This is a genomic window from Variovorax glucosi (assembly GCF_051216695.1).
GTDB lineage: Bacteria > Pseudomonadota > Gammaproteobacteria > Burkholderiales > Burkholderiaceae_C > Variovorax.
This window is the reverse complement of record NZ_JBPJZE010000001.1, coordinates 1,584,544-1,783,428: the sequence shown is the minus strand read 5'-3', so window position 1 is coordinate 1,783,428 and position 198,885 is coordinate 1,584,544. Positions and strand designations below refer to the sequence as shown.

Here is a 198,885-nt window from a genome sequence, read left to right as displayed (position 1 = left end):
GGGCGACGGTTGCCAGCGTTGCACGATGGACGACGAATCGAACTGGGACAGCAACTGGGGCAACTGGAAGCGCTCGTATGCCGGCATGCCGGGTCTGGGCAACTACAACCAGATCAAGCTGGTCGGTTTCGTCGATCTGCCGGACACACTGAAGGCGCCGACGGAAATCTCTGCGACGACGGGTCTGTCGAATGACGACTACCAGCGCGTTCGCCGCTATTACGACACCGACCTGGACGACGCGAACGTTCGTGCGCGCTACTTCAGCGGCGACCTGTCCAGCGCATACGCTCGCACCGGCTTCGCCGTCGTGATCTCGAAGTCCGAGAAGCGTGCCGCCTTCGTCGACCTGCGCCCGCTGTTCGCCTACTACAAGCAGCAGTATTTCGGTCAGTCGCAGTCGGGCTTCAACTCGATGATCGCGAATCGTGGCAACGGCGCTTCCCAGTGGCCCTACACCTTCGACGTGGCCCCGAGCCAGAAGCCGTCGGTGATCAAGGTGGTCGATCTGGCCAACCGCCCGACCGCCGTCAAGGTCAGCCTGACCGCGCCCTACCGCGCTTTCATCGCCACCCAGGAAGGCAAGCTGCGCGTGTTCGACCTCGGCACCGGCTACCTGAACCAGGCCGGTGGCGGTACGCCTTCGGACATCTCGGAGCGCTTCTCGGTGGACGTGGGCCGCAATCCGACCGCCATCAGCTATGTCAAGGAGCACGGCATCAACGCGGCTTCGGCGATGAAGGACATCTACCCGAACGGCTACGAGAAGGAACTCATTGTCACCTCGCGTGGCGACCGCAAGCTGCAGTGGGTGCGCTTCGACTCTGGTCTGACCAGCGGTTCGGTGGCACGCACGCTGCAGGAAAGCCGCATGATCGACCCGATCTCGACCGAAGACGCCGACAACCACGGCACTGAAAGCTACCTGGTGAGCGTGGCCGACTACGCAGGCAAGGGCATCCACAACTTCCTGTACGGCCCGATCTACTGGCACACCTACGACCCTTCGAAGGCATGCTCGGATGCAAAGGGCGGCTGCAAGCTGCTGAACAACGCGCCTTTCGAGTACGGCGGCACGTTCAAGGTCCCGGGCAAGCCGTTCCACGCCATGGGCGCGAACATCAACTGAAGCCGGTCAGTCCTCGGAGCCCAGGCAGCGTTCGCGCTGGCCTGGGCTTTTTGCCTTTCCGGCTTGCCTGGCGCCGCACATCCGTCCTTGTCCGACGTGCTGCCGCCCCGCTCACTTGTAGGTTGTGTTCGAACCAATCAAACCAATCGACCCGAGGTCCCGATGAAGCGATCCATATTCACATCCAAACCCAAGACCTTCTCAAGCCGGCCGCTGCTTCTGGCCGCAGGTGCCGCTGCAGCCGTCGCAGCACTTCTGATCGCGGGTTGCGCCGTGTCTCCCACCCCGAAGATTCCTCCTGCGCCGCAAGTGGATCTGCAGCGGTTCATGGGTGACTGGTATGTGATCGGCAACATTCCGACGCGCCCGGAGCGCGACGCGTTCAATGCAGTGGAGTCATACAGCCTGAGCCCCGATGGCCGCATCGCGACAAAATTCCGCTACCGGGAAGGCGCATTCGATGGCGAACTCAAGACGATGAATCCGGTGGGCACCGTGGTTCCGGGCACCAACAATGCAGTCTGGGGCATGCAGTTCATCTGGCCGATCAAGGCGGAGTACGTCATCGTCGATATCGACAAGGACTACCAGCTGACGATCGTCGGACGCAGCGACCGCGATTACGCCTGGATCATGGCTCGCACCCCGAAGATTCCGGAGCCGGCGTACCAGGCGGCAGTCGCACGGCTGAAGACCCTGGGTTACTCGGTTGACAACTTGCGCCGCGTACCCCAACAGTGGCCTGAGACGGCTGCTGCAGATCCGAAAAAATAATCGCGACCGCGGGATGGGCGGGCGCCGGGCGCGTCCGAGTGACGCCAGTGCGACGCTGCGGCGGCATGCCTGATGGTTGAATCTGATCCGTTCCAACGCGCATCCAGATCAACGAAACAAGGAAACACCATGTTCGCCGAACCTTCCGCAAAAACCCAGGACCTGCTGCAACGCATGCGGCAGTTCTTCGACCAGCACATCTATCCCAACGAAGCGCGTTACAACGAGGAAATGGACGCGTTCCGTCGCCAGGGCAATCCCTGGCAGGTTTCGCCGCTGATCGAGGAACTCAAGCCGCTCGCACGCGAGGCAGGCCTGTGGAATATGTTCCTCCCGCACGAATACCGCGGCGTTCCCGGCATCTCGAACCTCGACTACGCGCCGCTGTGCGAGATCATGGGACGCGTATCCTGGTCCGGCGAGGTCTTCAACTGTTCGGCGCCGGACACCGGCAACATGGAAACCTTCGAGCGCTACGGAACCGAAGCGCAGAAGGACGAATGGCTGGTGCCGCTGCTGGCTGGCGAAATCCGTTCCGGTTTCCTGATGACGGAGCCGGCCGTGGCTTCGTCCGACGCCACGAATATCCAGTGCACGATCCGGCGAGAAGGCGACGAGTACGTGATCGACGGCCGCAAGTGGTATTCGTCGGGCGTCGGCAGCCCGCGCTGCAAGATATTCATCGTCATGGGCAAGACCGACCCTGAAGCGCCGCGACATGCGCAGCAGTCGATGATCCTTGTGCCGCGCGATGCACCGGGCGTGACGGTGCTGCGTCATCTGTCGGTTCTCGGTTACGACGATGCGCCGCACGGGCACATGGAAGTGTTGCTCGAAAACGTACGCGTGCCGGCGTCCAGCATCCTGCTGGGTGAAGGCCGCGGATTCGAGATCGCGCAGGGACGCCTCGGCCCCGGACGCATCCACCATTGCATGCGTTCGATCGGTGCCGCAGAGCGCGCGCTGGAGATGATGTGCGACCGCCTGCGTTCGCGAGTCGCTTTCGGCCGGCCGTTGTCGGAGCAGTCGATCTGGCACGAACGCATCGCGGAGTCGCGCTGCATGATCGATCAGGCGCGACTGCTTACGCTGAATGCGGCCCACAAGATGGACACGGTCGGCAACAAGGCTGCGCGCGCCGAGATCGCGATGATCAAGGTTGTCGCGCCCAACATGTCGTGCAAGGTCGTCGACTGGGCGATCCAGGCCCACGGCGCAGCGGGGCTCAGCCAGGATTTTTGGCTTGCGGAAGCCTATGCGCACCAGCGCACGGTGCGTATCGTCGACGGTCCCGACGAAGTCCATCGCAACGCCATCGCGAAGATCGAGCTAGGCAAGAGGCGTTGAAAATTTTCTCAGCTTGTTCCTAAAAGGGCCTGAAAAGCAGGCTATACTAGAAAGCTCAGCGGCTGTAGCTCAGTTGGATAGAGTACTTGGCTACGAACCAAGGGGTCGTGGGTTCAATTCCTGCCAGCCGCACCAAACGGATAGCCCCGGAACAGCAATGTTCCGGGGCTTTTTCCTTTGCGCAAACTTTGCAAATCGAGTTCTGTAAGCAGCAAGCCCGGCGATTTCCAAGGCGGCGTCCTACGTGCGGCATTATCCACAATAATTCACTTTTGTGACTTGATGCAGCAACAGGGTGGAAATATGAAGTTTGTTGTGTTCAAGGAAATCAACCAGCGTTGGTACTGGGAGCTACGTCTGGTTCAGGGGGAAGCGGTGGCCAGGAGCCCGATGGGTTTCGCCACGATAGAGAAGGCTTTCGAGTCGATCCGACTGATTCGGAAAAGCGCGCCGAACTGTCTGGTGTTCGACCTGGTCGGTACGCTGTTCGAGGGCATTTGAGAACGATGAGCAAGGCATTCACAAAGGAGAACGACTCCGAAGACGATGACGGCTTCGATGGCGTCGCACCTCCGATTCCCGCGGGAAGCAAGAACTACATGACGCCAGGCGGGTTTGCGCGTCTGCGCGCCGAACTGCTGACGTTGATGGACGATGAGCGTCCGAAGGTCGTCGAAGCCGTGCACTGGGCCGCCAAGAACGGCGACCGGTCAGAAAACGGCGATTATCTTTACGGGAAAAAACGTCTGCGCGAAATCGACCGCCGCATCCGCTTCCTGTCGAAGCGGCTCGAAATCGCCGAGGTGACCGATCCGTCGGTACACCACGGCAGCGACCAGATCTTCTTCGGCGCAACGGTTCGTTATGCCGACGAAACCGGTGACGAGCGCGATGTGACGATTCTCGGTATCGACGAGGCCGACAGCACCCAGTCGCAGATCAGCTGGATTTCACCCATCGCCCGCGCACTTCTGAAGCTTCGCGAAGGCGATGTCGTCAAGCTCGCCACGCCGGGGGGCACGCATGAGCTCGAAGTGATGTCGGTGCGTTATCCGGCCCCGCCAGCTCAATCGCCGATAGCCTGAATCATCAGGCGATCGGCACCGTCCTGGCGGCCGAAAGGACCGACGGCGTCCGTTTGACGGCGCGCAGCGCGGCTTCGAGGTGCGCCAGGTCTCGGACCGAAATAACGAAGCGAAGATCGGTCGAATCCTGCGGCGTTTCATCAGCCATCTCGACATGTTTGATGTCGGCCTCGGCGTCGGCCAGCGTCGACGCGACCCGTGCCAGCACACCCTTGTCGTTGCGCACCGTAATGACGACACCTGTCTCGAAAGAGCGAACCGGATCGTCCGCCCATTCGACGGCGAAGAAACGTTCGCTGTCCTTGTAGCGCAGTCGCTGTCCGACCCCGCAAGCGTCGGTGTGCACCACCAGGCCTTCGCCGTGACCGAGGTAGCCGACGATTCCGTCGCCCGGAATCGGCCGGCAACACAGAGCGAAGCGCACCGAGGAGTTCTCGCTGCCGTCCAGCAATACGGCGCCCTGCGACACGGTTTCATGCGCCGTGAAACGTTCGCGGCTGAGCATCAGCGCATCGGGTTTTTCGCCTCGCTCGGCAAGCAACGCCATCAGGCGCTTGGCCACGATGCTGGCTACACGCTTGCCGAGGCCGATATCGGTCAGCAGCTCGGCGCGCGTGCGGCTGCCGGTGAATCGCAGCAACTTGTCCCAGAGTGTCTGGTGTTCGGCATCGTCGGCCGGCAGCTTGCCAAGGCCCTCGGCCCGCAGCGCCTGGGCTAGCAGCTTTTCGCCCAATCCTTCGGATTCGACGTGTGCCAGCGTCTTGAGATAGTGGCGTATCTTCGAGCGCGCACGCCCGGTGCGAACAAAACCGAGCCAGGCCGGATTGGGCGTGGACACCGGCGCCGTGATCACTTCGACGACGTCGCCGTTCTTGAGCTCGGTGCGAAGCGGCACCTGATCGCCATTGATGCGGGCGGCCGACGTGTGGTCGCCGATGTTGCTGTGGATGGCGTACGCGAAGTCGACCACCGTCGCGCCGCGCGGAAGCGCCATGATCTGGCTTTTCGGCGTGAAGACGTAGACGGCATCAGGGAACAGGTCGACCTTGACGTGGTCCCAGAACTCAGCGGCGTCGCGGGTTTCGTCCTGAATGTCGAGCAGCGACTGCAGCCATTTGGTTCCCAGCCTGTCGCTGCTCGCAGTGCTGGGTTCGGCGGCCTTGTAGAGCCAATGCGCGGCAACACCGGATTCGGCAACCACGTTCATGGCTTCGGTTCGAAGCTGAAATTCGACGTTCACACTCGCGGGACCGACCAGCGTCGTGTGCAGCGACTGGTAACCGTTCAACTTGGCGATCGCGATGTGATCCTTGAACTTGCCGGGCAGCGGCTTGTACATCTGGTGCAGGATGCCAAGCCCCGTGTAGCAAGAGGTCACGTTCGGAAGGATCAGGCGAAAACCATAGATGTCCGTCACCTGGGCAAAGCTCAGGTGTTTGTCTTCCATCTTTCTGTAGATCGAATAGAGCGTCTTCTCGCGGCCCGCAAGCCTGAGCGACATGCTGGCTTCGCCGAACGCCGATTCGACTTCGCGCTGGACTTTCTGGATCAGGTCGCGTCGTCGGCCGCGCGCTTTCGATACGGCTTTCGAAAGAATGGCGTAACGCCACGGCTTCATGTGCCGGAAGGAGAGCTCCTGCAATTCCCGGTATGTCTGGTTGAGGCCCAGCCGGTAGGCGATCGGGGCATAGATCTCGAGCGTCTCGCCTGAAATGCGCGCCCATTTCTCGCGCGGCGCATCGGCCAGCGTGCGCATGTTGTGGGTGCGGTCGGCCAGCTTGACCAGGATGACGCGCACGTCGCGCGCCATGGCCAGCAGCATCTTGCGGAACGATTCGGCCTGGTTTTCTTCGCGCGTGTTGAATTGCAGCTTGTCGAGCTTGGTCAATCCGTCGACCAGCTCAGCGACCGGGGCGCCGAAGCGTTCGATCAGTTCCGACTTGGTAACGCCGCAGTCCTCGATCGCGTCGTGCAGCAATGCGGCCATCAGGGCCTGGGCATCGAGCTTCCACTCGGCGCACTGCGCCGCGACGGCGATGGGATGCGTGATGTAAGGCTCGCCGCTGTTGCGCAACTGGCCCAGATGCGCTTCGTCGGCAAAACGATATGCCCGCCGGACCAGGTCGGTGTCTTCGGCGCTCAGATAGTCGAGCCGCGCCGTCAACGCGGCAAAGCTTGCGGCAGCCGCATTCAGCGCAGCGGGACTCGGGCGCGGGATGCCCTTCGGGGCTTCGGATGGAGACTTGGCGACCGCACTCATGCGTATGACTTTAGCGTGCGATGAAAACCGTCGTGTCCGGGCGTAAAAAAAGCACCGCGCGGCGGTGCTTCTTACGGCGTGACGGGATCAGCTGATTTCTGATCAGCCCGGAACCTTCTTGAGCATCTCGATGCCGATCTTGCCTTGTGCGATCTCGCGCAACGCCGTCACGGCTGGCTTGTTCTTGCTGTCGATCTTTGGCGCGTGGCCTTGGCTCAGCATGCGCGCACGGTAGGTAGCGGCAAGAACCAGCTGGAAGCGGTTCGGGATCTTTTCGAGGCAGTCTTCGACGGTGATGCGGGCCATGGTGTTCTTTCAGGGAATGTTCAATGCGGCAAAAGTGTCGGCACGTGCGCGGCGCTGGGCGGAATACCGGAGCCGCTGCGCGTGAACGATGGCTTTCAGGTCGAAAAGCGCGCGCTCAAATAACTCGTTGATTATAACGAAGTCGAATTCTCCCGCGCGCGCCATCTCGTCGGCCGCATTCCCGAGGCGCAGCTGGATGACTTCGGCGCTGTCTTCGCCCCGTCGTTCCAGGCGGGAACGCAATTCTTCCCAACTCGGCGGGAGGATGAAGATCAGCACCGCGTTGGCGAAGGTCTTCCGGATCTGGATCGCGCCCTGGAAATCGATCTCGAGGATGACGTCGGCGCCCAGCGCCACGCGCTCCTCGATCGCGCGCTTCGATGTGCCGTAGCGCTGGCCATGTACATGGGCCCATTCGACGAAGGTGTCGGCCAGCACCATCGCGTCGAATTCGGGCTGCGAGACGAAGAAGTATTCGCGGCCATGTTTTTCCTGGCCGCGTGGCGGGCGCGTGGTGTGCGAAACGGACGGCTGGACTGCGGAATCGAGTTCCATCAGCGCCTTGACCAGGCTCGACTTGCCTGCGCCGCTCGGTGCTGCGACCACGAAAAGATTGCCGGGATAGTCCATGCTTCGCTCTGCTCGCTGCTTTGGGTAATGGGGGAGACGGATAAGGACGGCGAAGTTTACCTGGCACCCCGATGGCATCCTTCGGTACGCCGCCTGCTCGGGTCTAATCGGCTCTCATGAATCCAACTTCAGAATTGTTGCGCACTGCCCATGCGCTTGCCGATGCGGCTGCTGCGCATTCGATGGCGCATTTCCGCACCTCGCTGGCCATCATCACCAAAGCCGACGAAAGCCCGGTGACGCTGGCCGATCGCGCCGCGGAAACCACGATGCGTGAAATTCTCGGTGCCGTGCTTCCGGCGGACGGAATCTACGGCGAGGAGCATGGCGCCGAGCGCGTCGACGCCGCGCGCGTCTGGGTGCTGGACCCGATCGACGGCACGCGCAGCTTCATCACCGGCTCGCCGCTCTGGGGCACGCTCATCGGCGTGCTCGAAAACGAGCGCGTCGTCTTCGGCATGGTCGACATGCCGGTGCTCGGCGAGCGGTGGTTCGGGCAGGCCGGCATCGGCGCCGAGCGCAACGGCGTGGCTGTCAAGGTGAGCGGCTGCACGGACGTCGCCCAGGCGCGCATCGTCACGACATCGCCGGATATCTTCAACGCCGCCGATCTGCAGGCTTTCGACCGCCTGAGCAAGCGCTGCGCCATGCGCCGTTTCGGCGGCGACTGCTACGGCTACGCGCAACTCGCCGGAGGCACGATCGACCTCGTCGTCGAGACCGGTCTGCAACCCTATGACTACCTCGGTCCGGCCGGGCTGATCGAAGCGGCCGGCGGCGTGATCACCGACTGGGAAGGCCGTGCGCTCGGCCTGAACTCGGACGGGCGCGTCGTGGCTGCGGCCACACGCGAACTTCACCGACAGGCGCTCGAAGCGCTGACTGCCTAGACTGCCGGATGTTTCGCTGGTTGATCGTCACCGTGCTTGCGCTGGTGCTCATGAGCGGGCTGACGAACTGGCTGCGAAAGTTCGGCTTCGGCAAACTGCCGGGCGATTTCGCTTTCAACGCGTTCGGTCGCGAATGGCAGGTGCCGATCGCGAGCACCGTCGTGCTGAGCATGCTCGCGGCCCTGGTCGCCAAACTGATTTGATGAATGTGATCTGAAGACATGAGAGCCTGCGTCGACATCGGCGGCACCAAGATTGCCGTGAGCCTTTCGAAGGACAGCGGCAGCCCGCTGCTCGGCCGAATCAGCGAGCCGACGGCAAAGTCGGGTGCGAACGATGCGGTGGCGCAACAGGTGATGCGGCTGATCGACGAGGTGTGTGTAGCGCAGGGCGTCGATGCTGCCTCGGTCGAGCGGGTCGGCATTTCTTCGACAGGGCCGTTCGTGATGAAAAACGGCGCCGTCGAACTGGCGACGCCGAATATCTGCGGCGGTATCGCCGGCCCCGCGCGGGGCTTGCCCAACGACTGGATGACCGCAACCCTCCAGGAGCCGCTTGCGCGTCGCTTCAGGCATGTGCGTGTCGAGAACGATGCGGTGGCCGCACTCGAGGCCGAGCGTCGGTGGGGCGCGCTGCAAGGTATCGACGATTGCGCCTATGTCACCTGGAGCACGGGCGTCGGCGTCGGTCTCTGCGTCGACGGGCGCGTTTTGCATGGCAAGAACGGCAATGCCGGTCATGCGGGCCACAGTTTCGTTTCGGACGATGACAGCAAGGCGCTGTGCGGTTGCGGAAACGTGGGCGATGTCGAAGCGCTGATAGCCGGCAATGCGGTGGCGCGTCGTTTCGGCCTCTCGGCAGCCGATCTTTTCGAAGCTGCGGTGATGGGCGATGCGAAGGCGGTCGAGATCGCCGACGAACTGTGCCGCGTGATGGGTCGCCTGCTTTACAACCTGATCGTCACGCTCGACCTGCGGCGCATCAGCGTGGGCGGCAGCGTGTTCCTGCACAACCAGGCATTCCTCGTCCCCCGATTGCAGGCTCACGTCGACGGCAAGCTGGCGCCGCTGACGCGCGGCGTGGATATCGTGCCGGCCGGGCTGGGCGAAAAAGTCGGCGATTACGCTGCGCTTGCACTTCTGGACTGAACCAGGACTTTTGGGGAGTCGGGTTGCCGTCGTCGCCTCAGTCGCGCTCGGACGGCGTTTCGCGCAGCGCATCGAGAAAGCTGTTGCGCCACCAGTGAATGTCCTGCTCGCGGATCCGCTGTAGCAGTTTCTGGTGCCGCGCTTTCCGTTCCTCCAGAGGCATCTGCAGTGCCTGCTGAATGGTTTCCGCGGTGCCGTGGGTATCGTAAGGATTGACCAGCAGCGCTTCCCTCAGCTGCTCTGCCGCGCCGGCGAAGCGCGACAGGACCAGCACACCCGGATCCGCCGGATCCTGCGCAGCGACGTATTCCTTGGCCACGAGGTTCATGCCGTCGCGCAGGGGCGTCACCAGACCGACGGCGCTTGCGCGGCACAGACCGGGCACGCGCTTGCGGGCGACGACACGGTGGATGTAGCGCACCGGCATCCAGTCGAGCTCGCCGTAGTCGCCGTTGATCGCCCCGCAGAGCGACTCGAGTTCACGGCGAATGTCGGCGTAGGCATCGACGCTCTCGCGGGTGGGCGAGGCAATCTGGATCATCGTTGCGCTGCGGCGGTTTTCCGGGTAGTTCGCAAGCAGTTCGCGGAAGGCACGGACCCGGTTGGGGATGCCTTTGGAGTAATCGAGGCGGTCGATGCCCAGCAGCAGGCGGCGCGTCGAATATTCGCGTTTCATGGTCTCGTACATGTCGCGCGATTCCTTGGCATGCGTGAGCGCCGCGAATTCGTCGACATCGATGCCGATCGGGAATGCACTGCAACGCACAGTTTTGCCGTACCCGCGAAACATGTCGTCGCCCAGTGCCTCGCCATGCGCTTCGTTGACGACGTAGTGCTCAAAATGCTGCACGTCCTGCTTCGCCTGGAAGCCGATCAGGTCGTACGAGAACAACGAACGCGCCAGCCACTCATGCTGCGGAATCGCTGCCATGATGATCTGCGGCGGCAGCGGAATGTGCAGGAAGAACCCGATGCGCTGCTTGCAGCCCATTGCGCGCAGTTCGGCGGCCAATGGGATCAGGTGATAGTCGTGCACCCAGATGATGTCGTCTTCCTGCAGCAGCGGCATCAGCTTGCGCGCGAAGAGCTGGTTGACGCGCCGGTATCCGCCGATGAAACCGGCCTCGAAATTGGCGAGATCGAGGCGGTTGTGAAAGACCGGCCAGAGCACGTCGTTGCTGTACCCGGCGTAGTAGCTGTCGTGGTCGTCGCGGCTGAGGTCGATGGTGGCCAGCGTCACCTTGCCGGCCTGCTGCCTGTGCATCTCGCCTTCGCCGGTCGGCCCGCCTTCGACGATGGTGCCGCTCCAGCCGAACCAGAGCCCGCCGGTCTGCTGCAGCGATTCGCCGAGTGCGACGGCGAGTCCGCCGGCTGTTGGCTTGCGCGGATCGGCAACCCGGTTGGAGACGACGACGAGCCGACTCACGCAACGCCTCCTTCGACTGCATCGCGGGCGGCGACCAGCCATTCGTAGACGGCGCGGGGAGAGTCGAGTCGGTGCAATGCCTGCGTCGGCCCGGTGCCGACCTTGATCGCCACACCGCCATGCGGTTGCACCACCGCAAAACCAGTCTCGTCGGTCGTGTCGTCGCCGGCGAACACCGGGCGGCGACCGACGAAGGGTGCCTCGCGCATGAACGCGTCGATGGCCGTGCCCTTGTTGATTCCGAAGGGTTTCACCTCGAAGACGAACTTGCCATGGAGCAGCTCCAGCTGCGGCTGTCCGTCGACGATGCGCGTCATCGTTTCCTGGCAAATCGCCTGGAGTTCCGGCGCCAGCCGATAGTGAAGCGCAATCGCCGCATGCTTTCGCTCGACCAGAAGGCCTTTGTACTTGCCCGCCAGTTCGTTCACGGCATCGAGAACGAAATGCAGATCGGGCGTGTGCTGCTCATGCATGTCGCCAGTCGCATCGCGACGCTGAACGCCGTGTTCGCCAGCCGCAGGCAGCCTGAGCGGCGCGAGAAACCGGTCGATCGAATCGATTTGCCGGCCGGAAACGATGGCCAGCGCACCGCCGAGCATTTCATGGAGGTCCGTGAGCAGGGCCACCAGGGCTGGAGGCACCTCGATGGCCTCGGGCGTCTCGGCGAGTGCGACGAGCGTGCCGTCGAAGTCGAGAAAAAGAGCGGCGTCGGACGTGAGGCGTGGAGGTGTCTGCATTGCTTAAAACCTTAGCACTTCGAGGGTCGATACAGCGTCGGTCAATGCCGCAATCAGTTTCCGGGCGTTTCGCGAAGCATGGCTTCGACTGCAGCGGTCCGTGCGCGGTCGACCGCTTCGCCGATCCGAGGACCCTTGGCGCCTTCTTGCGCAGCCCGCTCCGCCACCGCGCGTGTCTCGACTGCCTGTGCCGCCGCCAGCACGCGAAGCAGCCGTTGCCGCTGCGGATACGGGCGCGCCTCGAAGCCGAGGCGCCCACGCGCATCGCATTCGCAGGCTTCGAGCACCTGATCGAAACGCTGGGGCTTGCGGATCGCATCGCAGCGCTCGAGCAGCCGCATCAGCGCCGCTGCGCCGAGTTCGCCGCTGCGGTGGATGTTCCCGTGTTCTCGCGCGACGACCTCCGCCAGTTCGCGCAGTTCGACCGGTACGCGCCAGTGATCGCAGACGGCCCGCAGCAGCTTCGCACTTCGCTGCTCATGTCCGATGTGCCGCGGCAGCACATCGGCCGGCGTGGTGCCCTTGCCCAGGTCGTGCATCAGGCATGCGAACCGGACCGGCAGCGACGCTTGGAGCTGCGCCGCCATGTCGAGCACCATCATCAGGTGCACGCCGGTGTCGATCTCGGGATGGTGCGCTTCGGGCTGCGGAATGCCCCAGAGCCGGTCGACCTCAGGCAGCAGCACGGCCAGCGCGCCGCAGTCGCGCAGCACCTCGAACATGCGAGACGGCTGCTTTTCCATCAGGCCGCGCGACAGTTCCTGCCAGACGCGCTCCGGCACCAGCGCATCCACCTCGCCGGCCGCGACCATCTCGCGCATGAGCGTCATCGTCTCCGGTGCGACGGTGAAATCGCTGAAGCGAGCCGCGAACCGTGCGACGCGCAGGATGCGTACCGGATCTTCCCGAAACGCATCGGTGACGTGGCGCAGCAACCTGTCCCGCAGATCGCCCTGGCCGTCGAACGGGTCGACGAGCGCGGTCGTGTCGACATTGCCGTTCGCGCAGCCGGCTGCCAGCGATTCGGGCAAGGCGATCGCATTGATCCGCAGGTCGCGTCGTGCGAGATCCTCTTCGAGCGTCACCTCCGGCGCGGCATGCACGACGAAGCCGCGGTAGCCCGGCGCGCTTTTGCGCTCGGTACGGGCCAGCGCGTACTCCTCGCGGGTGACGGGGTGCAGGAACACCGGGAAATCGCGGCCGACCGGCAGAAATCCTTGCGCCGTCATTGCGTCGGGCGTGGCCCCGACGACGACCCAGTCGCGGTCGCTTCCCGACCGGCCGAGCAAAGCATCGCGGATCGCGCCGCCTACGAGATACGTCATCATCATGCGAGTGTAGGGATAGTCCTAACGTCAAAAAAGCACGATCGTTCGCTAAACTTCGCCGGCGGTCGAGCGCACTCGCAAACCGCACCCAATCCAACTTTCCCGGGGACACGACAACATGAAAAAATCGATCTATCTGCTGACCGCCGTGGCGGCGCTGGGCTCTGCAAGCGTATTTGCCCAGCAGGCGGGCTCCTGGCAGGTCGGTGCGGGGTGGCTGCACTTCGCGCCGCAGGATTCGAGCGAACCGTTGCGCTTCACCTCGCCGGTGAACCGGACGGTGGCCGGCTCCGGTGCCGGCGTCGGCAATGCCGACACGCTGGGCGTCAACGCCACCTACTTCGTCGACGATCATTGGGCGACCCAACTGGAACTCGGCATTCCGCCGAAGTTCAAGCTTTCCGGCGAAGGCACGCTGGCCCGGCTGGGCGAGATCGGCACCGCGCGGCAATGGAGCCCGACGGTGCTGGTCAAGTACTACTTCAACGACAGCAACGCGACCTTCCGTCCTTATCTCGGCCTCGGTGCGACCTACGTGTTCTATCGAAAGGTCGAGCTGGCGCAAAGCCTGCAAGGCGCCATCGCTGCACAGATCGGCGCGCCGGCTGCGTTGGCGCGCACGTCGGCCGATCTCGACAGTTCCTTCGCACCGGTCTTCAACGTCGGCGCGGCGTACAAGTTCAACAAGAACTGGGGCATGGTCGCGTCGGTCTCATACATTCCGCTGAAGACCAAGGCGACGCTCACCACCTCGGTGGCCGGACGCGATGTGGCGACCAGCGAGACACGCCTCAAGCTCAACCCGATCGTTCCCTATATCGGACTGACCTACACCTTCTGACGTTCAGCGGTTTAGCCGATCAGCGGCTGGGCGGCTCAGCGCGCGACCCGGTAGGGTTCGTCCATCGGCACGAAATCCTGCTCTGCGCGAGCCGCATCGTTCCATGCGCTGACGCCCGGCAATGTTTGCAGGCGGTCGATGTAGGCATCGATGACGGCAGGCACCGGCAGCGCGTAGGTGCGCAGGCGTGAGGCGACCGGTGCGTAATAGGCGTCTGCGATGCAGAAATCGCCGAACAGCATCGGGCCGCCGCTGGTTTCAAGCAAACCGCTCCATAGCGAGACGATGCGCGCGAAGTCGGCGCGCACGCCCGGCTGGTCGCGCAACACGATCCGACCTTGCTGCGCGAGGTCGGCCTCGACGTTCATAGGGCAATGCGAGCGCAGTGCGCCGAATCCCGAATGCATCTCGGCACAGACGCTGCGCGCCATCGCCCGCGCAGGCCTCCCGGCGGGCCAAAGCTGCTTTTCGGGGAACGTTTCAGCCAGGTATTCGCAGATCGCGAGCGTGTCGGAAACGACGATGCCGTCGTGTACCAGCACCGGCACCTTGCCGATCGGGTTGACGGCGAGCACGGTTTTCTTGAATTCCGAATCCGCCTCGAACGAATCGAAGCGGACCATCTTCTCCTCGAAATCGATACCGGCCTGCTTCAGCAGTACCCAGGGTCGCATCGACCAGGACGAGTAGTTCTTGTTGCCGATATAGAGGCTGATCACGGGAGGTCCTTGTTCGGCTCGGGTTCGCGCTGGTCGCGCGGACCGACGCGGCCCAGCCGGGCCTTTAGCGACTGTGGCTGTCCGGTGATCAGCGCCGCATAGTTGGTCGTGTTGGCCAGCACTTTCTTGACGTAGTCGCGCGTCTCGGTGAAGGGTACGTTCTCGGCCCAGATCGCGGCATCGAGCACCGGGCCGTTCCGCCAGTTGCGTGGACGGCCGGGACCGGCGTTGTACGCTGCGGCGGCCAGCGCCATCGAGCCGTCGAAGTCGTCCAGCGCAAGTTTCAGGTAGCTGGTGCCGATGGTGATGTTGGTGTCGCGGTCGGTGATCTGGTTGGGCGTGAAGCCGACCATGCCGATCTTGTTGGCGGTCCAGCGCGCAGTCGCCGGCATCACCTGCATGAGACCGGACGCGCCGACGCCGGAGCGCGCATCCATGACGAAGCGGCTTTCCTGGCGGATCAGACCGTAGACGTAGGCCGGATCGAGGCCGATGTCCTGGCTCTTGCGCAGCACGGTTTCCCGGAACGGCATCGGAAAGCGCTGGTCGACGTCGATCGCGCCCTTGGTGCGCTCGCTGGTGTTGATGCAGCGATCCCAGACTTCGCGCTGGCAGGCGAGGTCGGCGGCGGCGAGCAGTTCGCGGTCGCCCATGCCGCCGTTCTCGTGCAGGTTGGTGGCGTAGTTCCATTCGCGGACGCCCTCCGAGCGCAGACCGATCGAGATGGCATAGAGGCCGCGAGCCAGCGAAGGGTTGTTGCGCGCGGCCTGCTTTTCTTCGGCGGTGAGCGGTGCGGGGCGCGTCGGCACGACGGCGCGCTGGCCGAGGTCTTCGAGCGCGAGCAGTTCGTAGAAGCCGCGTGTGCCGGCGATGCCCTCGAGCAGTGCGCGGGCCTGGGCGCGACGCTGCTCTCCGCCGATGGCGTTGAGTGCGCGGGCATGCCAGTAAGTCCAGGTCGGGTCGTCCTGAGAGGACTTGCTCATGGCCAGCACGGCGGTCTGCACGTCCTTCCACTGACCGGCGCGCAGCGCGGCACGCACTTTCCAGCCGAGCATGTCGTCGGAAAGATCGGCATCTTTCGTGACGTTGGCGAAATAGGTGCTGGCCGAAGGCGACAGCTTGGTCGCCGCCTGGCGGCCGACGGCGCCCCAGACCCAGTTGCGTTCCTCGTTCGACAGCATGGCGCCCCACTTGCCGTCGAGCAGCGAGGCTGCCATGTCGGGATCGGCGATCGCGGTCTTGATGAGCGCGAGCACCACCATCTCTTTCCGCGGACGCGAGATGGCGACGACCGCGCCGGAGAGAAACTTGCCGGCGTTGGCATTGACCTGCGCAAAAGTCGGCATCGCATCGGGTGCGACCAGCATGACCGCATCGCCGGCAGCCTTCGGGCGATTGGCCTCGATCGACAGACGCGCCTTCTTCCAGGCATCGTCGTTCGACATGGCGCGCGACGCGATCAGGCGCTCGGCTGCGGTGAGGCAGCCGTCGTCGGCGTCGCGCTGGCGCAGCCAGTTGTCGCGCACTTCGTCGACCTGCGCCTTGGTGGCGATGCCTGTCTTCAGAACGTCGACCAGCGTGGCGTAGCAGCGCACCTGGAGGTCGTCGCGCATGCGGAATCCGACATGGATCGTTGCGAATCCGTCCCAGTCGCGACGCTGGCCGAGCAGCAGCAGCCAGTCGTTGCGCAGGCGGTCTTCCTGATAAGTGCCGGCGTAACGGCTGAGGAAATCCTGGACTTCCTGCGGGGTTGCTTCCTGCAGCCGTGCCTTGAGTTCCCAGTACGCTGCCCACGGTTCGAGTGCATTGCCGCGCGTCTGGGGCAGCAGGGCACTCAAACGCGCCTTGTCGCCCTTCTGGAAGGCCTGTTTCATCTGCAGCAGGGCGTCGTCGCCGGCACTCTGCGCGCAGGCAGGTTGCGAAAGTGCTGCAAGGACAAGCGCCAGTGCGCCGAAAAGTTGGCGGCGGGGTGCCAGAATGCTTAGGAACTTCATCGGGGGATTATGGACAAGGCACACGATGGGAACGCGGGAGAGAACGAAAGCCGCGAGGCGACAGCCGCTTTCTTCAAGGCGCAAGTGCGCGCCGCACTGATCGAGCAACGCCTGGCGCTGCCGGATCGCGGACAGCGATCGGATTTATTGCAGCGCGTGATGCGCATCTGGCTGGTTGGCCGGCCCGACAGCGTGATCGGCGCGTATTGGCCGATCAAGGGCGAATTCGACCCGCTGCCGGCGCTGCACCGCTGGAAGGAAGACGGCGAATTGCTCGACGAACCGCATCGCCGGCGCATCGGACTGCCCGTGGTCGACCGCGTCCACAAGACGCTGACTTTCCATTCCTGGTACCCGGGCTGCCCGATGGAAAACGACGCCTATGACATTCCCAAACCGAAGGACACCGAGCTGATCGTGCCGACGCTGCTGTTCGTGCCGTGTCTCGGCTACAGCGCTGGCGGGTATCGGCTGGGTTATGGCGGCGGTTTCTACGATCGCACGCTTGCGGCGCTGGAGCCACGTCCGTTCACGGTGGGGCTCGGATTCACGCAGGGGTATCTGGAAGAGTTCACGCCCGAAGCCCACGACCTGCCGCTCGACGCCATCTTGAACGACAACGGCGTCGTCTGGCCGATCGGTTGAGCGGCCGGCGCTTCAATCCAGATAGTCGATGGTGTCGGGGTCCGGCACTTCGCCGATGGTTTCCCGGGTGATGCGGGCCTGATCCTGCAGCCAGTCGCAGAAGGCCCTGATCTCTGGGCGCAGCGCGTTGCGCGGGCCGACAAGCAGCCAATAGGCCATCGGCGAATCCATGCGGTGCTGCGGCAGCACTTCGACCAGGTCGCCGTTTGCCAGGCTTTCGGCAATGAGCGAGCTTCGCGCCAGCACGATGCCCTGGCCGGTAAGCGCGGCCTGCACCATCTGGTAGGCGTAGTTGAAGTAAAGCCATCGCTTCGGCTGGGAGCGCGCGACGCCGTTGTCCTCAAACCACCGCGTCCACGTCAGCCACTCGAGATGGGTCCGGTGCGCGTCGCCGGCCTCGATCAGCGTGAAGCCGGCGAGGTCGGCCGGCATGCGGATCGGTGGATTGCTCTTGATGAGCCACGGACTGGCAACCGGCGTCAGCGTTTCGCCGAACAGCCGCTGCGCACCGACGGGCATGTTTTCGCGCGCGCCGTAGCGCAGCGCGATGTCGACGTCGGCCACGTCCAGGTCGACGGCGACATCGCTGGCGTCGATCCGGATGTCGATTTCCGGGTTGTCGCGCTGAAAGGCTTCAAGGCGCGGAATCATCCACATCGATGCGAAAGACGCAAAAGTCGTCAGCGACACGCTCTTGCGTCCGGCACTCTGGCGGATCTGCCGTACCGCGCCGTCGATCCGCGGCAACGCCTGTTGCACCGCCAGCAGAAGCTGAGCGCCAGCGCTGGTGAGTTCGACTGCGCGCGTGTGGCGCAGGAAGAGGCTGGCGCCGACTTCTTCCTCGATCGCCTGGATCTGTCGGCTCACGGCCGACTGCGTCAACGCCATTTCCTCGGCCGCGGCGCGGAAATTGAGGTGGCGCGCAACGGCTTCGAACGCGCGCAGCTGTCCGGCGGAGATCGGTCGCGTGCGCAGGTGGGTTTGAGAATGTTGCATAGATTGATGCCGAACGGGAATCAGTAGCCTACCTGCAATTCATTGGACCGTGAATGCCGATCGCAGGATCATTCATTCCCGAAGCGCACAGTGGATTACGCGAATTCTTGCAGTTGCCAGGCACTTCGGTTAACGCCAACAGGAGCTTCACATGTCCGTCGCCATCACCTCACCATCGCTCGGTTCCGCTTCGGCATCGCGTTCGGCGACGGACGACAACGCCACCCACGCCGCAATCGCAGCGTCGCGCCGCAATTCGGTTCGTCTGGATGCCGGTCGCGCGGCAAGCCTGCGTGCCGACTGCGCACGTCTGCTCCAGGTGCGACAGGGCAAGGTCTGGGTGACGCGCGATGCCACCGTCAGCATGGCGACGGAAGACATCGTCCTCGGTTGCGGCGAATCCTTGCGTGTGGCCGCCGGCGACCGCATCGTGCTGGAACCGTGGGATCGCAATGGAGCGACCTACAGCTGGGACATCGCATCCCCGGCAGGCTGAGAAAGTCGAGCCCGATCAGCCGTTGATGTCGAACCCCGGGCGCAGCACGAGAAAACGTTCGAGTGCCTGGGTTCCCTGCAACTCGTGGACGCCGGCCATGTCTTCCGGGTCTTCGCTCTGCGCAAAGCCCAGATCGAAGCGCTTGTAGCGCCTCTCCAGGCGCTGGCCGCTGAAAAGCACGCGCACGTCCAGATGGCGTGGGTCGTGCGAAATGCGAGACATCAGCGCATCGACTGCGTCCGGCGGTCCTTCGATGTGTTGGCAAAAACGCGAGCCGTCGAATACCAGCAGCCCGGTGATGCCACGCTCGGCGTTGCGCGCCCGTGCTTGCCCGACGATCTGCCCGACCACGAGCGGCGGCTCCGAGGGCGACAAGACGCTGCAATAAAGAATTTCGTGGAGCTCTGACATCGGCTGGTGGGTAGGCAGCGGCGGATTCTAGGAAGTTCGGTCCTTTTAAGAAATGTGAAAAGACATGTCTTGACCATCTATAGTCCGCCCGTGAAACGCGAGGACAACCCCCTGAAGCCGCCGCCGCACTGTGCACATCCGTGCGACGAGTGCGGGTTGAGAAACAACGCGGCTTTCCTGAAAACGACGGCCGAGGAAGTTGCCGCCATCGAGTCGTTCCGGATCGGCGGCCGCTTCGTGTCGGCCGGGCGTGCGCTGATCGAAGAGCACATCCGCAGCCCACAGCTTTTCACGCTGTACTCAGGCTGGGCTTTTCGCTACAAGACCCTGACCGACGGTCGGCGGCAGATCCTCAACTTCCTGCTTCCCGGCGATTTCATAGGTCTTCAGGACGAGTTCGCCGAAGGCATCACTCATGGCGTCGAAGCCGCCACCGACGCCACTTTCTGTGTTTTCGAACGCGACAAGCTGTGGGCGCTGTTCCAGCGTCAGCCGAAGCTCGGTTACGACATCACATGGCTCGCCGCGCGCGAGGAAAAGATGCTGGACGACCAGCTGGTCACGGCGGGGCGGCGCAACGCCAGTGAACGCATCGCGATGCTGCTCATCCACCTGTACCGGCGCGCCGAGCGCATCGGCATGGTGGAAGACGGCTGGGTCGAATTCCCTTTCAACCAGCAGCACATCGCCGATGCGCTGGGGTTGTCGCTGGTGCATACCAACAAGACGCTGCGGCGGCTGCAGCGCCTGGGGCTGCACAAGATCGACGAGGGCAAGCTGCGCATCCTGGAGCCGTATGCGCTGGAAACGCTGGGCGATTACTTCGAGCGGCCGCTGCGGCGCGTACCGCTGATCTGAATCACTCGATGTTCTGGACCTGCTCGCGCATCTGTTCGATCAGCACCTTCATGTCGACGCCGATGCGCGTCATTTCCAGTACCGCCGATTTCGAGCCGAGCGTGTTGGCTTCACGGTGCAGTTCCTGGATCAGGAAATCCAGCCGTTTGCCGACTTCGCCGCCTTTGCCGAGCAGGCGCTCGATCTCGTCGAGGTGGGATGCGATGCGGGTCAGCTCTTCGGCGACGTCGATGCGGATCGCGAACGCGGTGGCTTCGGTCAAGGCCCGGTCCTGCGCCGCTTCGGGCAGCGTACCGCCCGCGCCGCCTGCAAGTCCCATCGCGTCTTTCCAGCGGTCCAGAAATCGCGTGCGCTGCTGTTCGACCAATTGGGGAACCAGCGGGCCGGCCTGCGTGGCCAGCTGACGGAGTTGCGAGACATGGTCTTTCAGCATCGAGGCCAGGCGAGCGCCTTCGCGTTCGCGCGCCGCCATCAGGCTGGTCAGTGCCTTTTCCGTCACTTCGACCAGTTCCGCACCCCAGTCGCCGCGCGCGCTGCTGTCGCTGCCGGCCAATCGCAGGATGTCCGCGACGCTGAGCTCGCGAGCGCTCGGCAGCCAGGCGCGGATGTTGTCCTGCACGCCGTTCAGGCGTTGCAACATCCGTGTCGACGGTTCGGCGATGCCGGACAGGGCGGCGCTTTCGACCGACGCGCGGACCTCGACCTTGCCGCGCTTGAGACGGCCCGTGAGCAGTTCACGCAGCGCGGTTTCGTGCTGACGAAGTTCTTCGGGAAGCTTGAAGGTGAGGTCCAGAAAGCGGCTGTTGACCGAGCGGATCTCCATGCCGAGACGGCCTGCGGAAACCGGTCTTGCTTCGGCGTCGGCAGGGGCTCCCGCGGCGCCGTTCTGGCCGTTGGCATACCCGGTCATGCTGTAAACTGGCATCGAATCTCCCTGTGGTTTTTTTGCCGGTCGGAGGTCCTGACGCAGTGTTCGCTGCGTCTCCCAGATGCCTTCGGCGAAACTCCCGGATTATGTCAAAGGTAAAACCCTCGCCCCTCATGCCTGAAACGGTCATTGGCGGCTACCGCGTGGTGCGTCGGCTGTCGGCAGGCGGTTTCGGTGTCGTCTACCTGGCGGTCGATCACAGCGGCCAGCAGGTTGCGATCAAGGAATATCTTCCATCGTCGCTCGCGACGCGAGGTATCGGCGAACTGGCTCCGCAAGTGCCGGCCGAAAAGCTTTCGCTTTATCGGTTGGGCCTCAAGAGCTTTTTCGAGGAAGGGCGATCGTTGGCGCAGATCTCCCATGCTTCGGTCGTCAGCGTCCTGAATTTCTTCCGCGAGAACGAAACCGTCTATATGGTGATGAACTATCTGGAAGGCGCGACGCTCCAGGACTTCATCGTGACCGCGCGTGACCTCAAGAAGCAGAAGGTGTTCCGCGAATCGACCATCCGTTCGCTGTTCGACGAGATCCTGCGCGGCCTGCGCATCGTGCACCAGCACAAGATGCTTCACCTCGATATCAAGCCGGCCAACATCTTCGTCACCGACGACGATCGCGCCGTGATGATCGACTTCGGCGCGGCACGCGAGGTACTGTCGAAAGAAGGCAACTTCATCCGGCCCATGTACACGCCCGGATTTGCAGCGCCCGAGATGTACCGCCGCGACTCGTCGATGGGTCCGTGGACCGACATCTACGCGATCGGCGCCTGCATTTATGCCTGCATGCAGGGCTATCCGCCGAACGACGCGCCGCAGCGCATCGAGAAAGACCGGCTCGGTCTGTCGCTCTCCCGCCTGCGCGGCATCTATTCGGACAACCTGATCGAGGTGGTCGAGTGGTGCATGTCGCTCGATCCGCTGTCGCGCCCGCAATCGGTTTTCGCGCTGCAGAAGGAACTGAGCCGCGAAGGCGAACGTCGCTACACCAAGCTCACCGTCGGCGAGAAAGTGCGTCTTTCGATCGACAACATCCGCTCGCCCGAGAAGAAATCGCTGCCGAAAGCAGCCGCTCCCACCACACGTCCCGCATGAAGTTCTCCGTTTTCCAGGTCAGCCGGAAGGGCGGCCGTCTCAAGAACGAAGACCGCATGGGCTACTGCTACACGCGGGAGTCGGGCCTGTTCGTGCTGGCCGACGGCATGGGCGGTCATCCGGAGGGCGAAGTCGCTGCCCAACTCGCGCTGCAGACCATCGCGGCGCTCTACCAGCGCGAAGCCCGGCCGGCACTGAAAGACGTCAAATCGTTCCTGACGACTGCGGCGATCACGGCGCATCAGCAGATCATGCGGTACGCAAGCAACAAGGCGATGCTCGACACGCCGCGCACGACCGTCGTCGCGGCCGTGCTGCAAGGCAACATGGCGACGTGGGTGCATTGCGGCGACTCGCGTCTGTACGTCGTGCGCGACGGTGCCTTGCTGACGCGTACCCGTGACCATTCCCATGCCGAACGGCCGCGTCCCGGTGCGAGCAACGATTCGGTCAACCGCAATCTCCTGCTGACCTGTCTCGGCTCGCCGACCACGCCTGTGATCGACATTTCCGTCTCGCTGCAGCTGCAGCGCGGCGACCGCCTGATGCTGTGTTCCGACGGCGTCTGGGGCGTGCTGGACGATGCCACGATCGTTCACATTCTTTCCTCGGGCAAGCCGGTGTCCGACGTTGCGCCGGAACTCGCAGAAATGGCGCTTCGCGAAGGCGGCGTGCACAGCGACAACGTCACGCTCATCGTGCTCGAATGGGAAATGCCCGACATCGAAGGGGCAAGCCGCGTTTCGACCGACAGCATCAGCGAAGGCGTGTTCGCCTCGACCATCCAGGCGGGCATCCCATCCGACGCCGAACTCGAAGATCTCGACGAGGCCGCCATCGAACGTTCCATCGCCGAAATCAACGAAGCCATCCGTCGCTCGGCGGCCCGCAAAACCTGATTCCCGACTTCCTGCTTCCAAAATGACTGTATTCACACGCAGCGGCGACCGTGCCGCAAACCAGATGCGCCCGGTGCGCATCACCCGCGGTTTCACCATCCATGCCGAAGGCTCGGTGCTGATCGAATTCGGCCAGACGCGCGTGCTCTGCACGGCGTCCGTCGAGGAAAAAGTGCCGCCGCACAAAAAAGGCAGCGGCGAAGGCTGGGTGACGGCCGAATACGGAATGCTGCCTCGCGCCACGCACACGCGCAGCAACCGGGAAGCGGCCAAGGGCAAGCAGACCGGCCGCACGCAGGAAATTCAGCGCCTCATCGGCCGCTCGATGCGTGCCGTATTCGATCTCAAGGCGCTGGGAGAACGCACGATCCATCTCGACTGCGACGTGCTTCAGGCCGACGGCGGCACGCGGACTGCGGCCATCACCGGCGCGTTCGTCGCCGCGCAGGACGCGGTGAACAAGCTGCTCGAAGCCGGAAAGATCGCCGCGACGCCGATCCGCGGCCACGTCGCCGCCATCTCTGTCGGAATCGTGCAGGGCACGCCGCTGCTCGACCTCGAATACACCGAAGACTCCGCCTGCGACACCGACATGAACGTCGTCATGACTGGCGCCGGCCATTTCGTCGAAGTGCAGGGCACGGCAGAAGGCGCTGCGTTTTCGCGCGCCGAGATGACCGCGCTGCTCGATCTGGCGGAAAAAGGCATCGGCGAACTGATCGTGATGCAGCAGCAGGCGCTTTCCTCGCAGCCATGAAGCTGGTCCTCGCATCGAACAACGCCGGCAAGCTGGCCGAACTGCAGCCGCTTCTCGCGCCGCTCGGCCATGACCTCGTGCGGCAGTCGGAACTGGGCGTCGGCGAGGCGGAAGAGCCGTTTCGCACCTTTGTCGAGAATGCGCTGGCCAAGGCGCGGCACGCTGCGGCCGTCACGGGTCTGCCCGCGATTGCCGACGATGCCGGGCTGTGCGTCGCCGCTTTCGGTGGGCTGCCGGGTGTCGACACCGCGTATTACGCCACGCAGTTCGGCTACGACAAAGGCGATGCCAACAACGTCCGGGCGATCCTCGAACAGATGGCCGACATCGACGACCGCCGCGCGGCGCTGGTCAGCACGCTGGTCGCACTGCGCAGTGCCGACGACCCGGAGCCGCTGATCGCCGTCGGCCGCGTGGCCGGCGAGATCACGCGCGCGCCGATCGGCGACAACGGTTTCGGCTTCGATCCGGTGATGTTTCTGCCGACCTTCGGCAAGACCTTCGCGCAACTGACGCCTGAAGTGAAGAACGCGAACAGCCATCGCGGTCTGGCCGCACGCGCCATGGTGGCGCTCATGCGCGAGCGCTGGTGAGCATTCCGATCCTTCCCGTGTCGGCGTCGGAAGCGACGAACGAAGCCGCTACGGGTCGGGCCAACGACGTGCTGCATTTCATGCGGCCGGGCCCGCTGCAGCTTGCCGCGCTGCCGCCGCTGTCGCTGTACGTGCATCTGCCGTGGTGCCTGCGCAAGTGTCCGTACTGCGATTTCAATTCGCACGAGTGGCGCTCGGGCGGCGAGGCGTTGCCGGAGCAACGCTACATCGACGCCGTGGTCGCCGACCTCGACACCGCGCTGCCGCTGATCTGGGGTCGCACCGTACACACGATCTTCATCGGCGGCGGCACGCCCAGCCTGTTCTCGCCGGCGGCCATCGACCGGCTGATAGGCGATCTGCGTGCGCGCCTCAAGCTGACGCCCGACTGCGAGATCACGCTCGAAGCGAACCCCGGCACCTTCGAGCGCGATCGTTTCCGCGCCTATCGCGCAGCCGGCGTGACGCGGCTGTCGGTGGGCGTGCAGAGTTTCAACGACGAACATCTGAAAGCACTCGGCCGCGTGCACGACGGCGCACAGGCCATTGCGGCGATCGAAGAAGCGGCCAGCGCTTTCGACACCTTCAATCTCGACCTCATGTACGCGCTGCCCGGCCAGACGACCGAGCAGTTCGAGCAAGACCTCGATCAAGCGCTGTCGCTGGCGCCGCCGCACCTGTCGGTCTATCACCTGACCATCGAGCCGAACACGTACTTTGCCAAGTTCCCGCCGGTCGTACCCGAGGATGACATCGCCTACGCGATGCTCGACCGCATCACCGAGCGCACGGGCGGGCAGGGCATGTCGCGATACGAAGTGTCCGCCTACGCGCGCGACGGCCACCGCTGCGCGCACAACATGAACTACTGGCAGTTCGGCGATTACCTCGGCATCGGTGCCGGCGCGCACAGCAAGCTCAGCTTCGCGCATCGCGTGGTGCGACAGGTGCGGTTCCGGGAGCCGAAGCGCTATATGGACGGCGCGCTGGCCGGGGCGGCGGTTGCGCAGAGCGAGGAAGTCGCCATTGCCGATCTGCCGTTCGAATTCATGCTGAACGCACTGCGGTTGAAGGAAGGGTTTTCGCTGGCGCAGTTTGGCGAGCGCACCGGTTTGTCGATCACGTCGATCCAGCGTGGGATGGAGGAGGCGGAAAGCAAGGGCCTGCTGGCGCGTGACTTGCGACATGCGTGGCCGACGGAGCGCGGGCTTGATTTTTTGAGCGATCTTCAGACGCTGTTCCTGGCGGACAGCTGAGCCAAGCTAAAATTGATGGCTGTCTTCGCCACCCGGAGACAGCAGGGGAGAGTTGGGTGAGTGGTTTAAACCAGCAGTCTTGAAAACTGCCGACGAGAAATCGTCCGTGAGTTCGAATCTCACACTCTCCGCCATTGCCACATTTTTCAATCGGCCCAGCTTCAGCACTACCTCTGTAGCAACCGAACCCAGTCCCGTCAACGAAACCGCTTCGTGAATTCCCGCACCACGCCGATCACGCGTGAGCCGCCCAGCGGTTTGATGGGATAGCGGGAGTTCAACGGCCTGAGATAGAAGTCGCCGCCATCCTTCACCAGTTGCTTGAACGTGGTTTCGTTCAATGCATTCATGGCGATCACGTAGTCACCTGGCTCCGCGCGCATGTCGGGCTCGACGATCACGATGGAGCCATCCGGGAACGAATCGGCTACATCGCTCACCATGCTGTCTCCGTGCACCCTGAGCGCGTAGGTATGGCGTTTGATCGGGACAGAGACGGACACCTTTTCCAAACCGTTGTCGGGCTTGAAGTTGTCGATGGTGGTGTAGTTGCCGGCTTCGGTGGCCGACACCAGCGGCACTTCAGCGCGCACGGTAAACCCCGGACTGGTGTTCGAGTTGCCCAGAACGAGTTCCGCGATCGAGATCCCCAACAGATCGGCGACCCGATGCTGATTGCCTCGTCTGGGTGCCGTGCCCCCCGCTTTTTCCCATTGCTGAACTGCTCCGCGGCTCACTCCGACAGCGTCAGCGAATTGCTTCTCGCTCAGTCCAAGCTTGCGCCGCCCCTCCCGGATGACTCGATGACTATTCATAGCCAAGAGGCTAAGCTGTCCGGTAGGATAGAAACCCTAGCAATGATAGCTTTTCTTTCTGATCATGTTTGAGGTTTCGACAGCTTCACAGCGTGTCGTCGGAGTCGAGCTCCGCAATTGCCGTCTTGTCATGTTGAAACATCAGCAGAGGTCTTTTCTATCAAATCCTGTCATGGAAAGATAGAAGAAACCTGCGCTTCTCAGTATCCGCGCACTGGGTCTGTAGTGTTTTCGGCTGCTTTGACCGATCGATACCCGGTTGATCGTCCCGGACAAAGGCATCGATGTAGGTTGAACCACGGGACGGCATGCGGGATCGGCCCACAGTGCAAACCAGGTTCCATGTCTCAACATCGAGACTCGCATACTTGCCAATCATTCAACTCGCATATCGCTCATGGAACTCAGCAATCATCCGTTCACCGAATTGTTCGACCAGCTCGGCTTGCCCTCCGACGAAGCTTCGATCGTGTCTTTCATCGACGCCCATCGGCCTCTGCCGGAAGGGGTGTCCTTGCCGGAAGCGGAATTGTGGTCGCCGAGCCAGGCTGCGTTCTTCCGCGAAAGCATCCAGACCGATGCGGATTGGGCCGAAGTCGTCGACCAGCTGAATCTGGCGCTGCGGGGTTGAAAGCCTGGACGGTGCGCTGACTGGACGCTAGAACAGCCTGAAAGACACGGTCGGATCGCGCATCACCCGGTCGCCGAGCCCGCGCTCCCAGTGAAGATAACTCTCCCACACACCGTCGCGCCGCTCTTCCGTCACACGCATCACGGAACCCCAGTCGTCTTCGAACGCGGTGAGCAGCTGTTCCGCTTCCCATAGCTTTTCGGTCGGCAGGCCGGCGTTGCGCCAGCCCTCGGTTCCGCCGATGAGCCAGAGCGCCTCGCATGACGGCCAACGCTCGCGCACCTCGCGAGTAACGATGCGTGCCGCTCTCCCATCGGGGGAAGTGAAAACGATGTATCGGCCGTCGTCCCGCGTTTGGCCCGACACCACCACCGCTTCCAGCGGATCCAGTGTGAAGGGCAGCAGATACAGCGCATCCGGAAGATGGTGATTCTCGAAATCGGCGCTTGGGCCGACGTCGACGACATCGATTCGCCCTGCACATTCCTGGCGCAAAGCCGCAAGCGCTTCCGCGGTGATGCCGTTTGCATCGGCAGTCTCGTCGCTGACGCGTTGCGCTCCATCTCCATCTCCAGGGCGCCACGAAGGGGGCTCGCCGTTGAGGATGAACACTTTCACCTGGTCGAGTTGCGTGAGCCAGAAGGCACTGACCGCTGCACGCAGCCGATGCGCGTCGTCCATCAGCACGACGCGGGCGCCACGCGTCCCGATCAGGTGCTCGAAATGCATCAGTAGCTGTCCGCCGGGAACCTTGCGCACCCAAGAGTCCGGTGCCACGGCGCCCGAGTGCGGGCGGAGGTCGAAAACGTAAAGCGTGCGATCTGCATCGCCTCGCATGCGCGCCAGGGAATCCGGGTCGATCACCCGCAACGAATACCGTGCGATCAGTGCATCGGCCCGGCGCCGCAATTCGTCGTCGCCTGCGACGGGCAAGTCAGGGGCGGGCTGTGCGTTCTGCGCGACCGGTGCGCCGTCGAGCGCCCATCGCATGACGCCGTCTTCCAGGAAGTGTGCGTCGGGATGGCCGAGCAGCCGAAGCGTCGCGGTTCCGATGATGGCGCGTGTCCGGCTGAAGCAGTTCAGCACCCAAGGCGACGGCGATGCCGATGACGCCGATGAACCGGCCTCCGACCAATCGCGCAGCGCCAGTTCGGTGCCGGCATGGTTGCCGGTTCCGGGCAAGGAAAGGAATGCATATTCATCGGCCGGACGCACGTCGATCAGGGTGAAGCGGTCGTCGGCAACCTGCGATTCCCGAATCGCAGTTCCGCGCACCGTAGGCACCTCGCGGCGTATGCGTACCTGATCGCCAAATGCCTTGACCAGCGTGCCGTAGCCGTCGATCAGCGAAAGCGACTCGGCCCGCCAAGCAGCCATCCCGCCGGCCAGCACACACACGTCGGAATAGCCCATTCGGCTCAGCAGCCTTGCGGCGGTGGCTGCGGGTCCGTCCGCATCGCCTTCGTCGATGAGAACCACCGGCGTGGTCAAGCGCGGCACCAGCGCGCGAAGGTCAAGCTCGAGACCTGAGAGCGGTGTCATCCGTGCAAGATTCAGATGCGCACCCACGAACGCCCGTGCTTCGCGGACATCGAGCAGTGCAAGCTCAGAATCGTTCAGAAGCAATGCATACAGCTGCTGCGGCGCGATCGGGCATTTCTCGGATTGCATGCCTTCGATCCTCGCGTGGACGGGCGCTCGCCGATGTAGGAGACAGGCGCCCGGGCAGGAAAGGGACTCCTGCAACGCGAGGCGGTTATTCCAGCGCGACGACACCGGCCGGCAGATGCACAGCCAGGTTTTCCAGCCCGCGCAGGACTTTGGCCCGATGCGCCTGCGCGGTAACGTCGTGCACCAGCAGCACCGGCACCGGCGAAAGGCGCGCGATGTGCTCTGCGCTGCTGCCCAGCACCATGCGGCTGACGCCGCGTCTGCCGTGCGTTCCGATGACGATCACGTCGGCCGGCCAGCTTGTAGCTTCGGCGCAGACCATTTCGTGGACCGCTCCCTGGAAGTTGTCGCTCAGGCATTCCTCGGCCTGCACATCGCTGGCGGCAGCCGTAGCGTGGGCGTCTTTCAAGACTTTGGCGCCCGCGGTCCGCATGGTTGCCAGCCAGTCATTCGAATAGCCGCCGTAGGCGCTCGTCGAGCGCACCAGCGAGAGTTCGTCGATCACGTGGACGAGGCGCAACCGCCCACCGGTCAGCTTGGCCAGCTTGATGGCTTCGGCCAGTCCGAGGTCGGAAGTCGGACTTCCGTCGACGGGAACCAGGATTCTTTGGTACATGGTGCGCTCCTGAAGTGAGAGAGCACCAGTCTGCGCCGATCGCCGCCTGCCGTGTTGACCTGGATCAAGGCTTTCGGAAAGCCGCCTCAGCCCATTTGAGCGCGCCGCGCGCCGCCCTGGCGTTCCAGCATCCAGCCCGGATATTCGGGCGGCAGCTGGCTGACCTTGCCAAGCGTTTCCAGCTCTTCCGCAGTCAGCTTCACCTCCGTCGCAGCGATGTTGTCGGCGAGCTGCCCGGGACGCTTCGCGCCGACGATCACGCTCGTCACCTGCGGCTGATGCAGCAGCCAGCCAAGCGCGATCTGCGCCACCGACACGCCGCGCGATTCGGCCATCGGGCGCATCGCGTCGACGAGGTCGAACGCGCGGTCCTTGTCCACCGGCGGGAAATCGAAGGTCGTCCGGCGGCTGCCTTCTTCACCTTGCTGGTCGCGTCCGTACTTTCCGCTCAGCAGCCCGCCGGCGAGCGGGCTCCAGACCATCAGGCCGACGTTCTCGCTGCGCAGCATCGGGACGATTTCGCGCTCGAGATCGCGTCCGGCGACGGTGTAGTAGGCCTGCAGCGACTCGAAACGCGCCAGCCCGAGCCGCTCCGAGATCCCCAGCGCCTTGGCGATCTGCCAGGCCGCCCAGTTCGAGACGCCGATGTAGCGCACATGTCCGTGCCGCACCAGCTGGTCGAGCGCGCGCAGCGTCTCGTCCATCGGCGTTGCGGGATCGAAGCCGTGCACCTGGTAAAGATCGATGTGGTCGAGCTGCAGCCGCTTCAGACTGGCCTTGACGCCGTCGAGGATGTGGCTGCGCGTCAGGCCGCGCGAGTTCGGGCCCTTGCCGGTTTCGCCGAACACCTTGGTCGCCACCACCACGCTGTCGCGTGGCACCTTGAGGTTCTTCAGTGCCTGACCGGTGATTTCTTCTGACTGGCCGCCCGAATACACATCGGCCGTATCGATGAAGTTGATGCCCGCGTCGAGCGCCTGCCCGACCAGACGCTCGGCATCGGCCTGTTGCAGGTCGCCGATCTTGTTCCACATTTCTCCGGTGCCGCCGAAGGTCATGGTGCCGAGGCACAGCTCGGAGACGAAGAGGCCGGTGCGGCCCAAAGCGTGATTGCGCATGGTGAGTGCTCCTTGGTTGGATGATTGGTTCGACTGATGCGCAGACTATCCCACCGCGGGCTGCGAGCCACCCACCTACGTCGAAGTGCCCCCGCATCGGAAACAATTCACGCAACCATGCAGGCCAAACCATCCGCTCGCGAGCTCCCGTTTTCGCTATTGCTGCGTCTCGCTGCCGTGCTGATGACGCCGCTGTTTCTGTCCGGCTGCATGCTGCCGCCGCGACAGGGTCTTGCGATCACGCAATCGCAATCGCAATCGCAGTCCCTGTCGCCCGCCGAAGCGGCCTCCACCGCGATCGGGAAGGCGGTGGCCATGCAGGCGGCAGCGCATCCGCCGGGCACCTCCGGTATCCATCCGCTCGCTGAAGGTACCGGCGCATTCGCCGCGCGCATGCTGCTGGCCGCAGCGGCGGAGCGCACGCTCGACGTGCAGTCGTACATCTGGCGCAACGACACCACCGGCCGGCTGGTGCTCCAGGCGCTGCGTGAAGCGGCGGATCGCGGCGTGCGGGTGCGGCTGCTGCTCGACGACAACGGCATCGCGGGGCTCGACCTGTTGCTGGCCGAACTGGATGCGCATCCGCAGATCGAGATTCGACTGTTCAATCCGTTTCCGGTGCGCTGGTTCAAGCCGCTCGGTTTCGTCACCGATTTCTCGCGTGCCAACCGGCGCATGCACAACAAATCGTTCAGCGCCGACGCTCAGGCAACAATCATCGGCGGCCGGAACATCGGAGACGAATACTTCGATGCGCTGGTCGAAGGCCTGGTTTTTGCCGATCTGGACGTGCTGGCGTTCGGCCCGGCCGCGCAGGACATCGCGGCCGAGTTCGATCGTTACTGGCACAGTGCAGCCGTCTATCCGGTGTCGATGGTGCTGAAGCCGGGTGCTCCCGCAGCGCTGGCGCCGCTGGATCGCATCCGTGCGGACGTTGCGGCAGACCCGCAGAAGCGTCGCTACCTGCGATCGGTCAAGGGATCGGATTTCGCGACTGACCTGCAGGCCGGTCGCCTGAACCTCGAGTGGGCCAGGGTACAGACCCTCAGCGACGACCCGGCCAAGGGTCTGGGTCCGGTGGCGCGCAGCGATCTGATGGCTTCAGAGCTGGGACGTATCTTGCGCAAGCCGCAGCGCGACGTCGAACTGGTGTCGGCGTACTTCGTGCCGGGCGAAGAGGGCACAGCCGCTTTTGCCGCCCTGGCCAAGGAGGGCGTGCGGGTGCGCATCCTCACCAACGCACTCGAAGCCACCGACGTCGCCGCGGTGCATTCGGGTTATGTGCGCCGACGCGAACCGCTGCTCGCAGCCGGCGTCGAACTGTTCGAGATGCGCAGGCACAGCGCGACGCCCGACGACGGTGCCGACGGCGGGAGCGGGCCGGGCGCGTTCGGTAGTTCGGCGTCGAGCCTGCATGCGAAAACTTTTTCGGTGGACCGCGAGCGCGTCTTCATCGGGTCCTTCAATTTCGATCCGCGTTCGGCGAACCTGAACACCGAGCTCGGCTTCGTCATCGACAGTCCGGCATTGGCGTCGGGCATCGAGGACGCATTCACGCAACGGATTCCGGAACAGTCGTACCAGGTGAAGCTCGACGCGCAGGGCCGGCTCTACTGGCTGGAGCCGACGCCGAGCGGTCTGGTGCGTCATGAGACGGAGCCGGGTACGACCTGGTGGAAGCGCACCGGCGTGCGGCTGATGTCGCTATTGCCTATCGAGTGGCTGCTTTGACCGCATCTGGCACTCCGGACCGGTTCGTCTTCGTCTACGGCACGCTGCGCCGCGGCGGCAGCAACGACATCGAACGGCGGCATCCCGACGCGCGATACGTCGCAAGCGCGCACATTTCGGCAACGCTCCACGATCTGGGCGCGTACCCCGGGGCTGTCCTCGACGAATCGACCGGCGACGCGAGGCGCATGGTTCGAGGCGAGATATACCGGATCGACGAGTCGATCGAGCGCGCGCTGGACATCCTCGAAGAAGTGGCCGAAGACGGAAGCGGCGAATACCTTAAGCGCCGCGTCGATGTGAAGACGAGTTCGGCCGAATACAGCTGCCTGATCTACGAAATCAGTTTGTCGCGCGTCGAAGGAAGGCCGGTCATCGCAAGCGGCGACTGGTTCGTTCGAAACTGAAAAGACATCGCGTCAGTCGCTGCCGGCTGCGTCCAGGTAGGCGGAGGTATCCGCAGCACCCATGCTTCTCGCCAGATCCAGTGCTGACAACCCCTCCGAGCTTTTGGCGTTCCTGTCGATATCCTGCGACAACAGAAGCTTCACGATCTCGAGCCGGTTGAACATGGCAGCGAACATCAGTGGCGTCTTGCCGCCGGGCGGCGCAAAACCCGGCTGAGCGCCGTGAGACAACAGCAATTCGATGATCGGCAGATAGCCCTTGAAGGCCGCTCCACCAAGAGGCGTCTGCGCCATGTCGTTATAGCGGTCGGGTTCGGCGCCGGCCTCGAGCAGCGCCTTCGTTGCATCGACCTGGCCGTGATAAGCGGCGAGCATCAAAAGCGTATCGCCCTTGTGATTGCTCATGTTGGGCGGCAGGCCCTTCTGCAAAAGGCGCGTGAGCATCTGGGCATCGCCGGTGCGGGCAAGCTGAAACACCTCCTGCGCAAACTCGACGAATTCCTGCTTTGAAGCGCCGGGAGTCGTATCTGATGAATTCATCGCTTTCTCCAATCGAGGTCGTGGATCGATAGCAGGAATGCTATCGAGGGCACGCCCCTCCCATTCTGGAGTCGGCGAGAGATTCACGTAGGACGAAAGCGCAAGCCGAGGCGGCTTGCGCGGCCCGGCCAGCTCAGCGGTTGACGACGCGCTTCGACATCGACAGCACGATCGCGCCGCCCACGATCAGGCTCGCCGCAATCACGAACAGGCCGTTGTTGGTGCTGCCCGTGACGTCCTTGATCCAGCCCACGATGAACGGGCTCACGAATCCGGCGAGGTTGCCGACCGAATTGATCAGCGCGATGCCGGCCGCTGCCGCCGCACCGCCCAGAAAGGCCGGAGGCAAGCACCAGAACTGCGCGAGTCCGGTCAGGATGCCCATGGTCGCCAGCGTCAACGTGACGATGGCCCAGAACGGCGTCTGCGGAACCAGCGTGCTGGCCACCAGGCCGACGGCGCCGGCGATGGCCGGTATCGCGATGTGCCAGCGTCGTTCGCCGGTGCGGTCGGAATGTCGGCTGGTCCAGATCATGCAGGCCACTGCTGCAGCGTAGGGAATCGCCACCAGGAAGCCGATAGTCGTGGTGTTCGCCACGCCCGACGCCTTCACCAGCGACGGCAGCCAGAAGCCGACGCCGTACAAACCCATGATGAATCCGAAATAGGCTGCGCTCAGCACCCAGACCTTCGGGTTACGGAAGGCGCCCGAAGCCGAATGGTCCTCGATGTGGGCGCCGTCGGCAGCGATGTTCTTCTGCAGCATCTTCTTGTCTTCTGCGCTCAGCCAGTTCGCGTCGGCGATCCGGTCCTTCAGCGCCACCAGCACGACCACGCCGAGAACGATCGAAGGTACCGCTTCGAGCAGGAAGAGCCACTTCCAGCCGGCCATGCCGTGTGCGCCGTCGAATGCGTTCAGGATCCATCCGGACAGCGGCCCGCCGATCACGCCGGCCATCGGTATGCCGGTCATGAAGAGCGAAGTCACCTTGGCGCGGCGGGCCGCCGGATACCAGTAGGTGAGGTACAGGATGATGCCGGGGAAGAATCCGGCTTCGGCCACGCCGAGGAAGAATCGCAGGATGTAGAACGACGTCGGCGTCTGCACGAACATCATGCAGCCCGAGATCACGCCCCAGCTGATCATGATCCGCGCGATCCATTTACGCGCGCCGAAGCGGTGCAGCATCAGGTTGCTCGGCACTTCGAAGATGAAGTAGCCGATGAAGAAGATGCCGGCGCCGAGGCCGTAGATCGATTCGCTGAACTTCAGCTCGTTCAGCATCTGCAGCTTGGCGAAGCCGACGTTCACGCGGTCCAGGTAGGCCGCGACGTAGCAGAGGAAAAGCAGGGGAAGAAGGCGCCAGGTCACGCGCGCATAGGCGGCGTCTTCGGCGGCGGTGCCCGCGTGGGCAACCGCGCCTCGCGGCAGGGTTGTAGTCGTCATCGAGTCTCCAGTCGTTTTTATTCTAGGTAGCCGCTTGAATCCGAAAGATTTTCGGTTCAGTCGAACATGTCCGGCTGCGTTTTCGCGATCTGGTCGTACAGCGTCTGGAAGTGAAGCCAGCCGATGAACTCGCTTCCCACGTGTTCGCGGCTGTAGCGCGCGCGCTCGGGCGTGACCAGCGTCGGCTTGATGCCGGTCGCGTCGATCAGCAACTGCTGTTGGCAGCATCGTTCCAGCGCGATGAACCAGAAGGCCGCGGCGTCGATGCTGTGGCGGCTGGCGGTGAGCAGGCCGTGATTCTGGTGGATGGCGGCTTTCACGCCGGTGAATGCGTTGGCGACCTTGTTGCCGGCCTTCTTCTCGACAGCCACCTGCCCGGCTTCGTCGCCGATCACCGCGTGGTCTTCGAAGAATGCCGCGGCGTCCTGCGTGATCGGTTCGAGCTTCTTGCCGAGCGACGCGAACGCGGTGCCGTACACCGTGTGCGCATGGCACATGGCCAGGATGTCCGGATGCGCGTCGTGCACGGCGGCATGCAGCACGAAACCGGCGCGGTTCACTGCGTAATCGCCTTCGACCACCGTGCCCTCATGGTCGACAAGTATCAGGTTCGACACCTTCACCAGCGAAAAATGGACCGCCATTGGATTGGTCCAGTACAGGTGCGGCCGTTCGGGGTCGCGGATCGTCAGGTGGCCGGCGAAGCCGTAGTCGAAGCCCTGCAGCGCAAAGGCGCGGCAGGCTGCTACGAGGTGTTCCTTCAGGTATTTGCGCTCTTCGGCATGGCTGGTGAAGGTCGGAACTTCCGGAAAGATCAGACCTTGCTGTTCGGGCTGGTAGACCGAAATGCGTTTGCGGGTGTCGAGCATGTATTTGTCTCCTGGTCGATTCGTAGGATTCGTGGAGACCCGATCATGCGAAGCGCCGGCTTGGATGACAAAGGACAAAGGTTTGCCGATGGGTGAGCCCGATTCACCTATGCTCTCCATTCATGCGACGACTTCCTTCCTTTTTCGGACTTCGAGCCTTCGAAGCAGCGGCCCGCCTGGGCGGATTCAAGCAGGCCGGCGACGAGCTGCATCTGACGCCGTCGGCAATCAGCCACCAAGTGCGGGCACTGGAGACATGGTTCGGTCGGGCGCTTTTCGTGCGCGAAGTGCGCAAGGTGACGCTGACCGCCGACGGCCAGCGATTGCTCGACCGGCTGAGCCCGGCCTTCGATCAGATCGAGGAAGCGTGCACGGAGCTGCGGCCTCCCGAGTCGCGCAGCGAACTGGCCGTGCACTGCTCGCCGAGCTTCGCGTCCACCTGGCTGGGGCCGCGGTTGCCGCAATTCATGGCGGCGCATCCGTCGATCGTCATCCGCCTGTCGTCGAGCGCCGAACCCGTCGATCTGCCCAAGGCGACCGATATCGACGTCGACATCGCCTACGGTCCGCCGCCGTCGCGCCAGAACGTGATCGTCGAGCCGCTCGGACTGGAGCCGACCGTGCCCATGTGTTCGCCGCGCCTTCTCGAAGGCCGCAGCCTGCGGACGCCCGCCGATCTGTTGAGCTTCACACTGATCGACTCCAAGGTGAATCCCGTCCGTTGGGCCGACTGGTGCAATCTGAACGGATTGCGGCTGCCCGTCGGCGCGCGGCCGTCCTTTGATCGCGGCTCGATGGCCATCGCGGCCGCTGCGGACGGCATGGGCATCGCGCTGGAAACGACGCGGTTCGCCGAGCAGGAAATCGAGCGCGGCGAACTCGTGGTGCTGGAAGGCGATTCGTTCCGCCGGATCGAGCAGGTCATGCATTTCCTCTGCTACAGGAAAGCGGCGGTCGACAACGAGAAGCTCATGGCTTTCCGTGGCTGGATGCAGGCCCAGCTGCGGTCGGGTTCCTAGGCGAGCGAAGCGTTCAGCAACTGGGCGGTGTCGCGCAGCGCGGGCACCAGCGTGTCGACGATCCTGTCCTGAGGCCACTGGCTCACCTGGAGCGTCATGCTCAGGGCCGCGACCGTCAACCCGCGCTGGTCGACCAGCGGCACCGAGACACCGCCCAGTCCGGGGTCGAGCAGGCCGGCGACGACCCAGTATCCCAGCGTGTGAGCGGCACGCACCGATTCGATCAGCTGCGCGGCATCGACCGCCGCGCTGCCCGAGTGGGTGGCGAAATCGTGCGCGCCGGTCCATCGTTCCAGAGCCGGCCGGGTCAGCGCCGACAACAGGACGTAGCCCGGCGTCACCGCATGCGCGGGCACGCGGTCGCCAGCCTGGTAGCCGATCGGCACCATCCTCGGGCTGGCGCTGCGTGCGATGTAGAGAACGTCGTGATCGTCCAGCACGCAGACGTTGACGGCCTCGCCGGTGCTCATCGACAGGCGCTGGATGAACGGCTTCACCAGCCGCGGCAGGCGCGCGGTTCCCAGATAGCTCTGACCGATCCGCAGGATCCGCGGCGTCAGCCAGTAGTACTTGCCGTCGGTCTGCGCGTATTTGAAATGGCAAAGGCTTTCCAGATAGCGACGCGCCGCGGTGCGCGGAATGCCCGTACGTGCAGCCGCCTCGGTCGGTGTCAGTCTTTCGCTGCCGTTGAAGGCTTCGATTATCGCCAGACCGCGTCCCAGACCTGCGATGAGGTCGCGCGGATCGATCTGGAACGGTGTGCTTCCGGCCATTTGGTTCCCTCCACGATAACCCTGAAAATCGCCGCTGATCGGACACTCTAGTCGATCAGCGGCGATTTCCGAAGAGAAGGTGCTTGTCGTCCCAAAAGACGATATCTAGCATCCGCGACTATTCAAATAACAGAGACATGCAAATGACCTCGCGCTCGAAATCTCTTCCTCTGGCAGTTCTGGCACTTCTGGCAACTTCGGGCGCTGCATCGTTCGCCCAATCCAGTACGCCGCCGACGACGCAAATCACGTTCTACGGAACCCTGGATCAATACGTCAACCATATTCGCAGCAGCACTGGCAGTTCCATTACTTCGCTCGAGGACGGCGCCTATCTGCGCAGCCGTTTCGGTTTTCGCGGGCTCGAGGATCTGGGTGGCGGTCTTTTCGCGCGCTTTCAGCTGGAAAGCGGATTCAGCACCGACAACGGGCAGCAAGCCGATGCAAGCCGCGCATTCGATCGTCAGGCATGGCTCGGCATCGGCGGCAGTCTGGGCGAATTCCGGCTGGGTCGGCAGAACACCGTCATATTCGGTCGCGGCGATTACATCGATCCGACCTCGCGCACGCTGGGATCGGTGATCAATTCCTTCGGTGTGCCGTCGCGGTACGACAACGACCTTTCATTCACGACGCAACGTTTCGGCGGTTTCCTTTTCGAGGTGCATTACGCATTGGGCGAATCGACCTATAAACCCGGCACGCAGGGCATCTATCAATTCGGCGCGGATTACCTGAACGGGCCGTACCGTGTCGGCTATGCCGGATTGAGGGCCCGTCCGCCGGAAACCGCGCTCTACACGACCGACGTGCGCTACGACAACTTCTATGCGAACTACGACTACGGCCGGGGCAAGGCCTATCTGGCCTATGTACGCACCAACAACAGTGCTTCGACTGCGGCCGGGAACAACGCGGGCAGCATCCTTGGCAATGTCGGGGCGCTGGTCACCGGGACGAATCCGGACGTCAATCGGTATTACCAGATCTGGCAGGTATCGGCCGATTTCCGCGTGACCCCGACATTCAGGGTCGGCGCGTTGTACGGGCGAATCAACGACACGTCCAATTCGGGTCGCGATGCCAACGGCGCCGCCATTGCGGGCTATTACGACCTGTCGAAGCGCACCATGCTTTATGCGATCGCTGAACGGCTCAGCAACGGCCCGAATGCGGGATTCCGTCTGGCGGGGTCGGGGGCGCTCAAAACCAATTTCGCTTCGGCCGCAGATGTGAACGGACAGTCGGTCAAGGGCGTGCAGGTCGGCATCCTGCACCGCTTCTGATTTCCGGGGTTCGTGGCACGATGTCGCATCGCAATTCCTGCGATGGAGACATGAATTGAAAAACAACACGAAGATCGTTGCTCTGACCCTGGCCGCGGCCATCGGGTTCACAGGCTGCGCGCAGACGCAAAGCCCTGCTAGCTATGCCGAACTGGCCGCAAGACAGGGTGCGGCCAATATGCAGGCCGGCACGCGCAATTCGCCGCCGCATTCCACGGCGACCCCGGCGCAGGACGTCAGTCCGCAGATGCAGGCCCTGATCGGCGCACCGTATCCGCCGCATTTCAATGCCGACCCGAAGAATGCGGCCGAGTGGAAGGAATTGATCGCCCGTCGCGCCGCGCCATCGATAGCCGGACTTCCCGCCATGAAGGAGAAGTTGGGCGTCACCGTGGAGCCGGTAACGATCGCTGGCGTCAAGGCGTTCATCGTCACGCCGATGAACATGCCGCCGGCCAACCGGGGCCGTTTGCTGATGCACATCCACGGCGGCGGTTATGTCTTCGGTCCCGGCGAAGCCGCGCTGCCGGAAGCGATCCTGCTGTCCAGCTTCGGCGGTTTCAAGGTGGTGTCGGTCGACTACCGCATGCCGCCGGACTTTCCGTACCCGGCCGCGATGGACGACGCGATGGCGGTCTGGAAAGAACTGGTCAGGACGACGCCGCCGAAGAACATGGCCGTTTTCGGCACCTCGACCGGCGGTGCGATGACGCTGTCGCTGGTTCTGCGTGCAAAGACGGAGAGGGTGCCGCTGCCGGGCGCCATCGCACCGGGCACGCCGTGGTCGGACATCGCCAAGATCGGCGACACCTACGAAACCAACGAGTGGATCGACAACATCCTCGTCACCTGGGACGGCTGGCTCGGCCGCGCCGCCAAGCTGTACGCTGGCGGCACGGACCTGAAGGACCCGCAACTGTCGCCCATCTACGGCGATTTCAGCGGCTTTCCGCCCTCGATCCTGACCACCGGCACGCGCGACCTGTTCCTTTCGAACACCGTGCGCACCCATCGCAAGCTGCGCCGTGCCGGTGTCGAGGCCGACCTGAACGTCTACGAAGGGCAGTCGCATGCGCAATACGGGCTGAACCCGGACGCACCCGAGACGAAGGAAGCCTTTACCGACATCGCCCGCTTCTTCGACAGGCATCTCGGACGCTGAAGCGAGACTTCCGCGCGGTCGTTTTTGTAAACTTGCCGACATGCGCTCACCGACCAACCGCGCCCGAGGATCGCCGCATGAATGACGAGACCGACCCGGCCCAGATGTCGGACGAAGAACTAGCGTTTGCCATTCACAGCCACCGGCGCGCCGCCTTGCGCGGCAGCGGCTACCTGGCCAAGCGCGCCGACGAGCTGGAGCAGGAACTGCGCCGGCGGGCCGGCATCGTCAGCGAGTTCGGCGCGCCGCTGCGCTTCGCTTCGCCGAAGCGACGGCCCTGGTGGTGCTTCTGGTGAATCGGCCTCGCCCCGCACCCATCACTTCTGGATGACGAGCTTGTCGAGCACCTTCTTGAGCGACTGGCGGTCGCTCTCGATCACGGCCTTGAAGACATCCGCATCGGCATACGAATCGCCGAGGTTCGCCTTGGCCAGCGTCTCCCTGTAGGCCGGCTCGGCAGCGGCTGCCTTCGCCGCAGTGCGCAGCGTCTGCACAACCTCGGCCGGCGTGCCCTTCGGCACCGACAGGCCGCGCCATACGCCGATGGAAAGATCGATGTTGCGTTCCTTGAGCGTCGGCGTGCTCGCATAGGCGCCGCCGAGCCGCTCGTCCGCCATGATCGCCAGCACCCGCAGCTTGCCGCCCTGCACGTGCTGCAGCACCTCGCCGGGGCTCACGGTGATCGCATCGACATGACCGCCCAGCAGGCTTGCCACCGCGGGTGCCGCACCCTGGAACGGCACATGGTTGAACTGAGCGCCGGTGCGATCTTCGACGGCCGCAGCAGCCACGTGCCAGATGTCGCCGACGCCGCCATTGCCGACCTGCATGCCGCCGGGCTTTTTCCTGGCTTCGGCAATGAATTCCTCGACGGTCTTCCACGGTGAATCCGCGCGCACGGTGATCGCAGCCGGATCGAAGTTGAGGCGCGCCACCGGCGTGAAGTCGTCGGCTGTCGTCTTCATCAGGCCGAGCGCCGGCAGGATCACCAGATTCACGCTCATCACGCCGACCTTGTAGCCGTCCGGCTTCGCATTGGCGACTTCCGCAAAGCCGATGGCGCTGGAGGCGCCCGGCTTGTTGACCACGATCAGCGGCTGCGGCAGATGCTTGCGGGCCGCCTCCGCGAACGCGCGCGCGACCACGTCGGTGCCGCCACCGGCCGACGCGGCGACGACCAGCTCGACCGGCCGGGTCGGATAGTCGGCGGCCAGAGCCGGTGCCGATGCTGCGGCGAACGCCAGCACTGCGGCGCTCGCCGTGATCGCCGTCATCGCCGTGATCGAGAAAAATCCTGTCTTCATGTCGTCTCCTGGTTTTCTTCTGGTGAATGCCGCTCACTTCGCCCAGCGCAGAACCAGCGCATCGAGCCGCCTGGCGGTCTCGATCAGCAGCGCACGGCTCGCCGGATGCATCGGCGGAAACGGATGGCGCGGCGCCTCGCAGGCGATGACGCCGCCTTCCGCCATCAGCGACTTCGCCGCGAGAGGGCCGCACTGCCGGTTCTCGATGTTGATCAGCGGCAGCCAGCGTTCGTAGCGGGCGATGGCCGCGTCGCGCCGGCCGGCTCGGTAGTCGTCGAGGATCGGCCGGATGCCGTCCGGAAAGCCGCCGCCTGTCATCGCGCCGGTCGCGCCGGCCTCGAGGTCGGGGATCAGCGTGATGGCTTCCTCGCCGTCCCACGGTCCTTCGATGGCGTCGCCGCCGAGCCGCAGCAGTTCGCGCAGCTTCGAGGCCGCGCCGGCGGTCTCGATCTTGAAATACGCGACGTTCTCGATCTCCTTGGCCATGCGCGCGAGGAACGCGGCCGACAGCGGCGTGCCGGCTGCGGGCGCGTCCTGCACCATGATCGGAATGCGCACTGCATCGGAAAGCTGCTGGTAGAACGCGTGGATCTGCGGCTCGCCGACCCGGAAGGTCGCGCCGTGGTACGGCGGCATCACCATCAGCATCGCGGCGCCCATGTCCTGCGCGCGCTTGCTTCGCTCGGCGCAGACCCTGGTGCTGAAGTGCGTGGTCGTGACGATCACCGGTACGCGACCGGCGACATGTTCGAGGATGGTGCGTGTCAGCAACTCGCGCTCGTCGTCGGCCAGCAGGAACTGTTCCGAGAAGTTGGCCAGGATGCAGAGGCCGTTCGAGCCGGCATCGATCATGAAATCGACGCAGCGCTTCTGGCTTTCGAGGTCGAGCAGGCCGTCCTCGGTGAATGGCGTCGGAACGACCGGGAACAGTCCCTGGAAGCGGGGCGCGGCGTAGGTTGCGGCTGGAGGATTTGCTTGGGTGTTCATGTGACGACGCTGATTTGCCAGGGCACGAATTCGTTCTGCCCATAGCCGTGTTGCTCGCTGCGCGAGCGTTGTCCGGAGGCGGTGTCGAGCAGCAGCTGGAACAGCTCGGCGCCGAGTTCGCGGATCGACTTCGTTCCTTCGAGCACCTCGCCGCAATTGAGGTCCATGTCGTCGGACTGGCGCTTCCAGAGCGCGGTGTTGGTCGCCAGCTTGACCGAGGGCGAGGGCGCGCAGCCGTAGGCCGAGCCGCGTCCGGTGGTGAAGCAGATCATGTTGGCGCCGCCGGCGACCTGGCCGGTGGCGGAAATCGGGTCATAGCCCGGCGTGTCCATGAAGACGAGGCCGCGTGCCTTCACCGGCTGCGCGTATTCGTAGACCTCGTTGAGGTTGGTGGAACCGCCCTTGGCAATGCCGCCGAGCGATTTCTCCAGCACCGTCGTGAGGCCGCCGGCCTTGTTGCCGGCGGAAGGGTTGTTATCCATCGCGGCGCCGTTCCGGCCGCAATACGCTTCCCACCAGTGGATGCGGTCGACCAGCTTGCGGCCGATCTCCGGCGTCTGCGCGCGACGCGTGAGCAGGTGCTCCGCGCCGTAGATCTCCGGCGTCTCGGAAAGGATCGCGGTGCCGCCGTGCGCGACCAGCAGATCGACCGCCGCGCCCAGCACCGGGTTTGCCGAGATACCCGAATAGCCGTCCGATCCGCCGCACTGCAGCCCGATGGTCAGGTGGCGTGCCGACACCGTCTCGCGATGCACCCGGTTCGCCTGCGGCAGCATCGCCTGGATGAGCTCGATGCCGCGCGCGATGGTCTTGGTCGTGCCGCCGGTGTCCTGGATCGTGAACGACTGTAGCCGCTCGCTGTTCGTCAGGCCCTGCGTGGCGAGCAGCCGGGAGATCTGGTTGGTCTCGCAACCCAGCCCGATGACCAGCACGCTGGCGAAGTTGGGATGGCAGGCGTAGCCGCCGAGCGTGCGTTGCAGGATGGCGAGGCCTTCGCCCTCCGGGTCCACCGCGCAACCCGAGCCGTGCGTGAGCGCGACCACGCCGTCGACGTTCGGGTAGTCGGCCAGCGCCGCCGGATGGATGTCGCGGCGAAAGCGGTCTGCTATGGCGCGGGCCACCGTGGCCGAGCAGTTCACCGAGGTCAGGATGCCGATGTAGTTGCGTGTCGCGACGCGGCCGTCTTCGCGGACGATGCCCTGAAATGTGGCCGGCCTGGTGGCTGCGGGCGTGTCGTGCGCGTCCTCGCCGTAGGCGTAATCGCGCGTGAAATCGCCCATCGCCAGGTTGTGCGTGTGCACATGCTGGCCGGCGCGGATCGGCTGGCTCGCGAAGCCGATGATCTGGCCGTAGCGCCGCACCGGGGTACCGGTTTCGATGTCGCGTGTCGCCATCTTGTGGCCGGGCGCAACCAGGCCGGCGACCGTGACGTTCTCGCTTGCGATCACCGTTCCCGAGACCAGCTGGTCGAGCGACACGACGACATCGTCGTCCGCATGCAGGCGGATCACCCGGGGTCCGGCGGGGCGTGGCTGGCGCGACAGGGCCTGTTCCTCGACCGGTGTCAGCATGGCTTCTCCACCGTGACCTTGACCGCGACCTTAACCTTGACCAGGCTGGGTAGAAAACGGTCGCCCAGACCCTGCGCCACGGCGTTCTGCAGCACCTTGACGAGACTGCCGGACATCGAGCCGGGATCTTCGGCACCCTGCGCCATGCTGTCGAAGTAACCGATGTCCTTGTTCGCGTTGCTGATGGAGAACTTCATCGCGTCCTGGTTGCCCTTGATAATTTCTTCGGCAGTCATCTGCAGAAGCACGCTGTTGAGCGGCCCCTTGCTCATCAGCGCATGCAATGTCTTCCTGTCGACGCCGACCTGGTCGCAGGTTCGCAGCGCCTCGGTGATCAGCGCCACGGTGCCGACCACCACGAAGTTGTTGATCAGCTTCACCTTCTGGGCGGACAGCACTTCGCCGACGTGAATGATGTTTTCGGAGAACGCCGCGAGCACGGGTCGGATGGTTTCCAGTACCTCCGCCGTCGCTCCGACCATGACATTCAGCGTTCCGGCCTCCGCTTCCCTGGGCGTCCGGCCGAGCGGCGCATCGACGAACGTCACGCCGGCGGCCAGCAGGTCGCGGTTGATGCCGGCGCTCGACCGGGGGTCGCTGGTGGAGCAGTCGATGACGATCTGTCCCGGCCGTGCGTTCGCAAGGATGCCGCCGTCGCCATCGTTGTTGCCGTAGACGAGCGACTCGACCGCCGGAGAGCCGGTCACGCACAGCACGATGACGTCGACTTCCCGCGTGAGCGCGCCAAGATGCTTCGCGTCCGTAGCGCCGAGCCCTACGAGGCTGTCGACCGGCTGGCGATTGCGGTTGCCGAGCACGTGCAGCGAGAAACCGTTCTTCAGCAGGTTGCGGCCGATGCCGTGGCCCATGAGCCCGAGCCCGATGAGGCCGATGCGAAGGGCAGGAGATTCCGTGGTCGATTCAGGTGCCATGCAATGGACTTTATGATTCGTGCACGCAAAAGTCATAATCGTTTTCCCTGTCCATGAAGACAATCTCCCAACCCAGCGCCGGCCCCGATCCCGCCGGCAGCGCCCGACAGAGTCCGCTCTACGCGCTGGTCGCCGATGTGATCCGCAGATCCATCCGTGCGGATCGCATTCCGGCCGGCGCGGTGCTTCTCGAGGGGCCGGTGGCGCAGTTGCTCGGCTGCACGCGCACGCCTGTCCGGTATGCGCTGAATGCGCTCGCCGACGAAGGGCTGATCAGTCGCTTCGACGGACGCGGCTATGCGGTGGGCGCGACAGGCGTCGTGCCCGAACGCATCGTGCTGACGGCCGCGATGCTCGGCGCAGTGCCGGAAGGGGAGCCTGTGCGCAAGACGCTCGGCTGGGAGGCGATCCACGAACAGGTGGAACGCCAGGTTGTGCACCTGTCGGTGTTCGGCCGTCACCGCATCAACGAACTCGAACTCGCCCGTCGTTTCGGTGTCGGCCGGACGGTCGCGCGCAGCGTGCTGCTGCGCATGGAAGGCCTGGGGCTGGTGGAAAAGGACGAGCGCCTGCGCTGGACCGTCACACCCTTGGACGACGACCGCATCAATCATCTGTATGAGTTGCGCTGGTTGCTGGAGCCGACTGCGCTGCGCGCTTCGATGCTTGCGGGCGTTTCGGCCGAAGCAGTGCAGATGGCCACCGGCTTGCGGTCGGCGATCGGCGACTACCCCGAAGTGAGCGCGGGCGCGCTCGATGCGCTGGAGCACGACCTGCACGTGCGGTTGCTGCGGCGCTGTCCCAATCTGGATCTGTTGAAGAGCCTGCAGCGCACGCGGTGCGTGCTGACGCTGAGCAAGCACGTGCTCGGCGATTCGGCGCCGATGCCCGAGCGCGACCCGTTCATGGCCGAACATCTGGCGGTTCTCGAGGCAGTGGCCGGAGCGGACGGCGAGTCCGCAAGCCGGCTGCTGCGGGCGCATCTCGAAGCGGCGTGCCTCAAGGTCGTGCAGCGCGCGGGCATCGTGCGGGAGAGTTACGCAGTGCCTGAGCTTTCATGGATCGACGAGCGCTGAGCGCTCATGACTACAGGCTTGGCGGCGTCGCGTCGTCTTCGGAAGCCGGATCGCCGACGCGCGTTCCGAGTCCCTGGCGCGGCAGCACGATCGCCAGCACGACGATACCCACGGTCATGAAGAGCATCACCAGGAAGGTGAACTGGAGCGAGCCGGCCAGCGCGGTGCGGATGCCGGTTTCGCTGGCGCTGGCTATTGCACCGGCATCCGTGCCCTGCAGCAGCCGCTGGAGTTGCGTCTCGGAAATCATCGTGCCGCCGTTGGCCCGGCTCAGGCCGAAATTGAAGATCGCGCCGAAGAAAGTGGCGCCGAGCGCACTGCCCAGATTGCGCGCGAAGATGTTGGAGGCCGTTGCGACGCCGCGCTGCGAGATCTCGACCGATTCCTGGATCAGGATCAGCGAACTCAGGCTGAGCACGCCCATCCCGAGGCCGATCACGAAAGAGCCGACGCCGGCCAGCACCGGCGAACTCTCGGGACGCAGCAGCGCAAAGGCGAGACTGCCGGCCGGCATCAGCAGCGCGCCGGTGAACATCAATCGCCAGAGGCCAACGCGGTGGAAGATCCGCGATGTCAGCGTGGCGCCCAGCGGCCAGCCGAGCATGACCATCGTCAGCGCGAGTCCGGCCACGACCGACGACCGCTCGAGCACCACCAGCACGTACATCGGCAGAAAGGTCGTGATGCCGATCAGTGACATGCCTACCAGCATCGAGACGCCGTTGACCGTTGCGATCACCCGTGCGCCCCAGAGCCTGAACGACACCATCGGGTCCTGCGCGCGCCGCTCCTGAAACATGAACAGCACGGCAGCCACGACGAAACCGACGGCCCAGGCCACTGCAGGACCGTCGTTGCCGACGCCGAACTCCGTCAGCGCGATCATCAGCGCCGCGATCCCGACGGTGAAGAGCAGAGCGCCGATGAAGTCGATGGAATTCCGGCGCACCGTCGGTGTTTCGCGCAGGAACAGCCAGAAGCCGAGCGCCGCCAGCAGGCCGATCGGGACGTTGATCCAGAAGATCCAGGCCCAGGAAAGCTTCTGCACGATCAGCGCGCCGAGCATCGGACCCAGCACCGCGGCGACGGCCCAGACGCTGGCGAGGTAGCCCTGCACCTTGCCGCGCTCGCGCACCGGGTACAGGTCGGCGACGATGGTCAGCGACACCGGCTGTATCGCGCCCGCACCCACGCCCTGGATCAGCCGGAAGATGATCATGGCCGGCATCGACCATGCGAAGCCCGCCAGCACCGAGCCAAGCAGGAAAATCGCGATGCCGGCGAACATCACCGGCCGACGGCCGTAGATGTCCGACAGCTTGCCGAAGACGACCGTCATGGCCGTCTGCGCGAGCAGGAAGGAGGCGAAGACCCAGCTGTAGAGATGCAGCCCGCCGAGCGACGAGGCGATCTGCGGCATCACGGTGGAGACGATGGTGGCTTCGATCGCCACCATCGCCATCGAAGCCATGATCGCGGCGATGACGAGCGGCCGGTTGGTGGTCCCGGGGACGGTCTTCAGGGATGTTGTGCTCATGTTTTCACGCGACCCGGCGGAGCGCAGCCCGCGACGCGCCGGCGCGCGTGTGCCTGAAGAGATCCTTCGGGTCGTCCGCATCCGGCACCAGCTCGACATCGACGCCCAGATTGCGGCGCGTCGACTGTTCGAGCACATAACGCAGCGTCGAATAATCTTCCAGCGCGAAACCGACCGAATCGAACACCGTCACCTGGTTCCCGGCCTGCCGGCCTTCCTGCGCGCCCGCGAGCACGCGCCACAGATCGACGACCGGAAAGCCTTCCGGCAACTGCTGGATGTCGCCCTCGATGCGCGTCTGCGGCTCGTACTCGACAAACACGCGCGCTCCGCGCAGCACGTCCGCATGCAGTTCCGTCTTCCCTGGGCAGTCGCCGCCGACCGCGTTGATGTGCATGCCGGGCTCGATCATGTCGGGCGTGAGGATGGTGGCGTAGGTCTTGTCGGCCGTGACGGTCGTCACGATGTCGGAGCCGCGCACGGCTTCTGCGACGGAAGCGGCACGGACGATCCGCAACGCGGGCCAGGCGGCGAGATTGCGCACCAGCTTGTCGGTGGCGCCGGGGTCGACGTCGTAGACGGCGATTTCCTCGATGCCCAGATGGCAGTGGAACGCGAGCGCCTGGAATTCGCTCTGCGCGCCGTTGCCGATCAGCGCCATCCGCCGCGCACCGGGCCGCGCGAGTTCGCGTGCAGCCATGAGCGAGGTGGCGCTGGTGCGCAGCGCGGTGGCCAGCGTGAGTTCCGACAGCAATACCGGGTATCCCGTTTCGACGTCCGCCAGCACCCCGAAAGCCATCACGGTGTAGAGACCCCTGGCCGTGTTGCCGGGGTGGCCGTTGACGTACTTGAAGGCGTAGTGGTTTGCGTCGGACACCGGCATGAGCTCGATGACGCCGATCTCGGAATGGCTGGCCATGCGAGCAGACATGTCGAAGTCGTTCCACCGGACGAAATCGTCGCGGATCGCATCGGCCAGTTCGCCGATGAAAGGCGCAACGCCGATGGCCTGGATCAGGCGGGACATGGTGGGTACGTCGACGAAACGGGTCATTGAAATTTCCTGGGGAGCACCAAAAGCAGGCCGGCAACCACACACGCGAGGCGCGTTCGCTTTCAGGGCACTCGGCCCGGCGGGTGCATACCCAATGTATCGAATTTTTTCGGAGCCTTCCCTTGCACACTGAAGCCGCACCCCCCGCGACGCTCGTCATCTTCGGCATCACCGGCGATCTTGCCCACCGGCTGCTGACGCCGTCCCTCATCAACATGACCGCAGCCGGGCTGCTGGGCGAGGACTTCAACGTCATCGGTATCGGCAGGTCCGAAGGCGACGACGCGTCGCTGCGAAAGAGCCTCGAAGACTTCCGCGCCAATGCCAAAGGCGAGGGCGCCCGCGACGCATCGACCGATGGCGCATGGGCGTCATTGCGCGAACGCGTCCATTACATGCGCGGCGATCTCGCAGAAGCGTCCTTCTTCGAGACGCTGAAGAAGCGCCTGGACGACGACGGCGCTTCGAACGTGATCTTCTATCTCGCGACGGCGCCGGAGCTGTTCGGAGATGCGGTCGAGAAGCTGGCCAGCGCCGGACTGCTGGAGGAAGGCAGGAAGGACGGCGGCGGATTCCGGCGCGTTGCCATCGAGAAGCCGTTTGGTCACGACCATGCCTCGGCAAAGGCACTGAACGAGCGTCTGCTGAAGCTGGTCGACGAGTCGCAGATCTACCGTATCGACCATTTCCTGGGCAAGGAGACGGTGCAGAACATCCTGGTCACGCGCTTCGCCAACACCATGATCGAGGCCGTCTGGAACAACCGCTACATCGACCATGTGCAGATCACCGCGGCCGAGACGGTCGATGTCGGAAGCCGCGGCGCGTTCTACGACGCCAACGGCGCGCTGCGCGACATGGTGCCCAACCACCTGTTCCAGCTGCTCGCCATGGTCTGCATGGAGCCGCCGAATGCCTTCGATGCGGAATCTATCCGCAACGAAAAGTCCAAGGTGTTCGCCGCGATCCGCGGACCGGAGGCCGATGCGGTCGGGCGGGACGCCGTTCGCGGCACCTACGAGGGCTATGAGAAGGCGGACGACATCGCACCGGACAGCAGCACCGAGACCTATGTCGCCATGAAGGTCGCCGTGGACAGCTGGCGATGGGCCGGCGTGCCTTTCTACCTGCGCACCGGAAAGGCGATGGGCTACCGCGATACGCATGTGGTGGTGCAGTTCAAGCCGGTGCCCTTCGCGCAGTTCCGCTACACCGATGTCACGCGTTTGCCGGACAACAAGCTGGTGATCCATGTGCAGCCGGACGAAGGCGTGAGCATCGAATTCGCAGCGAAGCGGCCAGGGCCGAAGGTCGACACTGCGCCGGTCGCCATGGATTTCCGTTATGCCGATGTCTTCGATGTGTCGCACGCGACCGGCTACGAAACCCTGCTCTACGACATGCTGACCGGCGATCAGACCCTGTTCCAGCGCGCCGATGGCGTGGAGGCCGCCTGGCAGGCCGTGCAGGCGACGCTCGATGACTGGGCCGCTGGTGGCAAGCCCGAGCCTTATGCAGTCGGCAGCGAAGGGCCTGCGGGCGCGGCCGCGCTGATCGAGCGGGATGGCCGGCGCTGGCACGGGATGGCCAGGTGAGCGCGGATGCAGGCAAAGCACACGACGCAGCCGGCAGCCGCCCGATCGAGGATTACGCCCTCATCGGCTCCACGCACAGCGCCGCGCTGATCCACCGCAGCGGCGAGGTCGAATGGATGTGCCTGCCGCGCTTCGATTCCGGGGCGATGTTCGCCAGCCTGCTGGGCGATCGCGGCAACGGTTCCTGGGCGTTGCATGCGGTCGACGCCGAAGCGTGCGTCACACGGCGCTATCTGCCGGGCACCGTGGTACTGGAGACGACCATCGAGACGGAGACCGGCTGTGCGCTGGTCATCGACTTCCTGCCCAGGCCGACACGCGACAGCAACCACGAGGCGATGCGCATCGTGCGCGGTGTGCGGGGTGAAGTCGCCATGCACACCGAGATGCGGATCCGGTTCAACTACGGCGAATGGTGTCCCTGGGTGGGTCGGCACCACGGTGCGATCGTCGCGGTGGCCGGGCCGGATGCGGTGCGCATCCGGTCGGACGTGTCGCTGGAGAACGATCATTTCCGCACCCATGCCGACTTTGCCGTCCGGGCCGGTGAAGAGCGTTTCTTTTGCCTGGAATGGTATCCCTCGCACGAGACACCGGCTGCCGCGCGCGAGCCGAATGCGCTGCTCGACATGAGCGTTGCCGAATGGCGTGCATGGAGCGAGAACAGTGCGTACCAGGGGGAATACGGGGAATCGGTCGACCGCTCGCTGCTCACGCTCCGGGCGCTGACCTATGCGCCCACCGGCGGCATCGTCGCCGCGCCGACCACTTCGTTGCCCGAAGAGATAGGCGGCATGCGCAACTGGGACTACCGCTTCTGCTGGCTGCGCGACGCCGCGCTGACGCTTTACGCGCTCATCCGTTCCGGTCATGCCGAAGAAGCGAGTGCATGGCGCTGGTGGCTGATGCGCGCGGTCGGCGGTACGCCGGATGAACTGCAGATCATGTACGGGCTGCATGGCGAACGCGATCTGAAGGAGATGGAGGTCGACTGGCTGGCCGGCTACGAGGGCAGCAGACCGGTACGTATCGGCAACGGTGCGCATGGCCAGCGGCAGCTCGATGTCTATGGTGCGGTCATCGGCGCGTTCCACGCATCGCGCTCCGCAGGCCTGGAGGACATGGACCAGGTCTGGCATCTCGAATGTGCGATCGCAAGAAAACTGGCGGCGTTGTGGAGAGAGCCCGACTCCAGTCTGTGGGAAGTCAGGGGCGAACTTCGCCACTACGTTCATTCGAAGGTGATGTGCTGGTATGCGTTCGACCGGATGATTGCCAGCGCCGAAGAGTTCGGCCTCGACGGACCGGTCGACGAATGGAAAGCGCTGTGCCGGGAGATTCATTCCGAGGTGTGCGACAAGGGGTTCGACGCCGCCAGCAACAGCTTCACCCAGTCTTACGATAGCGATGAAACCGATGCGGCGTTGTTGACATTGCCGCTGCTCGGCTTTCTTCCTGCCGATGATCCGCGGATCGTGGGTACCGTCGAGCGCATCGAGCGCGACCTGATGCGGGACGGTCTGCTGCTGCGCTACCGCACCGAAGGCGGGCTGGACGGACTGGCGGGCGATGAGGGCGCCTTTCTCGCGTGCACCTTCTGGCTCGTGGACGCGTACGTCGCAATGGGCCGGCAGGCCGAAGCAGTCGCGTTGTTCGAGCACCTGCTTTCGCTTGGAAACGATCTTGGGCTGCTGGCGGAAGAATATGACCCGGCCGCCAAGCGTCAGCTGGGGAACTTTCCACAGGCTTTTTCGCACGTGGGGCTGATCAACAGTGCTTATGCCATTTCGAACGCGCAAGTCGTCGGGCTGTCGGGGACGGCGTCCTACAGGGCGCCCGGTCGCTGACTTTTAGATTGCAATAGCTCAAGAGATTTCATGCATCTTGCGAGCGGCCCGAAGACTGTCCAGCAAGGCGCAGCGGGGCCGAAATATTCTCAGGATGGGCGACCTAGCTTCAAGCAGGCGACCCATCCGCGACCCCGATGACCCCATTCAGGAGCCCACGATGAAAGAACAACCCAGCAGTGCCACGCAAGTGACACGGCGAATCGTCCTTGCCGGCGGTATAGGCACCGCCGCCGGCGCCATGGTCAATGCTGCCCAAGCCCAACCGACAATGTCCGCATCCACACCTGCAACAGCAACCGCGGGTGTGACCACCACCGCGTCCGGCATTCCGATGATTGCCGTCGATCTCAAGATCAACGGTCGCAATCACAGCCTCAATCTCGACACGCGGACGACGCTGCTAGATGCCTTGCGCGAGCATGTCCAGTTGACCGGCACGAAGAAGGGCTGCGACCACGGCCAGTGCGGCGCCTGTACCGTGATGGTCAACGGCAAGCGTATCAACAGCTGCCTCACCCTCGCAGCGATGCATCAGGGCGACGAAATCACCACCATCGAAGGCCTGGGCCAGCCCGGCAACCTGCACCCGATGCAGGCAGCTTTCGTCAAGCACGACGGTTATCAGTGCGGTTACTGCACCCCGGGCCAGATCTGTTCTGCCGTCGCGACGCTGCAGGAAATCAAGGCGGGCGTGCCGAGTCACGTCAGCATCGACATCACCGCGATCCAGAAGGCGACGCCGGAAGAGATCCGTGAACGCATGAGCGGCAACATCTGTCGTTGCGGCGCGTACGCCAACATGCTCGACGCGATCACCGAAGTGTCGGAAGGCTCGGGGGTGAAAGCATGAAGACGTTCACTTACGAGCGCGCGACCTCTCCGGCTGCAGCTGCAGCCGCACTGGCCAATACACCCGGCGCCAAGCTCATTGCCGGCGGCACCAACCTGCTCGACCTGATGAAGCTGCAGATCGAGACGCCGACTCATCTGGTCGACATCAACCGGCTGCAGCTCGACCGCATGGAAGACACGGCCAACGGTGGCCTGCGCATCGGCGCGCTGGTGCGCAACACCGATCTGGCCGCCCATGCACGCGTGCGTAGCGACTATGCGGTCTTGAGCCGCGCGCTGGTGTCCGGTGCATCGGGCCAGTTGCGCAACAAGGCGACCACAGCCGGCAACCTGCTGCAGCGCACGCGCTGCCCGTATTTCTACGACACCACCAAGCCGTGCAACAAGCGTCAGCCCGGTGTGGGTTGCGCGGCGATGGGCGGCTTCGACCGCAATCTCGCCATCATGGCGACCAGCGACCAGTGCATCGCGACGCATCCGAGCGACATGGCCGTGGCCATGCGCGTGCTCGACGCGACCGTCGAGACGGTGCGCGCGGACGGTTCGCAGCGGACGATCCCGATCGCCGATTTCCATCGGCCGCCGGGCAGCACGCCGCAGATCGAAACGGCGCTGGCGCGCGATGAAATCATCACTGCCGTGACGCTGCCGCCAGCCATCGGCGGCAAGCACATCTATCGCAAGGTGCGCGACCGCGCGTCTTATGCCTTTGCGCTGATTTCCATCGCTGCCGTCGTGCAGCCGGACGGCAGGGGCCGTTTCGCCTACGGCGGACTCGCGCCGAAACCGTGGCGCGTGGAAGCCGCCGAGAAGCAATCCGGTGCCAAGAACATTGCAGAGGCGGCGCTTGCCGGTGCGCGCACCAGCGAACACAACGCGTTCAAACAGACACTGGTCGAGCGCACGCTCGCATCGGTCATCCAGGAAGCCCGAGGTTGATGCCATGAAGTTCGACAAACCCGCTACCCAGAACCCCATCGACCGCATGGAAGTCGTCGGTCATCCGTTCGACCGCATCGACGGTCCGATGAAGACCACCGGACTGGCGCCCTACGCCTACGAACGACACAACGTCGTTGCCAACCAGGCCTACGGCGTGATCCTCGGAGCCGCGATTTCCAAGGGCCGCATCGACAGCATCGACACGCGTGCCGCGATGGCCGCACCCGGCGTGATCTCCGTCGTGACCTATGAAAACGCCGGCAAGGTCGGCAAGGCCAAGCAGATCACTGCGAAGCTGCTCGCCGGTCCGCAGATCGATCACTACGACCAGGCCGTCGCCATCGTCGTGGCGGAAAGCTTCGAGCAGGCGCGTGCCGCCACGCATCTGATCAAGATCGACTATCGGAAAGCCGAAGGCAAGTTCGATCTGGCCAAGGAACGCGAGTCGGCGGTCAAGCCCAAGATGGACGACCCGGCCGATACGGCCGTCGGCGATTTCGCCGGAGCCTTCGCGCAAGCCAGCGTCAAGGTCGATCAGATGTATACGACGCCCGACCAGAGCCATTCGGCGATGGAACCTTTTGCGACCATCGCGGCATGGCAGGGCGACAAGCTCACCGTGTGGACCTCGAACCAGATGGTCGACTGGGCGCGTCGCGACCTGTCTGAAATCTTCGGCATGCCGAAGAGCAGCTTCCGCGTGGTGTCATCTTTTGTCGGCGGCGGTTTCGGCTCCAAGCTGTGGATTCGCAGCGACGTCGTGATGGCGGCGATCGGTTCGCGTGTGTCGGGTCGGCCAGTGAAGGTCGCGCTCGCTCGGCCGCAGATCAACAACAACACGACGCACCGTCCGGCGACGATTCAGCGCGTCCGCATCGGTGCCGGCAACGACGGAAAGATCACCGCGATCGCGCATGAGACTTGGTCCGGCGACCTGGCCGGCGGTCAACCCGAGGCAGCAGCCCTCCAGACGCGTCTGCTCTACGCCGGTGCGAACCGCATGACGTCGCACCGCCTGGCGACGCTCGATCTGCCTGAAGGCAACGCGATGCGCGCGCCCGGCGAAGCGCCCGGCCTGATGGCGCTCGAGATCGCCATGGACGAGCTTGCCATTGCGTTGAAGATGGATCCGGTGCAACTGCGCATCGCCAACGACACGCAGGTCGATCCCGAAAAGCCGGGCCGGTCTTTCTCGAAGCGCGACTTCATCGGTTGCCTGCGGATCGGTGCGGAGCGCTTCGGCTGGAGCAAGCGCAATGCCACGCCCGGTCAGGTGCGTGACGGTCGCTGGCTGGTCGGCATGGGCATGGCCAGCGCGTTCCGGGGCAACGTCACGATGAAGTCGGGTGCCAAGGTCGGTATCGACGACCGCGGCATCGTCACCGTCTGGACCGACATGACCGACATCGGCACCGGCAGCTATACCGTCATCGCGCAGACCGCTGCGGAAATGATGGGCGTGCCGCTGGAAAAAGTCGTGGTCCGGCTGGGCGATTCGGATTACCCGGCGTCTTCCGGCTCCGGCGGTCAATGGGGCGGCAACAGCTCGACGGCCGGCGTGTATGCGGCTTGCGTCAAGCTTCGCGAAACCATCGCGAAGAAGGCCGGGCTGCCGGTCGAAGAAGCCAGGTTCGAGATGGGTCGAATTCTCTCGGGCGGCCGCACCATGACGCTGGCCGAGGTTGCCGGCAAGGACGGCATCACGGTCGAGGACAGCATCGAGTTCGGCGATCTGACCAAGACCTACGCGCAAGCCACCTTCGGCGCGCACTTCGCCGAAGTCGGCGTCGATGCGGACACCGGCGAGGTGCGGGTTCGCCGCATGAGCGGTGCCTTCGCAGCCGGCCGCATCCTGAACCCGAAGACGGCGCGGAGCCAGGTCATCGGCGCGATGACGATGGGTCTGGGGGCGGCGTTGATGGAAGAGTCGATCGTCGACAAGCGATTCGGCTATTTCGTCAACCACGACATGGCCGAGTACCACGTGCCGGTGCATGCGGACGTGCCGCGCCAGGACGTCTTCTTCCTCGATGAAGTGGACGACAAGTCTTCGCCGATGAAAGCCAAGGGCGTGGGCGAGCTGGGTCTTTGCGGCAGTGCCGCAGCGATCGCGAATGCGGTCTACAACGCCAGCGGAATCCGGATACGCCACTATCCGGTGACGCTGGACAAGATCGTTGCATCGTTGAAGGCCTGATGCGCTGAGGCATCCAGGCACCTGGAGACGCGGGACCGCGTGCCTACGGCTCGAAACCGGCCGTCGTGCAGCGGTCCCGCGTTTTCACGTAGAGGTCCGCGCCGAAGCGGCCGACCGGGAAATACGCCTCCAGATTCACGCGCCACGTCTCCGTGTCCACCAGTCCGTCGCGCACGTGCAGCCAGCGCACCTGCCCGATGAATACCTTGCGGCTGGCGGTTTCCATCTTCTCGAACAGCGTGCATTCGAAAGCGACCGGCGTTTCCGCGATGCGTGGCGGTTTCACGACGGTACTTGGCAGTGTCGTGAAGCCGACCATCTCGATTTCGCTGACATGCGGCGGATGTTCGACCGCGCAGTTGTGCATCTTCAGCGCGGTCGCCTCGTCGGCGAGGTGGACGACGAACTCGCCGGTGCGTTCGATGTTGAGGGCCGTGTCCTTGAGCGAGGCGTCATGGCGGCGGTTGACGCTGATCATGACGATGGGCGGTTCCTCGCCGACCATGTTGAACATGCTGAATGGTGCTGCGTTGACCGTGCCGTCCGGCCCGAGCGTGGTCACGAGCGCGATCGGCCGCGGCACGATCAGGCTCGCCATGAGCTTGTAGCGCTGGTATTCGGTGAGTTTGGCGAAATCGATGTCCATGGGTATCGGCCTTTCGTTGTCGATGCAAGCAAGTGCGATACCAGCCTATCGGGCGGCTTCGCGCACTCCGAGCATCCGTTCCCGCGACGCGGCGTCGGCCTTGAGTGCCGCACTGCTGCCGGCGTGCACCACCCGACCCCGCTCCAGCACGATGACCTGGTGCGTCATCTCCAGCGCCAACACCGGACGCTGCTCGACCACGATCGACGCAAGGTCTTCCTGCTCGCAGAGCTGGCGCACCGATGCGGCCAGCGTTTCGACGAGTGTCGGCGCCAGCCCTTCCATCGGTTCGTCGAGCAGCAGCATCCTCGGATTTGTCATGAGCGCCCGCCCGATGGCCAGCATCTGCTGCTCGCCACCCGATAGCTGGTTACCGAAATTCCTGCGGCGCTCGCGCAAGGCAGGAAAAAAGTCGTAGACGCGCTGGAGGTTCCACTGCCCGCGCCGCGCGACCACGCTCAGGTTCTCTTCGACGGTCAGCGATGGGAACACCTCGCGCTCCTGCGGCACCCAGCCCAGCCCGGCATGCACGCGCCGATACGCGGGCCAGCGCACGATGTCCTCGCCGCGCCAGCGGATCGTGCCCCGCATTACGCGGGTGTTTCCCATCAGCGTCTCGATCAGCGTGGTCTTGCCGGCACCGTTGCGCCCAAGCACGGCCAGGCTCCTGCCTTCGTCGAGAGCGAAGCTCAGCCCGTGCAGGACCGTCGTTCCGTCATGGCCTGCGGTCACGTCATCGAAGGCGAGCAGTTCAGCCATGCGCCGCGCCCAGGTACGCCTGCCGCACGCGCGCGTCGTCACCGATCTCTTCCGGCGTTCCTTCGGCCAGAATGCGGCCCGCAACCATCACCGAGATACGGCGCGCGAAGCGGAACACCAGTTTCATGTCGTGCTCGATGAACAGCACCGCGACGTCCTGCGGCAGTGCATCGATGGCGTCGAACAGATCGCCGGCCTCGTCTTCGGGGACACCGGCCGCAGGCTCGTCGAGCAGAAGCACGCGAGGCTTCGCGGCCAGAGCGAGCGCGATCTCCAGCAGGCGCTGCTTGCCATAAGGCAGCATCGCAACCGGCACATCGGACTGCGTCTCCAGACGGAGCCGCCCCAGCAACGCATGCGCCTCGTCGAACATCGAGCGATAACTTCCGAGCGGCCCGAGCGGCCGCCACCAGACGCCAGCCTGGCCCTCGCGCTCGGCGATGGCCAGCACCACCGAACGCAGCGGCGTCAGGCTCGGGAACAGGGTGTTGATCTGGAAGGTCCGCACGAGGCCCAGCCGCGCGCGCTGGTCGGTGGTCCGCTTCGCGATGTCGAGGCCGTCGAGTTCGATTCGCCCGGAGGTCGGTTGCCGGACACCCGTCAATACATCGATCAGCGTGCTCTTGCCAGCACCGTTCGGACCGATCAGCGCCTGCCGTGCGCCAGGTTCGAGCGACAGGTCGACGCCGTCGACCGCCTGGAAGCTGCCGAAGCGCAGGCCGAGACCGTAGGTCTGCAATCCGGCCCTCATCGCGGACTGCGCTTCGTCAGATGCGCCAGTGCGCCGAGGATGCCGCCGCGTCCCATCAGCGCAGCGGCGATCAGAAACAGGCCGAGACCGAACATCCAGTAGGCCGGGTCGAGATCGGCGAACGCGTCGTGCACCAGCATGTAGACCAGCGCGCCGACCAGTCCGCCATAGAGCCGGCCGGTACCGCCGAGCACCAGCACGATCAGCACTTCGGCCGAGCGCTCGAAACCGATCGATTCGATACCGACGAATTGCGTCGTCTGGGCCAGCAGCGCACCCGCGATACCGGCGACGGCTGCGGACATCGCATAGGCGGTGCGCAGCCTTTCGGCCACCGGCGAACCGATGGCGCGCATGCGCTTCGTGCTGTCCCGTATGCCGCGCAGCGCCAGACCGAAGGGCGAATGAACGACCAGCCGCACGCCGAGGAACACGAGCAGCACGACGCCGAAGCTGTAGACGAAGGCCGTCCGGCCGTAGAGGTCGAAATCGAATCTGCCGAGCACGGGCCACATCGCGATGCCCTGGAGCCCGTCGGTGCCGCCGGTGATGTGCGACAGCCGGTTGGTCAGCTCGGCCAGCAGCATGCAGACGGCGAGGGTGATCATCAGCCGCGTGAGGTCCGCGCCGCGCACCACCAGGCGTCCCAGTACGAGTCCGATCGCGCCGCAAACCGCGGTTGCCGCCAGCAGCCCGGAAAACGGCTCGCCCCATCCGTGCGTTGCGAGCAGACCTGCGGTGTAGGCGCCCAGTCCGAAGAAGGCCGCATGCCCGATGCTCAGGATGCCGGCGTAGCCGAGGATCAGATCGAGCGATACGGCGAAAAGTCCGAGGATCAGGATCTGGCTCATCAGTGCGAGCCGGTCCGGCAGCAACAGGAAGCAGGAGGCGAGCGCAAGCCAGAAAGTCGCCTCGAAGGCACGGGGTCTCATGCGAGCCCCTTGCGTCGCACGATACCGTCGGGACGCAGCAGCAGCACCGCGATCGCCGCCACGTAGATCAGGAACGCCCCGATCTGCGGCAGATAGTATTTGCCCGCCACGTCGACGATGCCGATGCAGAGCGCTGCGATGAAAGGCCCGGTGACGGTGCCCGCGCCACCGACGCAAACCACCATCAGCACGACGACCAGGTAACGGAGCGCGAAGTAGGGATCGAGCCCGAGCACGCCGAGGCTCAACCCACCGCCGAGCCCTGCCAGCCCGCAACCCAGGGAAAACGTCAGCAGGAAGAGGCGCGGCACATGGATGCCGGTGCCGGCGGCCACGCGCCGGTTGTCCACTGCGGCTCGCACCATTGCGCCGTACCGCGTCCTGCCGAGGGTCGACAGCAACGCAGCCAGCACAAGGATGCCGCAGACGATCAGAAACAGCCGGTACCGCACCACTTCGAACCCGGACAGATGCATGCGGCCTTCGAGCCAGGCCGGCATCTGGAAAGGCTGAATCGTCGGTCCGAAGAACCAGGCGCAGCCGGCGATCGAGACGAACACGATGCCGATCGACAGCAGTACCTGATCGAGCGGACCGGCGCGATAGAGCCTGCGATAGAGCAGCACCTCGAGCACCGCGCCTGCCAGCGCCGCGACTCCGAATGCCGCAGCCAGCGACGGCAGGAAGCCGATGCCCCAACGGCTCATGGCCAGGCTCGCCGCATAGCCTCCGACCATCGCGAAGCTGCCGTGCGCGAGGTTGACGAAGTTCATCAGCCCGAGCGTGACCGACAGGCCGACTGCGATCAGGAAAAGCAGCATGCCGTAAGCCACGCCGTCGAACAGCACCGTGGCCACGCCGCTACCGGGCGACGCTGCCGTCTTTGGCCGGATCGGCGACCTTGTCGAACCGGTCGAACTCGGTGTTCACCAGCTCGCCTCCCACCCGCTCCGTCTTGCGGATGTAGACCGTCTGCACGATGTCGCGCGTGAGCGGATCGATCTCGACCGGACCGCGCGGACTCTCGAAGCGCAAGCCCTTGAGCGCGGCCATCACCTTGTCGCCGGTCGTGTCGCCGCGCGTCCTGGCGAGCGCCAGATCGATGGCGGCCATGACGTCGTAGGCGGTGACGGCGAAGTAGCTGGGGCGCAGGCCGGTGCCGAATTCGGCGACGAAATCGCCCACGAACTTCCGGTTCTTCGGCGAGGGATGCGCGTACGAATAGTGGTGGCTGGTAATAAGGCCGAGTGCGACGTCGCCGGTGGCTTCGAGGTAGCTGTCGTCGGTGGCTTCGCCGGTCGCGTAGAGCCTGATGCCGGCCTCGCCCGTTCCCATGCCCATGCCGCGCGCCTTCCAGACCTTGAGGAAAGCCGGGGGCATCACGCCGGAGGGGAAGAAGAAGAACACGGCCTGCGGTTTGGCGTCCTTGATGCGCTGCACATAGGCCGAGAAATCCGGGTTGTTCATCGGTGTGCGGACCGCGCCGACGACCTTCCCGCCCTCGGCCGAGAAAGCCTTGCCGAAAGCGGTCTCGGCATCGGCACCGGAGGCGTAATCGGCGACCACCGTATACGCTTCCTTCACGCCATTGCGCGCCATCCATCGGGCCATCGGATCGGTCACCTGCTGCACGGTGAACGACAGCCGCGCAATGTACGGCGAGCCGGTCGTGATTGCCGAAGACGCGGCATTCATGACCAGCGTCGGGATCTTCGCCTGTGTCGCGATCGATGCGACGGCATAGGCGTTGGGGCTGAAGTCGAGGCCGGTGAGGATCTGTACCTTGTCGCGCACGACCAGTTCCTGCGCCAGTCGCTTCGCGACGTCGGGTGCGGGGCCGGCGGTGTCCTTGCGGACGATCTCGACCGGACGGCCGGCAATCTTTCCGCCGTGCTCCTTCAGGTAGAGCGCGACGCCGGCATCGAATTGCCGGCCGTAGTCGGCATAAGGACCGGAGTAGGTGGCGATCAGGCCGATGCGCAGCGGTGCGTTAGCGGCTTCTGCGGCTTCTGCGGCTTCTGCGGTGCCCGCGCCGACCGCGAACGTGGCAGCAAGTGCCAACGCTCCCGCAGTAAAGCACTTCGGCACACGGACAGAAAAACAGGCTTTCCGGAAAAACTTCATTCGGGCGACTCGACGGATGTCCATGGGGACCCGGTGCGGGTCCGCGAGGCATGGTCGCGTATTCTGAATGCTGGGCGACTATCCGCCCGTTACCGGAGCTCAGACCGCAGCGGTTTCCATCGCGTGGCGCCTGCAGTGGTCAAGGTAGCCACGCTCGTGCGAGGCCACGAGTTCGACCACGCTCGACCACAGCCATGACGGTGCCTCCAGCGCTCTCGAATGATTGCGCGTCAGCACCTCGCGCCAATGCCGTCGCACATCGGAATCCATCTGTCGTGCATGGGCCGCGCCGACGACGCGCGCCAGGTAGTAGGCGGTGTGGGTGGCTTCGGAGATGTCGAGATTCTCTATCTCCAGCTTCAGGTCCTGCGGCAGGAGTTCGCGAACGAAGACCGATTTCCTGCCGAGGTGAGCGGCTGTCATTCGCTCGCCGAGGAAAGGCGACATCGCGCGTGCACCGGCCACGACTCTCTCGGCGTTGTCGACCGGCATCGACGGGATATCCGGCGCAGCCCCGGGACCGCTCGCGGCGTGGGGCGCAACAGCCTGCACGGCTTCCTTGATGTCGATCAGGCAGAAGTCGCGGCCCTTGGCCACGGTCCGTCCGATGTCGAGGAGCACCGCATAACGGCCTTTCCCCAGCGAACTGCAGCCTTTCATCCAGTAGGCACCGTCGAGAAACGTCACTTCGGCTTCGTCGTCCCGGTGATGCAGCTGGGTGATGGTGTCGCGCACCGCCGGAGATTCGACCAGCGCACGGATGCTGCGTCGTTCGTCGGCCGACACCGGCCAGAAGCGCTTGCCGTGCGGAATCGAGCGTTTTGCGCCCTCGACCCGTTCCTCGGCCAGATGCCGCCAGGTGCGCAGGCGGGCGTCCTGCAGCGCGTGCCGGACGGCTGCGGGTTGCCTCAGCGCGGGGATCGCCGTCATCGCCCGGCGCCCTGCGAAGGCATCGGTGTAGCCCTCGACCATATGTTCGATCATGCGTGCGGTCGTCACGCCCGGCAGGTCGGAGCCGCGTGCCGCCGAAGCGAGCGAAAGGCCGAGGCGGATGAGGTCGTGCGCCGGGTTGCCGACGACGGTCTGGTCGAAGTCGCGGATCTGGATGTCGATATTGCCGTCGACGTCGGCGACCGGGCCGAGGTTGCCGACATGGCAGTCGCCGCAGATCCAGATCGGCGGTCCTTCGGGGACGGCGCTGGGCGCAAGCGTCTCCAGCCATTCGTAGAAGCGCTGCGTGTTGCCGCGCACGTAGGCATGGGCGGAACGCGCCATCTTGAGGTTGCGCGCCTGAGTGAGCACGGGCTGGCGCTCGAGCGGCGAAGGCGATCTGTACGTGGGCTGGGCTTTGATGGCGAGATCTCTGTATGTTGTATTGATCTGCATACAGTGCAACGGCGTTCGCCGACGCAGACCGTCGGACTGAACCGCGCCAGGGTGCGGGCGCGTGGGCGGGAAGCCTGACCATCCCGGTCAGGTTCGCGATTCCAGGCTCAGTATCCCGAGGTCATGTTTCGTCGCGCGTCGTCGCGCTGTCGCTCCGCGCGCACCACGTCGCAGCGCGGATGGCGGGCATAGGCGGCTTCCGCGCAATGGTTGGCCTCGCAGCGCGCAGCGAAAGCGAAGAACAGATGCTCGCAACCGGTGCGCGGATCGGCACGGCCGCCGCCGGAGTTCCGCGACATCTGGACGCGTGCGGACGAAGGACGTTGTGCGGGCGCCTGCACGTTGTCGGGCAGCGACGCCGACGTGGACGTGGAAATCCCGTCGACCGGTGCGGCCGTTGGCTTGCCAGCGGCGACCGACATCTCGCCGGGCGACAGCGCCGACTCGAAAGGAACGGCATCGGCGGTGGAAGTCGGGGTCGCAGACGAAGCGGACGGAGCGGGCAGAGCGGATGCCGCGGCAGAAGGCATGGCGACCGTCGAAGCCGTTCGTCCCGGCGTCAGCGCGATCCACCCGACCAGTGCGGCCGCGACGCCGCCGAGAAGCAGCACCACGGCGAACCACCACTGCAATACGTGCCGGCCACTGTCTCGATGTTCAGGAGAGACTTTGCCGCTGCCACCGTCTCTGCGCTGGCGTCGCATGCCTTCGGTGGCAGCGAGGGCTGCGGGGCCTGTGGCTGCGAAGGCCGGCAACTTGCCGGCGCAACCGATGCAGAACATGGCCTTGTCGCGGTTGGCGGTCTGGCAGGTCTCACAGATGACGGTCATACGCTGATGCTGATTTCAGGGTGGCGGCGGGCGGGGTCCGGCGGCATTGTCTTCCTTCGCCAGCAGACCGACACGGACCTGCCTGCCCCAGCTTCCGTGTCCGGTCAGAAAGGTCCACCAGCCCCAGGCGGCGCCGGTGTGTCGAAGGATCTGGAAGGTGAAGGGCTCGACGATCGCCGCCAGAAAGGCCTGGGCCATGTTCGCCTCGCTTCGCTGGCCGATCCAGCGACGATAGAGATGCACCGACCACAGATGGAAAAGAAGATCCAGCACGATCTTCGCGCCGATGACGCCGGCCACCGGCGCAAGTACGCCGAGGTCGCCGCGCACCAGATAGGTCAGCAGCAGGAAAAAGGCGGCCAGGCCGTAAAGCGGCTGCAGCGTGTCGACCGCCTTCACCGGAAGCATGAGCGTGCCGAGCCAGCCGTAGCGCCTGTCGCCCACCATCGACCGGTACCAGTACTGCGTCTGCAGGAATCCGCCGAACCAGCGGCGGCGCTGGCGCAGGAACGGCATGACGCCGCTCGGTGCGTCCGTGTGTGCCTGGGCATCGCCGAGCACGCGCACCGTCCAAGTCAGCCCGTGTGCCTGGGCATGGCGGTGCAGGCGGTGGATCAGTTCATAGTCCTCGACCAGGCAATCGGTGTCGAAACCGCCGACCGCCCGCACCGCATCGAGCCGGAAGCCGGCGAAGGCGCCCGATATCAGCAGCAGCCCGTCGACGCGCATCCATGCATAGCGCGAGAGGAAGTTGCGGATGTACTCATACGTCTGGAACCACTGGAAGCAGCGGCCGGTCAGCGTGCGGCTGCAGACCGGCGTGATGACGCCGGTGGCGGCGACGAGTTCCGGCTCGGCTGAAAACGCCCGCCGCACTGCGGCGATGGCGCCGCTGTCGAGCAGCGTGTCGCCGTCGACTGTCAGAACAGTTTCGGTGTCGATGCAGAGAATGGCTGCATTGAGTGCGACGGCCTTGCCGCCGTGCGGCAGCCTGAGCCAGAAGAGCGACGGGTGGGCGATGCTTGCCGCGCTCAGCGTGCCGATGACCGGCGACACGAGGCCGTAGCGAGCGGTCAGCAGTTCCGCGGTGCCGTCGCTGGAACCGTCGTCGGCAATCACGATGCGGTCCGGCACGTCCGACTGGCCCAGCAACGCCGCGAGCGTGACCGGCAGCACGGCGGCTTCGTTGTGAGACGCGACGATCACGCCGAGCGTGGCCTTGCGGTTCGCCTGCACGGGCGAAGACGGCGAAGACGGCGCCGCCGGCAAGCGCAGGATCGAGAGCGTTTGCCACCCGACAAAAAGCAGCAGGACCGTGTCATACAGCACATAGGCGACACCGACCGACCACGACCAGACGTTGCCGCCGTCGGCCGACATCCGGCCGCCGTGGCGGAAAGCCATCGCGAAAAGCCCGATCCAGAGCAGCAACACCCCGCCATGAATCAACACGCTGCGCAGAGGCGTGGCTGGCGGAGACACCCGGGGAGAGGCGGCGGCGAAGGCGCGGAGGAGGGTGTCGTTCAAGCGGTGATCCGGGACAAGGTGGGCTTTGTACGCAGCAGCAGTCGCGATGGTTTCATGCGGACGGCTTGATCGGACTCGTCCGGGGTCCGAGAATTCCCCTCATGCCAGCAAACCCACCCGCTTCCTTCATGCGCTACACCCGGCCCGCGATCATCCTGCATTGGCTCGTCGCAGTGCTCATGGCGGTCAATATCGCTCTGATCCTTTCCGTCGAGCGGCTTCCGGACGACTGGGTGCGCCCGGCGATCGACACCCACAAATCGATAGGCATCACCGTGCTCGGACTGGTTCTGCTGCGGATCCTGTGGCGGCTGTCGCACCAGCCGCCGGCGATGCCGTCGTCCTACGGCCGGCTGGAACGTTTCGGCGCGCATGCGGCGCACGCCGTGCTCTATCTGCTGATGCTGCTTCTGCCGCTGTCGGGCTGGATGCACGATTCGGCCTGGAAAGATGCGGCCACGCATCCGATGCAGCTGTTCGGGCTCTTCGAGTGGCCGCGCATCGGCTGGATCATGTCGATCCAGCCGGACACCAGGGAAATGCTGCACACCGTCCTGGGCAATGTGCACGAGTGGGCCGGCACCGTTTTCTATGTCATGTTCGCTCTGCATGTGCTGGGTGCGCTGAAGCACCAGTTCTTCGACGGCGAGCGAGAGTTGCAGCGCATGCTGCCCTGACCTCAGGGGCTGCGCGGGCGGAGGGCTGCGAGCAGGTTGCCGTGCTGATCGGTCCACAAAGGCGCGTCGCCGGCATCGAGCGGAATCGCGCCGAGCGCAGCCAGATCCGCGTTGTCCGCGAAAGCGGGGTCGGGACTCACCAGCACATAGTCCGACGGATGCTCCAGCGTGTTGTTCGCTGGCGGGTCGTATGCGACACGCAACGCGCCGAAGCCCGCGTCGTCGGCAAGGCGCTTCACGACAGGCACCAGATCGATATGGCGGTTGCTGACGTGAAAGGCGATCACGCCACCCGGTTTCAGATGACCGGCATATACAGCCAGCGCTTCGCGCGTCATGAGGTGCATCGGAATCGCGTCGCCAGTGAACGCGTCGACCAGCAGCACGTCGAACGCTTGTGCCCGCCCGGTATCGAGCTCCTGCTGCATCACCAGCCGCGCATCGCCCGGCACGATCTCGATCCTCGCAGCCGAATCGCCGAGATAGGTGAAATGGTCGTGGGCGATGCGCGTGACCTGCGGGTTGATTTCATAGAAGCGGAGCGTGTCCAGGCTGCGGCCGTAGGCAGCGAGCGTGCCGACGCCGAGTCCGATGACGCCGATCCGCTGCACCGGCGGGCGGTGGGTGGTCAGCGCCAGGCCGATGCCCGACAGCGGACCGTAATACGCGGTGGGAATGCGCCGCAGGTCGTCGGCCAGCAACTGCTCGCCGTGCGCGATGACGCCGTTGACGAGCCGTCGCGACGCTTTTGCCGAGTCGTCCAGGTCGTGCGCATTGACCTTCAGCACGCCGTAGAAATTGCGAGCCCTCAGCAGCGTATTCGTGTTCGCATCGCGGCGGCTTTCGACCATCATCGTCACTACCGCCAGCGCAGCGATCACACCCAGGATCCGCGTCGCAGCCGAGATCCAGGCCGCAGGGCGCGACGACTTCCGTCCGCGAGCGAGCCAGAACAGAAGCAGGCCGGGTATCGCCAGACTGCCGGGCAGTTCCCAGTAGTCGTCGAACAGCATCGGTGCGGCGATGCCTGCAAACAGGCCGCCGAGCGCGCCGCCGAGCGCCATCGCCAGATAAAAGCGCGTGAGATGTGCCGGCGCCGGTCGTGCCCGGGCAAGCTCGCCGTTGCAGAACATGCAGATGACGAACAAACCGGCGCAGAACATCGCGATCACGGTTGCGATCGGCAGGTTGCGAAACGGCGTGTTCAGATACCACGCCAGCGCCGGCGCGACAACCAGGACCAGCGGCCAGAAGAGCCAGCGCCGGTACCAGAAGCCGCTGTCGAAACACAGGACGAAGGTCAGCAGGTAGAGCGCCAGCGGCACGATCCACAACAGCGGAACCGATGCCACGTCCTGCGTGATGTACGTCGACACGGAAAGCAGCGAGACCGTATCCAGCGCCGAGAGCGCGAGCCACAGCAGCATTTCGGAGAGGCGCGGCGACGATGCGGACGGCGGCAGCGCCAGCGTCGAAGACGAAGCCGCATCGACTTCCGGCGGTCGATCGCGCAGCGCGCGCGCGACCGTCCAGGCCGAAGCGATGGCCAGCAGTGCGAAAAAGGCGAAAGCCGCCGACCAGGCCAGCGCCTGGGCGTGCATCGCGAACGCCGGCTCGAGCACGAACGGGTAGACGACGAGCGCGACCAGCGCCGCGAGATTGGAAAGTGCGAAGAGCCGGTAGACCCGGGCTTGCCGCATGCCGTCGCCCGCGTGCAGCCGGGCGACCCAGCTCTGCACCAGCGGTCCCGTCGTGCAGACGGCGAGGTAAGGGAGTCCGATGGTCGCCACCAGCACCGCAAGCACACCGAGCGAGGGATCGGCGTCGCCGGTCGCAGGTTTCCACATGGCTGAGGGAACGATCGGCAATGTCGCGCAGGCCCCGAGCAGCAAAACCGCATGGACGCGACCCTGGATGCGCAGGGGCCAGCGCGAGAGCCGGTCGGCATACAGATAGCCAAGCAGCAACACGACCTGAAAGAACACCAGGCACAGTGTCCAGACTGCGGCCGATCCGCCGAACCACGGCAGGATCTGGCGTGCGATCAGCGGCTGCACCAGGAACAGCAGGAAGGCGGAGACGAAGATGGTCGAGGCGCAGAGTGCGGCGGCGCGCGTGCGTCGCGCGCCCTGTGAGCTGCTTTGCGCTGAGACCATCAACGCATCTTAAAGGTCAGGCGAGGCTGAACTTTCCCAGTTCGAACACCGAGTTCGGTGCGTTCGGCCGTGTCGGCTTGACCGGACGACGCAGCGGTTCGGCACGTTTCACGGTGTCGCCCTGCAACTGCACGCCAGCCGCGACCTGGTCGTCCGCCAGCTTGCGCAGCGACACCGAGTCCAGGAACTCGACCACGTTGCGGCTCAGCGAATCCCAGAGCTCAGGCGTCGTGCAACGCTGGGCTTCGCCGGTGGCACGCGGCGATGCACCGTCGGCACGGCGCGCTTCGGCGAGCGGACCATCGACTGCGAACAGGATGTCCGCGACGGTGATGTCCTTGCTGTCGCGGGCCAGCGTGTAGCCGCCGCCGGGGCCGCGAGTCGACGCGACGAGTCCGTGGCGGCGCAGGTCGGCGAACATCTGCTCCAGATAGGACAGCGAGATGCGTTGCCGGCGGCTGACGATGGCGAGGGCGATGGGGCCTGTCTTGTGATGCAGCGCTACGTCGATCATCGCGACGACGGCAAGTCTGCCTTTTGTTGTGAGGCGCATTTGAAATACTCCTTTTTGAAGCCTTTTGGGCATTGGGATAGCTGAATGTAGGTGCTTTCAGGGTTCGTAAAAAGTCGTATTTTTAGCATCGTCACTTCGCTTTCTACGTAATATCGGCGTTCTCCTACATCTGGAGCAAGATGAACTTCAAGCACCTCTACTACTTTTGGGCCGCTGCCAAGGCTGGCGGCATCGTGCGCGCGGGCGAGCAGTTGCACATCACGCCGCAAACCCTGTCTACCCAGATCAAGCTGCTGGAAGACGCGCTCGGCTGCCACCTGCTGCGCAAGAGCGGGCGCGGTGTCGAACTCACGCCGGAGGGCAGCACCGCACTGAGCTATGCGGACCAGATCTTTGCGCTGGGCGTCGAGCTGGAAGCGGCGGTCGGCAACAAGACGGCCGGCCGGCGCAGCCTGACCTTTCGGGTCGGCATCGCGGACGCAGTGCCCAAGGCCATCGCCTATCGGTTGCTGGAGCCTGCGCTGGCGTTGCCCGAGCAGGTTCGCCTGATCTGCCACGAAGGAAACTTCCGCGACCTGCTGGCCCAGATGTCGGTGCAGCGGCTCGATCTGGTCATCGCCAATGAGCCGATGGGAAAGCAGACCAGCGTGAAGGCCTTCAACCACACGCTGGGCACCACCGGCATGTCCTTCTTCGCGACGCCTGCGCTGCGGCATTCGCTGACCGGCGAATTCCCCGACTGCCTCGACGGCGCGCCGATGGTGATCCAGGGCGCGTCTTCCGCCATGCGGCAAAGGCTCGATCTGTGGCTGGCAGAACATCACCTCCGCCCGCAGCTGATCGGGGAATTCGACGACGCGGCGCTGCTCAAGGCTTTTGGCGGCGAAGGGCGCGGCGTGTTCATGTCGCCGACGGTGCTCGAAGACGAAACCTGCACGCAATACGGCGTGGAAGTGCTGGGGCGTGCGTCGGAACTGGTCGAGGAGTTCTTCGGCATCTCGGTCGAGCGCCGCGTGCGGCACCCGTGCGTGGTCGCCATCACGCACGCGGCGCGGGTCCAGTTCCTCAAGAATTGAACCGAAGCCCGTCAGCCGAACTCACTCTGCAATGATTTTTCGTTTTGCATTTCTTGTCCTGTTCGCCTGCGGCTCGGGAGGGGCGCTACAGGCGCAGGAGCTACCGCCCGGCGTTGCGTTGGGCATGACACCCGAAGCGTTGCGCGCCGCTGTCCCGACCGTCGAAAGGGTCGCGCGTCCGGTACGGATCGCCGGCGGATTGACCGGCAGCTGGCATGGTCAGCCGGAGTTCATTTCCGGATTGCCGTTCGAGCCGACCTTCTACTTCTCGGGCGGCGAATTGCGGCGTGTCGAATGGGTGGGCCTGCCGGAAGCCGAAGGCGACCGCGGCGTGGCGGCCTATGCCGAACTGCTCGTCTGGGGCCGGTCGCGCTTCGGTGCCGAGCTGGCGTCGCGCGATCCCGGCAGCGAACTCGCCTCGTGGGTTGCCGGCGATACGGACGTGTACGCACAGCGCATCGACGATCCGCGCTGCACGCCCAGCGTGCGGCTGGTCTACAAGCTGCGTCGGCTCAGGGACGCGAGCCAGCTCTGACGCACCGGCGGTTCGGTATGTTCAGGCTTCCAGCAGCATGCCGCGCTGCTCGATGAACGACACCACTTCGGCCAGGCCGGTCAGCGTCTTCAGGTTGGTCATCACGTATGGGCGTTGCTTCCGCATGCGCTGGGTGTCGGCTTCCATGATGCCCAGGTCGGCGCCGACGTAAGGTGCCAGATCGGTCTTGTTGATGATGAAGAGGTCGCTTTTCGTGATGCCCGGGCCGCCCTTGCGCGGGATCTTCTCGCCGGCCGCGACGTCGATCACGTAGATCGTGAGATCGCTCAGTTCGGGGCTGAAGGTGGCAGCCAGGTTGTCGCCGCCGCTTTCGATGAAGACGACATCGGCATCGGGGAATTGCGACAGCATGCGGTCGATGGCTTCGAGATTGATCGATGCGTCTTCGCGGATGGCCGTGTGCGGGCAACCGCCGGTCTCGACGCCCATGATGCGTTCGGCCGGCAGCGCGCCCGACACCGTCAGCAGGCGCTGGTCTTCCTTCGTATAGATGTCGTTGGTGATGGCGATCAGGTCATATTTGTCGCGCATCGCCTTGCAGACCATTTCCAGCAGCGTGGTCTTGCCTGAGCCGACGGGACCGCCGATGCCGACGCGCAAGGGCGGCAGCTTCTTGGTTCGATTGGGTATGTGGTGGAGGGCGGAAGCCATGAGGTGTTCCTTGAAAGTCTGGAGATGGGTCTTCACGACCTGAACAGGCGTGAATACTGGGTTTCGTGTCTGGCGGAATGGATTGCGAGCATGGGTGAGAAAGCTTGCCGGTCTTCGTCGCTGCATGCAATGGCGCGGTCGACTGCAGCCGGTATCTCGGCGGCCAGCCTGCCGAGCATGCGTTGCCCCGAACTTTGCCCGAGCGGCACCGACTTGACCGCCGCGCCGACCATGTTCTCGGCCCAGCCGAACGCGAACGCGAGGCAGCAGTTCCGCAGATCGGCCTCGGTACGCGCAGCTGCGAAAGCGAAGGCTACCGGGTAGGTGATCGTCGCCACGAGCCCTTCGAAAGCGGGCGTCACATCGTCGTGATGCAGTTTGAGCCATTCCACGAACGATCGGCCCATCTGTTCCGTCTGCAACCGGAATTCGGCTGATTCGCGGGTCTGCAGAACCCAGGCGTTGAGCGCTTCGACGCGCGCGCGACCGGCATCGCCGCCGGCGCGCCAGGCCAGTACCGACTGCGCGACGACTGGCAGATCGCCGCGCGCGAGGCTCAGGTGCAGCTGGTCGGCGATCCAGTCCGAAGCGGCATGCTCGGTCGCCAACCCGGCCCATTCGACGCCGGCTTCCAGCCCCTCGGAATACGAGAAGCCGCCGATGGGCAACGCCGGCGAGGCGAGCCACATCAGCTGGAGCAGGCTGGAGGCGGAAAGGACGCCTTCGGTGGCGCAGGGCGATCGGGTCAATGCGCGTGGTCGTGGTCGCGGTCGTTGTACGCATCGGGATGCAGCACCGGGCCGACCGGTGCCTTCCCGTGCGAGTGGCCATGATCATGACCATGGGCTCCGCCATGTGCGCCATGTGCGCCATGTGCGCCGTACGCGCCGTTCTCCGGCTCGAAGGTCGTCTCTTCTTCGCGGACGATCAGGTGCATCGACCGCAGCATCGCAGCCAGCACATGGTCGGGCTCGATCTTGAGGTGGTCCGGCTGGAGCTCGATCGGCACATGACGGTTGCCCAGGTGGTAGGCCGCGCGCGCCAGATCGAAGGGTGTGCCGTGGGCCGGGCAGTGCGTAATGACCAGCACCGGCTGCGGTGCGGCGATCACGCGGACCAGCGAGCCGTCTTCGGCGACCAGCACGTCGCCGCCGCGCACGGCGGTGCCGCGCGGCAGGAACACACCGAGCAGGCGACCCTGCGAATCCGCGGCATCGAACCGGCTTTTCTGGCGCACGTCCCAGTCGAGTTCGAGTGTGGCGGCCCGCTTGAGCAGGACCGGCGCGAGACCCCGGCCCTGCGGCATGATTTTGTTGGCTGTGATCATTGGGATGATGGATTCAGATTCAGACCCGGCTCAGTAGCTCGGTCTTCTTGGAGGCGAATTCGTCCTCGCTGAGGATGCCTTTCGCACGCAGATCGGCCAGGCGCTCGATGGTGGAGAAGATGTCCTGCGTCGCATGACTGTTCTGATTGGCCTGCAGATGGCCCGAGGGCACCGGCGTGTTCATCGAGACATAGGGCGTCACGCCGTCCACCGAGACGATCGGCAGGCTCGCCACATCGACCGTTCCGAACTGGCTGCTGAAGCCCAGCGTGCCGCCGTCCGATTGCTGCTGCGAGACGCCGGTGATCCGATGGTCCAGCGTGTCGTAAACCGTCACTCGGCCGTCGAATTCGATCACCAGGCGTCGGGCCTGCGAGAAGCAGGCGTAGCGCGCGCCGTTCTGCGCGCCGGTGCTGTCTGGCCAGCGAAGGTCGGATGGCCACCAGTCGCCCGACGCACCGCTACACGCCAGTTCTGGCTGACTGAGGAGCAGATTCGAAAGCTCCGAACAGAGCGCGTCGACGCGGCCCTTCAGATGGCTGTTGAACATGTCGGACACCATCGTCATGCCGCCGCGCATCCATTGGCCGGAACCGGAAAACTCGGGGTGACTGAACTGTGCCTGCCTTCCGTTACCCCGGATGACGGCATCCAGCATGTTGCGCGTGGCCTCGACACCGAATCCGTGGTGCCGGGCGATGTCGTCCACGGCCTGCTGGCCGGAAGATGAAAGTTGTCGCATCGTGAACTCCTGTCGGATCAAACCCCGATTTTCGGGCTTTCCGGATAGAGACCGTGCACGCGGCCGAACAGACGCGTCAGACCGTACAGCGCATCGATGGTCGGCGTCGCGATGCCGAGCCGACCGCCGATCTCCCGCACGGCGCCGACGATGGCGTCGAGTTCGATCGCGCGTCCCGCTTCCGTGTCCTGCAGCATCGAGGTCTTGAATGCGCCCAGCTTGGCTGTGATGGCGTGACGGTCTTCCGCCGCCTGCGCGATCGGGCAACCGATGCGTGCGCCGACGGCCTGTGCCTCGGCCATGGCTGCCGAGCACATGTCGCGAACCAGCGGGTCGGAAATGATGCGGTCGGCGGTCGCGCCGGTGATGGCGCTTACCGGATTGATGGTCATGTTGCCCCACAATTTGTACCAGATGTCGTAGCGGACATCCGTTACGTGCGTGGCATCGAAACCGGCGTTCGCGAGCAGGTCGACCACCTGCTGTGCGCGTTCGCTGTGGCCGCCGGCGGCTTCGCCCACGATCAGCCCCCGACCCATCCGGTGCTGGACCCAGCCGGGTTCGGAAGACGAGGTGCTGGCATGTACGACGCAGCCGAGAACCTGACCGAATGGTATGGCTGCCTCTATCTCGCCACCGGGGTCCACGGTCTGCAAAGCGCCGCCCGGGAAGCCGTCGACGCCCTGGCAGAACCACCAGGGCACACCGTTCATCGCCGGCATCACCAGCGTCTGCGGACCGATCAGCGGTGCGATGCTGCGCGCGACCTGCGTCAGTGCGGGCCCCTTTACGGCGATGACCACCAGGTCCTGCACTCCGAGCTCGCGCGGGTCGGCGCTGGCATGGGCCGGTGCCTGCACAAGCCCTTCGGCGGTGGTCATGCGCCAACCGTGCGTCCGAAGCGCCTCGAGCGTGGCGCCACGTGCCAAAACGCTTACCTGCGCCTGCCCGGCTGCCGCGAGCCGGGTGCCGATGAAGCCGCCGATCGCGCCGGCTCCGACGATGCAGACTTTCATGTAGGCCCTAAAAAAGAAAATACCGTTGCGTCATCGGCAGCGAAGTCGCCGGCTCGCACACCAGCAATTGTCCGTCCGCACGCACCGCATACGTCTGCGGGTCGATCTCCATCTTCGGCGTGTAGCCGTTGAGCAGCATGTGCTGCTTGCGCACGCCGCGCACGTTCTTCACCGCGCTCAATGTCTTCGACAGCCCGTAGCGTTCGCCGATGCCGTTGGCCAGGCCGGCCTGCGAAACGAAGGTCAGCGAGCTTTTGTGCAACGAGCCGCCATAGGCGCCGAACATCGGCCGGTAGTGCACCGGTTGCGGTGTCGGGATCGACGCGTTCGGGTCGCCCATCGCGGCCATCGCGATGGTGCCGCCCTTGATGATGGTGAATGGTTTCACGCCGAAGAAAGCCGGCTTCCACACCACCAGGTCGGCCCACTTGCCGACCTCGATGCTGCCGACTTCGTGCGCGATGCCGTGCGCGATGGCCGGGTTGATCGTGTACTTCGACACGTAGCGCTTGGCGCGGAAGTTGTCGTTGCGCTCTCCATCTTCGGGCAGCTTGCCGCGCTGGCCCTTCATCTTGTGTGCCGTCTGCCAGCAGCGGATGACGATCTCGCCGACGCGGCCCATCGCCTGCGAATCGGAGCTGAACATGCTGATCGCGCCGAGGTCGTGCAGGATGTCTTCCGCCGCGATGGTTTCCTTGCGGATGCGCGACTCGGCGAAGGCCAGGTCTTCCGCGATGCTGGCGTCCAGATGGTGGCAGACCATGAGCATGTCGACGTGTTCGTCGAGCGTGTTCACCGTGTAAGGCATCGTCGGATTGGTCGACGAAGGCAGGAAGTTGTCCTCGCCCACCACGCGCAGGATGTCGGGCGCATGCCCGCCGCCTGCACCTTCGGTATGGAATGCGCAGATGCCGCGGCCCTTCACTGCGGCGATGGTGTTCTCGACGAAGCCCGATTCGTTCAGCGTGTCGGAGTGGATCGCCACCTGCGTGTCGGTGGCGTCGGCGACGTCGAGGCAGTTGCTGATCGCGGCCGGCGTCGTGCCCCAGTCTTCGTGCAGCTTGAGGCCGATCACGCCGGCGTCGATCTGCTCGTGCAGCGCGGCGGGAAGGCTGGCGTTGCCCTTGCCGAGGAAACCGAGATTCATCGGGAACGCGTCGGCCGCCTGCAGCATCCGCTCGATGTGCCAGGGGCCGGGTGTGGAAGTGGTCGCGAAGGTGCCGGTCGCGGGGCCGGTGCCGCCGCCGAGCATGGTCGTCACGCCGGAAGTCAGCGCTTCCTCGATCTGCTGCGGGCAGATGAAATGGATGTGGCTGTCGATGCCGCCGGCCGTGACGATGTTTCCTTCGCAACTGATGATCTCGGTGCCCGGTCCGATGACGATGTCGACGCCCGGCTGCACGTCCGGATTGCCGGCCTTGCCGATCGCGACGATGCGCCCGCCCTTCAGGCCGATGTCGGCCTTGACGATGCCCCAGTGGTCGAGGATCAGCGCGTTGGTCATGACGGTATCGACGGCACCTTCGGCGCGTGTGCGCTGCGATTGCGCCATGCCGTCGCGGATCGTCTTGCCGCCGCCGAACTTCACCTCTTCGCCGTAGCCGCCGGCACGCAGGGTGTAGTCGGCCTCGACCTCGATCACGATGTCGGTGTCGGCCAGGCGGACGCGGTCGCCGACGGTGGGGCCGAAGATTTCGGCGTACGCACGCCTTCCGATGGTCGCCATCTAGAGCTTTCCTTGAACGAGGCCACGAAAGCCGTACACGATGCGGTCGCCCGAGAAGTCGCACAGCTCGACCGTGCGCTGCTGCCCCGGCTCGAAGCGCACCGCCGTACCGGATGCAATGTTCAGGCGCATGCCGTGCGCGGCGGCGCGGTCGAAGCCGAGCGCGCCGTTGGTCTCTGCGAAGTGATAGTGCGAGCCGACCTGGATCGGCCGGTCGGCCGTGTTCTGCACCACCATCGTGAGCGTGCGGCGGCCGGGGTTGAGCATGTGCTCGCCGTCGTCGGTGAAGAGTTCGCCGGGGATCATGTTTTTTCGGTCCGGTCAGGCGAGCTGCGCGAGCAGTGCGACGCCGAACAATGCGACGGCGGCGCCCGTGACACGCGGCAGCCAGGTGTCGCGCCGACGCAGTGCCCAGCCGATGGCGATGCCGGCGGCGTGGAGCATCGCTGTGGCGACGACCATGCCGGCGATGGCGAAAGCGGCACCGTGATCGCCCGCCAGCTCATGGCCGTGCGCCACGCCGTGGAAGACCGCGAATGCGCCGACCACCGCCGCAGCGACCGGGCCGGGCATCCGCAGCCGCGTGACCACCAGCAGGCCGATCGCCAGCAACGACGCCGCGATCATCGGTTCGACGCCCGGTACCTGCACGCCTGCCAGTCCGACCAGCGCGCCGACCAGCAGCATCGCCGCGAAGCCGAGCGGCGCCCAGAGCACGTCGCGTCCGCTGCGTGCGATCAGGGCGCTCCACAGTCCGACGGCCACCATCGCAGCAAGATGATCGAGACCGGTGAACGGATGCAGGAAGCCCTGCATGAAGCCGGTGTCGTGATGCGCTGCGCCGTCGACTCCAGCGTGCGCCGAGGCGAGCAGCGGAAGGGCGCCGAGGGCGACGGCCGCCAGGGAAGGCAGCACGGCTGCAAGGGAAGAACGCGTCAGGCGCATGGGAATCTCCGCTCCGGGAATAAAAGGGGGAATCAGACGATTGGCTGGTGCACGGTAACGAGCTTGGTGCCGTCCGGGAAGGTCGCCTCGACCTGGATGTCGGGAATCATCTCCGGCACGCCGTCCATGACGTCTGCACGAGTGAGCACTGCGCGGCCGTCGCTCATCAGTGCCGCAACGCTCTTGCCGTCGCGCGCGCCCTCCATCACGGCAGCGGAGATCAGGGCGACGGCTTCGGGATAGTTGAGCTTCAGCCCACGTGCCTGCCGGCGTTCGGCCAGCAGTGCGGCCGTGAAGATCAGCAGCTTGTCTTTTTCTCGGGGCGTGAGTTCCATGGCGCAAACCGTTGCAATTGGCGTGCCCGATGCGCAAGGCCCTATTCGATGCGCCAGGCGGCTTGTGGCTCGATGTAGTGTCCAAATTAGTCGTAAAGCGTCCTGAATTGCATTGCGTTCTGTAACTCCTGCAACGCGGTAACTGCATATGGCATGGTTTCTTTTTGTCGCGCAACGCCCAGGCAGAGGGCCAGTGCAGCGTGCTGAATGGCCAATGCCTGCACTTTTGGATCCTGCATGACTGCGCCCTTTGCCGTCTCGATGCGCCCATTGACCATCGATAGCTGTCCCGCCGTTCCCTTGTCGTCCGAACCGACGTTGATCACGACTCGCGGATATACGACTCGAACGTTTGCCGGTTCTTTCTCGAACATGAACTCTTCGAGCCTTGAATTTCCCGCGCACTCGGCTTGCACTATCTGCGTGAATCGCACTCGGAGCTTCGACAAGTCTTCGATGCCGGCCACTTCGCTGGCGCGACTGAAAAACATCTTCTCGTCCGCGGACGCAAGCGGGTCGATATTTGTCCAGCCTCTGCCAGCGACGTTTGGCGCAGGTGCGCTGTCTCTGTGCGGCCGAACGAATGGAGTGCGGCTGGCATTTGCAACAGGCGTGTTGATCGTCAAGGGCTGCTGGCGCGATGCCGGAATGGAAGTGGTGCGATAGATGCTCATTTGAATGGGTCGTATGCGCTGCCAGAGTGGCAGCGCTGCTGAAAGTACGACCCACGGTATCGACTAACTCTCGGATTGCTCCTAGATTTCCTGGAGGCGGTCGGCGCCACTTTGCCGATTCAGTACGGCTTCCCGGGCTCGTCTTGGGTCATCGTCGCGACCGGTTATCGGCCTCAGGCCTGCGCGGATTCGTTGGACTGCGCTTTCGCATTCTGCAGTTCCTGTAGCGCGGCGACTGCGTACGGCATGTTCCCTTCGCGCCGCGCAATGCCGAGGCTGAGAGCCACGGCCGCGTTTTGAATGGCGAATCTGAGCATCTTGGGATCCTGCATTGCCGCACCCTTTTTGCCTTCGATGAGGCCATTGACCAGCGATACCTGTCCGGCCGTTCCCTTCTCGTCGGAGCCGAAGGTGATGACGATCCGCGGAACGTTCACTTGGACGTCTGCCGGTTCGTTGTTCATCATGAAGGTCTCATGCATGGGCGCTCCCTTGGAATCGCGTTTCATGAAAAGATCGGTCCTTGCATTGAGCTGTGGGACGTTGCCATAGGCGAGGCCTTGCGCCTGGGTAACCAGCTGGTTTTCAGCGGCAGACGCATTGGGATGGACGATGGCCCATCCAGTTGCCGCTGCAGGAGCGCTGTCCAAGTGCGGCCGGACGAAAGTAGTGGCTTTCTGATTTGCAGCGTAAGCGGTGGTTGTCGACGGCTGGTTGCGCGACACCGGATCGAAAGCGGCGGGAGTGATCTTCATTTGAATCGTCCAGATGCGCTGCCACGGCGGCAGCGCTGCGAAAGTACGGCTCATTGCTCTCGCTAACTCTCGGAATGCTCTTAGATTTTCGGATCTCTGGCGTGCCTCCGTACGGCCAGAAAGTGAACGAAGCCTTGACGCTTACGACCCGATGTACTTGCCGTGCTCGTTCGAGAGAGCCGTCGCGTTCAAGGATCCCTGCAATGCAGCAACTGCATACGGCATGTTTTGCTGTCTCGCAATATTGAGGCCGATGGCGAAAGCAGCATGCTTCATCACGTGTTCACGCACCTTGACATCCTTCATCACGTTGCCCTGCGTCGACTTCACGCTCCCGCCCATCATCGAAATCTGCCCCGCCGATCCGTCGTCGTTCGAGCCGACGCTGATTTCGACCTGCGGGTAGGTCACTTTGATGCTGGCTGGTTTGCCTCTGAACGTGAATTCTTCCTGCCGCGTCTCCTGGTTGCCTTCCTGCATCAGGATTTGCCAAAGGCGGATGCCGATACCCGGAAGACTTCCGCCAAGGGCGAAGTCGTTTATCCGGCTGAAGAGCGAGTTTTCCGCTTCGGACGCATTCGGGTCGATATCGGGAAACCCTGGAGACGGGACGCGGTCTCGAGCTGGCCTGACAAATTGCGTGCCGCCGGTACCCGCGGATGAAGCAGTGGTTGCCGATGGCGGGTGGCGCGACACCGGATTGAAAATGGCGGGAGTGGTCTTCATTCGAATTGTCCAGATGCGCTGCCAAGGCGACAGCGCTGCGAAAGTAAGGCTCGCGGGTTTGCCTCACTCTCGGAGTGCTCCTAGATTTTTGGACCGATGGCATGCTTTCTGCACCGTCAGAAAGTGAACGAAGCCACTTCCCCAGTTGCACCCGAAAGCGATGCCCCGCAGCGCATCGTCAAGGTCCGGCGCGACTACAACAGCTGGGTGGCGCGCGAGACGCTCGAGGATTACGCGTTGCGCTACACGCCGCAGCGCTTCCGCAAGATGTCGGAATGGACGGTCGCCAACACGGCGTTCGGCGGTGCGGCATCGTTCCTGATCCTGGAGGCGGTCGGCGCGACGTTGCTGGTGCAGTACGGCTTCGTCAATGCGTTCTGGGCGATCCTGGCGACCGGCCTGATCATCTTCATGGCCGGCCTGCCGATCAGCGTCTATGCCGCGCGTTACGGCGTCGACATGGACCTGCTGACGCGAGGCGCCGGCTTCGGCTACATCGGTTCGACGCTCACATCACTGATCTACGCATCCTTCACATTCATCTTCTTCGCACTGGAAGCCGCCGTGATGGCGTATGCGCTGGAGCTGGCGCTCGGCATTCCGCCGGCCTGGGGCTACCTCGTCTGCGCGCTGGTCGTGATTCCGCTGGTCACGCACGGCGTCTCCGCCATCAGCAGGCTGCAGCTGTGGACGCAGCCGCTCTGGCTGGTGATGCTGGTGGTGCCGTTCGGCTACGTGCTGGTGCGCGATCCTGGTGCGTTCGCGGGCATAACGCACTATGTCGGCGCAAAACGGGGTGAATCGGGCTTCGATATGCACTCGTTCGGTGCGGCTCTTACGGTCGGCATTGCGCTCATCACGCAGATGGGCGAGCAGGCCGACTACCTGCGCTTCATGCCGGTCCGCAGCGCCGGCAATCGCAAGCGCTGGTGGGCCGGCGTGCTGGTCGGTGGACCCGGCTGGACCGTGATGGGCGTTTTGAAGATGCTGGGCGGCGCACTGCTGGCCTATCTCGCGATCAGTCACATGGTGCCGGCTGAACGAGCGGTCGATCCCAATCAGATGTACCTGGCGGCGTACGAATACGTGTTCCCCGACTACGGTTGGGCCGTGGCGGCCACGGCGTTGTTCGTGGTGATTTCGCAGCTCAAGATCAACGTCACCAATGCCTACGCCGGCTCGCTGGCCTGGAGCAATTTCTTCTCGCGCGTCACCCACAGCCATCCGGGGCGGGTGGTGTGGGTGGTGTTCAACGCACTGATCGCCTTCATGTTGATGGAAATGAACGTGTTCGAGGCATTGGGCGACGTGCTCGGTCTCTACGCCAACATCGCCATCGCCTGGATGATGGCCGTGGTGGCCGACCTGGTCATCAACAAGCCACTGGGCCTGTCGCCGCCGGGCATCGAGTTCAAGCGCGCGCATCTCTGGGACATCAACCCGGTCGGCGTCGGCGCGATGGCGCTGGCCTCGGCACTGTCGATCTGCGCCTACCTGGGATTCTTCGGCTCGCTGGCGCAGTCGTTCTCGGCGCTGATCGCGCTCGGTACCGCACTGGTGACGTCACCGCTGATTGCCTGGGCCACGCGCGGCAAGTACTACCTGGCGCGCGGGCCTGTTCACGATGCGCACCAACAGGCACGGGTCGCGCGCGGCGCCGTGCGATGGGCGCGCGTCGAGACCGCGACCGATGCGGCATCCGACGCGATCCGCCGGCTGATCGTGCAGCGCTGCGTGATCTGCGAGCGCGACTATGAGGCACCCGACATGGCGCATTGCCCCGCCTACCAGGGCGCGATCTGTTCGCTGTGCTGCACGCTCGACGCCCGCTGCGGCGACCTCTGCAAGCCGCAGGCTAGCCTGTCGGTGCAATGGTCGGGTGCGTTGCGCTGGCTGCTGCCGCGCCGCGTCTGGCCGTACCTCGACACCGGGCTCGGTCATTTCCTGCTGCTGACGTTGATCGTCGTGCCTCTGCTGGCGACCGTGTTCGGGGTCCTTTATCAGCAGGAACTGCGCGCGCTCGGCGAGGGCGCCATCGGCCTGCTGCCTCCCGGCGACGTCGCCTCGGCCGTGCTCAAGGCGCAGTACGCATCGCTACGCTCGGGCTTCCTGAAGTCGTACATGGCGCTGCTGCTCATCGCCGGCATCGTGGCCTGGTGGCTGGTGCTTGCGCACCAGAGCCGCAAGGTGGCGCAGGAGGAATCGAACCGTCAGACCCATCTGCTGGTGCGCGAGATCGAACTCCATCGCGAGACCGACCGCGCGCTGCAGGCCGCCAAGCAGAGCGCCGACGAGGCGCGAGAGGTTGCCGAACAGGCCAAGCTGGCCGCCGAAGACGCCCGCCGCGCCGCCGACCATGCGAACCAGGCCAAGAGCCGCTACATCAGCGCCATCAGCCACGAGTTGCGCACGCCGCTCAACAGCATCCTGGGCTACGCGCAGCTGATGGGCGAAGACCCGTCGGTGCCGCCGCACCGCCAGCAGGCGGTCGCGGTGATCCAGCGCGGCGGCGAGCATCTGCTGTCGCTGATCGAGGGCACGCTGGACATCGCCCACATCGAGGCCGGCAAGCTCACGCTGCATGCGCGGCCGATGCAGTTCGGCGAGACGATGCGCGAGCTGGCCGACATGTTCGAGCTGCAGGCGGCGGAGAAGGGGCTGGCCTTCCGTTTCGAGCCTTCGGGCGACGTGCCCGAGGTGGTGCGCGCCGACGAGAAGCGCGTGCGGCAGATCCTGATCAACCTGCTGGGCAACGCGATCAAGTTCACGTCGAGCGGCCGGGTCACGCTGCGCCTGCGCTATGCGCGCGAATTCGCGGCGCTGGAGATCGAAGATACCGGGCCGGGCATGTCGGCTGAAGAGATTGAGCGCATCTTTGAACCCTTTGCGCGCGGTGCGCCGGGCATGGCGGGCGGCGGTGCCGGAGCGGGAGCGGGTGCCAGTCCGGCGCGACAGGTGCCGGGTGCGGGGCTCGGCCTGACGATCGCGAAGATGCTGACCGACCTCATGGGCGGCGAGATGTCGGTGCAGAGCACGCCGGGCGCCGGCTCCGTCTTTCGGGTGCGCCTGTTCCTGCCGCGCATGCACGGCGATGCCCGTCGCAAGCGATCTCCGGCGGAAGGGCAGCCGGTGCGGACGCCGCGGCGGGGCTATCTGGGCGACCGCCGCCGCGTGCTGGTGGTCGACAACGAAGAGGCCGACCGCGATCTGCTCGGCCGTCTGCTGGAGCCGCTCGGCTTCGAGCTGCGTACGGCCGCGAGCGGTCACGATGCGCTCGACCTCATCGCCGCCGGGTTCCGGCCCGACGCCATGTTCGTCGACCTCGCCATGCCGGGCATCGACGGCTGGGAAACCATCCGCCGCGCGCGCGCATTCGCCGAAGGGCTGGCGCCGGGACACGTCGCCATCGTCTCGGCCAATGCGTTCGACAAGCGACTCGAGAACGATGCCGGCATCGCACCGGAAGACTTCTTCGTCAAGCCGGTGCGCCACAGCGAATTGCTCGACTGGCTGGAGCGCCGGTTGAAGCTGCAATGGACCGAGTCGCCGATCGCGGCGGCGACGACGGCAGACACGCCGCCGGTTGCGCTGGTCGCGCCGTCCGACGAACGCCTGGCCGCTTTGAAGGACGCTGTCGGTTTGGGTTACTTTCGGGGAATCATGAATCAGCTGGACGCCATCGATGCCGCCGAACCCGCCTGCGCCGCCTGGACTGCGAACCAGCGCGTTCTTGCGCGACAGTTCCGTTTCGAGGCGATGCTGTGAACGCGGGCGGCAACCTTTCCGGGCGCGCGCTCGCCAGCAACAGCGATCTGGTGCTGATCGTCGACGACGTGCCGGACAACCTCGCCGTGCTGCATGACGCGCTCGACGAATCCGGCTACACGGTGCTCGTCGCCACCAGCGGCGAGGCGGCGCTCGCGCGTGCCGCGCAGGCGCGCCCCGACATCGTGCTTCTCGACGCCATGATGCCGGGAATGGACGGTTTCGAGGTCGCACGCCGACTGAAGGCAGACCCTGTGACCGCACACATTCCCATCGTATTCATGACCGGCCTGACCGAGACCGAGCATCTTGTGGCCGCGCTGGAGGCGGGCGGTGTGGACTACGTGACCAAGCCGATCAAGCCGAAGGAAGTGCTGGCGCGCATGAACGTGCACCTGCAGGGCGCACGGCGGGCGCGGCAGGAGGCGCAGCAGGCCGGCCAGGCGCGCAATGCGCTGGATGCGTTCGGCTACGCCAGCATCACGATTCGCCTGCCGGAGGGAAAGATCATCTGGCAGACGGCGCTTGCACGCGAACTGCTGCTGCGTTACTGCGAGACGACTGTGCCCGAAGCACCGCCCGTTCTGCTCGAGTGGCTGACGCGCCATCTTCCCGACGCCCAGGAGCGGCAGGTGGAACCGCCTGTGCTGTCGATCGTGCGTGGCGCCCTCACGCTGACGCTGCGGCTGCATCAGCAGACCGGGCATGACGACGCTGGCGACGACTGGCTCATCATCATGCGGGAGGTGTCCGACGCCAGCGTGATCGAGGCCATGAGCCTCAGCCTGAAGCTCACCGCGCGCGAAGCCGAGGTCCTCTACTGGGTCGTCAAGGGAAAGACCAACCGCGACATCGGCGAGATCGTCGGAAGCAGCCCGGCGACGGTCAAGAAACACCTCGAGCGGGTGTACGTGAAACTGGGCGTTGAAACGCGCACGGCTGCAGCGGGTGTCGCCACCCGCCGTATCCGCGCGCTTCAGCCTCAGATCGAAATCTGACGAGCGTCAGGCTTCAACCGGCGAAGCCGCAACCAGATGCTCGGTCAGGAACCAGACCTGCAGCTCGTTGGTGCGCAGCACGTTGCTGACGAACACGTCATTGCTGCCATCATCGCCGGATTCGTCGACAGCCTTGGCTGCCTTGCGTGCCTCGATGATGATCATTTCGTGAGCTTCGGCCAGACGACGGATCTGCACTGCAGCCGGTTCGCGACCGCGCGGCGGGCGCGGGATCTTCGTGGTTTCGGCAATGTCGCCAGCCATGGCGAGCGCAATGCCGCCCAGCAGCTGAATACGTTCGGCCAGGATGTCCACCAGTTCGACCTGTGCGATGAAATGCTGGTCATACATCAGGTGCAGCTGGTTGAACGTCGGGCCGACGACTTGCCAGTGGTGCTTCTTGTACATGTCGCGAAGCGTGATCGTGTCCGCCAGGCACTGGTTGAGCAAGGCAACGCTCTCCTTGCAAACCTTCTCCGACAGGCCGTTGGGGAGCTTGACGATTTCGCCGTACTTCTGCGTCTCGTGGCTTTTCTGGTCGAGGTTGGGAACGACGGCCTGTTTTTCAGTTGCTGTCTTTTCGCCGGGGGTGGACGATGCTTTTTCGTTTGCAGCCATTGGGACTCCATGTGTTGTTGATCAGAATTGGTAAGTTCTAGTCCCGTCGGCTGCCCCATTGCGTAGGCGATCCCAACTTTGCGTGTGCGCGAAATTCCCGCCCGCAGGACGGCATGCAGCTGTTTGCGGCACATTTGCAACAACTGTTTCAGGAGACACGAATGAAGAAAATCGGATTGATCGGCGTCGGCATGATGGGCCACGGGATCGCGACGAACATCGTCAGGCACGGCTACCCGCTTGCAGTGCTGGAGCATCCGGGGAACCAGCCACTGGAGACGCTGAAAGCCGCCGGCGTCGCTACATTTGCCGACGCCAGCGCGCTTGCGGCGTCGGTCGACATCCTGCTGCTCTGCGTGACCGGATCGCCGCAGGTCGAGGCCGTTCTGCTCGGTCAAGCTGGCGAGGGTGCGGTTCTGCAAGGCATGCGCCCCGGCCTGATCGTCATCGACTGCTCGACTGCCATCCCGACCTCGACCGAACGCCTCGCCCGATGCGTGTCCGAAGCCGGCGGACGCTTCATGGATTCCGCGATGACCCGCACGCCCAAGGAGGCGGCCGAAGGGCGGCTCAACCTGCTGGTCGGATCGGACGATGCGCTGTTCGCGGAAGTCCGTCCGCTGCTCGCATGTTTTGCGGAGAACATCACCCATGCGGGCCCGGTAGGTGCCGGTCACCGCATGAAGCTGTTGCACAACTACGTGTCGCTCGGCTCGGTGGCGCTGATTGCCGAGGCCGCTGCCTGCGCCGAGCGTGCGGGTGTCGCTCCGGAAGTGTTCGTCGATGTATTGAGCAAGGGCGGCGGCGGCGGGACGGCGCTGGAGCGGCTGAAACCAGTGCTGCTGGCGAAGGACCCGAACGGACTGCGCTTTGCGATGTCGAACGCGCTCAAGGATCTCGGTTACTACACGACCATGGCCGCCGACAGCAATTCCGCCAGAGCCATCGCCGACGGCGTCCGCCAGACCTTCGAGCGCGCGACCAAAGAGGGCGACCCGCAGGCCTTCGTGCCTGAACTCGTCGCGATGCTGGCGAAGCGCGGCGACGGCACCTAGCGTCCTGCGACCGTCGAAGCTAGCCGGCCATGCCTTCGACCAGAAAACGCACACGCCGCACGCCTTGCCATTCGTCCGCATCGAGCCTGAAAGCCAGGGTCGCGCGCGGTGGCAACGGCTCGGTGTGGCTGAACCAGATGCCGTCGACCGGCTTGCCCTGATGCTTCAGCTTGAGCGCCAAGTGCTTCTCGCCGATCAGGCGCTGCGAAATCACTTCCACTTCTTCGCTGAAGGTCGGCGGCGCAAAGCCCTGCCCCCAGACCTCGCGATGCAGCGTGTCGACCAGATCGACGCGCAGGTATTCGGCGGCGAGCGGGCCGTCGGTGTCGAGCCGACGTGTCAGCGTGGCGGCATCGAGCCATTCGCGTGCGACTTCGGCCAGCGCGCGCTCGAAGATCTCGAACTTCTCGCGCGCCACGGTGCAGCCGGCCGCCATTGCATGGCCGCCGAATCGCAACAGCACGCCGGGATGACGCTTGGCCACCAGATCGAGGGCGTCGCGCAGATGGAAGCCGGGAATCGAACGGCCCGAACCCTTGAGTTCGTGCGACTTGCCCGGCGCACCGCTGGCCGCGAAGACGAAGGTCGGGCGGTGGAAACGGTCCTTGATGCGCGAAGCGACGATGCCGACGACGCCTTCGTGGAAGTCGGGGCCGAAGACGCTGATCGCAGCGGGCGTCTCGTCTTCCGTCGTGACGAAAAGAGACTCGGCCAGCAGCAGCGCACGTTCGCGCATGCCGACTTCGATGTCGCGGCGCTCGCGATTGATGCCGTCCAGCAGGCGCGCGAGTTCGTCGGCGCGGCCGGGGTCGTCGGTCAGCAGGCATTCGATGCCGAGCGTCATGTCGGCCAGCCGACCGGCCGCGTTGATGCGAGGACCGAGCGCAAAGCCGAAATCGAAGGTGGTGGCAGTCGGTGCGTTGCGGCCCGCAGCGCGGAACAGCGCGGCCACGCCGGCCGGCATCGATCCCGCGCGGATGCGGCGCAGGCCTTGCGCGACGAGGCGGCGGTTGTTGGCATCGAGCCGGACCACGTCGGCGACGGTGCCGAGCGCGACCAGCGGCAAGAGCGCGTCGAGCTTCGGCTGGCTGGCGATGTCGAACACGCCGCGCGCGCGCAACTCGGAGCGCAGCGAAAGCAGCACGTAGAAGATCACGCCGACGCCAGCGATGCTCTTGCTTTCGAAACTGCAGTCCGGCTGGTTCGGATTGACCATCACATCGGCTTCGGGCAACGTCGGGCCGGGCAGGTGATGGTCGGTCACCAGCACCTGCAGCCCGCGCGCCTTGGCCGCTGCCACGCCTTCGACGCTGGCGATGCCGTTGTCGACGGTGATGAGCATGTCGGCGCCGGCGTTGGCCACGCGCTCGGAAATCGGCGGCGTCAGGCCGTAGCCGTCGACGACACGGTCTGGCACGAGGTAGGTGACATGTTTCGCGCCGAGCAGCTTCAGGCCGCGCACGGCCACGGCGCATGCGGTCGCGCCGTCGCAGTCGTAATCGGCGACCACGCAAAGACGCTTGTCGTCGCGGATCGCATCGGCCAGCAGCACTGCTGCGGCGCGCGTGCCGAAAAGCGTGTCTGGCGGCAGCAGGCGGGCGAGGCCGTCGTCTAGTTCTTCCTTGCCGAGCACGCCGCGCGCCGCGAAAAGGCGCGCAAGCAGTGGATGCACGCCGGCCTGCTCCAGCGCCCAGACGGAACGCGGCGGAATGTCGCGGGCGACGATCTTCACAGCGCTTCGAGCACGGTGGTGGCCTGCGTCCGATTCAGCAGCCGCTTCAGGCGGCCGAGCAAGCCGCCCGAGCGCGGAACGAAGCTGCGCGCGGCGCGGTCGCCGCACAGCGTGAGCGTCACCGGCTCGCCCCGCGTGCAGGCTGCAAGCAGTTCGGCGACGGGGCCGGCGTCAAGCGCTTGCCAGGCGGCGGCCCATGCGGCGGCGTCGTCGGCCAATGCGGGCTTGCGGAGCGTGTCGATCACCGAGGGCTGGGTCTTGGCTTCCTTGAAGTCCTTGGAGACGGACCCGGTTCCGCTGAGCCAGAAAGAGTTGATCGGCTGCGCGCCGCGCGCGACGCGGTCGTCGTTCACGCGCTGCGTGTAGAGCAGCATCTGCATCTCGTTCTGCAGTTTGCGCACCGGCTTGAGCGCGTCGGACAAAGGCGCCCATTCGGCGATCGATTGGCCGGCGACGCGGTCGACCGATGCCGTCGGCAGCGTGCGGAACAGCTCGCCGCGCGCAAGCCAGCGGCCCGGCGTACCGGATCGGCGCACCGCGATGCCGTCTTCCTGGAAGAACGGCCGCGCCGCTTCCAGCAAGGCCAGCGATTCGGCTTCGGTGATGCCGACGGCGTCCGGGTCGTCCAGCACGACCTGATCGATCGCGACCTGCCAGTGGCACAGCGTGAGCAGCGCCCAGGGCTCGCCGGAGCCGGCGCGCGACAGGCCGTTCTGCTGCGCTTCGCGCGCGGCCCACGGAATCAGGCCGTCTTCTGCCGAGAGGCCGAGCGCGCGGGCGAGCGCGCGTTCGTGCGGCGGCGACAGCGTGGTTTCGGCCTGACTGTCGTCGTCGTCGATCGCGAGCCGGCCGAGCAAGGTCTTGAGATTGGGAAGTTTCAGGGTCGCGAGTGCGGCCTTGCAAGCGGGAGAGGAGCGACCGGCAAACGGAATCAGCAGGTGTCGGGAAGGAGAGGGTGCAGCCATGGGGCCTATTGTCGGTGCGAGACAGGGGCCGCAGACCGTGATGCCACAATTCCGCCCCTATGGCTCTTCCCTACGAACTGCAACTCGGCTGGCGCTACACGCGCGCAGGCCGGGCAACGCGGCGCAATGGCTTCATCTCCTTCATCTCCGGCGTGTCGATGCTCGGCATCGGGCTTGGCGTTGCCGCGCTGATCATCGTGCTGAGCGTCATGAACGGCTTCCAGAAGGAAGTTCGCGACCGCATGCTGGGCGTCGTCTCGCACATCGAGATCTTCTCGCGCGACGGCCAGGCGCTGCCCGATATCGACGCCATCATGGCCGCCGCACGCAAGAACACCGAAGTCGTCGGCGTCGCGCCTTTCATCGCCACGCAGGCGCTGATCGCCCGCGGCGAGGACATGAAAGGCACGCTGGTGCGCGGTATCGTTCCGTCGCTGGAGCCGCAGGTGACCGACATCGCCACCATCGCGCAGCAGGGCGCGCTGGCGCGGCTGGTGCCCGGGGCGTTCGGCATCGTGCTGGGCTCCGAGTTGGCCAAGTCGCTGTACGTGCGCGAAGGCGATCAGGTCACGCTGGTGGCGCCGGGCGGTCAGGTGACGCCGGCTGGCGTGGTTCCGCGGCTGAAGCAGTTCACGGTGGTCGGTACCTTCGATTCCGGACATTACGAATACGACTCCGCGCTGGCGATGGTGCACGCCGAAGACGCCGCACGCGTGTTTCGCTTCGAAGGCCCGACCGGCATCCGTCTGAAGCTAAAGGACCTGAACAAGGCCCGGGAAGTCGCCGACCAGCTGGCCGGCACGCTGCCGGGCTCGTTCCTGATCCGCGACTGGACGCGCCAGAACAAGACCTGGTTCGCGGCCGTTCAGGTCGAGAAACGCATGATGTTCATCATCCTCACGCTGATCGTCGCCGTCGCTGCGTTCAACCTGGTTTCGACGCTCGTGATGACCGTGACCGACAAGCGCGCCGACATCGCCATCCTGCGCACGCTCGGCGCCAGCCCGCGCAGCATCATGGGCATCTTCGTGGTGCAGGGCGCGATGGTCGGCGTAATTGGCACCATCGGCGGCCTGCTGCTCGGGCTCGGCATCGCCTACAACATCGACGTGATCGTGCCGGCGCTGGAGCGGCTGTTCCAGGCCAGCTTTCTGCCGAAGGACATCTACCTGATCAGCCGCATGCCGAGCGATCCGCAGCGCTCCGACATCATGCCGATCACGCTGATCTCGCTGGCGCTGGCTTTTGTTGCCACCCTTTATCCGAGCTGGCGTGCCAGCCGTGTGAACCCCGCCGAGGCCTTGCGCTATGAGTGATGAGAAGAAGGTCGTCCTCAAGGTTCGCGGGCTGACCAAGCGCTTCAACGAAGGTCGTATCGACCTCACAGTGCTGCACGGCGTCGATCTCGACGTGCATGCCGGCGAGACGCTGGCCATCGTCGGCTCGTCGGGTTCGGGCAAGAGCACGCTGCTGCACCTGATGGGCGGGCTCGATGCGCCGACTTCCGGCAGCGTGGAGCTGCACGGCAAGAACATCGCGCATGTCGACGCTGCCGAGCAGGGGCGCCTGCGCAACCGGCACCTGGGCTTCGTCTATCAATTCCACCACCTGCTGCCGGAGTTCAGTGCGCTCGACAACGTCGGCATGCCGCTGCGCATCCGGCGCGCGCCTGTGAAGGAAATGGAAGACGCTGCGACGCAGATGCTGACTTCGGTCGGTCTCGGCGCGCGTCTGCAGCATCGACCGGCTGAGCTCTCAGGCGGAGAGCGTCAACGGGTCGCCATTGCGCGGGCGCTGGTGACGAGGCCCGACTGCGTGCTGGCCGACGAGCCGACCGGCAACCTCGACCGTGCCACGGCCGACAGCGTTTTCGCGCTGATGCTCGACCTGGCCCAGCGTCACGGCACCGCTTTCGTCATGGTCACTCACGATGAAACGCTGGCCCGTCGTTGCGATCGCGTGCTGCGCCTGGTTGCGGGACGGCTGGCCGACTGATCTCCGCGTGATTCGAACGCTTCGACTCGCCGGCAAGGCCCAGTCCTGCAAGGCGTGCTTCCCGTTTACTACATCACCTTGCGGAGGCTGCGGGACCGGCGGTTGCTTCTGCATGCTTAGTCTGAGTTTCCGTTTTTGACCAAACAATCTTTTTTACAGGAATCAATCATGTTCGATCAAGCTGAAGGCGCAGTTCAAAAGGTGGCAGGCAAGGTGCAGGACGCGTTCGGCGCCGCAACCGGAGACACGTCGACCCAGGCAGAAGGCAAGGCCCGTCAGGTCGCAGGCTCGGCGCAGAAGGCCTACGGCGAGGTGGTCGATCAGGTCCGCGAGTCGGCACTTGCCAATCCGGTCGCAACCATCGCGGCAGCTGTCGGCGCAGGTTTCTTCCTGGGTGCTCTCTGGGCTACGCGCCGCTGAGCCAAGAAGAGAGGCGCGGTCGATTTCGTGGCTGATTCCGTAGGATCCTGGCCACTGGTCCATTTGCGCCAATCGACGAGTCAGCTGTCCGAGTGTGCGGCCGAGCCGATCAGGACACCGGGTTCGATCCAGCCGCACGGCAGGCTTCTGGTGCTTAAAGAGAGTACGTTGAAGCTGGTGGCCTTCAGTGGCAACCTGAGTCGCGAAAAGGCCGAGGCAGCAGCTTCGGCTTTGTCCATTCGACAGTTGGATTCCCTTGAGGTCGGCAAGCCGCCAATCAGCGTTGGAAAGTTGCCCGATGGCGACGTGTTTTTCGACGCGCAAGCGCACAAGACTTCGTCGCATGTCATCGTTGAACTCGAACGTTCAACGGATCTGGATTCCAGCGATCCCCCCATCTATTCGCTCACCCGCGTACTGTTGCCAAAGCTTCAGGAAGCGAGTTCGCTTGCGCAGCTGACCCGGCTTGCCGCGTGCGAGATGAAGCGGCTCACCGGCTTCGGCCGATGCCTTGTCTACCGCTTCAACGAAACCGGCGACGGTGAAGTTCTGGCCGAGGAACTGGATGCCGGATACGAAAGCTATGCCGAGCACCGCTTTCCGGCTGCCGATATTCCGCAACAGGCTCGCGACCTCTATCGCCTCAACCAGTTCCGTTTGATAGCCGATGCCGACTATGTGCCCGTGCCGCTGATGGCGGTCGACCCAAGCTTCGGCGCCGAGGCGATCGACCTGTCGCAAGCGCAACTGCGCAGCGTATCGCCGATACATCTTGAATACATGCGCAACATGGGCACACTGGCGTCCATGTCGGTCTCGATCGTGATCGGAGGGCGTCTTTGGGGACTTGTTTCCTGTCACGATCACGCGCCCAGGCACCTTTCGATGCCGACGAAGCTGGCATGCGAGCACCTGGGCCAACTGTTGGCGCTGCAGATCCGGTCCGATGAGGTGACATCTGCCGTATCCGAAGGTCTCGCATTGCGAAAGATCACGCTGGCGATCGTGTCGCACCTGTCTGAAAGCGACGGAACGCTCCAGCATCTGGTTCGCGAGGGATCGTTGATGTTGCGGCTGACGCGGTCGCACGGCGCCGCGGTCGTGCTCGACGACAAGGTCTGGTCCGTCGGCGATGTGCCGGACGAGGCTCACATCCAGTCGCTGGCACGCTGGATCAGCGGCATGGGCGTGGAGGTTTACGAAAGCAGCACGCTTTCGGCCCACTTCGATGGCGCCGACAAGTTTCGGAATGCTGCCGGCGTGCTCGCGGTTTCCATCTCGCAGGTGCACCGTCACCTGATCATCTGGTTCCGGCCCGAATTCGTGCAGACGGTGAACTGGGCCGGCGACCCCCGGAAGCTGGCGGTGTCGACAGATGGAAGAATTCATCCACGGGCGAGTTTCGCCAGTTGGGTCGAGGAGATTCGTGGTCGGTCGAAGCCATGGTCGCCGGTGGAGATCGGCGCAGTGGCTGAGCTTCGTCAGGCGCTGATCGGCATCGTGCTCCGGCGCGCCGAAGAGCTTGCCGCGATCGCTTCGGAACTCGGCCGCGTGAACAAGGAGCTCGAAGCTTTTTCGTACACGGTTTCTCACGATCTGCGCGCTCCCATGCGCCACATTGCCGGATATGTCGATCTGGTCATGGACGTGGAGGGAAAAACGCTTTCCGATCGTGCGCAGCGCTATCTGGGCCAGGTGAAGGAAGCATCGACGTTCGCTGGCCAGCTTGTCGATGCGTTGCTCGATTTTTCTCGCATGAGTCGTTCGGCGCTCAAGTACAAAGCAGTGGACAGCGGCGTCCTTGTCGACAGTCTGATGCGGGAACTCGACCGCTACGACCGAGGCGATCGGGAGGCCAAGATCGAATGGGATATCGCGCCCGACCTTCCCACGCTGCATGCAGACCCGCTGCTGCTTCAGGTCGCTGTTCGAAACCTGATGGCGAACGCGGCGAAATACTCGCGCAATCGCTCGCCAGCAAAGATTTCGGTCCGCAGCGCGCGCAGCGAAGACGGCGACGGCATCGAAGTCGAGGACAACGGTGTCGGATTCCAGATGAAGTACGTCGACAAGCTCTTCGGCGTGTTCCAGCGCCTGCATCAGGCGGAAGAATTCGAAGGTACCGGCATCGGCCTGGCTAACGTGAAGCGGATCGTCGAGCGACACGGCGGAAGGGTCTGGGCGCATGGCGAGGTCGGTCGGGGCGCCCGCTTCGGGTTCGTCATTCCCAGATCGAGTACTCAAATTTCAGCCCGACCCGGAGAAAAAAATGCTTAAGCCGATCCTGCTTGTCGAAGACGACAAGCGCGACCTGGAACTCACCCTGATCGCACTGGAGCGCAGCCAGCTGGCCAACGACGTGGTGGTCATGCGCGATGGCGCGCACGCCCTGGACTATCTGCGGAGGGACGGCGAATACGCCGGACGCGCCGAAGGCAATCCGGCCGTCGTGCTTCTCGACCTGAAGCTGCCGAAGGTCACGGGTCTGGAAGTGCTCGAAGCAGTCCGTGCCGATCCGGCACTGCGCAGCATCCCGATCGTCATGCTGACTTCTTCGCAGGAAGAAGCAGACGTCGTCAAGAGCTATCAGCTCGGCGTCAATGCGTATGTGGTGAAGCCGGTGAACTTCGATCACTTCGTCTCGGCCATCGCCGATCTCGGCATCTTCTGGGCCGTTCTCAACGAGCCGCCCCCCGGGTCGCTCAGGGCGGCGCGTCGCAATGACTGAAGCGGCAATGGCTGAAGCGAACAACGGCGCGCGCACGCTGAGGGTTCTGCTGCTGGAAGATTCCAGGTTCGATGCGGAGTTGCTGACGGAAGCGTTGCGCGACATCTACCCTGCGGTCAGCATCCGGCTGGAAAGCGATGAGGCAGGCTTCGTCGACGCGTTGATGCGAGACACGCCGGACGTGATCCTGTCCGACTACGAACTGCCGGGATTCTCCGGCGAGCAGGCACTGGACCATGCGCTAGCGGTCGCGCCGCATGTTCCCTTCATCTTCGTTTCGGGTGTGATCGGCGAAGACAACGCCGTCGAGCTTCTCAAGCGCGGTGCTACCGACTATGTGGGCAAGGGGCGAATGACGCGGCTTCCCGTGGTGCTGCAACGCGCATTGCGCGAGTCGGCCGAACGGAACTCGCGCGAGAACACGGAGGGAACGCTGGTCGAAGTCCGTCAGGCCTTCTCGCGTGTCGACAGCCAACGGCTGATGCTGATCGGCCTGAGCGATCGGATCCGCGATCTGGACGATCCGGATGAAATCGCCTATGTCGCAGCCGAGATGCTGGGGCGCGAACTCAAGGTCGATCGCGCCGGCTACGGGATCGTCAACAAACTGGCGGAAACGATCGCGATCGGCCGCGACTGGTGTGCCCCGGGTGTGCCGACACTGGCCGGCACGCTGCAATTCCGCGATTACGGCTCATACGTCGAAGACCTGTCGCGCGGTATCACGGTGGCTTTTGCAGATGCGAACCACGATCCACGCACCTGCGACAACGCAGCCGCACTGGAGGCCATCAACGCGCTCGCGGTCGTCAACATGCCGCTTACCGAACATGGCGATCTTGTGGGGCTGCTCTATCTGAACCATGGGCAGTCGCGCATCTGGACCTCGGAGGAAATCGACTTCACCTGGGAAGTCGGCGACCGAATCCGCATCGCCATCGCACGTCGACAGGCCCAGGCCGATCTACAAAAGCTGGCCGCATCTCTCGAGCTGCAGGTCAGGGACCGGACATACGAGCGCGACAGGACGTGGGCTTTGAGCCAGGACCTTCTGGGCATCGTGAATCTCCAGGGGCAATTCGAGAGCGTCAACCCGGCGTGGACTACGGTGCTCGGCTGGAGCGCTTCCGAAATCTGCACCAATCAATACCTTCTGTTCGTGCATCCGGACGATCTTCAGAGGACCGAAGCAGTCGTATCGAAGTTCATGGATGGCACGGCGCTCCTGCCTTTCGAGAATCGCTACAGGACCAAGTCGGGCGATTACAGGTGGCTCTCGTGGACCGCCGTTCCGGACGGCGACCGGCTCTACACCGCAGCACGCGATGTCACACATGAAAAAGACAGGTTGAGCGAGCTGGAAGCTGCCAAGGAGCAGCTCCGGCAGAGCCAGAAGCTGGAAGCGGTGGGGCAGCTCACCGGCGGCCTTGCGCACGACTTCAACAACCTGCTGGGCGCCATCACCGGCAGTCTCGAGCTGATGCGCCGTCGAGGTCTCGAAGGCCGATTCACCGAACTCGACCGCTACATCGAGGTCGCGCAGGGTGCGGCGAAGCGAGCGGCGGCGCTGACGCACCGGTTGCTGGCGTTCTCTCGTCAGCAGACGCTGGAGCCGAAGACGGTGAATGTGAACCGGCTGGTCGGCAACATGCAGGAGCTGATCGGCCGGACGCTGGGGCCGGCGATCACCCTGGAATTCGTGGGTGCAGGGGGCCTCTGGACAGTGGAGGTCGATCCGAATCAGCTCGAAAACGCATTGCTCAATCTCTGCATCAACGCGCGCGATGCGATGCCGCAGGGTGGCAAGCTCACGATCGAAACGGCCAACCGGTGGCTCGACGACCGCACGGCGCGGCAGCGAGAACTGCAGCCTGGTCAATATGTCTCGCTTTGCGTCAGCGACAACGGCGTCGGCATGCCGCCGGAGGTCATCGCGCGTGCGTTCGATCCGTTCTTCACGACTAAGCCGATCGGCATGGGGACGGGGCTCGGGCTGTCGATGATCTATGGCTTCACGAAGCAGTCCGGCGGTCAGGTCCGCATCTACTCGGAAGTCGGCGAAGGCACGATGGTGTGCATGTACCTGCCACGTCACGGCGGCGAGGAAGACCTGCCCGACGACCATCCCGGAGTTGCCGAAGTACCCAAAGCTGAACGCGGACAGACCGTGCTGGTAGTCGACGACGAGGCCGCCTTGCGGATGCTCATCGTCGAGGTCATGCAGGAGCTGGGCTATCACACGCTGGAAGCCGGCGACGGTGCCGAAGCGCTGCGCTATCTGCAGTCCGACGAACGCATCGACCTGCTGCTGACCGACGTGGGTTTGCCGGGCGGAATGAACGGACGCCAGGTGGCCGACGCCGCAAGGGTCGCTCGCGCCGGGCTGAAAGTGCTTTTCATCACCGGCTATGCGGAGAACGCGGTGCTGAGCCATGGTCACCTCGATGTCGGCATGCATGTGCTGACCAAGCCTTTCGATCTGGGCGTACTCGCACGGCGCGTACGGGAATTGATCGAATCCGAAACGCTCGGCTAGACTTTGGCAATGCGTCGCGGACTGGTCCTTTTTCTTCTTGTCGTCTCTGCCTTCTGGCAGGTGATCGCCGTTGCGGGGCAGGCCACGGCGTTCGGCAATGCAGAAGAAAACGCTCATGCCCTGATGCACTGGCAAGAGGAGAGCCATCACCATCTCGACGACGGCGCGGTGGTCCAGGACGACTCCGACGAGTCTCTCGAGCACGTGGTCGCCGATGGCTGCGCGGGTGCCGCCGCCGTGTGGGCAACGAACTCTCTCGATCTCGCGCCCGCAGAGGCAACGCGACACTCGATGCGCGACGAGGCGACCTTGCCGTCGCCGCCGCCCGACGGCCCTCGACGGCCACCCCGACTGACAGCCTGAAAACGTCTCGGCTCACCCTGCGCTTGCGCGGGTGGGTCGCTTTTCGGTTGTCGAGTCAGGAGTCTTGTGAAACACGTTTCATGGTTCGTGGCCTGCGCGCTTGCAGGCGGCACGGTCATGGGAATCGCCGCCAATGCCATCGCGCAGCCGGCCATTTCCGATCCGCCCGGTGTATCGCTTCGTGAGGCTGTCGATACGGCCTGGCAACGCGCCGTCCAGTCGCGGGAAGTGGCGTCCCAGGCCTCGCGAGCGCAAGCCGACCGCATATCCGCTTCGAGCCTGTCGTCCGCCGCGCCCGCGTTCGAGGCCAGCCACCTGGACGACCGGGCGAATTCGAGCGCCGGGCGCAGGGAGTCCGAAGTCGGCATCGTCTGGCCCTTGTGGCTTCCCGGCCAGCGCGATGCGCGCATTGCCGCGGCGGATGCCGACCTGCGACTCGCCGACCTCGGCGCCGACGCCGCGCGCCTTCGCATCGCCGGCGCAGTGCGCGAGTCGGCATGGAAGCTGGCCTCGGCAAAGGCTGAAATCGACGCCTTCCAGATGCAGCAGCGCTATCTGCGTGGCATCGCCGACGATGTGCAGCGCCGTGTCGCGGCAGGCGACCTGGCGCGCGCCGACGCGCTCGCAGCCCGGGCCGAACTGCTGGAAGCCGAATCCGCAGAGCGCGAAGCCGTGCGGCAGCTTCAGGCGCTGCAGATCCAGTGGCGGGCGCTGACCGGGCTGGCGGCGATGCCGGTCGTCGCGCTGCCTGCGGATGTGGCCGACCTCGCGGTTCCGATGGCCGGCGATCATCCCGAACTGCGTGTCGCGGTACAGGCGGTGGAGCGCGCGCGCAAGCGGGTCGATGTGGTGAACCGCTCCCGTCGCGATCCGCCCGAGCTGTCCGTGAAGTACCGCCAGGAGGCGCCCGGCCTGGGTGCCGGAACGCAGCGCGGCATCGGCGTCGGCATCCGGATTCCTTTCGGCACCGACGGACGCAATGCGCCGTTGCAGGCAGCCGCAGCCGGCGACCTGGACATCGCGGACATCGGAGAGCAGCGAATGCGCGACCGGCTCGATGCCGACCTGCTGACCGCGCGCGGCGCCGTGGAAAACGGCGCCCGGCAACTCGAAGCGATCCGCACCCGCGCAGCCGTTCTGCGCGAACGTGCCCAGCTCATCGACCTGTCGTTCAAGGCCGGCGAAACGCCGCTGCCCGAACTGCTGCGCGCCGCCAATGCCGCAGCGCAGGCCGACGCCGCCTTCGCCCGACAGCAGGCCGCGCTTGGCCTCGCCCACGCCCAACTCCAACAAGCTTCAGGACGCCTTCCATGAACCGCTTCTCGATCCATTTTTTCCAGCGCCTATGCGCACTTCCCATGCTGATGCTGCTCTGCATCGTCGCGCTGGCCGCACCGGGTGCGCACGGCCCCAATGGCGAGCATCTCGACGCGCCGGCACAACAGACCGCTGCAGCCGGCGGCAACACACCGCGCTTCGAGACCAAGTCCGAGACTTTCGAGCTGGTCGGTACCCTGCGCGGAGACGAACTCTCGATGCTCGTCAACCGCTTCGAAACCAGCGAGCCGGTGCTCGATGCGAAGGTCGAGGTCGAGTCCGGCGACATGAAGGCCGTCGCCAGGTTCCATGCGGACTTCGGCGATTATTCGGTGGACGACGCCGCTTTCCTGAAAGCGATGAAGGCGCCCGGCGAACACGCGCTGGTGATCACGGTGGTGGCAGGTGCCGAAAGCGATCTGCTCGACGGCACGCTGCGGGTCGGTGGCGGGCAAGCGGCAGGTCAGGTCGATGCACACGGTCATGCGCATGAAGACGGTCGCTACTTCGGACTGTCGATCGGTGCCTGGATGGCCATCGTGCTGGTCGTTCTCGGCGGCCTGGGCTGGGCGGTCTTCCGCAATGCAAAGCCGGCGAACGCCGTCGTTATCGGAGCCGCACGATGAAATCGAACAGCTACTTACTCGCAGCGCTCTGCTTCGTCGCATCGCTCGATACCACTGCCGCGCCCGGTGCGCACGGACCCAACGGCGAGCATCTGGAGGCTCCCGCGAGCGCAGGTGCATCCGGTGTATCCGGCGTATCCGGGCTGGCCCGCTTGCCCGATGGCAGCGTACAGATGCCGATGCTGGCGCAGCGCCGTATGGCCATCCGCACCCTCATCGCGACCGAAACCGAGGCTGCCGACACCGTCGAACTGTCGGGTCGCATCGTAATGGATCCGAACGCGGGCGGTCGGGTGCAGGCGGTGCATGGCGGGCGCATCGAGCCGGGTCCGCGCGGCCTGCCGGTCGCCGGCCAGACGGTGCGTCGCGGCGACGTGCTGGCCTACGTCAGGCACCATGCCGAACCGTATGCGGTGGCAGCGCAGCAGGCGTTGCTGGCCGAACTGCGCGGGAACCGCGAGATCGCGGCGCAACGCGTCTCGCGCCTGCAATCGCTCGAAGGCACGGTGCCGCGCAAGGACATCGAAGCCGCGCGCTCGGAGCTGCAGAGCCTGACGTCGCGCGAGCGCAGCATCGGCGCCAGCCTGGGGTCGCGCGAAGCATTGTTGGCGCCGGTGTCGGGCGTGATCGCGAAGGCCGACATCGTCTCGGGCCAGGTCGTCGAAGCACGCGACGTGCTGTACGAGGTGGTCGATCCGGCGCGGGTACTGGTCGAGGCGACGGCGGCCGATGCCGCGCTGCCGGCCCAGATCGGCGCCGCGCAACTCCAGGGCATCGACGGCGTCACGCTGCAGCTCCTGGGCGCCGCCCGCAGCCTGCGCGACGGCATGCTGCCGATGACCTTCAAGGCGCAGTCGGACAAGCCCGGCATGGCGCTTCCGCTCGCCATCGGCCAGCCGGTGACGGTGCTGGCTTCGCTCAGCCAGCGCACGAAGGGCTATGTACTGCCGGCGCAGTCGGTGGTGCGTAACGGTGCCAACGAACCGATCGTCTGGATCAAGGCCGGCGCCGAGCGTTACATACCGCAGCCCGTCAGGTTCCGCGCGCTCGATGCGGCGACGGTGGTGGTGACGCAAGGCCTGGGCGCGGACAACCGCGTGGTGGTTCAGGGCGCTTCGCTGATCGCGCAGATCCGCTGACCGGACACGCACCATGTTCAACTGGATCGTCAAGAAAAGCCTGCACAACAGGCTTTTCGTGCTGGCCTTCGCCGCACTGCTGCTGGTGTACGGCGCGTTCACCGCGCTGCGTGCGCCGGTCGATGTGTTCCCCGACCTCAACAAGCCGCTCATCACCGTGCTCACCGAAGCCGGCGGCATGGCACCCGAAGAGGTCGAGCAGCTCGTCACCTTCCCTTTGGAAACGGCGCTCAACGGCATGCCCGGCGTGACGCGCGTGCGCTCGACCTCCGGCGTCGGCCTTTCCATCGTCTATGCCGAGTTCGACTGGGGCACCGACATCTACCGCAACCGGCAGCTCGTGGCCGAGCGGCTGACCGTGATCGGTCCGCAACTCCCTGGCGGCATCGTGCCGGTGATGGGGCCGGTGTCTTCGATCATGGGCGAGGTGATGCTGATCGCGCTGCCGCTCGCGGGCGCCGACCCGATGCAGGCGCGCGAGTACGCGGACTTCGTGCTGCGTCCGCGGCTGCTGTCGATCGGCGGCGTGTCGCAGGTGATTCCGATCGGCGGCGACGTGCGGCAGCTGCGCGTGGAGCCCGACACCGCGCGCATGGCGCAGTTCGGCGTTTCGCTCACGCAGGTCGAACAGGCGCTGCGCGGCTTCGCGAGCAATGCGGGCGGCGGTTTCATCGATCTCAACAGCCGCGAGTTCCTGATCCGGCATCTGGGCCGCACCAACCGCATCGAAGACCTGCAGGGCATCGCTGTCGCCTGGAAGGACGGGCGCGCGGTGCTGCTGGAGCAGGTCGCGAACGTGCGTTTCGCGGCGGCCATGAAGCGCGGCGATGCGGGCTACAACGGTGCGCCGGCAGTCATCCTGAGTGTGCAGAAGCAGCCGTCTGCCGACACCGTGAAGCTGACCCGCACCATCGAGGCCGCGCTGTCGGAACTCAGGTCCGGCCTGCCGGCAGGGTTGGCCGAACCCAGGGTGCTGTTCCGCCAGGCCGACTTCATCGAGGCTTCGATCGGCAACGTGAGCGAGGCGCTGCGCGACGGTGCGATCATGGTCGCTATCGTGCTGTTCGCTTTCCTGCTGTCGGCGCGCACCACGCTGATCTCGCTGATCGCGATTCCGCTGTCGCTCGCCGTGACGGCGCTGATGTTCAAGTTGCTGGGCCAGTCGATCAACGTGATGACGCTCGGCGGGCTGGCCATCGCCATCGGCGAGCTGGTCGACGATGCGGTGGTCGACGTGGAGAACATCCTGCGCCGGCTCAGGCAGAACCGCGCGGCCGCACAGCCGCTACCCGCGCTCGCAGTGGTGCGACAGGCCAGCGTGGAAGTGCGATCGGGCATCGTCTACGCGACGGCCATCGTGGTGCTGGTCTTCATCCCGCTGTTCGCCTTGCCGGGCATCGAGGGGCGGCTGTTCTCGCCGCTGGGCATCGCGTACATCGTGTCGATCCTTGCGTCGATGTTCGTGTCGATGACGGTCACGCCGGTGCTGTGCAGCTACCTGCTGCCGAACATGAAGCGGCTCGAACATGGCGACAGCCTGCTGGTGCGTCGTCTCAAGCAGTGGGACGAGAAAGTGCTGGGCTGGTCGTTCGCACGCGCGAAGCTGCTGATCGCCGTCGCGGCGCTGGCGGTCGCGGCTGCAGCGGCCAGCGTGCCGTTCTTTCCGCGCGCCTTCCTGCCGGCGTTCAACGAAGGCTCGCTGGTGCTGGGCATGGTCTTCAATCCCGGCACGGCGCTGGCCGAGGCCAACCGCATGGGTTCGCTGGCCGAGACGCTGATCGCCGAGGTGCCGGAGGTGACGCAGGTCGGTCGGCGCACCGGGCGTGCGGAGCTCGACGAGCATGCCGAAGGCGTGCATTCCGCCGAGATCGACGTCGACCTGAAGCGCTCCGGCCGCGACCGCGAAACCATCACCGCCGACATCCGTGCGCGGCTTTCGGTGCTGCCGGCGCAGGTCGCCATCGGCCAGCCGATCTCGCATCGGCTGGACCATCTGCTCTCCGGCGTGCGCGCGCAGATCGCGCTGAAGATCTTCGGAGAGGACACCGACACGCTGCGCGGTCTGGGCGAGCAGATGCGCCAGGGGCTTTCGGGTATTCCGGGCCTGGTCGACCTGACGGTGGAGAAGCAGGTGCTGATCCCGCAGATCACGGTGCGCATCGACCAGCGCAAGCTCACGCAGACCGGCCTGTCGCCGGGCGAGGCGGTGCGCGTTCTTCAGGCGCTGACGGACGGCGCGCACGGCGCGGACATCGTCGACGGCCTGCGCCGCTACGAGCTGGTGCTGCGCCTGCCCGACAACCGCCGCAGCCCGCACGATCTGGCGGCGACGCTGGTCGATACGCCGGCCGGACGGCTGCCGGTCTCCAGCTTCGCGACCGTGCAGGAGACCGACGGCCCGAACCAGATCGGGCGCGAGAACGGCCGGCGGCGCATCGTGGTCTATGCCAACACCGACGGATCGGACATGGGCCGCGTTGTCGGCGACATCCGTGCTGCGATCGCAAGGACGGCCTTGCCGACCGGCACCTTCATCAGCCTCGAAGGCCAGTTCCAGGCGCAGGAGCAGGCGATGAACCTGATCGTCGGACTGTCGCTGGTGTCGCTGGGCCTGATCTTCCTGGTGCTGTACGCGCGCTACAAGTCGACCGTGCTGGCCGCAATCGTCATGGCGAACATTCCGCTCGCGCTGATCGGCAGCGTGGTGGCGATGTGGATCGCGGACGTGAGCCTGTCGGTGGCATCGATGGTCGGGTTCATCACGCTGGCCGGCATCTCGACACGCAACGGCATCCTCAAGGTGAGCCACTACATCAACCTGTGCAGGTTCGAGGGCGAGACCTTCAGCCGGTCGATGATCGTGCGCGGTTCGCTGGAGCGGCTCACGCCTGTCCTCATGACCGCGCTGGTCGCGGCGTTCGCGCTCACGCCGCTGCTGCTGGCGGCCGATGCGCCGGGCAAGGAAATCCTGCATCCGGTGGCGGTCGTGATCTTCGGCGGGCTCGTCAGCTCGACGCTGCTGGACACGCTGCTGACGCCGGTCGTCTACTGGCTCTTCGGCCGCAAGGCGACGCAGCGGCTGCTGGATGCGAACGCCGAAGGCGAAACTTTCTAATCAACCCAAGGAAATCGACATCATGAAAATCGCATCCATCAAGACATCGTTCAAGTCCCTTTCCGTAGCCGCGCTGCTCTGCGCCTCGGTCCTGGTGCCGACCGCGACCTTCGCGCACGGCGCGGCACCGGCCAGGCACGGCGGCATCGTGCAGAGCGCGAACGACATGACCTATGAGCTGGTCGCGGCTGCGGACGGCGCCGTCGTCTATGTGGTCGACCATGAGAAAGACCACGACGCCGCGAAGATGACCGGAAAGCTCACCGTTCTCAACGGCGCCGACAAGGCCGAAGCCGAACTCAAACCCGCCGGCGGCAACAAGCTCGAAGCCAAGGGCGTGAAGCTCGGCAAGGGCGCGAAAGCGGTGGCGGTGCTGACCGAAGGCGGCAAGACCACCACGGTCCGCTTCACCGTCAAGTAGGCGCATCGTGGCGAACGGGCACTTTTCGCGTCCCGCCGTACGGGGCGGCTTGCTGGCGCTGCTGGCAGCCGGACTGTTCGGCGTCAGCACGCCGCTGGTCCAGCATTTCGGGAAGGGGCTGGGTGCGTTCTCGACAGCGGCACTTCTCTATGCCGGTGCTGCGCTGGTCGGGCTGCTTTCCCGGCAACGCGTCGAGCGCGAGGCGCGGCTGCTGCGCGGCGACTTTCCGCGTCTGTTGTCGATGGCGGCTTTCGGCGCGGTGCTCGGTCCAGTGGCATTGGCATGGGGACTGCAGCACACCAGCGGCACCAGCGCATCGCTGATGCTCACGCTGGAGGCGCTCTTCACGGCCGTTCTGGCACGGTTGCTCTATCAGGAGACGATGGACCGGCGCGTCTGGGTGGCGATGCTGCTCCTGCTGGCCGGCGGCGTGGCGCTGGTGCTGGACCAGGGCCGCAGCGGCGGCACCCAGCTCTGGGGCATGCTCGCCGTGCTGGTCGCGACGGCCGCGTGGGGCACCGACAACACGCTGTCGCGCGCGCTCGCCGAACGAGATCCCGGGCAGGTCGTGCTGGGCAAGGCTGCCATCGGCGCGGCAGCGACTGCGGTGCTGGCGCTGCTGTTCGGCGAGCCGTTGCCTTCTTTGACGGTTGCTGTCGTGCTGTTCGCGGTCGGCGCGAGCGGCTACGGATTGAGCCTGCGTTTCTATCTGCTCGCGCAGCGTGCTTTCGGCGCGGCGCGAACGGGCTCCGTGTTCGCCTTCGCGCCGTTCATCGGCGCCGCCTTCGCGATCGCGCTGGGCGACCGGAGCGGCACCTGGATCATGGCCGTCGGCGGTCTGCTGATGATGCTCGGCGTGGCGCTGCACCTGATGGAATCGCATGGTCATGCGCACGATCACGAAGCGCTGGCGCACGAGCATGCGCACAGCCACGACGACGGCCATCACGACCATACGCATGAAGCCGCAGCGGATGGCGCCTTTGCGGGATCGCACAGCCATCCGCATGTGCATGAGCCGGGGCGGCATGCGCATCCTCACGTGCCGGATGCACATCACCGGCACGCGCACTGACCGGAGCGTCGTTCGGATTACACGAATGTAATGTTCGCGCAGCCCGATCGACACGCTTTGACTTTAGGATCGCGTCTAGCCTTCTCCTCATTCTCGATGACCGTCGCCCGATTTCTTCGCCCTTGATCCGCTTTCTTCTCATCGTCCTCATGTTCGCCTTGCCGGCCCAGTTCGTCTGGGCTGCGGCAGCGGGCTACTGCGCGCACGAGAGCGATCCGGTGTCTTTCCATGTCGGCCATCACGTGCACGAGCACCGGGCCTCGCCAGATGACGCAGACCGGACGGAAGCTGCCAAAAGTCCGGTGACGCAGGCACATACCGATTGCAGCTACTGCCATGCGGTCGTTGCGCAATTCGCGTCGCCGCAGCCTTCGACCACCGGGCCTCCGCCCCCGCACATCTTCGAATCGTCGGACACGAACTTCCTCGGCACGGGCGCCGAGGACAGCATCGAACGCCCGAAATGGACACGCGCCAGCTGACCCGGCGCGTCCGTCTTTCACTACAGATCATTTGCAGCTGATGTCCTGACGACCGCGCCGGATTTCTTGTCTCGTTCCATGACTGGAGAATTCGATGTGCAGGTTATTCGTGCCGCTCGCGCTCGCGCTGACGTCACTCGCGGGCGCCGATGCGCTCGCTCAGACAGATGAAGGCAGCCGTCGCGCTGCCGCTCCTTCCGTTGCAGCAACGGCAATAGCAACGTCCCCGGCTGCGGCCCAGGCCGCGCCGCCGCTGACGCTCGCCGCGGCGATCCGCACCGCGCTGGAAAGCAACCCGACGCTGTCTGCTGCCCGGCGCGAGATCGAGGCTACCGAGGGCGCCCGGATGCAGGCTGGCGTGTTCCAGAACCCGACGCTCAGTGCCCAGATCGAGGATACGAAGCGAGACACGCGCACATCCACCGTGCTGCTGAGCCAGCCGGTCGAACTCGGCGGCAAGCGCGGCGCGCGCATCGATGCGGCCGAACGCGGCATCGACGTCGCGCGTGTCCAGCTCGAGGCACGGTCCGCTGAATTGCGCGCCGATGTCACGGCGGCCTTCTTCGCGGCGCTGATCGCGCAGGAGCGGGTGCATCTCGCGCAGCGCTCGCTGGAGCTTGCCGGCAGGGGCAGCCTTGCGGCATCGAACCGTGTGCGTGCGGGCAAGGTGTCGCCGATCGAGGAGACCAAGGCGAAGGTGGCGGAGGCGGGCGTCCGGCTGGAGCTCATCCAGGCGCAGGGCGAACTTCGGACCGGCCTGATGCAGCTGCAGTCGCTGATGGCACGGCCGATGATGGGTCAGGCGCTGGACGGCAATGCCGTGGCCATGCCGCCAGCCGTCCCCGCCGAGACGATGGAAGCGCGACTGCGCGATGCGCCGTCGATGCGGCAGGCCCGGCTGGAGGTACGGCGCTTCGCTGCGCTGGCCGAACTCGAACGCGCCAAGCGCCTGCCGGACATCACGCTGACGGCCGGCGGCATGCGCGACCAGCAACTGGGACGTAACCAGGCGGTGATCGGCGTATCGATTCCGCTGCCGATCTTCGATACCAATCGCGGCAACGTCGTCGAGGCGCTGCGCCGCCAGGACAAGGCCGAGGACGATGCGCTCGCACTCGAACTGCGCCTGCGTGCCGACGCCGGTGCCACGCGCCAGCGTCACGACACCGCGCTGGCCGAGGTCGACGTGCTGCAGAAGGAAATCCTTCCCGGCGCGCAGGCCGCATTCGACGCCGCCACCACGGGTTTCGAATTCGGCAAGTTCGCCTATCTCGACGTGCTGGACGCACAGCGCACCTTGCTGCTGGCGCGCTCGCAATACCTGCGCGCGCTGGCCGAGGTTCATCGCGCCGCCACCGATCTCGACCGCCTGCTCGGCAGCCCGTCGCCAGCATCGCCACCAACATCGCCACCAACTTCGACACCGTGAGAAGGACCATCGCCATGGCCAACCGTTCCAGACAAACCATCGTCATCGCCTGTCTGCTCGTCTTCGGCGTCGTTGCCGGCGCGCTGATACTTCGCGGCGGACCGACACAGAAATCCGCCGACGCTCACATCGAGCACGGCGAGGAAACGCGCGCCGAGGAGGGCCACAAGGAGGAAGCGCACAAGGAAGAGACGCACAAGGGAGAGCCCGCCCAGGAGGGCAAGGTCGCACTGACCGATGCGCAGATCGCGGCGTCCGGCATCGCGCTGGACACCAGCGGACCGGCGACCGTCCGCACGACGCTGCAGTTCCCCGGCGAGATCCGCTTCGACGAAGACCGCACCGCGCACATCGTGCCGCGCGCAGCGGGCGTGGTCGAGAGCGTGAGCGCCAATCTGGGTCAGCAGGTCAGGCGCGGCCAGGTGCTGGCCGTGATCTCCAGCGCGACGGTGTCCGAGACGCGCGCCGAACTGCAGGGCGCGCAGCGGCGCCGCGAACTGGCGAAGACCACCTACGAGCGCGAGAAGACGCTGTGGGAGCAGAAGATTTCTCCCCAGCAGGACGTGCTGCAGGCCCAGCAGGCACTGCGCGAAGCCGAGATTTCGGTGGCGAACGCGACGCAGAAGCTGCTGACGCTCGGCGCGTCCACCGGCAGCGCTTCGCTTGGCCGGCTGGAGTTGCGCGCACCCTTCGACGGCATCGTGTTCGAGAAGCACATCGCGCTCGGCGAGTCGGTGAAGGAAGACGCGAGCGTCTTCACGGTGTCGGACCTGTCGAAGGTCTGGGCCGAGATGAACATCCCCGCGCGCGAGCTGTCGCAGGTGCGTGTCGGCGAGCGCGTGATCGTGCGCGCCGGCGCATCGGATGCGACGGCTGATGGCACCATCTCCTATGTCGGTGCGCTGCTCGGCGAGCAGACCCGCACCGCGCGAGCCCGCGTCGTGCTGCCCAACCCGCAGGGCGCCTGGCGGCCGGGGCTGTTCGTCACGGTCGAAGTGCTGTCGAAGGAGGCCGGCACGCCGGTACCGGTCACCGTCGCATCGTCCGCGCTGCAGACGTTCGAAGGCAAACCGGCCGTCTTCCTCAAGGTCGATGGCGGCTTCATTCCGCAGGCGGTCACGGTGGGTCGGAACGACGGCCAGCGCGCGGAGATCCTGAGCGGCCTGAAGCCCGGTGCCAGCCATGCGGCGGCCGGCAGTTTCGTCGTCAAGTCGGAGCAGGGCAAGAGCTCCGCGACGCACACCCACTGAGGCGGAAGCACGCATGTTCGAACGCATCATCCGCTTCGCCATCGAGCAACGGTGGCTGGTCATGCTGGCCGTCTTCGCGATGGCCGGACTCGGCGTCTACAGCTACCAGAAGCTGTCCATCGACGCCGTACCCGACATCACCAACGTCCAGGTGCAGATCAACACCGGCGCGCCCGGCTACTCGCCGCTCGAGACAGAGCAGCGCGTCACCTTTCCGATCGAGACCGTGATGTCGGGCCTGCCCGGCCTGCTGCAGACGCGCTCGCTGTCGCGCTACGGCCTGTCGCAGGTGACGGTGGTCTTCAAGGACGGCACCGACGTCTACTTCGCGCGGCAACTGGTCAACGAGCGCCTGCAATCGGCACGCGGCGGACTGCCGGCCGGAATCGAACCGATGGTGGGGCCGATCTCGACCGGGCTCGGCGAGATATATCTCTGGACGGTGGAAGCCAGGGATGGTGCGAAGAAGCCCGACGGCACGGCCTACACATCGACCGACCTGCGCGAGATACAGGACTGGATCATCAAGCCGCAGTTGCGCAACGTGGCTGGCGTGACCGAGATCAACTCGATCGGCGGCTACGAGAAGCAGTTCCATGTCGCGCCCGATCCCGAGAAGCTGTCCGCCTACGGCCTCTCGATGGCAGACGTGGTCAAGGCGCTCGAACTCAACAACAGCAACGTCGGCGCCGGCTATATCGAGCGGCGCGGCGAGCAGTACCTGATCCGCGCGCCGGGCCAGCTGCGCGGTCTCGGCGACCTGCGCAACGTCGTGCTGTCGAACAGCGGCGGCACGCCGGTACGCGTGCGCGACGTGGCAACGGTCGAGATCGGCAAGGAACTGCGAACCGGTGCCGCGACCGACAACGGCCGCGAGGTGGTGCTCGGCACGGTTTTCATGCTGATCGGCGAAAACAGCCGCATCGTCTCTCAGGCGGTCGCGAAGAAGATGGAAGAGATCAACCGCACGCTGCCGAAAGGCGTCGAGGCGATCACCGTATACGACCGCACGGTGCTGGTCGACAAGGCCATCGCCACGGTCAAGAAGAACCTGTTCGAAGGCGCTGTGCTGGTCATCGCGGTGCTGTTCCTGTTTCTCGGCAACCTGCGCGCGGCGCTGATCACCGCGCTGGTGATTCCGCTGTCGATGCTGTTCACCTTTACCGGCATGGTCAACCAGAAAGTGAGCGCCAACCTGATGAGTCTCGGCGCACTCGACTTCGGGATCATCGTGGACGGCGCGGTCGTGATCGTCGAGAACTGCGTGCGACGACTGGCTCATGCGCAGGCACATCACGGGCGGGCGCTGACGCGCAAGGAGCGCTTCCATGAAGTGTTCGCCGCTTCGCAAGAGGCGCGCCGGCCGCTGCTGTTCGGGCAGCTCATCATCATGATCGTGTACCTGCCGATCTTCGCGCTCACTGGCGTCGAGGGAAAGATGTTCCACCCGATGGCGCTCACGGTCGTGATCGCCTTGCTGGGCGCGATGATCCTGTCTATCACCTTCATCCCTGCGGCGGTGGCCCTGTTCATCGGCAACAAGGTGGCGGAGAAGGAGAACCGGCTGATGGTCTGGGCCAAGCGCGCCTATGCGCCTTTGCTCGAACGCGTGCTGGCGGCCAAGGCCGTGGTTCTCACCGTCGCGGGCATCGCTGTCGTGTTGTCGGGACTGCTCGCGACGAAGCTGGGCAGCGAGTTCATACCTAACCTGAACGAAGGCGACTTCGCGGTGCAGGCGTTGCGCATTCCGGGAACCAGCCTCACACAGTCGGTGGAGATGCAGCAGCAGATCGAGCGCACGCTGAAGGCGAAATTCCCGGAGATCCTGCGTGTCTTCGCGCGCACCGGCACGGCGGAGATCGCGTCCGACCCGATGCCGCCGAACATCTCCGACGCCTACGTGATGCTCAGGCCGGAGAGCGACTGGCCCGAGCCGAAGCGTTCGAGGCAAGTGCTGATGGAAGCCGTGCAGGCAGAGGTCGCGCAGATTCCCGGCAACAACTACGAGTTCTCGCAGCCGATCCAGCTGCGCTTCAACGAACTGGTGTCGGGCGTGCGTGCCGACGTCGCGGTGAAGGTGTTCGGCGACGACATGAACGTGCTCGAAGCGACCGCGCGCGACATCGAGCGCGTGCTGAAGTCCATCGACGGCGCGGCCGAGGTCAACGTCGAGCAGACCACCGGCCTGCCGATGCTGACGCTCAACATCGACCGAGAAAAGACCACGCGCTACGGCATCAACATCGCGGATGTGCAGAACACCATCGCCACGGCCGTCGGCGGTCGCGATGCGGGAACATTGTTCGAAGGCGACAGGCGTTTCGACATCGTCGTGCGCCTGCCCGAGAACCTGCGCGGCGACATGGAAGCCATCCGGCGATTGCCCATCGCGCTGCCGCCCGCGACGACAGCCAGCGGCGGTTCGAGAGTCAACTTCATACCGCTGTCGGAAGTCGCGACGCTGGAGATCGCGCCGGGTCCGAACCAGGTCAGCCGCGAAGACGGCAAACGGCGCATCGTGGTCAGCGCCAACGTGCGCGGGCGCGATCTCGGCTCCTTCGTGACCGAAGCCGCCGCCGCGCTCGACAGCCAGGTCAAGGTGCCGACCGGCTACTGGACGACATGGGGCGGCCAGTACCAGAACCTGCAGTCGGCAACGCAGCGCCTGCAGATCGTGGTGCCGGTCGCGCTGCTGCTGGTCTTCACGCTGCTGTTCGCGATGTTCAGCAACCTGAAGGACGGGCTGATCGTCTTCACCGGCATTCCGTTCGCGCTCACCGGCGGCATCCTGGCGCTGTGGCTACGGGACATTCCGCTGTCGATCACGGCGGCGGTCGGCTTCATCGCGCTGTCCGGCGTGGCGGTGCTGAACGGCCTGGTGATGATCGCGTTCATCCGCAACCTGCGCGACGGCGGCGCGTCGCTGGACGACGCCATCCGCGAAGGCGCGCTCACGCGATTGCGGCCGGTGCTGATGACCGCCCTGGTGGCATCGCTCGGCTTCGTGCCGATGGCGATCGCGACCGGCACGGGGGCGGAGGTGCAGCGTCCGCTGGCGACGGTCGTGATCGGCGGCATCCTGTCGTCGACGGCGCTCACGCTGCTGGTGCTGCCTGTGCTCTACCGGCTCGCGCATCGCCGCGAGGAAGAAGAGGAAGAGGACGAACAGGCACTGATCGGTGAGAAATCAAACGGCGCAGCACTTGAGCCGCAGCCACGGGCAGTGTGACTTCAACGATTACAGAACGGTAATTTGGCGGTATGGAATCTGATGGTTGGGCTTTTTAAAGTTGCTTTACGCCACCGAAAGATGGTGTTTAGTTCTCAGCCACCAACCTTGAAAGACATCAGATGAACGCCGTCGACATCCGCCTCTGCCTCGTTTCCCTCGCCCTGTCCGCTGCCGCTGTTCCGGCACTGGCGAGCAACTACACCGAAGCCGATTCGCGCCCGATCGCTCGCGTCGGCGAGCTGTCGCGCACGGCAGTCGATGCCGAAGCGCGCGCATGGACCCGCTCGGCGGCACCGAACGGCTATGTCGGCAGCAGCCGCCAGGCCGCGGTGCCGGTGGTCGCGAAGTCGCGCGCCGAAGTCGTTGCCGACACGTCGAGCTGGGTGCGTTCCGGCCGGGCCATGATCGAGCACAGGCAGGTCGGCACGGTCGTGCGCTGATGCGCTTTCGACACAGCCCGATCTATCATCCGACGTGCGCATTCTTGTCATCGAAGACGAGCCCAAGCTGGGCGACTACCTCCATAAAGGCCTGACCGAAAGCGGCTTCACGGTCGATGTCGCCCGCACGGGCATCGACGGCCGCAACATGGCGCTGGAAGGCAGCTACGACGCGCTGGTTCTCGACGTGATGCTGCCCGGTATCGACGGCTTCGCGGTGCTCGAAGCGGTCCGCAAATCGAAGTCGATGCCGGTGCTCATGCTGACGGCGCGGGACGAAGTCGCCGACCGCGTGCGAGGACTGCAGGGCGGAGCCGACGACTATCTCTCCAAGCCCTTCGCCTTTTCCGAACTGCTGGCCCGCCTGCAGGCGTTGCTGAGGCGCGGCAAGCTGCACGAAGTCACGCACTACACGCTCGCCGACCTGACGCTCGACCTCGGCACGCGCCGCGCCTCGCGCGCCGGGCAGAGGCTCGACCTGACGGCCAAGGAATTCGCCTTGCTCGCACTGCTGATGCGGCGCCAGGGCCAGGTGCTTTCCCGCACCCTGCTGGCCGAGCAGGTCTGGGACATGAACTTCAACAGCGAGACCAATGTCGTCGAGGTCGCCGTCCGGCGGCTGCGCGCCAAGATCGACGATCCGTTTCCGCGAAAGCTGCTGCACACGGTGCGCGGCATGGGCTACCTGCTGGAGAGTCGTGAAAGTGCCGGCGAAGGCGCCGGCGAGTGATGTCCGGTTCGATCCAGGCTTCGCTTTCGCGCTGGTTCGCGGCGCAGACTTTCATCGGGCTCAGCCTGGCCTGCGCGGCGATCTACGCCATTACCGCCTGGAGCTTCGACCTGAAGCAGGTCGATGAATTCGACCGCCACGTCGATGTCGTTGCCCATCTGCTGCAGGAACAAGACCGCGCCGCCGACTCTTCGGCACTGATCCACAAGCTGGACGATTTCTTCCTGTCGCACAGCGATGTCGGCCTGGTCCTCTCGCAGGATGGCAAGGCGATCTACAGCTCGACACCGAAGCTTTCCGATGCCCAGTGGCGTTGGGGTCCCGTGACCCGACTGACCGACATTCCGCGTGCGGGATCGGTGACGTCGATCCAGGTCGGCATCGACGTCCGGCAGGATGCGAAGCTGCTCGAACGCCTGGGCCGGACGCTGGTCGGCGCGGTCGTGCTCGGTTCGCTGCTGGTTTCCATGACCGGCTTTCTCCTGGTCCGCCGCGGCCTGAAGCCGCTGCAGAAACTTGCCGTGCAGACGGCCGAGACCGGACCGGCGTACCCGAAACGGCGTATCGAGGCATCGCCGTACGCATCGGAACTGTTGCCCTGGATCTCGCAGTTCAATGCCGTGCTCGAACGCGCCGAGCAGGCCTACCACCAGCTCGAAGCCTTCAACGCCGACGTGGCGCATGAGCTGCGGACGCCGCTGGCGAACATGATCGCGGAGGCCGAGGTCGAGCTGGCCAGGCCGCGCACTGCCGAGGCACTGCGCGAGGCGCTGATCTCGAATCTTGAAGAGACGCGTCGGCTGTCAGCCATCGTGACCGACATGCTGTTCCTGTCGAAGGCTGACCGCGGCGCGACCGCGCGTCTGTCCGCCGTCCCCGTGAGCCTCGCCGGACAGGTGCGGGATGTCGTCGAATTTCATGAGGCCGAGCTCGAACAGGCGGGATTGCAGGTGCGCATCCTCGGCGAAGCGCGGGTCGGGATCGACGCTGCGCTGGTGCGTCGCGCGATCTCGAATCTGCTGGGCAATGCGATCCGTTACGCACTGCCCGGCAGTGCGATCGATGTGCGTATAGACGTGCATGTCGATGCGGAACCGGCACAGGTCTGGCTGGCCGTTGTCAATCGCGGCCCCGCGATCGATGCTGGCGCACTGCCGCATTTGTTCAAGCGCTTCTATCGGGCCGAGCGTTCGCGGCACGGATCGTCCGAGCACCACGGCCTCGGTCTGGCGATCGTGGCTGCGATAGCGCGGATGCATGGCGGTGAGACACGCGCCAGATCATCGGATGGCGTCGTGGAAATTGCCTTTTCGGTCAGTGGAGCGCCCGCAGCGCCGACCTAGTCCCTGGCCTTTCGCAGCAGCCGCAGCCCGTTGCCCACGACCAGCAGGCTCGCGCCCATGTCCGCGAATACCGCCATCCACATCGTCGCGCTGCCGAAGACCGCGAGCACGAAAAACACCAGCTTGATGCCCAGCGCCAGCGTGATGTTCTGCAGCAGCACCGAATGCGTCTTGCGGCTCAGGCGGATGGTCTCGGCGATGCGGCCGAGGTCGTCGTTCATGATGACCACGTCGGCGGCTTCCATGGCGGTGTCCGTGCCCGCGCCGCCCATCGCGAAACCGATGTCGGCCTGCGCCAGCGCCGGCGCATCGTTGATGCCGTCGCCGGCCATGGCGGTCGCGCCGTAGCGCTGGCGCATTTCCTTGATGGCCGACAGCTTGTCTTCGGGCAGCAGCCCGCCGCGCGCATCGTCGATGCCGGCTTCGCGTGCGACCGCCTCGGCCGTGGCCGTGTTGTCGCCGGTGAGCATGACAGGTACTACGCCCAGTTTCTTAAGCTGTGCAACCGCTTCGACCGAACTGGCCTTGATGGTGTCCGCTACCGCGAACATCGCGAGCACGCCGTCGTCGCCGGCCAGCAGGGTCACGGTGCGGCCCTGCGATTCATGGGACGCAAGCTCGGCTTCCAGCCCGACGTTCGTCTGGTCGCGTTCCCTGATCAGACGGTGATTTCCCAGCACAAGGCGCTTGCCTTCGACCGTGCCTTCCACACCGCGTCCGACGAGTGCGCCGAATCCGTCGACGTCCGCCGCACCGCCGTCGATGCCGGCGGCTATGGACTTCGACACCGGATGGTCGGAGCGCGCGGCGAGGCTCTTGGCCCAGCGACGGACGCTCGATTCGTCCGCGCCGTTCAGCGCGCTGAAAGCGATCAGCTTCGGCTTGCCTTCGGTCAGTGTGCCGGTCTTGTCGACAGCGACGGCCCTGAGCTTGCGCGCTTCTTCCAGATAGGTGCCGCCCTTGATCAGGATGCCGCGACGCGCTGCCGCAGCGAGCCCGCTGACGACGGTGACCGGGGTGGAAATCACCAGCGCGCAAGGGCAGGCGATGACCAGCAGCACCAGTGCCTTGTAGATGGCGGTCAGCCATGCCCAGTCCAGCAGCAGCGGCGGCACGACCGCCACGGCCAGCGCTACCGCGAATACCGCCGGGGTGTAGATCGATGCGAAGCGATCGACGAGACGCTGCGTCGGCGCGCGCGTGCCTTGCGCTTCCTCGACGGCGTGAATGATGCGAGCCAGCGTCGAGTTGCTCACCGCGGTCGTCACCCGGAATTCCAGTTCGCCGTTCTGGTTGATCGTTCCCGCGAACACCTGGCTGCCGGGCTCCTTGTCGACCGGAATGCTCTCGCCGGTGACGGATGCCTGGTCGATGCTGCTGTTGCCGCGCGTCACCACGCCGTCGAGCGCGACGCGTTCGCCGGGCTTGACTCGTGCGATGGCGTTCAACGCGATGTCGGCTGCCTTGATGCGGCGCCAGCTGCCGTCGGCCTGGTGGACTTCCGCATCGTCGGGCGCGAGTTCGACCAAGCCCTGGATCGCGTTGCGGGCGCGGTCGACGGCACGCGCCTCGATCAGTTCGGCGATGGCGTAGAGCGCCATCACCATCGCCGCTTCGGGCCACTGGCCGATCACGAAAGCGCCGGTCACGGCAACCGACATCAGCGCGTTGATGTTCAGCTTGCCGTGGCGCAGGGCGATCAGGCCCTTGGTATAGGTCTCGATGCCGGCCAGCCAGATGGCGACGGCAGCGACCGCCATGCCGATGCCTTTCCAGGCCAGCGCATCGGGCGCGAAGTAGGAGACGGCTTCGGCCACGATCGCGAAGCCGAGCGCGGCGCCGTAGCGCAGGTAGCTCGTACCGGCGCCGGCTTCGTGGGTGTGCTCGTGGGCACCGTCCTTGTCGGCGGCGGATTTGCCCGAGGGCGTTACCGGTTCCGGCGCGAAGCCGGCCTTGCGGATCGCGGTCAGCGCGACGGCGACGGCGTCGTCGGTGCCGTCGATCCGCAAGGTCCGCTGGGGAAGCTTGAAGTGCAGGCCGCGGATGCCGGAGATCGGCTCGACCGCGCGGCGGATTTCCGACTCCTCTATGGTGCAGTCCATCGTCGAGATGCGGTAGGTATTCGGTGCGACTGCCGCATCCGCAGGACTGGCGATGGCAGGGCCGCAACAGGTGTCTGGTTGCGTGGCGAAGATCGGGCCGAGTTGCGGCTCGACGCTGTCCGCCGGCGCATGTGCGCAGCAATCCGTGCCGCTGTCGTGGGTGTGTTTGGCCATGGTGTTTTCGCTTTCAAGGTCATTTCACACCCTGTACCCACTGCAGGGTCAAGCGTCTACCATCGAATCCCTCCAGCGAAAAAGGCATCCCATGAAGATCGGCGACTTGAGCAACGCGACCGGCGTCGACGTCGGCACCATCCGTTTCTACGAACGCGCCGGCCTGCTCGCCATACCCGAGCGGCAGCCCAACGGCTATCGTTCGTACGGGCAGAAGCACCTCGAAGGCCTGTCGTTCGTGCGTCACTGTCGCGCCCTCGACATTCCGCTGACCGACATCAAGCGCCTGCTCGACTTCACGACCTTGCCCAACGAAGACTGTGCCGACATCAACCAGCTGGTCGACGAGCAGATCGCGCGCGTGCAGGCGCGGCTTCAGAGCCTGCAGGCGCTGGAGAAGCAGCTGACCGTGCTGCGCGCGAAATGCACGGCCGGCCACAGCGCGAAGGAGTGCGGCATCCTCGGCGAGCTGGTTTCCGCGGCGCATGGCGAAGCCTGCGTCTGCCATGCATGAACCCGATCGAGACGATACGAAATACGACGATGAAAAAAGCCTACCGCGCCTCCCTCCTGCGCTTCGACGACGAAGGCCGCCCCCTGTTCGATGAAGACGGCCTGCTGGTCGTCGCGCCCGATGCCGAGGGCCGCCAGCGTGTGCTCGAAGCCGGCAATTACGCCGACCTCGCGCCGCGCCATCTCGATGCCGCACCGACGCACTGGCCGGGCCGCATCATCGCGCCCGGCTTCATCGACATGCACATCCACTTCCCGCAGACCGACATCATCGGCGCGCCGTCGGAAGGGCTGTTGCCCTGGCTGGAGAACTACACCTTTCCGGCCGAGAGCCGTTTCGCAAATCCGGCGCATTCGGCCGAGGTCGCGGAAGTGTTCTTCGACGAACTGCTGCGCAATGGCGTCACCACTGCGCTGGCGTTCGCCACGTCGCATGTCGCGTCGGTGCAGGCCTTCTTCGCCTCGGCGCAGCGCCGACAGTTGCGGATGATCACCGGCAAGGTGCTGCAGGACCGCAATTCGCCCGACGGCGTGCGCGACGAAACCGCGCAGAGCCTGGCCGATACCGAATCGCTGATCCGCCAATGGCACGGCGTCGACCGGCTCGGCTACGCGATCACGCCTCGCTTCGCGCCGACCAGTACCGACGGTCAGTTGCGCGGTGCGGGCGAGCTGGCGGCGAAGTACCCGGACACATGGATTCACTCGCACGTCTCGGAGAACAAGGACGAGATCGTGTGGGCGCGCGAACTGTTTCCCGATGCACGCTCGTATCTCGACGTCTACCGTGGTTTCGGCCTGATGCGCGAGCGCGCGGTGTACGCGCACTGCATCCATTTCGACGATGACGACCGACGCCTTATGCGAAAGACGAAGACTGCGACGGCGGTCAGCCCTACAAGCAACCTGTTCCTCGGCAGCGGTTTCTTCGATTTCGAGGGCGCCGACCGCATCGGGTATCGCTACGGCTTGGCCAGCGACGTCGGCGGCGGCACCAGCTTCAGCCCCTTCGCCACCATGATGGCCGCGTATTACGTCGGTCGGGAAGGCCAGACCAAGCCGGGCGTGAGCATTGCCCCGTCCGAACTCTGGTGGCGCCATACCGGCGGCGCGGCGCAGGCGCTGGGGCTCGAAGGCACGATCGGCAACCTGCAGCTCGGCTGCGAGGCCGACTTCGTCGTCATCGACCCCAAAGCCACGCCGCTCCTCGCACGCAAGACGTCGCTGGCCGAAAACCTCGAAGAGCTGCTGTTCGCGATGATCGTGCTGGGCGACGACCGGCTGATCGAGCGGACTGTGATTTCGCAAGCGACCAGGGATTAATACTTTTGATGTTCTCGAGCTTTGCGATGACTTATTTAGGATATTTCCAAGACGTAGTGCGCGCTGTTGTTTCCTAAAGTCTTAGGCTTGTCCAACTACTGAGCGCCTCAGTTAGAGCGTCGATATCGCTTTATCTCGCGGCGAAAAATCATGCCGCGTCCGCTTCCTCCGCTCCAGGCTCGCCTGCCAATTTCCAGGATGCCAGCCAGTTCCGCCGACAGCGCCAGTACGGCCGGTACTGGCGGCGGCAACCTAACGCCTGTAAACAGCCGGGTGGAGATGCAGCGTCTGGGTTTGCTGTCGGAAACGCTCCGTCACTTCGGAATGAACGTCAACCAGTTCACCAATCTGGAACGTGTCGGCGCGAAGATGGGAGGTTCTCGCGATGTTTCCGGTTCCGGCGGCATGTACCGGAATCAGCAGGGTCAGCAGATGCTGCTGAAGCAACCTGTCAAGCCGCAAGAGGCGATGGCGGAATTTTTTAACGGGGCACTCAACCGGTCGTTCACTCCGGACGGAGTTCAGGTGCTTCCGCTGCGTCAGAACGGCAGTACATATCTTGCGTCGGTCTTTCCGGATCGCGCGGTGGATCTTTATAAGTACGCCTACCAGGCAGCAGGGCAAACGCCACCGCCGGAGCGGCCTGTCGTGCATTTGGGCAACAAGGCGACGACCGCGACCATCGACGACGGATTCAGGCTGTGCCAAGGGCGGGGCCTTGAGGAAAACCTGGCCCTGCGTCATCTCATCGGCGACAACGACGTGCATTCCGGCAACTTCGTGGTGCAGCCCGACGCTGATGGCCGGGTCGACCGGGTGATTGGAATCGACTACGGCTGGGGCAGCAGGGAGACTTCTTTGATGGGAGTGAAAGTCGGGAATCACTTCGGCTCTGAGGTACATCCCAACTCGGTCAGCAGGCGCCTGCCGATCGTGGGGCCGACCAACCATCATGTGGACATTCCGCCCGAGGTACGTTCCGGCGTGCCATACATTGATCAGCTGCTCAGGTCGGCGCAGCATGATTTTCAGCCCGCGATCCACGGCGCATTCCAGCAGGCTGGCCAGAGTTGGGCGCCGAGCGTGTTCGGTGCATTCGCCCGGAACGCCGGCCTCGACCTTCCACGCGGACAAATTCCGACCGGACCGGCCGTTGAGCAGGCCTATGCGCAGCGCATCGAGGAACGTCAGACGTCGATGCTGGACTACGCGGCGGGCATGGCCTCAGGCCTTGCGCACCTCGAGCAAAGCAACGGCTTGTACGGCGAGCAGGTCGTGCTCGATGTCGGGCCAACAGGGCTGCCGCTCGTCGACCGGTATTTGATACAGCCCGATATCGGTCGGCGGATCGGAGACTACGCAGCCGGCCTTTCGACGGCGCCGAAAATGCGAAATCATGCGCTGGAGGGACATGAAGACGAGCTGCGTTTCTTGCTCGCGCAACGTTTTCAAACCGTGCCGTACGAACAGCAAGCGGCACCTTCTACGATGCCGCTGCAGCCTCAGGCGGGTATGCAGCCGATACCTATACCGATACCGATTCCGCAACCGGTCATGGCGACTCAAATCGTTCAGCCGGCTGCCGTACCTTCCGATGTACCGAGCGCGCCGGGCTGGCAGTCCGTTCCGACCACGCTTCAGGACATCGGCGGTGTGCAGGGCGAGGAGGTCACGACGATCCGCCTCTGACACCTGTCCCGCCAACCGTCAGAGCGCGCTGCCTAGAATGGCGGCCCGACGAAAGGCCCTTTTCATGACCATCAAGAGCGACAAGTGGATACGGCGCATGGCCGAGCAGACCGGGATGATCGAGCCCTTCGAGCCCGGCCAGGTGCGCGAGCGGGAAGGCCACAAGATCATCAGCTACGGCACGTCGAGCTACGGCTACGACATCCGCTGTGCACCGGAATTCAAGGTGTTCACGAACGTTCACAGCACGGTCGTCGACCCGAAGAATTTCGATGAGAAAAGCTTTGTCGACATGCACGGCGACAGCTGCATCATTCCGCCGAACAGCTTCGCGCTGGCGCGCACCATCGAGTACTTCCGCATCCCGCGCAACGTGCTCACCATCTGCCTCGGCAAGAGTACGTATGCCCGTTGCGGGATCATCGTCAACGTCACGCCGTTCGAGCCCGAGTGGGAAGGCTACGTGACGCTCGAGTTCAGCAACACGACACCGTTGCCGGCCAAGATCTATGCCGGCGAAGGCTGCGCGCAGGTGCTGTTCTTCGAGAGCGACGAAGTCTGCGAGACCAGCTACAAGGATCGTGGCGGCAAATACCAGGGGCAGCGCGGCGTGACGCTCCCCAAAGCTTAAGAGCTGGAATTTGCTGCCCTGGCGCGCGGTCCTACGGCAACAGGGGCCGCTACGGCACCGTTTCCGAGCGACCGGCAACGCATCATCCGCCCGCTGGCGCAGAGTGCGCTTGACTGGAGCCTTGAATGAATTCGACCTTGCCGGTACGCGAACACTCACCCTTGCGGGTGCTGCTCTTCGCCTTGCTGGCGGCCGTGTTGCTAGCGCAACTGGCGGCAATGGCATTCGTCGCGCATTCGCAGGTCAAGAGGGCGGAAGAGCGCGATGCAGCCGAACGCAGTCTGCTGACTGCGCGTCGTACGCTGGCAGTGCCTGCCGCACCCGCTGCATTCCCGCGACAGTCAGTTTCCGTCGATGTCGTCAATGTCGATTACGCTTTTGCGGAGTGACCACACCATGCCGACCGCGTACGATCGCCCGGCAGCCACAGCAAGGAGCGAGCGATGAAATGGGAAGGCAACGAACAGTCGGATAACGTCGAGGACCGCCGTGGAAGCGGTGGCGGCGGCGGTGGATTCCCGATCGGCGGTCGAAGCGTCGGCATCGGAACGGTCGCGGTCGCCGTTATCGCAGGCTGGGTTTTCGGCATCAATCCGTTGACTGTCCTCGGTTTGCTGAGCGGCAACGGCGCCGCACCGCAGACCCAGCAGCAAGGTCCCGCCCAGAAGCCGCCGGCCAGCGACCGCGAGGCGGCTTTTGTATCGACGGTGCTCAAGAACACCGAAGTCGTCTGGTCCGACGTATTCCGCCAGAACGGAGGCACCTACAACGCACCCCGACTGGTGCTTTTTCGCGGCGCTACGCCGACGGCCTGCGGCACTGGCGAATCGGCAATGGGCCCGTTCTACTGCCCGGGCGACAAGAAGGTCTATATCGACCTCGGTTTTTTCGACACGCTCAAGAGCCAGCTCGGTGCGCCCGGCGAATTCGCACAGGCTTACGTCATCGCGCATGAAGTCGGTCACCATGTCCAGGACGAACTCGGCATCACAGCCAAGGTCGACGGCATGCGCGGTCGGCTGAGCCAGAGCCAGAACAACGCGATGAGCGTGCGGGTCGAGTTGCAGGCCGACTGCTTTGCCGGCGTCTGGGCGAACAAGTCGCAGCAATCGAAGCAGTGGCTGGACGCAGGCGACATCGAGGCGGCGATGAATGCCGCGCAGAAGATCGGCGACGATGCATTGCAGCGTTCGGCAGGGCGGGCGGTCGTGCCCGACAGCTTCACGCACGGCAGCAGCGCGCAGCGTCAGCGGTGGTTTGGCGCCGGTTACAAGGATGGCAGCATTCAGAGCTGCGATACCTTCAACACGCGCAATCTTTAAGGGGTACCGGGGGCAAGTCTCCGCACTGTCATTGGCGTTTTTTGCGTCGGTGCGACAATAGCGGGCTTAATGACAAGCTCTTTTTCCAATCTTTCGCTGGCAGAACCGCTGGCTCGCGCCGTAGCCGAAATGGGCTACGAGCACATGACGCCGATCCAGGAACAGGCCATTCCGGTGGTTCTGTCCGGTCAGGACGTCATGGGCGCTGCGCAAACCGGCACCGGCAAGACGGCTGCGTTCTCGCTGCCGCTGCTGCAGCGGATGCTCAAGCACGAGAACGGTTCGACCTCTCCCGCACGGCACCCCGTGCGCGCGCTGGTTCTGCTTCCGACGCGTGAACTTGCCGATCAGGTCGCGCAGCAGATCAAGCTGTACGCCAAGTACACGCAGTTGAGAAGCGCCGTCGTATTCGGCGGCATGGACATGAAGCCGCAGACGCTGGAGCTCAAGAAGGGCGTCGAAGTGCTGGTCGCCACGCCGGGGCGTCTGCTCGATCACATCGAAGCCAAGAACGCGGTTCTCAACCAGGTCGAATACGTCGTGCTCGACGAGGCCGACCGGATGCTGGACATCGGCTTCCTGCCCGACCTGCAGCGAATCCTGAGCTACCTGCCGAAGCAGCGCACCACGTTGCTTTTCTCGGCGACATTCTCTTCGGAGATCAAGCGTCTGGCCGGCAGCTATCTGCAGGATCCGGTCACGATCGAAGTCGCACGGCCCAACGAGACCGCATCGACCGTCGAGCAGCATTTCTACAGCATCGGCGACGACGACAAGCGCCGTGCGCTGAAGCAGATCATCGTCCAGCGCGGAATCACGCAGGCCTTCGTCTTCGTCAACAGTAAGCTCGGCTGCGCCCGTCTCGCACGCTCGCTCGAGCGCGAGGGTCTCAAGACCACCGCGCTGCACGGGGACAAGAGCCAGGACGAGCGGCTGAAGGCGCTTGCCGCGTTCAAGGCCGGCGAAGTCGATTTGCTGGTCTGTACCGATGTCGCGGCTCGCGGGCTCGACATCAAGGACGTGCCGGCCGTATTCAACTTTGATATTCCGTTCAACGCCGAAGACTACGTGCACCGCATCGGCCGCACCGGTCGCGCTGGAGCGTCGGGTCTGGCGGTGAGCTTCGCAAGCGGCGGCAACGATGCGCGCCTGGTCGCCGAGATCGAGAAGCTGATCAAGAAGCCTATCGAACTCGAAGCGATCGAGTTCGAGGAAGATCGCCCGCGCGGTCGCATCAATGACGGTCGCCGCCATTGGCGGGAAGAGGGCGAGTCGGAACCGGGCGATGCGCGGGAAGTGCTCGACGCGGTCGCGGCACCTTTTGGGGGACGCGCGCAACGCGATCCTCGCGAGCAGCGGGTGTCCACCTTCGGTAATTCGGCACCGCGCAGCAATGTGCGGCCCCAGCGCACGGCGGCCTCGCGCGATCCGTTTTTCGAGAAGCCCTACGAGACGCCGGAGCGCGAAGCGGAACCGGCCTGGGAAGCGTCTGCCAAGGCGGCGCCGGCCCGCGGCATATCGAGCAATATCAAGTCGAAGCGCAAGGTCGCAGCGCTGTTCAAGGCGTCCGAGCCGAGCTGACCTCGGCTTGGCGCTGTCGAGCCCGGATCGCTCAGGCGCGAACGCCCAGCACCGACAGCACGATCGCCGACAGCGTCAGTGCGACCGGCACCCGATGCATCGCGAGCACATGGACCCGCGTCATCGCGTGCCGAGAGAACAGCATGAGGTTCTTTTCCGAGTGAAGTGATGTGGACATGAAAGACTCCTTGAGGGTTTCGCGGGCTGTCTGCCTGCATGTCCCCAAGATAGTCCTGTTGCAACGCTTCGGAGCGGACGAACGGAAGACATGGTGTTTCCGCTTGCGAAACAATGCCGATCGCCGTTCTCTCCTTCAGATCACCCTGAAATGATGGGTGCCGTCGCGGTCGAGTTGCGCGACCAGACCGAATTCCCAATCCAGGTAGGCCTGCATGGCCTCTGCCGATGCATCGGTGCCTTCATAGGGGCGCCGGTACCGATCGGTACGCGGTACGGCCAAATGCTGCTCGCCTGATTCCGACGGAAGGCCGGCCGCGACCCAGGCGGCATTTCCACCGGCCAGCACAAAAATTTCGGCGTCGCTGCCGCGTGCATCCAGCAGCGCACGCAGGTCGCTGGCCGCGAATCGCGCAAGCAGGCTGCTGCCGCAAGTCAGCACGTAGCGCGGCACCGCAGGAATCTGCTCGAGCGCCTGCTGCAATTGCGCACGAATCGCAAACCATGCGCCGGGAATGTGCTGCTTCACATGGTTGGCGCTCGTGGTCACGTCCAGCACGGCCACCTGCGTCGGCGATTCGCCAAGCCATGCGGACAACTCGGCCGGCGTGACTTCCGCAACATCGGGCGCAGCTGCATGCACGGCCGGCGTCACTCCCAACACGTTGAACGCCGAACGCGGCGGCGTCTCGACGACATGCACATCCCAGCCCATTTGCGCGAGCCAGGAGGCGCTCATGGCGGCACGCACCCCGTCGTCGTCGACCAGCACGATGCGTGCGCCGCGCACCGGCACCTGATGATCGGTTTCCTGGACCAGCTGGCCGCCCGGCGCGCTCGCGAACCCTTCGATGTGGCCGGCTTCGTATTCTTCCGGCGCGCGGACGTCGAACCGGTAGACGGTGCGTCCGGGCACCTGGAGCGTGGGGAGCTCGTCTAGCGCAATCCAGCGCACGCCGGCCTTCTCGGCGACGCGCCGGGCATCGGTCTGCGCAGCGGCGAGCTGTGCGTCGTCCGGCGAAATCGCCCTGCGCGCCGCGCCGTGGTCGAGTTGCTGTCCTGCGAGCTTCCAGCCGATGGTGCCGTTGCGCAGCGCCGCCACCGGGTTGGGCAGCCCGGCGTTCACCAGCGACTGTGTGCCGATGATGCTGCGCGTGCGGCCGGCGCAGTTCACGATGACCTGCGTCGTCGGATCGGGCGCGAGCGCGCGGGCGCGCAGCACCAGCTCGGCACCGGGCACGCTGGTCGCGCCGGGAATGCTCATGGTCCGGTATTCGTCGAAGCGGCGTGCGTCCAGCACCACCACGTCGGCGCGTGTATCGATGAGCGCCTTCACTTCCTGTGCGGACAGCGAAGGCGTGTGGCGCTCATGCTCCACCAGTTCGCCGAAGGATTTGCTCGGCACGTTGACGTCGCGAAACAGTTCGCCGCCCGCAGTGCGCCAGCCTTCGAGACCACCTTCGAGCGTTCGCACCCGCGTGTAGCCCAGTGCGATCAGGCGCTCCGCCGCCAGCGGTGCGAGATCGATGCCGGCATGCTCGCCGTACACGACGATCAGCGTGTCGCGGCGCGGAATGCGGCGCCAGGCGTCGAGCTCGATGCGCGACAGCGGCAGGTTGGCCGCCCAGAGCGGATGTTCCTGCGCGAACGGGTCTTCCTCGCGCACGTCGAGCAGCGCGATTTCGGTGCGTTCGAGCAAATGCCGGCGAACTTCGGTGAAGTCGATGGTGGCGGTCATTGGCGTGGTGCTGTGTAGCCGGAGACAAAGGACTTGCGCCCGCCTTCGGCAGGGTAGGTGTGGCGCCGCACGGTGCCTATGTCGGCGCCGTAGACGTGGATGCTGATCGACACGCGGTCGTCGTAGGCGTTGTGCACCCGATGCACGTCGCCGATGCGCGGAGACACCGCCTCGACCTGACCCGGTTCGAGCTGCAATGCGTCGCCGTCGGGCACCGTGCGCCCGTCGTCGTCGATTCGCCAGGGCTGGCTGAACTCGGAACCGCGCAGCATGCCGATCAGGCCCCAGACCGTGTGGTCGTGGACCGGCGTGGCCTGTCCCGGACCCCAGACGAAGCTCACGACGGAGAAGCGGGCATCGGGATCGACATGCAGCAAAAACTGCTGATAGCGCGCGGGGTCGGGCTGAGCGAAGGCGTCGGGCAGCCAGTCGTCGCGTGCGACGAGGGTTCGCAGCAAGGCCGCGCCTTCGTCGAGGATGCGCGGCTCGCCGGGTTGCGTGTCGAGCAGGCTTCCGAAAGCTTCCACGAAGTCGCCCAGGGGAGGGATGGCGTCAAGGGCGGTCGAGGTCATGGGAAAGAGTGTGCACCCAGCGCGGCCTTGCCGGCGGCCACCAGCACGGCATCGTCCTGCGGCGTGTGAATCCGCCCGCACAGCACGTCCCGGTAGTGGCGTTCGAGCGGGTTGCTGCGGCTGAGGCCGTGATTGCCGCTCAATTTCAGCGCCAGTTCGACGACGCGGATCGCGTTCGCCGTGACCGTGTGCTTGAGCAGGCCGCTGTCCGTCGCGGCAGGTATGCGGCCTGCGTCGATTTCTGCGGCGGTGTGATCGAGTAGCAATTGGTTGGTTCGCAACAGGGATGCGATCTCGCCGACCTGCTCCTGCACGCGCGGCAGGCTGGACAGCGGAGCGCCGAGGCTGGCCGGCGCGCGTGCATGCAGAAACGTCAGCAGCCAGTCCTGTGCGGCGCGGGCCACGGCGTCGTACAGCGTGCCCAGCAGCACCACCATCCAGGCCTGCTGGTCGGCATAGGCGGCGCCGTCCGTGGCGTTGCCTGCCGCGGCAGCCCATTCGGCGGGCGTGCGCAGATCCACGCCGTGTTCCAGCGGGATCTTCACGTCTTCGAAGATAACCTCGTGACTGCCCGAGGCCCGCATCCCCAGATGGTCCCAGCTCGCGATCACGCGCAGGCCGGGTGCATTGCGAGGCACCAGGAAGATGCCGACCCTCGGCTCCGGCTCGTCCGTGCGGCCCCAGACCGACAGCCAGCTCAGCCCTTCTATGCCGGTCGTGTAGAGCTTGTGGCCGTCGATGCGCCAGCCGTCGGCCGTACGGCGCCCGACCGTGCCCGGCAAGCCGCCGCGCGCGGGCGAACCGAGTTCGGGTTCGACCCGCAGCGAATTCACGAGTGCGCCATGCTGCGCGCCGTCGCGCAGCACACGCTCGCGCAGATTCCCGGGCCACCGGCTGTCCGCGCGCGCGATGGCGCGGTGCTGCAGATAGGTCATCGTGAGTATCAACGCCGTCGCCGGTTCGCCACGCGCGACCGCGCCGATCACGCGGCGTGCCGTTCCGAGCGTGGCGCCGCTGCCGCCCGAGGCCGTCGGCACGAGCAGTCCGATCAGGCCGTGGCGCTGCAAGGTGGCGAAGTTGTCGCGTGGGAAGGCGCCATCGCGGTCGTGATCGGCGGCGGTGGCTGCGAACTGCGCGGTGAGGTCGGCGAGCAACGCGTCGGAGAAATAGGTCTCGCGTGCAGGAAATTGCAGCGGCGAGCGGAGCAGGGCGGTGGAAGGCATGCGGCAGACGGTAGCGAGGTGCAGCGCGATCGCGAAGCGGGTTTTTCGTCTATCGACGCGCATTTTTCCGCCTTGGGAATTGCGGATGCGGCGGGTACGGTCGCCAACCTACCTTCACAGGAGCTCACCATGAGCCAGAGCCGCCAAGCCGCACCGAGCCCGATCGAGTTCATCGGCATGATCCAGAGCCGGAAAGCGTCGGAGATCCATGCGCCGGAAGGCCCGGCGATCGACCGCGACTATGTGCGTGCCTTCGCCCAGGCGCATGAGAACGCCGGTTTCGACCGCATCCTCGTGCCGCACCATTCGACCGGGCCTGACGCGACGCTCACTGTCGCCTACGCCGCTTCGGTGACCGAGCGCATCGGCTTCATGCTGGCGCACCGGCCGGGCTTCGTCGCGCCGACGCTCGCGGCGCGGCAGTTCGCATCGCTCGACCACTTCAGCGGCGGACGTCTTGCCGTGCACTACATCTCCGGCGGTTCCGACGAAGAGCAGCGGCGCGACGGCGACTGGCTCGATCACGACCAGCGCTATGCCCGCACCGACGAGTACCTCGACGTGTTGCGAAAGGTCTGGACCGCCGACAAGCCCTTCGACCACGAAGGCGCGCACTACCGTTACGAAAAGGCGTTCAGCGAGGTCAGGCCGCTGCAGACGCAGAACGGACGGCCGCACATTCCGGTGTATTTCGGCGGTGCGTCAGAGGCCGCGATCCCGGTCGCCGGCAAGCATGCGGATGTGTACGCGCTGTGGGGCGAATCGCTCGACCAGGTGCGCGAGCTCACCGGCCGCGTGCGCGCCGAAGCGGCGAAACACGGGCGCAGCGTGCGCTTCTCGGTGTCGTTCCGGCCGATCGTCGCGCAGACCGAAGCCGAGGCATGGGAGCGCGCCGACGCGATCCTGGCCGAGACCCGGCGCCTGCGCGTGGTGCAGGGCTTCGGGCGCGGCGGGCCGCAGCAGAGCGAGGGCGCGCGGCGCCTGCTGGCTGCGGCCGACAAGGGGCCGCGCGTCGACAAACGGCTATGGACCGCCATCGCGCAGGAGACCGGTGCGCGTTCCAACAGCACGGCGCTGGTCGGTACGCCGGAGCAGGTCGCCGATGCGCTGCTCGACTACTACGACCTCGGCGTGACGACGTTCCTGATCCGCGGTTTCGATCCGCTGGAAGACGCCGTCGACTACGGCCGCGAGCTGATCCCGCGCACCCATGCGCTGGTTGCGGAGCGGGTCGCAGCGCAGAGGAAAGCAGCATGAGCGCCGTTCTTTCCATCGACCGCCGCGAAGCGCAACCGTCGCCATCGCTGGCATCGTTGGCGTCGCTGACAGCGCTACAGCTGAATCCGCATCCGAAGCAGAAATTCTGGTTCGATCCGCCCGCACGCCGCTTCAGCGTCGAGGCCGAACGCCGCCATCGGCAGGAGCGCCTCGCCGGCGCTTTCCGACTGTTCGCGCGCTTCGGCTTCGCGCAAGGGCTGGCCGGCCACATCACGGCGCGCGACCCGGAGTTGACCGACCATTTCTGGGTCAATCCGCTGGGGCTCAATTTCGCGCGCATCAAGGTGTCGGACTTGCTGCTGGTCAACGCGAAGGGCGAGACCGTGATCGGCGACCGGCCGCTCAACAAGGCGGCCTTCGCGATCCATGCGGCCATCCACGAGCACAACCCGAAGATCGTCGCCGCGGCGCACACGCATTCGACCTACGGCAAGGCCTGGTCGACGCTCGGCCGCAAGCTCGACATGCTCACGCAGGATGCCTGCGTCTTCCACGGCGACGTCGCCCTGTTCGACGACTTCACCGGCATGGTCGTCGACGACAGCGAGGGTTTGCGCATCGCGAAGGCGCTGGGCGACGGGAAGGGCGCGATCCTGAAGAACCACGGCATCCTGACCGCCGGCCCGAGCGTGGAGGCCGCTGCGTGGTGGTACATCGCGCTCGACAACGCCTGCCACGCGCAATTGCTGGCCGAAGCCGCCGGCACGCCGCATCCGATCGACGAAGCCGTCGCACGCCACACGCACGACCAGATCGGCGGACCCGAAGGCGCGCTGTATTCGTTCGAGAGTCTTTACGAAGGCCTTGTCGAGGCCGAGCCCGAGCTGCTGCTCTGACAGAAAACCACCGGAACCATCGATGACCACTTTCCTTTCCCGCCGTGCCGTCCTGCGCACGAGCGGCGCCGCCGCCATCGTCGCATCGAGCGGGATCATCGCTTCGCAGGCGTTCTCGCAATCGGCCCGCAAGCTGACCTTCGCCTGGAACGCCTCGGCGTTCTGCCTCTCGCCCGTCGTGGTCGCGCAGGAACGCGGCTACTTCGAAAAGAACGGGCTTCAGGTCGACCTCATCAACTACACCGGCTCGACCGACCAGCTGCTGGAGTCGCTCGCGACAGCCAAGGCCGATGCGGCGGTGGGGATGATCCACCGCTGGCTCAAGCCGCTGGAAGCCGGCTTCGACGTGAAGATCGTCGGCAGCTCGCACGGCGGCTGCGTGCGGCTGGTGGGCGTGAAGGAAGCGGGCATCACCGATCTCCAGAAGCTCAAGGGCAAGACCATCGGCGTCTCCGACATCGCGAGCCCGGGCAAGAACTTCTTCTCGATCCTGCTCAAGAAGAACGGCATCGATGCCGACACGGACGTGACCTGGCGCCAGTACCCGGCCGACCTGCTGGACATCGCCGTCAACAAAGGCGAGATCCAGGCGATCGCCGACGGCGACCCGACGCTCTACCTGATCGAGAAGCGCAACAAGGGCCGCTATGTCGAACTCGCCTCCAACCTCTCGGGCGAATACAAGGACAAGGTCTGCTGCATCGTCGGCGCGCGCGGCGAGCTGGTGCGCAAGGACCGGCCGACCGTGGCCGCGCTGGTGCGATCGATCGTACAGGCCTCCGATTTCGTCGCCGAGAACCCGAACGAATCGGCGAAGCTGTTCGCCAGGTACTCGCCGAAGGTGCCGGTCGAAGATCTGCAGGCGCTGCTGGGCACGCTCACGCACGCCCACCATCCGGTCGGCAAGAACCTTCGCGACGAGGTCGAGTTCTATGCGCGCGACTTCAAGTCGGTCGGCGTGCTCAAGCAATCGACCGATCCCGCGAAGCTGGCCAATCACGTCGCCGTGGACGTGCTGGCATGACGACCGCCGATCTTCTAGGCGGACGGCTGGAGCGCGCACCGGCTGCCGCTCCGACTCCGCGTGCACCCGTACCGGCAGCACCGCGCGCGTCTGCCGCGTCGGCGTTACCTGCATCGCTGCAGGACGTGGTTTTCATCGGCATCTGGCGGACCGGCGTGGTCGCAGCGATCACCTGGCTGGCGCTGGGCGCGCTCACACTGTGGTGGCCGAACAAGGAAGTCGGTTTCAGCGACTGGACCTTCACGACCGAACTCGGCGTCGCCACGCTGGTCGTCGGCACCTTGTTGCTTGCGGTTGCGCTGCTCGGGCCGAATGCAGGCCGCATCGGCCGCACGCTGCGTCCGGCCGGGCAATGGCTGATCGCGGGACCGGTGCTGCTCGCGCTGTGGGAAGTGCTGACGGCCAAGCTCGGCCTGCTGCCGCCACCGTTCTTCGCGCCGCCGCAAAGCCTGCTCGACGTCGCTTATGAAGACTGGGCTCGGCTCGGCCTGTCGACCGCGCATTCGCTGCGGCTGCTGGCGCACGGCTTCGTGCTCGGCGCGCTGGTCGGTTTCGGTACGGGCGTGTGGATCGGCTGGTCGCGCATCGCGGGTTATTGGGTGCATCCGGTGCTGCGCTTTCTCGGGCCGGTGCCGGCTTCGGCGTTGCTGCCGCTGGCTTTCTTCTTCGCGCCTTCGAGCTACGCGGCAGCCGTGTTCCTGGTCGGACTCGCGACTTTCTTTCCGGTCGCGGTATTGACGTGGTCGGGCGTGGCTTCGGTCAACAAGAGCTACTACGACGTGGCGCGCACGCTGGGCGCGTCGGAATGGTTCCTCGTACTGCGCGTCGCCGTTCCTGCCGCGCTGCCGCAGGTCTTCGTCGGGCTTTTCATGGGGCTCGGTGCCTCGTTCTCGGTGCTGGTCACGGCCGAGATGATGGGCGTGAAGGCCGGACTCGGCTGGTATCTGCAGTGGGCGCAGGGCTGGGCCGCCTACGCGAACATGTATGCCGCTCTGCTGGTGATGGCGGTGCTGTGCTCCGGGCTCATCACGCTGCTCTTCACGGTGCGCGACCGCGCATTGTCGTGGCAGAAGGGAACCGTGAAATGGTGAGCACCACTGTCGCTCAGCGCGGCGCCCGCATCGACATCGAAGGCGTCAGCCACTGGTTCAGGCAGCAGGGCGGCGTGCTTCAGGTGCTCGACGGCATCGACCTGCAGGTAGCGCCCGGCGAGTTCGTCGCCTTGCTCGGCCCGAGCGGCTGTGGCAAGTCGACGCTGCTTCGGCTGGTCGCGGGCCTCGAACCCGCCACCGTCGGCCGCATCGCGCAGGACGGCGAGCCCATCGTCCGGCCCGACCCGTCGCGCATCGTCGTGTTCCAGGACCCGACGCTGTACCCGTGGCGCAGCGTCTGGGACAACGTCGCGCTCGGGTTGCAGGCACGCGGGCTGCTGAAGACGCAGCGCTCGCGTGTCGACGATGCACTTGCACTCGTCAGCCTCACCGACTTCGCGAAGAGCTTTCCGCACCAGCTTTCGGGCGGCATGGCGCAGCGTGTGGCGCTGGCGCGTGCGCTGGTCAACGATCCGCAACTGCTGGTGCTCGACGAGCCGCTCGGCAAGCTGGATTCCTTGACCCGCATCGCGATGCAGAGCGAGCTGGTCAACCTCTGGCAGCGCGCGGGCTTCTCGGCATTGCTTGTGACGCATGACGTCGAGGAAGCGCTTTTCCTGGCCAACCGCGTGATCGTGCTGAGCGACCGGCCGGCGCGCATCACTGCGGAACTGGTCGTCGATCTTCCTTATCCGCGCCACCGCGGACATCCGCGCCTGGCCGAATTGCGCCACGAAGCGCTGCGGCATCTCGGGCTGGACGCAACATGGTGACTTTGGTTCGCCCCCAGGCTTGCCCACTTCGTGTGGCAGCGCCTACCTCCTTCCGGGGGCGACACCGGTGGACCGGCGGAGCCGGATCCTTGGTGTCTTTGGGCCTGGCGCGTCGGCGAGTTGAAGGATGAGTGCCTGGTGGGAGGCGAACGGGCTCAATGCGCTCATCGGTCTCCTGGAATTCGCGCAGCTCGGTCTGCTGCGTTCGCTCGCCTGGTTGGGCATCGTCGATACGAGCCATGGACAGCCGGCCTGGCCGTGGGCGCTCAAGCTGTCCGGCGAGAACCTGCTGATCGACCTGGGTCAGGCACGGCGACTGACTTGGACGTTGGCGCTGCTGGCGCTAGTCCCGGTCGTCGTGCTGGTCGCTATGTTCTGGCGTCGCCGCCGTTGGCAGCTTCTGGCGACCGTGCCGCTGCTGGTGGTGGTGGCGCCCTGGCCGGAAGCGCATGTGGCATGGGTTCAGGCCACGCCTACGAGTTTTCATCGATCGCCGAGCGGCTTTTCCGTCGAATCCATCGCCCAAGGCCGCGTGCTGTATGCGCAGCACTGCGTGGCCTGTCACGGTGATGACGGGCGCGGCAAAGGGCCGATCGCTGCTTTGCAACCGGTGTGGCCGCCGAATCTTGCCGGACCGCTGCTGTGGCGCCGCGCCGACGGCGATCTGCTTTGGCATGTGCTGCACGGTATGCGAGACCCGCGCGGCGCCGTGTCGATGCCTGCCTTCGGCGACCGGCTGCAAGACGGCGAGGTCTGGGCGCTGATCGACTTCATGAAGGCGCAGGCCGCTGGAGAAACGCTGAAGGCAAGCGGGGTGTGGGCGCTGCCCGCAGCCTTGCCGGATGCCGCCGTGCGATGCGACGGCAAGCCGGCGCGCGCGCTGTCGAGCTGGCGCGGACAACGGATACGGATCGTCGCGAGCGGCGACTCGCGCACCGCCGCCCTGCTCGAAGACCCGCGACTCGTGACGGTCCGGCTGCAGCCGGGTGCTTCGGGTCGTGCGCCGGATCGACCTCCTGCTTCCACGGACGGCTGTGTGCTCGATGACAGCGATGCCTGGATCGCCTTTTCGCTGATCGCAGGTACGACGTCGCTGGACGGCACCGAATTCATCGCCGACCGTTCAGGCTGGCTGCGTGCGCTGAGTCGTCCGGGCCAGGCCGGCTGGTCGGACGACGACCTGCTGTGCCGCACCGACAGCGCGCCGCGCGAGGTGAAGACGGCAGCTGTAGCCGACGGCCTCGGCGCACTGATCCGTCGCATGGATGCCGAACCGGTGCGCTTCGTCAAGGGAGGATTCGTCCATTGAACGAACTGCCGGCTTTCAGCCCGGCTTCTGCGCCTGTTCGCACTGCACTTCGATGTGTTCGATGTCATCCAGTGTCGCTCCGACACGCGCCGCGCTGAGACAGCCGCCCCAGACGCAGCCGGTGTCGGTCGATATGACGTCGGACCGCGCCATCCAGCCGAGTGTCGACCAGTGTCCGAAAGCGACGGTGGCGTCTGCGGCTTTGCGGTCGGGTACCTCGAACCACGGCATGAAGCCGGGCGGCGGCGCTTCGGCGCTGTCCTTCGTGTCGAAATCCATCAGTCCGTCGACCGTGCAGAAACGGAGCCGCGTGAGGCCGTTGACGATGGCGCGCAAACGGGCGCCGCCGGTCAGCGCATCGTCCCAGCGCGCCGGCTCGTTGCCGTACATGCCGCGGACGAATTCGCCGAGAGTCGGACCGCGCAGCACGCTCTCGACTTCGGCCGCCAGCACCAGCACCTGGCCGACGCTCCATTGCGGCAGCACGCCGGCATGCACCATCAGCAGATCGCGTCCGCCGACGACCTGATGCAGCGCCATGTGCTGGTTGCGTAGCCATTCGAGCATCGGTTCGCGGTCGGGCGCGTCGAGGATGCCGTCGAGCGTGTCCTTGCGGCCGGACTTGCGTGCACCGTGCGCGACGCCGAGCAGATGCAGGTCGTGATTGCCCAGCAAGCTGCGCGCCGAGGCTCCGAGCTTCTGCACGCGCCGCAGCACGCCGGCCGAATCCGGGCCGCGGTTCACGAGGTCGCCGAGCAGCACCATGCTGTCGCGGCTCGGGGAAAAGTCGATGCGTTCCAGCAGTTTCTGCAGGGCTGCATCACAGCCTTGCACGTCGCCGATCAGGTAGAGTGACATTCCCTCATTCTCTCCCTCGTTCATGGATGTCTTTCTGCTGGCCATGCTGACGACGCTCAACGCGTTGTTCGCCATGTCCGAAATGGCGCTCTCCACCAGCCGGCGCGCACGGCTCGCGGCGCTCGCCGAAACGGGAGACGCAGGCGCGGCTGCCGCACTCAAGCTGATGGAGGATCCGACGCAGTTCCTCTCCAGTGTGCAGATCGGCATCACGTCCATCGGCATGCTGAGCGGCATCGTCGGCGAGGCTGCTTTCGCTGCGCCGCTTTCCGTCTGGATGGAGAGCTTCGGCATGGGCGCCGGCACGGCCAGCGTGGCTTCCACCGCTGTCGTCGTGACCTGCATCACCTTCTTCACGATCATCTTCGGCGAGCTGGTGCCAAAGCGGATCGGCCAGCTGTATCCCGAGCGCGTGGCGCGTTTCGTCTCGCGTCCTATGCGCGGCCTGGCGACCGGCGCCAAGCCTTTCGTCCTGCTGCTGTCCGGCGCCACGGCCGCGACGCTCAAGCTCCTGCGCATCGATTCGTCCGCCGCACGTACCGTGACCGAAGAGGAAATATCCGCGAGCCTGGAAGAGGGGGTGGACGCCGGTGTGATCGAGATGCATGAACACCAGATGGTGCGCAACGTGTTTCACCTGGACGACCGACGCCTGAGTTCGCTCATGGTGCCGCGCGCCGACATCGAGTGGCTCGATGCGGCGGACACCGTCAGGTCCAGCCTGCAGAAGGTGGCCGACGCCGGGGCCTTGAACCTGGTCCATTCCTGGTATCCGGTGTGCCGCAATTCGCTCGACGACGTGGTCGGCGTGATCAGCGTCGCGCACCTGTTGCGGCTGGGTCAGCAGCATGAGGGCCCGATCGAGCGCGTCGCTCAGCCGGCGTCTTTCGTGCCGGAGACATTGACCGGCATGGAGCTTCTCGAACAATTTCGCGTGCGCGCCGGCCGTCTGGTCTTCGTGGTCGACGAGTACGGCGTCGTGCAGGGGCTGATGACACCGCGCGACCTGCTGGAAGCCATCACCGGCGAACTCCAGCCCAACCTCACGGCCGAGGCCTGGGCGACGCGGCGCCCCGACGGAGCCTGGGAGCTGGACGGGCTGATGCCGGTGTCGGAATTGCGCGCACGACTGGGCATCCGGGAGCTGCCCGAAGAGGAGCGTGGCCGCTACAACACGGTGGCCGGGCTGATGATGGCCGTGTCGGGCGAACTGCCGAAAGTCGGCGAACGTATCGAGTGCGCGGGCTGGATCTTCGAGGTCATCTCGCTGGACGGACGGCGCATCGATCGCGTGGTGGCCCATCACGCGCATCCCGAACACGCGGTGCCTGCTTCCCAAAGTATCGAATCCTGAGGGTTGTCGATTCGGCGCAACGGCGTCGATTTGCAATCGCAAGCCGTTGAAAACTAGAATGCGAATCTTTCTCATTAGTAAGAAGATCGATTCGCATGAAGCTGGTTATTTCGAGGGAGTTGTCGAAGGCATCCGTTGCGATGGCTTGCGTCTCGCTTCAGGCGGTGATGCCGGCATGGGCACAGACGACCCCGTCGGGCACGACGACATTGCGGGAAATCCGCGTCGATGCCAATGCCGCTCCCGAAACCGCTGTTGCGCCGGTCATCGGCTATCGCGCCAGGAATGCGGCCACGGCGACCAAGACCGACGCGCCGCTTTCCGAGACGCCGCAATCCGTCACGGTCGTCACGCGCGACCAGATCGTCGACCAGGGCGCCATCAACATCCAGGACGCGCTCAACTACGCGGCCGGCGTGCGCCCCGATGCCTACGGGCTCGACTCTCGTAGCGACTCGGTCCGCATTCGCGGCAGCAACCCGGATGTCTATCTGGACGGCTTGCGCCAGGCATACGGCTACTACACCAGCACGACGCGCACCGACCCCTACTTGCTGGAGCGGCTGGAAGTGCTTCGCGGGCCGGCTGGCATGCTCTTCGGTTCCGGCACTGTGGCGGGCATCGTCAACATGGTCGCCAAGCGGCCGCTCGTCGAAACGCAGCGCGAGGTCGGTGTTCAGTTCGGCAGCTTCGGCCGCAAGCAGATCCAGGCCGACCTGACCGGCGCGCTGAGCGCGGACGGCGACTGGTCGTACCGGCTGATCGCGCTACAGCGCAAGTCGGACACGCAGGTCGATCACGTTCCAGACGACCGCAGCCTGTTGGCGCCTTCGCTGACCTGGCGCCCCAGCGCAGCGACATCGCTGACGCTGCAGGCGCTCTGGCAGAAGGACAAGAGCGGCAGCACGTCGCAGTTCTTCCCGTGGGAAGGCACGCTGCTGCCCAACCCCAACGGACGGCTGCCGACCAGTCGCTTCATCGGCGAGCCCGGCGACCGTTACGACAGCGAGCGCAAGAGCATCGGCTGGCTGTTCGAGCACAAATTCGACGACACCTGGACGGTGCGACAGAACTTCCGGCTTGCCCACAACGAGAACGACAGCCTGTACCGCTACGGCGATTCGTTCTCCAGCCCGGGCAGCTGGTTTGCCGACCCGGTCGGCAAGCGGCTGCTCGGCCGCTACACCGCGAGTTCGCTCACGCAGACGCGCATCGCGGCACTCGACAACCATGTCGAAGGCCATTTCGCGACCGGCGACGTCAGGCACACGCTGCTGGCCGGCGCCGATTTCTCGAACCAGCGCGAAGACACGGCGAGCGGTTATGGCTTCGACATCATCGACGCCTATGCGCCGGTCTACGGCACCGGCACGGATCCCGATCGCAGCGCCTCGCCCCGCACGCGGCAGCGCAACGCCGGCATCTATCTACAGGACCAGATCAGGTGGAACAACTGGACCTTGCTCGCGGGTCTGCGCCACGACCGCGCGACGGCCGCCGCAGAGGGCAGTAACGATGTGAAGGACAGCGCGACCACGAAGCGCTTCGGTGTGATGTATGCGCTGCCCGCAGGCTGGTCGCCCTATGTGAGCTATGCCGAGTCTTTCACGCCGCAGTCGCCCAGGCTCGGGCAGACGTTCAGGCCGCTGCGGGGAGAGCAGTGGGAAGTCGGCGTGAAGTACGAGCCCGCGGAGCGTGCCGTCGCCTTCAACGCAGCGGTCTACGACCTGCGCGAGAAGAACCAGATCACTTCGCCGACACCCGTCACCTTCAGCCAGCTCGGCAAGACGAAGACCCGCGGTCTGGAGCTCGAGGCCAAGGGCTCGATCGGCCGAAACCTCGACATGATCGCCAACTACACCTATACCGACTTGGATGCGCTGATCGAGGGACTGCCGAAGAACCAGGCCAGCTTCTGGGCCAAGTACCGGTTCGCGGTGGCCGGCATCAACGGTTTCTCCGCCGGTGCCGGCGTCCGGCTGCTGGGTTCGTTCGCCGATCGTTCGTCCGGCGAAGGCCCGCGCATTCCCGGTGTCGCCCTGGTCGATCTGGTGCTCGCGTACGAAACGGCGCAGTGGCGCTATGCGCTCAACGTCAACAACCTGACCGACAAGACGTACTACAGCACCTGCCTGTCGCGTGGCGACTGCTGGGTCGGAGCGCGCCGCAACGTCGTGGCCAGTGCCACTTACCGATTCTGACGACCACGATGAACAGCCGAAAAATCAAGACCTGGGCCTGGGTCCACAAGTGGAGCAGCCTCGTCTGCACCGTCTTCATGCTGCTGCTGTGCCTCACCGGCCTGCCGCTGATCTTCCATCACGAGATCGGGCACCTGCTCGGCACGGAAGTCGAGTCGCCGACGATGCCCGCGGACACGCCGCGCGCAAGCCTCGACCGCGTGCTCGAAGTCGCGAAAGCCAAACATCCGGACCGCGTGGTTCAGTTTGCGTCGCACTCCGAGGACGACGACAACCTGTGGTTCGTCACGCTCACGCCGACGCCGGACCCGACCGACGACTTCAAATCCGTCGTCGTCGATGCGCGCACGGCCGAAGTGCTGGCGCAGCCGAAGTTCGACGAGGGCTTCATGTATGTGATGTTCAAGCTGCACGTCGACCTGTTCGCCGGATTGCCGGGGAAGCTGTTTCTCGGCTTCATGGGACTGCTGCTGCTGGTGGCGATCGTCTCCGGCGTGGTGCTGTACTCGCCGTTCATGCGCAAGCTCGAATTCGGCACCGTACGGCGCGACAAGCGGCCGCGCCTGAAGTGGCTCGACCTGCACAACATGCTGGGCATCGTGACGCTGGTCTGGGCCTTCGTGGTCGGCGGCACCGGGATGATCAATACCTGGGCCGACCTGGTGATCAAGTACTGGCAGCACGACCAGCTCAGCGCTCTGCTGACGCCGTACAAGGGCCAGCCGACGGTGCCGGTCGCCGAACGCGCGTCGGTCCAGCGCTCGCTCGAAGTCGCGCAAGCCCGGGCGCCCGGCATGAAGGTGTCTTTCATCGCGTTTCCGGGCACGGCGTTTTCCAGCCCGCATCACACGACGGTGTTCCTGCGCGGCGATCAGCCGTTCACATCGAAGCTGCTGCAACCGGTGCTGGTCGATGCCAAGACAGCGCAGGTCACGGCGGCGCCGAAGCTGCCGTGGTACCTCACGGCCTTGCTGGTCTCGCAGCCGCTGCACTTCGGCGATTACGGCGGCATGCCTATGCAGATCCTGTGGGCGCTGCTCGACATCGCGACGATCGTCGTCCTGGGCAGCGGGCTCTACCTCTGGTTGAAGCGTGGCAACAGCGTGCCGCATGCGGCGAAGGACAAGAAACATGCGCACGGCGATTCGAACGTTCCGCATGTGGCGCAGCCCTCGCCTGCGATGAAGGCGGGCTCGTGAAGCCGCGTCATGCATTCTGGAAGCTGTGGGGCTGGCCGATTGCGTTCGGCGTCCTGACCTGTGTCGGGCTCGTCTCGGCGCTGTTCAGCGACGGCGGCATCGGCGATGTGCTGGCCTGGCTGACGCTCGGCATTCCGGTGGCCGCCTGCGCCTGGTTCGGCTTCCGGCCGAACCGGCGCTGAAGCCCTTCATGGCTTCAGGTTGAGCTTGACGATCAGGTCCTTGAAATATGCGTCGTCCTTGGCCAGCGTCTCCTTGAACACGGCGCCGTCGGTGTAGACGTAGCCGAGGTTCTGCTTGGCCATGACCTCGTGCATCAGCGGTTCTGCGGCCGTCTTGGCTGTGATGTCGCGCAGCCGCGCCATGATCTCGGGCGGCGTGTTCTTCGGTGCGCCGATGCCGCGCCATGTGCCAATCACCAGGTCGATACCGCGTTCCTTCGCGGTCGGCACCTGCTCGAAGCCCTTGACCCGCTTGTCGGCCATGACCATCAGCACCTTGAGCTTGCCGCCCTGCACATGCGTCGTGACTTCGGCGGGGCTCACGGCCACGGCCTCGATGTGGCCGCCGAGCAGCGCCAGCACCGCAGGCGCCGCACCCTGGAACGGTATGTGGTTGAACTTCGTGCCCGTCTTGTCTTCCAGCGCGGCTGCTGCAAGGTGCCAGATCGAGCCGTTGCCCGAATTGCCGACACGCACGCTCTCCGGATCCTTCTTCGCCGCAGCGAGAAATTCCTCAACCGTGTTCCACGGCGCATCGGCCTTGACCGTGATCGCAGCGGAGTCGGCGTTGAGTTGCGCGATCGGCTGGAAATCGTCGTATTTGAACTTGGCCAGGCCTAGGTGCGGCAGCGTCAGCAGTTCGACGGTAAGCACCGCCAGCTTGTAGCCGTCCGGCCTGGCATTGATGACTTCGGTCCAGCCGATGGCACCGCCGGCGCCGGGCCGGTTGACGATCACGATGCTCTGGTCAATGTGTTTGCGGCTCGCGTCGGCAAAGGCACGCGCCAGACCGTCGGTGCCGCCGCCCGGCTGGTAGGGCACGAGAAGCTCGATGCTGCGGGTCGGGAACTTGGCTGCGGCGCTTTGTGCTGCCGTCTGCGCTGCGGCAGGCGCCGAAAGCCCAGCGAAAGCCAGTGTCGCCAGCGTGGAAAGCGCGACTGCGCGACGTGTGAATCCGGTCTTCATTTTCTGTCTCCTCGATTGTTCTTCCTCTAAGCCACCATTGCTCCGCTGCCGCATTCAGGGCATGTACTGACCGCCGTTCACTTCCAGGATCTGGCCTGTCACGTAGCCCGACATCTGCGCCGATGCGAGATACAGGAACGCGCCGGCACACTCGTCCGGCTCGCCGATCCGCGCCATCGGGATGCCGGCGCGCATCGCTTCCAGCAGCGCGGGCGTGGAGAAGCGGTCGTGGAACGGCGTCTGGATTACGCCCGGTGCGACGGCGTTGACGCGGATGTTGTCCGGCGCCAGTTCCTTGGCCAGTCCGTGTGTCGCGGTGCTCACGAAGCCCTTCGCGCCGGCATAGAGATACGCGCCCGGCCCGCCGCCGTTGCGTGCCGCCACCGATGACACGTTGATGATGCTGCCGCCCTTGCCGCGGGCGCGCATCAGCGGCACGACTTCGCGGCAGAACGCCAGCACCGAGCGTGCGTTGATGTGCAGCACGTCGTCGAACAGCGCATCGTCGAACTCGGCGATCGGCACCCGCTTGACCAGGCTGCCCGCGTTGTTCACCAGGATGTCGATGCTGCCGAGGCGTTCGTTGGTCTCGCGCACCACGCGGACGATCGCCGCGCTGTCGCGCACGTCGCCCTGGATCGCGAAGGCTTCGCCGCCAGCCGCGACGATGGTCTCGACCACCTTTTTCGCTTCCGCAGCCGATTGGTTGTAGTGCACCGCGACGCGCACGCCGCGTGCGCCGAAAGCGATGGCGGCCGCAGCACCGATGCCAGTGCTCGCGCCGGTGATGAGAGCGGTCTTGCCTTTCAGGTCTTCCATGTTTCTGCCTCTGCTTTTCTTCTTCGAGCGATTACCGGACAACCATGAACATGCTCGGCAGCCATGTGGAGAACGCCGGCACGAAAGTCACCAGCCCCAGCGCGAAGATCAGCGCGCCGTAGAACGGCCAGATCGTCTTCATCACCGCGCCGACCGAAATGCCGCCGATCGCGCAGCCGACGAACTGCGTGGTGCCGACCGGCGGCGTGTTCAGCCCCAGCGCGCAGTTGATGAGCAGCACGATGCCGAACTGCACCGAGGTCATGCCGTACTGCTGCGCGATCGGCAGGAAGATCGGTGTGCACAGCAGGATGGTCGCGGCCATGTCCAGGAAGGTGCCGAGCACGAACAGGATCACGTTGATCATCAGGAAGATGATCCACGGCGTGCTGGTGATCTGCGAGAGCATCTGCCCCGTCAGCTCGGCGACGCCGTAGAGGCTGATGAGATAGCCGAAGGTGCTCGAGATGCCGATCAGCAGCAGGATCACGCCGGTCGTGCGCACTGCCTTCGACGCCGCCTTGATGAAATGCTCCCACTTCAGCGTGCGGTACAGGAAGATCGTCAGCGCCAGCGCATACAGCACCGCCACCGCAGCCGATTCGGTCGCCGTGAAGATGCCCGACAGGATGCCGCCGAGGATCAGCACGACGATGAACAGTCCCGGCAGCGCCGCAGCGAACGAGCGCGCGACGATGGCCCATCCCGGGAATGTGCCGGCCGGATAGCCGCGCTTCACCGCGACGAGATACGCAGCCGCGAGGTTGCTGATCGTCAGGATCGCGGCCGGCAGCAGAGCAGCCAGGATCAGTGCCGCGATCGACACCTTTCCGCCTGCTGCGAGCGAATAGATGATCAGGTTGTGGCTGGTCGGCATCAGCGCGCCGACGAGCGCCGCGTGGGTCGTCACGTTGACCGCGTAGTCGGCGTGGTAGCCCTCCTTCTTCATCATCGGGATCATCACAGCGCCCATGGCCGAGACGTCCGCCACGGGCGAGCCCGAGACGCCACCGAACAGCGTGCAGGCCACCACGTTCGACATGCCCAATCCGCCGCGCACGTGGCCTACCAGGTTGCGCGCGAAATTGACGATGCGGTCGGCGATGCCTCCGTACAGCATCAGTTCGCCCGCGAAGATGAAGAACGGGATCGCCAGGAAAGAGAAGATGCCCATGCCGGACGTCATCTGCTGGAAGCCCACCGCCAGCGGCAGGCCTTCGTAGGCCAGCGTGGCGAGCGCCGACAGCCCGATGGAGAACGCGACGGGCACGCCGAGCAGCAGAAACAGCGTGAACGACACGCAGAGGATCAGGAGAGGGATCGTCATTTTTTCTTGCTCAGCCCCAGGCGGGTTCGACTTCGCGGCCCTTGGCCAAAGCGATGATGTGTTCGATCGAGAACATGACGATCAGCACGCCGGCGATCGTCGCCGGCACGTACTTCCAGCCTTCGGAAATCCACAGCGTCGGCAGGCGGTAGTCCCACACCGACTCGGCTAGCAGGGCGCAGTTCCACGCCATCGCGGCGCCGAAGACCATCACCAGGAAATGGATCAGGAATTCCATCTTCAGGCGCAGCCAGTCGGGTGCCAGCACCAGCATCGATTCGAGTCCGATGTGGCCCGCATCGCGCACGCCGACGGCGACGCCGAACATCGTCACGTAGAGCACCAGCAGCAGCGCCAGGCTCTCGGCCCAGGTGGGCGTGTTGTTGAGGACGTAGCGGCCGAACACCTGCCAGGTCACGGCGCAGATCACCGCGACGAGCCCGACGATGCCCAGCCACATGCAGGCACGCGCGAGCGTGCGGCAAAGTTTGGTGTACATGGGAAAGGAGGAAGGAAGAAAACCTTATTTCGTGTCCTGGACCCGCTTGACCAGGTCCTTGAGCCGCGCGTCGACGATGAACTTGTCGTACACCGGCTTCATCGCGGCCTGGAACGGCGCCTTGTCGATCTCGATGATCTCGGCGCCGCCGGCCTTGACCGTGGCTAGCGACTTCACTTCGCGCGCTTCCCACTGCTGGCGCATGTAGGGCACCGATTCCTTGGCCGCCTGACGGACCCAGCCCTGCTCTTCGGGCGACAGCTTGTCCCAGACGCGCTTGGAGAACAGCAGCATCTCCGGCGCCATCGAATGCTCGGTCCTGGTGTAGTACTTGGCGACCTCGAAGGCACGGGCGCTTTCGTAGGTCGGGTAGTTGTTTTCGGCAGCGTCGATCAGGCCGGTCTTGAGCCCGGTGTAGACCTCGCCCATCGGCATCGGGGTGGCGTTGGCGCCCATCGCCTCGATCATCGAAACCCACAGGTCCGACTGCTGCACGCGGACCTTCAAGCCCTTCATGTCGGCGAAGTTGCGCACTGCGCGCTTGGCGGTGAACATCGAACGCGCGCCGCTGTCGTAGTAGGCGAGGCCGATGAAGCCCTGCTTCTCGCACGACTTCAGGATCTCCTCGCCGATCGGGCCGTCGAGCACCTTGTGCAGATGGTCGACCGAGCGGAACAGGAACGGCATCGTCGGCACCTGCGTCTCGGCGCAGATGTTGTTCATCGGCGCGATGTTCACGCGAACCATTGCGAGCGCGCCGATCTTGGTCTGCTCGATGGTGTCCTTCTCCTGACCCAGCGAGCTGTTGTTGAACACCTTGATGGTGTGCTTGCCGCCCGAGAGCGCCTTGAGCCGCTCGCTCATGAACTTGACCGCGGTGACGGTCGGGTAGTCGTCCGGGTGAATGTCGGCCGAACGGAATTCGGTGGCTTGCGCCTGAAAGCCGGCAAAGCTGGCTGCAGCGGCGCAGGCGACGGCGACGAGGGTGCGTTGGATCTTCATTTCTTGTCTCACTTATCGGTCTTGCTTGTTAAAAACTACAGGCAGGTTCCGGCAGACCCTGCACGCCCGGCCGCAGCGCGAAAACGCCTCCGGCCAGCGGTTGGTCCGACAGATCGCCGCCCGGGCGGATCGAGGTCACGAAAAGGGTGTCGAGCTGCGCGCCGCCGAAGGCGCACATCGCCGGCTTCTTCACCGGCACGGCGAGCGACCGGTCGAGCCGGCCGTCGGGCGTGAAACGGTGGATCAGACCCGCATCGTTGCCGCAGATCCAGTAGCAGCCGTCGGCATCGACCGCAGCGCCGTCGGGGCGACCGGGCAGCGGATTCATGTCGACGAAGACGCGGCGGTTGTGCGGCGCGCCGGTTTCGATGTCGTAGTCGAAGGCCCAGATCGTCTGCACCGAAGGATGGGAGTCCGAGAGGTACATCGTGCGGCCATCGGGGCTGAAACCCAGGCCGTTCGGCACCAGCAGCGCGTCGAGTTCCAGCCGCAGCGCGACTTCGGCATCGACATCCGCCTGGTAGCGATAGAGCCGTCCGACATCGCGGCCCGCCGCCATGTCCATCAGCATCGTGCCGGCCCGGAACCGGCCCTGGCGGTCGCATCGGCCGTCGTTGAAGCGCATGCCGTGCATCGCATGCGGCGCGCGGGTCAGCGGCGTGCTGGCAAGCGTGCCGTCGTCGCGCGTCGCGATGGCGAAGAGGCCGCTTTCCATGCCGGCGATCCATTGCCCGGGGCGGCCGGCACGCGGCGCGATGCAGGCCAGCATTTCGTCGCCGGTCCATGTCATCAGGTCGCCGGTGGACGGCGTCCAGCGGTTGAGCTGCTTCGCGGGAATGTCTACCCAGTAGAGCGACTGTTCGGATGCCAGCCAGACCGGGCTCTCGCCGGTTGCATTGCGCGCATCGATGACGAGTTCGGCTTGCATGGCACGTTCAGGCGAACGGGCCTTGTGCGGTGAAGCCGCCGCCTTGGTAGATCGCGTTCGGATCGCTCGGATCCACCGGCAGCTGCGCCTCGATCTCGTCGCGAAACACCTCCGACGTGTCCTGCGGGACGTATCCCAGATGCGCCGCCTGGCTGTTGTCCCACCACACATCGCGGTTGGCCGACACGCCGTAGACGATGGTGTGCTTCACGTCCGGCGTGAACAGCGATTTCTCGATCAGCGAGGTCAGGTCGCGGTAGCTGAGCCAGGTGCTCATCATCCGGCGGTTGTGCGGTTTCGGGAACGAGGAGCCGATGCGGATGCTGACCGTCTCGATTCCGTAGCGGTCGAAGTAGAACTGCGCCATGTCCTCGCCGAAGGATTTCGAGAGGCCGTAGTAGCCGTCCGGACGCCTGCGTGCGCCGGCGTCGATTTCCTGATCCTGCCTGTAGAAGCCGATCGTGTGGTTCGAGCTGGCGAAGACGACGCGCTTCGCGCCGTGGCGCCGCGCCGCTTCGTAGACGTGGAAGACGCCGCGGATGTTGCCTTCGAGTACCTCCTCGAAAGGCCGCTCCACCGAGACGCCACCCAGATGCACGATGGCGTCGCATCCGGCGACGAGCGCATCGACGGCCGACTTGTCGGACAGATCGCAGACGACGACTTCTTCCTGCGAGCCGGCAGCCGGTGCCATGGGTGCGATGTCGGACAGCCGGATGACATCCGCGAAGGGCTTGAGTCGTTCGCGCAACTCCTTGCCGAGGCCGCCGGCCGCACCTGTCAGCAGCAGTCGGGGAAGGCGGGATGTGACGGTCGAATCGCTCATCGGTTGCTCGTCTCTCATTAGTTATCTGTTGTCGTACAACTTCTCGGACGATTATCATGAGCCGATGGCCCGCCTGTCAACAGAAGTTCCCACCATGCCCGAGACGTCCTACCTGGAGCGGCCGCGAACACGCGGCAGGGGCCTTGCGCACAACCTGGTCGACGACTTCGGCGCCCGTATCCGGGACGGCGCCTTGCGCCCCGGCGACAAGCTGCCGACCGAGTCGGAAATCATGACGGCCTTCGGCGTGAGCCGCACCGTGGTGCGCGAGGCGCTTTCGAAGCTGCAGGCGGCCGGCCTGGTCGAGACGCACCATGGCGTCGGCACCTTCGTCATGCAGCAGCGCACGAGCACCGTTTTCAGGCTCGACGCCGGCGACATCGTCACTTCGGTCGACGTGCTGGCGGTGCTGGAGCTGCGCATCAGCCTGGAAACCGAATCCGCCGGCCTTGCCGCCATCCGCCGCACGGAGGAGCAGCTGCAGGCGATGCGACAGGCGCTGGACGATTTCGAGCGCAACGTCGGCGTGGCGGGCGATACGGTGGCGCCGGATTTCCGCTTCCATCTGCAGATCGCCCAGTCGACCGGGAACCCGTATTTCGCGGACATCATGAGCCACCTCGGCACCACGATCATCCCGCGCACCCGCATCAGCGCCATCCGCAACCACGATCGTGGTGGCGCGTACCTGAGCCGCGTCAACCGCGAGCACGAAGAGATCTACGCGGCCATCGCGCGTCGCGATTCGGAGTCGGCAAGGGCGGCGATGCGCATCCATCTCACCAACAGCCGGGAACGGCTGCGAACCGCGCAGGAAGCGGCGCAGGCGGCCGACAAGGCAGCCATGCGCAAAACCTGAGCGAGGAGCCTGTCCGGTACTGGACAGGTCATTCTTTGAGTTGTACGATGACTGACCACTCTGGATGTCGAAAGGCATTCGATAGCTTGGTCACAACCAACGGAGACTCGACATGCCAACCCGCCGCCGCTTCACTGCATCCTGTTCCACCGCACTGTCATCCGCCTTCATCGTCGCGCTGACCGTCGTTCCGATGACCGCTTCGGCGCAGGCCGCCTGGCCGTCGAAACCGATCAAGATCATCGTGCCGTACCCGCCGGGCGGGTCGTCCGACATCATTGCGCGCGCGCTGAGCGTGCCCTTGTCGGCCGCGCTGAACCAGACGGTGCTGGTCGAGAACCGTCCGGGTGCGAACGGAAACCTCGGCGCCGACTTCGTCGCCAAGTCCGCGCCCGACGGCTACAACATCCTGCTGTGCGATGTCGGCGCGCTGGCGATCAGCCCGTCGGTCTACACCAAGCTGGCCTTCGATCCGTCGAAGGACCTGCGCGGCGTGGCAATGCTGGCGTACTCGCCGCATCTGCTGGTCGTGCATCCGTCGGTCAAGGCAAACAATCTGAAGGAACTGGTCGCGCTTTCCAAGACTTCCGACCTGAACTTCGCCGTCACGGCCACCGGCAGCGCGGCCCATCTGGCGGGCGTGGCACTCGAACGCGCGAGCGGCGCCAAGTGGACCTACGTGCCGTACAAGGGCGGCGTTCAGGCGGTACAGGACACGGTTGCCGGCCAGACGCAGGTGCTCATGAACGGCATGCTCGCCACGTTGCCGCAGGTGCAGGGCGGGAAGCTGAAGGTGCTTGGCGTTTCCAAGGCGACGCGCATGCCGCTGATCGGCGACGTGCCGACCATCGCCGAGCAGGGCGTTCCCGGCTACGAGTCGGGCACCTGGCAGGGCGTGAAGGTTTCGCGCGGCACGCCGGATGCGATCGTCAACAGGCTCAACAAGGAACTGGTCACGATCATCCGGTCGGCCGACATCCGTGCGCGCCTCACCGGCCAAGGCGCCGAAGTCGTGACCATGTCGCCCGTCGAAGAAGAGCAGTTCTTCAACAAGGAACGCGCGCGCTGGGCCGCGGTCGTGAAGCAGGCCGACATCCGCCTCGACTGACCCGTCACGACTTCCGCTTGTCCCCCTCCCTCCCATCCAAAAGACGTCTGCCATGAATCCGCAAGAACTCAAATCCATCATGGGCTCCGGCCTGCTGTCGTTCCCGCTCACCGATTTCCATGCGAATGGCGACTTCAACAAGCAGGGCTATGAGAAGCGCCTCGAATGGCTCGCACCGTATGGCGCCAGCGCGCTGTTCGCGGCAGGCGGCACCGGCGAATTCTTCTCGCTGACCGGCGACGAATACCCCGGCATCATCCAGACCGCCGTCGACACCTGCCGCGGCGTGGTGCCGATCATCGCCGGCGCGGGCGGCCCGACGCGCTTCGCCATCCAATGCGCGCAGGCCGCCGAAAAAGCCGGCGCGCACGGCATCCTGCTGTTGCCGCACTACCTGACCGAAGCCGGTCAGGAAGGCCTCGCGGCGCACGTCGAAGCGGTCTGCAAGAGCGTGAAGTTCGGCGTCATCGTCTACAACCGCGCCAGCAGCCGTCTAAAGCCGGAAACGCTGGCCGGCCTGGCCGAGCGCAACCTGAACCTGGTGGGTTTCAAGGACGGCGTCGGCGACATCGAAGCGATGGTCGCGATCTACCAGCGCATGGGCGACCGCTTTGCCTATCTCGGCGGACTGCCGACGGCCGAGGTCTACGCCGCGGCTTACAAGGCGCTCGGCACGCCGGTCTATTCGTCGGCCGTGTTCAATTTCATTCCCAAGACCGCGGTCGATTTCTACGAAGCTGTCCGCACCGACGACCTGGACACCCAGCATCGCCTGCTGAAGGACTTCTTCATGCCATATCTCGACATCCGCAACAAGATGGCGGGCTACGCCGTGAGCATCGTGAAGGCCGGTGCCAAGATCGTTGGCCACGACGCAGGTCCCGTGCGCGCACCGCTGACCGATCTGAAGCCGAACGAGATGGAAGAACTGAAAGCGCTGATCGACAAACTTGGTCCACAGTAAGTCCGTCGGCCTCCGGACAATCGAGAGTTCATCAACAACAACGAGAGACAAAAATGATCAAGAAACTCATCCTCATCGCAGCGGCCTCGGTCGCTTTCATCACAGTCGGCGGCTGCATGTACATGCCGCGCCAGACCGATGCGATGGCGCCTGCAGCCGTCGCAGCCGCAGCCGAAAAGCTGCGTCTGGCAATGATCGACCCGACGCCTGCCGCACTCGATCCGCTGCTGGCGGCCGAACTCAGTTACGGCCATTCGGGCGGCAAGGTCGACACCAAGGCCAGCTTCATCGGCGACCTGATGGACGGCAAGTCCGATTTCGTCACGCTGGTCATCACCGACCAGACGATCCGCATCGTCGACGGCGTCGCCATCGTGCGCCACACTCTCACCGCCGACACCAACGATTCGGGCAAGCCCGGCAAGGTCAGCATCAAGATCCTCGGCGTCTGGCAACAACAGGGCGGCACATGGAAGCTGCTGGCCCGCCAGGCCGTGCGTCCGCCGGTCTGATCCATTTCCACATCAAGGTTCCTACACATGCAGCAACACGACAACCTCATCGGCGGCGAATGGACCAAGGGCAACAGCTACAGCCCCAACCTGAACCCGTCCAACCTCGCCGACACCATTGCCGAATACACGCAGGGCGATACCAGCCACGTCGATGCGGCAGTTGCTGCGGCGACGGCGGCCTTTCCCGCATGGTCCACCAGCGGCATCCAGATGCGCTCCGATGCGCTCGACAAGATCGGCAACGAGATCCTCGCCCGCAAGGAAGAACTCGGCACGCTGCTCGCGCGCGAAGAAGGCAAGACCAAGCCCGAAGGCATCGGCGAAGTCATGCGCGCCGGCCAGATCTTCAAGTTCTTCGCCGGCGAATGCCTGCGGCTTTCGGGCGAGACGATTCCGTCGGTGCGCCCGAACATCGGCGTAGAGATCACGCGCGAACCGGTCGGCGTCGTCGGCCTCATCACGCCGTGGAACTTCCCGATCGCGATTCCCGCATGGAAGATCGCGCCGGCGCTGGCTTTCGGCAACTGCGTGGTGCTGAAGCCGGCCGACCTGGTGCCTGGCAGCGCATGGGCGCTGGCGGAGATCATCAGCCGCTCGGGCATTCCGGCCGGCGTGTTCAACCTCGTGATGGGTCGCGGCAGCGTGATCGGCGATGCGCTGGTCAACCATCCGGGCATTCATGCGATCAGCTTCACCGGCTCGGTCGGCGTGGGCAGCCGCATCGCGGTGCAGTGCGCGACCAACCACAAGAAGGTCCAGTTGGAGATGGGCGGAAAGAACCCGCAGGTCGTGCTCGACGATGCCGACTTGGCGCAAGCCGTCGAGCTCAGCGTGCAGAGCGCGTTCTATGCAACCGGCCAGCGCTGCACGGCATCAAGCCGCTTCATCGTGACCGCCGGCATCTATCCGAAGTACATCGAGGCGATCCAGGCACGCATGGCGAAGATCAAGGTCGGCGACGCGCTGACCGCAGGCACCGACGTCGGCCCGGTCTCCAGCCAGAGCCAGCTCGACCAGGATCTGAGCTACATCGACATTGGCCGCAACGAAGGAGCGACGCTCGCAGCCGGCGGCCAGCGCCTGAAGCTCGACACCGATGGCTTCTACATGGCGCCTGCGCTGTTCAGCGAGTCGACCGCGTCGATGCGCATCAACCGCGAGGAGATCTTCGGCCCGGTCGCCAGCGTGATCCGCGTGAAGGACTACGAAGAAGCGCTGGCAACCGCCAACGACACCGACTTCGGTCTGTCGGCAGGTATCGCCACGACAAGTCTCAAGTACGCGACGCACTTCAAGCGCCACAGCCAGGCCGGCATGGTGATGGTCAACCTGCCGACGGCGGGTGTGGACTATCACGTGCCGTTCGGCGGCCGCAAGGGATCGAGCTACGGGCCGAGGGAGCAGGGCAAGTACGCGCAGGAATTCTTCACGGTGGTGAAGACGGCGTACACGCTGGCCTGATCCGGGCGGCTTCTTCAGGCGATCGGTAGCGTGCCGCCGTCGATGACGTATTCGACACCCGAGATGGAAGCCGCCCTCTTCGAGACCAGGAATGCGATGAGATCGGCCACCTCGTGTGGCTTCGCAGGCCGCCCGATCGGTATGCCGCCGAGAGACGTCATGAGCGATTTTTCGGCGGCTGCGTAGTCAGTGCCGTTCTCTTTGGCGATGCGTTCGACGAGCCTAACCGACGCATCCGTCTCGACCCATCCCGGCGCCACGCGAACCACGCGCACGCCCTTGGGACCGACCTCCTTGGACAGGCTCTTGCTGTACGTCGACAACGCAGCCTTGCCTGCGGCATAAGCGGTCGTCGCCTCCGGCAGCGGCATCTGTCGCTGGATGGACGTGACGTGGACGACGACACCATTGCCGCGTACCAGCATGCCCGGCAGGAGTGCCCGGTCGAGTCGCACCGCAGCATAGAGGTTCACTGCCAGCGCGTTGTCCCATTCCTCGTCGTCGAGTACGGCGAAGCCGCCCGCCGGAGCGGTCGAGCCGCCCGGCACATGCACGACGATATCCACACCTCCGAAACGATCTGCGACCGCTTTCGCGACCTCGAAACAGCCCGCAGCCGTGGACACATCTGCCGATATGAAGTCGAAGTCGGCCGAGTCAGCCGGTTTGCCGCGCGCCGCGACAAGCACCCTCGCGCCATCGCGCACGAGTCGTTCAACAACGGCCGCGCCGATGCCTTTGGTGCCACCGGTGACCAATGCCCGACGGCCTTCGAGTTCGACGGGGGAGCGGATCTCGAGCGCTTCGATCAGCTCGTCCCGAATAGTGAAGCGATGTACGAGGTCGGTCTGTTTTCCGGGAAAGTTACCGACGAGATGCACGAGCACGAGGAAATCTTCGTCCTCTCGATGGATGCCGAGCGGCGTCATGCGAACCCGATATCTGGCATCCGTCGATTTTTTCCAGTCGAGGATCGATGGCAATCCTTCGTGCGTATGCCCTTCGTCCCGCACGACCGCCGTGGCGGCAAAGCAACCGGCGAAGCCGGTGTGGTCGACGGCGTTCTGTGCGGCGAAGTAGCGTGTGATGGCAGGCGGGAAAGGGATGGTCATGATCGGGCTTCTCGCGGAGAGGTTCTTGATGAAGGAACGCCATGCTCCCCTTATGCTTGCGCCATACCAAGAACGCACCTGGAAGTAAGTCCTTTCATCGCGCCGGCGCGCAAGGCGCATACGCCCTTGTCTGCCGCCATCGAACCGAGGCTTGCTTCAGCCTTCTCCATCAGCGCTGGAAGCTGGTGATTCTGTTCAACCTGTTCGACGGCAAGGTGCTCAGGTTCTCCGACCTGGAGCGGCGAGTGACCGGTATCTCCCAAAAAATGCTGACCCAGCAACTTCGTCAGCTGGAGGCCGACGGTATCGTTTGTCGAACGGTTCACGAGCAGTCGCCTCCGGCCGTCGACTATCGAATGACCGATTGGGGGCAGCAACTCTGCCCGGCACTCGACGGACTGCTGCGATGGAAGGAGCTGGGAGCTTGAGGATGTCCGGAGTTCGGGGCATGGGGCATGCGTCAGCCGGGTCGGCGAAGCAACAGCCGGTCGACGATTTCGAACAGTAGTTCGCTGAACAGCGCCATCGCCGCAGCCGGCAATGCACCGGCCAGCAGCAGCTGCCGGTCGTTCAGCGCAAGCCCGGTAACGATGCGCTCGCCGAATCCGCCAGCGCCGATGAAAGCGGCGATCGTCGCCGTGCCGATGGCGATGGCCGTCGCGGTGCGCACGCCTGCCAGCAGGGTCGGCAGTGCGAGCGGCAGCAAGACATGGCGCAGGTTCTGCGCCGACGTCATGCCGAGCGCGGTGCCGGCCTGCCGTACGCCGGCTGGGACTTCGGCGAGGCCGGTGACGGTGTTGCGCATGATCGGCAGCAGCGCATAGAGCGTCAAAGCGATCAGTGCCGGCAGCGTGCCGATGGCGCCCAGCAGCGAGATCAGTACTGCCAGCAATGCCAGCGACGGCACCGTCTGCATCAGACCTGCGATGCCCAGAACCACGGCGCTCGTTCGCGCATGCGAAAAGACCAGCACGGCGATCGGCACGCCGATCAGCATCGCCAAGCCGACGGAAACCGCCACCAGGAACAGGTGCTGTCGCGCCAGCCGGCCCAGGTCGTCGCCGAACAGCTTTGCCGCGAAGCCGCGCGACGCATCCGCTGCCGGTCCGCCGGCCAGGAAGTCGCGCGCGATGACGTCGAACGCCGCACCCTGCAGTTCGGCGCGTGCGTTCATCGCGATCATGGCGCGTTCGTCGATGCGGCCCTCGAGCTTCTGCAGCGCTGCCCAGGCCTGCGGCTGGCGCGCCGGCAGGTCGAGTCGGTAGAGCACGACGGCGTCGTAGCGCGGGAAGTAAGCACGGTCGTCTTCGAGCACGCGCAGGCCGAGATGGTCGATCTTGGCGTCGGTGGTGTAGATGTCGATCACGTCGATCTGCTTCGCGGCGATGGCGTCGTAGGCCAGGCCGTGGTCGAGTCCGGTCGGCTTCTGCGTGTAGCCGTAGCGCGCAGACAGGCCCTGCCAGCCGTCGCCGCGCCCGATGAATTCGTTCGACAGGCCGAGCTTGAGTTCGGGATGTCGCGCGAGATCGGACAGCGTGCGGATCTGCAGCCTGTCGGCATCGGCTGCGCGCATGGCCAGCGCGTAGCCGTCGTTGAATCCGAGCGGAATCGCCACGCCGAGGCCGAGCGGCGCGAGCGCGGCGTTCATGGTTTCGCGGGTCATCGACCCGGAGCCGGTCGTGCCCGTCGTGCTCGTCGCAACGCCCTTGAGTATTTCCAGCGCAATGGTGCCGGTGTATTCGGCATAGAGATCGATGTCGCCCGAGCGCAACGCGCTGTAGACGATGGCCGTATTGCCCAGACCCTGCCGTACGACTGGAGGTTTCTGCAGATGCGGCGCTGCCGTCTGCGCCATCAGCTCGGCAAGGATGTACGACTCGGTGAAGCGCTTGGAGCCAACGCGCAGCTCGCCCGACGACGCTGCGGCCTTCTGCGTCTGTTGCGCATCTGCGGTGGCCGTCGCGAAACACGCGGCCAGCGCAAGCAGGATCAGCATCATGCGGAGCGGCAGAAGATTCTTGAGCGTATGCATCGGGAAAGTTTATGTCGCGCTCTGCAAGGGTTCTGCGAATCACGCCTGTTTCCTACAGCCGCTGGTGTGCCGGACCGATCGACGCCGGCTGCGTTGCGGTCGACGTTCTGGAGGCTGTATTCATCGCGAAAGAGACCATGACGAAGACCTCCGACAAGAGAGACAAGAGCGGCGACAAATACGACGGGCTCGAGTTGTTCACGCTGGAGGAAGCCCATGGCGCGCGCGAACTGCCGTCCGTCCTGGTCAACGGTTACAGCCTGATGGTGCGCGACAAGGATGGTTTCGCCGGCGACCAGGCGAGCCAGACGGCGTTCCGCGAGTTGCTCGAAGAGTGGCGCGAACGCCGCCGCGAGAAGGGCTCGGACCCGTTTCGCGATGTGCATTCGCGCGAACTTTCGAAGTCGGAACTCGATCGTCTGCTGGCAGGCGACAAGGCTTCGGAAGGCGCCGACATGCTGCACGGCGTGATCGAGGAATTCGCGGAGGGGCTGGCCTATGTGGTGCGGCGTTTCCTGAAAGAGCCTTCCTGGAAGAAAGTCGAGCGCATCGTGATCGGCGGTGGCTTTCCGGAAAGCGATGTCGGCGAGCGCGCGATCCTGCAGGCTTCGGCCATGCTGCTGGACCTGAAAGTGAAGGTTCCTCTGGCGCGCCTGTCGCACGAGGTCGACGACGGCGGACTGCTCGGCTGGGTGCATCTGGCGCCGCCCGAATTGCTAAAGCACCACGACGCGATTCTTGCGGTCGACATCGGGGGCACGAACCTGCGTTGCGGCATCGTCAAGATGCGGACGAAGCGAGCCAGGGACATGTCGAAAGCGAAGGTGATCCAGCGTCGGAAATGGCGACATGCGGACGACAAGCCGAGCCGCGGCGGTCTGGTCGACAAGCTGGTCGAAATGCTGGAGGAACTCATACAGTACAGCAAGAGAGAGGGAATCCGGCTCGCGCCTTTCGTCGGCATTGCCTGCCCCGGCCAGATCCGCAAGGACGGCTCCATCGCCAGCGGCACCCAGAACCTGCCCGGCGACTGGGAGAGCGACACCTTCCATCTGCCAAGCGCATTGAGCAAGAAGCTGCCGCCGATCGACAAGCGTCCCGCGATGGTCCGCATGCACAACGACGCGGTGGTCCAGGGCCTGAGCGAAGTACCGTTCATGCGGGACGTGAAGCACTGGGGAGTGCTGACGATCGGGACCGGGCTGGGGAATGCGAGCTATACGAACAAGGTGTGAGGCGTGGCTTGGTCAGTGACGATTGACGAGTCTGTTCATGAGCAGCGATTGAAGGTCGCGCCGTGAATCGCAGAGGACATGGATGTACGCGACATCGCCCCGGACCTCGTAGGTGATCCGATTCATGCCGGAAAGAACCTGCCTGTATTGGGCGATTTCGAGTCGTTCCAGTTCCACCGGTATTCGGCCCGCTTTGGGGTTGGACTGGATCATCGCTACCGATTCCTTGATCTTCGCGTAGCTTGTCACCCAAGCTTCGATGCCGAATTTCGCAACGATGTAGCTTTTCAGATTCTTTAGATCGGCTTCTGCCGATTGGAGGACTACAACCTTCACTGCCGATTTTCTTTATCCAACTCGGCGAAAAGCTCTGCTGCTGGGCGGAACTTGCCTTCCTCGATCTCGCGGTTTCCGATGGCCAATAGCTTCAGCAGCGCAAGGGTCGCTTCGTGCTCTTCATACGAGCGGACGTCCATCACGACCAGTTTGGCTTCACCGTTCTGAGTGATGAGCATCGGCTTTCGGCTCTCGGAAATTTCCCTCACAATTTCTGCGGCGTGGCTCTTGAGGTAGCTGATGGGCTTGACCTGAGTCGAAAATTTCATAGGCGCTCCTTGACGATCGGACCGATTGTGGACCGAATTCAGTCCTAAAGCTGAAACGCAATCGTCAGCAGCAATCCTTCACCCAGATCCCGCAGCAACCCCGGCCGCCGCGTCCTGAACGGCTCTCCCGCCGCCGCTGTCGTGTCGATCCACTGCGCGATCCAGTCGATGTCGCGACGCCCGTAGAAAACCACCGCCGCCTCGTGATTCAGCAGCAGGCTGCGCTGGTCGAGGTTGATCGATCCGCACATCGCCAGTGTCTCGTCGACGACGACGGCCTTGGCATGCGCCATGAACGGCAGCATGCGGAAGGTGACGCCCGCATCGGCCAGATCGCGCATCGCGCGGGCGCGTACGAAATCGGTCAGCGCATGGTTCGAGCGCGCGGGGATGGCGATCGTCACCTGCACGCCGCGCCGGGCGGCGAGACGCAACGCATCGCGCAGGCCGTCGTCGGGTACGAAATAGGGCGTGATCGCGAAAACGCGCTGTTCGGCGCGGAAGCAGGCGTCGATCAGCAGGGCGTGGGCGGTGTCTTCGGTCTGATCGGGGCCGCTGGGCAGGAATTGGGCAAAGCGCGTTTCCTCGGCGACGTCGAGATCGCGGTCGACAGGGATGCTGGTGTCCGGCGCGATCAGCCGCGGCGGGCCCTGGCGCACGGAAATCCAGTCGTGATCGAACTGTCTTGCCGCGGCCAGCGCCACGCCGCCTTCGAGGTCGAAAGAAAGGTCGCGCCAGGGCACGGGTATGGCGTCGTTGCCGGTGAAGTACTCGCCCGCCAGGTTGCGGCCACCCGACCACAGAACCTGGTCGTCGGCGATCACCAGCTTGCGATGGTTGCGCAGGTTGCGCGGTCCGATTCGGCGCAGGCTGAAGAGCGGCCGGAACACCGTCACCTTGCCGCCGGCGGCGCGCAATGTGTCGAAGTGACGGCGCGGCAGCGTCAGCGCACCGAAGCCGTCGAGCATCAGCCGCACCTTGACGCCTTCGCGCGCGCGAGCGGCCAGCCGCGCGATGGCTTCATGGCCCAGCGCGTCGTCGCCGATGATGAATGTGCAGACGTCGATGCGCTCGCGCGCGCCGTCGATCACGCGCCAGAGCGCATCGCGGGCGGCGGCGCCATCGGCATGGAAATGCGCTTCGCAGGGACTCGGCGGTGCGAGGCCGAAGCTTTCGATCAGCTCGGCGGCCCAGTGTCCTGCGGGCGCGGTGCGCGGCGGGCGCGGCACGCCGGCCGGTCGCAGCTTGCGCTGGCCAAACATCAGGTAGGCCGGCAGCGCCATGTACGGCAGCAGCACCAGGCCCATCACCCAGGCGATGGCGGTGGCCGGCGCGCGCTGTTCACGCCGTGCCCGGGTCGTCAGCACGTACACCAGCAAGGCGAACGTGACGACCAGGAAATGCTGCGACGGGGAGGGCAGCCAGGGCCAGATGGAGTGGAAGATCACGCTGCGAGACTAACTTGCCGTGGCAGCAGCGGTGGCGATCGCACGCAGATGAGCGACCAGCAGTCCGGCGGCGGGCGGCAGTGTTTCGGTATCGCGGAAGCAGATTGTGAAACGCCGACGAGCCCACGGGTCTCCCAGCGGCATCACGCGCAGACCGCAGGTTCTGGCAAACGGCTCCGCCACTTCCACCGGCACGACGCTGATCGCCAGGTTGGCGCGCACGACGCGCAGGGCGGCATCGAAATTCGACACCAGCACGCGGTAGGCCAGCGGCCTGCCGGCGATCGCGGCAGCGCGCTGCAACGTCATGCCGACCGCGCTCAGTGTCGGCATGCCCACGAATTCATGATCGAGCAGATCTGCGAACAGCAACGGATCGCCGCCTTCGGCCCCATCCGCCCGCGCCGCCGCCGGGTGCGACGGGTGCGCCACCACGGCTAGCCGGTCTTCGCGATACGGCACCGTCTGTAGGCCTTCGGTATCGGCCGCGTCCCAGCAGATGCCGACCGACGCACTGCCCTCGCGGATGGCACGCACGACTTCGGGGCTCAGGCGTTCTTCCATGTCGACCCGTATGTCGCGATGGGCCGGCACCTGCAGGAAAGAAGCGACGTCGTCGGCGAGCGATTCGGCCATCACCGAGGCGCTCGCCATGATGCGCACATGGCCGCGCGTGCCGCCCGCATAGCCGGCCATGTCGCGCTCGATGCGGTCCATGCTCGACAGCAGCATGCGCGCATGTTCGAGCAGGGTTTCTCCTGCTGCGGTCGGTGCGACGCCGCGGCGCTTGCGCACCAGCAGCGGCGTGCCGACGGTGGTTTCGAGTTGCGCGAGGCGCTTGCTGATGGCCGAGCCGACGAGGTTGGCACGCTCGCCGGCCCGCGCGATGTTGCGGACGTCGCAGACGGCGACGAAGAGGCGAAGCGTGGTCAGGTCAAGGTCGCGCACGGTGTCTTTCGTTCGAGAGATTCCGATTTGGAATCGCAGGGGTTCCAAATGTGCCATTCATCGACGAAACGGAATATCTAAAATTTGTCCGGACTCAGAAGTCATGGAGACACCGGATGACACCAACAAATTTACCTCGCGCCGCAGTCGTGCGTGAAGTGGGCCTGCGCGACGGACTGCAGAGCATTTCCCGCGTCATGCCGACCGATCGGAAGATCGAATGGTTGCGCGCGGCCCATGCGGCAGGCCAGCACGAGATCGAGGTCGGCTCCTTCGTGCCGGCCCGTCTGCTGCCCCAGCTGGCCGACACCGCCGAGCTGCTGGAGGTAGCGAAGACCTTGCCGGGATTGTTCGCCTCGGTGCTGGTTCCGAACCTGAAGGGCGCCGAACGCGCCATCGAAGGCGGCGCCGACCTCATGATCGTGCCGCTTTCGGCGAGCCACGCGCACAGCCTGGCCAACCTGCGCAAGACACCGGACGAAGTCGTGGCCGAAGTGGGCCGCATCCGCGCCGCACGCGACGCCTCGGGCAGCCGGACGCTGATCGAAGGCGGCATCGGTACCGCTTTCGGCTGCACGCTGCAAGGCGAGGTGCCGGTTGCCGAAACGCTGCGGCTGATGCAGGCGCTGCTCGATGCCGGCGCCGACCGGGTGAGCCTCGCCGACACGGTCGGCTATGCGGACCCGGCGATGGTCCGCAGCCTGTTCGAGAAGGCGCTGGCGATCGCCGGCGACCGGCTGTGGAGCGCGCATTTCCACGACACGCGCGGCCTCGGTCTGGCCAACGCCTACGCAGCGCTCGAAGTCGGCGTCGCTCGCTTCGATGCCTGCCTCGCCGGCATCGGCGGCTGTCCGCATGCACCGGGCGCCAGCGGCAACGTCGACACCGAAGATCTCGTCTTCATGCTCGAAAGCATGGGTATCTCGACCGGCATCGACCTCAAGCAACTGATCGCGCTGCGCGGGCGAGTCGCGGACTTGCTCGAAGGCGAGACGCTGCACGGCAACGTCTGGCGTGCCGGCTTTCCGAAGACGTTCATCCAACACGGCGCCAGCGCCATTGCAGCATCCGCATGACAACAACCGCCCGAAAACTGCCGCTCGCAGGACTGCGTGTCGTCGAATTCACCCATATGGTCATGGGCCCGACCTGCGGCATGGTGCTAGCCGATCTCGGCGCGGAGGTCATCAAGGTCGAGCCGATCGAAGGCGACCGCACCCGCACGCTGCTCGGTGCGGGAGCCGGTTTTTTCCCGATGTTCAACCGCAACAAGAAGAGCATCGCGATCGACCTGAAGCAGCCCGAAGGCGTCGAGGTGGCGCTGAGGTTGTGCGGCTCGGCCGACGTGGTGGCACAGAACTTCCGCCCCGGCACGATGGCCAAGTACGGGCTCGACTACGCGACGCTGAGCCAGGTCAATCCGCGCCTGGTCTATGTCGATCACGCCGGTTTCCTGCCCGGACCCTACGAACACCGCACCGCGCTCGACGAGGTCGTTCAGATGATGGGCGGGCTGGCCTACATGACCGGCAGGCCCGGCGATCCGCTGCGCGCCGGCACCAGCGTGAACGACATCATGGGCGGCATGTTCGGCGCCATCGGCGCGCTGGCCGCGCTGATGCAGCGCAACGAGACCGGCCGCGGACAGGAAGTGCAATCGGCGCTGTTCGAGAACAACGTGTTCCTGGTCGGCCAGCACATGCTGCAGTACGCCATCACCGGCCAGGCCGCGGCGCCGATGCCGGAGCGCATCTCGGCATGGGCGCTCTACGATGTGTTCAGCGTCAAGGATGGCGAGCAGATCTTCCTGGCTGCGGTCAGCGATGCGCAATGGCGAACCTTCTGCGAGGCGCTGGGCTTCGTCGATCTGCTGGCCGACCCCGAGCTTGCCGATAACAACGCCCGCGTTCGCCAGCGTCCGCGCATGCTGGCCGACCTTCGCCAACGCTTGAAAGCGTTCAGCGCAGCGGAACTCTCGGCGCTGTTCGAGGCGCGCGGCCTGCCTTTCGCACCGATCGTGCGTCCTGAAGACCTGTTCCAGGATCCGCATCTGCTGGCCACCGGAGGCCTGGCCGATATCCGGCTGCCGGATGGCGAGCGTGCCGGCGAAATGGCGCAGACGACGCTGTTCCCGATCACCATGGACGGCGCTCGCCTCGGTGTGCGCCTGCACCCGCCGACGCTGGGCGAGCACACCCGCGAACTGCTCGAATCGCTCGGCTACGACGCAGCGCAGCGAGAGACGATGCTGGCCGCAAACGCGGTCGGCTGAAAAAACAACGAGACGGAGACAAGAAATGACGACCAGAAACCGATCCGAAGAAGACGCGGCCGTGAATCCGCGTCGAAAGCTGCTGCGCGGCATGACGCGCATCGCGTTGGCTGTCGGCGCGGCCGGGTTGCTGCCCGGCGCGCTGTGGGCGCAGGGCAGCGACAAGCCGGTGCGGGTCATATTGCCTGTGAGTGCCGGTTCCGGCACCGACGGCGTGGCGCGGACGATGAGCCAGGGGCTGAGCAAGGCGCTAGGGCATCCGACCGTCATCGAGAACCTGCCGGGTGCCGGAGGTATTCCCGGTACGCTGCAGATCGTCAAGGGCGCCAAGGACGGCTCGGTCATCGGCTTCGTGTCGAACAACCACGTCGTGAACCCGAGCGTCTACAAGAACGTGCCCTTCGATGCCGTCGAGGACATCACGCCCATCGCGCTCATCGGTGCGACGCCATTCGTGCTGGTGGCGCATCCGGGGCTGGCTGCGAAGAACGTGCGCGAACTCGTCGCGCTGGCCAAGGCCCGGCCCGGCGCGCTGAACTACGGCTCGTCGGGCAACGGCACGATCCTTCATCTGGCGGCGGAGATGTTCTGCAGCGAGGCCCAGGTCGACATCAAGCACATTCCCTACCGTGGCGCCGGTCCGCTGACCACCGACGTGCTCGGCGGACAGGTGCAACTCGCGGTGATCGCGGTCGCGGTCGCGGCGCCGCTGGTCAAGGCGGGCTCGCTGCGCGCCCTCGGCGTCACATCGGCGGCGCGCTCGTCCCTGCTGCCCGACGTGCCGACCATCGCGGAGCAGGGATTGCCCAATTACGTCATCGAAGGCTGGAACGCGGTGATCGGCCCGGCCGGCATGCCGAAGGCCGAGGTTCAGCGCATCAACGCCGCGGTCAAGTCGACCGTCGACCTGCCGGAGGTTCGCGACGCACTGCTGGTCCAGGGCTACCGCCTGGGCGTGACGTCGCCGGAAGAGACGGCCGCCTATTTCCGCACCGAAACCGTACGCATGGCGAAACTGGTGAAGCAGGCCAACGTCAAGCTCGACTGAGGCCGTCCAGCGAGCGGCGCACGTCGCCGCCTCACACCGGCAGCGCCGTCGTCGTCTTGACGCGGTCGAGTACGAAACTGGTCTTGCAGTCCTGCACGCTAGGGTGCTTGAGCAGCGTTTCCATCACGAATCGCGAATAGTCCGCCATGTCGGCGACCACCACGCGCAGCAGATAGTCCATGTCGCCGGTCAGCGAGGCGCATTCGATCACCTCCGGCCATCCCTGGACCGACGCGCGGAACGCGTCCATCGGGCTGCGTTTGTGGCTTTCGGTGTGCTTCTCCAGCCGGACGTTGATGTACGCCATCAGCGGCAGGCCGACGCGCTCGGGTCGCAGCAGCGCGACGTAGCCCTGGATCACGCCGGATTCTTCCAGCCGCTTGACTCGCCGAAGCGTCGCCGAGGCCGACAGGCTGACCTGCGCGGCAAGCTCGTCGTAGGTCGCGCGTCCGTTGGCCTGCAGCGCGCGAAGCACGCGCAGATCGATGGAGTCGAGTTCGAGAGGAGCGTTCATGTCGATTATTTTGCAGGAATGCTGCGCCGCGCGACCGATTTACGCCGCAAGTTGCAGGAATCGTGTGCGGCATCGGTCTAGCATCGAAAGCAACCCCACCCTCAAATACCGGAGACACACGATGACCGATCTGTTCGAGAACCCCATGGGCCTGCAAGGCTTCGAATTCGTCGAATTCGCTTCCCCCACCCCGGGCTTGCTGGAGCCGATCTTCGAGGTGATGGGCTTCACGCTCGTAGCGAAGCACCGCTCGAAGGACGTCGTGCTCTACCGCCAGGGCGACATCAACTTCATCATCAACCGCGAACCGAAGAGCCCGGCCGCGTACTTTGCCGCGGAGCACGGTCCTTCCGCCTGTGGGCTGGCATTCCGCGTGAAGGATGCGCACCAGGCTTACCAGCGCGCGCTCGACCTCGGCGCGCAGCCGGTCGACGTGCCGACCGGCCCGATGGAACTGCGCCTGCCGGCCATCAAGGGCATCGGCGGCGCGCCGCTGTACCTGATCGACCGTTTCGAGGACGGCAAGTCGATCTACGACATCGATTTCGAATTCATCGAAGGCGTCGACCGCCATCCGGTCGGCCACGGCCTGAAGCTCATCGACCACCTGACGCACAACGTCTACCGCGGACGCATGACGTTCTGGGCGGATTTCTACGAGAAGCTCTTCAACTTCCGCGAGATCCGTTACTTCGACATCCAGGGCGAATACACCGGCCTGACGTCCAAGGCGATGACCGCGCCCGACGGCAAGATCCGCATCCCGCTCAACGAGGAATCGAAGAAGGGCGGCGGCCAGATCGAGGAATTCCTCATGCAGTTCAACGGCGAAGGCATCCAGCACATCGCGCTGATCTGCGACGACCTGAAGGATGCCGTCGACAAGCTGTCTCTGGCCGGCGTCAAGACCGCCACCGCGCCCAACGACATCTATTACGAGATGCTCGACACGCGCCTGCCGGGCCACGGCCAGAACGTGCCCGAGCTGCAGGCGCGCGGCATCCTGATGGACGGCACCACCGAAGGCGGCCACGCACGCCTGCTGCTGCAGATCTTCTCGACGCCAATGATGGGACCGGTGTTCTTCGAGTTCATCGAGCGTCGCGGGAACTACAGCGAAGGCTTCGGCGAGGGCAACTTCAAGGCACTGTTCGAATCGCTCGAGCGCGACCAGATCCGCCGCGGCGTGCTGGACGCGACGACGGCCTGACCATGATCTCTGCCGAAGCGATCAAGCACGGCCTCGCTGCGGGTGCCGTCGCGACACCCGACCGGCCCGACTGGACCATCGACCAGGGCTGGGCCGACTACACCCCGGCCGAGCACGCAGTCTGGAAAACGCTGTTCGAGCGCCAGACGAAGCTGCTGCCCGGCCGGGCCTGCGACGCGTTCATCGACGGCATGAACAGCCTGCCGATCGGTGCCGACCGCATTCCGGACTTCGTCGAACTCAGCGAAGTGCTGATGCAGCGCACCGGCTGGCAGGTCGTGGCCGTTCCGGGGCTTGTTCCGGACGAGGTTTTCTTCGACCATCTGGCAAACCGGCGTTTCCCGTCTGGCAATTTCATCCGCAAGCCGCACCAGCTCGACTACCTTGAAGAGCCGGATGTCTTCCACGACGTCTTCGGTCATGTGCCGATGCTGATGAACCCGGCCATCGCCGACTACATCCAGGCTTACGGCAAGGGCGGTTTGCGAGCGCAGAAGCTGGGCGTGCTCGACAAGCTGGCGCGCGTCTACTGGTACACGGTGGAATTCGGCCTGATCCGCCAGCCCGACGGCCTGCGCATCTACGGTGCCGGCATCGCGTCGTCGCGCACCGAGAGCGTCTTTGCGCTCGACGACGCATCGCCAAACCGCATCGGATTCGATCTCGAACGGGTGATGCGCACCAATTACCGCATCGACGATTTCCAGGAAACCTACTTCGTCATCGACAGCCTGACGCAGCTGCTCGACCTGGCGACGATCGATTTCGGACCGCTGTACGACCGCATCGCAGGACAACCGGACCATCAGCCGGGCGATGTGCTGATCGGCGACCGGATCGTGGTCAGGGGAACGGGGACGTATCACACCGAAAAGAAATGTAGGTAATTTTTACTAGTTCGAGGGTTCTTGCACTATCTGTTGGTAGGCATTGCTGGATAAAGTCCGATGCACGCTGCTCGCCTCGCAGCCCAGGAGTCACGATGCTCGCTCGGAACGATATGTTCAAGACGCGGTCGCTGGACGCGCCGGCTGCGATTGCACTGGCGATGGCTGTCGTGGTTGCGACATGGCTGGCGCAGGCGCTCGGCGATGTGCCGGCGTGGAAATTCGACTCCGCCGTCCGTCTTTCCTCCGGTTTTGCGGTCTTGACGGGTTCGGGCTGGGCGCTTTTCCAGCTCGCGCTGCGGCACGCCATGCCGGACGAGCGTCGCCGGTGGACGCTGGCTTTCGCCGCTATGGTCGTGCTTGGCCTCGTCGAAACCACGGACTGGCTCGTCGGCCGCGGCTTCATGACCGACGACTGGCTGGTCGACCTGCCTTTCTGGCTCGCGGCCAGTGCAATGTTGCATGTCGTGCTGCAGCGTGGAAGCAAGCGCCGCATCGCCATGTCCTTTTGGCGGATCGGTCTGGTGCTGCAGTTCGTCTTTCTCGTCTGCGATCTCCTGGAAGGCAAGGCGCTCGTTGCCTGGTCGCTTTCTGCCGGCGATCTGGCATCGATCGCCGGCTGGAGCCGGCTGCTGGCGATCGAATGCTATGTCGTCGCGCTGGTGCTCGTGGACGGAACGGTCGGAACCCACCATGTGCTGAGCGCGATGCGCCGGCTGCACGACAGTCCTTACGACATGAAGGACAAGGTGATTTTCGCAATCGGCTGTCGGCAGCGAGGACTGCCCGTTCCGCAGACGCTGCTAGAAAGTACGGCGAACAAGGAAGGCGTCGAATGGCATGTTTGCCGCAACGAGCTGGACCGCGACCTGTTCTGCAATGCTCGCAGCGGCCGGAATTCGCTCGGCAGCCTGGTGTTTCGTCGCATCGCCAAAAACCTCTATCGTGATCCCGAAGGCGACGAGATCGACCTCGACACGGTGCTCGCGTGGGTCGATGCCTACAGCCGAACCACGCCCGTGATCGTGCAACCCCTGTTGCGCAATCATCCGGAAATCGCCGATCTGGCCGATGTTCCTGAAGGGTCGCTCGTGACGATGCGGGTGCTGACCTGCCTCGATAGCGACGACCTTCCGGTCTTGACCCATGCGTTCCTGCGCACCGATGGCAGACTCGCGCAGAAATGGCGTCGCAAGGACAGTTTGGGGGTGGATCCAGCGACCGGTCGTGTCGCCGACGGCCGTGTGCTTCAGACGTGGCCCGCAATCCGGGCACTCGCACTCGATGCGCACCGCGCATTTCCGAAACGCATCATCGCCGGCTGGGAGATCGCGATGACCGACAAAGGCCCGCTTCTGCTTGCAGGCAGCATCGGTCCCGATGAAGTGTTTCCGCGGCGCCACGACTGGAACGGCATCGGTCTCAGCCCGCTCGGCCCCCTGCTTCAGCACCATATTTCCGCCAGCCTGGAAAGTCGCAATCCGGATTGAGGCTTGCGCTGGCTGCTGGTCAGGATCGCTGGATAGAGTCCGGCGATGCTTTCTCGAAACGGTTCGATCAAAACCCCGTCGCTGCGCGGCGCGACAGTGCTTGCGTGGGCGTTGGCGGTTGCTTTCGCAACCGTGCTCGCACAGCTTTTTTCGGACACGCCGGCATGGCAGTTCGATTCGGCGGTCCATCTCACGTCCGATCTGGCGGTGGCGACAGGGTTGGGCTGGACGCTGTTCCAGCTTGCGCTGCACGAAAAGTCCGGTCGCGAACGCAGCCGCTGGATCCTGGCTTTCTGGGCGATGGTCGTTCTCGGTGCGATCCAGGCCACCGACTGGCTCGTCGGAAGCGGTTTCATGGCCGACGACTGGCTGGTCGACCTGCCGTTCTGGCTTGCAGCCACCGCGATGGTGAGAGCAGTGCTCCGGCGCGGACGCGAACGTTCCGGTGCCTTCCTCCTTTGGCGTATCGGCATGGGTCTGCAGTTCGTCTTCATCGTCTGCGATCTCTGGGAGGGCAAGTCGCTCAACGCCTGGTCGATCTCCGCCGGCGATATTGCATCGCTCGCCGAGTGGAGCGAATTGCTGGCTATCGAATGCTATGTCGTGGCGCTGGTTCTGGTGGGCGCGGCACGCACCGACGCATCGACGGCGGCGCATCCGGTCCAGGCGGTCGGCGCCGAGGCACGACGCATCTATCGGCAGGCACATCTTTTTCGCAAGGCGATTTATCCGCCGGTTCGGTGGACTTTCTGGCCGGGACTGCGCGGCGCGGTGCTCGTCGCCGGCAGCGTCGGGCTGGTGGCTGTGCTGGGTCCGGCCGCGAGGCGCGCCTCCGGGCGCACGCTTCGGGCGCAACTGGGCGATCTGCTCTCGCTGAGCCTTCGACATGATTTCGACCCGCTTGCCTATTACTTCCAGGAGTTGTACCGCGAGGGTGGCCGGGCGGAAGCGGCGTTCTATCTCACGCGCAGCGAAACCAAGAACGGCCTTCTCCATGTGCTGAACTCGATGCGTCCCTCACCCGACGGTCCGCGCGAGATGAAGGACAAGGTACTTTTTGCCGCCTGCTGCAGGCGCGAAGGCCTGCCTGTCGCGTCGACATTGCTCGAAAGCGAAGACGGTGGCAGCGAAGTTGCCTGGTCAGTTCCGCGCGACCGGCTCGACCGCGATCTGTTCTGCAAATTGCGCAGCGGTCGGGGCGCGCGGGGTGTTCTGGTGTTCCGGCGCGTCGGGCCACACCGGTATCTGGACCCCGACGGCGAAGAGATCGATCTCGAGACCGTTCGGGTCTGGCTGCAGGCGGCGAGCCGGACAGCGCCCGTGATCGTCCAGCCCCGGCTGCGCAACCACCCCGAACTGGCAGATCTGGCAGACCGGTCGCTCGTGACCGTCCGGGTGCTGACCTGCTTGGACAGCGATGGCCGGCCCGTCGTCACGCATGCGTTCTTGCGCATCCTGTCGAAGCTGGAGCCGAAATGGCGGCGCAAGGACGAATATGGCGTACCGATCGACCGGGTCGACGGCCGGCTGGGTGCGATGTGCAGCGACCGGCTGGCAAGCGGCACGCGGCGCTTCAGCCACCACCCGGTGACGGGGCAGGCTGTCGAGGGGCGCGTGCTGGAAAGCTGGCCGGCGATCCAGGCGCTGGCGCTGGATGCGCACCGCGCCTTCTCGCACCGGATCTTCGTCGGCTGGGATATCGCGATGACGGACGAGGGCCCGGTGCTGCTCGAAGGGAACGTCAACCTGGACATCATGTTTCCCCAGCGCGTGCATCGGCAGGGCATCGGCCGGAGCGCGCTCGGGCCGCTGCTGCAGCATCATCTGGCGGCACTCGCCAGAAGCCACGACGTCGATTGAAACGCGACTTCGACCGTACGTACTACTGGATGTTCCGGCCGATTTCCGGCCAGCGCCGATGCAGCCAGATCCAGGCGAACAGCCCGACGCTCATCATGATGGCCGATGTGAGCGCCAGGCCCAGCGTCGAATGCATCACCAGCGGCGCGATCACGCCGGCGACCAGCCCGTTGGCCGTCGAGCCGATCACCGCCTGCAGCGACGACGCCATGCCGCGACGTTCGGGATGGAGATCCAGCACCAGCAGCGTGATGACCGGCACCATCAGCGCCCAGCCGAACGAGAAGATGCCGATCGGCAGCATCGACCAGGCCGGATGCGGCGGGAATGCCCAGTTGGCAGTCACGTTCACCGCCGAAACCAGCAGCATGATCAGGAAGCCGTGGCGAATCTGCGTCTTCGGCGGAACCTTGCCGGCCATGCGGCCGCTGACCCAGGCGCCGCTCATGATGCCGCCGATGGTCAGCAGGAAGAACCAGAAGAACTGCGTCGGCGACAGGCCGAGATGGTCGCCCAGAAAGGCCGGCGCCGAGAGCACGTACAGGAACATGCCGTTGAACGGCACGCCGCTGGCCAGCGCCAGCAGCAGAAATCGCGGGTCCGAGCACAGATCGCGGTAGCCGCGCATCAGGTGCCGGACCTCGAACGGCTGGCGCTGGCTGGTGTGCAGCGTCTCCGGCAGCAGCTTCCAGTTCGCGGCGAACAGCACGACGCCGACCGCCACCAGGAACCAGAACACCGCATGCCAACCCGCATGCACGAACAGGAAGCCGCCGACGATCGGCGCGATGGCCGGCGCCACGCCGAAGTAGATCGTGACCTGGCTCATCACCTTCTGAGCTTCGGCCGGCGGGAACATGTCGCGGATCACCGCCCGCGACACCACAATGCCGGCCCCGGTCGACAGGCCCTGCAGCGCGCGGAACAGCACCAGCTGCCCGATGGTCTGCGACAGCGCGCAGCCGAGCGAAGCAATGGTAAATACCGCCAGCCCCCACAGCACGACCGGCCGGCGCCCGAAACTGTCCGAGAGCGCGCCGTGGAACAGGTTCATGAAGGCGAAACCGAACAGGTACGCCGACAGCGTCTGCTGCATTTCGACCGGCGTCGCGCCGATCGACGCCGCAATGCCCGAGAACGCCGGGATGTACGTGTCTATGGAAAACGGGCCGAGCATGCCAAGCACTGCGAGAAGGATGGCCAGCGCCCAGCGCGGGGCTTTCCAGAGATTGGCTGCGTCGGGGTTCATATGTGTCTCAAGAAAAAAAGCGGACTTGCCGAACGCAGTGTCCGGCAAGTCCGCTTTTGTGGAGTGTGGCTGATTAGAGCGTGTCGATGAACGAACGCAGCTTGTCCGAACGGCTCGGGTGCTTCAGCTTGCGCAGCGCCTTGGCTTCGATCTGGCGGATGCGTTCGCGCGTCACGTCGAACTGCTTGCCGACTTCTTCCAGCGTGTGGTCGGTCGACATCTCGATGCCGAAACGCATGCGCAGCACCTTGGCTTCGCGTGGCGTCAGCGAATCGAGGATGTCCTTGACTACGTCGCGAAGACCCGCCTGCATCGCGGCCTCGATCGGCGCCGTGTTGCTGCTGTCTTCGATGAAGTCGCCCAGGTGCGAATCGTCGTCGTCGCCGATCGGCGTTTCCATGGAGATCGGCTCTTTCGCGATCTTCATGATCTTGCGGATCTTGTCTTCCGGAATCTCCATCTTCGCAGCCAGGATGCCGGCGTCCGGCTCGAAGCCAAATTCCTGCAGATGCTGGCGCGAGATGCGGTTCATCTTGTTGATCGTCTCGATCATGTGCACCGGGATGCGGATCGTGCGTGCCTGGTCGGCGATCGAGCGGGTGATCGCCTGGCGGATCCACCAGGTCGCATACGTCGAGAACTTGTAGCCACGACGGTATTCGAACTTGTCGACCGCCTTCATCAGGCCGATGTTGCCTTCCTGGATCAGGTCCAGGAACTGCAGGCCGCGGTTGGTGTACTTCTTTGCGATGGAGATCACGAGGCGCAGATTGGCCTCGATCATTTCCTTCTTGGCATCGCGCGACGAGCGCTCGCCGTCGTTCATGCGTTTGTTGATGTCCTTTAGCTGCGTGAGCGGCACGACGACGCGCGACTGGATGTCGGTCAGTTTCTGCTGCAGTTCCTGCACCGGCGGAATGTTGCGCGCCAACACCGTGCTCCACGGCTTGCCGGCAGCGGCCTGCTTCTCGACCCACTTGAGGTTCAGCAGGTTAGACGCGATACGGTTGCCGTTCTTGTCGTAGCCCGAGAAGTCGCGGATGAAGTCGTCCTGCGGGAAGCCGCACTTGTCCACGATGATCCGGCGCAGTTCGCGCTCTTTCTTGCGCACGTCGTCGACCTGCGTGCGAACCAGGTCGCACAGCTTCTCGATGGTCTTGGCCGTGAACCGGATCGTCATCAGCTCTTCCGACAGGGCCTGCTGCGCCTTGGCATAGGCCGGCGTGCCGTAGCCTTCCTTGTCGTAGATCTTGTGGACCTTCTCGAACAGCGAGGCGATGCGGTCGAAACGTTCGAGCGCGTCGCGCTTGAGTTCCTCGAGCTTCTTGGTCAGCGCCTTGGAGCCGCCCTTGCCGTCGTCGTCGTCTTCTTCGTCGAATTCGTCGAAGTCTTCTTCGGCCACATAGTCGTCGGCCTCGTTCGGATTCGAGAAGCCGTCGACGATGGTCGAGATCACGACCTTGCCGTCGCGGATGGTCGCAGCCATCTCCAGAATCGCGGCAATGGTCGCCGGCGATGCGGAAATCGCTTCCATCATGGCCATCAGGCCGCCTTCGATGCGCTTGGCGATCTCGATTTCGCCTTCGCGCGTCAGCAGCTCGACCGTGCCCATTTCGCGCATGTACATGCGGACCGGGTCGGTGGTGCGGCCGAATTCGCTGTCGACGGTGGAGAGCGCGGCTTCGGCTTCTTCCTCGGCTTCCTCGACCGTGGTCGCGGTGGGCGCGGTATTGTTCAGCAGCAGCGTCTCGGCGTCGGGCGTCTGTTCGTAGACGGCCACGCCGAGGTCGTTCAGCATCGTGACCACGACTTCCATGGTCTCGGCATCGACCAGCTTGTCGGGCAAGTGGTCGGAGATTTCGCCTTGCGTCAGATAGCCGCGGGTCTTGCCGAGCGTGATCAGCGTCTTCAGGCGCGAACGGCGCTTCGCCATGTCTTCTTCGGACAGGACGGTTTCGTCCAGGCCGAATTCCTTCATCAGCGCGCGTTCCTTCGCCTTGCTGATCTTCATGCGCAGCGGCTTGACCTTTTCCTCGGTCGTGCCGGCGACGGCGGCAACAGGCTCTTCGCCGACGAGGTCGTCCTCGATGTCGGACATGTCGATGTCGTTGCCGGAAGATTCGCTGGCAGCCTTGGGCTTGCGACCGCGCTTGGCGCCGGTGGCGGGGGCTGCAGTACCGGCGGCGGCTGCGGCAGCGGCCTTGGGCGGACGTCCGACCTTCTTGGCGGGCGCGACGGCGGTTGCGGCTGTGTCGGACATGGCAGCGGCCTTGAGGGCGGCGACCTTGGTGGTTTCGGCGGGCGTGGATTTCGTGGGCACGGTTTTCACTTTGGTTGCGGCAGTCGCCTTGGGCACTTTGACCGGGGCGGCACCTCTCATAGGTGCTGCCGGCGCGGCCGCTTTCAACGGTTTATCTGCGACAGGTTTCTTGACAACGGACACGGCAGGCTTCTTTGAACTGGGCATACGACCTCGCACAACAAGAATGGACAAGCAGGATCACAGGCGCCATGAACCGGACGCGGGCACGGATACGAAGACAGAAAAACGAGGAAACGAGTTCCTCAACAGGCAAGATGTCGGGCGATCATTTGGTGTGCAGTCCTGGCGGTATGTTGACCCGTTTCCCTTTGGGAAGTGCATTGCGCATGGGGTCGGTCCGGAGGTGCTGCTGTCGCTCTTGCCTGATTTCGCTGCTGGCGAAGCTACACATTATAGACAGAAGCCTCTTTTTCAAGAGATTCGTGCTTATTTCGTGCCTGTCACATGCCGCCTGACGACGGTTTGAGGCGGTGGCGCAGTTCCAGGCGGCGGGCTTCGAGCGCCTTGTAGCGTTCGAGTGCCAGCGGATCGGTGCCGACCGCCGCGATCGCCTCGCTTTGAAGTGCCTTTAAAAGGTCGTCGAGCATGAAATCGAGAACATTGCGCAGTTCTCGCGCTGCATCGGCTGCTTCCGCGCCCGTGCCCGTGCCCGTGCCCTCGCCATCTTCGATCGGTCCGCCTTCCGGACCGGTCATGACGCGCTCCGCCAACGCCTCGAAAGGCTGGCCGCGCAGACCTTCGCGCAGCGCGGCCCAGGGTTGTACGCCGTGTTCGTGAAGCTGACTGTCGAGCCAGGCGAACAGCTGGCCGTGGCCACCCGGCAGGTTGCAGAGCATTTCGTGCAGTTCGTGCGTCAGCACGTCCCATTCGCCCATGCGAGACAGCAGCAGCCGCGCGGCGACGTCCGGCCTGCTCGGCGGCACGATGCGCCCGCGCGGGCGCTCGGATTGCGCGCGGTCGGAACGTTTCGAGAAGCCCTTCTTGCCGTAACGCCGCTCTTCGGTTCGCGGCGGCGAACCGTCGTCCCAGTCGTGTGGAGACGACGGTGGCGGCTGCGAATCGTCCCAATCGCGTCGCTCTTGCCAGTCTTGCCGGTCTTGTCTCTCTTGCCGCGGCTGGAAGCGCGGCGCGTTGACCGTGCCCCAGAGCTCGGTGAGTTCGGCCGCGCCGAGCTGCACGTTTTCGGCGATCTCGGTCAGCAACTGGCGCTTCAACGCACCGTCGGGCAGCGCGCTCCAGAGCGGGCGGGCATTGCTGGTCATGCGCGCGCGCCCTTCGGCGCTGCCCATGTCGCAGCCTTCCCTGGCGGCTTCGAGCATGAACCGGCTCAGCGGCACCGCGTCGTTGACGAAGCGCGCAAAGGCGTCGGCACCGAACTCGCGGATGTAGCTGTCCGGATCGTGCTCGGACGGCAGGAACAGGAATTTGATGCTGCGCACGTCGGTGGCGAAAGGCAGGGCGCCGTCGAGCGCCTTGCGCGCGGCGCGGCGTCCGGCGGCGTCGCCGTCGAAGCTGAAAACCACCGATTCGGTGAAACGGAACAGCTTCTGCACATGTTCCGGCGTGCAGGCCGTGCCGAGCGTCGCGACGGTGTTCGGGAAGCCGAGCTGCGCCAGCGCCACCACGTCCATGTAGCCCTCGGTGACCAGCGCGTAGCCGTGCTGGCGGAATGCGGCGCGGGCTTCGAACAGGCCGTAGAGCTCGCGGCCCTTGCTGAAGACCGGCGTTTCGGGCGAATTGAGGTATTTGGGCTTTTCGTCGCCGAGCACGCGACCGCCGAAGCCGATGTATTCGCCCTTGACGTTGCGGATCGGGAACATCACGCGGTCGCGGAAGCGGTCGTAGCGTTTGGCCGGCTGCGACGAATCTGCCGATGAATCCTCTTCGCCGACGATCACCAGCCCGCTTTCGGCAAGCAAAGGATCGTCATAGCTCGGGAACACGCTCGCCAGACTTCGCCAGCCGGCGGGTGCATAGCCGATGCCGAACTGTTTTGCGATTTCGCCGGAAACGCCGCGGCGCTTGAGGTACTCGATTGCGCCAGGCGACTGGCGCAACTGCTTGCGATACGCATCGCAGGCTTTTTCGAGCACGTCCGACAGCGTCGCCTGCTTCTCGCGCTGGCCGGCGGCGCGGGCGCGGTCCTCGGGCGAGGCGTCGTCTTCGGGGACCTGTAGGCCGTACTGGCCGGCCAGATCGTGCACGGCTTCGACAAAACCCATGCCCGCGTGTTCCATCAGAAAGCCGATGGCGTTGCCGTGAACGCCGCAGCCGAAGCAGTGATAGAACTGTTTGGTCGGACTGACCGAGAATGACGGGGACTTTTCGCCGTGGAACGGACACAACCCCATGAAGTTGGCGCCGGCCTTCTTCAGCGGCACATAACGCCCGACGATCTCCACCACGTCCGCGCGCGCGATCAGTTCCTGGATGAATGAGGGAGGGATGGTCATGTAGGCGGGGAGCGGCAAATCATACGCAAGCTGTCGGGCTTGCACATGCGAACGGCATACTGCCCGTCTCAGATTCCACCCGCAAGATGCGCAGTCTCCTCGAACACGCCTCGCCGCTGCTGCGCCATCCCTTTCGCTTCCTTTGGGAGACGTTGAAGGTTTTTCGCGCCAATCAGGGCCTTCTGCTCGCAGGAGCGGTCGCTTATTACGCGCTGCTGTCGATGGTGCCACTGCTGATCGTCAGCGTGATCGCACTCTCGCACTTCATCGACCAGCGCGAACTGCTGAGCACCATCGGGCGCTATCTTGCGTGGCTGCTGCCGGGCCAGTCGAAGGCGATCGTCGGTGAACTCTCCAACTTTCTCGACCATCGCGACGTGCTGGGGCCGGTGCTTCTCGTGACGATGATCTTCTTCAGCTCTCTGGCTTTCACGGTGCTGGAAAGCGCGATGTCGGTGATCTTTCATCACCGGAAAAGCGAGCGATCGCGGCATTTCCTGATTTCAGCGGTCATGCCGTATCTCTATATCCTGAGCCTGTGTGTCGGTCTGCTGCTGGTGACGCTGGTTTCGGGCGCGCTGCAGGTCATCGGGCAGGAAAGCATCGAGTTGCTGGGCTACAGCTGGTCGCTTTCGGGCGTTTCGGGACTGTTGCTGTACCTGCTCGGCCTGGGCGGCGAAATCTTCATGCTGACTTCGCTTTACCTGGTGATGCCGGTGGGCCGGCTGTCGCTACGGCACGCGCTGCTCGGCGGCGTGACGGCAACATTGCTTTGGGAAATCACCCGTCGCATCCTCGTCTGGTACTTTTCGACGCTGTCGCAGGTCAATGTGGTCTACGGCTCGCTGACGACGGCCATCGTCGTGCTTCTGAGCCTGGAGATCGCCGCTACGCTGGTGCTGTTCGGCGCGCAGGTGATCTCGCAATACGAACAGCTGGAACGCGAGCGGAAGGCGGTCGGCTGAATCGCCAGCCGAATCAGCGCGGCGCCAGGCGAATCGCGCCGTCGAGCCGGATCACTTCTCCGTTGAGCATGTCGTTCTCGATGATGTGCTTCGCCAGCTTGGCGTAATCGTCCGGCGTACCGAGACGCGACGGAAAGGGCACGCTCGCTGCCAGTGCGTCCTGCACTTCCTGCGGCATGCCGAACAGCATCGGCGTGCCGAAGATGCCGGGTGCGATGGTCATGTTGCGGATGCCGCTGCGAGCCAGATCGCGCGCGATAGGCAGCGTCATGCCGACCACGCCGCCTTTCGATGCCGCATAAGCCGCCTGGCCGATCTGGCCGTCGTAGGCTGCGACCGAAGCAGTCGAGATGAGCACGCCGCGCTCGCCGGTGGACTCGGGATCGTTCTTCGCCATCGCGTCGGAAGCCAGGCGGATCATGTTGAAGCTGCCGATCAGATTCACCGTCACGGTCTTGCTGAAAAGCGCCAGCGAATGCGGCCCGGTCTTGCCGACCGTTTTCTCGGCCGGGGCGACGCCTGCGCAGTTGACGAGGCCCATCAGCTTGCCGAGTTTCACCGCAACGGCAACGACTGCCTGCCCGTCGGCTTCCTGGCTCACGTCGCAGCGCACGAAGACGCCGCCGATCTCGCGCGCGACCGTTTCGCCCTTCTCGGCCTGCATGTCGGCGATGACAACCTTGGCGCCGCTGGTCGCCAGCATCCGTGCCGTGCCTTCGCCCAGACCCGACGCGCCGCCGGTGACGATGAAAACCTTGCCTTCGATCTGCATGTGCTTGTCTCCTGAATTGTTCGAAGCGCAATTATCGAAGACGCCCGTGCCGTAAAAAGGCAAAAAAAAGCCCCGTCCGGAGACGAGGCTGAATTGGATCCGGGGATCCAAGGAGACAACTGCGAAGGTCCGGCAGAAAGCGCCAGACCGGATTCTCAGCGCTTGCGCGAAGCGGTTTGTGCGGTGGACTTGGCTGCGTTGACAGCAGTAGCCGACATCGTCTGGAAGTTGCTTTCGGCGACGTCGGAAGCCTGCTTGACAGCCTTCTGAACCGACTCGAATGCGTTGTTCGCAGCAGCGACGGCGCTCTTCATGACGGCGACGGCGGTTTCCGAACCGGCCGGTGCATTCTTCGTCGCGGTGTCGATCAGACCGGCGAAGTTCTGCTGGGCTTCAGCGGCCTTGGATTCCATGGCCTTGCCGAATTCGCTGCTGGTGCCCTGGGCGATGTCGTACAGATGACGGCTGTAGGCAGCGGTCTTTTCTGCGAGCGGCTGGAAGAGGCTGGCTTGAAGCGTCAGCAGCTCCTGAGCGTCCTTGACGCTGAGCATGGCTTGCGTCGTGCTCGAAGCTTCGCTCATTGCGGCCTTCGATGCGGTCATGTTGAGTTCGACGAGCTTCTCGACGCCTTCGAATGCCTTGGTGGTCAGGCCGAACAGCGTTTCGAGGTTTGCCTTTTGGGCGGCGAGGATTTGGTCAGCGGTCAGTGCCATGGAGAACTCCAGAGGTTGGTTGAATGAGGATCCCATCGAGATCACGGGACGCTGCGCCTGGCCATTGAATGTTGCGGTGCAGCATAGGCGCAAGTATAGGCAGATGGTTCTCAGGAGCAAGACCCGAAAACCCATTCGCAGCACTTTAGAACCGCGTTTCTAAATCTCGCAAATTCTCGCCGCGCAAACGCGCCCAAACGAAAACAGCGCCCGCAGGCGCTGTCATCGTCTCCGCCAGAAGGCAGATTACATCTTCTTCATCGCCTTGATGTCGGCCTTACCCTTGGCTTCATCGGCCTTGGCCTGCTTCACGCATGCATCCTTGGCTGCGCCGCTCTGGTCATCGCACTTTTCCTTTGCGACTTCATAGGTCATTGCGACCTTTTCTTCGGCAACCTTGCGTGCATGGCTGGTGCTCGGCTTGTATTGCTGCTCCAGATCCGCCTTGGCAACCTTCTCGGTGCCGCTGGCCTGCTTCTGGCAGACGTCCTTCGCGTTGTCCTTCATGGTGTCGCACTGGGCCTTGGCGACCTTGTAGTCGGCCGAGACTTTTTCCTTGGCGACGTTGTATTCGTCCTTCGTCAGGGCGCTAGCTTGCGCGCCCATGAAGCAGGTCGAAACGATGGCAAGTGCGAGCAGATGTTTTTTCATGATTTTTCCTCTTTGATTTTCAGTAGACAAATTGATTGATTGATCGATCGAGTGGTTCGACTCGACACGGTGTGCCCGGAGATCTACGAACGTTCGAACCAGAGCGCGGTCGGGTTGCGGCCATCGCGCGTTTCCCAATCGGCAACCTGCGTCTCGGCTTCGTCGCGGCTGATGCCGTGACGTTCCTGGATACGGCCCAGCAACTGTTCGCGCTTGCCGTTGATGACGTCGAAATCGTCATCTGTCAGCTTGCCCCATTGCTCCACGACCTTGCCCTTGAGCTGCTTCCAGTTGCCTTCGATGGTGTCTTTGTTCATAGCGTCTCTCCTTCGGTGAGTTGAACCGCCGCGCTGTCTCTGCGACGTGTCGAGACTTTAGTTTTGGCACCGATTCGCAACTGGTAGGACGCCCCGGGCTGGGGCCGTAGGCTGAGGCCTATTCAAGCGGTGAGGGACACGGAGGCCGTGCGCTGGCCATAATCGAAGCCCGGTCCTGAAAAGACGCCGGCAATGCAATTCGAGACATCGACAGAACTCGCGCCGTCAAATGATCATTCAAAGCCTGCTGGACACCGACCTCTACAAGTTCACGATGATGCAGGTCGTGCTGCACCACTTTCCCGGTGCCCGCGTCGAATATCGTTTCAAGTGCCGCAACCCCGGTGTCGATCTGGCGCAATTCGCCAACGAGATCCGCGACGAGATCCGCCAGCTGTGCTCGCTGCAGTTCAAGGAGCCGGAACTCAGGTATTTGCGATCGATGCGCTTCATCAAGAGCGATTTCGTCGATTTCCTGGGCCTGTTCCGGCTGAACGAGAAATACATCGACATCGTTCCGAAACCGTCCGGCGAACTGGAGATCAGCATCAAGGGACCATGGCTGCACACCATCCTGTTCGAGATTCCGGTGCTGGCGATCGTCAACGAGGTGTACTTCCGCAACATGCAGCGTCAGCCCGATCTCGCGGAAGGCCGGCGCCGGCTCGAAACCAAGATCGGACAGCTACAGGCCGAAGGGCTTTCCGATCTCAAGATCGCCGACTACGGAACGCGTCGGCGCTTCGCCAAGGACTGGCATGAAGAGGTATTGCGCACGCTGACATCCAGGCTGGGCGCCGTCGCCGTACCCCCTCAGTCCAGCACCAAGACCGCCCAGTTCGCCGGCACCAGCAATGTGCTTTTCGCGATGAAGCTCGGCCTGATCCCGCTCGGCACGATGGCACATGAATATCTGCAGGCCTGCCAGGCGCTGGGCCCCAGGTTGCGCGACAGCCAGATATTCGGATTCGAATCGTGGGCGCGCGAGTACCGGGGCGACCTCGGCATCGCACTGTCCGACGTCTACGGCATGAGCGCCTTCCTGCGCGACTTCGACCTCTACTTCTGCAAGCTGTTCGACGGTGCCCGTCACGACAGCGGCGACCCGTTCCAGTGGGGCGAACGCATGCTGGCGCACTACATCGCGAAGCGGGTCGATCCGCTGACGAAGACGCTGATCTTCAGCGACGGCCTCACGGTGCCGCGCACCATCGAGCTGTACCGGCAGTTTCGCGGCCGCTGCCAGCTGGCTTTCGGCATCGGCACCAACCTGACCAACGACCTTGGGTACGAGCCGCTGCAGATCGTGATCAAGATGATCCGCTGCAACGACCAGCCGGTCGCCAAACTTTCGGACACGCCGTCCAAGAACATGTGCGACGACGAGAAATACCTGGCCTACCTGCGACAGGTCTTCGAAATCGAACAGCCGCCGGCCCCTTCGTCCACCTTCCAGGCACCATGACAACGTCCACCAGATCCGCCAAGCCCCAAGTCCTCGTCACCCGCGCCGTGTTTCCGGAGACGATCGAGAAGCTTCAGCGCCATTTCGATGTCAAAGCGAATCAGGACGACGCCGAATGGTCGCCCGAGGAACTGATCCGCCGGCTGCAGGGCAAGCAGGGCGCCTTCACCACCGGCAGCGTGAAGATCGACGAGGCGGTGCTTGCCGCGTGTCCCGATCTGAAGATCTGCGCCAACATGGCCGTCGGCTACAACAACTTCGACGTCGACGCGATGGCACGGCATGGCGTTACCGGCACCAACGCGCCCGATGTGCTGACCGAAACCACGGCCGATTTCGGCTTCGCGCTGCTGATGGCGACGGCCCGCCGCATCACCGAGAGCGAGCATTACCTGCGTCGCGGCGAGTGGAAGAAGTGGAGCTTCGACATGTTCGCCGGCTCCGACATCCACGGCAGCACGCTTGGCATTCTCGGGATGGGGCGCATTGGCCAGGGCATCGCGCGACGCGGCGCTCTGGGCTTCGGCATGAACGTGATCTATCACAACCGCTCGCGGCTCGAAGCTGGCATCGAAGCGGAACTGAAGGCGCGTTACGTGAGCAAGGAAGAGTTGCTGAAGACGGCCGACCATCTGGTGCTTGTGCTGCCTTATTCGGCGTCTTCGCATCACGCGATCGGTGCCGCGGAGATCGCACGGATGAAGCCGACGGCCACGCTGGTCAACTTGGCGCGCGGCGGCATCGTCGACGATGCGGCGCTGGCCGAGGCGCTGCGCGACCGCGTCATCGCAGCCGCCGGGCTGGATGTCTTCGAAGGTGAGCCCTCCGTGAATCCGGCGCTGCTTACTGTGCCCAACGTCGTCCTGACGCCGCACATCGCCAGTGCCACGATCCCGACCCGCCGCGCGATGGCCGATCTGGCCGCCGACAACCTGATTTCTTTCCTGGAAGGCAAGGGCGCCCTGACACCGGTCACACCGGTCGCGCCCGCAACGAACTAAGTGGATTTCTGGATACTTCTGCTGGTCGCTGCGCTTGCAGCCGTGAATCTCGTTCTGATCGCTGTGCTCCTGCTGCGGCGTCCGCCGGAGGTCGATAACGACGACGCGGCCGAACTTCTCGCCGCACTGCGAACCGAGAGCGCGCGCACCGAGCGCTCCCTGCGCCAGGAAATCGGCGAATCCGCACGCAGCACCCGTCAGGAACTTGGCCAGAACTTCGCCGGCTTCCAGGCCGCGCTGGTGCAGCAAGGCGCTGAAGCGACCCGCACCCAGAACGCGCAGATCGACGCCTTCGCGACGCAGCTCACGCTGATGCAGAAGACGCTCGCCGACACGCTCAATACCCAGTTGCAGGGGCTGAGCGAATCGAATGCGCGTCGGCTCTCAGAAGTTCGCGCCACGATGGAAACGCAGCTCGCGCAGCTGCAGCAGTCGAACACAGCCAAGCTCGACGAAATGCGAAAGACCGTCGACGAGAAGCTGCAGAGCACGCTCGAAGCGCGGCTCGGCGAAAGCTTCAAGCAGGTCGCCGACCGGCTCGACCAGGTGCACAAGGGACTCGGCGAGATGCAGTCGCTGGCTGTCGGCGTCGGCAATCTGCAGCGCGTGCTGACCAACGTCAAGACGCGCGGCATCTTCGGCGAAGTGCAGCTGGAAGCGTTGCTCGAACAGGTGCTGACCACCGAGCAATACGGCAAGCAGGTTGAGACTAAGCCACGCAGTGGTCAGCGCGTCGACTTCGCGGTGCGCTTCCCAGGCCGCAGCGCCGACGGCGCGCCGGTCTGGCTGCCGATCGACGCCAAGTTCCCGCGCGACGACTACGAACGCCTGATCGATGCGCACGAACGCGCCGATGCACTGGCGGTCGAACTGGCCGGCAAGGCGCTCGAAGCGCGCATCCGCAGCGAAGCGAAGTCCATCGCCGACAACTACCTCGCCGCGCCGCACACGACCGATTTCGCGATCCTCTTCCTGCCGGTCGAAAGCCTCTACGCCGAAGTGTTGCGCCGGCCCGGGCTCATGGACGCGGTGCAGCGCCAGCACCGCGTGACGCTGGCCGGCCCGACCACTTTGCTGGCAATGCTCAACAGCCTGCACATGGGCTTCCGCACGCTGGCGCTGGAGCAGCAGGCGTCGGAGGTCTGGAAGATGCTCGGCGCGGTGAAGACCGAGTTCGAGCGCTTCGGCGAATGGGTGTCGCGCATCAAGGAGCAGGTCGCCAAGGCCTCCGACACGCTGGACAAGGCCGACACGCGGGCGCGCCAGATGCGCCGCGCGCTCAAGGGCGTGGAGGCGCTGCCGGAACTGCAGGCGCAGGCGCTGCTGCCGGTCGCGATCGACCCGGCGGACATCGAGGAAGACGGCAGCCCGGCATGAGCATGAAGGGTTCCGAGCTGTTCCGGTTGATCGGTGCGCAGGTCTTTCTCCACGCAACGATGGCCGGAATGCGGCTCGCGACACCGTTGCTGGCGCTCCAGCAGGGTTACAGCGCCGCAGCCGTCGGCGTGTTGATCTCGCTTTTCGCGCTCAGCCAAGTTTTTTTGTCCCTTCCTGCGGGGCGCTTCGCCGACAGGCACGGCTTGCGGCGGCCGATGTCGCTGTCGGTGATCGCCGCGTCGGGCGGCGCCGGTCTGGCCATGGCTTTTCCATACTTCCCCGTGATGTGCCTTGCGGCGCTGATGACCGGCGCGGCCACCGGCGTCACCGTGATATCGCTGCAGCGTCACGTCGGGCGTTCGGCGAGCAATCCGGTAGAGCTCAAAAGCATGTTCAGCTGGCTCGCCATTGCACCGGCTGCCGCCAATTTTTTCGGTCCCTTCCTGGCTGGTCTGCTGATCGATCATGCGGGTCGCCTGCCTTCGGACCTGCTGTCTTTCCGCGTCACCTTCGGCGTGCTGGCGCTGACGCCCATCGTCTGTCTGCTGATGGTCCGATCGGCCCGGGAAACCGAACATGTGCCGCCGCCGGTCGGCGCAGAGCGGAAGTCGGCGTGGCATCTTCTGCGGGAGCCGATGTTCCGGCGCCTGCTGTTCGTGAATTGGCTGCAATCGTCGAGCTGGGACGTGCATGCGTTCGTCCTGCCCATCCTGGGTCATGAGCGCGGGCTGAGCGCCTCGGTGATCGGCTCCATCCTCGGCGGCTTCGCCATCGCCGCGACCGTGGTGCGTCTGATCATTCCGCTGGTGGCGGCACGGGCCACGGAGCGCAGCGTGATCATGGCCTCGTCCATCGTGACGGCTGCGGTCTTCTGCATCTATCCGCTGCTGTATTCGGCCTGGGCGATGGCATTGTGCTCGGTCGTGCTCGGCTTCGCGCTCGGTTCGGTGCAGCCGATGGTCATGAGCATGCTGCACCAGATAACGCCGCACGACCGCCATGGCGAAGCGCTGGGTCTTCGGCTCATGGTCATCAACGCATCGAGCGTCGCCATGCCGATGCTCTTCGGCTCCATCGGCGCCGTCATCGGCATCGGTGGCGTGTTCTGGGTCGTCGGCGGCGTGATCGCGCTGGGTTCGCGCGGCGTTCTCGGATTAAAGGTGCGGCCTTAGAGCCTGGCTTACAGCTTGTAGAAACGCTTGATCGAATCCCACGCATCGACCGGTGCGTCGACATACTCGAACATCTTCACGTCGTCCGGCGAGATCACGCCTTCGTCGACCAGAAAATCGAAGTCGATCAGGCGCTTCCAATAGGCCGAGCCGAAAAGCACGATCGGCACCGGCTTCGCCTTGCGCGTCTGCACCAGCGTGACCACTTCGAACAGCTCGTCCAGCGTGCCGAAGCCGCCCGGGAACGCCACCAGCGCCTTCGCACGCATCATGAAATGCATCTTGCGGATCGCGAAGTAATGGAACTTGAAGCTCAGCGCAGGCGTGACGTACGGATTGGCTTCTTCTTCCATCGGCAGCGCGATTGCCAGGCCGATGTTCAGGCCGCCGCCTTCATGCGAGCCGCGATTGGCCGCCTGCATGATGCCGGGGCCGCCGCCGGTGCAGATGAAGAGCTTGTCTTTGGCCGCCTTGTCGGTGCTGTATTCCGCGACGAGTTTGCCGAAGGCGCGCGCTTGTTCGTAATAGTGCGAATTGCGCCCCAGCTTGCGCCAGCGTGCCGCTGCCGTGGCGTCGCCTGCGGCTTCGGCCTTGGCTATCAGCGATGCCGATTCTTCTTCGCTGCGGAAGCGCGCGCTGCCGAAGACCACGACCGTGTTCTCGATGCCGTGCTCGCGCATCTGCAGGTCGGGCTTCATGAGTTCGAGCTGCATGCGAAGACCGCGGGTTTCGCGGCGCAGCAGGAACTCGGGGTCTGCGAAGGCCAGGCGCGCCGGGTCGCGGTCCAGCGGCAGGCCCTTGTCCGAATGGGCCTGCAGCGTGGCCCATGCGTCGGCGAGGCGTTTGTCGTGAAGGTCGTGGGTGGTATCGGTCATTGGATGCTCCATGAAAAAAGGCTCCGCGAGGAGCCTTTCGATTCTTGCCGCGCGATCAGACGCGTTTGCGGTATTCGCCGGTGCGCGTGTCGATTTCGATCTTGTCGCCCTGTGCGACGAAGAGCGGAACCGGCACTTCGAAGCCGGTCGAGATCTTTGCAGGCTTCAAAACCTTGCCCGACGTGTCGCCCTTGACAGCCGGTTCGGTCCAGGTGACTTCGCGTTCGACGCTGGTCGGCAGCTCGACCGAGATGGCTTTCTCGTCGTAGAACACGACTTCGAGCGTCATGCCGTCTTCGAGGTAGTTCAGTGCGTCGCCCATGTTTTCGGCTTCGACTTCGTACTGGTTGAACTCTTCGTCCATGCAGACATAGAGCGGATCGGCGAAGTAGGAATAGGTGCAATCCTTCTTCTCGAGCACGATCTGGTCGATCTTGTCGTCGGCCTTGAAGACCACTTCGGTGTTGAAGTTGGCGACCAGGCTCTTGAGCTTCATGCGCACGGTGGCGGAGTTGCGGCCGCCGCGGCTGTATTCGGTCTTGAGGACGACCATCGGGTCCTTGCCGTGCATGATCACATTGCCGGCGCGGATTTCTTGAGCGATTTTCATAGATTGTCTGGCTGGTTGGCCGCGAGGCGCGGCAGGCCCTGTGGCCATCACGGCACCTGGAGAGATTCCGGGCCGAACGGCGGGCAGCAAATTTCGGGAAGCCGCCGATTTTAGCGGCTTTCCTAGAATCGACCAATTTCAGGAAGATACGACAAGTGCAGAACGACACCCTCAACGCCATTTCCGCCGCGATCGTCGCGGCACGTCGCACCGGCACCCCTGCCGACGAAACCCTCTGGCCCGGTGCGCAACTCACGCCCGACGAGATCTATACGTTGCAGGAACAGATCGCGGCCGAACTCGGCTGGACCGACGCTCCCGGTGCGCCGACCTACTGGAAGGGCGGAGGTCCATCGGTCACGTCGATCGCCACCTTCGCCAAGCTGCCTGCGCCGTCGGTGCAGCCATCGCCGGGTCGACTCGAGGTCAAGGATTTCCATCGTCTGGCCATCGAGATCGAAGTTGCCTTCCGGCTGGCGCGCGACATCTCGGCCGTCGACCTTGCCGCCCGTGCCGTGCACGATCCGGCCGCGCTGTTCGACGGTATGGCCGTGACGATCGAGCTGGTCGACTTCCGCTGGAAGGGCGAACAGAGCGCGCCGTCGGTGCTGCGGCAGGTCGATCTCCAGTCGAACGGTGCGCTGGTGGTCGGCGACTGGACGCCGCTCAAGACCGTCGATTGGGCGAAGCAGGTCGCACTGCTGTTGGTCGACGGCAAGCAGGTGGGGCGCTACGAAGGCGCGCATGTCTGCGGCGATCCGCTGTGGATGGCTTCGCAGTGGCTGCAGCACGGCGTCGCCCGCCATGACCAGCTCACCGCGGGCAGCGTGCTGACGACCGGCTCGTGGTGCGGCATGGTGTGGCTCGACGGTCCGGCCGAGGTGACTGCGACCTTCGAGGGGATCGGCGAAGCGTCGTTGACGCTCGTCTAGTCTTTCAAGAAAGTTAGAGCGGCGTCTTCACCACCGGCGCGCCGACCCCGGTGCGCTCGGTGATCAGCCCGTAATGCTCCGGCCGCCGATGCTTTGCGAAGTTGAAGACGTGGTTGCGGAAGTTGTCGCCTAGCGCCATGTCGCAGGCCGTGAAGATCACTTCGTCTTCCTCGCTTTGCGACTGAGCCACGATTTCGCCGGTCGGCGACACGATGGCCGATCCGCCGATCATGTGGAAGCCGTCTTCCGAACCGCACTTGGCTGCGGCGCCGATCCACAGCGCGTTCTGGTACGCATTGGCCTGCAGCGAGAGCAGGTGATGGAACATGCGCAGGTGCGGCGCCTCGGTCCAGTGGATGTTCCAGGACGGCGTGTTGTAGCCGAGCACCACCACGCGGGCGTCCTGCAGGCTCATGACGCGGAAAGTCTCGGGCCAGCGGCGGTCGTTGCAGATGCACTGGCCAATGTTCGTGCCTAGCATCGGCCAGACGCCGAAACCGTCGTTGCCGACCTCGAAGAACTTCTTCTCCAGATGCTGGAACGGCGCCTCGGGTTTGTGGTCCGAATGGCCCGGCAGATGGATCTTGCGATAGCGGCCGACGATCTTCGCCTGCTCGTCGACAAGGATCGACGTGTTGAACCGTCGTCCGTCTGCGGTGCGCTCCGCATATCCCAGATAGAAGCCGATGCCGAGTGATAGCGCCAGATCGAACAGCGGCTGTGTCGCGGGGTTCGGCATCGACGGCTCGAAGAAGCGCGCCTCGGCGTCTTCCTCGCTCATCCAGTAGCGCGGGAAAAACGTCGTCAGCGCCAGCTCCGGGAACACCACCAGCTTCGCGCCGCGGCCTGCGGCTTCGCGCATCATTTCCATCAGTCGCGCCACAGCAGATTCGCGGCTTTCGTTCAGGTGGATCGGGCCGAGCTGGGCGACCGCGAGACCGAAGCGTTCTTTCGTCATTCCCCGATTCCTTTCGTCCATGCGGACAGGGCGCCTTGTCGCGAGCCCGACGTCTTGCGCTGCATCGGCTCGGGCTTGCCGCGCGCGATGTAGCGGCCGGAGCCGCGTTCGGCATTCAGCATGTTGTCCCTGACCACGACCCTGCCGCGGCTCAACACGATCTCTGGCCAGCCGCGCAGGGTCCGCCCTTCGTAGGGTGTGTAGCCGACGTTGTCGTGCAGCATCGATGCGGTCACATGCGTTTCGCGCTCCGGATTCCAGAGCGCGAGGTCGGCATCGGCGCCGATCGCGATGCTGCCTTTCTGCGGCGCCAGGCCGTACATGCGCGCATGGTTGGTCGCGGTCAGCGCGACGAACTGCTCGATGGTGATGCGACCAGCCATCACGCCTTCGGAGAACAGCAGCGGCAGGCGCAGCTCGATGCCCGGCACGCCGTTTGCCATGTCCTTGAAACCCGTCTGGTCGCCCTTCGGCAGCTTGCCGGTTTCGTCGAAGCGGTAGGGCGCATGGTCGGACGAGTACACGCCCAGCGTGCCGTCCTTGAATCCTTCCCAGACCGCCTCCTGCGAAGCGCCGTCGCGCGGAGGCGGACTGCAGCAGAACTTCGCGCCTTCCAGTCCGGGCCGGTCGAGATCGTCGGCGGTGAGGAACAGGTATTGCGGACAGCTTTCCGCATGCACCTGTGCGCCGAGCGCTCGCGCGTGGCGAATGACCTGCACCGTTTCCTGGCCGGCGACATGCACGATCAGCACCGGCACGTCGAGCAGCCGCGACAGCGCGACGGCGCGAAAGGTCGCCTCCGTTTCTGCCAGCGGATCGTGCGCGACGCCGTGGAATTTCGGTGCCTTGAGCCCGCGCTCCAGCAGGCGCTGCGCGAGCCAGCGGATCATGTCGTGGTTCTCGGCATGCAGCATCACCAGCGCGCCTTCGCGGTCGGCCAGATCCAGCACGTCGAGCAGCTGATAGTCGTCGAGCTTGAGCTTGTCGTAGGTCATGTAGACCTTGAGCGACGTGATGCCGTTGCGGATGGCTTCGGGCAGGTCGACCGTGAGGGCAGTCTCGTCCGGGTCGGCCAGGATCAGGTGGAAGCCGTAATCGATCACCGCTTTTTCCGCGGCGCGCTTCGCGTAGTCGGCGATCACCTCCGGGATCTTCATGCCGCGGTGCTGCGCCGCGAACGGGATGATGGTCGTCGTGCCGCCGAACACTGCCGACACCGTCGCCGAATGGAAGTCGTCTGCGCACATCACGCCCATGCCGGAAAGCTGCTCGACATGCACATGGCTGTCGATGCCGCCGGGCAGTACCCAGCTACCTGCCGCATCGATGTCTTCGCGGCCGGCCGGCAGGTTCTTCCGGAGCGCGACGATGACGCCGTCCCGGATGCCGATGTCGGCCTCGAAGGTTTCGGTGTCGGTCGATACGCGACCGTTGCGCACCGTGAGGTCGTACAGGAAATCGCTCATGGCATGGTCCCCGTGGAAGTTGGTTGCCTGACGACGGCCTGCGGAACATCGTAGGCCTGGAACGACGCCCAGTGCGCTTCGATGTCGTCGCGGAACAGCCCGCGCGTGAGGCCCGCCACCAGCTTCGGAATGGCGGTCGTCATCGCATTGATCGACGAGCCCGACGCGCCGAAGCTCATCGTCGATGCAATGGCGAAGAGGTGCACGTTGCGCAGCCACGGCGTCGTGCCGGACGTGCGTTCGCTGAAGGCGTAGTCGTCGGCAAGGTATGGAAACCTGGCGAGCCGCGCATCCTGCTCGTCGGCGGGCGGCGTATAGCGGTCGCCCCAGGTGGCGATGTTGTCGGCGAAGTTCGCCAGCTCCGGTCTGGCGGCGAAGTCGATGTCGATGCCGGTAGCGGCGATCACGAAGTCGGCCTGCAGCATGCCGCTGTCGGTGTCGAGTTCGATGCGTTCCGATGCTTCATTGAAGCGGCTGCCGCGCACGCTGGTACCCGTGTGCATCCGGAACGCAGCGTGGGAGGCGCACCGGTCATAGGTGGGCTGCGGAAAGCCTTCGCGCATGCTCAGCACATGCCGCATGAAACGCCAGCGCCAGCTGTCGTCGAGGTCCGAGAGATGCCGCAGGAAGCCACGAAACGTGAGCCAGCGATAGGGCTGGACGACTTGCGCCTCGGCGCGTCGGCACAGCAGATGCACGGCTGCCGCGCCGGCTTCCAGCGCTGTGGCCGCGTTATCGAACGCCGATGCACCGGCGCCGATCACCACCACCGTCTTGCCATGCACGCGGGCGAAGTCGAAAGGTTGCGACGAGTTCACGCAACGGTCCGCCGGCAGGCTGGCGAGCGAATCGGGCATCGTCCATCGGCCGACGCCTTCCTGGCCGGTGGCGAGAACGATCTTTCGTGCGTACAGCGTGCGGGCCAGGCCGTCGTGCTCGACCTCCGCAGCCAGCAGATCGCTGCCGTCGACCGGCGCGATGCGCAGCAGTCGCGTCCCGTTCTCGACCGGCACATCTGTCACGCGGCGCACCCACAGCAGGTACTCGGCCCACAAGCCTTTCGGCAGCATGTCGAGTGTGTCCCAGGCGGCCTCGCCGAAGCGCGCCTCGTACCAGGAGCGGCAGGTCAGGCTGGGAATGTCGAGATCGGGGCCGGTGTAGTCCTTGGGGTTGCGCAGCGTCTGCATGCGCGCGTAGGTATTCCACGGCCCTTCGTATGCGGCCGGCGCCGCATCGATCGCCAGGATGTTGTCGACCTTCGAGCGCAGCAGCCCGAAGCCGGCTGCGCTGCCCGACTGGCCCGCGCCGACGATCAGCACGTCGAGGGCCGGAAGGCCGTCCGGCCCGGTGCGCGGCACGAGCCAGGGCTTGTGCGGGTGCGCGATGCTGGCCAGTTCGCGCGCGATGCGTGCTTCGAGTTCGGCAAGCCGTTCCGGTCCATGTGAATTCATCGTGTGCTCCATTTCAACCTGCGAGCCATCCGCCGTCGACCACCATCGTGGTCCCGGTCGTGAAGGCCGATGCGTCGCTCGCCAGATGAAGCACCGACGCGGCGATGTCTTCAGCGCTGCCGAACCGGCCCAGCGCGTGACGCTCGAGCGAGAGTTCGCGTGCGGCGGCCGGGTCGGCCTGCCGGGCGAATCCGCGCGCCAGCATCGGCGTGTCTATGGCGCCGGGCGCAATCGCGTTGACGCGGATTCCGTCGGCGGCATAGTCCAGCGCCATGGTCCGCGTGAGGCTCATGATCGCCCCCTTCGCCGCGATGTAGGCACTGTTGCCGCGACCGCCGGCCAGTGCCAGCTGCGATGTGAAGGTGACGATAGACCCGCGTGCCTGCCGCTGCATCTGCGGAATCGCCGCGCGCGCCCAGAGCCAGGTGCCGCCGACGTTGGTGCGGAACACCGCGTCCCAGTCGTCCGGCGACGTCGTCGTCACCGTGCCGCCGCAGGAAAAGCCGGCCGCGCACACCAGCACGTCGATGCGACCCCATTGCGCGCGCACGGCGGCCGCATCGGCGTCGGCGGTGCCGGGCATGCCGACATCGGAGCCGAAAGCCAGTGCTTCGCCGCCTTGCGCCCTGATCTGCATGACAGTCGATTTCGCCGCGTCGAGGTCGCGGTCGACAACGGCCACGCGTGCGCCTTCGCTCGCAATGAGCAACGCCGATGCCCGGCCGATCCCCGAACCGCCGCCGGTGACGATGGCGACCTTGTCCTGCAGTCTCACGGTGTTCCTTTCGATGACCGAGGCGACGACGCATGGTGTCGGCACCAGTCGTCGAGATGCACGACCGAATCGGCAAGGCCGAAGCCCGCCCGCCAGCCCAGCTCGTCATGCAGCCGCGCAACCGACAGCGCACCGCGATCGGCAGGCGAGTGCAGGTCGATCGTCGGCGTTTCGCTCTCATGCGCGAGCCGGCATTCGAAACCCGGCCTCAGCGCCACTAGCTGTTGCCCCCACTCCAGAACCGACCAGGTCTCCGGCGTCGACACGTTGTAAACGCGATGCCTCATTGCTTCTGCGCGCAGGACGGAATGCACGGCGCGCGCGACGTCGGGCGCGTAGATCCAGTCGCGCACGCCGGGGCGCGCGAGCAGCGCTGGCTTGCCTAGGCGTGCGGCCTCGGTGATCTGGAACTGCGGGCTCGTCGTGTCGCGTACGCCGGTGGCGCGTTCCCACGGGCCGAACACGGCGCTCAGGCGCAGGCTGACGAAGTCCAGCGACCACAGGTCCGCCATGCGTCCGCCGATCATCTCGGAGGCGAACTTGGTGATGCCATAGAGACCCGTGGGCTGCGGCGCGATGGTCTCGTCGATCAGGGCGACGTCCAGTGCGGACCGACCGTAAGCCGCTGCGGAACTCAAATTGACGATACGGTGCACACCGGCATCCCGCGCCGCGCGCAGGATCGGCGTCAACGCCATCAGGTTGATCTGCAGGATGGTTTCGGGTTCGCGTATTTCACGCGCTGCATCGGCCGTCACGGCAGAGCCGAGAACGACATTGTCGATTTCGTAGGTCAGAGCGCCGGTGACGGCTTCCATGTCGGCCACGTCGCCTCGGATCACTTCGAGCGAACCCGGCAGCGCGTCGAAAGCTGCGACGGCTGCATCGGGCAGCGGCAGCCGGTCGAACAACACCACGGCTTCGCCTTCCGACAGCAGCCGCGCCGCGATGTTCAGGCCGACGAATCCTGCCCCGCCGAAGATCAGCGTCTTCATGCCGGCACCGCCTCAAAAACCAACGGTGCCGCATGCGGCTCGAAATGCGGGATCGCTGCGATCAGCGCACGCGTGTAGTCGGACTTGGGTGCGCTGAAGATGTCGGCGCTGCGACCTTCCTCGACCACCTCGCCGTTGCGCAGCACGATGGTGCGCTCGCACATCATCCGCACCACGTTCAGGTCGTGGCTGACGAATAGGAAGGCCAGGTCTTCCTCTCGGCGCAATCTGTCGAGCAACTGCAGGATCACCGCCTGCACCGACACGTCCAGCGCCGCCGTCGGCTCGTCGAGCACCAGCAGTCGTGGCTTGCAGGCGATGGCGCGCGCGATTCCGATGCGCGCTTTCTGGCCGCCGGAGAGCTGGTGCGGAAAACGTTCCAGCAGTTCGAGCGGCAGGCCCACGCGCAGCGCACAGTCGTTCACGGCCTTGGTCAGCGCCGCGCCGGACGACATGCCGCCGAGTCGGCGCAGCGGATGCGCGATGCAGTCGAAGGCGCTGAAGCGCGGATTCAGGCTGTCGTGCGGGTCCTGGAAAACGATCTGGATGTCTTTGCGCAGCAGCGACTTGTGGAAGTCGCTTGCCGGGATGTCGCCGATGCTGCCGCCGTCGAACAGGATGTTGCCGTCGCTGGCATCGATCAGCCGGCACAGCATCCGCGAGATCGTGCTCTTGCCCGAGCCGGATTCGCCGACCAGCCCCAGGCTCTCGCCGCGCGCAAGACGGAACGACACGTTGTTCACCGCCGTGATTCCGCCGGGATAGCGCTTCGACAGCTTCTGCACTTCGAGCAGCAGCGGCGTGCCGGGTACGGGCGCGGGTCTGGGCGCCGCGACCTTCAATGCGACGGATGCCGTACCGGCGTCCGCGACGAGATCGGCGATGGTCGATGTCAGCGTCGGCGATGCGGCGACGAGACGCCTGGTGTACGGATGCGCCGGTGCGCTGAAGAGCTGCAGCGGTGGCGCATCTTCGACTACCTGGCCGCGTTCCATCACGACCACGCGGCTGCAGTATTTCGCGGCGAGGCCGAGGTCGTGCGTGATGAGGATCATCGCCATGCCGCGCTTGACGGTGATGGCTGCGAGCAGGTCCATCACGGTCTTCTGCGTCGTCACGTCGAGGCCGGTCGTCGGCTCGTCGGCGATCAGCAGCGCAGGCTCGCTGGCGATGGCCATCGCGATCATGATGCGCTGGCACATGCCGCCGGACAGTTCGTGCGGGTAGGCGTCCAGGCGCTTTTCGGGCTCGCGGATCAGCACGTCCTTCAGCAGATCGAGTGCCTTGCCTCGCGCCTCCGCCGGCGTGAGGTTGGTATGCACCTTGAGCGCATCGGCGATCTGCAGACCGACGGTGCGGATCGGATTCAGCGCCGCGCGCGGGTTCTGGAAGATCATCGAGATGGCCGCGCCATGCGTCGAGCGCAGTGTCTTCCAGGTCGCGTTCGTGATGTCCTGGCCGCGATACCGGATCTTGCCGCCGACGATGCGGCCGGCCGCTTCGAGCAGGTGCGTCACGGCGAACGCGGTGACCGATTTGCCGGAGCCGCTCTCGCCGACGATGCCCAGCGTCTGGCCGATGTCGAGCGAAAGGCTCACGCCGCGCACCGCCTCGACCATGCCGCGCCGCGTCGAGAAGCTGACGCGCAGGTCCTCTATTTCCAGCAACCGCTGTTCAGAACTTGTGCTCATGTCCGCATCCTCGGGTCGAGGATGTCGCGCAGCCCGTCGCCCAGCAGGTTGAAGAAGAGCACGGCGATCATCAGCGCGAAGCCGGGAGTCGCGACCAGCCACCAGTTGCCGGTCGAGATGAAGCGCGCGCCCTCGGCGACCATGATTCCCCACTCCGGTGTCGGCTGCTGCACGCCCAGCCCGATGAAAGACAGGCCGGCCGCGTTCAGCACCGCCCAGCCCAGGTTCAGCGAGATCTGCACAGCCATCGCCGGCAGGATGTTCGGCAGCAGGAAACGCAGGATCACCGACAGGTGAGAGTCGCCGCAGGCGCGTGCCGATTCGACCCAGCCGGCGTTGCGCCGCACGTTGACTTCGGCCCGTGCGAAGCGGATGTAGAAGGGCAGGTTGATGAAGGCGGTGGCGATCACGATGTTCTCGACGCGGTTGCCCAGCGCCGCTACCATCGCCATCGCCAGCACGAAAAGCGGGAAAGCCATCAGCACGTCGACGAAGCGCCCGACCACGCGGTCGAGCCGGCCGCCGACGTAGCCGCAGATGCTGCCGATGACCGCGCCGAGGACGAAGGACAGGCTGACGGCCGAGGCCGCAATCATCAGGTCGAGCCGCGCCGCGACCACGGTGCGGCTGAACACATCGCGGCCGAGCTGGTCGGTGCCCGCCCAGTGCAGCGCGCTCGGCGCCTGCAACGCATTCGCGACATCGGAGGCGATCGGGTCGTACGGCACGATCCACGGCCCGATCGCCGCGAGCACGCAAAGGATGGCGACGCCGATGGCAGCCACGGCCGTCAACGGATTGCCGCGCAGCACCCACGCGACGTGGTTCAGGGTTCCTGATGTGGCGGTGCTCATTCGATCGAGATCCTGGGGTCGAAGATGCTGTACAGGATGTCGACGATCAGGTTGACCAGCACGAAGATCGACGCCATCAGCAGCACGAAGCCCTGCACCGGCGCATAGTCGGAAGCGAGCAGCGCATCGAGCGCATACGACGCCACGCCGGGCCACGAGAACACCTTTTCGACCAGCACGTTGGCGCCCAGCATCGTGGAAAACACGATGCCGAGGATGGTCAGCACCGGCAGCACTGCATTGCGCAAGGCGTAGGTGACGACGATGCGCCACGACGGCAGCCCGATAGAGCGTGCTGTGCGCACGAAGTCGCTGCCCAGCGCGGTGAGCATCGAGGCGCGCGTGATGCGGGCGATGGGCGCGAGCACGAAGAGCGCCATCGTCAGCGCGGGCAGCATGAGCTGCCTTGCTGCGGCCCACCAGCCGGCCATGTCGCCGGCAATCAGGAAGTCGATCAGCAGGAAGCCGGTCACGTTCGGCGCCGAGCCTGCGAAGACGTCGAGCCGCCCGGTCGGGTCGGGCGCGATGCCGAACATGTAATAGAAGACGTAGACCAGAAGCAGGCCGGAGACGAAGGTGGGCACGCAGACGCCGACGACGCAGAACATGCGCACCGCGTGGTCGATGAACGAGCCCGCGCGCAACGCGGCGAGTATGCCGAGCGGCACCGCGCTGACGAGTGCGATGAAGAGCGCGGTGAAGGTGAGTTCGAGCGATGCGGGCAGGCGCTGCCGGATGTCCGACACCACCGGCTGGCCGGTTGTCAGCGAACGGCCGAGCTTGCCTGTGCCGACGTCCTTGAGGTAGAGAAAAAGCTGCTCCGGGATCGGCTTGTCGAGTCCCATCTGCTTGCGCACCATCTCGATCTCTTCCTTGCCCGAATTCGCACCCGAAGCGAAGAACACGGCCGGGTCGCCGGGCAGCACGCGCATCAGCAGGAACGTGAAGACAAGCACTCCGAACAGTGCCGGCAGCGAGGAGACGAAGCGCCGGCCGGTGCGGCGCAGGGTGGTGGCTAGCAGGGTCACGTCATTTCCGCGCGACGTCCCGGAAGTCGACCTGGCGATGGAACTGGTACACATAGCCGTCGAGCGACGGCGCCATCACCGCGTCCTGGCTGGCCTGCCAGATCGGTATCTGCGCCATCAGGTCGAAGGCCATCGCGTTGAGCTGTCTGGCATAGGCCGCGTACTTGGCCGGGTCGCTTTCGAAACGGGCCTTCTCGGCCACTTCGACCAGCTTCGGATCGTCCAGCGAGCTGTAGTTCCAGCGCTGCTTGCCGGTGTAGAAGTTGCGATAGAAATAATCGTTCGACGGCAGCCAGGCGACGATGTTCTCGGTGAAGAACGGCGCCTTCTTCTCGTTGATGAGCGTGGCCATCTGCGCGTCGGGCAGCTTCTGGATGTCGACCTTGACGCCGATCTTCGCCAGCGACTCCTTGATGAGCGCAGCCATCGGTTCGGCGATGTTGGCCTGGCCCAGGTTGAAGGCGAAGGGCGTTTCGAAGCCGTTCGGAAAACCCGCTTCGTTCAGCAACTGCTTGGCCTTGACCAGGTCGAGCTTCACCGGCTGCGCGATCGGAAAATCGGCGCTCGGCGGGCCGTCCTTCCAGGTCGCGTTGAACAGCGGCTTGCCGCGGCCGAACAGCGCCGCCTTGAACATGTCGTCGTAAGGCAGCGCATAGGCGATGGCCTGGCGGACCTTGACGTTGTCGAAAGGCGGCATCTGCGTGTTGAAGGAGATGAAGCTGACCGCGTTGTACTGCGGTGTCGAGACGACCTTGACCTTGCCTTTGCCGGCCAGAGAAGCCGCATCGTTGGCCTGCAGGTCGATGGCCAGGTCGGCGTCGCCGCGTTCGACCAGGTTGGCGCGCGTCGCGGCTTCGGGAATCGTCTGTGCGATCACGCGCTTGAAGGCGGCGGGCTTGCCGTCGGCGCTGCGCGTCCAGTCCTCGTTGCGCTTCAGGATGATCTGCTCGCCGGGCTTGAAGCTCTCGACGCCGTAGGCGCCGCTGCCCGCCGTGTTGGCCTTGAGCCAGTTCTGCGCCCACGGATCGTCCGGGGTTGCGTGCGACTTCGCAACCTTCGAATTGATGATGATCGGATAGACGGTGGCGAGGTTCGACAGCGCGAGCCGGTCGGGCTTGGGCAGCGTGACTTCGAACGTGCCGGCATCGATCACCTTAAACTGGTCGGCGCTGGTCATCGAGCCGGTCAGCAACTGCGCGGCGGCCAGCGACTTGGCCGTGACGGCACGGTCGAGCGACCACTTCACGTCTTCGGCGGTGACGGGCGTGCCGTCCTGGAACTTCGCGTCCTTGCGCAGGTAGAAGGTGATCTTCAGCCCGTCGGGGCTCACGACATAGCGCTCGGCCAGTTCGCCGCGGATCTTTTCCAGGTCGAACACCCAGTTGTCGCCCTGCTTCTTCTTGCCGAACGAAACCAGCCGGTCGTAAGTGCTCATGCCGACGGTGAAGGCTTCGCGCGTGGTGCCGAGCATGGTCGGGTCGAGCGTGTTGACCGTGCCGCCTGTCACGAAGCGCATCGTCTCTGCGCGGGTCTGTGCCGAGGCCGGCGCTGCGAGCAACGCCACGGACAGGGCAATCGCCGTGAATGCGAAGTTTGTGAAGAAGGGAACGCGTGGGTGAGTCATGGGTTCGCTTTCGATCAGAAGTGGAGGGGAGGCGCGTCGATGGCGAGGCCGGTGCGGGCGACCACGGCCTCGAGTTCGCGCGTGGTGACGGCATCGATGCGCAGGCCCGGCGAGCGGATCGCATCGCAGGCGATGGCGCCGCGGCGCATGTAGATGTACTTGCGCAGCGCCAGGCCGATCCTGGGCTGGAACTCGTAGCGGATCAGCGGGCAGTAGGTGTCGAAGACCTTGGCCGCGCCGTCGATGTCGCCGGCTGCGAACAGCGTGTAGATGCGCGCCAGGATCTCCGGATAGGCGAAGCCGGTCATGGTGCCGACCGCGCCGCGCTGCAGTTCTTCGAGCAGATAGACGCCGCCAAGGCCGCCGAAGATGCGCATGCTGTCGCCGGCCAGTTCGCGGATGCGCGTGATTTTCTGGCCGACCGGCGGCTCTTCCATCTTGATCATGCCGACGCCGCCTTCGCGGCCCAGCTTCGCGACGACCTCGGCCTTGATCTCGGTGCCGAAGGAGTCGGGGAAGTCGTGAATGATCACGGGGATCGCGATCGACTTCGCGAGCGTCTGGTAGTACTCGAACTGCATCGCATCCGAAGCGCCGTCCAGCGGTGCGGCGAACACCGCCGTCGCGCCGAGTTCCTGCGCTTCGCGCGCCTGCTCGATGGCGCCGGCCAGACCGAGTGCGCGCACGCCGACCCAGACCGGAAGCCGGCCTTCGGCGCAACGCACGAAGGTGTCGACGACCGTGTGGCGCTCGTCGTTCGAAAGCTTGTGCGACTCGCCGAGGAAGCCGAGGATCGCCAGTCCGGCGACGCCGGCGCGGACCTGGAATTCGACCAGTGTGGCGATGCTGTCGAGGTCGAGCGTGAAGTCCTGCCTGAACGGTGTCGGGCAGATCACGTAGACGCCGGACGATGCGGCCGAGGAAGCGGACGAGTCAGGAGAAGAGGCAGATGCGGTCATGAATGGCTCCGGGTTCGAAAGTCATTCTTCGTGTCGGCATCGTCCATGTCGTGTGCCTTTTCGTCGGGCACCCTTAACCTGTTGTTAAGCCCCGGCTCGATTCGCCTTCAGGGTGCATGCGCTGCACCAACTAGGCGTCGGCAGTGAGCGAAAGCGGTGCATGCGACGCGTCGGTCGGCGTCTCGAATCCCTGCTTCTGCATCAGGTCGCGCAACACCAGCACGAAGCTTTGCGCCAGCTTCGACAGCGGATCGAAACGCTGATGCACGAGGTTGGCCTGCAGCTCCGGCGCGTTCGCGACCTGACGCACGATGAGCTGATGCGTCGGCCAGTTGCGCACCGAGAACTCGTCGACCAGCGCGATGCCGCCACCGGCCTGCACCAGCGAGCAGGCGTTCTGCGGCGAGCCGACCTCGATGGCAGCCTTGAGCACTTCTTCGGCGGCGTCGTACATGCCTTCGAGGATCAGGCCGAACGGTGTCGCCCGGTCGTACGAGATCAGCGGATACGGCCGCATGTCGGCCAGCGTCAGCGTGCCGAGGCGCGAGAGCGGATGGTTGTAAGGGCAGATGCAGACCAGCTGCCCCTTGCTGAGAGGCGTGCTTTCGAGGTTGGGATGCTCCACCGGCAGGATGGTGACGCCGAGGTCGGCCTGGTGATTGAGCAGCCGCTCCTTCAGCGGCGCATAGCCGAGGTACTGGAAAGTCAGCTTGACCTGCGGATGGTCTTCCCGGAAAGCCGCGATGGCCTGCGGAATCATCATCTGCCCGATGCTGGGGCTCGACACGATGTTGAGGATGCCCTGGCGGTTCTCGGCCAGCTCCTGCGCGAGCTCGTTGACGCGCTGCACGCCCTGGTACATCCGCTCGATTTCATGGAACAGCTTCTTGGCTTCGGGCGTGGCGTAGAGACGTCCCTTGATGCGCTCGAACAGCGCGAAACCGACACGGCTTTCGGTGTGCGACAGCAGGCGGCTCACCGCGGGTTGCGACACGAAAAGCAGCTGCGACGCACCGCGGATCGAGCCGGTCGTCATGACCGCGCGGAACACCTCGATCTGACGCAGATTGATGGACATGGCTTTCCCGGTCGGTTTCAAAAACCTTAACCAAACGTTATGGATCGCACATGAAAAAGCAAGGAGCGTGCCCCTTGTGCAGCGCAACGGGAACCCTAGACTGAAGCGATGCAATCCGCGATCCAGCCCGTTCAGGTCATCAATCCCAACAGCAGCCGAACGGTCACGGCCGGCATCGACGCGGCGCTGGCGCCGTTGCGTAGGGCTGGCGGTCCTGAGATCCGGTGCCTCACGCTGGACGAAGGTCCGCCGGGTGTCGTCACGCAGTTCGACGTGCAGAGCGTTGCGGTGCCGCTGGCTGCGCTGGCCGATTCGCTGTCGGCGCAATCGTCCGCCTACGTCATCGCCTGCTACAGCGATCCGGGCCTGCATATGCTGCGCGAGCGGCTCACGCAGCCGGTGCTGGGCATCGGCGAGTGCGGCGTGCTCACCGCGATGACGCTGGGCGAGCGCTTCGGCGTCATCGCGATCCTTGACGCGTCGATTCCGCGACATTTACGGACGTATGCCGCGATGGGCGTCACGGGCCGGTTCGCCGGCGAACTCGCCATCGGTCTGAACGTGCAGGAGCTGGCCGAGAAGGAGCGCACTCTGGCGCGCATGAAAGACATCGGCAGGCGCCTTCGCGACGAACGTGGCGCCGACGTGATCGTGATGGGCTGCGCCGGCATGGCTAGCTACCGCGACGAGCTGCAACGATCGCTGGGCATCCCGGTCGTCGAACCGACGCAGGCCGCCGTCGGCATGGCGATCGCCCGCGTGCAGCTGAACTGGCATGGGAGCTGACATGCCCTTGCTGAACAGACTCCATGCGCTGGTCGGCCCTGCGGGGCTGGTGGTGGACGCCGATGCGCAGGCGCCGTACCTCACCGACTGGCTCGGCAAATGGACCGGCAGGACGACCGTGGTGGTTCGCCCGGCCAACACCGCCGAGACGGCTGCGGTCGTGCGCCTGTGCAGCGAGACACGCACGCCGATCGTCACGCAGGGCGGCAATACCGGCATGAGCGGCGGCGCCACGCCGGACGCGAGCGGCGCGCAGGTGGTTCTCAGCACGACCCGCATGAACCGCGTGCGTGCCGTCGATCCGGTCAACAACACGCTGACGCTCGATGCCGGCGTGATCCTCGCGAACGCGCAGGAGGCCGCACGCAGCGTCGACCGCTTCTTTCCGCTCAGCCTCGGCGCGCAGGGCAGCTGCACGGTCGGCGGCAACGTGGCGACCAATGCGGGCGGTACCGCCGTGCTGCGCTACGGCAACACGCGTGAACTGGTGCTGGGGCTCGAAGTGGTGCTGCCGGACGGCCGTATCTGGCACGGGCTGCGCGGCTTGCGCAAGGACAACACCGGCTACGACCTTAAGGGCCTGTTCATCGGTTCCGAGGGCACGCTGGGCGTGATCACCGGCGTGGTGCTGAAGCTGTTCTCGCGGCCCACTTCGCATGCGACCGCGTGGGTCGGTGCCGATTCGCTGGAGCAGCTGGTCGACCTGCTGGGCCTCATGCGCACGCGCTGCGGCGAGCGGCTGACAGCTTTCGAGATGATGACCGCGGCGTCGCTGCAACTGGTGCTCGATCGGGTGACCGACACCCGCGCGCCGCTGGCCAGGCCGGCGCTGTTCAACGCGCTGATCGAACTCAGCGACACGGGCGCCGTGTCCGATGCGCATGGCGGCGAATCCGGTCCCGACGCGCTGCTGGAATCGGCGCTCGCGGAGGCGATGGAGGCCGGACTGGTCAACGACGCGATGCTGTCGGCCAGCGAGGCACAGACGATGGCGCTGTGGAAGCTGCGCGAAGGCATCTCGCAGGCGCAGGTGCGCGCCGGCAAGGCGATCAAGCACGACATCGCGCTGCCGATTTCATCGCTCGCTTCGTTCGTGGCGCAGGCCGAAGAAGACGTGCAGACCTGTCTGCCGGGCGCGAGCGTCATCAACTTCGGCCACCTCGGCGACGGCAACCTGCACTACAACGTCCTGATGCCTGCCGACACCGACTACCAGACGCTCAAGCAGCGCACGCACGATCTCAACGCGGTGGTCCACCAGCTGGTGACGAGCTACGGCGGCAGCATCAGCGCGGAGCATGGCGTCGGGCAGCTGCGTCGCGACGAGTTGCGCGTCTACAAGTCGCCGGTCGAGATGGAACTGATGCTGCGCATCAAGCAGGCGATGGACCCGAACCAGATCATGAATCCGGGGAAGCTGCTGTAGTTGCCATGATCGAGAGAGCTTCAGCCGGAGATTCTTGCGACGAAACGCCGGAGCTGCGTCACCAGATCGTCCTGTGCCAGAAGTCGTTCGCGGGCCGGTTTCAACGCGGCTGACCAATCGTCGAGGATCGCGGCATCGGGCCAGTCGATAGGCGCATCGACGGTGCCGTTCCACGCGGCGTGAAATCGGCGCAACGTCGGCGGCGCGTCGATGGCATCGAGCAGCGCATCGAGCTTGACGTGGTGCGCATCGTCGTCCTGCGGGTAGATCTGCCAGGCGAACGGCTTGCCGGCCCAGATGGCGCGGACGAGCGAATCTTCGCCGCGCACGAAGTTGAAGTCGGCGGCCCAGAGCAGTTCGTCGAAAGCTGTCTGCGTGAGGAAGGGCAGGAAGGTGATCGACAGCATGCCGATGCCGGTCTGCGATGCGCCGTCCATGCCTTGCAGCGTGGCCTGAACGGCCAGCGCCGCGCGGCCGGAGGTCACCAGCAATCGCGTCGGCTCGGCGCCGCCGGCCCAGTGCGTCATCAGGTGCCGCAAGTCAAGCGGCTCGTAGCAGAACAGCGTGACGACGCGCTCGCCTTGCCAGTCGACGCCGTGCCCGGCAAGCCAGCCGCGACGGTCGAACGCAGCCTGGCGTTCGACGAGATCGAGCTCCCGCAGCAATCCGCCGGTGCCGCGCGTGAAGCCGGGATAGAAGAAGTGCTTGCTCAATCCTTCGCCAGGTCCCTTGAAGACCGGCGAGGGGAGTGTGTGCAGACGCTCGACATACGGTTCGGCGGAGAGGTATTCGAGATTGATCCAGGCTGTCCCGCGCGCATGTGCCTTGGCACGGGCGGCGAAGCGCGCGACCAGGGCGGTGGCTGGCTCGCAGCCGAAAGCCTCGATCAGGACGTCCGGCGCGTCCTCCGTTGCGGCCGTGGCTACGGCCTCGGCGTCGGACCAGTCGATCGCCGAGACGCCTTCGCAACCTTCAGGCGCCATCCATCGCAGCATGTCCGGTGCATCGGTCCAGAGGCGCACGGTGTCGCCGGCCAGTGCCAGGTCGCGCGCCAAGCGCCAGCAGACGCCGGCATCGCCGTAGTTGTCGATGACATTGCAGAACAGATCCCAGCGCATGCGCGTCCCCAGAAACGAAAAAGGCTCCCGCAGCCTTTCGGACAGCGGGAGCCTATCGGATCCGTTCCCGGATCGCCTTGGATCCTTGGATCAGGGCGTGTAGGTATCGCCCAGCACGATGCCTTCACGGCGCGGATCGGCGCCCCCGGTCAGTACGGAGGTTCCGTTGCTGGTGCGGCGGATGACCGTGCTGATGCCGCTCGATTGAGCGCCGGTCGACACGGTGTGGCCGAGCGCGCGCAAGCCGACGATCAGCGGATCGTTCAGCCCGCCGTTGGTCGTGTCGACGTTCGGGTGCTCTCCGCCGACGGCGGTGGTCACGCTGTTGCTGGCGCCGAAGTCGACCAGCGAGGTTGCCTGCTGCGCATCCAGACCCCAGTCGAGCGCGCCGACCACCGTCTTCACGACGTACTGGATGATCGTGCCGCCGCCCGGCGAACCGGTGGCCATCAGGAAGTCGCCGGGTGCGCTGCCGTTGAACACCATGGTCGGCGCCATCGTGCTGCGAGGGCGCTTGCCCGGCGCCACGCGGTTGGCGACCGG

Annotated in this window: 187 protein-coding genes, 2 tRNA genes and 2 pseudogenes (1 of these 191 only partly in view); 98 read left to right on the top strand and 93 right to left on the bottom strand. The window is 64.9% G+C overall.

Annotated features, from left to right (window positions below):
- From ACSFA3_RS08420 to greB, 6 genes and pseudogenes are all read left to right on the top strand, one after another.
- Nucleotides 1-1,129 (top strand): annotated as a pseudogene (locus ACSFA3_RS08420) (hypothetical protein); the annotation flags it as partial.
- Between the two features lie 162 nt (nucleotides 1,130-1,291).
- Nucleotides 1,292-1,903, top strand: coding sequence for a lipocalin family protein (locus ACSFA3_RS08415; RefSeq protein ID WP_435504908.1), 612 nt, complete (start codon nucleotides 1,292-1,294; stop codon nucleotides 1,901-1,903).
- A 129-nt stretch (nucleotides 1,904-2,032) separates the two neighbouring features.
- Entirely contained in the window at nucleotides 2,033-3,250 is a 1,218-nt protein-coding gene (locus ACSFA3_RS08410; RefSeq protein WP_435504907.1) for an acyl-CoA dehydrogenase family protein, read from the top strand.
- A gap of 58 nt (nucleotides 3,251-3,308) precedes the next feature.
- Nucleotides 3,309-3,385 (top strand) — tRNA-Arg (locus ACSFA3_RS08405).
- 168 nt (nucleotides 3,386-3,553) lie between these two features.
- Nucleotides 3,554-3,751 carry a YegP family protein gene (locus ACSFA3_RS08400; protein WP_435504906.1) on the top strand — a complete coding sequence of 66 codons (198 nt, stop codon included), beginning with the start codon at nucleotides 3,554-3,556 and terminating at the stop codon, nucleotides 3,749-3,751.
- Nucleotides 3,752-3,756: 5 nt separating this feature from the next.
- Nucleotides 3,757-4,335 carry a transcription elongation factor GreB gene (gene greB, locus ACSFA3_RS08395; protein ID WP_435504905.1) on the top strand — a complete coding sequence of 193 codons (579 nt, stop codon included), beginning with the start codon at nucleotides 3,757-3,759 and terminating at the stop codon, nucleotides 4,333-4,335.
- A 4-nt stretch (nucleotides 4,336-4,339) separates the two neighbouring features.
- Here greB and ACSFA3_RS08390 read toward each other — a convergent pair whose 3' ends face one another.
- The 3 genes from ACSFA3_RS08390 to gmk form a co-directional block, all read right to left on the bottom strand.
- Nucleotides 4,340-6,595 (bottom strand): RelA/SpoT family protein, encoded by a 2,256-nt coding sequence (locus ACSFA3_RS08390; RefSeq protein ID WP_435504904.1) that lies wholly within the window; start codon nucleotides 6,593-6,595, stop codon nucleotides 4,340-4,342.
- Between the two features lie 102 nt (nucleotides 6,596-6,697).
- Nucleotides 6,698-6,901 (bottom strand): DNA-directed RNA polymerase subunit omega, encoded by a 204-nt coding sequence (gene rpoZ, locus ACSFA3_RS08385; protein ID WP_435504903.1) that lies wholly within the window; start codon nucleotides 6,899-6,901, stop codon nucleotides 6,698-6,700.
- Between the two features lie 9 nt (nucleotides 6,902-6,910).
- Complete coding sequence (gmk, locus tag ACSFA3_RS08380; RefSeq protein WP_435504902.1) at nucleotides 6,911-7,531, bottom strand: guanylate kinase; 621 nt, start codon at nucleotides 7,529-7,531, stop codon at nucleotides 6,911-6,913.
- 116 nt (nucleotides 7,532-7,647) lie between these two features.
- Between gmk and hisN the strand changes: the two genes are divergently transcribed.
- Genes hisN through ACSFA3_RS08365 form a run of 3 tightly spaced genes read left to right on the top strand, consistent with a single transcriptional unit; the run spans nucleotide 7,648 to nucleotide 9,569 of the window.
- Nucleotides 7,648-8,421 carry a histidinol-phosphatase gene (gene hisN / locus ACSFA3_RS08375; protein WP_435504901.1) on the top strand — a complete coding sequence of 258 codons (774 nt, stop codon included), beginning with the start codon at nucleotides 7,648-7,650 and terminating at the stop codon, nucleotides 8,419-8,421.
- Nucleotides 8,422-8,429: 8 nt separating this feature from the next.
- Complete coding sequence (locus ACSFA3_RS08370; RefSeq protein ID WP_435504900.1) at nucleotides 8,430-8,624, top strand: DUF2905 domain-containing protein; 195 nt, start codon at nucleotides 8,430-8,432, stop codon at nucleotides 8,622-8,624.
- A gap of 18 nt (nucleotides 8,625-8,642) precedes the next feature.
- The gene (locus ACSFA3_RS08365; RefSeq protein ID WP_435504899.1) at nucleotides 8,643-9,569 is read left to right on the top strand and encodes an ROK family protein; all 927 of its coding nucleotides are present in this window, start codon (nucleotides 8,643-8,645) and stop codon (nucleotides 9,567-9,569) included.
- A 37-nt stretch (nucleotides 9,570-9,606) separates the two neighbouring features.
- Here ACSFA3_RS08365 and otsA read toward each other — a convergent pair whose 3' ends face one another.
- Genes otsA through ACSFA3_RS08350 form a run of 3 tightly spaced genes read right to left on the bottom strand, consistent with a single transcriptional unit; the run spans nucleotide 9,607 to nucleotide 13,060 of the window.
- The gene (gene otsA / locus ACSFA3_RS08360) at nucleotides 9,607-10,995 is read right to left on the bottom strand and encodes an alpha,alpha-trehalose-phosphate synthase (UDP-forming) (protein WP_435504898.1); all 1,389 of its coding nucleotides are present in this window, start codon (nucleotides 10,993-10,995) and stop codon (nucleotides 9,607-9,609) included.
- Nucleotides 10,992-11,732 carry a trehalose-phosphatase gene (otsB, locus tag ACSFA3_RS08355; protein ID WP_435504897.1) on the bottom strand — a complete coding sequence of 247 codons (741 nt, stop codon included), beginning with the start codon at nucleotides 11,730-11,732 and terminating at the stop codon, nucleotides 10,992-10,994. Before otsB ends, otsA begins: the two co-directional genes overlap by 4 nt.
- Nucleotides 11,733-11,785: 53 nt before the next feature.
- Nucleotides 11,786-13,060: a multifunctional CCA addition/repair protein gene (locus ACSFA3_RS08350; RefSeq protein WP_435504896.1), complete on the bottom strand. Its 1,275-nt coding sequence runs from the start codon at nucleotides 13,058-13,060 to the stop codon at nucleotides 11,786-11,788.
- 118 nt (nucleotides 13,061-13,178) lie between these two features.
- On the opposite strand from ACSFA3_RS08350, the gene ACSFA3_RS08345 reads away from it, so the two are divergent.
- Nucleotides 13,179-13,901, top strand: coding sequence for an OmpW/AlkL family protein (locus ACSFA3_RS08345; protein ID WP_435504895.1), 723 nt, complete (start codon nucleotides 13,179-13,181; stop codon nucleotides 13,899-13,901).
- Nucleotides 13,902-13,936: 35 nt separating this feature from the next.
- Here the strand turns inward: ACSFA3_RS08345 and ACSFA3_RS08340 are convergent, their stop codons facing one another.
- Nucleotides 13,937-14,620: a glutathione S-transferase family protein gene (locus ACSFA3_RS08340; protein WP_435504894.1), complete on the bottom strand. Its 684-nt coding sequence runs from the start codon at nucleotides 14,618-14,620 to the stop codon at nucleotides 13,937-13,939.
- On the bottom strand, nucleotides 14,617-16,614 hold the full coding sequence (locus tag ACSFA3_RS08335) for a lytic transglycosylase domain-containing protein (protein WP_435504893.1): 1,998 nt from the start codon (nucleotides 16,612-16,614) through the stop codon (nucleotides 14,617-14,619). The genes ACSFA3_RS08340 and ACSFA3_RS08335 overlap by 4 nt, the downstream gene beginning before the upstream one ends.
- A gap of 9 nt (nucleotides 16,615-16,623) precedes the next feature.
- Between ACSFA3_RS08335 and ACSFA3_RS08330 the strand changes: the two genes are divergently transcribed.
- A complete protein-coding gene (locus ACSFA3_RS08330; RefSeq protein WP_435504892.1) occupies nucleotides 16,624-17,259 on the top strand; it encodes a 5-formyltetrahydrofolate cyclo-ligase in 636 nt (211 codons plus the stop codon).
- Nucleotides 17,260-17,271: 12 nt separating this feature from the next.
- Here the strand turns inward: ACSFA3_RS08330 and ACSFA3_RS08325 are convergent, their stop codons facing one another.
- Nucleotides 17,272-18,255 carry a LysR substrate-binding domain-containing protein gene (locus ACSFA3_RS08325; protein ID WP_435504891.1) on the bottom strand — a complete coding sequence of 328 codons (984 nt, stop codon included), beginning with the start codon at nucleotides 18,253-18,255 and terminating at the stop codon, nucleotides 17,272-17,274.
- 151 nt (nucleotides 18,256-18,406) lie between these two features.
- Between ACSFA3_RS08325 and ACSFA3_RS08320 the strand changes: the two genes are divergently transcribed.
- Nucleotides 18,407-18,751 (top strand): DUF2917 domain-containing protein, encoded by a 345-nt coding sequence (locus tag ACSFA3_RS08320; RefSeq protein WP_435504890.1) that lies wholly within the window; start codon nucleotides 18,407-18,409, stop codon nucleotides 18,749-18,751.
- Between the two features lie 15 nt (nucleotides 18,752-18,766).
- Here ACSFA3_RS08320 and ACSFA3_RS08315 read toward each other — a convergent pair whose 3' ends face one another.
- Complete coding sequence (locus ACSFA3_RS08315) at nucleotides 18,767-19,162, bottom strand: BLUF domain-containing protein (RefSeq protein WP_435504889.1); 396 nt, start codon at nucleotides 19,160-19,162, stop codon at nucleotides 18,767-18,769.
- Between the two features lie 90 nt (nucleotides 19,163-19,252).
- Here ACSFA3_RS08315 and ACSFA3_RS08310 point away from each other — a divergent pair, with 90 nt between their 5' ends.
- Complete coding sequence (locus tag ACSFA3_RS08310; protein ID WP_435504888.1) at nucleotides 19,253-20,020, top strand: Crp/Fnr family transcriptional regulator; 768 nt, start codon at nucleotides 19,253-19,255, stop codon at nucleotides 20,018-20,020.
- 1 nt (nucleotide 20,021) lies between these two features.
- On the opposite strand, the gene ACSFA3_RS08305 is transcribed toward ACSFA3_RS08310, so the two are convergent.
- Nucleotides 20,022-20,945, bottom strand: coding sequence for a YicC/YloC family endoribonuclease (locus ACSFA3_RS08305; RefSeq protein WP_435504887.1), 924 nt, complete (start codon nucleotides 20,943-20,945; stop codon nucleotides 20,022-20,024).
- Nucleotides 20,946-21,034: 89 nt separating this feature from the next.
- Here ACSFA3_RS08305 and ACSFA3_RS08300 point away from each other — a divergent pair, with 89 nt between their 5' ends.
- From ACSFA3_RS08300 to ACSFA3_RS08275, 6 genes are all read left to right on the top strand, one after another.
- Nucleotides 21,035-22,042, top strand: coding sequence for a serine/threonine protein kinase (locus ACSFA3_RS08300; protein ID WP_435504886.1), 1,008 nt, complete (start codon nucleotides 21,035-21,037; stop codon nucleotides 22,040-22,042).
- Entirely contained in the window at nucleotides 22,039-22,941 is a 903-nt protein-coding gene (locus ACSFA3_RS08295) for a PP2C family protein-serine/threonine phosphatase (RefSeq protein ID WP_435504885.1), read from the top strand. Before ACSFA3_RS08300 ends, ACSFA3_RS08295 begins: the two co-directional genes overlap by 4 nt.
- 22 nt (nucleotides 22,942-22,963) lie before the next feature.
- Nucleotides 22,964-23,698: a ribonuclease PH gene (gene rph, locus ACSFA3_RS08290; protein WP_435504884.1), complete on the top strand. Its 735-nt coding sequence runs from the start codon at nucleotides 22,964-22,966 to the stop codon at nucleotides 23,696-23,698.
- Nucleotides 23,695-24,291: an RdgB/HAM1 family non-canonical purine NTP pyrophosphatase gene (gene rdgB, locus ACSFA3_RS08285; protein WP_435504883.1), complete on the top strand. Its 597-nt coding sequence runs from the start codon at nucleotides 23,695-23,697 to the stop codon at nucleotides 24,289-24,291. The genes rph and rdgB overlap by 4 nt, the downstream gene beginning before the upstream one ends.
- Nucleotides 24,285-25,547: a radical SAM family heme chaperone HemW gene (hemW, locus tag ACSFA3_RS08280; RefSeq protein WP_435504996.1), complete on the top strand. Its 1,263-nt coding sequence runs from the start codon at nucleotides 24,285-24,287 to the stop codon at nucleotides 25,545-25,547. Before rdgB ends, hemW begins: the two co-directional genes overlap by 7 nt.
- A gap of 46 nt (nucleotides 25,548-25,593) precedes the next feature.
- Nucleotides 25,594-25,681, top strand: a tRNA-Ser gene (locus ACSFA3_RS08275).
- Between the two features lie 63 nt (nucleotides 25,682-25,744).
- Here the strand turns inward: ACSFA3_RS08275 and ACSFA3_RS08270 are convergent.
- The gene (locus ACSFA3_RS08270) at nucleotides 25,745-26,362 is read right to left on the bottom strand and encodes a LexA family protein (protein ID WP_435504882.1); all 618 of its coding nucleotides are present in this window, start codon (nucleotides 26,360-26,362) and stop codon (nucleotides 25,745-25,747) included.
- A gap of 397 nt (nucleotides 26,363-26,759) precedes the next feature.
- On the opposite strand from ACSFA3_RS08270, the gene ACSFA3_RS08265 reads away from it, so the two are divergent.
- Nucleotides 26,760-26,993: a DUF2789 domain-containing protein gene (locus tag ACSFA3_RS08265; protein WP_435504881.1), complete on the top strand. Its 234-nt coding sequence runs from the start codon at nucleotides 26,760-26,762 to the stop codon at nucleotides 26,991-26,993.
- Nucleotides 26,994-27,020: 27 nt separating this feature from the next.
- Here ACSFA3_RS08265 and ACSFA3_RS08260 read toward each other — a convergent pair whose 3' ends face one another.
- The 3 genes from ACSFA3_RS08260 to ACSFA3_RS08250 form a co-directional block, all read right to left on the bottom strand.
- On the bottom strand, nucleotides 27,021-28,664 hold the full coding sequence (locus ACSFA3_RS08260) for a rhodanese-like domain-containing protein (protein ID WP_435504880.1): 1,644 nt from the start codon (nucleotides 28,662-28,664) through the stop codon (nucleotides 27,021-27,023).
- Between the two features lie 85 nt (nucleotides 28,665-28,749).
- Nucleotides 28,750-29,280, bottom strand: a complete 531-nt coding sequence (locus tag ACSFA3_RS08255; protein ID WP_435504879.1) for a universal stress protein — start codon at nucleotides 29,278-29,280, stop codon at nucleotides 28,750-28,752.
- Nucleotides 29,281-29,366: 86 nt separating this feature from the next.
- Complete coding sequence (locus ACSFA3_RS08250) at nucleotides 29,367-30,398, bottom strand: aldo/keto reductase (RefSeq protein WP_435504878.1); 1,032 nt, start codon at nucleotides 30,396-30,398, stop codon at nucleotides 29,367-29,369.
- 117 nt (nucleotides 30,399-30,515) lie between these two features.
- On the opposite strand from ACSFA3_RS08250, the gene ACSFA3_RS08245 reads away from it, so the two are divergent.
- Nucleotides 30,516-32,129 (top strand): phospholipase D family protein, encoded by a 1,614-nt coding sequence (locus tag ACSFA3_RS08245; RefSeq protein ID WP_435504877.1) that lies wholly within the window; start codon nucleotides 30,516-30,518, stop codon nucleotides 32,127-32,129.
- Nucleotides 32,126-32,536: a gamma-glutamylcyclotransferase family protein gene (locus ACSFA3_RS08240; RefSeq protein ID WP_435504876.1), complete on the top strand. Its 411-nt coding sequence runs from the start codon at nucleotides 32,126-32,128 to the stop codon at nucleotides 32,534-32,536. Before ACSFA3_RS08245 ends, ACSFA3_RS08240 begins: the two co-directional genes overlap by 4 nt.
- A gap of 12 nt (nucleotides 32,537-32,548) precedes the next feature.
- Here ACSFA3_RS08240 and ACSFA3_RS08235 read toward each other — a convergent pair whose 3' ends face one another.
- The 3 genes from ACSFA3_RS08235 to ACSFA3_RS08225 form a co-directional block, all read right to left on the bottom strand.
- The gene (locus ACSFA3_RS08235; protein WP_435504875.1) at nucleotides 32,549-33,088 is read right to left on the bottom strand and encodes an ankyrin repeat domain-containing protein; all 540 of its coding nucleotides are present in this window, start codon (nucleotides 33,086-33,088) and stop codon (nucleotides 32,549-32,551) included.
- A gap of 121 nt (nucleotides 33,089-33,209) precedes the next feature.
- Nucleotides 33,210-34,523 (bottom strand): MFS transporter, encoded by a 1,314-nt coding sequence (locus ACSFA3_RS08230; protein WP_435504874.1) that lies wholly within the window; start codon nucleotides 34,521-34,523, stop codon nucleotides 33,210-33,212.
- A 56-nt stretch (nucleotides 34,524-34,579) separates the two neighbouring features.
- The gene (locus tag ACSFA3_RS08225; protein ID WP_435504873.1) at nucleotides 34,580-35,392 is read right to left on the bottom strand and encodes a class II aldolase/adducin family protein; all 813 of its coding nucleotides are present in this window, start codon (nucleotides 35,390-35,392) and stop codon (nucleotides 34,580-34,582) included.
- 122 nt (nucleotides 35,393-35,514) lie between these two features.
- Here ACSFA3_RS08225 and ACSFA3_RS08220 point away from each other — a divergent pair, with 122 nt between their 5' ends.
- Nucleotides 35,515-36,411, top strand: a complete 897-nt coding sequence (locus ACSFA3_RS08220) for a LysR substrate-binding domain-containing protein (protein WP_435504872.1) — start codon at nucleotides 35,515-35,517, stop codon at nucleotides 36,409-36,411.
- On the opposite strand, the gene ACSFA3_RS08215 is transcribed toward ACSFA3_RS08220, so the two are convergent.
- On the bottom strand, nucleotides 36,408-37,184 hold the full coding sequence (locus tag ACSFA3_RS08215; RefSeq protein WP_435504871.1) for an IclR family transcriptional regulator domain-containing protein: 777 nt from the start codon (nucleotides 37,182-37,184) through the stop codon (nucleotides 36,408-36,410). The genes ACSFA3_RS08220 and ACSFA3_RS08215 overlap by 4 nt on opposite strands.
- Before the next feature lie 143 nt (nucleotides 37,185-37,327).
- Between ACSFA3_RS08215 and ACSFA3_RS08210 the strand changes: the two genes are divergently transcribed.
- From ACSFA3_RS08210 to ACSFA3_RS08200, 3 genes are all read left to right on the top strand, one after another.
- Entirely contained in the window at nucleotides 37,328-38,470 is a 1,143-nt protein-coding gene (locus tag ACSFA3_RS08210) for a porin (protein WP_435504995.1), read from the top strand.
- Nucleotides 38,471-38,525: 55 nt separating this feature from the next.
- On the top strand, nucleotides 38,526-39,632 hold the full coding sequence (locus ACSFA3_RS08205) for an alpha/beta hydrolase (protein ID WP_435504870.1): 1,107 nt from the start codon (nucleotides 38,526-38,528) through the stop codon (nucleotides 39,630-39,632).
- 77 nt (nucleotides 39,633-39,709) lie between these two features.
- On the top strand, nucleotides 39,710-39,928 hold the full coding sequence (locus tag ACSFA3_RS08200) for a hypothetical protein (RefSeq protein ID WP_435504869.1): 219 nt from the start codon (nucleotides 39,710-39,712) through the stop codon (nucleotides 39,926-39,928).
- A gap of 21 nt (nucleotides 39,929-39,949) precedes the next feature.
- Here the strand turns inward: ACSFA3_RS08200 and ACSFA3_RS08195 are convergent, their stop codons facing one another.
- The 4 genes from ACSFA3_RS08195 to ACSFA3_RS08180 are packed head-to-tail and all read right to left on the bottom strand — an operon-like array spanning nucleotide 39,950 to nucleotide 44,426.
- Complete coding sequence (locus ACSFA3_RS08195) at nucleotides 39,950-40,936, bottom strand: tripartite tricarboxylate transporter substrate binding protein (RefSeq protein ID WP_435504868.1); 987 nt, start codon at nucleotides 40,934-40,936, stop codon at nucleotides 39,950-39,952.
- Nucleotides 40,937-40,969: 33 nt separating this feature from the next.
- Nucleotides 40,970-41,923: a dihydrodipicolinate synthase family protein gene (locus ACSFA3_RS08190; RefSeq protein ID WP_435504867.1), complete on the bottom strand. Its 954-nt coding sequence runs from the start codon at nucleotides 41,921-41,923 to the stop codon at nucleotides 40,970-40,972.
- Entirely contained in the window at nucleotides 41,920-43,494 is a 1,575-nt protein-coding gene (locus ACSFA3_RS08185) for a UxaA family hydrolase (RefSeq protein ID WP_435504866.1), read from the bottom strand. Before ACSFA3_RS08185 ends, ACSFA3_RS08190 begins: the two co-directional genes overlap by 4 nt.
- Complete coding sequence (locus ACSFA3_RS08180; protein ID WP_435504865.1) at nucleotides 43,488-44,426, bottom strand: NAD(P)-dependent oxidoreductase; 939 nt, start codon at nucleotides 44,424-44,426, stop codon at nucleotides 43,488-43,490. The genes ACSFA3_RS08185 and ACSFA3_RS08180 overlap by 7 nt, the downstream gene beginning before the upstream one ends.
- A gap of 53 nt (nucleotides 44,427-44,479) precedes the next feature.
- On the opposite strand from ACSFA3_RS08180, the gene ACSFA3_RS08175 reads away from it, so the two are divergent.
- Nucleotides 44,480-45,502 carry a GntR family transcriptional regulator gene (locus ACSFA3_RS08175; protein WP_435504864.1) on the top strand — a complete coding sequence of 341 codons (1,023 nt, stop codon included), beginning with the start codon at nucleotides 44,480-44,482 and terminating at the stop codon, nucleotides 45,500-45,502.
- A gap of 10 nt (nucleotides 45,503-45,512) precedes the next feature.
- Here the strand turns inward: ACSFA3_RS08175 and ACSFA3_RS08170 are convergent, their stop codons facing one another.
- Nucleotides 45,513-47,039 (bottom strand): MFS transporter, encoded by a 1,527-nt coding sequence (locus ACSFA3_RS08170; RefSeq protein ID WP_435504863.1) that lies wholly within the window; start codon nucleotides 47,037-47,039, stop codon nucleotides 45,513-45,515.
- 4 nt (nucleotides 47,040-47,043) lie between these two features.
- Nucleotides 47,044-48,093 carry an ornithine cyclodeaminase gene (locus ACSFA3_RS08165; RefSeq protein WP_435504862.1) on the bottom strand — a complete coding sequence of 350 codons (1,050 nt, stop codon included), beginning with the start codon at nucleotides 48,091-48,093 and terminating at the stop codon, nucleotides 47,044-47,046.
- A 122-nt stretch (nucleotides 48,094-48,215) separates the two neighbouring features.
- Between ACSFA3_RS08165 and zwf the strand changes: the two genes are divergently transcribed.
- The 5 genes from zwf to paoC all read left to right on the top strand — a co-directional run bounded on the left by zwf (nucleotide 48,216) and on the right by paoC (nucleotide 55,529).
- Nucleotides 48,216-49,688, top strand: coding sequence for a glucose-6-phosphate dehydrogenase (gene zwf, locus ACSFA3_RS08160; protein WP_435504861.1), 1,473 nt, complete (start codon nucleotides 48,216-48,218; stop codon nucleotides 49,686-49,688).
- Nucleotides 49,685-51,535, top strand: coding sequence for a glycoside hydrolase family 15 protein (locus ACSFA3_RS08155; RefSeq protein ID WP_435504860.1), 1,851 nt, complete (start codon nucleotides 49,685-49,687; stop codon nucleotides 51,533-51,535). Before zwf ends, ACSFA3_RS08155 begins: the two co-directional genes overlap by 4 nt.
- 160 nt (nucleotides 51,536-51,695) lie before the next feature.
- Nucleotides 51,696-52,388, top strand: coding sequence for an aldehyde dehydrogenase iron-sulfur subunit PaoA (gene paoA / locus ACSFA3_RS08150; protein ID WP_435504859.1), 693 nt, complete (start codon nucleotides 51,696-51,698; stop codon nucleotides 52,386-52,388).
- Nucleotides 52,385-53,329, top strand: coding sequence for an FAD binding domain-containing protein (locus ACSFA3_RS08145; protein ID WP_435504858.1), 945 nt, complete (start codon nucleotides 52,385-52,387; stop codon nucleotides 53,327-53,329). The genes paoA and ACSFA3_RS08145 overlap by 4 nt, the downstream gene beginning before the upstream one ends.
- 4 nt (nucleotides 53,330-53,333) lie before the next feature.
- A complete protein-coding gene (gene paoC / locus ACSFA3_RS08140; RefSeq protein WP_435504857.1) occupies nucleotides 53,334-55,529 on the top strand; it encodes an aldehyde oxidoreductase molybdenum-binding subunit PaoC in 2,196 nt (731 codons plus the stop codon).
- A 43-nt stretch (nucleotides 55,530-55,572) separates the two neighbouring features.
- Here the strand turns inward: paoC and ACSFA3_RS08135 are convergent, their stop codons facing one another.
- The 9 genes from ACSFA3_RS08135 to ACSFA3_RS08095 all read right to left on the bottom strand — a co-directional run bounded on the left by ACSFA3_RS08135 (nucleotide 55,573) and on the right by ACSFA3_RS08095 (nucleotide 64,484).
- Nucleotides 55,573-56,175 (bottom strand): flavin reductase family protein, encoded by a 603-nt coding sequence (locus ACSFA3_RS08135; RefSeq protein ID WP_435504856.1) that lies wholly within the window; start codon nucleotides 56,173-56,175, stop codon nucleotides 55,573-55,575.
- Between the two features lie 45 nt (nucleotides 56,176-56,220).
- On the bottom strand, nucleotides 56,221-56,934 hold the full coding sequence (locus tag ACSFA3_RS08130) for an ABC transporter ATP-binding protein (RefSeq protein ID WP_435504855.1): 714 nt from the start codon (nucleotides 56,932-56,934) through the stop codon (nucleotides 56,221-56,223).
- Entirely contained in the window at nucleotides 56,927-57,685 is a 759-nt protein-coding gene (locus ACSFA3_RS08125) for an ABC transporter ATP-binding protein (protein ID WP_435504854.1), read from the bottom strand. The genes ACSFA3_RS08130 and ACSFA3_RS08125 overlap by 8 nt, the downstream gene beginning before the upstream one ends.
- Nucleotides 57,682-58,617 (bottom strand): branched-chain amino acid ABC transporter permease, encoded by a 936-nt coding sequence (locus tag ACSFA3_RS08120; RefSeq protein ID WP_435504853.1) that lies wholly within the window; start codon nucleotides 58,615-58,617, stop codon nucleotides 57,682-57,684. Before ACSFA3_RS08120 ends, ACSFA3_RS08125 begins: the two co-directional genes overlap by 4 nt.
- On the bottom strand, nucleotides 58,614-59,474 hold the full coding sequence (locus ACSFA3_RS08115; protein WP_435504852.1) for a branched-chain amino acid ABC transporter permease: 861 nt from the start codon (nucleotides 59,472-59,474) through the stop codon (nucleotides 58,614-58,616). Before ACSFA3_RS08115 ends, ACSFA3_RS08120 begins: the two co-directional genes overlap by 4 nt.
- Before the next feature lie 4 nt (nucleotides 59,475-59,478).
- Nucleotides 59,479-60,678, bottom strand: coding sequence for an ABC transporter substrate-binding protein (locus ACSFA3_RS08110; RefSeq protein WP_435504851.1), 1,200 nt, complete (start codon nucleotides 60,676-60,678; stop codon nucleotides 59,479-59,481).
- A 162-nt stretch (nucleotides 60,679-60,840) separates the two neighbouring features.
- Nucleotides 60,841-62,043 (bottom strand): DUF2252 family protein, encoded by a 1,203-nt coding sequence (locus ACSFA3_RS08105; RefSeq protein ID WP_435504850.1) that lies wholly within the window; start codon nucleotides 62,041-62,043, stop codon nucleotides 60,841-60,843.
- Between the two features lie 191 nt (nucleotides 62,044-62,234).
- Nucleotides 62,235-62,957: a hypothetical protein gene (locus tag ACSFA3_RS08100; RefSeq protein ID WP_435504849.1), complete on the bottom strand. Its 723-nt coding sequence runs from the start codon at nucleotides 62,955-62,957 to the stop codon at nucleotides 62,235-62,237.
- 15 nt (nucleotides 62,958-62,972) lie between these two features.
- Nucleotides 62,973-64,484 (bottom strand): glycosyltransferase family 2 protein, encoded by a 1,512-nt coding sequence (locus ACSFA3_RS08095; protein WP_435504848.1) that lies wholly within the window; start codon nucleotides 64,482-64,484, stop codon nucleotides 62,973-62,975.
- A 101-nt stretch (nucleotides 64,485-64,585) separates the two neighbouring features.
- Between ACSFA3_RS08095 and ACSFA3_RS08090 the strand changes: the two genes are divergently transcribed.
- Nucleotides 64,586-65,161 (top strand): cytochrome b, encoded by a 576-nt coding sequence (locus ACSFA3_RS08090; RefSeq protein ID WP_435504847.1) that lies wholly within the window; start codon nucleotides 64,586-64,588, stop codon nucleotides 65,159-65,161.
- 2 nt (nucleotides 65,162-65,163) lie between these two features.
- Here ACSFA3_RS08090 and ACSFA3_RS08085 read toward each other — a convergent pair whose 3' ends face one another.
- Both ACSFA3_RS08085 and ACSFA3_RS08080 read right to left on the bottom strand, forming a co-directional pair.
- A complete protein-coding gene (locus ACSFA3_RS08085; protein WP_435504846.1) occupies nucleotides 65,164-67,317 on the bottom strand; it encodes a fused MFS/spermidine synthase in 2,154 nt (717 codons plus the stop codon).
- A gap of 16 nt (nucleotides 67,318-67,333) precedes the next feature.
- Complete coding sequence (locus ACSFA3_RS08080) at nucleotides 67,334-67,870, bottom strand: Rrf2 family transcriptional regulator (protein WP_435504845.1); 537 nt, start codon at nucleotides 67,868-67,870, stop codon at nucleotides 67,334-67,336.
- Between the two features lie 140 nt (nucleotides 67,871-68,010).
- On the opposite strand from ACSFA3_RS08080, the gene nhaR reads away from it, so the two are divergent.
- Nucleotides 68,011-68,907 carry a transcriptional activator NhaR gene (nhaR, locus tag ACSFA3_RS08075; RefSeq protein WP_435504844.1) on the top strand — a complete coding sequence of 299 codons (897 nt, stop codon included), beginning with the start codon at nucleotides 68,011-68,013 and terminating at the stop codon, nucleotides 68,905-68,907.
- Between the two features lie 31 nt (nucleotides 68,908-68,938).
- On the top strand, nucleotides 68,939-69,442 hold the full coding sequence (locus tag ACSFA3_RS08070; protein ID WP_435504843.1) for a hypothetical protein: 504 nt from the start codon (nucleotides 68,939-68,941) through the stop codon (nucleotides 69,440-69,442).
- A gap of 21 nt (nucleotides 69,443-69,463) precedes the next feature.
- Here the strand turns inward: ACSFA3_RS08070 and ureG are convergent, their stop codons facing one another.
- The 12 genes from ureG to ACSFA3_RS08010 form a co-directional block, all read right to left on the bottom strand.
- The gene (ureG, locus tag ACSFA3_RS08065; RefSeq protein WP_435504842.1) at nucleotides 69,464-70,114 is read right to left on the bottom strand and encodes an urease accessory protein UreG; all 651 of its coding nucleotides are present in this window, start codon (nucleotides 70,112-70,114) and stop codon (nucleotides 69,464-69,466) included.
- 32 nt (nucleotides 70,115-70,146) lie between these two features.
- Nucleotides 70,147-70,803, bottom strand: coding sequence for an urease accessory protein UreF (locus ACSFA3_RS08060; RefSeq protein ID WP_435504994.1), 657 nt, complete (start codon nucleotides 70,801-70,803; stop codon nucleotides 70,147-70,149).
- A gap of 56 nt (nucleotides 70,804-70,859) precedes the next feature.
- The gene (gene ureE / locus ACSFA3_RS08055) at nucleotides 70,860-71,441 is read right to left on the bottom strand and encodes an urease accessory protein UreE (RefSeq protein WP_435504841.1); all 582 of its coding nucleotides are present in this window, start codon (nucleotides 71,439-71,441) and stop codon (nucleotides 70,860-70,862) included.
- A gap of 19 nt (nucleotides 71,442-71,460) precedes the next feature.
- Nucleotides 71,461-72,183, bottom strand: coding sequence for an SHOCT domain-containing protein (locus ACSFA3_RS08050; protein WP_435504840.1), 723 nt, complete (start codon nucleotides 72,181-72,183; stop codon nucleotides 71,461-71,463).
- Nucleotides 72,184-72,200: 17 nt separating this feature from the next.
- Complete coding sequence (locus ACSFA3_RS08045; RefSeq protein WP_435504839.1) at nucleotides 72,201-73,199, bottom strand: 2-dehydropantoate 2-reductase; 999 nt, start codon at nucleotides 73,197-73,199, stop codon at nucleotides 72,201-72,203.
- Between the two features lie 7 nt (nucleotides 73,200-73,206).
- Nucleotides 73,207-74,925 (bottom strand): urease subunit alpha, encoded by a 1,719-nt coding sequence (ureC, locus tag ACSFA3_RS08040; RefSeq protein ID WP_435504838.1) that lies wholly within the window; start codon nucleotides 74,923-74,925, stop codon nucleotides 73,207-73,209.
- Entirely contained in the window at nucleotides 74,926-75,231 is a 306-nt protein-coding gene (locus ACSFA3_RS08035; protein WP_435504837.1) for an urease subunit beta, read from the bottom strand.
- Nucleotides 75,232-75,246: 15 nt separating this feature from the next.
- Nucleotides 75,247-75,870: a HupE/UreJ family protein gene (locus tag ACSFA3_RS08030; RefSeq protein ID WP_435504836.1), complete on the bottom strand. Its 624-nt coding sequence runs from the start codon at nucleotides 75,868-75,870 to the stop codon at nucleotides 75,247-75,249.
- A 32-nt stretch (nucleotides 75,871-75,902) separates the two neighbouring features.
- Nucleotides 75,903-76,205 (bottom strand): urease subunit gamma, encoded by a 303-nt coding sequence (locus tag ACSFA3_RS08025; protein ID WP_435504835.1) that lies wholly within the window; start codon nucleotides 76,203-76,205, stop codon nucleotides 75,903-75,905.
- Between the two features lie 86 nt (nucleotides 76,206-76,291).
- On the bottom strand, nucleotides 76,292-76,879 hold the full coding sequence (locus tag ACSFA3_RS08020; RefSeq protein WP_435504834.1) for a hypothetical protein: 588 nt from the start codon (nucleotides 76,877-76,879) through the stop codon (nucleotides 76,292-76,294).
- A gap of 173 nt (nucleotides 76,880-77,052) precedes the next feature.
- Nucleotides 77,053-77,688 (bottom strand): hypothetical protein, encoded by a 636-nt coding sequence (locus ACSFA3_RS08015; RefSeq protein ID WP_435504833.1) that lies wholly within the window; start codon nucleotides 77,686-77,688, stop codon nucleotides 77,053-77,055.
- An 87-nt stretch (nucleotides 77,689-77,775) separates the two neighbouring features.
- Complete coding sequence (locus ACSFA3_RS08010) at nucleotides 77,776-78,360, bottom strand: hypothetical protein (RefSeq protein ID WP_435504832.1); 585 nt, start codon at nucleotides 78,358-78,360, stop codon at nucleotides 77,776-77,778.
- 96 nt (nucleotides 78,361-78,456) lie between these two features.
- Here ACSFA3_RS08010 and ACSFA3_RS08005 point away from each other — a divergent pair, with 96 nt between their 5' ends.
- Together ACSFA3_RS08005 and ACSFA3_RS08000 are read left to right on the top strand one after the other, a co-directional pair.
- The gene (locus tag ACSFA3_RS08005) at nucleotides 78,457-82,125 is read left to right on the top strand and encodes a hybrid sensor histidine kinase/response regulator (RefSeq protein ID WP_435504831.1); all 3,669 of its coding nucleotides are present in this window, start codon (nucleotides 78,457-78,459) and stop codon (nucleotides 82,123-82,125) included.
- Nucleotides 82,122-83,123: a response regulator gene (locus ACSFA3_RS08000; protein WP_435504830.1), complete on the top strand. Its 1,002-nt coding sequence runs from the start codon at nucleotides 82,122-82,124 to the stop codon at nucleotides 83,121-83,123. Before ACSFA3_RS08005 ends, ACSFA3_RS08000 begins: the two co-directional genes overlap by 4 nt.
- A gap of 6 nt (nucleotides 83,124-83,129) precedes the next feature.
- Here ACSFA3_RS08000 and ACSFA3_RS07995 read toward each other — a convergent pair whose 3' ends face one another.
- On the bottom strand, nucleotides 83,130-83,741 hold the full coding sequence (locus ACSFA3_RS07995) for a Dps family protein (protein WP_435504829.1): 612 nt from the start codon (nucleotides 83,739-83,741) through the stop codon (nucleotides 83,130-83,132).
- 161 nt (nucleotides 83,742-83,902) lie between these two features.
- On the opposite strand from ACSFA3_RS07995, the gene ACSFA3_RS07990 reads away from it, so the two are divergent.
- Nucleotides 83,903-84,796 (top strand): NAD(P)-dependent oxidoreductase, encoded by an 894-nt coding sequence (locus ACSFA3_RS07990; protein WP_435504828.1) that lies wholly within the window; start codon nucleotides 83,903-83,905, stop codon nucleotides 84,794-84,796.
- 19 nt (nucleotides 84,797-84,815) lie between these two features.
- Here the strand turns inward: ACSFA3_RS07990 and recJ are convergent, their stop codons facing one another.
- Together recJ and ACSFA3_RS07980 are read right to left on the bottom strand one after the other, a co-directional pair.
- Entirely contained in the window at nucleotides 84,816-86,528 is a 1,713-nt protein-coding gene (recJ, locus tag ACSFA3_RS07985; RefSeq protein ID WP_435504827.1) for a single-stranded-DNA-specific exonuclease RecJ, read from the bottom strand.
- Entirely contained in the window at nucleotides 86,525-87,493 is a 969-nt protein-coding gene (locus tag ACSFA3_RS07980; RefSeq protein WP_435504826.1) for a hypothetical protein, read from the bottom strand. Before ACSFA3_RS07980 ends, recJ begins: the two co-directional genes overlap by 4 nt.
- 59 nt (nucleotides 87,494-87,552) lie before the next feature.
- Between ACSFA3_RS07980 and ACSFA3_RS07975 the strand changes: the two genes are divergently transcribed.
- The 20 genes from ACSFA3_RS07975 (at nucleotide 87,553) to ACSFA3_RS07880 (ending at nucleotide 112,134) form a co-directional block, all read left to right on the top strand.
- A complete protein-coding gene (locus ACSFA3_RS07975) occupies nucleotides 87,553-88,809 on the top strand; it encodes a lipoprotein-releasing ABC transporter permease subunit (protein WP_435504825.1) in 1,257 nt (418 codons plus the stop codon).
- The gene (lolD, locus tag ACSFA3_RS07970; protein WP_435504824.1) at nucleotides 88,802-89,488 is read left to right on the top strand and encodes a lipoprotein-releasing ABC transporter ATP-binding protein LolD; all 687 of its coding nucleotides are present in this window, start codon (nucleotides 88,802-88,804) and stop codon (nucleotides 89,486-89,488) included. Before ACSFA3_RS07975 ends, lolD begins: the two co-directional genes overlap by 8 nt.
- Nucleotides 89,489-89,656: 168 nt before the next feature.
- Nucleotides 89,657-89,908, top strand: coding sequence for a CsbD family protein (locus tag ACSFA3_RS07965; RefSeq protein ID WP_435504823.1), 252 nt, complete (start codon nucleotides 89,657-89,659; stop codon nucleotides 89,906-89,908).
- A 27-nt stretch (nucleotides 89,909-89,935) separates the two neighbouring features.
- Nucleotides 89,936-92,185, top strand: a complete 2,250-nt coding sequence (locus tag ACSFA3_RS07960; protein ID WP_435504822.1) for an ATP-binding protein — start codon at nucleotides 89,936-89,938, stop codon at nucleotides 92,183-92,185.
- The gene (locus ACSFA3_RS07955; RefSeq protein ID WP_435504821.1) at nucleotides 92,178-92,636 is read left to right on the top strand and encodes a response regulator; all 459 of its coding nucleotides are present in this window, start codon (nucleotides 92,178-92,180) and stop codon (nucleotides 92,634-92,636) included. Before ACSFA3_RS07960 ends, ACSFA3_RS07955 begins: the two co-directional genes overlap by 8 nt.
- Before the next feature lie 7 nt (nucleotides 92,637-92,643).
- Nucleotides 92,644-95,172 (top strand): response regulator, encoded by a 2,529-nt coding sequence (locus tag ACSFA3_RS07950; RefSeq protein WP_435504820.1) that lies wholly within the window; start codon nucleotides 92,644-92,646, stop codon nucleotides 95,170-95,172.
- 9 nt (nucleotides 95,173-95,181) lie between these two features.
- Nucleotides 95,182-95,535, top strand: a complete 354-nt coding sequence (locus tag ACSFA3_RS07945; RefSeq protein ID WP_435504819.1) for a hypothetical protein — start codon at nucleotides 95,182-95,184, stop codon at nucleotides 95,533-95,535.
- A gap of 66 nt (nucleotides 95,536-95,601) precedes the next feature.
- Complete coding sequence (locus ACSFA3_RS07940) at nucleotides 95,602-96,849, top strand: TolC family protein (protein ID WP_435504818.1); 1,248 nt, start codon at nucleotides 95,602-95,604, stop codon at nucleotides 96,847-96,849.
- On the top strand, nucleotides 96,846-97,478 hold the full coding sequence (locus ACSFA3_RS07935; protein WP_435504817.1) for a hypothetical protein: 633 nt from the start codon (nucleotides 96,846-96,848) through the stop codon (nucleotides 97,476-97,478). The genes ACSFA3_RS07940 and ACSFA3_RS07935 overlap by 4 nt, the downstream gene beginning before the upstream one ends.
- On the top strand, nucleotides 97,475-98,617 hold the full coding sequence (locus ACSFA3_RS07930) for an efflux RND transporter periplasmic adaptor subunit (protein ID WP_435504816.1): 1,143 nt from the start codon (nucleotides 97,475-97,477) through the stop codon (nucleotides 98,615-98,617). Before ACSFA3_RS07935 ends, ACSFA3_RS07930 begins: the two co-directional genes overlap by 4 nt.
- A gap of 13 nt (nucleotides 98,618-98,630) precedes the next feature.
- Nucleotides 98,631-101,732, top strand: coding sequence for an efflux RND transporter permease subunit (locus ACSFA3_RS07925; RefSeq protein ID WP_435504815.1), 3,102 nt, complete (start codon nucleotides 98,631-98,633; stop codon nucleotides 101,730-101,732).
- Between the two features lie 22 nt (nucleotides 101,733-101,754).
- The gene (locus tag ACSFA3_RS07920) at nucleotides 101,755-102,153 is read left to right on the top strand and encodes a hypothetical protein (RefSeq protein ID WP_435504814.1); all 399 of its coding nucleotides are present in this window, start codon (nucleotides 101,755-101,757) and stop codon (nucleotides 102,151-102,153) included.
- Between the two features lie 7 nt (nucleotides 102,154-102,160).
- Complete coding sequence (locus ACSFA3_RS07915) at nucleotides 102,161-103,228, top strand: DMT family transporter (protein ID WP_435504813.1); 1,068 nt, start codon at nucleotides 102,161-102,163, stop codon at nucleotides 103,226-103,228.
- 122 nt (nucleotides 103,229-103,350) lie between these two features.
- Complete coding sequence (locus ACSFA3_RS07910; RefSeq protein ID WP_435504812.1) at nucleotides 103,351-103,710, top strand: hypothetical protein; 360 nt, start codon at nucleotides 103,351-103,353, stop codon at nucleotides 103,708-103,710.
- Nucleotides 103,711-103,804: 94 nt separating this feature from the next.
- Nucleotides 103,805-105,139 (top strand): TolC family protein, encoded by a 1,335-nt coding sequence (locus ACSFA3_RS07905; RefSeq protein WP_435504811.1) that lies wholly within the window; start codon nucleotides 103,805-103,807, stop codon nucleotides 105,137-105,139.
- A 14-nt stretch (nucleotides 105,140-105,153) separates the two neighbouring features.
- Nucleotides 105,154-106,389 (top strand): efflux RND transporter periplasmic adaptor subunit, encoded by a 1,236-nt coding sequence (locus tag ACSFA3_RS07900; RefSeq protein ID WP_435504810.1) that lies wholly within the window; start codon nucleotides 105,154-105,156, stop codon nucleotides 106,387-106,389.
- Nucleotides 106,390-106,402: 13 nt separating this feature from the next.
- On the top strand, nucleotides 106,403-109,618 hold the full coding sequence (locus tag ACSFA3_RS07895) for a CusA/CzcA family heavy metal efflux RND transporter (RefSeq protein ID WP_435504809.1): 3,216 nt from the start codon (nucleotides 106,403-106,405) through the stop codon (nucleotides 109,616-109,618).
- 122 nt (nucleotides 109,619-109,740) lie between these two features.
- Nucleotides 109,741-110,061, top strand: coding sequence for a hypothetical protein (locus ACSFA3_RS07890; protein ID WP_435504808.1), 321 nt, complete (start codon nucleotides 109,741-109,743; stop codon nucleotides 110,059-110,061).
- 34 nt (nucleotides 110,062-110,095) lie between these two features.
- Entirely contained in the window at nucleotides 110,096-110,791 is a 696-nt protein-coding gene (locus ACSFA3_RS07885) for a heavy metal response regulator transcription factor (RefSeq protein WP_435504807.1), read from the top strand.
- The gene (locus ACSFA3_RS07880; protein ID WP_435504806.1) at nucleotides 110,791-112,134 is read left to right on the top strand and encodes a heavy metal sensor histidine kinase; all 1,344 of its coding nucleotides are present in this window, start codon (nucleotides 110,791-110,793) and stop codon (nucleotides 112,132-112,134) included. Before ACSFA3_RS07885 ends, ACSFA3_RS07880 begins: the two co-directional genes overlap by 1 nt.
- Here the strand turns inward: ACSFA3_RS07880 and ACSFA3_RS07875 are convergent.
- Nucleotides 112,131-114,410, bottom strand: a complete 2,280-nt coding sequence (locus ACSFA3_RS07875; RefSeq protein WP_435504805.1) for a heavy metal translocating P-type ATPase — start codon at nucleotides 114,408-114,410, stop codon at nucleotides 112,131-112,133. The genes ACSFA3_RS07880 and ACSFA3_RS07875 overlap by 4 nt on opposite strands.
- A 91-nt stretch (nucleotides 114,411-114,501) precedes the next feature.
- Between ACSFA3_RS07875 and ACSFA3_RS07870 the strand changes: the two genes are divergently transcribed.
- From ACSFA3_RS07870 to ACSFA3_RS07840, 7 genes are all read left to right on the top strand, one after another.
- Nucleotides 114,502-114,924: a Cd(II)/Pb(II)-responsive transcriptional regulator gene (locus ACSFA3_RS07870; protein WP_435504804.1), complete on the top strand. Its 423-nt coding sequence runs from the start codon at nucleotides 114,502-114,504 to the stop codon at nucleotides 114,922-114,924.
- Between the two features lie 29 nt (nucleotides 114,925-114,953).
- Nucleotides 114,954-116,246 (top strand): guanine deaminase, encoded by a 1,293-nt coding sequence (gene guaD, locus ACSFA3_RS07865; protein ID WP_435504803.1) that lies wholly within the window; start codon nucleotides 114,954-114,956, stop codon nucleotides 116,244-116,246.
- A gap of 198 nt (nucleotides 116,247-116,444) precedes the next feature.
- A complete protein-coding gene (locus ACSFA3_RS07860) occupies nucleotides 116,445-117,935 on the top strand; it encodes a hypothetical protein (protein WP_435504802.1) in 1,491 nt (496 codons plus the stop codon).
- 64 nt (nucleotides 117,936-117,999) lie between these two features.
- Nucleotides 118,000-118,566: a dCTP deaminase gene (gene dcd, locus ACSFA3_RS07855; protein ID WP_435504801.1), complete on the top strand. Its 567-nt coding sequence runs from the start codon at nucleotides 118,000-118,002 to the stop codon at nucleotides 118,564-118,566.
- A 125-nt stretch (nucleotides 118,567-118,691) separates the two neighbouring features.
- Nucleotides 118,692-118,955: a hypothetical protein gene (locus tag ACSFA3_RS07850; RefSeq protein ID WP_435504800.1), complete on the top strand. Its 264-nt coding sequence runs from the start codon at nucleotides 118,692-118,694 to the stop codon at nucleotides 118,953-118,955.
- A 54-nt stretch (nucleotides 118,956-119,009) separates the two neighbouring features.
- The gene (gene ypfJ, locus ACSFA3_RS07845; protein ID WP_435504799.1) at nucleotides 119,010-119,888 is read left to right on the top strand and encodes a KPN_02809 family neutral zinc metallopeptidase; all 879 of its coding nucleotides are present in this window, start codon (nucleotides 119,010-119,012) and stop codon (nucleotides 119,886-119,888) included.
- A gap of 69 nt (nucleotides 119,889-119,957) precedes the next feature.
- A complete protein-coding gene (locus ACSFA3_RS07840) occupies nucleotides 119,958-121,469 on the top strand; it encodes a DEAD/DEAH box helicase (protein WP_435504798.1) in 1,512 nt (503 codons plus the stop codon).
- A 31-nt stretch (nucleotides 121,470-121,500) separates the two neighbouring features.
- Here the strand turns inward: ACSFA3_RS07840 and ACSFA3_RS07835 are convergent, their stop codons facing one another.
- The 4 genes from ACSFA3_RS07835 to ACSFA3_RS07820 form a co-directional block, all read right to left on the bottom strand.
- On the bottom strand, nucleotides 121,501-121,647 hold the full coding sequence (locus tag ACSFA3_RS07835; protein WP_435504797.1) for a hypothetical protein: 147 nt from the start codon (nucleotides 121,645-121,647) through the stop codon (nucleotides 121,501-121,503).
- Between the two features lie 135 nt (nucleotides 121,648-121,782).
- Nucleotides 121,783-123,384: a rhodanese-related sulfurtransferase gene (locus tag ACSFA3_RS07830; protein ID WP_435504796.1), complete on the bottom strand. Its 1,602-nt coding sequence runs from the start codon at nucleotides 123,382-123,384 to the stop codon at nucleotides 121,783-121,785.
- Nucleotides 123,381-123,956 (bottom strand): cysteine dioxygenase family protein, encoded by a 576-nt coding sequence (locus ACSFA3_RS07825; protein WP_435504795.1) that lies wholly within the window; start codon nucleotides 123,954-123,956, stop codon nucleotides 123,381-123,383. Before ACSFA3_RS07825 ends, ACSFA3_RS07830 begins: the two co-directional genes overlap by 4 nt.
- The gene (locus tag ACSFA3_RS07820; protein ID WP_435504993.1) at nucleotides 123,953-125,179 is read right to left on the bottom strand and encodes an acyl-CoA dehydrogenase family protein; all 1,227 of its coding nucleotides are present in this window, start codon (nucleotides 125,177-125,179) and stop codon (nucleotides 123,953-123,955) included. Before ACSFA3_RS07820 ends, ACSFA3_RS07825 begins: the two co-directional genes overlap by 4 nt.
- Before the next feature lie 129 nt (nucleotides 125,180-125,308).
- Here ACSFA3_RS07820 and ACSFA3_RS07815 point away from each other — a divergent pair, with 129 nt between their 5' ends.
- From ACSFA3_RS07815 to ACSFA3_RS07790, 6 genes are all read left to right on the top strand, one after another.
- A complete protein-coding gene (locus tag ACSFA3_RS07815) occupies nucleotides 125,309-126,436 on the top strand; it encodes an LLM class flavin-dependent oxidoreductase (protein ID WP_435504794.1) in 1,128 nt (375 codons plus the stop codon).
- A complete protein-coding gene (locus tag ACSFA3_RS07810; protein ID WP_435504793.1) occupies nucleotides 126,433-127,293 on the top strand; it encodes a class II aldolase/adducin family protein in 861 nt (286 codons plus the stop codon). Before ACSFA3_RS07815 ends, ACSFA3_RS07810 begins: the two co-directional genes overlap by 4 nt.
- A gap of 22 nt (nucleotides 127,294-127,315) precedes the next feature.
- A complete protein-coding gene (locus ACSFA3_RS07805) occupies nucleotides 127,316-128,317 on the top strand; it encodes an ABC transporter substrate-binding protein (protein ID WP_435504792.1) in 1,002 nt (333 codons plus the stop codon).
- Nucleotides 128,314-129,408, top strand: coding sequence for an ABC transporter permease (locus ACSFA3_RS07800; RefSeq protein WP_435504791.1), 1,095 nt, complete (start codon nucleotides 128,314-128,316; stop codon nucleotides 129,406-129,408). The genes ACSFA3_RS07805 and ACSFA3_RS07800 overlap by 4 nt, the downstream gene beginning before the upstream one ends.
- The gene (locus ACSFA3_RS07795) at nucleotides 129,402-130,181 is read left to right on the top strand and encodes an ABC transporter ATP-binding protein (RefSeq protein WP_435504790.1); all 780 of its coding nucleotides are present in this window, start codon (nucleotides 129,402-129,404) and stop codon (nucleotides 130,179-130,181) included. The genes ACSFA3_RS07800 and ACSFA3_RS07795 overlap by 7 nt, the downstream gene beginning before the upstream one ends.
- A gap of 127 nt (nucleotides 130,182-130,308) precedes the next feature.
- A complete protein-coding gene (locus tag ACSFA3_RS07790; protein WP_435504789.1) occupies nucleotides 130,309-131,490 on the top strand; it encodes a c-type cytochrome in 1,182 nt (393 codons plus the stop codon).
- Nucleotides 131,491-131,505: 15 nt separating this feature from the next.
- Here the strand turns inward: ACSFA3_RS07790 and ACSFA3_RS07785 are convergent, their stop codons facing one another.
- Nucleotides 131,506-132,348 carry a symmetrical bis(5'-nucleosyl)-tetraphosphatase gene (locus ACSFA3_RS07785; RefSeq protein ID WP_435504788.1) on the bottom strand — a complete coding sequence of 281 codons (843 nt, stop codon included), beginning with the start codon at nucleotides 132,346-132,348 and terminating at the stop codon, nucleotides 131,506-131,508.
- Between the two features lie 22 nt (nucleotides 132,349-132,370).
- Between ACSFA3_RS07785 and ACSFA3_RS07780 the strand changes: the two genes are divergently transcribed.
- The 4 genes from ACSFA3_RS07780 (at nucleotide 132,371) to ACSFA3_RS07765 (ending at nucleotide 137,284) form a co-directional block, all read left to right on the top strand.
- Nucleotides 132,371-133,702 carry a hemolysin family protein gene (locus ACSFA3_RS07780; RefSeq protein WP_435504787.1) on the top strand — a complete coding sequence of 444 codons (1,332 nt, stop codon included), beginning with the start codon at nucleotides 132,371-132,373 and terminating at the stop codon, nucleotides 133,700-133,702.
- Between the two features lie 95 nt (nucleotides 133,703-133,797).
- Nucleotides 133,798-135,903, top strand: a complete 2,106-nt coding sequence (locus tag ACSFA3_RS07775) for a TonB-dependent siderophore receptor (protein ID WP_435504786.1) — start codon at nucleotides 133,798-133,800, stop codon at nucleotides 135,901-135,903.
- Between the two features lie 8 nt (nucleotides 135,904-135,911).
- Complete coding sequence (locus ACSFA3_RS07770; RefSeq protein ID WP_435504785.1) at nucleotides 135,912-137,102, top strand: PepSY-associated TM helix domain-containing protein; 1,191 nt, start codon at nucleotides 135,912-135,914, stop codon at nucleotides 137,100-137,102.
- Nucleotides 137,099-137,284 (top strand): hypothetical protein, encoded by a 186-nt coding sequence (locus tag ACSFA3_RS07765; RefSeq protein WP_435504784.1) that lies wholly within the window; start codon nucleotides 137,099-137,101, stop codon nucleotides 137,282-137,284. The genes ACSFA3_RS07770 and ACSFA3_RS07765 overlap by 4 nt, the downstream gene beginning before the upstream one ends.
- 6 nt (nucleotides 137,285-137,290) lie before the next feature.
- Here ACSFA3_RS07765 and ACSFA3_RS07760 read toward each other — a convergent pair whose 3' ends face one another.
- The 7 genes from ACSFA3_RS07760 to ACSFA3_RS07730 are packed head-to-tail and all read right to left on the bottom strand — an operon-like array spanning nucleotide 137,291 to nucleotide 143,690.
- Nucleotides 137,291-138,289 carry a tripartite tricarboxylate transporter substrate binding protein gene (locus ACSFA3_RS07760; RefSeq protein WP_435504783.1) on the bottom strand — a complete coding sequence of 333 codons (999 nt, stop codon included), beginning with the start codon at nucleotides 138,287-138,289 and terminating at the stop codon, nucleotides 137,291-137,293.
- Between the two features lie 54 nt (nucleotides 138,290-138,343).
- Nucleotides 138,344-139,108: an SDR family NAD(P)-dependent oxidoreductase gene (locus ACSFA3_RS07755; protein WP_435504782.1), complete on the bottom strand. Its 765-nt coding sequence runs from the start codon at nucleotides 139,106-139,108 to the stop codon at nucleotides 138,344-138,346.
- A 31-nt stretch (nucleotides 139,109-139,139) separates the two neighbouring features.
- Entirely contained in the window at nucleotides 139,140-140,435 is a 1,296-nt protein-coding gene (locus ACSFA3_RS07750; RefSeq protein ID WP_435504781.1) for a TRAP transporter large permease, read from the bottom strand.
- Between the two features lie 10 nt (nucleotides 140,436-140,445).
- Nucleotides 140,446-140,934, bottom strand: a complete 489-nt coding sequence (locus tag ACSFA3_RS07745) for a TRAP transporter small permease (protein WP_435504780.1) — start codon at nucleotides 140,932-140,934, stop codon at nucleotides 140,446-140,448.
- Nucleotides 140,935-140,958: 24 nt separating this feature from the next.
- A complete protein-coding gene (locus ACSFA3_RS07740) occupies nucleotides 140,959-141,936 on the bottom strand; it encodes a TRAP transporter substrate-binding protein (RefSeq protein ID WP_435504779.1) in 978 nt (325 codons plus the stop codon).
- A 28-nt stretch (nucleotides 141,937-141,964) separates the two neighbouring features.
- Nucleotides 141,965-142,864 carry an SMP-30/gluconolactonase/LRE family protein gene (locus ACSFA3_RS07735; protein ID WP_435504778.1) on the bottom strand — a complete coding sequence of 300 codons (900 nt, stop codon included), beginning with the start codon at nucleotides 142,862-142,864 and terminating at the stop codon, nucleotides 141,965-141,967.
- Nucleotides 142,865-142,871: 7 nt separating this feature from the next.
- Nucleotides 142,872-143,690, bottom strand: coding sequence for an NAD-dependent epimerase/dehydratase family protein (locus tag ACSFA3_RS07730; protein WP_435504777.1), 819 nt, complete (start codon nucleotides 143,688-143,690; stop codon nucleotides 142,872-142,874).
- 94 nt (nucleotides 143,691-143,784) lie between these two features.
- Here ACSFA3_RS07730 and ACSFA3_RS07725 point away from each other — a divergent pair, with 94 nt between their 5' ends.
- The 5 genes from ACSFA3_RS07725 to ACSFA3_RS07705 all read left to right on the top strand — a co-directional run bounded on the left by ACSFA3_RS07725 (nucleotide 143,785) and on the right by ACSFA3_RS07705 (nucleotide 148,597).
- Entirely contained in the window at nucleotides 143,785-144,549 is a 765-nt protein-coding gene (locus ACSFA3_RS07725) for a FadR/GntR family transcriptional regulator (protein ID WP_435504776.1), read from the top strand.
- 112 nt (nucleotides 144,550-144,661) lie between these two features.
- Nucleotides 144,662-145,657 carry a Bug family tripartite tricarboxylate transporter substrate binding protein gene (locus ACSFA3_RS07720; RefSeq protein WP_435504775.1) on the top strand — a complete coding sequence of 332 codons (996 nt, stop codon included), beginning with the start codon at nucleotides 144,662-144,664 and terminating at the stop codon, nucleotides 145,655-145,657.
- Between the two features lie 52 nt (nucleotides 145,658-145,709).
- Entirely contained in the window at nucleotides 145,710-146,621 is a 912-nt protein-coding gene (gene kdgD / locus ACSFA3_RS07715; protein ID WP_435504774.1) for a 5-dehydro-4-deoxyglucarate dehydratase, read from the top strand.
- 53 nt (nucleotides 146,622-146,674) lie between these two features.
- Nucleotides 146,675-147,133, top strand: a complete 459-nt coding sequence (locus ACSFA3_RS07710) for a nuclear transport factor 2 family protein (RefSeq protein ID WP_435504773.1) — start codon at nucleotides 146,675-146,677, stop codon at nucleotides 147,131-147,133.
- A 27-nt stretch (nucleotides 147,134-147,160) separates the two neighbouring features.
- On the top strand, nucleotides 147,161-148,597 hold the full coding sequence (locus ACSFA3_RS07705; protein WP_435504772.1) for an aldehyde dehydrogenase family protein: 1,437 nt from the start codon (nucleotides 147,161-147,163) through the stop codon (nucleotides 148,595-148,597).
- Between the two features lie 14 nt (nucleotides 148,598-148,611).
- Here the strand turns inward: ACSFA3_RS07705 and ACSFA3_RS07700 are convergent, their stop codons facing one another.
- Nucleotides 148,612-149,391, bottom strand: a complete 780-nt coding sequence (locus ACSFA3_RS07700) for an SDR family oxidoreductase (protein ID WP_435504992.1) — start codon at nucleotides 149,389-149,391, stop codon at nucleotides 148,612-148,614.
- Between the two features lie 414 nt (nucleotides 149,392-149,805).
- Here ACSFA3_RS07700 and ACSFA3_RS07695 point away from each other — a divergent pair.
- Nucleotides 149,806-150,137, top strand: a pseudogene (locus ACSFA3_RS07695) (winged helix-turn-helix transcriptional regulator).
- A 32-nt stretch (nucleotides 150,138-150,169) separates the two neighbouring features.
- Here the strand turns inward: ACSFA3_RS07695 and ACSFA3_RS07690 are convergent.
- Nucleotides 150,170-151,741, bottom strand: coding sequence for a glycine betaine ABC transporter substrate-binding protein (locus ACSFA3_RS07690; RefSeq protein ID WP_435504771.1), 1,572 nt, complete (start codon nucleotides 151,739-151,741; stop codon nucleotides 150,170-150,172).
- A gap of 11 nt (nucleotides 151,742-151,752) precedes the next feature.
- Between ACSFA3_RS07690 and ACSFA3_RS07685 the strand changes: the two genes are divergently transcribed.
- Entirely contained in the window at nucleotides 151,753-152,976 is a 1,224-nt protein-coding gene (locus ACSFA3_RS07685; RefSeq protein WP_435504770.1) for an ROK family protein, read from the top strand.
- Between the two features lie 12 nt (nucleotides 152,977-152,988).
- Here ACSFA3_RS07685 and ACSFA3_RS07680 read toward each other — a convergent pair whose 3' ends face one another.
- Genes ACSFA3_RS07680 through ACSFA3_RS07665 form a run of 4 tightly spaced genes read right to left on the bottom strand, consistent with a single transcriptional unit; the run spans nucleotide 152,989 to nucleotide 155,977 of the window.
- The gene (locus ACSFA3_RS07680) at nucleotides 152,989-153,312 is read right to left on the bottom strand and encodes a type II toxin-antitoxin system RelE/ParE family toxin (RefSeq protein WP_435504769.1); all 324 of its coding nucleotides are present in this window, start codon (nucleotides 153,310-153,312) and stop codon (nucleotides 152,989-152,991) included.
- Entirely contained in the window at nucleotides 153,309-153,581 is a 273-nt protein-coding gene (locus tag ACSFA3_RS07675; protein ID WP_435504768.1) for a type II toxin-antitoxin system Phd/YefM family antitoxin, read from the bottom strand. The genes ACSFA3_RS07680 and ACSFA3_RS07675 overlap by 4 nt, the downstream gene beginning before the upstream one ends.
- A 44-nt stretch (nucleotides 153,582-153,625) precedes the next feature.
- Complete coding sequence (locus ACSFA3_RS07670; RefSeq protein WP_435504767.1) at nucleotides 153,626-155,029, bottom strand: phospholipase D-like domain-containing protein; 1,404 nt, start codon at nucleotides 155,027-155,029, stop codon at nucleotides 153,626-153,628.
- Nucleotides 155,030-155,038: 9 nt separating this feature from the next.
- Nucleotides 155,039-155,977, bottom strand: a complete 939-nt coding sequence (locus tag ACSFA3_RS07665) for a LysR family transcriptional regulator (RefSeq protein ID WP_435504766.1) — start codon at nucleotides 155,975-155,977, stop codon at nucleotides 155,039-155,041.
- Nucleotides 155,978-156,093: 116 nt separating this feature from the next.
- Between ACSFA3_RS07665 and ACSFA3_RS07660 the strand changes: the two genes are divergently transcribed.
- From ACSFA3_RS07660 to ACSFA3_RS07650, 3 genes are all read left to right on the top strand, one after another.
- The gene (locus tag ACSFA3_RS07660; protein ID WP_435504765.1) at nucleotides 156,094-157,053 is read left to right on the top strand and encodes a hydroxymethylglutaryl-CoA lyase; all 960 of its coding nucleotides are present in this window, start codon (nucleotides 156,094-156,096) and stop codon (nucleotides 157,051-157,053) included.
- A complete protein-coding gene (locus ACSFA3_RS07655; protein ID WP_435504764.1) occupies nucleotides 157,050-158,249 on the top strand; it encodes a CaiB/BaiF CoA transferase family protein in 1,200 nt (399 codons plus the stop codon). The genes ACSFA3_RS07660 and ACSFA3_RS07655 overlap by 4 nt, the downstream gene beginning before the upstream one ends.
- A 91-nt stretch (nucleotides 158,250-158,340) precedes the next feature.
- Entirely contained in the window at nucleotides 158,341-159,297 is a 957-nt protein-coding gene (locus tag ACSFA3_RS07650; protein ID WP_435504991.1) for a tripartite tricarboxylate transporter substrate binding protein, read from the top strand.
- A gap of 31 nt (nucleotides 159,298-159,328) precedes the next feature.
- Here the strand turns inward: ACSFA3_RS07650 and ACSFA3_RS07645 are convergent, their stop codons facing one another.
- Entirely contained in the window at nucleotides 159,329-159,811 is a 483-nt protein-coding gene (locus tag ACSFA3_RS07645) for an Lrp/AsnC family transcriptional regulator (RefSeq protein ID WP_435504763.1), read from the bottom strand.
- A gap of 121 nt (nucleotides 159,812-159,932) precedes the next feature.
- Between ACSFA3_RS07645 and hppD the strand changes: the two genes are divergently transcribed.
- The 4 genes from hppD to ACSFA3_RS07625 all read left to right on the top strand — a co-directional run bounded on the left by hppD (nucleotide 159,933) and on the right by ACSFA3_RS07625 (nucleotide 165,258).
- On the top strand, nucleotides 159,933-161,021 hold the full coding sequence (gene hppD, locus ACSFA3_RS07640; protein WP_435504762.1) for a 4-hydroxyphenylpyruvate dioxygenase: 1,089 nt from the start codon (nucleotides 159,933-159,935) through the stop codon (nucleotides 161,019-161,021).
- A gap of 2 nt (nucleotides 161,022-161,023) precedes the next feature.
- Nucleotides 161,024-161,908: a phenylalanine 4-monooxygenase gene (phhA, locus tag ACSFA3_RS07635; RefSeq protein WP_435504761.1), complete on the top strand. Its 885-nt coding sequence runs from the start codon at nucleotides 161,024-161,026 to the stop codon at nucleotides 161,906-161,908.
- A gap of 95 nt (nucleotides 161,909-162,003) precedes the next feature.
- Nucleotides 162,004-163,398: a sugar-transfer associated ATP-grasp domain-containing protein gene (locus tag ACSFA3_RS07630; protein ID WP_435504760.1), complete on the top strand. Its 1,395-nt coding sequence runs from the start codon at nucleotides 162,004-162,006 to the stop codon at nucleotides 163,396-163,398.
- 45 nt (nucleotides 163,399-163,443) lie between these two features.
- Nucleotides 163,444-165,258: a sugar-transfer associated ATP-grasp domain-containing protein gene (locus ACSFA3_RS07625; RefSeq protein WP_435504759.1), complete on the top strand. Its 1,815-nt coding sequence runs from the start codon at nucleotides 163,444-163,446 to the stop codon at nucleotides 165,256-165,258.
- A gap of 22 nt (nucleotides 165,259-165,280) precedes the next feature.
- Here ACSFA3_RS07625 and ACSFA3_RS07620 read toward each other — a convergent pair whose 3' ends face one another.
- Nucleotides 165,281-166,507 (bottom strand): multidrug effflux MFS transporter, encoded by a 1,227-nt coding sequence (locus ACSFA3_RS07620; protein WP_435504758.1) that lies wholly within the window; start codon nucleotides 166,505-166,507, stop codon nucleotides 165,281-165,283.
- A gap of 73 nt (nucleotides 166,508-166,580) precedes the next feature.
- Nucleotides 166,581-168,887: an RNA polymerase sigma factor RpoD gene (gene rpoD, locus ACSFA3_RS07615; protein ID WP_435504757.1), complete on the bottom strand. Its 2,307-nt coding sequence runs from the start codon at nucleotides 168,885-168,887 to the stop codon at nucleotides 166,581-166,583.
- On the opposite strand from rpoD, the gene ACSFA3_RS07610 reads away from it, so the two are divergent.
- Nucleotides 168,820-169,296 (top strand): hypothetical protein, encoded by a 477-nt coding sequence (locus ACSFA3_RS07610; RefSeq protein ID WP_435505000.1) that lies wholly within the window; start codon nucleotides 168,820-168,822, stop codon nucleotides 169,294-169,296. The two genes, rpoD and ACSFA3_RS07610, sit on opposite strands and share 68 nt — an antisense overlap.
- Here ACSFA3_RS07610 and dnaG read toward each other — a convergent pair.
- Nucleotides 169,271-171,283 carry a DNA primase gene (gene dnaG / locus ACSFA3_RS07605; protein ID WP_435504756.1) on the bottom strand — a complete coding sequence of 671 codons (2,013 nt, stop codon included), beginning with the start codon at nucleotides 171,281-171,283 and terminating at the stop codon, nucleotides 169,271-169,273. The genes ACSFA3_RS07610 and dnaG overlap by 26 nt on opposite strands.
- 86 nt (nucleotides 171,284-171,369) lie before the next feature.
- On the opposite strand from dnaG, the gene ACSFA3_RS07600 reads away from it, so the two are divergent.
- A complete protein-coding gene (locus tag ACSFA3_RS07600) occupies nucleotides 171,370-172,248 on the top strand; it encodes a YihY/virulence factor BrkB family protein (RefSeq protein WP_435504755.1) in 879 nt (292 codons plus the stop codon).
- A gap of 13 nt (nucleotides 172,249-172,261) precedes the next feature.
- On the opposite strand, the gene ACSFA3_RS07595 is transcribed toward ACSFA3_RS07600, so the two are convergent.
- The 4 genes from ACSFA3_RS07595 to ACSFA3_RS07580 form a co-directional block, all read right to left on the bottom strand.
- Complete coding sequence (locus tag ACSFA3_RS07595) at nucleotides 172,262-173,020, bottom strand: 3-hydroxyacyl-CoA dehydrogenase (RefSeq protein WP_435504754.1); 759 nt, start codon at nucleotides 173,018-173,020, stop codon at nucleotides 172,262-172,264.
- A gap of 155 nt (nucleotides 173,021-173,175) precedes the next feature.
- A complete protein-coding gene (locus ACSFA3_RS07590) occupies nucleotides 173,176-173,733 on the bottom strand; it encodes a phasin family protein (RefSeq protein WP_435504753.1) in 558 nt (185 codons plus the stop codon).
- Between the two features lie 246 nt (nucleotides 173,734-173,979).
- Nucleotides 173,980-174,384, bottom strand: coding sequence for a hypothetical protein (locus ACSFA3_RS07585; protein ID WP_435504752.1), 405 nt, complete (start codon nucleotides 174,382-174,384; stop codon nucleotides 173,980-173,982).
- Nucleotides 174,385-174,467: 83 nt separating this feature from the next.
- Nucleotides 174,468-174,701 (bottom strand): CsbD family protein, encoded by a 234-nt coding sequence (locus ACSFA3_RS07580; RefSeq protein WP_435504751.1) that lies wholly within the window; start codon nucleotides 174,699-174,701, stop codon nucleotides 174,468-174,470.
- Nucleotides 174,702-174,876: 175 nt separating this feature from the next.
- Between ACSFA3_RS07580 and pncB the strand changes: the two genes are divergently transcribed.
- Genes pncB through ACSFA3_RS07560 form a run of 4 tightly spaced genes read left to right on the top strand, consistent with a single transcriptional unit; the run spans nucleotide 174,877 to nucleotide 179,716 of the window.
- Entirely contained in the window at nucleotides 174,877-176,166 is a 1,290-nt protein-coding gene (gene pncB, locus ACSFA3_RS07575) for a nicotinate phosphoribosyltransferase (RefSeq protein ID WP_435504990.1), read from the top strand.
- Entirely contained in the window at nucleotides 176,163-177,167 is a 1,005-nt protein-coding gene (locus ACSFA3_RS07570) for a 2-hydroxyacid dehydrogenase (RefSeq protein WP_435504750.1), read from the top strand. Before pncB ends, ACSFA3_RS07570 begins: the two co-directional genes overlap by 4 nt.
- Entirely contained in the window at nucleotides 177,168-178,544 is a 1,377-nt protein-coding gene (locus ACSFA3_RS07565) for a DNA recombination protein RmuC (protein WP_435504749.1), read from the top strand.
- 2 nt (nucleotides 178,545-178,546) lie between these two features.
- On the top strand, nucleotides 178,547-179,716 hold the full coding sequence (locus ACSFA3_RS07560; protein WP_435504748.1) for an MFS transporter: 1,170 nt from the start codon (nucleotides 178,547-178,549) through the stop codon (nucleotides 179,714-179,716).
- 8 nt (nucleotides 179,717-179,724) lie between these two features.
- On the opposite strand, the gene ACSFA3_RS07555 is transcribed toward ACSFA3_RS07560, so the two are convergent.
- Together ACSFA3_RS07555 and efp are read right to left on the bottom strand one after the other, a co-directional pair.
- The gene (locus ACSFA3_RS07555; protein WP_435504747.1) at nucleotides 179,725-180,591 is read right to left on the bottom strand and encodes an LOG family protein; all 867 of its coding nucleotides are present in this window, start codon (nucleotides 180,589-180,591) and stop codon (nucleotides 179,725-179,727) included.
- Between the two features lie 55 nt (nucleotides 180,592-180,646).
- Nucleotides 180,647-181,201 (bottom strand): elongation factor P, encoded by a 555-nt coding sequence (gene efp / locus ACSFA3_RS07550; RefSeq protein WP_435504746.1) that lies wholly within the window; start codon nucleotides 181,199-181,201, stop codon nucleotides 180,647-180,649.
- 155 nt (nucleotides 181,202-181,356) lie between these two features.
- Between efp and ACSFA3_RS07545 the strand changes: the two genes are divergently transcribed.
- Complete coding sequence (locus tag ACSFA3_RS07545) at nucleotides 181,357-182,133, top strand: fumarylacetoacetate hydrolase family protein (RefSeq protein WP_435504745.1); 777 nt, start codon at nucleotides 181,357-181,359, stop codon at nucleotides 182,131-182,133.
- A 13-nt stretch (nucleotides 182,134-182,146) separates the two neighbouring features.
- On the opposite strand, the gene ACSFA3_RS07540 is transcribed toward ACSFA3_RS07545, so the two are convergent.
- From ACSFA3_RS07540 to ACSFA3_RS07490, 11 genes are all read right to left on the bottom strand, one after another.
- A complete protein-coding gene (locus ACSFA3_RS07540; protein WP_435504744.1) occupies nucleotides 182,147-183,091 on the bottom strand; it encodes an N-carbamoyl-D-amino-acid hydrolase in 945 nt (314 codons plus the stop codon).
- Nucleotides 183,088-184,557 (bottom strand): dihydropyrimidinase, encoded by a 1,470-nt coding sequence (hydA, locus tag ACSFA3_RS07535; protein WP_435504743.1) that lies wholly within the window; start codon nucleotides 184,555-184,557, stop codon nucleotides 183,088-183,090. The genes ACSFA3_RS07540 and hydA overlap by 4 nt, the downstream gene beginning before the upstream one ends.
- Nucleotides 184,554-186,008: an NAD(P)-binding domain-containing protein gene (locus tag ACSFA3_RS07530; RefSeq protein WP_435504742.1), complete on the bottom strand. Its 1,455-nt coding sequence runs from the start codon at nucleotides 186,006-186,008 to the stop codon at nucleotides 184,554-184,556. The genes hydA and ACSFA3_RS07530 overlap by 4 nt, the downstream gene beginning before the upstream one ends.
- Nucleotides 186,009-186,021: 13 nt before the next feature.
- Nucleotides 186,022-186,783 (bottom strand): SDR family oxidoreductase, encoded by a 762-nt coding sequence (locus ACSFA3_RS07525; protein ID WP_435504741.1) that lies wholly within the window; start codon nucleotides 186,781-186,783, stop codon nucleotides 186,022-186,024.
- Complete coding sequence (locus ACSFA3_RS07520; protein ID WP_435504740.1) at nucleotides 186,780-187,778, bottom strand: NAD-dependent epimerase/dehydratase family protein; 999 nt, start codon at nucleotides 187,776-187,778, stop codon at nucleotides 186,780-186,782. The genes ACSFA3_RS07525 and ACSFA3_RS07520 overlap by 4 nt, the downstream gene beginning before the upstream one ends.
- A complete protein-coding gene (locus ACSFA3_RS07515; RefSeq protein ID WP_435504739.1) occupies nucleotides 187,775-189,469 on the bottom strand; it encodes a dipeptide ABC transporter ATP-binding protein in 1,695 nt (564 codons plus the stop codon). The genes ACSFA3_RS07520 and ACSFA3_RS07515 overlap by 4 nt, the downstream gene beginning before the upstream one ends.
- Nucleotides 189,466-190,323: an ABC transporter permease gene (locus ACSFA3_RS07510; RefSeq protein WP_435504738.1), complete on the bottom strand. Its 858-nt coding sequence runs from the start codon at nucleotides 190,321-190,323 to the stop codon at nucleotides 189,466-189,468. Before ACSFA3_RS07510 ends, ACSFA3_RS07515 begins: the two co-directional genes overlap by 4 nt.
- Nucleotides 190,320-191,351, bottom strand: a complete 1,032-nt coding sequence (locus ACSFA3_RS07505; RefSeq protein WP_435504737.1) for an ABC transporter permease — start codon at nucleotides 191,349-191,351, stop codon at nucleotides 190,320-190,322. Before ACSFA3_RS07505 ends, ACSFA3_RS07510 begins: the two co-directional genes overlap by 4 nt.
- A gap of 1 nt (nucleotide 191,352) precedes the next feature.
- Nucleotides 191,353-192,975, bottom strand: a complete 1,623-nt coding sequence (locus ACSFA3_RS07500; RefSeq protein ID WP_435504736.1) for an ABC transporter substrate-binding protein — start codon at nucleotides 192,973-192,975, stop codon at nucleotides 191,353-191,355.
- A gap of 14 nt (nucleotides 192,976-192,989) precedes the next feature.
- Nucleotides 192,990-193,934 carry a dihydrodipicolinate synthase family protein gene (locus ACSFA3_RS07495; protein ID WP_435504735.1) on the bottom strand — a complete coding sequence of 315 codons (945 nt, stop codon included), beginning with the start codon at nucleotides 193,932-193,934 and terminating at the stop codon, nucleotides 192,990-192,992.
- Nucleotides 193,935-194,064: 130 nt separating this feature from the next.
- Nucleotides 194,065-195,012 (bottom strand): LysR family transcriptional regulator, encoded by a 948-nt coding sequence (locus tag ACSFA3_RS07490; protein ID WP_435504734.1) that lies wholly within the window; start codon nucleotides 195,010-195,012, stop codon nucleotides 194,065-194,067.
- Between the two features lie 108 nt (nucleotides 195,013-195,120).
- Here ACSFA3_RS07490 and ACSFA3_RS07485 point away from each other — a divergent pair, with 108 nt between their 5' ends.
- Nucleotides 195,121-195,798, top strand: a complete 678-nt coding sequence (locus ACSFA3_RS07485) for an aspartate/glutamate racemase family protein (protein WP_435504733.1) — start codon at nucleotides 195,121-195,123, stop codon at nucleotides 195,796-195,798.
- A gap of 1 nt (nucleotide 195,799) precedes the next feature.
- The gene (locus tag ACSFA3_RS07480; RefSeq protein ID WP_435504732.1) at nucleotides 195,800-197,224 is read left to right on the top strand and encodes an FAD-binding oxidoreductase; all 1,425 of its coding nucleotides are present in this window, start codon (nucleotides 195,800-195,802) and stop codon (nucleotides 197,222-197,224) included.
- 20 nt (nucleotides 197,225-197,244) lie between these two features.
- On the opposite strand, the gene earP is transcribed toward ACSFA3_RS07480, so the two are convergent.
- Together earP and ACSFA3_RS07470 are read right to left on the bottom strand one after the other, a co-directional pair.
- A complete protein-coding gene (earP, locus tag ACSFA3_RS07475; protein ID WP_435504731.1) occupies nucleotides 197,245-198,342 on the bottom strand; it encodes an elongation factor P maturation arginine rhamnosyltransferase EarP in 1,098 nt (365 codons plus the stop codon).
- A 90-nt stretch (nucleotides 198,343-198,432) separates the two neighbouring features.
- On the bottom strand, nucleotides 198,433-198,885 hold the 3' portion of the coding sequence (locus ACSFA3_RS07470) for a gamma-glutamyltransferase family protein (protein WP_435504730.1). Its footprint extends 1,545 nt past the window's final position; the window shows 453 of its 1,998 coding nt (coding positions 1,546-1,998); the start codon falls outside the window, past its right edge; it ends in the stop codon at nucleotides 198,433-198,435.

Excerpts from the sequence above, each read along its gene's own strand:
- ACSFA3_RS08415 (WP_435504908.1), top strand. The coding sequence starts at position 1,292 with ATGAAGCGATCCATATTCACATCCAAACCCAAGACCTTCTCAAGCCGG.
- ACSFA3_RS08410 (WP_435504907.1), top strand. The coding sequence starts at position 2,033 with ATGTTCGCCGAACCTTCCGCAAAAACCCAGGACCTGCTGCAACGCATG.
- ACSFA3_RS08400 (WP_435504906.1), top strand. The coding sequence starts at position 3,554 with ATGAAGTTTGTTGTGTTCAAGGAAATCAACCAGCGTTGGTACTGGGAG.
- greB (WP_435504905.1), top strand. The coding sequence starts at position 3,757 with ATGAGCAAGGCATTCACAAAGGAGAACGACTCCGAAGACGATGACGGC.
- ACSFA3_RS08390 (WP_435504904.1), bottom strand. The coding sequence starts at position 6,595 with ATGAGTGCGGTCGCCAAGTCTCCATCCGAAGCCCCGAAGGGCATCCCG.
- rpoZ (WP_435504903.1), bottom strand. The coding sequence starts at position 6,901 with ATGGCCCGCATCACCGTCGAAGACTGCCTCGAAAAGATCCCGAACCGC.
- gmk (WP_435504902.1), bottom strand. The coding sequence starts at position 7,531 with ATGGACTATCCCGGCAATCTTTTCGTGGTCGCAGCACCGAGCGGCGCA.
- hisN (WP_435504901.1), top strand. The coding sequence starts at position 7,648 with ATGAATCCAACTTCAGAATTGTTGCGCACTGCCCATGCGCTTGCCGAT.
- ACSFA3_RS08370 (WP_435504900.1), top strand. The coding sequence starts at position 8,430 with ATGTTTCGCTGGTTGATCGTCACCGTGCTTGCGCTGGTGCTCATGAGC.
- ACSFA3_RS08365 (WP_435504899.1), top strand. The coding sequence starts at position 8,643 with ATGAGAGCCTGCGTCGACATCGGCGGCACCAAGATTGCCGTGAGCCTT.
- otsB (WP_435504897.1), bottom strand. The coding sequence starts at position 11,732 with ATGCAGACACCTCCACGCCTCACGTCCGACGCCGCTCTTTTTCTCGAC.
- ACSFA3_RS08350 (WP_435504896.1), bottom strand. The coding sequence starts at position 13,060 with ATGATGACGTATCTCGTAGGCGGCGCGATCCGCGATGCTTTGCTCGGC.
- ACSFA3_RS08345 (WP_435504895.1), top strand. The coding sequence starts at position 13,179 with ATGAAAAAATCGATCTATCTGCTGACCGCCGTGGCGGCGCTGGGCTCT.
- ACSFA3_RS08335 (WP_435504893.1), bottom strand. The coding sequence starts at position 16,614 with ATGAAGTTCCTAAGCATTCTGGCACCCCGCCGCCAACTTTTCGGCGCA.
- ACSFA3_RS08330 (WP_435504892.1), top strand. The coding sequence starts at position 16,624 with ATGGACAAGGCACACGATGGGAACGCGGGAGAGAACGAAAGCCGCGAG.
- ACSFA3_RS08325 (WP_435504891.1), bottom strand. The coding sequence starts at position 18,255 with ATGCAACATTCTCAAACCCACCTGCGCACGCGACCGATCTCCGCCGGA.
- ACSFA3_RS08320 (WP_435504890.1), top strand. The coding sequence starts at position 18,407 with ATGTCCGTCGCCATCACCTCACCATCGCTCGGTTCCGCTTCGGCATCG.
- ACSFA3_RS08315 (WP_435504889.1), bottom strand. The coding sequence starts at position 19,162 with ATGTCAGAGCTCCACGAAATTCTTTATTGCAGCGTCTTGTCGCCCTCG.
- ACSFA3_RS08305 (WP_435504887.1), bottom strand. The coding sequence starts at position 20,945 with ATGCCAGTTTACAGCATGACCGGGTATGCCAACGGCCAGAACGGCGCC.
- ACSFA3_RS08300 (WP_435504886.1), top strand. The coding sequence starts at position 21,035 with ATGTCAAAGGTAAAACCCTCGCCCCTCATGCCTGAAACGGTCATTGGC.
- ACSFA3_RS08295 (WP_435504885.1), top strand. The coding sequence starts at position 22,039 with ATGAAGTTCTCCGTTTTCCAGGTCAGCCGGAAGGGCGGCCGTCTCAAG.
- rph (WP_435504884.1), top strand. The coding sequence starts at position 22,964 with ATGACTGTATTCACACGCAGCGGCGACCGTGCCGCAAACCAGATGCGC.
- rdgB (WP_435504883.1), top strand. The coding sequence starts at position 23,695 with ATGAAGCTGGTCCTCGCATCGAACAACGCCGGCAAGCTGGCCGAACTG.
- ACSFA3_RS08270 (WP_435504882.1), bottom strand. The coding sequence starts at position 26,362 with ATGAATAGTCATCGAGTCATCCGGGAGGGGCGGCGCAAGCTTGGACTG.
- ACSFA3_RS08265 (WP_435504881.1), top strand. The coding sequence starts at position 26,760 with ATGGAACTCAGCAATCATCCGTTCACCGAATTGTTCGACCAGCTCGGC.
- ACSFA3_RS08260 (WP_435504880.1), bottom strand. The coding sequence starts at position 28,664 with ATGCAATCCGAGAAATGCCCGATCGCGCCGCAGCAGCTGTATGCATTG.
- ACSFA3_RS08255 (WP_435504879.1), bottom strand. The coding sequence starts at position 29,280 with ATGTACCAAAGAATCCTGGTTCCCGTCGACGGAAGTCCGACTTCCGAC.
- ACSFA3_RS08250 (WP_435504878.1), bottom strand. The coding sequence starts at position 30,398 with ATGCGCAATCACGCTTTGGGCCGCACCGGCCTCTTCGTCTCCGAGCTG.
- ACSFA3_RS08245 (WP_435504877.1), top strand. The coding sequence starts at position 30,516 with ATGCAGGCCAAACCATCCGCTCGCGAGCTCCCGTTTTCGCTATTGCTG.
- ACSFA3_RS08230 (WP_435504874.1), bottom strand. The coding sequence starts at position 34,523 with ATGACGACTACAACCCTGCCGCGAGGCGCGGTTGCCCACGCGGGCACC.
- ACSFA3_RS08225 (WP_435504873.1), bottom strand. The coding sequence starts at position 35,392 with ATGCTCGACACCCGCAAACGCATTTCGGTCTACCAGCCCGAACAGCAA.
- ACSFA3_RS08220 (WP_435504872.1), top strand. The coding sequence starts at position 35,515 with ATGCGACGACTTCCTTCCTTTTTCGGACTTCGAGCCTTCGAAGCAGCG.
- ACSFA3_RS08215 (WP_435504871.1), bottom strand. The coding sequence starts at position 37,184 with ATGGCCGGAAGCACACCGTTCCAGATCGATCCGCGCGACCTCATCGCA.
- ACSFA3_RS08210 (WP_435504995.1), top strand. The coding sequence starts at position 37,328 with ATGACCTCGCGCTCGAAATCTCTTCCTCTGGCAGTTCTGGCACTTCTG.
- ACSFA3_RS08200 (WP_435504869.1), top strand. The coding sequence starts at position 39,710 with ATGAATGACGAGACCGACCCGGCCCAGATGTCGGACGAAGAACTAGCG.
- ACSFA3_RS08195 (WP_435504868.1), bottom strand. The coding sequence starts at position 40,936 with ATGAAGACAGGATTTTTCTCGATCACGGCGATGACGGCGATCACGGCG.
- ACSFA3_RS08190 (WP_435504867.1), bottom strand. The coding sequence starts at position 41,923 with ATGAACACCCAAGCAAATCCTCCAGCCGCAACCTACGCCGCGCCCCGC.
- ACSFA3_RS08185 (WP_435504866.1), bottom strand. The coding sequence starts at position 43,494 with ATGCTGACACCGGTCGAGGAACAGGCCCTGTCGCGCCAGCCACGCCCC.
- ACSFA3_RS08180 (WP_435504865.1), bottom strand. The coding sequence starts at position 44,426 with ATGGCACCTGAATCGACCACGGAATCTCCTGCCCTTCGCATCGGCCTC.
- ACSFA3_RS08175 (WP_435504864.1), top strand. The coding sequence starts at position 44,480 with ATGAAGACAATCTCCCAACCCAGCGCCGGCCCCGATCCCGCCGGCAGC.
- ACSFA3_RS08170 (WP_435504863.1), bottom strand. The coding sequence starts at position 47,039 with ATGAGCACAACATCCCTGAAGACCGTCCCCGGGACCACCAACCGGCCG.
- ACSFA3_RS08165 (WP_435504862.1), bottom strand. The coding sequence starts at position 48,093 with ATGACCCGTTTCGTCGACGTACCCACCATGTCCCGCCTGATCCAGGCC.
- paoA (WP_435504859.1), top strand. The coding sequence starts at position 51,696 with ATGAAAGAACAACCCAGCAGTGCCACGCAAGTGACACGGCGAATCGTC.
- ACSFA3_RS08145 (WP_435504858.1), top strand. The coding sequence starts at position 52,385 with ATGAAGACGTTCACTTACGAGCGCGCGACCTCTCCGGCTGCAGCTGCA.
- paoC (WP_435504857.1), top strand. The coding sequence starts at position 53,334 with ATGAAGTTCGACAAACCCGCTACCCAGAACCCCATCGACCGCATGGAA.
- ACSFA3_RS08135 (WP_435504856.1), bottom strand. The coding sequence starts at position 56,175 with ATGGACATCGATTTCGCCAAACTCACCGAATACCAGCGCTACAAGCTC.
- ACSFA3_RS08130 (WP_435504855.1), bottom strand. The coding sequence starts at position 56,934 with ATGGCTGAACTGCTCGCCTTCGATGACGTGACCGCAGGCCATGACGGA.
- ACSFA3_RS08125 (WP_435504854.1), bottom strand. The coding sequence starts at position 57,685 with ATGAGGGCCGGATTGCAGACCTACGGTCTCGGCCTGCGCTTCGGCAGC.
- ACSFA3_RS08120 (WP_435504853.1), bottom strand. The coding sequence starts at position 58,617 with ATGAGACCCCGTGCCTTCGAGGCGACTTTCTGGCTTGCGCTCGCCTCC.
- ACSFA3_RS08100 (WP_435504849.1), bottom strand. The coding sequence starts at position 62,957 with ATGACCGTCATCTGTGAGACCTGCCAGACCGCCAACCGCGACAAGGCC.
- ACSFA3_RS08090 (WP_435504847.1), top strand. The coding sequence starts at position 64,586 with ATGCCAGCAAACCCACCCGCTTCCTTCATGCGCTACACCCGGCCCGCG.
- ACSFA3_RS08085 (WP_435504846.1), bottom strand. The coding sequence starts at position 67,317 with ATGGTCTCAGCGCAAAGCAGCTCACAGGGCGCGCGACGCACGCGCGCC.
- ACSFA3_RS08080 (WP_435504845.1), bottom strand. The coding sequence starts at position 67,870 with ATGCGCCTCACAACAAAAGGCAGACTTGCCGTCGTCGCGATGATCGAC.
- nhaR (WP_435504844.1), top strand. The coding sequence starts at position 68,011 with ATGAACTTCAAGCACCTCTACTACTTTTGGGCCGCTGCCAAGGCTGGC.
- ACSFA3_RS08070 (WP_435504843.1), top strand. The coding sequence starts at position 68,939 with ATGATTTTTCGTTTTGCATTTCTTGTCCTGTTCGCCTGCGGCTCGGGA.
- ureG (WP_435504842.1), bottom strand. The coding sequence starts at position 70,114 with ATGGCTTCCGCCCTCCACCACATACCCAATCGAACCAAGAAGCTGCCG.
- ACSFA3_RS08060 (WP_435504994.1), bottom strand. The coding sequence starts at position 70,803 with ATGTGGCTCGCCTCGCCGGCGTTGCCCATCGGCGGCTTCTCGTATTCC.
- ureE (WP_435504841.1), bottom strand. The coding sequence starts at position 71,441 with ATGATCACAGCCAACAAAATCATGCCGCAGGGCCGGGGTCTCGCGCCG.
- ACSFA3_RS08050 (WP_435504840.1), bottom strand. The coding sequence starts at position 72,183 with ATGCGACAACTTTCATCTTCCGGCCAGCAGGCCGTGGACGACATCGCC.
- ACSFA3_RS08045 (WP_435504839.1), bottom strand. The coding sequence starts at position 73,199 with ATGAAAGTCTGCATCGTCGGAGCCGGCGCGATCGGCGGCTTCATCGGC.
- ureC (WP_435504838.1), bottom strand. The coding sequence starts at position 74,925 with ATGGCGACCATCGGAAGGCGTGCGTACGCCGAAATCTTCGGCCCCACC.
- ACSFA3_RS08035 (WP_435504837.1), bottom strand. The coding sequence starts at position 75,231 with ATGATCCCCGGCGAACTCTTCACCGACGACGGCGAGCACATGCTCAAC.
- ACSFA3_RS08030 (WP_435504836.1), bottom strand. The coding sequence starts at position 75,870 with ATGCGCCTGACGCGTTCTTCCCTTGCAGCCGTGCTGCCTTCCCTGGCG.
- ACSFA3_RS08025 (WP_435504835.1), bottom strand. The coding sequence starts at position 76,205 with ATGGAACTCACGCCCCGAGAAAAAGACAAGCTGCTGATCTTCACGGCC.
- ACSFA3_RS08020 (WP_435504834.1), bottom strand. The coding sequence starts at position 76,879 with ATGAGCATCTATCGCACCACTTCCATTCCGGCATCGCGCCAGCAGCCC.
- ACSFA3_RS08015 (WP_435504833.1), bottom strand. The coding sequence starts at position 77,688 with ATGAGCCGTACTTTCGCAGCGCTGCCGCCGTGGCAGCGCATCTGGACG.
- ACSFA3_RS08010 (WP_435504832.1), bottom strand. The coding sequence starts at position 78,360 with ATGAAGACCACTCCCGCCATTTTCAATCCGGTGTCGCGCCACCCGCCA.
- ACSFA3_RS08005 (WP_435504831.1), top strand. The coding sequence starts at position 78,457 with ATGGCATGCTTTCTGCACCGTCAGAAAGTGAACGAAGCCACTTCCCCA.
- ACSFA3_RS07995 (WP_435504829.1), bottom strand. The coding sequence starts at position 83,741 with ATGGCTGCAAACGAAAAAGCATCGTCCACCCCCGGCGAAAAGACAGCA.
- ACSFA3_RS07990 (WP_435504828.1), top strand. The coding sequence starts at position 83,903 with ATGAAGAAAATCGGATTGATCGGCGTCGGCATGATGGGCCACGGGATC.
- ACSFA3_RS07980 (WP_435504826.1), bottom strand. The coding sequence starts at position 87,493 with ATGGCTGCACCCTCTCCTTCCCGACACCTGCTGATTCCGTTTGCCGGT.
- ACSFA3_RS07975 (WP_435504825.1), top strand. The coding sequence starts at position 87,553 with ATGGCTCTTCCCTACGAACTGCAACTCGGCTGGCGCTACACGCGCGCA.
- lolD (WP_435504824.1), top strand. The coding sequence starts at position 88,802 with ATGAGTGATGAGAAGAAGGTCGTCCTCAAGGTTCGCGGGCTGACCAAG.
- ACSFA3_RS07965 (WP_435504823.1), top strand. The coding sequence starts at position 89,657 with ATGTTCGATCAAGCTGAAGGCGCAGTTCAAAAGGTGGCAGGCAAGGTG.
- ACSFA3_RS07955 (WP_435504821.1), top strand. The coding sequence starts at position 92,178 with ATGCTTAAGCCGATCCTGCTTGTCGAAGACGACAAGCGCGACCTGGAA.
- ACSFA3_RS07950 (WP_435504820.1), top strand. The coding sequence starts at position 92,644 with ATGGCTGAAGCGAACAACGGCGCGCGCACGCTGAGGGTTCTGCTGCTG.
- ACSFA3_RS07945 (WP_435504819.1), top strand. The coding sequence starts at position 95,182 with ATGCGTCGCGGACTGGTCCTTTTTCTTCTTGTCGTCTCTGCCTTCTGG.
- ACSFA3_RS07935 (WP_435504817.1), top strand. The coding sequence starts at position 96,846 with ATGAACCGCTTCTCGATCCATTTTTTCCAGCGCCTATGCGCACTTCCC.
- ACSFA3_RS07930 (WP_435504816.1), top strand. The coding sequence starts at position 97,475 with ATGAAATCGAACAGCTACTTACTCGCAGCGCTCTGCTTCGTCGCATCG.
- ACSFA3_RS07925 (WP_435504815.1), top strand. The coding sequence starts at position 98,631 with ATGTTCAACTGGATCGTCAAGAAAAGCCTGCACAACAGGCTTTTCGTG.
- ACSFA3_RS07920 (WP_435504814.1), top strand. The coding sequence starts at position 101,755 with ATGAAAATCGCATCCATCAAGACATCGTTCAAGTCCCTTTCCGTAGCC.
- ACSFA3_RS07905 (WP_435504811.1), top strand. The coding sequence starts at position 103,805 with ATGTGCAGGTTATTCGTGCCGCTCGCGCTCGCGCTGACGTCACTCGCG.
- ACSFA3_RS07900 (WP_435504810.1), top strand. The coding sequence starts at position 105,154 with ATGGCCAACCGTTCCAGACAAACCATCGTCATCGCCTGTCTGCTCGTC.
- ACSFA3_RS07895 (WP_435504809.1), top strand. The coding sequence starts at position 106,403 with ATGTTCGAACGCATCATCCGCTTCGCCATCGAGCAACGGTGGCTGGTC.
- ACSFA3_RS07890 (WP_435504808.1), top strand. The coding sequence starts at position 109,741 with ATGAACGCCGTCGACATCCGCCTCTGCCTCGTTTCCCTCGCCCTGTCC.
- ACSFA3_RS07880 (WP_435504806.1), top strand. The coding sequence starts at position 110,791 with ATGTCCGGTTCGATCCAGGCTTCGCTTTCGCGCTGGTTCGCGGCGCAG.
- ACSFA3_RS07875 (WP_435504805.1), bottom strand. The coding sequence starts at position 114,410 with ATGGCCAAACACACCCACGACAGCGGCACGGATTGCTGCGCACATGCG.
- ACSFA3_RS07870 (WP_435504804.1), top strand. The coding sequence starts at position 114,502 with ATGAAGATCGGCGACTTGAGCAACGCGACCGGCGTCGACGTCGGCACC.
- guaD (WP_435504803.1), top strand. The coding sequence starts at position 114,954 with ATGAAAAAAGCCTACCGCGCCTCCCTCCTGCGCTTCGACGACGAAGGC.
- ACSFA3_RS07860 (WP_435504802.1), top strand. The coding sequence starts at position 116,445 with ATGCCAGCCAGTTCCGCCGACAGCGCCAGTACGGCCGGTACTGGCGGC.
- dcd (WP_435504801.1), top strand. The coding sequence starts at position 118,000 with ATGACCATCAAGAGCGACAAGTGGATACGGCGCATGGCCGAGCAGACC.
- ACSFA3_RS07850 (WP_435504800.1), top strand. The coding sequence starts at position 118,692 with ATGAATTCGACCTTGCCGGTACGCGAACACTCACCCTTGCGGGTGCTG.
- ypfJ (WP_435504799.1), top strand. The coding sequence starts at position 119,010 with ATGAAATGGGAAGGCAACGAACAGTCGGATAACGTCGAGGACCGCCGT.
- ACSFA3_RS07840 (WP_435504798.1), top strand. The coding sequence starts at position 119,958 with ATGACAAGCTCTTTTTCCAATCTTTCGCTGGCAGAACCGCTGGCTCGC.
- ACSFA3_RS07835 (WP_435504797.1), bottom strand. The coding sequence starts at position 121,647 with ATGTCCACATCACTTCACTCGGAAAAGAACCTCATGCTGTTCTCTCGG.
- ACSFA3_RS07830 (WP_435504796.1), bottom strand. The coding sequence starts at position 123,384 with ATGACCGCCACCATCGACTTCACCGAAGTTCGCCGGCATTTGCTCGAA.
- ACSFA3_RS07825 (WP_435504795.1), bottom strand. The coding sequence starts at position 123,956 with ATGACCTCGACCGCCCTTGACGCCATCCCTCCCCTGGGCGACTTCGTG.
- ACSFA3_RS07820 (WP_435504993.1), bottom strand. The coding sequence starts at position 125,179 with ATGCCTTCCACCGCCCTGCTCCGCTCGCCGCTGCAATTTCCTGCACGC.
- ACSFA3_RS07815 (WP_435504794.1), top strand. The coding sequence starts at position 125,309 with ATGAGCCAGAGCCGCCAAGCCGCACCGAGCCCGATCGAGTTCATCGGC.
- ACSFA3_RS07810 (WP_435504793.1), top strand. The coding sequence starts at position 126,433 with ATGAGCGCCGTTCTTTCCATCGACCGCCGCGAAGCGCAACCGTCGCCA.
- ACSFA3_RS07805 (WP_435504792.1), top strand. The coding sequence starts at position 127,316 with ATGACCACTTTCCTTTCCCGCCGTGCCGTCCTGCGCACGAGCGGCGCC.
- ACSFA3_RS07800 (WP_435504791.1), top strand. The coding sequence starts at position 128,314 with ATGACGACCGCCGATCTTCTAGGCGGACGGCTGGAGCGCGCACCGGCT.
- ACSFA3_RS07795 (WP_435504790.1), top strand. The coding sequence starts at position 129,402 with ATGGTGAGCACCACTGTCGCTCAGCGCGGCGCCCGCATCGACATCGAA.
- ACSFA3_RS07790 (WP_435504789.1), top strand. The coding sequence starts at position 130,309 with ATGAGTGCCTGGTGGGAGGCGAACGGGCTCAATGCGCTCATCGGTCTC.
- ACSFA3_RS07785 (WP_435504788.1), bottom strand. The coding sequence starts at position 132,348 with ATGTCACTCTACCTGATCGGCGACGTGCAAGGCTGTGATGCAGCCCTG.
- ACSFA3_RS07780 (WP_435504787.1), top strand. The coding sequence starts at position 132,371 with ATGGATGTCTTTCTGCTGGCCATGCTGACGACGCTCAACGCGTTGTTC.
- ACSFA3_RS07775 (WP_435504786.1), top strand. The coding sequence starts at position 133,798 with ATGAAGCTGGTTATTTCGAGGGAGTTGTCGAAGGCATCCGTTGCGATG.
- ACSFA3_RS07770 (WP_435504785.1), top strand. The coding sequence starts at position 135,912 with ATGAACAGCCGAAAAATCAAGACCTGGGCCTGGGTCCACAAGTGGAGC.
- ACSFA3_RS07760 (WP_435504783.1), bottom strand. The coding sequence starts at position 138,289 with ATGAAGACCGGATTCACACGTCGCGCAGTCGCGCTTTCCACGCTGGCG.
- ACSFA3_RS07755 (WP_435504782.1), bottom strand. The coding sequence starts at position 139,108 with ATGGAAGACCTGAAAGGCAAGACCGCTCTCATCACCGGCGCGAGCACT.
- ACSFA3_RS07750 (WP_435504781.1), bottom strand. The coding sequence starts at position 140,435 with ATGACGATCCCTCTCCTGATCCTCTGCGTGTCGTTCACGCTGTTTCTG.
- ACSFA3_RS07745 (WP_435504780.1), bottom strand. The coding sequence starts at position 140,934 with ATGTACACCAAACTTTGCCGCACGCTCGCGCGTGCCTGCATGTGGCTG.
- ACSFA3_RS07740 (WP_435504779.1), bottom strand. The coding sequence starts at position 141,936 with ATGAAGATCCAACGCACCCTCGTCGCCGTCGCCTGCGCCGCTGCAGCC.
- ACSFA3_RS07735 (WP_435504778.1), bottom strand. The coding sequence starts at position 142,864 with ATGCAAGCCGAACTCGTCATCGATGCGCGCAATGCAACCGGCGAGAGC.
- ACSFA3_RS07730 (WP_435504777.1), bottom strand. The coding sequence starts at position 143,690 with ATGAGCGATTCGACCGTCACATCCCGCCTTCCCCGACTGCTGCTGACA.
- ACSFA3_RS07725 (WP_435504776.1), top strand. The coding sequence starts at position 143,785 with ATGCCCGAGACGTCCTACCTGGAGCGGCCGCGAACACGCGGCAGGGGC.
- ACSFA3_RS07720 (WP_435504775.1), top strand. The coding sequence starts at position 144,662 with ATGCCAACCCGCCGCCGCTTCACTGCATCCTGTTCCACCGCACTGTCA.
- kdgD (WP_435504774.1), top strand. The coding sequence starts at position 145,710 with ATGAATCCGCAAGAACTCAAATCCATCATGGGCTCCGGCCTGCTGTCG.
- ACSFA3_RS07710 (WP_435504773.1), top strand. The coding sequence starts at position 146,675 with ATGATCAAGAAACTCATCCTCATCGCAGCGGCCTCGGTCGCTTTCATC.
- ACSFA3_RS07705 (WP_435504772.1), top strand. The coding sequence starts at position 147,161 with ATGCAGCAACACGACAACCTCATCGGCGGCGAATGGACCAAGGGCAAC.
- ACSFA3_RS07690 (WP_435504771.1), bottom strand. The coding sequence starts at position 151,741 with ATGCATACGCTCAAGAATCTTCTGCCGCTCCGCATGATGCTGATCCTG.
- ACSFA3_RS07685 (WP_435504770.1), top strand. The coding sequence starts at position 151,753 with ATGTCGCGCTCTGCAAGGGTTCTGCGAATCACGCCTGTTTCCTACAGC.
- ACSFA3_RS07675 (WP_435504768.1), bottom strand. The coding sequence starts at position 153,581 with ATGAAATTTTCGACTCAGGTCAAGCCCATCAGCTACCTCAAGAGCCAC.
- ACSFA3_RS07660 (WP_435504765.1), top strand. The coding sequence starts at position 156,094 with ATGACACCAACAAATTTACCTCGCGCCGCAGTCGTGCGTGAAGTGGGC.
- ACSFA3_RS07655 (WP_435504764.1), top strand. The coding sequence starts at position 157,050 with ATGACAACAACCGCCCGAAAACTGCCGCTCGCAGGACTGCGTGTCGTC.
- ACSFA3_RS07650 (WP_435504991.1), top strand. The coding sequence starts at position 158,341 with ATGACGCGCATCGCGTTGGCTGTCGGCGCGGCCGGGTTGCTGCCCGGC.
- ACSFA3_RS07645 (WP_435504763.1), bottom strand. The coding sequence starts at position 159,811 with ATGAACGCTCCTCTCGAACTCGACTCCATCGATCTGCGCGTGCTTCGC.
- hppD (WP_435504762.1), top strand. The coding sequence starts at position 159,933 with ATGACCGATCTGTTCGAGAACCCCATGGGCCTGCAAGGCTTCGAATTC.
- phhA (WP_435504761.1), top strand. The coding sequence starts at position 161,024 with ATGATCTCTGCCGAAGCGATCAAGCACGGCCTCGCTGCGGGTGCCGTC.
- ACSFA3_RS07630 (WP_435504760.1), top strand. The coding sequence starts at position 162,004 with ATGCTCGCTCGGAACGATATGTTCAAGACGCGGTCGCTGGACGCGCCG.
- ACSFA3_RS07625 (WP_435504759.1), top strand. The coding sequence starts at position 163,444 with ATGCTTTCTCGAAACGGTTCGATCAAAACCCCGTCGCTGCGCGGCGCG.
- ACSFA3_RS07620 (WP_435504758.1), bottom strand. The coding sequence starts at position 166,507 with ATGAACCCCGACGCAGCCAATCTCTGGAAAGCCCCGCGCTGGGCGCTG.
- rpoD (WP_435504757.1), bottom strand. The coding sequence starts at position 168,887 with ATGAGAGGTGCCGCCCCGGTCAAAGTGCCCAAGGCGACTGCCGCAACC.
- dnaG (WP_435504756.1), bottom strand. The coding sequence starts at position 171,283 with ATGACCATCCCTCCCTCATTCATCCAGGAACTGATCGCGCGCGCGGAC.
- ACSFA3_RS07600 (WP_435504755.1), top strand. The coding sequence starts at position 171,370 with ATGCGCAGTCTCCTCGAACACGCCTCGCCGCTGCTGCGCCATCCCTTT.
- ACSFA3_RS07595 (WP_435504754.1), bottom strand. The coding sequence starts at position 173,020 with ATGCAGATCGAAGGCAAGGTTTTCATCGTCACCGGCGGCGCGTCGGGT.
- ACSFA3_RS07590 (WP_435504753.1), bottom strand. The coding sequence starts at position 173,733 with ATGGCACTGACCGCTGACCAAATCCTCGCCGCCCAAAAGGCAAACCTC.
- ACSFA3_RS07585 (WP_435504752.1), bottom strand. The coding sequence starts at position 174,384 with ATGAAAAAACATCTGCTCGCACTTGCCATCGTTTCGACCTGCTTCATG.
- ACSFA3_RS07580 (WP_435504751.1), bottom strand. The coding sequence starts at position 174,701 with ATGAACAAAGACACCATCGAAGGCAACTGGAAGCAGCTCAAGGGCAAG.
- ACSFA3_RS07570 (WP_435504750.1), top strand. The coding sequence starts at position 176,163 with ATGACAACGTCCACCAGATCCGCCAAGCCCCAAGTCCTCGTCACCCGC.
- ACSFA3_RS07560 (WP_435504748.1), top strand. The coding sequence starts at position 178,547 with ATGAAGGGTTCCGAGCTGTTCCGGTTGATCGGTGCGCAGGTCTTTCTC.
- ACSFA3_RS07555 (WP_435504747.1), bottom strand. The coding sequence starts at position 180,591 with ATGACCGATACCACCCACGACCTTCACGACAAACGCCTCGCCGACGCA.
- efp (WP_435504746.1), bottom strand. The coding sequence starts at position 181,201 with ATGAAAATCGCTCAAGAAATCCGCGCCGGCAATGTGATCATGCACGGC.
- ACSFA3_RS07540 (WP_435504744.1), bottom strand. The coding sequence starts at position 183,091 with ATGACGAAAGAACGCTTCGGTCTCGCGGTCGCCCAGCTCGGCCCGATC.
- hydA (WP_435504743.1), bottom strand. The coding sequence starts at position 184,557 with ATGAGCGATTTCCTGTACGACCTCACGGTGCGCAACGGTCGCGTATCG.
- ACSFA3_RS07530 (WP_435504742.1), bottom strand. The coding sequence starts at position 186,008 with ATGAATTCACATGGACCGGAACGGCTTGCCGAACTCGAAGCACGCATC.
- ACSFA3_RS07520 (WP_435504740.1), bottom strand. The coding sequence starts at position 187,778 with ATGAAGACGCTGATCTTCGGCGGGGCAGGATTCGTCGGCCTGAACATC.
- ACSFA3_RS07515 (WP_435504739.1), bottom strand. The coding sequence starts at position 189,469 with ATGAGCACAAGTTCTGAACAGCGGTTGCTGGAAATAGAGGACCTGCGC.
- ACSFA3_RS07510 (WP_435504738.1), bottom strand. The coding sequence starts at position 190,323 with ATGAGCACCGCCACATCAGGAACCCTGAACCACGTCGCGTGGGTGCTG.
- ACSFA3_RS07500 (WP_435504736.1), bottom strand. The coding sequence starts at position 192,975 with ATGACTCACCCACGCGTTCCCTTCTTCACAAACTTCGCATTCACGGCG.
- ACSFA3_RS07495 (WP_435504735.1), bottom strand. The coding sequence starts at position 193,934 with ATGACCGCATCTGCCTCTTCTCCTGACTCGTCCGCTTCCTCGGCCGCA.
- ACSFA3_RS07490 (WP_435504734.1), bottom strand. The coding sequence starts at position 195,012 with ATGTCCATCAATCTGCGTCAGATCGAGGTGTTCCGCGCGGTCATGACG.
- ACSFA3_RS07485 (WP_435504733.1), top strand. The coding sequence starts at position 195,121 with ATGCAATCCGCGATCCAGCCCGTTCAGGTCATCAATCCCAACAGCAGC.
- ACSFA3_RS07480 (WP_435504732.1), top strand. The coding sequence starts at position 195,800 with ATGCCCTTGCTGAACAGACTCCATGCGCTGGTCGGCCCTGCGGGGCTG.
- earP (WP_435504731.1), bottom strand. The coding sequence starts at position 198,342 with ATGCGCTGGGATCTGTTCTGCAATGTCATCGACAACTACGGCGATGCC.